Source organism: Lacisediminihabitans profunda (genome assembly GCF_008040105.1).
Taxonomy (GTDB): Bacteria; Actinomycetota; Actinomycetes; order Actinomycetales; family Microbacteriaceae; genus Lacisediminihabitans; species Lacisediminihabitans profunda.
Genome location: NZ_VRMG01000008.1, coordinates 283,655 through 496,829, shown reverse-complemented (window position 1 = coordinate 496,829; position 213,175 = coordinate 283,655). Strand labels below are relative to the sequence as shown.

At 68.1% G+C, this 213,175-nt stretch carries 206 protein-coding genes and 2 tRNA genes (1 of these 208 only partly in view); 121 read left to right on the top strand and 87 right to left on the bottom strand.

Annotation, left to right across the window (positions count from 1 at the left end; all coding sequences use genetic code 11):
* On the bottom strand, positions 1 to 685 hold a 685-nt coding region (locus tag FVP33_RS19545; protein WP_187270710.1), incomplete at its 3' end, for a DUF222 domain-containing protein.
* A gap of 363 nt (positions 686 to 1,048) precedes the next feature.
* Here FVP33_RS19545 and FVP33_RS13255 point away from each other — a divergent pair.
* From FVP33_RS13255 to FVP33_RS13245, 3 genes are read left to right on the top strand one after another with little or no spacing between them, the layout of a single operon-like run.
* Positions 1,049 to 1,621, top strand: coding sequence for a TetR/AcrR family transcriptional regulator (locus FVP33_RS13255; RefSeq protein WP_147784126.1), 573 nt, complete (start codon positions 1,049 to 1,051; stop codon positions 1,619 to 1,621).
* Positions 1,622 to 1,623: 2 nt separating this feature from the next.
* Complete coding sequence (locus FVP33_RS13250; RefSeq protein WP_147784125.1) at positions 1,624 to 4,533, top strand: MMPL family transporter; 2,910 nt, start codon at positions 1,624 to 1,626, stop codon at positions 4,531 to 4,533.
* Complete coding sequence (locus FVP33_RS13245; protein WP_147784124.1) at positions 4,530 to 6,371, top strand: YhgE/Pip family protein; 1,842 nt, start codon at positions 4,530 to 4,532, stop codon at positions 6,369 to 6,371. Before FVP33_RS13250 ends, FVP33_RS13245 begins: the two co-directional genes overlap by 4 nt.
* Positions 6,372 to 6,755: 384 nt before the next feature.
* Here the strand turns inward: FVP33_RS13245 and FVP33_RS13240 are convergent, their stop codons facing one another.
* Positions 6,756 to 7,649 (bottom strand): sugar phosphate isomerase/epimerase family protein, encoded by an 894-nt coding sequence (locus FVP33_RS13240; RefSeq protein WP_147784123.1) that lies wholly within the window; start codon positions 7,647 to 7,649, stop codon positions 6,756 to 6,758.
* A gap of 39 nt (positions 7,650 to 7,688) precedes the next feature.
* Positions 7,689 to 8,657 carry a magnesium transporter CorA family protein gene (locus tag FVP33_RS13235; RefSeq protein WP_147784122.1) on the bottom strand — a complete coding sequence of 323 codons (969 nt, stop codon included), beginning with the start codon at positions 8,655 to 8,657 and terminating at the stop codon, positions 7,689 to 7,691.
* Positions 8,658 to 8,748: 91 nt separating this feature from the next.
* Here FVP33_RS13235 and FVP33_RS13230 point away from each other — a divergent pair, with 91 nt between their 5' ends.
* From FVP33_RS13230 to FVP33_RS13195, 8 genes are all read left to right on the top strand, one after another.
* Positions 8,749 to 10,251 (top strand): alpha,alpha-trehalose-phosphate synthase (UDP-forming), encoded by a 1,503-nt coding sequence (locus FVP33_RS13230; RefSeq protein ID WP_147784121.1) that lies wholly within the window; start codon positions 8,749 to 8,751, stop codon positions 10,249 to 10,251.
* Positions 10,252 to 10,286: 35 nt separating this feature from the next.
* Positions 10,287 to 11,066, top strand: a complete 780-nt coding sequence (gene otsB / locus FVP33_RS13225) for a trehalose-phosphatase (RefSeq protein ID WP_246142327.1) — start codon at positions 10,287 to 10,289, stop codon at positions 11,064 to 11,066.
* A 183-nt stretch (positions 11,067 to 11,249) separates the two neighbouring features.
* The gene (gene ilvD / locus FVP33_RS13220; protein ID WP_147784119.1) at positions 11,250 to 12,947 is read left to right on the top strand and encodes a dihydroxy-acid dehydratase; all 1,698 of its coding nucleotides are present in this window, start codon (positions 11,250 to 11,252) and stop codon (positions 12,945 to 12,947) included.
* Positions 12,948 to 12,992: 45 nt separating this feature from the next.
* Positions 12,993 to 14,807, top strand: a complete 1,815-nt coding sequence (locus FVP33_RS13215; protein WP_147784118.1) for an acetolactate synthase large subunit — start codon at positions 12,993 to 12,995, stop codon at positions 14,805 to 14,807.
* A gap of 4 nt (positions 14,808 to 14,811) precedes the next feature.
* A complete protein-coding gene (gene ilvN / locus FVP33_RS13210; RefSeq protein ID WP_147784117.1) occupies positions 14,812 to 15,318 on the top strand; it encodes an acetolactate synthase small subunit in 507 nt (168 codons plus the stop codon).
* Between the two features lie 34 nt (positions 15,319 to 15,352).
* A complete protein-coding gene (ilvC, locus tag FVP33_RS13205; protein ID WP_147784116.1) occupies positions 15,353 to 16,378 on the top strand; it encodes a ketol-acid reductoisomerase in 1,026 nt (341 codons plus the stop codon).
* A 446-nt stretch (positions 16,379 to 16,824) separates the two neighbouring features.
* On the top strand, positions 16,825 to 17,454 hold the full coding sequence (locus tag FVP33_RS13200) for a DUF998 domain-containing protein (protein WP_187270709.1): 630 nt from the start codon (positions 16,825 to 16,827) through the stop codon (positions 17,452 to 17,454).
* Between the two features lie 143 nt (positions 17,455 to 17,597).
* Complete coding sequence (locus tag FVP33_RS13195) at positions 17,598 to 20,276, top strand: FG-GAP-like repeat-containing protein (protein ID WP_187270708.1); 2,679 nt, start codon at positions 17,598 to 17,600, stop codon at positions 20,274 to 20,276.
* A gap of 68 nt (positions 20,277 to 20,344) precedes the next feature.
* On the opposite strand, the gene FVP33_RS13190 is transcribed toward FVP33_RS13195, so the two are convergent.
* The 6 genes from FVP33_RS13190 to nirB form a co-directional block, all read right to left on the bottom strand.
* A complete protein-coding gene (locus FVP33_RS13190) occupies positions 20,345 to 20,602 on the bottom strand; it encodes a DUF6510 family protein (RefSeq protein WP_147784113.1) in 258 nt (85 codons plus the stop codon).
* The gene (locus FVP33_RS13185) at positions 20,602 to 21,357 is read right to left on the bottom strand and encodes a ferredoxin reductase (protein WP_246142326.1); all 756 of its coding nucleotides are present in this window, start codon (positions 21,355 to 21,357) and stop codon (positions 20,602 to 20,604) included. The genes FVP33_RS13190 and FVP33_RS13185 overlap by 1 nt, the downstream gene beginning before the upstream one ends.
* 7 nt (positions 21,358 to 21,364) lie before the next feature.
* Positions 21,365 to 21,958, bottom strand: a complete 594-nt coding sequence (locus tag FVP33_RS13180; RefSeq protein WP_147784112.1) for a sulfite oxidase-like oxidoreductase — start codon at positions 21,956 to 21,958, stop codon at positions 21,365 to 21,367.
* Between the two features lie 72 nt (positions 21,959 to 22,030).
* Positions 22,031 to 23,164 (bottom strand): uroporphyrinogen-III synthase, encoded by a 1,134-nt coding sequence (locus FVP33_RS13175; protein ID WP_425460951.1) that lies wholly within the window; start codon positions 23,162 to 23,164, stop codon positions 22,031 to 22,033.
* 50 nt (positions 23,165 to 23,214) lie between these two features.
* Complete coding sequence (gene cobA, locus FVP33_RS13170) at positions 23,215 to 24,288, bottom strand: uroporphyrinogen-III C-methyltransferase (RefSeq protein ID WP_147784110.1); 1,074 nt, start codon at positions 24,286 to 24,288, stop codon at positions 23,215 to 23,217.
* Between the two features lie 2 nt (positions 24,289 to 24,290).
* Positions 24,291 to 26,948 (bottom strand): nitrite reductase large subunit NirB, encoded by a 2,658-nt coding sequence (nirB, locus tag FVP33_RS13165; protein WP_147784109.1) that lies wholly within the window; start codon positions 26,946 to 26,948, stop codon positions 24,291 to 24,293.
* 181 nt (positions 26,949 to 27,129) lie between these two features.
* Here nirB and nirD point away from each other — a divergent pair, with 181 nt between their 5' ends.
* The 7 genes from nirD to FVP33_RS13130 all read left to right on the top strand — a co-directional run bounded on the left by nirD (position 27,130) and on the right by FVP33_RS13130 (position 34,840).
* Positions 27,130 to 27,471, top strand: a complete 342-nt coding sequence (gene nirD, locus FVP33_RS13160; RefSeq protein WP_147784108.1) for a nitrite reductase small subunit NirD — start codon at positions 27,130 to 27,132, stop codon at positions 27,469 to 27,471.
* Positions 27,468 to 28,214 carry a sirohydrochlorin chelatase gene (locus tag FVP33_RS13155; RefSeq protein ID WP_147784107.1) on the top strand — a complete coding sequence of 249 codons (747 nt, stop codon included), beginning with the start codon at positions 27,468 to 27,470 and terminating at the stop codon, positions 28,212 to 28,214. The genes nirD and FVP33_RS13155 overlap by 4 nt, the downstream gene beginning before the upstream one ends.
* 132 nt (positions 28,215 to 28,346) lie before the next feature.
* Entirely contained in the window at positions 28,347 to 29,759 is a 1,413-nt protein-coding gene (locus FVP33_RS13150) for an MFS transporter (RefSeq protein ID WP_147784106.1), read from the top strand.
* Positions 29,760 to 29,784: 25 nt separating this feature from the next.
* The gene (locus tag FVP33_RS13145) at positions 29,785 to 31,887 is read left to right on the top strand and encodes a molybdopterin oxidoreductase family protein (protein WP_147784105.1); all 2,103 of its coding nucleotides are present in this window, start codon (positions 29,785 to 29,787) and stop codon (positions 31,885 to 31,887) included.
* On the top strand, positions 31,880 to 33,475 hold the full coding sequence (locus tag FVP33_RS13140; RefSeq protein WP_147784104.1) for an FAD-dependent oxidoreductase: 1,596 nt from the start codon (positions 31,880 to 31,882) through the stop codon (positions 33,473 to 33,475). The genes FVP33_RS13145 and FVP33_RS13140 overlap by 8 nt, the downstream gene beginning before the upstream one ends.
* A gap of 44 nt (positions 33,476 to 33,519) precedes the next feature.
* Entirely contained in the window at positions 33,520 to 34,602 is a 1,083-nt protein-coding gene (gene moaA, locus FVP33_RS13135; RefSeq protein ID WP_147784103.1) for a GTP 3',8-cyclase MoaA, read from the top strand.
* On the top strand, positions 34,595 to 34,840 hold the full coding sequence (locus tag FVP33_RS13130) for a MoaD/ThiS family protein (RefSeq protein WP_246142324.1): 246 nt from the start codon (positions 34,595 to 34,597) through the stop codon (positions 34,838 to 34,840). The genes moaA and FVP33_RS13130 overlap by 8 nt, the downstream gene beginning before the upstream one ends.
* 550 nt (positions 34,841 to 35,390) lie before the next feature.
* On the opposite strand, the gene FVP33_RS13125 is transcribed toward FVP33_RS13130, so the two are convergent.
* The 4 genes from FVP33_RS13125 to FVP33_RS13110 are packed head-to-tail and all read right to left on the bottom strand — an operon-like array spanning position 35,391 to position 39,091.
* The gene (locus FVP33_RS13125; protein WP_147784101.1) at positions 35,391 to 35,804 is read right to left on the bottom strand and encodes a molybdenum cofactor biosynthesis protein MoaE; all 414 of its coding nucleotides are present in this window, start codon (positions 35,802 to 35,804) and stop codon (positions 35,391 to 35,393) included.
* Complete coding sequence (gene moaCB / locus FVP33_RS13120; protein ID WP_147784100.1) at positions 35,797 to 36,777, bottom strand: bifunctional molybdenum cofactor biosynthesis protein MoaC/MoaB; 981 nt, start codon at positions 36,775 to 36,777, stop codon at positions 35,797 to 35,799. Before moaCB ends, FVP33_RS13125 begins: the two co-directional genes overlap by 8 nt.
* Positions 36,774 to 37,979: a molybdopterin molybdotransferase MoeA gene (locus tag FVP33_RS13115; RefSeq protein WP_147784099.1), complete on the bottom strand. Its 1,206-nt coding sequence runs from the start codon at positions 37,977 to 37,979 to the stop codon at positions 36,774 to 36,776. Before FVP33_RS13115 ends, moaCB begins: the two co-directional genes overlap by 4 nt.
* 2 nt (positions 37,980 to 37,981) lie before the next feature.
* Positions 37,982 to 39,091, bottom strand: a complete 1,110-nt coding sequence (locus FVP33_RS13110; protein ID WP_147784098.1) for a ThiF family adenylyltransferase — start codon at positions 39,089 to 39,091, stop codon at positions 37,982 to 37,984.
* Positions 39,092 to 39,160: 69 nt separating this feature from the next.
* On the opposite strand from FVP33_RS13110, the gene FVP33_RS13105 reads away from it, so the two are divergent.
* Genes FVP33_RS13105 through FVP33_RS13080 form a run of 6 tightly spaced genes read left to right on the top strand, consistent with a single transcriptional unit; the run spans position 39,161 to position 44,921 of the window.
* On the top strand, positions 39,161 to 39,565 hold the full coding sequence (locus tag FVP33_RS13105) for a TOBE domain-containing protein (RefSeq protein ID WP_147784097.1): 405 nt from the start codon (positions 39,161 to 39,163) through the stop codon (positions 39,563 to 39,565).
* A 1-nt stretch (position 39,566) separates the two neighbouring features.
* Positions 39,567 to 40,361: a molybdate ABC transporter substrate-binding protein gene (gene modA / locus FVP33_RS13100; RefSeq protein WP_147784096.1), complete on the top strand. Its 795-nt coding sequence runs from the start codon at positions 39,567 to 39,569 to the stop codon at positions 40,359 to 40,361.
* Positions 40,348 to 41,175 carry an ABC transporter permease gene (locus tag FVP33_RS13095; RefSeq protein WP_187270707.1) on the top strand — a complete coding sequence of 276 codons (828 nt, stop codon included), beginning with the start codon at positions 40,348 to 40,350 and terminating at the stop codon, positions 41,173 to 41,175. The genes modA and FVP33_RS13095 overlap by 14 nt, the downstream gene beginning before the upstream one ends.
* Complete coding sequence (locus tag FVP33_RS13090; RefSeq protein WP_147784095.1) at positions 41,172 to 42,236, top strand: sulfate/molybdate ABC transporter ATP-binding protein; 1,065 nt, start codon at positions 41,172 to 41,174, stop codon at positions 42,234 to 42,236. Before FVP33_RS13095 ends, FVP33_RS13090 begins: the two co-directional genes overlap by 4 nt.
* Before the next feature lie 44 nt (positions 42,237 to 42,280).
* Positions 42,281 to 43,354, top strand: a complete 1,074-nt coding sequence (locus FVP33_RS13085) for an acetamidase/formamidase family protein (protein WP_147784094.1) — start codon at positions 42,281 to 42,283, stop codon at positions 43,352 to 43,354.
* Complete coding sequence (locus FVP33_RS13080; protein WP_147784093.1) at positions 43,347 to 44,921, top strand: AtzH-like domain-containing protein; 1,575 nt, start codon at positions 43,347 to 43,349, stop codon at positions 44,919 to 44,921. The genes FVP33_RS13085 and FVP33_RS13080 overlap by 8 nt, the downstream gene beginning before the upstream one ends.
* Positions 44,922 to 45,338: 417 nt before the next feature.
* On the opposite strand, the gene FVP33_RS13075 is transcribed toward FVP33_RS13080, so the two are convergent.
* On the bottom strand, positions 45,339 to 45,767 hold the full coding sequence (locus FVP33_RS13075) for a YybH family protein (RefSeq protein ID WP_147784092.1): 429 nt from the start codon (positions 45,765 to 45,767) through the stop codon (positions 45,339 to 45,341).
* Between the two features lie 55 nt (positions 45,768 to 45,822).
* A complete protein-coding gene (locus FVP33_RS13070) occupies positions 45,823 to 46,407 on the bottom strand; it encodes a TetR/AcrR family transcriptional regulator (protein WP_147784091.1) in 585 nt (194 codons plus the stop codon).
* Between the two features lie 123 nt (positions 46,408 to 46,530).
* Here FVP33_RS13070 and FVP33_RS13065 point away from each other — a divergent pair, with 123 nt between their 5' ends.
* The 4 genes from FVP33_RS13065 (at position 46,531) to FVP33_RS13050 (ending at position 51,032) form a co-directional block, all read left to right on the top strand.
* Positions 46,531 to 47,358: an oxidoreductase gene (locus tag FVP33_RS13065; protein WP_147784090.1), complete on the top strand. Its 828-nt coding sequence runs from the start codon at positions 46,531 to 46,533 to the stop codon at positions 47,356 to 47,358.
* A gap of 406 nt (positions 47,359 to 47,764) precedes the next feature.
* The gene (locus tag FVP33_RS13060; protein WP_425460950.1) at positions 47,765 to 48,982 is read left to right on the top strand and encodes a pyridoxal-phosphate-dependent aminotransferase family protein; all 1,218 of its coding nucleotides are present in this window, start codon (positions 47,765 to 47,767) and stop codon (positions 48,980 to 48,982) included.
* The gene (locus tag FVP33_RS13055) at positions 48,979 to 50,217 is read left to right on the top strand and encodes an allantoate amidohydrolase (RefSeq protein ID WP_147784089.1); all 1,239 of its coding nucleotides are present in this window, start codon (positions 48,979 to 48,981) and stop codon (positions 50,215 to 50,217) included. The genes FVP33_RS13060 and FVP33_RS13055 overlap by 4 nt, the downstream gene beginning before the upstream one ends.
* Positions 50,214 to 51,032 (top strand): MurR/RpiR family transcriptional regulator, encoded by an 819-nt coding sequence (locus FVP33_RS13050; RefSeq protein WP_147784088.1) that lies wholly within the window; start codon positions 50,214 to 50,216, stop codon positions 51,030 to 51,032. The genes FVP33_RS13055 and FVP33_RS13050 overlap by 4 nt, the downstream gene beginning before the upstream one ends.
* Before the next feature lie 6 nt (positions 51,033 to 51,038).
* Here the strand turns inward: FVP33_RS13050 and FVP33_RS13045 are convergent, their stop codons facing one another.
* Positions 51,039 to 51,611, bottom strand: coding sequence for a nucleotidyltransferase family protein (locus FVP33_RS13045; RefSeq protein ID WP_147784087.1), 573 nt, complete (start codon positions 51,609 to 51,611; stop codon positions 51,039 to 51,041).
* A gap of 19 nt (positions 51,612 to 51,630) precedes the next feature.
* Between FVP33_RS13045 and uraD the strand changes: the two genes are divergently transcribed.
* Positions 51,631 to 52,122, top strand: coding sequence for a 2-oxo-4-hydroxy-4-carboxy-5-ureidoimidazoline decarboxylase (gene uraD, locus FVP33_RS13040; RefSeq protein ID WP_147784086.1), 492 nt, complete (start codon positions 51,631 to 51,633; stop codon positions 52,120 to 52,122).
* On the top strand, positions 52,119 to 52,445 hold the full coding sequence (gene uraH / locus FVP33_RS13035; protein WP_147784085.1) for a hydroxyisourate hydrolase: 327 nt from the start codon (positions 52,119 to 52,121) through the stop codon (positions 52,443 to 52,445). Before uraD ends, uraH begins: the two co-directional genes overlap by 4 nt.
* 6 nt (positions 52,446 to 52,451) lie before the next feature.
* Here the strand turns inward: uraH and FVP33_RS13030 are convergent, their stop codons facing one another.
* The 4 genes from FVP33_RS13030 to allB form a co-directional block, all read right to left on the bottom strand.
* Positions 52,452 to 52,784 carry a cupin domain-containing protein gene (locus FVP33_RS13030; RefSeq protein ID WP_147784084.1) on the bottom strand — a complete coding sequence of 111 codons (333 nt, stop codon included), beginning with the start codon at positions 52,782 to 52,784 and terminating at the stop codon, positions 52,452 to 52,454.
* Between the two features lie 63 nt (positions 52,785 to 52,847).
* Positions 52,848 to 53,327, bottom strand: a complete 480-nt coding sequence (locus tag FVP33_RS13025) for a nucleoside deaminase (protein ID WP_147784083.1) — start codon at positions 53,325 to 53,327, stop codon at positions 52,848 to 52,850.
* On the bottom strand, positions 53,324 to 54,217 hold the full coding sequence (gene pucL / locus FVP33_RS13020; RefSeq protein WP_147784082.1) for a factor-independent urate hydroxylase: 894 nt from the start codon (positions 54,215 to 54,217) through the stop codon (positions 53,324 to 53,326). The genes FVP33_RS13025 and pucL overlap by 4 nt, the downstream gene beginning before the upstream one ends.
* Before the next feature lie 57 nt (positions 54,218 to 54,274).
* A complete protein-coding gene (gene allB / locus FVP33_RS13015; RefSeq protein WP_147784081.1) occupies positions 54,275 to 55,621 on the bottom strand; it encodes an allantoinase AllB in 1,347 nt (448 codons plus the stop codon).
* 150 nt (positions 55,622 to 55,771) lie between these two features.
* On the opposite strand from allB, the gene FVP33_RS13010 reads away from it, so the two are divergent.
* The 3 genes from FVP33_RS13010 (at position 55,772) to FVP33_RS13000 (ending at position 58,402) form a co-directional block, all read left to right on the top strand.
* Positions 55,772 to 56,614, top strand: coding sequence for an alpha/beta fold hydrolase (locus FVP33_RS13010; RefSeq protein WP_147784080.1), 843 nt, complete (start codon positions 55,772 to 55,774; stop codon positions 56,612 to 56,614).
* A 139-nt stretch (positions 56,615 to 56,753) separates the two neighbouring features.
* Positions 56,754 to 57,779, top strand: a complete 1,026-nt coding sequence (locus FVP33_RS13005; RefSeq protein WP_147784079.1) for a methylenetetrahydrofolate reductase C-terminal domain-containing protein — start codon at positions 56,754 to 56,756, stop codon at positions 57,777 to 57,779.
* Positions 57,776 to 58,402 carry a class I SAM-dependent methyltransferase gene (locus FVP33_RS13000; protein WP_147784078.1) on the top strand — a complete coding sequence of 209 codons (627 nt, stop codon included), beginning with the start codon at positions 57,776 to 57,778 and terminating at the stop codon, positions 58,400 to 58,402. Before FVP33_RS13005 ends, FVP33_RS13000 begins: the two co-directional genes overlap by 4 nt.
* Here the strand turns inward: FVP33_RS13000 and FVP33_RS12995 are convergent.
* From FVP33_RS12995 to FVP33_RS12960, 8 genes are all read right to left on the bottom strand, one after another.
* Positions 58,399 to 58,971: a pyridoxamine 5'-phosphate oxidase family protein gene (locus FVP33_RS12995; protein WP_147784077.1), complete on the bottom strand. Its 573-nt coding sequence runs from the start codon at positions 58,969 to 58,971 to the stop codon at positions 58,399 to 58,401. The genes FVP33_RS13000 and FVP33_RS12995 overlap by 4 nt on opposite strands.
* Positions 58,968 to 59,744 (bottom strand): creatininase family protein, encoded by a 777-nt coding sequence (locus FVP33_RS12990; RefSeq protein WP_147784076.1) that lies wholly within the window; start codon positions 59,742 to 59,744, stop codon positions 58,968 to 58,970. Before FVP33_RS12990 ends, FVP33_RS12995 begins: the two co-directional genes overlap by 4 nt.
* On the bottom strand, positions 59,741 to 61,057 hold the full coding sequence (locus FVP33_RS12985) for an FAD-binding oxidoreductase (RefSeq protein ID WP_147784075.1): 1,317 nt from the start codon (positions 61,055 to 61,057) through the stop codon (positions 59,741 to 59,743). Before FVP33_RS12985 ends, FVP33_RS12990 begins: the two co-directional genes overlap by 4 nt.
* Positions 61,058 to 61,080: 23 nt before the next feature.
* On the bottom strand, positions 61,081 to 61,842 hold the full coding sequence (locus tag FVP33_RS12980) for an SDR family NAD(P)-dependent oxidoreductase (RefSeq protein WP_147784074.1): 762 nt from the start codon (positions 61,840 to 61,842) through the stop codon (positions 61,081 to 61,083).
* 7 nt (positions 61,843 to 61,849) lie between these two features.
* Complete coding sequence (locus FVP33_RS12975; RefSeq protein ID WP_147784073.1) at positions 61,850 to 63,028, bottom strand: ABC transporter substrate-binding protein; 1,179 nt, start codon at positions 63,026 to 63,028, stop codon at positions 61,850 to 61,852.
* A gap of 68 nt (positions 63,029 to 63,096) precedes the next feature.
* Entirely contained in the window at positions 63,097 to 63,948 is an 852-nt protein-coding gene (locus FVP33_RS12970) for an ABC transporter permease (RefSeq protein WP_147784072.1), read from the bottom strand.
* Positions 63,948 to 64,727 (bottom strand): ABC transporter ATP-binding protein, encoded by a 780-nt coding sequence (locus tag FVP33_RS12965; RefSeq protein ID WP_147784071.1) that lies wholly within the window; start codon positions 64,725 to 64,727, stop codon positions 63,948 to 63,950. The genes FVP33_RS12970 and FVP33_RS12965 overlap by 1 nt, the downstream gene beginning before the upstream one ends.
* A complete protein-coding gene (locus FVP33_RS12960; protein WP_147784070.1) occupies positions 64,728 to 65,996 on the bottom strand; it encodes an amidohydrolase family protein in 1,269 nt (422 codons plus the stop codon).
* Positions 65,997 to 66,210: 214 nt separating this feature from the next.
* On the opposite strand from FVP33_RS12960, the gene FVP33_RS12955 reads away from it, so the two are divergent.
* Positions 66,211 to 66,831, top strand: a complete 621-nt coding sequence (locus FVP33_RS12955) for a helix-turn-helix domain-containing protein (RefSeq protein ID WP_342779870.1) — start codon at positions 66,211 to 66,213, stop codon at positions 66,829 to 66,831.
* The gene (locus tag FVP33_RS12950) at positions 66,828 to 67,778 is read left to right on the top strand and encodes a PDR/VanB family oxidoreductase (RefSeq protein ID WP_147784068.1); all 951 of its coding nucleotides are present in this window, start codon (positions 66,828 to 66,830) and stop codon (positions 67,776 to 67,778) included. The genes FVP33_RS12955 and FVP33_RS12950 overlap by 4 nt, the downstream gene beginning before the upstream one ends.
* A gap of 193 nt (positions 67,779 to 67,971) precedes the next feature.
* On the opposite strand, the gene FVP33_RS12945 is transcribed toward FVP33_RS12950, so the two are convergent.
* The 3 genes from FVP33_RS12945 to FVP33_RS12935 all read right to left on the bottom strand — a co-directional run bounded on the left by FVP33_RS12945 (position 67,972) and on the right by FVP33_RS12935 (position 73,009).
* Positions 67,972 to 69,261: an amidohydrolase family protein gene (locus FVP33_RS12945; protein ID WP_147784067.1), complete on the bottom strand. Its 1,290-nt coding sequence runs from the start codon at positions 69,259 to 69,261 to the stop codon at positions 67,972 to 67,974.
* Between the two features lie 233 nt (positions 69,262 to 69,494).
* On the bottom strand, positions 69,495 to 72,182 hold the full coding sequence (locus tag FVP33_RS12940) for a molybdopterin-dependent oxidoreductase (protein ID WP_147784066.1): 2,688 nt from the start codon (positions 72,180 to 72,182) through the stop codon (positions 69,495 to 69,497).
* Positions 72,179 to 73,009: an FAD binding domain-containing protein gene (locus FVP33_RS12935; RefSeq protein WP_246142322.1), complete on the bottom strand. Its 831-nt coding sequence runs from the start codon at positions 73,007 to 73,009 to the stop codon at positions 72,179 to 72,181. The genes FVP33_RS12940 and FVP33_RS12935 overlap by 4 nt, the downstream gene beginning before the upstream one ends.
* A 119-nt stretch (positions 73,010 to 73,128) precedes the next feature.
* On the opposite strand from FVP33_RS12935, the gene FVP33_RS12930 reads away from it, so the two are divergent.
* The 5 genes from FVP33_RS12930 to FVP33_RS12910 all read left to right on the top strand — a co-directional run bounded on the left by FVP33_RS12930 (position 73,129) and on the right by FVP33_RS12910 (position 77,451).
* Complete coding sequence (locus FVP33_RS12930) at positions 73,129 to 73,536, top strand: hypothetical protein (protein ID WP_147784065.1); 408 nt, start codon at positions 73,129 to 73,131, stop codon at positions 73,534 to 73,536.
* Complete coding sequence (locus FVP33_RS12925) at positions 73,533 to 73,949, top strand: hypothetical protein (RefSeq protein ID WP_147784064.1); 417 nt, start codon at positions 73,533 to 73,535, stop codon at positions 73,947 to 73,949. The genes FVP33_RS12930 and FVP33_RS12925 overlap by 4 nt, the downstream gene beginning before the upstream one ends.
* 195 nt (positions 73,950 to 74,144) lie before the next feature.
* Positions 74,145 to 75,734, top strand: coding sequence for a phosphoglycerate dehydrogenase (serA, locus tag FVP33_RS12920; protein WP_147784063.1), 1,590 nt, complete (start codon positions 74,145 to 74,147; stop codon positions 75,732 to 75,734).
* 90 nt (positions 75,735 to 75,824) lie between these two features.
* On the top strand, positions 75,825 to 76,190 hold the full coding sequence (locus FVP33_RS12915) for a YciI family protein (RefSeq protein WP_147784062.1): 366 nt from the start codon (positions 75,825 to 75,827) through the stop codon (positions 76,188 to 76,190).
* 25 nt (positions 76,191 to 76,215) lie between these two features.
* Positions 76,216 to 77,451, top strand: a complete 1,236-nt coding sequence (locus tag FVP33_RS12910) for an RNA polymerase sigma factor (protein ID WP_147784061.1) — start codon at positions 76,216 to 76,218, stop codon at positions 77,449 to 77,451.
* On the opposite strand, the gene FVP33_RS12905 is transcribed toward FVP33_RS12910, so the two are convergent.
* Both FVP33_RS12905 and FVP33_RS12900 read right to left on the bottom strand, forming a co-directional pair.
* Entirely contained in the window at positions 77,438 to 78,826 is a 1,389-nt protein-coding gene (locus tag FVP33_RS12905) for a sensor histidine kinase (protein WP_147784060.1), read from the bottom strand. The genes FVP33_RS12910 and FVP33_RS12905 overlap by 14 nt on opposite strands.
* Positions 78,823 to 79,497: a response regulator transcription factor gene (locus FVP33_RS12900; protein WP_147784059.1), complete on the bottom strand. Its 675-nt coding sequence runs from the start codon at positions 79,495 to 79,497 to the stop codon at positions 78,823 to 78,825. The genes FVP33_RS12905 and FVP33_RS12900 overlap by 4 nt, the downstream gene beginning before the upstream one ends.
* Before the next feature lie 130 nt (positions 79,498 to 79,627).
* On the opposite strand from FVP33_RS12900, the gene FVP33_RS12895 reads away from it, so the two are divergent.
* The 4 genes from FVP33_RS12895 to FVP33_RS12880 are packed head-to-tail and all read left to right on the top strand — an operon-like array spanning position 79,628 to position 82,826.
* Entirely contained in the window at positions 79,628 to 79,993 is a 366-nt protein-coding gene (locus FVP33_RS12895; protein ID WP_187270706.1) for a hypothetical protein, read from the top strand.
* Complete coding sequence (locus FVP33_RS19540) at positions 79,986 to 80,318, top strand: hypothetical protein (RefSeq protein WP_187270705.1); 333 nt, start codon at positions 79,986 to 79,988, stop codon at positions 80,316 to 80,318. Before FVP33_RS12895 ends, FVP33_RS19540 begins: the two co-directional genes overlap by 8 nt.
* 4 nt (positions 80,319 to 80,322) lie before the next feature.
* On the top strand, positions 80,323 to 81,288 hold the full coding sequence (locus FVP33_RS12885) for an FAD:protein FMN transferase (RefSeq protein WP_222706715.1): 966 nt from the start codon (positions 80,323 to 80,325) through the stop codon (positions 81,286 to 81,288).
* On the top strand, positions 81,285 to 82,826 hold the full coding sequence (locus tag FVP33_RS12880; RefSeq protein WP_147784056.1) for a 2Fe-2S iron-sulfur cluster-binding protein: 1,542 nt from the start codon (positions 81,285 to 81,287) through the stop codon (positions 82,824 to 82,826). The genes FVP33_RS12885 and FVP33_RS12880 overlap by 4 nt, the downstream gene beginning before the upstream one ends.
* 90 nt (positions 82,827 to 82,916) lie before the next feature.
* Here FVP33_RS12880 and FVP33_RS12875 read toward each other — a convergent pair whose 3' ends face one another.
* Entirely contained in the window at positions 82,917 to 83,165 is a 249-nt protein-coding gene (locus tag FVP33_RS12875) for a DUF6458 family protein (protein ID WP_147784055.1), read from the bottom strand.
* A 173-nt stretch (positions 83,166 to 83,338) separates the two neighbouring features.
* On the opposite strand from FVP33_RS12875, the gene FVP33_RS12870 reads away from it, so the two are divergent.
* The 6 genes from FVP33_RS12870 (at position 83,339) to FVP33_RS12845 (ending at position 90,151) form a co-directional block, all read left to right on the top strand.
* Positions 83,339 to 84,385 (top strand): 3-isopropylmalate dehydrogenase, encoded by a 1,047-nt coding sequence (locus FVP33_RS12870; RefSeq protein WP_147784054.1) that lies wholly within the window; start codon positions 83,339 to 83,341, stop codon positions 84,383 to 84,385.
* Positions 84,386 to 84,439: 54 nt separating this feature from the next.
* Entirely contained in the window at positions 84,440 to 85,549 is a 1,110-nt protein-coding gene (locus tag FVP33_RS12865; protein WP_147784053.1) for a branched-chain amino acid aminotransferase, read from the top strand.
* A 9-nt stretch (positions 85,550 to 85,558) separates the two neighbouring features.
* The gene (locus tag FVP33_RS12860) at positions 85,559 to 86,335 is read left to right on the top strand and encodes a fumarylacetoacetate hydrolase family protein (protein WP_147784052.1); all 777 of its coding nucleotides are present in this window, start codon (positions 85,559 to 85,561) and stop codon (positions 86,333 to 86,335) included.
* A gap of 189 nt (positions 86,336 to 86,524) precedes the next feature.
* The gene (locus tag FVP33_RS12855; RefSeq protein ID WP_147784051.1) at positions 86,525 to 87,541 is read left to right on the top strand and encodes a YeiH family protein; all 1,017 of its coding nucleotides are present in this window, start codon (positions 86,525 to 86,527) and stop codon (positions 87,539 to 87,541) included.
* A gap of 199 nt (positions 87,542 to 87,740) precedes the next feature.
* Complete coding sequence (gltX, locus tag FVP33_RS12850; RefSeq protein ID WP_147784050.1) at positions 87,741 to 89,225, top strand: glutamate--tRNA ligase; 1,485 nt, start codon at positions 87,741 to 87,743, stop codon at positions 89,223 to 89,225.
* Positions 89,222 to 90,151: an NAD(P)/FAD-dependent oxidoreductase gene (locus FVP33_RS12845; RefSeq protein WP_147784049.1), complete on the top strand. Its 930-nt coding sequence runs from the start codon at positions 89,222 to 89,224 to the stop codon at positions 90,149 to 90,151. Before gltX ends, FVP33_RS12845 begins: the two co-directional genes overlap by 4 nt.
* A gap of 7 nt (positions 90,152 to 90,158) precedes the next feature.
* Here FVP33_RS12845 and FVP33_RS12840 read toward each other — a convergent pair whose 3' ends face one another.
* Entirely contained in the window at positions 90,159 to 91,076 is a 918-nt protein-coding gene (locus FVP33_RS12840) for a cytochrome c oxidase assembly protein (RefSeq protein WP_246142321.1), read from the bottom strand.
* Between the two features lie 95 nt (positions 91,077 to 91,171).
* Here FVP33_RS12840 and FVP33_RS12835 point away from each other — a divergent pair.
* Positions 91,172 to 91,243, top strand: a tRNA-Gln gene (locus FVP33_RS12835).
* Positions 91,244 to 92,268: 1,025 nt separating this feature from the next.
* Here the strand turns inward: FVP33_RS12835 and FVP33_RS12830 are convergent.
* Complete coding sequence (locus FVP33_RS12830; RefSeq protein ID WP_147784048.1) at positions 92,269 to 93,369, bottom strand: PLP-dependent cysteine synthase family protein; 1,101 nt, start codon at positions 93,367 to 93,369, stop codon at positions 92,269 to 92,271.
* Between the two features lie 129 nt (positions 93,370 to 93,498).
* The gene (locus FVP33_RS12825) at positions 93,499 to 94,434 is read right to left on the bottom strand and encodes a LysR family transcriptional regulator (RefSeq protein WP_147784047.1); all 936 of its coding nucleotides are present in this window, start codon (positions 94,432 to 94,434) and stop codon (positions 93,499 to 93,501) included.
* A 158-nt stretch (positions 94,435 to 94,592) separates the two neighbouring features.
* Between FVP33_RS12825 and FVP33_RS12820 the strand changes: the two genes are divergently transcribed.
* From FVP33_RS12820 to FVP33_RS12800, 5 genes are read left to right on the top strand one after another with little or no spacing between them, the layout of a single operon-like run.
* On the top strand, positions 94,593 to 96,200 hold the full coding sequence (locus FVP33_RS12820) for an ABC transporter substrate-binding protein (protein ID WP_147784046.1): 1,608 nt from the start codon (positions 94,593 to 94,595) through the stop codon (positions 96,198 to 96,200).
* A gap of 12 nt (positions 96,201 to 96,212) precedes the next feature.
* On the top strand, positions 96,213 to 97,202 hold the full coding sequence (locus FVP33_RS12815; RefSeq protein ID WP_246142320.1) for an ABC transporter permease: 990 nt from the start codon (positions 96,213 to 96,215) through the stop codon (positions 97,200 to 97,202).
* Positions 97,199 to 98,053, top strand: coding sequence for an ABC transporter permease (locus FVP33_RS12810; RefSeq protein WP_147784045.1), 855 nt, complete (start codon positions 97,199 to 97,201; stop codon positions 98,051 to 98,053). Before FVP33_RS12815 ends, FVP33_RS12810 begins: the two co-directional genes overlap by 4 nt.
* Entirely contained in the window at positions 98,050 to 99,615 is a 1,566-nt protein-coding gene (locus FVP33_RS12805) for a dipeptide ABC transporter ATP-binding protein (protein WP_147784044.1), read from the top strand. The genes FVP33_RS12810 and FVP33_RS12805 overlap by 4 nt, the downstream gene beginning before the upstream one ends.
* A 13-nt stretch (positions 99,616 to 99,628) precedes the next feature.
* Positions 99,629 to 100,726 carry a peptidase C39 family protein gene (locus FVP33_RS12800; RefSeq protein ID WP_147784043.1) on the top strand — a complete coding sequence of 366 codons (1,098 nt, stop codon included), beginning with the start codon at positions 99,629 to 99,631 and terminating at the stop codon, positions 100,724 to 100,726.
* A 599-nt stretch (positions 100,727 to 101,325) separates the two neighbouring features.
* Here the strand turns inward: FVP33_RS12800 and FVP33_RS12795 are convergent.
* The 3 genes from FVP33_RS12795 to FVP33_RS12785 are packed head-to-tail and all read right to left on the bottom strand — an operon-like array spanning position 101,326 to position 105,030.
* Positions 101,326 to 102,753: an NAD-dependent succinate-semialdehyde dehydrogenase gene (locus FVP33_RS12795; RefSeq protein ID WP_147784042.1), complete on the bottom strand. Its 1,428-nt coding sequence runs from the start codon at positions 102,751 to 102,753 to the stop codon at positions 101,326 to 101,328.
* A gap of 23 nt (positions 102,754 to 102,776) precedes the next feature.
* Positions 102,777 to 104,000 (bottom strand): iron-containing alcohol dehydrogenase, encoded by a 1,224-nt coding sequence (locus FVP33_RS12790; protein WP_187270704.1) that lies wholly within the window; start codon positions 103,998 to 104,000, stop codon positions 102,777 to 102,779.
* Positions 103,993 to 105,030 carry an Ldh family oxidoreductase gene (locus tag FVP33_RS12785; RefSeq protein WP_147784040.1) on the bottom strand — a complete coding sequence of 346 codons (1,038 nt, stop codon included), beginning with the start codon at positions 105,028 to 105,030 and terminating at the stop codon, positions 103,993 to 103,995. The genes FVP33_RS12790 and FVP33_RS12785 overlap by 8 nt, the downstream gene beginning before the upstream one ends.
* Before the next feature lie 54 nt (positions 105,031 to 105,084).
* Between FVP33_RS12785 and FVP33_RS12780 the strand changes: the two genes are divergently transcribed.
* Positions 105,085 to 105,834 (top strand): IclR family transcriptional regulator, encoded by a 750-nt coding sequence (locus tag FVP33_RS12780; RefSeq protein WP_147784039.1) that lies wholly within the window; start codon positions 105,085 to 105,087, stop codon positions 105,832 to 105,834.
* A 92-nt stretch (positions 105,835 to 105,926) separates the two neighbouring features.
* Here FVP33_RS12780 and FVP33_RS12775 read toward each other — a convergent pair whose 3' ends face one another.
* Together FVP33_RS12775 and FVP33_RS12770 are read right to left on the bottom strand one after the other, a co-directional pair.
* Positions 105,927 to 106,928, bottom strand: a complete 1,002-nt coding sequence (locus tag FVP33_RS12775) for a cyclase family protein (RefSeq protein WP_147784038.1) — start codon at positions 106,926 to 106,928, stop codon at positions 105,927 to 105,929.
* Positions 106,915 to 107,706, bottom strand: a complete 792-nt coding sequence (locus FVP33_RS12770; protein WP_147784037.1) for an IclR family transcriptional regulator — start codon at positions 107,704 to 107,706, stop codon at positions 106,915 to 106,917. Before FVP33_RS12770 ends, FVP33_RS12775 begins: the two co-directional genes overlap by 14 nt.
* A gap of 152 nt (positions 107,707 to 107,858) precedes the next feature.
* Between FVP33_RS12770 and FVP33_RS12765 the strand changes: the two genes are divergently transcribed.
* The gene (locus tag FVP33_RS12765; protein ID WP_147784036.1) at positions 107,859 to 109,205 is read left to right on the top strand and encodes a four-carbon acid sugar kinase family protein; all 1,347 of its coding nucleotides are present in this window, start codon (positions 107,859 to 107,861) and stop codon (positions 109,203 to 109,205) included.
* Complete coding sequence (gene pdxA, locus FVP33_RS12760; protein WP_147784035.1) at positions 109,202 to 110,239, top strand: 4-hydroxythreonine-4-phosphate dehydrogenase PdxA; 1,038 nt, start codon at positions 109,202 to 109,204, stop codon at positions 110,237 to 110,239. Before FVP33_RS12765 ends, pdxA begins: the two co-directional genes overlap by 4 nt.
* 71 nt (positions 110,240 to 110,310) lie before the next feature.
* Here pdxA and FVP33_RS12755 read toward each other — a convergent pair whose 3' ends face one another.
* The 12 genes from FVP33_RS12755 to FVP33_RS12700 form a co-directional block, all read right to left on the bottom strand.
* A complete protein-coding gene (locus FVP33_RS12755) occupies positions 110,311 to 111,420 on the bottom strand; it encodes an extracellular solute-binding protein (protein ID WP_187270703.1) in 1,110 nt (369 codons plus the stop codon).
* A gap of 209 nt (positions 111,421 to 111,629) precedes the next feature.
* A complete protein-coding gene (locus FVP33_RS12750) occupies positions 111,630 to 113,021 on the bottom strand; it encodes an MFS transporter (RefSeq protein WP_187270702.1) in 1,392 nt (463 codons plus the stop codon).
* Positions 113,002 to 114,027, bottom strand: a complete 1,026-nt coding sequence (locus FVP33_RS12745) for a cyclase family protein (protein WP_147784032.1) — start codon at positions 114,025 to 114,027, stop codon at positions 113,002 to 113,004. Before FVP33_RS12745 ends, FVP33_RS12750 begins: the two co-directional genes overlap by 20 nt.
* 359 nt (positions 114,028 to 114,386) lie before the next feature.
* The gene (locus tag FVP33_RS12740) at positions 114,387 to 115,271 is read right to left on the bottom strand and encodes an ABC transporter permease (protein ID WP_147784031.1); all 885 of its coding nucleotides are present in this window, start codon (positions 115,269 to 115,271) and stop codon (positions 114,387 to 114,389) included.
* 3 nt (positions 115,272 to 115,274) lie between these two features.
* Positions 115,275 to 116,153 carry an ABC transporter permease gene (locus FVP33_RS12735; RefSeq protein ID WP_222706714.1) on the bottom strand — a complete coding sequence of 293 codons (879 nt, stop codon included), beginning with the start codon at positions 116,151 to 116,153 and terminating at the stop codon, positions 115,275 to 115,277.
* 46 nt (positions 116,154 to 116,199) lie between these two features.
* A complete protein-coding gene (locus FVP33_RS12730; protein ID WP_187270701.1) occupies positions 116,200 to 117,147 on the bottom strand; it encodes an IclR family transcriptional regulator in 948 nt (315 codons plus the stop codon).
* 11 nt (positions 117,148 to 117,158) lie between these two features.
* Positions 117,159 to 118,136, bottom strand: a complete 978-nt coding sequence (locus FVP33_RS12725; RefSeq protein WP_147784028.1) for an NADP-dependent oxidoreductase — start codon at positions 118,134 to 118,136, stop codon at positions 117,159 to 117,161.
* 8 nt (positions 118,137 to 118,144) lie between these two features.
* Positions 118,145 to 118,591 (bottom strand): nuclear transport factor 2 family protein, encoded by a 447-nt coding sequence (locus FVP33_RS12720; RefSeq protein ID WP_187270700.1) that lies wholly within the window; start codon positions 118,589 to 118,591, stop codon positions 118,145 to 118,147.
* A gap of 72 nt (positions 118,592 to 118,663) precedes the next feature.
* Complete coding sequence (locus tag FVP33_RS12715; protein WP_281289393.1) at positions 118,664 to 119,341, bottom strand: 3-oxoacid CoA-transferase subunit B; 678 nt, start codon at positions 119,339 to 119,341, stop codon at positions 118,664 to 118,666.
* The gene (locus FVP33_RS12710) at positions 119,338 to 120,129 is read right to left on the bottom strand and encodes a CoA transferase subunit A (protein WP_147784026.1); all 792 of its coding nucleotides are present in this window, start codon (positions 120,127 to 120,129) and stop codon (positions 119,338 to 119,340) included. The genes FVP33_RS12715 and FVP33_RS12710 overlap by 4 nt, the downstream gene beginning before the upstream one ends.
* Complete coding sequence (locus tag FVP33_RS12705) at positions 120,126 to 121,265, bottom strand: ABC transporter ATP-binding protein (RefSeq protein WP_147784025.1); 1,140 nt, start codon at positions 121,263 to 121,265, stop codon at positions 120,126 to 120,128. The genes FVP33_RS12710 and FVP33_RS12705 overlap by 4 nt, the downstream gene beginning before the upstream one ends.
* 94 nt (positions 121,266 to 121,359) lie before the next feature.
* Positions 121,360 to 122,463 carry an extracellular solute-binding protein gene (locus tag FVP33_RS12700; protein WP_187270699.1) on the bottom strand — a complete coding sequence of 368 codons (1,104 nt, stop codon included), beginning with the start codon at positions 122,461 to 122,463 and terminating at the stop codon, positions 121,360 to 121,362.
* A 397-nt stretch (positions 122,464 to 122,860) separates the two neighbouring features.
* Here FVP33_RS12700 and FVP33_RS12695 point away from each other — a divergent pair, with 397 nt between their 5' ends.
* The 10 genes from FVP33_RS12695 to denD are packed head-to-tail and all read left to right on the top strand — an operon-like array spanning position 122,861 to position 132,140.
* Positions 122,861 to 123,781: a DUF6282 family protein gene (locus tag FVP33_RS12695; RefSeq protein ID WP_147784023.1), complete on the top strand. Its 921-nt coding sequence runs from the start codon at positions 122,861 to 122,863 to the stop codon at positions 123,779 to 123,781.
* A complete protein-coding gene (gene kce / locus FVP33_RS12690) occupies positions 123,781 to 124,707 on the top strand; it encodes a 3,5-dioxohexanoate:acetyl-CoA acetone transferase (protein ID WP_147784022.1) in 927 nt (308 codons plus the stop codon). The genes FVP33_RS12695 and kce overlap by 1 nt, the downstream gene beginning before the upstream one ends.
* A gap of 23 nt (positions 124,708 to 124,730) precedes the next feature.
* Entirely contained in the window at positions 124,731 to 125,651 is a 921-nt protein-coding gene (locus FVP33_RS12685) for a cupin domain-containing protein (protein ID WP_222706713.1), read from the top strand.
* A complete protein-coding gene (locus tag FVP33_RS12680; RefSeq protein WP_147784021.1) occupies positions 125,648 to 126,433 on the top strand; it encodes an HpcH/HpaI aldolase family protein in 786 nt (261 codons plus the stop codon). The genes FVP33_RS12685 and FVP33_RS12680 overlap by 4 nt, the downstream gene beginning before the upstream one ends.
* A complete protein-coding gene (locus FVP33_RS12675) occupies positions 126,417 to 126,890 on the top strand; it encodes an acyl-CoA thioesterase (RefSeq protein WP_147784020.1) in 474 nt (157 codons plus the stop codon). Before FVP33_RS12680 ends, FVP33_RS12675 begins: the two co-directional genes overlap by 17 nt.
* Positions 126,891 to 126,918: 28 nt before the next feature.
* Entirely contained in the window at positions 126,919 to 127,887 is a 969-nt protein-coding gene (locus FVP33_RS12670; RefSeq protein ID WP_147784019.1) for a 3-hydroxyacyl-CoA dehydrogenase family protein, read from the top strand.
* Entirely contained in the window at positions 127,884 to 129,323 is a 1,440-nt protein-coding gene (locus FVP33_RS12665) for a four-carbon acid sugar kinase family protein (protein ID WP_147784018.1), read from the top strand. The genes FVP33_RS12670 and FVP33_RS12665 overlap by 4 nt, the downstream gene beginning before the upstream one ends.
* Positions 129,320 to 130,228, top strand: coding sequence for an NAD(P)-dependent oxidoreductase (locus FVP33_RS12660; protein ID WP_147784017.1), 909 nt, complete (start codon positions 129,320 to 129,322; stop codon positions 130,226 to 130,228). Before FVP33_RS12665 ends, FVP33_RS12660 begins: the two co-directional genes overlap by 4 nt.
* Positions 130,225 to 131,172 (top strand): DUF4862 family protein, encoded by a 948-nt coding sequence (locus FVP33_RS12655; RefSeq protein WP_147784016.1) that lies wholly within the window; start codon positions 130,225 to 130,227, stop codon positions 131,170 to 131,172. The genes FVP33_RS12660 and FVP33_RS12655 overlap by 4 nt, the downstream gene beginning before the upstream one ends.
* Positions 131,169 to 132,140 (top strand): D-erythronate dehydrogenase, encoded by a 972-nt coding sequence (gene denD, locus FVP33_RS12650; RefSeq protein WP_147784015.1) that lies wholly within the window; start codon positions 131,169 to 131,171, stop codon positions 132,138 to 132,140. Before FVP33_RS12655 ends, denD begins: the two co-directional genes overlap by 4 nt.
* On the opposite strand, the gene FVP33_RS12645 is transcribed toward denD, so the two are convergent.
* Entirely contained in the window at positions 132,137 to 132,979 is an 843-nt protein-coding gene (locus FVP33_RS12645; RefSeq protein WP_222706712.1) for a hydroxypyruvate isomerase family protein, read from the bottom strand. The two genes, denD and FVP33_RS12645, sit on opposite strands and share 4 nt — an antisense overlap.
* Before the next feature lie 9 nt (positions 132,980 to 132,988).
* Positions 132,989 to 133,765, bottom strand: a complete 777-nt coding sequence (locus FVP33_RS12640) for an SDR family NAD(P)-dependent oxidoreductase (protein WP_147784014.1) — start codon at positions 133,763 to 133,765, stop codon at positions 132,989 to 132,991.
* A 122-nt stretch (positions 133,766 to 133,887) separates the two neighbouring features.
* Here FVP33_RS12640 and FVP33_RS12635 point away from each other — a divergent pair, with 122 nt between their 5' ends.
* Both FVP33_RS12635 and FVP33_RS12630 read left to right on the top strand, forming a co-directional pair.
* Positions 133,888 to 134,664 (top strand): IclR family transcriptional regulator, encoded by a 777-nt coding sequence (locus tag FVP33_RS12635; RefSeq protein ID WP_147784013.1) that lies wholly within the window; start codon positions 133,888 to 133,890, stop codon positions 134,662 to 134,664.
* Between the two features lie 191 nt (positions 134,665 to 134,855).
* Entirely contained in the window at positions 134,856 to 135,956 is a 1,101-nt protein-coding gene (locus FVP33_RS12630) for an extracellular solute-binding protein (protein ID WP_187270698.1), read from the top strand.
* Positions 135,957 to 136,014: 58 nt separating this feature from the next.
* On the opposite strand, the gene FVP33_RS19535 is transcribed toward FVP33_RS12630, so the two are convergent.
* Complete coding sequence (locus FVP33_RS19535) at positions 136,015 to 136,152, bottom strand: hypothetical protein (protein WP_187270697.1); 138 nt, start codon at positions 136,150 to 136,152, stop codon at positions 136,015 to 136,017.
* A 244-nt stretch (positions 136,153 to 136,396) separates the two neighbouring features.
* Positions 136,397 to 137,626, bottom strand: coding sequence for an acetyl-CoA C-acyltransferase (locus FVP33_RS12625; RefSeq protein ID WP_147784011.1), 1,230 nt, complete (start codon positions 137,624 to 137,626; stop codon positions 136,397 to 136,399).
* 145 nt (positions 137,627 to 137,771) lie between these two features.
* Here FVP33_RS12625 and FVP33_RS12620 point away from each other — a divergent pair, with 145 nt between their 5' ends.
* Positions 137,772 to 138,560 carry an IclR family transcriptional regulator gene (locus tag FVP33_RS12620; protein WP_147784010.1) on the top strand — a complete coding sequence of 263 codons (789 nt, stop codon included), beginning with the start codon at positions 137,772 to 137,774 and terminating at the stop codon, positions 138,558 to 138,560.
* Positions 138,561 to 138,965: 405 nt separating this feature from the next.
* Here FVP33_RS12620 and FVP33_RS12615 read toward each other — a convergent pair whose 3' ends face one another.
* The 4 genes from FVP33_RS12615 to FVP33_RS12600 all read right to left on the bottom strand — a co-directional run bounded on the left by FVP33_RS12615 (position 138,966) and on the right by FVP33_RS12600 (position 143,788).
* Positions 138,966 to 139,691 (bottom strand): ABC transporter ATP-binding protein, encoded by a 726-nt coding sequence (locus tag FVP33_RS12615; protein WP_246142319.1) that lies wholly within the window; start codon positions 139,689 to 139,691, stop codon positions 138,966 to 138,968.
* The gene (locus FVP33_RS12610; RefSeq protein WP_147784009.1) at positions 139,688 to 141,544 is read right to left on the bottom strand and encodes a branched-chain amino acid ABC transporter ATP-binding protein/permease; all 1,857 of its coding nucleotides are present in this window, start codon (positions 141,542 to 141,544) and stop codon (positions 139,688 to 139,690) included. The genes FVP33_RS12615 and FVP33_RS12610 overlap by 4 nt, the downstream gene beginning before the upstream one ends.
* Positions 141,544 to 142,461 (bottom strand): branched-chain amino acid ABC transporter permease, encoded by a 918-nt coding sequence (locus FVP33_RS12605; protein ID WP_147784008.1) that lies wholly within the window; start codon positions 142,459 to 142,461, stop codon positions 141,544 to 141,546. The genes FVP33_RS12610 and FVP33_RS12605 overlap by 1 nt, the downstream gene beginning before the upstream one ends.
* Before the next feature lie 97 nt (positions 142,462 to 142,558).
* Positions 142,559 to 143,788, bottom strand: coding sequence for an ABC transporter substrate-binding protein (locus FVP33_RS12600; RefSeq protein WP_147784007.1), 1,230 nt, complete (start codon positions 143,786 to 143,788; stop codon positions 142,559 to 142,561).
* A 225-nt stretch (positions 143,789 to 144,013) separates the two neighbouring features.
* Here FVP33_RS12600 and FVP33_RS12595 point away from each other — a divergent pair, with 225 nt between their 5' ends.
* From FVP33_RS12595 to FVP33_RS12550, 10 genes are all read left to right on the top strand, one after another.
* Positions 144,014 to 144,823, top strand: a complete 810-nt coding sequence (locus FVP33_RS12595) for an N-acyl homoserine lactonase family protein (RefSeq protein ID WP_147784006.1) — start codon at positions 144,014 to 144,016, stop codon at positions 144,821 to 144,823.
* Positions 144,824 to 144,825: 2 nt separating this feature from the next.
* Positions 144,826 to 145,635 (top strand): N-acyl homoserine lactonase family protein, encoded by an 810-nt coding sequence (locus FVP33_RS12590; protein ID WP_147784005.1) that lies wholly within the window; start codon positions 144,826 to 144,828, stop codon positions 145,633 to 145,635.
* Entirely contained in the window at positions 145,632 to 146,486 is an 855-nt protein-coding gene (locus FVP33_RS12585; protein WP_147784004.1) for an SDR family NAD(P)-dependent oxidoreductase, read from the top strand. Before FVP33_RS12590 ends, FVP33_RS12585 begins: the two co-directional genes overlap by 4 nt.
* Positions 146,483 to 147,388, top strand: a complete 906-nt coding sequence (locus FVP33_RS12580; RefSeq protein ID WP_147784003.1) for an NAD(P)-dependent oxidoreductase — start codon at positions 146,483 to 146,485, stop codon at positions 147,386 to 147,388. Before FVP33_RS12585 ends, FVP33_RS12580 begins: the two co-directional genes overlap by 4 nt.
* Entirely contained in the window at positions 147,385 to 147,783 is a 399-nt protein-coding gene (locus FVP33_RS12575) for a cupin domain-containing protein (protein WP_147784002.1), read from the top strand. The genes FVP33_RS12580 and FVP33_RS12575 overlap by 4 nt, the downstream gene beginning before the upstream one ends.
* 2 nt (positions 147,784 to 147,785) lie before the next feature.
* Positions 147,786 to 148,184 (top strand): carboxymuconolactone decarboxylase family protein, encoded by a 399-nt coding sequence (locus FVP33_RS12570; RefSeq protein ID WP_147784001.1) that lies wholly within the window; start codon positions 147,786 to 147,788, stop codon positions 148,182 to 148,184.
* Entirely contained in the window at positions 148,177 to 149,061 is an 885-nt protein-coding gene (locus tag FVP33_RS12565; protein WP_147784000.1) for an NAD(P)-dependent oxidoreductase, read from the top strand. Before FVP33_RS12570 ends, FVP33_RS12565 begins: the two co-directional genes overlap by 8 nt.
* A gap of 119 nt (positions 149,062 to 149,180) precedes the next feature.
* Positions 149,181 to 149,891 (top strand): GntR family transcriptional regulator, encoded by a 711-nt coding sequence (locus tag FVP33_RS12560; RefSeq protein ID WP_147783999.1) that lies wholly within the window; start codon positions 149,181 to 149,183, stop codon positions 149,889 to 149,891.
* Positions 149,892 to 149,974: 83 nt separating this feature from the next.
* A complete protein-coding gene (locus FVP33_RS12555) occupies positions 149,975 to 150,745 on the top strand; it encodes a carboxymuconolactone decarboxylase family protein (protein ID WP_147783998.1) in 771 nt (256 codons plus the stop codon).
* Complete coding sequence (locus FVP33_RS12550; RefSeq protein WP_147783997.1) at positions 150,742 to 152,208, top strand: NAD-dependent succinate-semialdehyde dehydrogenase; 1,467 nt, start codon at positions 150,742 to 150,744, stop codon at positions 152,206 to 152,208. Before FVP33_RS12555 ends, FVP33_RS12550 begins: the two co-directional genes overlap by 4 nt.
* A gap of 39 nt (positions 152,209 to 152,247) precedes the next feature.
* Here FVP33_RS12550 and FVP33_RS12545 read toward each other — a convergent pair whose 3' ends face one another.
* Positions 152,248 to 153,021 (bottom strand): carboxymuconolactone decarboxylase family protein, encoded by a 774-nt coding sequence (locus FVP33_RS12545; protein ID WP_147783996.1) that lies wholly within the window; start codon positions 153,019 to 153,021, stop codon positions 152,248 to 152,250.
* 155 nt (positions 153,022 to 153,176) lie between these two features.
* Between FVP33_RS12545 and FVP33_RS12540 the strand changes: the two genes are divergently transcribed.
* The 8 genes from FVP33_RS12540 (at position 153,177) to FVP33_RS12505 (ending at position 160,423) form a co-directional block, all read left to right on the top strand.
* Complete coding sequence (locus FVP33_RS12540; protein WP_147783995.1) at positions 153,177 to 154,379, top strand: pyridoxal phosphate-dependent aminotransferase; 1,203 nt, start codon at positions 153,177 to 153,179, stop codon at positions 154,377 to 154,379.
* 458 nt (positions 154,380 to 154,837) lie between these two features.
* Positions 154,838 to 155,983 (top strand): FAD-dependent oxidoreductase, encoded by a 1,146-nt coding sequence (locus FVP33_RS12535; protein WP_147783994.1) that lies wholly within the window; start codon positions 154,838 to 154,840, stop codon positions 155,981 to 155,983.
* A gap of 19 nt (positions 155,984 to 156,002) precedes the next feature.
* Complete coding sequence (locus tag FVP33_RS12530) at positions 156,003 to 156,596, top strand: amino acid synthesis family protein (protein WP_147783993.1); 594 nt, start codon at positions 156,003 to 156,005, stop codon at positions 156,594 to 156,596.
* A gap of 27 nt (positions 156,597 to 156,623) precedes the next feature.
* Positions 156,624 to 157,385 carry a class II aldolase/adducin family protein gene (locus tag FVP33_RS12525; protein WP_222706711.1) on the top strand — a complete coding sequence of 254 codons (762 nt, stop codon included), beginning with the start codon at positions 156,624 to 156,626 and terminating at the stop codon, positions 157,383 to 157,385.
* Between the two features lie 56 nt (positions 157,386 to 157,441).
* Positions 157,442 to 158,377, top strand: coding sequence for a 3-hydroxyacyl-CoA dehydrogenase NAD-binding domain-containing protein (locus FVP33_RS12520; RefSeq protein WP_147783992.1), 936 nt, complete (start codon positions 157,442 to 157,444; stop codon positions 158,375 to 158,377).
* Positions 158,377 to 159,216, top strand: coding sequence for an alpha/beta fold hydrolase (locus tag FVP33_RS12515; protein WP_147783991.1), 840 nt, complete (start codon positions 158,377 to 158,379; stop codon positions 159,214 to 159,216). The genes FVP33_RS12520 and FVP33_RS12515 overlap by 1 nt, the downstream gene beginning before the upstream one ends.
* Positions 159,217 to 159,251: 35 nt before the next feature.
* Positions 159,252 to 159,707 (top strand): YbhB/YbcL family Raf kinase inhibitor-like protein, encoded by a 456-nt coding sequence (locus FVP33_RS12510; RefSeq protein WP_147783990.1) that lies wholly within the window; start codon positions 159,252 to 159,254, stop codon positions 159,705 to 159,707.
* Between the two features lie 2 nt (positions 159,708 to 159,709).
* Positions 159,710 to 160,423, top strand: coding sequence for an amidohydrolase family protein (locus tag FVP33_RS12505; RefSeq protein ID WP_147783989.1), 714 nt, complete (start codon positions 159,710 to 159,712; stop codon positions 160,421 to 160,423).
* A 48-nt stretch (positions 160,424 to 160,471) separates the two neighbouring features.
* On the opposite strand, the gene FVP33_RS12500 is transcribed toward FVP33_RS12505, so the two are convergent.
* From FVP33_RS12500 to FVP33_RS12485, 4 genes are all read right to left on the bottom strand, one after another.
* Entirely contained in the window at positions 160,472 to 162,019 is a 1,548-nt protein-coding gene (locus FVP33_RS12500) for a GMC family oxidoreductase (RefSeq protein ID WP_147783988.1), read from the bottom strand.
* Positions 162,020 to 162,022: 3 nt separating this feature from the next.
* Positions 162,023 to 162,751 carry a pyridoxal 4-dehydrogenase, SDR-type gene (gene pldH, locus FVP33_RS12495; RefSeq protein ID WP_147783987.1) on the bottom strand — a complete coding sequence of 243 codons (729 nt, stop codon included), beginning with the start codon at positions 162,749 to 162,751 and terminating at the stop codon, positions 162,023 to 162,025.
* Between the two features lie 45 nt (positions 162,752 to 162,796).
* Positions 162,797 to 163,555 carry a 4-pyridoxolactonase gene (pldA, locus tag FVP33_RS12490; RefSeq protein ID WP_147783986.1) on the bottom strand — a complete coding sequence of 253 codons (759 nt, stop codon included), beginning with the start codon at positions 163,553 to 163,555 and terminating at the stop codon, positions 162,797 to 162,799.
* A gap of 130 nt (positions 163,556 to 163,685) precedes the next feature.
* Positions 163,686 to 164,084 carry a hypothetical protein gene (locus tag FVP33_RS12485; protein ID WP_147783985.1) on the bottom strand — a complete coding sequence of 133 codons (399 nt, stop codon included), beginning with the start codon at positions 164,082 to 164,084 and terminating at the stop codon, positions 163,686 to 163,688.
* A gap of 265 nt (positions 164,085 to 164,349) precedes the next feature.
* On the opposite strand from FVP33_RS12485, the gene FVP33_RS12480 reads away from it, so the two are divergent.
* The 9 genes from FVP33_RS12480 (at position 164,350) to FVP33_RS12440 (ending at position 174,210) form a co-directional block, all read left to right on the top strand.
* Positions 164,350 to 165,441, top strand: a complete 1,092-nt coding sequence (locus FVP33_RS12480; RefSeq protein ID WP_147783984.1) for a putative B6 ABC transporter substrate-binding protein — start codon at positions 164,350 to 164,352, stop codon at positions 165,439 to 165,441.
* Positions 165,442 to 165,531: 90 nt separating this feature from the next.
* Complete coding sequence (locus FVP33_RS12475; RefSeq protein ID WP_147783983.1) at positions 165,532 to 167,151, top strand: putative B6 ABC transporter ATP-binding protein; 1,620 nt, start codon at positions 165,532 to 165,534, stop codon at positions 167,149 to 167,151.
* Positions 167,138 to 168,334, top strand: coding sequence for a putative B6 ABC transporter permease subunit 2 (locus tag FVP33_RS12470; protein WP_147783982.1), 1,197 nt, complete (start codon positions 167,138 to 167,140; stop codon positions 168,332 to 168,334). Before FVP33_RS12475 ends, FVP33_RS12470 begins: the two co-directional genes overlap by 14 nt.
* The gene (locus FVP33_RS12465) at positions 168,331 to 169,263 is read left to right on the top strand and encodes an ABC transporter permease (RefSeq protein ID WP_222706710.1); all 933 of its coding nucleotides are present in this window, start codon (positions 168,331 to 168,333) and stop codon (positions 169,261 to 169,263) included. Before FVP33_RS12470 ends, FVP33_RS12465 begins: the two co-directional genes overlap by 4 nt.
* A gap of 33 nt (positions 169,264 to 169,296) precedes the next feature.
* Positions 169,297 to 170,454, top strand: a complete 1,158-nt coding sequence (locus tag FVP33_RS12460) for a pyridoxal-phosphate-dependent aminotransferase family protein (RefSeq protein ID WP_147783981.1) — start codon at positions 169,297 to 169,299, stop codon at positions 170,452 to 170,454.
* A 60-nt stretch (positions 170,455 to 170,514) separates the two neighbouring features.
* Positions 170,515 to 171,270 (top strand): IclR family transcriptional regulator, encoded by a 756-nt coding sequence (locus tag FVP33_RS12455; RefSeq protein WP_147783980.1) that lies wholly within the window; start codon positions 170,515 to 170,517, stop codon positions 171,268 to 171,270.
* 438 nt (positions 171,271 to 171,708) lie between these two features.
* Positions 171,709 to 172,281, top strand: a complete 573-nt coding sequence (locus FVP33_RS12450) for an NADPH-dependent F420 reductase (RefSeq protein WP_147783979.1) — start codon at positions 171,709 to 171,711, stop codon at positions 172,279 to 172,281.
* A 114-nt stretch (positions 172,282 to 172,395) separates the two neighbouring features.
* Positions 172,396 to 173,046 (top strand): alpha/beta hydrolase, encoded by a 651-nt coding sequence (locus tag FVP33_RS12445; protein ID WP_147783978.1) that lies wholly within the window; start codon positions 172,396 to 172,398, stop codon positions 173,044 to 173,046.
* Positions 173,047 to 173,280: 234 nt separating this feature from the next.
* Positions 173,281 to 174,210 carry an NADP-dependent oxidoreductase gene (locus FVP33_RS12440; RefSeq protein ID WP_147784154.1) on the top strand — a complete coding sequence of 310 codons (930 nt, stop codon included), beginning with the start codon at positions 173,281 to 173,283 and terminating at the stop codon, positions 174,208 to 174,210.
* A gap of 183 nt (positions 174,211 to 174,393) precedes the next feature.
* On the opposite strand, the gene FVP33_RS12435 is transcribed toward FVP33_RS12440, so the two are convergent.
* The 5 genes from FVP33_RS12435 to FVP33_RS12415 form a co-directional block, all read right to left on the bottom strand.
* Positions 174,394 to 174,834, bottom strand: a complete 441-nt coding sequence (locus FVP33_RS12435; RefSeq protein ID WP_147783977.1) for an OsmC family peroxiredoxin — start codon at positions 174,832 to 174,834, stop codon at positions 174,394 to 174,396.
* 52 nt (positions 174,835 to 174,886) lie between these two features.
* Entirely contained in the window at positions 174,887 to 175,333 is a 447-nt protein-coding gene (locus tag FVP33_RS12430; protein ID WP_147783976.1) for a MarR family winged helix-turn-helix transcriptional regulator, read from the bottom strand.
* A gap of 108 nt (positions 175,334 to 175,441) precedes the next feature.
* The gene (locus FVP33_RS12425; RefSeq protein WP_187270696.1) at positions 175,442 to 175,948 is read right to left on the bottom strand and encodes a COG4315 family predicted lipoprotein; all 507 of its coding nucleotides are present in this window, start codon (positions 175,946 to 175,948) and stop codon (positions 175,442 to 175,444) included.
* A 113-nt stretch (positions 175,949 to 176,061) separates the two neighbouring features.
* Positions 176,062 to 176,862: an ABC transporter permease subunit gene (locus tag FVP33_RS12420; RefSeq protein ID WP_147783974.1), complete on the bottom strand. Its 801-nt coding sequence runs from the start codon at positions 176,860 to 176,862 to the stop codon at positions 176,062 to 176,064.
* Complete coding sequence (locus FVP33_RS12415; RefSeq protein WP_147783973.1) at positions 176,852 to 177,763, bottom strand: ABC transporter ATP-binding protein; 912 nt, start codon at positions 177,761 to 177,763, stop codon at positions 176,852 to 176,854. Before FVP33_RS12415 ends, FVP33_RS12420 begins: the two co-directional genes overlap by 11 nt.
* Before the next feature lie 178 nt (positions 177,764 to 177,941).
* On the opposite strand from FVP33_RS12415, the gene FVP33_RS12410 reads away from it, so the two are divergent.
* The 7 genes from FVP33_RS12410 to FVP33_RS12380 all read left to right on the top strand — a co-directional run bounded on the left by FVP33_RS12410 (position 177,942) and on the right by FVP33_RS12380 (position 184,965).
* Positions 177,942 to 179,036, top strand: a complete 1,095-nt coding sequence (locus FVP33_RS12410; RefSeq protein ID WP_425460949.1) for an ABC transporter ATP-binding protein — start codon at positions 177,942 to 177,944, stop codon at positions 179,034 to 179,036.
* Positions 179,037 to 179,076: 40 nt separating this feature from the next.
* Entirely contained in the window at positions 179,077 to 180,279 is a 1,203-nt protein-coding gene (locus FVP33_RS12405; RefSeq protein WP_147783971.1) for an ABC transporter substrate-binding protein, read from the top strand.
* Positions 180,258 to 181,163, top strand: coding sequence for an ABC transporter permease (locus tag FVP33_RS12400; protein ID WP_246142318.1), 906 nt, complete (start codon positions 180,258 to 180,260; stop codon positions 181,161 to 181,163). The genes FVP33_RS12405 and FVP33_RS12400 overlap by 22 nt, the downstream gene beginning before the upstream one ends.
* A complete protein-coding gene (locus tag FVP33_RS12395; RefSeq protein ID WP_147783970.1) occupies positions 181,163 to 181,975 on the top strand; it encodes an ABC transporter permease in 813 nt (270 codons plus the stop codon). Before FVP33_RS12400 ends, FVP33_RS12395 begins: the two co-directional genes overlap by 1 nt.
* Before the next feature lie 110 nt (positions 181,976 to 182,085).
* Positions 182,086 to 183,150, top strand: coding sequence for a LolA family protein (locus FVP33_RS12390; RefSeq protein ID WP_147783969.1), 1,065 nt, complete (start codon positions 182,086 to 182,088; stop codon positions 183,148 to 183,150).
* Positions 183,147 to 184,124, top strand: coding sequence for an ABC transporter ATP-binding protein (locus FVP33_RS12385; RefSeq protein ID WP_147783968.1), 978 nt, complete (start codon positions 183,147 to 183,149; stop codon positions 184,122 to 184,124). The genes FVP33_RS12390 and FVP33_RS12385 overlap by 4 nt, the downstream gene beginning before the upstream one ends.
* Positions 184,114 to 184,965 carry an ABC transporter permease gene (locus FVP33_RS12380; RefSeq protein ID WP_147783967.1) on the top strand — a complete coding sequence of 284 codons (852 nt, stop codon included), beginning with the start codon at positions 184,114 to 184,116 and terminating at the stop codon, positions 184,963 to 184,965. The genes FVP33_RS12385 and FVP33_RS12380 overlap by 11 nt, the downstream gene beginning before the upstream one ends.
* Positions 184,966 to 185,429: 464 nt before the next feature.
* Here FVP33_RS12380 and FVP33_RS12375 read toward each other — a convergent pair whose 3' ends face one another.
* From FVP33_RS12375 to FVP33_RS12365, 3 genes are read right to left on the bottom strand one after another with little or no spacing between them, the layout of a single operon-like run.
* Entirely contained in the window at positions 185,430 to 186,284 is an 855-nt protein-coding gene (locus tag FVP33_RS12375; protein ID WP_187270695.1) for an SDR family NAD(P)-dependent oxidoreductase, read from the bottom strand.
* 31 nt (positions 186,285 to 186,315) lie between these two features.
* Positions 186,316 to 187,953 carry a GMC family oxidoreductase gene (locus FVP33_RS12370; RefSeq protein ID WP_147783965.1) on the bottom strand — a complete coding sequence of 546 codons (1,638 nt, stop codon included), beginning with the start codon at positions 187,951 to 187,953 and terminating at the stop codon, positions 186,316 to 186,318.
* The gene (locus FVP33_RS12365; protein WP_147784152.1) at positions 187,950 to 189,707 is read right to left on the bottom strand and encodes an aldehyde dehydrogenase family protein; all 1,758 of its coding nucleotides are present in this window, start codon (positions 189,705 to 189,707) and stop codon (positions 187,950 to 187,952) included. Before FVP33_RS12365 ends, FVP33_RS12370 begins: the two co-directional genes overlap by 4 nt.
* A 174-nt stretch (positions 189,708 to 189,881) precedes the next feature.
* Between FVP33_RS12365 and FVP33_RS12360 the strand changes: the two genes are divergently transcribed.
* Positions 189,882 to 191,093, top strand: a complete 1,212-nt coding sequence (locus FVP33_RS12360; protein ID WP_147783964.1) for an RsbRD N-terminal domain-containing protein — start codon at positions 189,882 to 189,884, stop codon at positions 191,091 to 191,093.
* Here the strand turns inward: FVP33_RS12360 and FVP33_RS12355 are convergent.
* The 4 genes from FVP33_RS12355 to FVP33_RS12340 form a co-directional block, all read right to left on the bottom strand.
* Positions 191,090 to 191,710 carry a TetR/AcrR family transcriptional regulator gene (locus FVP33_RS12355; RefSeq protein WP_147783963.1) on the bottom strand — a complete coding sequence of 207 codons (621 nt, stop codon included), beginning with the start codon at positions 191,708 to 191,710 and terminating at the stop codon, positions 191,090 to 191,092. The genes FVP33_RS12360 and FVP33_RS12355 overlap by 4 nt on opposite strands.
* A gap of 5 nt (positions 191,711 to 191,715) precedes the next feature.
* Complete coding sequence (locus FVP33_RS12350) at positions 191,716 to 193,017, bottom strand: ABC transporter permease (protein WP_147783962.1); 1,302 nt, start codon at positions 193,015 to 193,017, stop codon at positions 191,716 to 191,718.
* On the bottom strand, positions 193,014 to 193,718 hold the full coding sequence (locus FVP33_RS12345) for an ABC transporter ATP-binding protein (RefSeq protein ID WP_147783961.1): 705 nt from the start codon (positions 193,716 to 193,718) through the stop codon (positions 193,014 to 193,016). Before FVP33_RS12345 ends, FVP33_RS12350 begins: the two co-directional genes overlap by 4 nt.
* Before the next feature lie 329 nt (positions 193,719 to 194,047).
* Positions 194,048 to 194,686 carry an MBL fold metallo-hydrolase gene (locus FVP33_RS12340; protein WP_147783960.1) on the bottom strand — a complete coding sequence of 213 codons (639 nt, stop codon included), beginning with the start codon at positions 194,684 to 194,686 and terminating at the stop codon, positions 194,048 to 194,050.
* A 72-nt stretch (positions 194,687 to 194,758) separates the two neighbouring features.
* Here FVP33_RS12340 and FVP33_RS12335 point away from each other — a divergent pair, with 72 nt between their 5' ends.
* Positions 194,759 to 195,043, top strand: a complete 285-nt coding sequence (locus FVP33_RS12335; protein WP_147783959.1) for a metal-sensitive transcriptional regulator — start codon at positions 194,759 to 194,761, stop codon at positions 195,041 to 195,043.
* Positions 195,043 to 197,142, top strand: coding sequence for a heavy metal translocating P-type ATPase (locus tag FVP33_RS12330; protein WP_147783958.1), 2,100 nt, complete (start codon positions 195,043 to 195,045; stop codon positions 197,140 to 197,142). Before FVP33_RS12335 ends, FVP33_RS12330 begins: the two co-directional genes overlap by 1 nt.
* 48 nt (positions 197,143 to 197,190) lie before the next feature.
* On the opposite strand, the gene mctP is transcribed toward FVP33_RS12330, so the two are convergent.
* Both mctP and FVP33_RS12320 read right to left on the bottom strand, forming a co-directional pair.
* A complete protein-coding gene (gene mctP, locus FVP33_RS12325) occupies positions 197,191 to 198,894 on the bottom strand; it encodes a monocarboxylate uptake permease MctP (RefSeq protein WP_246142317.1) in 1,704 nt (567 codons plus the stop codon).
* On the bottom strand, positions 198,891 to 199,193 hold the full coding sequence (locus tag FVP33_RS12320; RefSeq protein WP_147783957.1) for a DUF3311 domain-containing protein: 303 nt from the start codon (positions 199,191 to 199,193) through the stop codon (positions 198,891 to 198,893). The genes mctP and FVP33_RS12320 overlap by 4 nt, the downstream gene beginning before the upstream one ends.
* 179 nt (positions 199,194 to 199,372) lie before the next feature.
* Between FVP33_RS12320 and FVP33_RS12315 the strand changes: the two genes are divergently transcribed.
* From FVP33_RS12315 to FVP33_RS12305, 3 genes are all read left to right on the top strand, one after another.
* On the top strand, positions 199,373 to 200,281 hold the full coding sequence (locus FVP33_RS12315; protein WP_147783956.1) for a diacylglycerol kinase family protein: 909 nt from the start codon (positions 199,373 to 199,375) through the stop codon (positions 200,279 to 200,281).
* A gap of 97 nt (positions 200,282 to 200,378) precedes the next feature.
* Positions 200,379 to 200,451 (top strand) — tRNA-Glu (locus FVP33_RS12310).
* A gap of 501 nt (positions 200,452 to 200,952) precedes the next feature.
* On the top strand, positions 200,953 to 202,713 hold the full coding sequence (locus FVP33_RS12305) for a sialidase family protein (RefSeq protein ID WP_147783955.1): 1,761 nt from the start codon (positions 200,953 to 200,955) through the stop codon (positions 202,711 to 202,713).
* A gap of 199 nt (positions 202,714 to 202,912) precedes the next feature.
* Here FVP33_RS12305 and FVP33_RS12300 read toward each other — a convergent pair whose 3' ends face one another.
* Positions 202,913 to 203,476: a TetR/AcrR family transcriptional regulator gene (locus FVP33_RS12300; RefSeq protein WP_147783954.1), complete on the bottom strand. Its 564-nt coding sequence runs from the start codon at positions 203,474 to 203,476 to the stop codon at positions 202,913 to 202,915.
* A gap of 106 nt (positions 203,477 to 203,582) precedes the next feature.
* Here FVP33_RS12300 and FVP33_RS12295 point away from each other — a divergent pair, with 106 nt between their 5' ends.
* Positions 203,583 to 204,488 (top strand): SDR family oxidoreductase, encoded by a 906-nt coding sequence (locus FVP33_RS12295; RefSeq protein WP_147783953.1) that lies wholly within the window; start codon positions 203,583 to 203,585, stop codon positions 204,486 to 204,488.
* 325 nt (positions 204,489 to 204,813) lie between these two features.
* Positions 204,814 to 206,163 (top strand): D-alanyl-D-alanine carboxypeptidase family protein, encoded by a 1,350-nt coding sequence (locus FVP33_RS12290; protein ID WP_147783952.1) that lies wholly within the window; start codon positions 204,814 to 204,816, stop codon positions 206,161 to 206,163.
* Positions 206,164 to 206,171: 8 nt separating this feature from the next.
* Here the strand turns inward: FVP33_RS12290 and FVP33_RS12285 are convergent, their stop codons facing one another.
* The 3 genes from FVP33_RS12285 to FVP33_RS12275 are packed head-to-tail and all read right to left on the bottom strand — an operon-like array spanning position 206,172 to position 208,100.
* Entirely contained in the window at positions 206,172 to 206,804 is a 633-nt protein-coding gene (locus FVP33_RS12285; protein WP_147783951.1) for a DNA alkylation repair protein, read from the bottom strand.
* Positions 206,805 to 206,822: 18 nt separating this feature from the next.
* On the bottom strand, positions 206,823 to 207,647 hold the full coding sequence (gene nadE / locus FVP33_RS12280) for an ammonia-dependent NAD(+) synthetase (protein WP_147783950.1): 825 nt from the start codon (positions 207,645 to 207,647) through the stop codon (positions 206,823 to 206,825).
* A 12-nt stretch (positions 207,648 to 207,659) separates the two neighbouring features.
* Entirely contained in the window at positions 207,660 to 208,100 is a 441-nt protein-coding gene (locus FVP33_RS12275) for a YbhB/YbcL family Raf kinase inhibitor-like protein (protein WP_147783949.1), read from the bottom strand.
* A 94-nt stretch (positions 208,101 to 208,194) separates the two neighbouring features.
* On the opposite strand from FVP33_RS12275, the gene FVP33_RS12270 reads away from it, so the two are divergent.
* The 5 genes from FVP33_RS12270 (at position 208,195) to FVP33_RS12250 (ending at position 210,821) form a co-directional block, all read left to right on the top strand.
* Positions 208,195 to 208,677, top strand: coding sequence for a 2'-5' RNA ligase family protein (locus FVP33_RS12270; protein ID WP_147783948.1), 483 nt, complete (start codon positions 208,195 to 208,197; stop codon positions 208,675 to 208,677).
* 40 nt (positions 208,678 to 208,717) lie between these two features.
* Entirely contained in the window at positions 208,718 to 209,110 is a 393-nt protein-coding gene (locus tag FVP33_RS12265; RefSeq protein ID WP_147783947.1) for a VOC family protein, read from the top strand.
* A 61-nt stretch (positions 209,111 to 209,171) separates the two neighbouring features.
* On the top strand, positions 209,172 to 209,546 hold the full coding sequence (locus tag FVP33_RS12260; protein WP_147783946.1) for a hypothetical protein: 375 nt from the start codon (positions 209,172 to 209,174) through the stop codon (positions 209,544 to 209,546).
* Between the two features lie 63 nt (positions 209,547 to 209,609).
* Positions 209,610 to 209,939, top strand: a complete 330-nt coding sequence (locus FVP33_RS12255; RefSeq protein WP_147783945.1) for a DUF7882 family protein — start codon at positions 209,610 to 209,612, stop codon at positions 209,937 to 209,939.
* Positions 209,940 to 210,092: 153 nt separating this feature from the next.
* Positions 210,093 to 210,821, top strand: a complete 729-nt coding sequence (locus tag FVP33_RS12250) for a toast rack family protein (RefSeq protein ID WP_147783944.1) — start codon at positions 210,093 to 210,095, stop codon at positions 210,819 to 210,821.
* A gap of 58 nt (positions 210,822 to 210,879) precedes the next feature.
* On the opposite strand, the gene FVP33_RS12245 is transcribed toward FVP33_RS12250, so the two are convergent.
* Entirely contained in the window at positions 210,880 to 211,236 is a 357-nt protein-coding gene (locus tag FVP33_RS12245) for an iron chaperone (protein WP_147783943.1), read from the bottom strand.
* Positions 211,237 to 211,331: 95 nt separating this feature from the next.
* Between FVP33_RS12245 and FVP33_RS12240 the strand changes: the two genes are divergently transcribed.
* Positions 211,332 to 211,670 carry a YciI family protein gene (locus FVP33_RS12240; protein WP_147783942.1) on the top strand — a complete coding sequence of 113 codons (339 nt, stop codon included), beginning with the start codon at positions 211,332 to 211,334 and terminating at the stop codon, positions 211,668 to 211,670.
* 10 nt (positions 211,671 to 211,680) lie between these two features.
* Positions 211,681 to 213,012: an RNA polymerase sigma factor gene (locus FVP33_RS12235; RefSeq protein WP_246142316.1), complete on the top strand. Its 1,332-nt coding sequence runs from the start codon at positions 211,681 to 211,683 to the stop codon at positions 213,010 to 213,012.
* Positions 213,013 to 213,024: 12 nt separating this feature from the next.
* Here FVP33_RS12235 and FVP33_RS12230 read toward each other — a convergent pair whose 3' ends face one another.
* A protein-coding gene (locus FVP33_RS12230; RefSeq protein ID WP_147783940.1) for a hypothetical protein crosses the window boundary here: on the bottom strand, positions 213,025 to 213,175 show its 3' portion. Its footprint extends 119 nt past the window's final position; the window shows 151 of its 270 coding nt (coding positions 120-270); its start codon lies off the right edge, out of view; its stop codon occupies positions 213,025 to 213,027.

Here is a 213,175-nt window from a genome sequence, read left to right as displayed (position 1 = left end):
GCGGGTCGAGGTCGAGCCGGTACCGTTTCAACCCGTTCGCGAGAATGCTGCGCCGCAGCGACCGGGACGCGACCAGTTCCGCCTCCCGCGGTTCGATCCCGTCGACGTCGAGCACGTCCCGCCACCGGGCAGCGAGCCGCCGGACCAGATCGGCGGGATATTCCCCCGCGAAGCCCACCAGAGCCTGTTCGGCCGCGACCACATTCTCCTGGTCGGCGCGGGGCGAGACCTCGGTCAGGGCCGTCACGATCAGGCTCGCGGAATCCACCGGGATGATCGCGGCCCGCACCGCAGCCGCGAGGAGCGGGAACACTGGCGGCAACCGTTCGCCGAGGAGACCGACCCCGTCGGTGGCGTCGCCGACCCGGCAGAACCGGTGACTTTCGGCCAGGGTGATCCGCCCCACCTCCGCCAACAGGGCGGCGGCGCTCGTGGCACCGAACCGGGACGCGAGCCCCTCCGGCCCGAGACTCGATCTCGACCGGTGCACCACCTCCCCGGCCAGGCCCACCAGTCGGGCATCCGCCGCACGCCGCAACTCGAAACCCCGCCCCAACACGGCAAGCAACGACGCGTCATCCAGCAACGACGGGTCATCAAGCAACGACGCGTCCTCGGGCAGCGAGGCGTCGTCGGGCAACCCGTCGACAGTGTCCTCGAGCCGGTCCGCAGTACCGTTTTCCATGACCCAAGCCTGCCAGCCACCACCGACATTCCCGCCGACAATATCAACCCTGACCAGCACTTCCTGTGGACGACGCAGGCAAAAGACAGCCTGTGGAGGAGTGGAGACACACCAACCAGGAGGAGGACGCAGCCACGACGAGGCGCGCCACGAGGAGGCGCGCCACCGGAAAGGGGTAACGGGTACCAGGAGCCGGCCCCACGCGAACCGCGCCGCCGGAGCCGAAGCGCAAAGCAGAAGCCGCCGCCGGGCTGCGGACAAGGGGCTCAACCGGATCGCCTCACCGGCCGGGCAACCTGACAAGAAACTGGGAAACTGACCGATCGGACAGTGCCTGACCGATCGGTCAGATAGGTTCGCAGGATGTCCACCTCGTCCGAAGACCTGCGCGCCATCGCGCTCGGCGAATTCGCCACCGCCGGCTACTCGGCAACCTCGCTGCATCGAATCGCCGACATCGCCGGGCTGTCCAAATCGAGCGTGCTCTACCACTTCTCCTCGAAGGAGGCCCTGCTCGAGGCCGCCGTCGCCCCCGCGATCGACCGGATGGAGCAGATCCTCGAGGGGCTCGAGTCGAACAGCCTCGCCGCGGAGGGCCGCGCCGCCTTCCTCGTCGAATTCGTCGACTTCATCCTGCAGTACCGCCGCGAGGTGCACATCTTCATCAACCAGGGCCCATCGCTCGTCGCCGTGCCGGTGATCGATCGCGCCAACGACCTCGTGCGCCGCCTCGCCGCCTTCTTCGCGGCCAACACCGCGTCGCTCGAGGAGAAGATGCGCTTCGGTATCGCCCTCGGCGGCGCCGCCTACATGCTCTGCACCGAGGACTCCCTCGCCCTGCAGTCGGCACCCCTCGACGAGACCAGGGCCGCTCTCGTCGCCATCCTCACCGGGCTCCTGTCGCCGGTGGAAGCCCCGCAGAAAACCGAGGACTGATCGTGGCCACTCTCCTGTACCGGCTCGGCCGGTTCTCCTACCGCCGTGCCTGGATCGTGATCGGCGTCTGGATCGCGCTCTTCGTGGGCGTGCTCGGCGGCAGCGTGGCGCTCGGCGGCCACACCCAGGAGTCCTTCGCAATCCCCGGCACCGAGTCCCAGAACGCTCTCGACCGACTGGATGCGGTGTTCCCCTCGGTGGCGGGCGCGAGCGCGCAGGCGGTCGTCATGGCCCCCACCGGGCAGTCGGTCGACAGCCCGGCCTACACCGCGGCGATCGACAAGATGGATGCCGCGATCGAGAAGATCCCGGGCATCGATTCCGTGCTCAGCCCCTTCTCGAAATACGCGGGCAGCGCCGTCACCGCCGACAAGAACATGGCGCGTTCCCAGATCCAGTTCACCGGCGCGTCAAGCGACGTGAAGCCCGCCACCCTCACGGCGCTCAAGGCCACGGCGTCGATCGCCGAGGATGCCGGGCTCACCGTCGCCTTCGGCGGCCAGGTGTTCCAGGACAACACCTTCGGAATCACCCTCACCGAGGTCTTCGGCCTTCTCTTCGCCGCCGTCGTGCTGCTGATCACCTTCGGGTCGCTCATCGCGGCCGGCATGCCCCTGCTCTCCGCCATCCTTGGCGTGGGGATCGTCATCGGCGGCATCGGCGCGATCTCCGCGTTCACGACGGTATCGAGCTCGGCCCCGCTTCTCGCCCTCATGATCGGGCTCGCGGTGGGCATCGACTACTCGCTCTTCATCCTCTCGAGGCACCGCAATCAGCTCGCCAACGGCGAGGACCCGGAGGAGTCCGCCGCGATCGCGGTCGGCACCGCGGGAAGCGCCGTGGTGTTCGCCGGCGTCACCGTCATCATCGCCCTTCTGGGCCTGCTTGTCGTCGGCATCCCGTTCCTCAGCGTGATGGGGGTCGGCGCGGCCTTCGCCGTGCTCGTCGCCATCGGCGTGGCGACGACCCTCGTGCCCGCACTGCTGGGGCTGATCAAGGGGCGGCTCACCCCGAAGCCCGGATCGCGGGCCTACCGTCGCGCCACCATGCACGAGGAGGGCAGCAAGCCCACGATGGGGCTGCGCTGGGTGACGGGTGTGATGAAGCGTCCGGTTCTCGCGACTCTCGCGGTCGTGGCGATCCTCGGCACCCTCGCCATCCCGGCGCTGAGCCTCAACCTCAGCCTCCCCGACGGCGGCTCGGAGCCCAGGGGGTCCACCCAGCGGCAGGCCTACGAGCTCATCAAGGAGGGCTTCGGCCCCGGCTACAACGGACCGCTCATCGTCGCGGTCGACATCACCCAGACCACGGCGATCCAGGATGACCTGGCCGCCATCGGCAAGGAACTCGGCACTCTCAAGGACGTCAGCTACGTGAGCATGGGGATTCCGGATGCGGGACTGGACACCGCGATCATCCAGGTGATCCCGTCCAGCGCACCGGACGCGACCCAGACGAAGGCTCTCGTCCAGTCGATCCGGGATCTCGCCCCGTCGATCGAGAAGAAGTACTCGACCCCGATCTTCGTCACCGGGGCGACCGCGGTGGGCATCGACATCTCGAACCGGCTCTCCGCCGCCCTCATCCCGTTCGGACTCATCGTGGTCGGCCTCTCGATCGTGCTGCTCATGATGGTGTTCCGCTCGGTGCTCGTCCCGATCAAGGCGGCGCTCGGCTTTCTGCTCTCGGTCATCGCCTCGTTCGGCGTCGTCGTGGCGATCTTCCAGTGGGGGTGGCTCGGCGACCTCCTCAACGTGGAGAACCCGGGCCCCATCCTGAGCTTCATGCCGATCCTGCTCATGGCGGTGCTCTTCGGCCTCGCCATGGACTACGAGGTCTTCCTCGTCTCCGGAATGCGCGAGGAGTTCGTACGCACCGGCAACGCCCGCGAATCCGTCAGGCGGGGCTTCGCCAACGGGGCGCGCGTGGTGACGGCGGCGGCCCTCATCATGTTCTTCGTCTTCTTCGCATTCGTGCCGGAGGGCTCGGGCACGATCAAGCCGATCGCCCTCGGTCTCGCCGCCGGCATCGCCTTCGACGCCTTCCTCGTGCGCATGACCCTCGTGCCGGCCATCATGACGCTGCTCGGACGGGCGGCCTGGTGGATGCCCCGGTGGCTGCAGCGGCTCCTTCCGGACATGGACATCGAGGGTGAGCACCTGCGGGAGCACCGCGAGGCCGTCGTCTGGACCCTCGACCAGCGCGGCTCCTCGATCAGCGCCGAGGATCTCGTCGCCGGGTCCGCCGAGCGACGGGTCGGTCCGCTCGGCATCGCTGTCGCACCCGGGTCTCTCGTTCTCGCCAGCGGCGACGCGACCGACCGACGGCTGCTCGGCGCGACCATCGCCGGCCGCCTCGACCCTGTCGACGGCCGGCTGCAGGTGGCCGGGCATCCGCTGCCCTCCGAGGCGGGGAGTGTCTCGCGCCTCGTCGCGATGGCGGATGTCGGCGGGCTCGAACGCGCAGAGACCTCGGTGACCTTCGGCGAGCTTCTCGACGAACGTCTGCGACTGACCCAGCCCTGGTACCGCTTCGCGCGGCGGCGGCACCGCGTCGCCCGATGGATCGCCCGGATCAACACGGTGCTCGCCGAGGTTGACCCCGACGGGATGCCCGTGAGCGCCTCGTCGACGCTTCAGCAACTGCCCCAGCGGGAGCGGGCCGTCGCTCTCGCCAGTGTCGCGCTCGCCGAGGGCACGCCGGTGGTGATCCTCGATCAACTCGACAGCTTCTCGACACCGAGGGACGAGGCCGACTTCCTGCGCGCCCTCTGCCTGCTCGCCCCGGCCAGCACCACGCTCGTCCTCGGCACGCCCGCCGCGGTGCGGGCGCCCACCAGCATCGCCATCGACGGTCGACCCCTCGTCACCGTCGACCTCGCCTCGCTCGACGCCAGAGGAGTACTCCAGTGAGCCAGTCAGTCACGACCGTCGGTCGCAGGAGGTGGCTGCGCTCCGCGGCGGTCGCCGCCGTCGTGGTCGTTCCGCTCGCCTTCGCCGGACTCTTCGTCGGCGCCCTCTCCAACGCCGACAAGGCGGTCGACCGCATCCCGGCGGCCATCGTCAACAGCGACAAGCTCGTCTACACGACGGCCGCGGACGGCACGAAGTCGCCGGTCTTCGCCGGACGACAACTCGTGACGGAGCTCACGGGCGGCAGCAAGGGCTTCGACTGGACCATCACCAACGCGGCGGACGCCAGGAAGGCGCTCGCCGAGGGGAAGGTCGACGCCATCCTCACCGTGCCCAAGGACTTCTCCACCTCGATCCTCTCGCTCAGCTCGTCGAGCCCGAAACAGGCCGACCTCGCCATCCACACGGATGACGCGCACAGCTACCTCACCGGTGCGGTCGCCCAGGCGGTCGGCGACGGCATGGTCAACACCTTCGGCAAGACCATCACCGAGCAGTACATCTCGGGGATCTACAAGAGCGTCGGCACTCTGGGTGGCTCGCTGAGTACGGCGGCGACCGGGGCAGGCACCCTGTCGAGCGCGGCGACCAGCCTGAGTGGCGGGCTCTCTTCGCTGTCCGGTGGGGCGGCATCCGCCCAGTCCGGCGCGGTATCCCTGTCGAGCGGCATCGCGAAGTACACCGCGGGCGTCGACTCGCTCAGCGCCGGACTCGGCAGGCTGAACGCGGGAGCGGCGAGCCTCGGCCAGCTCGGCCAGGGCATCTCGAACTACACGGGCGGCGTCTCGCAGCTCTCGGCCGGACTCGTCGCTGCGAATGCGGATCTGCAGAACGGCGTGCCCGGTGCCGAGGCCGCGATCAACGCGATCAGCGGCCAGCTCGCGCAGGCGGCGGCCGGCGGATCGGCGCTCAGCCAGCAGGCCACCGGCGCCCTCGGCGGAATCCAGTCCGGCATCGGGCAGAGCGCGGGGGGAGCCGCGAAATTGGCGGCCGGGTCGTTCGGCCTCCGCTCGGGCGCAGGTTCGCTCGCGGGCGGAATCGGCAGCCTCTCCAGCGGAGCGGCGTCGGCCTCGTCCGGGGCGAGCCAGCTCGCCTCCGGCGTCGGCCAGCTCGCGACCGGCCTCAAGTCGGGCGCCGACCAGCTGCCGGCGAGCGATAGCCGACAGGCGGCCGCCTCGGCGAAGATCGCGTCCGATCCGGTGTCGCTCACGGTGACCAGGGACAACAAGATCGCCGACATCGGGCAGGTGATCGCCACCTTCTTCGTGCCGCTCGGCCTCTGGGTAGGCGCGCTCGCGGTGTTCCTGGTGCTGCGGCCGGTGACCAGGCGGGCGCTCACCTCCAGCGCGGCGAACGGGCGCCTGCTGCTCTCGACCCTCGCGCGGGCGAGCGCCATCACGATCGCGCAGGCGCTGCTGCTCGTGGGACTGCTGCACCTGAGTCTCGGGGTGGCCTGGTCCTCGCTGCCGGCAACCCTCGGCTTCGCCGTGCTGATGTCGCTCGCGTTCACGGCCTTCCACTACCTGCTCAGCCTGTGGCTCGGCCGCGCGGGGCTCGTCGTCTCGCTCCTCGCGCTCGCCATCCAGGTGACGTCGACCGGCGGGCTGTATCCGGTGGAGCTGCTCGCCACGCCGTTCCAGTGGGTGAGCCCGTTGCTGCCGCTCACCTACGGGGTGCAGGGGATGCAGGGGATCATCGCCGGGGGAGCCATCGGACCGATTGTCGCGGCTGCTCTGACCCTCGCGGCGTTCGGGGTGGGCAGCGTACTCGTGTCCCTCGTCGCCATCCGTCGGTCGCGGCGGGCGCTCGCCCTCGGGCTGGCGCCGGCGCCCGTGTGACCGGGCCTCAGGCCGCGTCGATGCTCGCCTGACCGGGCCTCAGGCCGCGTCGTAGGCCTGGCGGAGTTCGCGGCGGGAGTTGCCGTCTCGCGGCGGGAGTTGCGTTAGGGCGGGAGGGGCATCCGGTCCTCATCCTTGCGGCCTGGCGCGGGGGTCCCGTCTCGCGGCGGGAGTAATCGCGCCCGACGGCGGGGATACTCCTTCGCGGCGGGAGGCGCGTCCCCCGCCGCGAGGGAGTATCCCCGCCGCGAGGGGATACGCGAGGGAGTATCTCCCGCCGGCGAGGGGATACGCGACGGGTTATCTCCCGCCGCGAGAGGTCAGGTCCGGGAGTAGCGCGGTCCGGGAGCAACTCCCGCCGCGAGGGGCTACACGCGTGTGGGGTCAGCGGCCGTTGGGGCGGAGGGCCGTGATCGCGCGACGACCGGCCCGCCTGAGCAGCCCCGGGTAGCCGACGGTGGACCCCCGGCCCCGGTGGACGGTGCTCTCCGCGCCGAGCTTCGCCTTCGCGAAGTCCAGGGTCTCCCGCAGCATGTTGAGGCGTTCCTGTTCGGTGCGGGCCTTTCGGGTGTTCACCTCGGCGACGACCTGACCGGTCCAGTTCTGGGCCGCCAGGTGTTCGAGTACCTCCGCGACCGGCTCGGTGCCGTACCCGGGCAGGAGGTGCTCGTCGAAGATCTGGCCCTCGTCCTGCGAACCGGAGCCGTCGCACAGGTGCACGTGCCGAAGCCGCGACCCCATCTCGAGGGCGAGCTCGAGCGAGTCGCGCCCGGCGAGCGAGGCGTGCGAGAAGTCGAGGGTCATCGAATCGCAGTCCATGAGGGTGGGGTCGTAGCCGGGGGAATACGCCTTGAGGCTCCTGCCCCGCACGCTCCAGGGGAACATGTTCTCCACGGCGACCTCCACGCCGTAGGTGCCGGCCGTCTGGCGCACGATGCGCAGGAAGTCCTGCGCGTATGTCGCCTGCCAGCGGAACGGCGGATGCACCACCACCGAGGTCGCGCCGACCGCGCGGGCGAGCTCCGCCGACTTCTCCAGCTTCACCTGCGGGTCTCGTCCCCAGACGAAGTGGGTGAGCAACAACACCGGGGCGTGGATGGACATGATCGGCAGCTCGCACTTCGCCGACAGCGCGAGCAGGGCATCCGCATCCTGCGTTCCCTCGTCGTTGGTGACCATGATTTCGACGCCGTCGTAGCCCGCGAGCCTGGCGAGCCGGAAGGTGTGCTCTGTGGCCAGCGGGTAGGCGCACGACGTGCTCATGCCAACGCGAATCATCGTGCCGATTCTATTGTTCGCCGGCTGAACGCCGGATGTCTAAAGCCAGTCCCTGCGCTTAAAGCTGAGATACAGGGCGAGGGAGGTCACGGCGATGAGGCCGATCGACATCCAGACGCCCCACCCGGTGCCGAATCCCACGAACTGGAGATTCTGGCCGAAGAATCCGGTGATCGCGGTCGGCACGGCGATGATAGCGGCCCAACTCGTGACCTTCTTCATGATGAGGTTCATGCGGTTGCTCTGGATGCTGAGGTTCGTCTCCAGGATCGTCGTCACGAGATCCCGCAGCGACTCCGTCCACTCGGTGGCCCTCAGCACGTGGTCGTAGACGTCCTGGAAGTACGGCCCCATCGCCACGTCGACGGCGTCGAGGTCGCGCCGGAGGAGGGTGTTGACGACCTCCCGCATCGGCAGCACCACCCGGCGCAGCAGCACGAGGGACTTGCGGAACTCGAACGATCTCTTCTGCACCTCCTTGTCGCGCGGCCGCTCGTCGAAGAGTGCGTCCTCGAGCAACTCCACCGCTCCATCAAGCTGCTGCACGGTCTCGAAGTGGCCGTCGACGATCTCGTCGAGGAGGCCCCAGAGCAGGAAGCCGACGCCGTGCTTGGACAGGTCGCCGTCGTTGTCCCAGCGGGCGACCACGCGCGACATGTCGAAGTCCGGATCGTGCACGGTGACGAGAGCGTGCGGGGTGATGAACGCCTTGATCTCGTGGGTGGTGAGTTCGCCGGTGTCGTTGTCGAGGCTCACCGCGTACGCGGCAAGGAACAGGTGCGTGTCGTAGCGGTCGAGCTTGGGGCGCTGGTAGGAGTGCACGGCATCCTCGACCGCGAGGCGGTGGAGCCCCAGCTCCTCCTCGATGATGGCGAGATCCCGCTCGGTGGGGGAGACGAAGTCGGCCCAGACCACACAGCCCTTCGTGGTGATGTAGTCGGAGATGTCCTCGACAGGAAACCCGTCTTCTTTCATCGCCCCATCGCGGTAGAGCCGGGTAGTCACCATGCGAGCAATGCTAGTTTGCGCGCGGCTGATAAGTTTGTTGTGGCTTACCGAAGAGGTGCGCGGCATCACGACGACGAGAGTAAGCGGACACATGACCGAGACAGCGAGCGCGATCCCGACCGGCGAATACGACTTCGTGGTCGTCTCGAACCGCCTGCCCGTCGACCGCGTGATCGAGGCGGACGGCACCGCGAGCTGGGCGCGTTCGCCCGGCGGACTCGTGACGGCCCTCGAGCCGGTGATGCGCCAGCACGAGGGAGCCTGGATCGGCTGGGGCGGCCAGCCGGACCTCGAGTTCGAGCCGTTCGACAGCGACGGAATCCGCGTGGTGCCGGTGCCGCTGACCGCCCACGACCTCGAGAACTACTACGAGGGATTCTCCAACGACACGCTCTGGCCGCTCTACCACGACGTGATCAACCCGCCGACCTACCACCGCGACTGGTGGGAGAGCTACATCGACGTGAACCAGCGATTCGCGGACGCGACCGCCGCGGCATCCGCCATCGGGGCCGTCGTCTGGGTTCAGGACTACCAGTTGCAGCTCGTGCCGAAGATGCTGCGCGAGCTTCGTCCCGACCTCACCATCGGCTTCTTCAATCACATTCCGTTTCCGCCATATGGCATCTACTCGCAACTGCCCTGGCGGACGCAGATCGTGGAGGGACTGCTCGGCGCCGACGTCATCGGCTTCCAGCGGGTGGCCGACGCGAGCAACTTCCAGCGGGCCGTGCGCCGGCTCAAGGGATACGTGACCAAGGGCACGCAGATCGAGGTTCCCCTCGTCGACGATTCGCCTGGGGTGCGCGTCTTCGGCCCGATCAAGCGGCAGGGGTCGTTCCGCACGGTCGTGGCGAAGTCGTTCCCCATCTCGATCGACGCCGCGAGCTTCGAGGCGCTCGCCCGCACGCCGGAGGTGCAGGATCGCGCGCGCCAGATTCGCGCCGACCTCGGAAACCCCAAGACCGTGATGCTCGGCGTGGACAGGCTCGACTACACCAAGGGCATCGGCCACCGGCTCAAGGCATACGGCGAACTGCTCGCCGAGGGCCGGCTCAATGCCGAGGATGTGACGCTCGTGCAGGTGGCCAACCCGAGCCGCGAGCGCGTGCAGGCCTACATGGCGCTGCGCGACGAAATCGAGTTGACGGTCGGTCGCATCAACGGCGACTACGGCACGATCGCGCATGTGCCGATCAGCTACCACCACCACGGGTACCCGCGGGAGGAGATGGTGGCGCTCTACCTCGCCGCCGACGTGATGCTCGTGACCGCCCTTCGCGACGGCATGAACCTCGTCGCCAAGGAGTACGTGGCCTGCCGCTTCGACGAGGACGGTGTGCTCATCCTGAGCGAGTTCGCCGGCGCATCCGATGAGCTGAAGCGCGCCCTGCTCATCAACCCGCACGACATCGACGGACTCAAGGAGACGATCCTGCAGGCGATCGCGATGCCGAAACGCGACAGGTCGGCACGGATGCGTTCCCTGCGTCGTCGGGTGCTCGAAAACGACGTCTCGCGCTGGTCGACGGAGTTCCTGCGGGTGCTCGAGAGCCGGGCGCACCACGGATCAGAGGGACACGCACTCAACTAATGGTCGACGTCGACACACCACCGAACTTCTCCCGATTGCCAGAACCCTTCGTGGGGGCGCTGCGTGAACTCGCGCGCACCCGGCGCCTGCTCGTGGCCCTCGACTTCGACGGCACGCTCGCTCCGGAGGTGGACGACCCGGAGGCCGCCCGCGCGCTCCCCGAGGCCCGGGCGGCGGTGCTCCGGCTCAATGCGATGCCGAACACCCGGGTGGCGCTCGTGTCCGGGCGCGCCCTGGCCAGCCTCATCCAGGTCTCCGGCCTGCCGGACTCCGTGCTGCTCGTCGGGTCGCACGGAATCGAGCTGCGTCTGGACTCGCCGGACGACCAGATCGGCCTCAACACGGCCGAGGTCAAGCGGGTCGGCGTGCTCGGCGACGTGCTCGGCGAGGTGGCGGACTCGATCGATCAGGTCTGGCTCGAGCCGAAGCCGGCGGGCTTCGCGCTGCACACCCGTCTCGCGACGGAGCACGACAGCCGGATCGCGCACCTCGTCGCGCTCAGCGAGACCGCGGCGGAGCTCGACGACCTGACGGTGCGCGAGGGCAAGAACGTTCTCGAATTCTCGGTGCGCTCCACCACCAAGGGCGAGGCTCTCGAGCACCTGCGTGAGTACACGAAGGCGACCGCCGTCTTCTACGCGGGCGACGACGTCACGGACGAGGACGCCTTCGCGGCACTCGGCGCCGACGACGTGGGGCTCAAGAGCGGCGACGGACCCACCCTCGCCAACTTCCGGGTGCCTGGGCCCATCGACGTCGCGCGCGCGATCAACCTCCTCGCCGACCTTCGGGAAGGCGACGTGCACGAGCAGTAGGCGTCGCATCCGTCCGCTCCCGTCCCGCTCCCTCATCCCCACCGAAAACGCAGGAGATCCCGCGTCCCTGGGCGCCAGGGGACGCAAAATGGCTCCGCCGGTGACGAATCTCCTGCGTTTTCGGTGGGCGAGAGTGGGGGAGAGCGGCGGAAAGCACCGGCGGCGGAGTTCTAGACTCGTTGCATGCCCGAAACAGTTGACTGGAAGCCGCGTTCGCGCGTCGTAACCGACGGAATCGAAGCCATGACCTCGCGCGGGATGCTGCGCGCGGTGGGGATGGGCGACGACGACTGGGACAAGCCCCAGATCGGCATCGCGAGCTCGTGGAACGAGATCACGCCCTGCAACCTCTCCCTCGACCGCCTCGCGCAGGCCTCGAAGGAGGGAGTGCACTCCGGCGGCGGCTACCCGCTGCAGTTCGGCACCATCTCCGTCTCCGACGGCATCTCGATGGGCCACGAGGGCATGCACTTCTCGCTGGTGAGCCGCGAGGTTATCGCCGACTCGGTCGAGGTCGTCATGCAGGCCGAGCGCCTCGACGGCTCGGTGCTGCTCGCCGGCTGCGACAAGTCGCTGCCCGGCATGCTCATGGCTGCAGCGCGGCTCGACCTCGCCTCGGTCTTCCTCTACGCGGGCTCGATCGCCCCGGGCTGGGTGAAGCTCAGCGACGGCACCGAGAAGGACATCACCATCATCGACTCGTTCGAGGCCGTGGGTGCCGTGCGCGCCGGCCGCATGAGCGAGGAGGACGCCAAGCGCATCGAGTGCGCCTTCGCCCCCGGCGAGGGTGCCTGCGGCGGCATGTACACCGCGAACACCATGGCCAGCGTGGCCGAGGCGCTCGGGATGGCCCTGCCGGGATCAACGAGTCCGGCCGCGGCGGACCGCCGCCGCGACTACTTCGCGCACAAGAGCGGCGAGGCCGTCGTCAACCTGCTCCGACTCGGGATCACCACCCGCGACATCCTCACCAAGGACGCCTTCGAGAACGCGATCGCCGTGGCGATGGCCCTCGGCGGGTCCACCAACGTCGTGCTGCACCTGCTCGCGATCGCGCACGAGGCGGAGGTGGACCTCACCCTGGCCGACTTCAACCGCATCGGCGACACCGTGCCGCACGTGGGGGACCTCAAGCCGTTCGGCCGGTTCGTGATGAACGACGTGGACCGCCAGGGCGGCATCCCGGTGCTCATGAAGGCCCTGCTCGACGCCGGTCTCATCCACGGCGACGCCCTCACCGTGACGGGCCGCACCGTGGCCGAGAACCTCGCAGATCTCGACCCCGAGCCGCTCGACGGCACGGTGCTGCGCACGCTCGACAACCCCATCCACCCCACCGGCGGGCTCACCATCCTGCACGGCTCACTTGCGCCGGAGGGTGCCGTCGTGAAGACGGCCGGATTCGACGCGAAGGTGTTCGAGGGTCCGGCGCGCGTGTTCGAGCGCGAACGAGAGGCGATGGACGCCCTCACCGCCGGGGGCATCGCCGCCGGCGACATCGTGGTGATCCGCTACGAGGGTCCGAAGGGCGGTCCAGGCATGCGCGAGATGCTGGCGATCACCGCGGCCATCAAGGGCGCCGGGCTCGGCAAGGATGTACTACTCTTGACTGACGGACGATTCTCAGGCGGCACAACCGGACTGTGTATCGGCCACATAGCACCCGAAGCGGTGGACGCTGGTCCCATCGCCTTCGTGCGCGATGGTGATCTAATACGGGTCGATATCGCAGCTCGCTCGCTCGACCTACTCGTCGAACCGACAGAGCTCGCAGCTCGCCGCTCTGGCTGGGCTCCGCTTCCCCCGCGCTATACCCGTGGCGTTCTCGCAAAGTACTCGAAGCTCGTGCACTCCGCTGCGGAGGGCGCGGTCACCGGGTAGCTTCGTGCCCTCACTATTCGTGCCTGAAACCTCAAGGAAGTCCTGATGTCCACGGAATCGATCCCGGTGCCCACCGCGGCCAAGGCCCCCGGCCCGGCCGAGCGGCACGCCGCCCCGGAAGTGCTCAACGGTTCGGCGGCCATTCTCCGCTCGCTCGAGAACCTCGGCGTCACGGACGTCTTCGGCCTCCCGGGCGGCGCGATCATGCCGTTCTACGACGAACTGATGTCGTCCACGGCGATCCGCCACATCCTGGTGCGGCACGAGCAGGGCGCCGGCCACGCCGCGGAGGGCTACGCCTCGGCGACCGGAAGGATCGGCGTCGCCATCGCGACCTCCGGGCCCGGCGCCACCAACCTCGTGACCGCGATCGCCGACGCCTACATGGACTCGGTGCCGCTGCTGGCGATCACCGGCCAGGTGTTCTCCACCCTCATGGGAACCGACGCCTTCCAGGAGGTCGACATCGTGGGAATCACGATGCCCATCACCAAGCACTCCTTTCTCATCACCCGCCCGGAGGACGTGCCGGCGACGATCGCCGCGGCCATCCACATCGCCACGACCGGGCGCCCGGGGCCGGTGCTCGTGGACGTGACGAAGGATGCCCAGCAGGGCTTCGCGCCGTTCGTCTGGCCGCCCAAGGTCGACCTGCCGGGCTACCGGCCGGTGACGAAGGCGCACGGCAAGCAGATCCAGGCGGCCGCGCAGCTGCTCGCCGAGGCGAAGCGCCCCGTGTTCTACGTGGGCGGCGGAGTGGTGCGGGCGAAGGCGAGCGCCGAGCTGCTCAAGCTCGCCGAGCTCGTGGGTGCCCCCGTCGTCACGACCCTCATGGCCCGCGGCGCGTTCCCGGACTCCAACCCCCTCAACCTCGGCATGCCCGGGATGCACGGAACGGTTCCCGCGGTTCTCGCGATCCAGGAATCCGACCTGCTCATCTCCCTGGGGGCGCGCTTCGACGACCGGGTCACCGGCAAGCCGAGCGAGTTCGCGCCCAACGCCAAGGTCGTCCATGTCGATATCGACCCCGCCGAGATCTCCAAGATCCGGGTGGCCGATGTTCCCATCGTCGGCGATGCCAAGGACGTCATCGCCGACCTCACGGTCGCCTTCGCGCAGGCCACGAAGAACACCCCGTCCGACCTCACCGACTGGTGGGTTCGGCTGGACAAGCTGAGGGAGCAGTTTCCGCTCGGCTACGACGAGCCGGACGACGGGCTGCTCTCCCCGCAGTACGTGATCGAACGCATCGGCCAGATCACCGGCCCCGAGGCGATCTATGCCAGCGGCGTCGGCCAGCACCAGATGTGGGCCGCCCAGTTCATCAAGTACGAACGTCCCAACTCGTGGCTCAACTCCGGCGGGGCGGGCACGATGGGTTACGGCGTGCCTGCCGCCATGGGGGCGAAGGTCGCGGAACCGGAGCGCACGGTCTGGGCGATCGACGGCGACGGCTGCTTCCAGATGACCAACCAGGAGCTCGCCACCTGCACGATCAACAACATCCCGATCAAGGTCGCGATCATCAACAACTCCTCGCTCGGCATGGTCCGCCAGTGGCAGACCCTGTTTTACGAGGGGAGGCACTCGTTCACCGACCTCAACACGGGCCACGACACGGTGATGATCCCGGACTTCGTGAAGATGGCGGACGCGTATGGCGCCCTCGGCATCCGGGTCACCAGGAAAGAAGACGTGGACGCCGCGATCAAGCTCGCGAACGAGACCAACGACCGACCGGTGGTGATCGACTTCATCGTCAGTCGGGATTCGATGGTCTGGCCGATGGTGCCTCAGGGCGTCGGCAACTCGTCGGTGCAGTACGCGCGCGATCACGCGCCGGAGTGGGACGAGGAGTAGAGCCATGACCCATGTCCTGTCCCTTCTGGTGGAAGACAAGCCCGGTCTGCTGACGCGAGTCGCCGGCCTGTTCGCGCGCCGCGGATTCAACATCGAGAGCCTCGCGGTCGGCAAGAGCGAGATCCCGGGCCTCTCCCGCATCACGGTCGTCGTCGACGTGGAGGAGCTGCCGCTCGAGCAGGTGACGAAGCAGCTCAACAAGCTCATCAACGTGATCAAGATCGTGGAGCTCGATCCGCTGCAGACCGTGGAGCGCGAGCACATGCTGATCAAGGTGCGGGTGGACAACAGCACCAGGAGCCAGATTCTCGAGGCGGCCACGCTGTTCCGTGCCCGCATCGTGGATGTCGCCACCGACGCCCTCGTGATCGAGGTCACCGGCGACACGGCCAAGGTGCAGGCCCTGCTGCGGGTGCTCGAACCCTACGGGATCAAGGAGATCGCCCAGTCCGGACTGCTGGCGATCGGCCGGGGCAGCAAGAGCATCACCGAACGAGTCTTCAAAAACTAGCTTTCACACCACAACAATCAAGGAGAACCATAACGTGACCGAAATCTTCTACGACAAAGATGCCGACCTCTCGCTCATCCAGGGCAAGAAGGTCGCCGTCATCGGCTACGGATCGCAGGGCCACGCCCACGCGCTGAACCTGAGAGACTCCGGGGTCGAGGTCGTCGTCGGTCTCAAGCCGGACTCCAAGTCCATCGCCAAGGCGCAGGAGGCCGGTTTCACCGTTCTGCCGTCGGCGGAGGCCGCCGAGTGGGCGGACGTGATCGTGATCCTCGCCCCCGACCAGTACCAGCGCCACCTGTACGCGGCGGACATCCAGCCCCACCTCGCCGAGGGCAAGGCGATCCTCTTCGGGCACGGCTTCAACATCCGCTACGGCTACATCAAGGCGCCGGAGGGCGTCGACGTGATCATGGTCGCCCCGAAGGGACCCGGCCACACCGTGCGCCGCGAGTACGAGGCCGGCCGCGGAGTGCCGGTGATCGTCGCCGTGGAGCAGGATGCCTCAGGTCACGCCTGGGACCTCGCCTGGTCATACGCGAAGGCGATCGGCGGCCTGCGTGCCGGCGGCATCAAGACCACCTTCACCGAGGAGACCGAGACCGACCTGTTCGGTGAGCAGGCCGTTCTCTGCGGCGGCGTCTCGCAGCTCGTGCAGTACGGCTTCGAGACCCTCACCGAGGCGGGCTACCAGCCGCAGATCGCGTACTTCGAGGTGCTGCACGAGCTCAAGCTCATCGTGGACCTCATGTGGGAGGGTGGCATCGCCAAGCAGCGTTGGTCGGTCTCCGACACGGCAGAGTACGGCGACTACATCTCCGGCCCGCGCGTGATCGACCCGCATGTGAAGGAGAACATGAAGGCCGTTCTCTCCGACATCCAGGACGGCACCTTCGCCGCCCGCTTCATCGCGGACCAGGACGCCGGAGCCCCGGAGTTCCTGGCCCTGCGCGCGAAGGGCGCTGCGCACCCCATCGAGGCGACGGGCAAGGAGCTGCGCGCTCTCTTCGCCTGGAAGCAGATCGACGAGGACTACGTGGACGGCGAAGCCGCCCGCTAGCACCACTGGAGATGGCCCCGGCTCTCGAGTCGGGGCCATTTCGGCGTTTCCGGGCCGGCGTGCCGCAGCCGCTTCGGGCGATTGGGGCGCCTCGCGGCGGGGGACATCGCCCGTGCGCCGGCTCGCGGCGGGGATACTGCGTCGCGGCGGGGGTTAGGACTCCCTCCGCGAGCCGGTATCCCCGCCGCGAGGGCGCACGACTCCCTCCGCGAGCCGGGGCGGCGCTGCCGGAGCGCACCCGCGGCCGGAGCGAGGGCGCAGGACTCCGTCCGCGAGCCGGCTGCTCCCTCCGCGACCGCGACCGCGACCGAGGAGCGAGCCCGAGACCCGGCGCCGCGATGCACAACTCCGGCAATTTGCGCCGGGCGCCGTCGGGCTCCCCGGATTTTCGGGGAGGCCGGGACGGTGTGGGGAAATCAGCAGGAGTTATGCGCAAGGGTGGACGAATGAACTCACGGGATGCGCCGCGCACCCGCCGGGTGTTCGCCACGGCGGCGATGGCGCTGGTGGTGCTCTACGTGCTGGTCGACATCGTGCTGCAGCTGCTGCCACCGCACTACTCCGTCGTGACCGACGCCGAGAGCGACCTCGCCGTCGGCCCGTTCGGCTGGGCGATGCAGGTCAACTTCGTCGCGCGCGCCGTAATGAGCGGATGCGTCGTGGTCGTGGTCACCCTCGGCACACCGGATACCTGGCTTAGGCGAACTGGCTCGGCGCTCCTCGCCGTCGCTGGACTCTGCTCGGCCGCGCTCGCGCTGCTCCCGACCGACGTGAACGCGGCCGGCGAGTACGGGATGACCCCGCACACCGCGGTCGGTTTCGCACACGTCGTGTTTGCGACATCCGGTTTTCTCGCCGTGATCGCGGCGATGGCGGTGCTCACGCGAGGGGCTGGACGCCAGCGTGCCGTGCTCGCGCTCTTCCTGGTGGCGCTGGCCGGTCTCGTACTCCTGGCGCTGAGCCTGACGCTCGCGCCGCAGGCGGTCGGACTCGCCGAGCGGCTGTGCCTCGGGGGGATCCTCGGGTGGGCATTCGCGCTGTGCGGGACGCTTCGGAATCCAGCCGAGCCCATCTAATTGGACAGACCCCCGGACGGGCTAGCGGACGGTATCCTGGCCGGAATTATTGGGCATTGCTCACGGCATCACTTCGGTGATAGCTTCGCGCTTGAGCGGGATCACCTCAGTTACCCGACCCTCAGCGCGCGAGGATGCCCGTCATGCAGCGATTCCTGATTCGATTCCGCGGCGTCTTCGCTGCTCTCGCCATTTTATGCGTCATCGGTTCGTCGGTTGCTGGCCCGGGGGCCTGGAAAGCGGCCGCCATTATTGAGCCCGGGACCCACTCCCTTTCGGGTCATGTGTCATTGGGAAACACGGATCGGGCAGCGGGAGCTGGCGAAGTCACCGTCACGGCGACGGAGTATCCGGTCGGATCGTACACTCCCATATCGGTCACCACCGATGCCAATGGCGACTACGTCTTCCCCGCGCTGGTTCGGTGGTCATTCGTAGTCTCCTTCCATGACACCGTGTCCACCGAGTTCACCGACCTCTATTGGCGAAATACGCTACCCAATACCTCGTACGGGACCTTCGACTTGGTGGATCTCCAGACCTCCGATGCTGTCGGCATCAGCGTCACGCTGCCCAGCCCGGCCGCCCTAACTGGAACGGTCTCCCTGGGCACGACGGACACGAAAGCGGCAGCAGGGGAAGCCTCGGTGACGTATCAGCGATACACAATCTCGGACTCCAGTCCTGAGTCGTCGCCCATCCTGGTGACGGCCAACGGAGCGTTCTCTTTTCCGTCCATGCCGCCCGGCATGTATCGCCTCTTTGCCAAATACCTCGGCACCGGAGGGTTCCAGGACCAGGTCTTCGCGACCACCTTCGTCTTCATGGGCAGCACAAACCAGGCGCAGCCATCGATTGTGCTGAGGCCGACGTTTGTGATAGACGGACATGTCCACATAGGGAGCGTCACTTCTCCCGCCGGGGCGGGAGAAGTGACCGTCTCGCTCGATCAATACGCCCGCGACCGATCCACGTGGGACACGGTAAAGACGACGACGACCGATGCGGCCGGTGGGTATTCCTTCCAGGGGCTCAGCGACCAGATGTATCGCCTCGAGTTCACCGCGTCCAGCGGGCACGGGCTAATCCCATTTACCGACTATTTCGCCGGCCAGCTCTCGTGGACCACGGCGTCGTTGCTAGACCACGACGTCACGCTCGATCCCGCCCACTCGCTCAGCGGGCATGTTGCTCTTGGCGCTGCCGGCGTGCCAGCCGCCGCGGGATCCGTGGAGGTGTCCTATTGGCCTATTGGGCCAATGCCGTTCCCGCGTTCGGTAATGGTGGATGCTCAAGGCGATTTCACAACTCCGGAGACGCGCCTGGGGACTTACGCCCTGCACTTCAGCTATGTCGGGACCGGCAACTTCGTCAATCAGTACTGGCCTCAGGACCTCACCCAGACACCCACCTCGTTCGTCACCGTGGGCTCGCACGACCTCACCGGTCTGAACATCACGCTGCCAGCAGGCAACGGCATCGCCGGTAGGGTCACTCACAATGGCTCCGCCGTCGCCAATGCGATGGTGTATGCGGATCAGGTCAACGCCGCCCGGGCCGTGATTTCGGAGAGGTCGACCCTGACGGATGACACGGGCGCGTACAAGTTCCAGCAGCTTTCGGTCGGCGATTACGAGGTCACGTTCGTCGCCCCCGTGGCCACCTACGCAAACCAGGGATGGTTCGACGTGCCTGCCTACTACCATCCCGATCTCGTCAATCTCGGTCCCAGCACAGCAGTGACCGGCATAGACGCCGATCTGCACACGGCGGGCGTTGTCACCGGCACCGTCACGGGAGCCGGGCTTTCGGCCACGGACTTCTCGACGGGCCTTATCACGGTGACGCCCTGGGTCTTCGACTCTGATTCAAACGCCTGGGTCGACACCGGGGACGATTTTCCCGTGCTGTCGGATCGCACCTATCGAGTGGATGGGCTCGCGGCCGATACGTACAAGTTGAACTTCAACTATGCCGGTCCGTTGTCCCGAAGCATCCTGACGCCAGAAATCGTTGTGACGGAGGGAGCCGTGATCACGAGGAACGCCGTGCTCCCCAATCCTTACTCCCTCGCTCACGACTTCACCGGGGACGGGATCCCGGATGTTCTGGCGACGACTCCCCGGGGTGCGCTCTATGTCTATCCGGGAAACGGGAGCGGTTCCTGGAAGGCGCCGTCGTTGATCGGTTCCGGGTGGAATGGCATGACCTCCCTTGTGCCGGTCGGAGACTTCGATGGTGACGGGTTCCCCGATATTCTCGGTCGCACGAGCGGCGGAGCCCTTTACCTGTATTCCGGCGACGGAAACAAGGGGTGGCTGAGTGCTCGGTTGGTGGGTTCCGGTTGGAATGGCATGAGCGCGATCCTGTCGGCCGGAGACTTCAACGGCGACGGCAACCAGGACGTCCTCGGACGGACGGTGGCCGGCGCACTCTACCTCTATGCGGGAGATGGGCATGGCGGCTGGAGCTCGACATCGCTGGTCGGCAATGGCTGGCAGGGGATGACCGCAATCCTGTCACCCGGCGACTTCGATGGAGATGGCCATTCCGACGTCATCGCCAGGGCGGCCAACGGCAACCTGTATCTCTACCCCGGCGACGGTCATGGGGGCTGGGGCGCGACCAAGCTGATCGGTTCCGGCTGGAACGGCATGTCGGCGATCCTCTCGGTCGGCGACTTCGATGGAGACGGCACCGCCGACGTGCTCGGCCGGACTGTTGCCGGGGCGCTGTACCTCTATCGGGGAGACGGCCACGGCGGCTGGGGCGCGGTCTCGCAGATCGGTTCCGGCTGGGCGGGATTCGCAACGATCAGTTGACGCCCGACCGGAAGCCCGCGGATGCGGCATGCATCTCGGATGCGGCATGCTCTCGGATTGGCTGACGCTTAGCGCGGAACCTTGAGCCAGGACATCCCGCGCAGTTCGAGGCACACGCTGTCCGGTTCCTCCACAATCACCATGAGCACGTCGTCACACTGGCTGCAGCGCACGACGTAGCCGGTGGGGTCGGGGTAGACCCGCGCGCGAGCGAGTTCGGAGACGTCGCCGCAGCCCAGACAGCGCCCGGTGGCCAGGGTGAGATCGGCGGAGAAGAGTTCGGAGAGCGGACCGGCAAGGGCGTTGCCGTCGACGGGTTCGGGCATCAGGCGCCTCCGAATCGTTCGGTCTTCACTCGGTGCGGGTCGTGGCCGAGCGCGACGAGGGCGTTCGCGACCGTCTCCACGAAGCCGGTCGGCCCGCAGACGAAGACCGCCGGGGAGATCGAGGGCGGGAAGGCGGATGCCGCCAGGTCATCCGGCGTGATGCGCCCGGCCGCCCGCGGCAAGCCCGCCGGCGTGCCGCGGGTGTACAGCCAGGTGACGTCGAGCCCCGGGGTCGGCGTTTCGAGCTCCGAGCGGAAGAACGCGTCGCCGGGGCTGCGCAGCGAGTAGAGCAGGCGGAACGGCGCCGCGCTCGCCGAGTCGGCGTGCGAGCGGATCATGGCCATGAGCGGCACGATTCCCGAGCCCCCGCCGATGAGCTGCACAGGTTCGGTCTGAGCCGGTGTCCAGACGAACCAGCCGCCGAGCGGGCCGCGCAGCTCGACCTGGTCGCCCACCGCGAGGTCGTCGACGAGGTAGGGCGACACCTCACCGTCGGGAAAGCGGTCCACGGCGAGCTCGACCCGGTCCGTTTCGCCGGCCGAGGCGATCGAATAGGACCGCACGGCCTGGTAGCCGTCGGGCGCGGTGAGGCGCACGTCGGCGTGCTGCCCGGCGAGGTTGCCTCCCCAGCCCGGAACATCGAGCACGATGCTGCGCCCGGTGGGCGTCTGGGGGGCGGTCGAGACGACCACTCCGACGTGCCAGAGACCGACCCGGTGCGGCGGCGCATCCCGGGTCTCACGTTCTGTTATCACCAGCCGGTCACCAATAGCGCTGCTCGAGCCACGGGTCACCGTACAGGTGGTAGCCGTTCTGCTCCCAGAAGCCCGGCTCGTCGTCGCTCTGCATGACCAGGCCGCGGATCCACTTGGCGCTCTTCCAGAAGTAAAGGTGCGGGATGAGGAGTCGAGCCGGGCCGCCGTGTTCGGCCTCGAGGGGCTCGCCGTCGAATTCGAACGCGATCCACGCCTTGCCGTCGAGCAGGTCCTCGAGCGGCACGTTCGTCGTGTAACCGCCGTAGGAGTGCGCCATCACGTAGTCGTTGCTCGTCTCCACCTCGGCGAAGAGAGTGTCGAGCGAGACGCCGCGCCAGGAGGTGCCGAGCTTGGACCAGCGAGTGACGCAGTGGATGTGGGTGCCGACCTCTTCGATCGGGAGCGCCTGCAGTTGCTCCCAGTCCCACTTGTGCACGGCGCCGGACTCGGTGCGGATGCTGAATTCCCACTCCGCCGTGTCGACGTCGGGGGTCGGCCCGGCGGACAGCACCGGGAAGTCCTCGGTGAGGTACTGGCCAGGGGGGAGGGCCGGGTTGTGCTCCCGGCTGCGGCCGGAAAAACCGCGAGAGATGATGCCCATTCGATGCTCCTTCGGTTGTGCCCAGCCTACTGAACCTGCCCCCGGTGTCGGCAACTCGTGACGGCTCGAGTCTCACACGTCGATGCGGTAACCCCGCTTGATCACCGTCGCGACGAGACCGGATGCCGGGAGCGCCTGGCGCAGCCGGCTGATCGCCACGTCGACGGCGTGGTCGTCCTGCATCTCGGGCAGCGCCGCCGTGAGCGCGGCCCGCGACACCACGGCGCCGGGGGAGGCGAGCAGGATGCGCAGAATCGTCAGCGAGGTGGGCGCGAGGGTGGCCCGGCTTCCGGCGACGCTCACGATGCGCCCCCGCAACTCGATCGCCCCGTGGGCCGACTGGACGCGCACGATCCGCTGCTCCTCGAGGTATTCGCAGACCAGCCGGATCAGCGCGCCCATGCGATAGCGCTCGGGAGCGATCGGGGTGATGCCACCGGCGATGAGCGGTGCGGCCGTGACCGGTCCGACCGCGGCAGCGACGACCGTGCTGGACAGGGCATCCTGCAGCTGCTGGAGCCGGCCGATGCCGTCCGCGGCGCCGAACAGCGCCTCGACGGCCGGCGCGCTCGTGAAGGTGACGGCGTCGACGGAGCCGGTGCAGATCGCGTCCACCAGCTTGAGCACCCGGCTCGAATCGTCGGGCAGCAGCCAGCGGTACGGCGCGACGGTGAGAACCGTGACGCCGGCCGCGCGCAGGCGTTCGAGTTGGGGCTGGTCGGTGAAGCCGTGCAGTTGCACCGCGACGGTCTTGCCCTCCGCTCCCTCGCGCAGAACGAAGTCGACCAGGGACTGGGTGGTCTCCTTGTCGCTCATGCCGGCGTCGTCGAGGCCCGCGGCCCGCACGGCGCCTCGCGCCTTCGGCCCGCGCACGAGGATGCGGGAATCGGCGAGCGTCTCGATGAGGTCGTGGCCGAGGCCAGCGGCATCCGCTGCCTCGAACCAGCGGCGGATGCCGTAGGAGGTGGTGGCCAGCAGGATGTCGGGGCGCGCCTCGATGATGGCGTGCGTGTCGCGGGTGAGCTTGGAGTCGTCCGCGGTCGCCGAGATGCGGATGGCCGGGGCGTGAAGGACCTCGGCGCCGCGGCGCTCGAAGGCGGCGATGAGGTCTTCCGATCGCCGGTCCGAGGTCACGCCGATGCGGAACCCCTCGAGTTGGTCGGCACGGAACCCGGGGAGGGTGGTGTCGATGCCGGTATCGGTCAGGGTGTCTCCGTCGTGGGGCGCCGGCGGGCGCGGGGCAGAAGGGGGAGCGGCTACCGTGCCAGGCGCGCCGCGTGATCCAGCAGCTCGACAGCCGCGACATCGGCGTCGTGCGCCAATCGTACGACCTCGCCGATCACGATGACAGCGGGGGAGCGGATGCCGGCCTGCGCCGAACTGTCGACCACCGTGCCGATCGACGCGACGGTGGTGCGCTGGCTGTCCGTGAAGGCTCGCTCGATGATCGCCACCGGCATCGCGGCATCCATGCCGTGTCTGGCGAGCCCGGCCGACAGCTGCGGGAGGGTGCCGATGCCCATCAGCACGACGATCGTGCCGCCGAGACCCACGAGGTGGGCGAGCTGTTCGTCGGTGAACGGGGCGTGGCCCGAGACGACGGTGAACATGCGACTCAGCTCGCGGTGGGTCACCGGGATGCCCGCGATTGCCGGCGCGGCGATGGCGCTCGAGACTCCCGAGATGACGCTGACCGGCACGCCGGCCACCCGGCAGGCGAGCACCTCCTCCCCGCCTCGCCCGAACACGAAGGGATCTCCGCCCTTGAGTCGCACGACGGTCTGGCCGGCGAGGGCGCTGGCCACGATCATCCGCTCGATCTCGGCCTGGGGCACGGCGTGGTGGCCCGGGAGTTTTCCGACGTCGACGAACTCGGCACCGGGCGCCCAGTCGGCGAGCCGGTCGTGCGGCCCGAGGCGGTCGAAATAGACGATGTCCGCGTCACGCAGCGCGCGCAGGGCGGCGACGGTCATGAGGCCCTCGTCCCCCGGCCCGCCGCCGACGAGGGTGACGTGCCCGACCGGGCCCGTCGCCGCGGCGCGCTCGCGGGTGAGCCAGAGGCGCAACTCGGTTGCCAGCGCCGCGATCGTGGTGTCGATGGCCGGTGTCGCGCCGACGAGCACGACGAGGTCCATCGTGCTGAGGAGCCCGCGCCAGCCGTCGGCCGAGCGCGGCCATTCCACCGCCTTGGCGGCGGAGGGAGCCGGCGACTCCGTCACGAGGTGCACCGCCGCCCCGGCCGCCCGGTAGCGGGCGATCGATCGCCGGGCGGCGTGAGCGCCGCCGATGACGAGGACGCTGCGGTGAGTGAGGTCGAGAGTGAGGTCCACGGTCAGCGTCCTTCGGTCTGGGAAGTGGCGGTCTGGGCGATGGCGGTCTGGGCGATGGCGGCCTGCCCGGCCGCCGCCGCACCCGGCCGGAGGGGAATGCTGAGACCGAGCGGAACCGCGGTGTCCCGTTCGTCGGCGCGGGCGGGGCGAGGTTGGCCGCGCTCGGTCACCTGCACCACGGCGGGGTCCGGGGTGGTCGGGGCGTTGACGAAGGAGCGGAAACGGCGCAGTCGCTCCGGATCCCTGAGGGTCGCGGCCCATTCGTCCTCGTAGTTGCCGACGTGGGCGGCCATCGCCGCCTCGAGCTCGTCGGCGATGCCGAGGCTGTCGTCGCACACGACAGCGCGCACGTGGTCCAGCCCGCCCTCGAGCTCCTCCTGCCAGCGTGCGGTGCGCTGCAGCCGGTCGGCGGTGCGGATGTAGTACATGAGGTAACGGTCGATGTAGCGGATCAGCGTCTCGTCGTCCAGGTCCTGGGCGAGGAGCTGGGCGTGGGCGGGCTGGTAGCCGCCGTTTCCGCCGACGTAGAGATTCCAGCCCAGCTCGGAGGCGATGATGCCGATGTCCTTGCCGCGGGCCTCTGCGCACTCGCGCGCGCAGCCGGAGACGCCGAGCTTGAACTTGTGCGGCGAGCGGAGGCCGCGATAGCGCAGCTCGAGCTGGATGGCCATGGCAACGGCATCCTGCACGCCGTAGCGGCACCAGGTCGACCCGACGCAGGACTTCACCGTGCGCAGGCTCTTGCCGTAGGCCTGCCCGGATTCGAAACCGGCGTCGACGAGCACCTTCCAGATGTCGGGCAGCTGCTCCAGTCGCGCCCCGAACAGGTCGATGCGCTGGCCGCCGGTGATCTTCGTGTAGAGGTTGAAGTCGGCGGCGACCTCGGCGATCACCTTGAGTTTCTGCGGTGTGATCTCGCCGCCGGGGATGCGGGGGACCACCGAGTATGTGCCGTCCTTCTGCATGTTCGCGAGCGCGCGGTCGTTGGTGTCCTGGAGGGCCCCGCGCCCCGAGTCCAGGATGTACCCGGAGGTCTGGGTGGCGAGGATGGACGCGATCACCGGTTTGCAGATGTCGCAGCCGAGGCCGCGCCCGAAGCGCTCCATGATCGCGTCGAAGGAGGCGAGTTGGAGGATGCGCACCGACTCGAAGAGTTCGCTGCGGCTGAGCTCGATGTGCTCGCAGAGCGCCCGGGAGACCTCGACGCCCGCCTTGGTCAGCTCGGTCTCGAGGATCTTTTTGACGAGGGGCACGCACGAACCGCACTGCGTTCCGGCGCGGGTGCAGGCCTTGAGCGCGCCAAGTTCGGTGCAGGCCTCGTCGTGGTCGCCCCGCACCGCCGAGCGGACGGCGCCGACGGAGACGTTGTTGCACGAACAGAGCTGCACGTCGTCTGGCAGCTCGCCGCCGGCCGGGGGCTCGGCGCCCGCCGCGGAGAGGTAGGCGCCCGGTTCGGCGGGGAGCTCGCGGCCGAGCAACGGGCGCAGGGAGGTGTAGGGCGCGGCATCGCCGACGAAGATGCCGCCGAGCAGGGTCTTGGCATCGCCGGTCACCACGATCTTCTGGTAGAGGCCCCGCGCAGGATCGGCGTAGACCACCTCGAGCGAGTGCTCGGTGACGGCGAGGGCGTCGCCGAAGCTCGCGACCTCGACCCCGGAGAGCTTGAGCTTGGTGGCGTCGTCGATGCCCGGGAAGAGGGCCTCGCCGCCGTGGATGCGGTCGGCCGCCACCTCGGCCATGGCGTTGGCCGGCGCGACCAGACCGACGCACAATCCCCCGACGGCGGCCACCTCGCCGATGGCCCAGATGCCCGGATGCGAGCTTGAGCAGTCGTCGCCGATCGCGATGCCGCCGCGCGGCCCGATGTCGAGCCCGGCGTCCCTGGCGAGTTCGTCGCGCGGGGTGATGCCGATCGAGAACACGACGAGGTCCGCGTTGAGCTGGCGACCGTCGGCGAGCGCGACACCCAGCACCCGGCCGGAGGGGGAGCAGAGGATCTCGCTCGGCCGGGTGCCGAGGGCGAGGGCGATGCCCTGGGCCTCGATCAGGCGACCGAGCGCCTGGCCGGCGCCCTCGTCGAGCTGCGCCGACATCAGCCAGCGGCCCGAGTGGACGATGGTGGAGTTGCCGCCGAGGCGCTGCAGACCACCGGCGGCCTCGAGTCCCAGCAGCCCGCCGCCCACGACGACGACGTTCGCCGGTCGCCTCAGGGCGACCCGAAGCCTGGCGACCTCGGCGACGAGGAAGTCGACGTCTTCGATCGTGCGATAGACGTAGCCCTTTTCGGCGCCCGGAATGGGTGGCACGGAGGCGGACGATCCGGTCGCGAAGACGAGCTCGTCCCAGGACAGTCGCTCGCCGCCCTCGATGGTGACGGTCCTCGCGGCCGGGTCGATCGCGGTCGCACGCCGGGCTGGTCGGTAGCGGATGCCCGGGGCGTCCCACAGGGTGCGGTCGCCCAGCGTGAGGTCTTCCGAGTCGACGAGGCGGCGGGACAACGCGACGCGGTCGTACGGCAGGTGCGGTTCTTCGCCGAGGACGGTGACGACGAACCCGGGGTTCGCGGCGGAACGCGCCGCCATCGCCTCGGTGAACCGGTGCGCGGCGGGGCCGCCACCGATCACCACGACGTGGCGAGTGGTTGCGTCGGCCTCGGCCATGGCAGCACCTTTCGAGTGGGAGTGGCCCCAGCGTATGAGCCGGGCGTTTCCTCGCCGTTGCGCCCGCGTAACGATGTGTGACATCGACCTCACTCCGCGCGCCGAGTGGTGTGAGGTCTTTTTTACGCGATCGTCACGGCTTTCGCCTGCCCTCGAAATCCGGCCCTCGTACCGTCAACCCATGACGAACGATGACTGGGTGCCGCTCTGCTCGCTCGACGACCTCGAACCGCTCTGGGGCGAGGCCGCGCTCGTCGGCGGCCGCCAGGTGGCGCTGTTCCTGCTGCCGGACGGCAGCCTGCACGCCGTGAGCAACCGGTGCCCGGCCACCGGCTCCTACGTGATGTCGCGCGGCATCGTCGGGTCGAAGGGTGCCCGCAGCACGATCGCGTCGCCACTGCACAAGCAGGTCTACGACCTCGCGACCGGCGAGTGCCTGAGCTCGCCCGACTACCTCCTGCCCACCTATCCCGTGCGGGTGGAGGCCGGAATCGTGCAGGTCGCGCTGGCCGAGGCCGCGTGAGCGCACCCGTGCTCCTGGCCGCCTCGCACGGCACGAGCGACCCGGCCGGGCAGGCCGCGGTCGCGGCCCTCGTGCGCGCGGTGGCGGATGCCCGCCCCGACACCGCCGTGCGCGGCAGCTTCGTCGACGTGCAGCAGCCGAGTGTGCCGAGCACCCTCGATGCGCTCGCCGTCGGCGTGCCGGCCGTGGTGGTCCCCCTTCTCCTCTCGGCGGGTTACCACGTGCACGTCGACCTGGCGGATGCCGCCCGCGAGGCCCTGCCGAGACGGGTGACGGTCACCGGCGCGCTCGGTCCGGACGCCCGGATCACCCGAGTGCTCGCCGACCGCCTGTACGAGGCTGGACTGTCCGACGGCGACCGGATCGTGCTCGCCGCGGCGGGGTCGAGCAACGCGGATGCCGTGGCCGACTGCCACACGGTGGGGCGTGAGCTGTCGGTCCTGCTCGGCCGCCCGGTGACGGTGGCCTTCATTTCGGCCGCCCAGCCCCGGCTCTCCTGCGCGGTCGCGGGCGCCAGGATCTCCGCGCGCGGCGCGCGCGTCATCGTGGCGACGTACCTGCTCGCGCCGGGGTATTTCGCGGGTCTCGCGCGCACCGCCGGGGCCGACCTGGTGACGGCACCGCTTCTGGCCGCCGGGGAGGCACCCCCGGACGGTCTCGTCGAGACGGTCATCGATCTCTACGAACGGGCGGCGGGAGGGAGTCTCTCGGTGCTTTGTGACGAGCAGGTTACGGCGGCCTAACACCGGCCGGTCTCGCCGGTGACGACACGGTGACCGAACGGTAACCGCACCGGCGGTCTCCCCGAAACACGGCCTCGCTAGCGTCGAAATCACTCACCGTCCGAAGTGTCCCCTCTCCCCAAGGAGCGATCGATGACCACGACCACCGCTGCAACTCCGCCCACAGCGATCACCGGCCAGACCGGGGCATCCGCCCTCGTCCACCGGCCAGGGCGCTGGATCGACAACTGGAACCCCGAGAACACCGAACAGTGGAACGCGGTGGGCAAGGCGATCGCCGCCCGCAACCTCCGCTGGTCGATCTTCGCCGAGTTTCTCGGCTTCATCGTCTGGCAGCTCTGGAGCATCGTCGTCGTGCAGCTGCCCGCCGCCGGATTCACCTTCGACACCGGGCAGATCTTCTGGCTCATCTCCATCCCGAGCCTCGTCGGCGCCACGCTCCGCTTCCCGTACACCTTCATGGTGCCGAGGTTCGGCGGCCGCAACTGGACGATGATCTCGGCGGCCCTGCTGCTCATCCCCGCGATCGCCCTCGGCATCGCGGTGGGCAACCCGTCGACTCCGTTCCCCGTCATGCTGCTCATCGCCGCGCTCGGCGGCTTCGGCGGAGGCAACTTCGCCAGCTCGATGTCGAACATCACGTTCTTCTACCCCCAGCGGGAGAAGGGCTACGCGCTCGGCCTCAACGCGGCCGGCGGCAACCTGGGAGTCTCGGTCGCCCAGATCGTGGTTCCGCTCGCCATCACCCTCGGCGCGGTCGGCACGCTGAACCTGCCGCTCGCCGGTTGGATCTGGATCCCGTTCATCCTGCTCGCCATCTTTGGCGCATACAGGTACATGGACAACCTGTCGAACGCCAGGTCGGACTTCGCCGCCTCCCTCGCGGCCGTGCGGGAACCTCACCTCTGGATCCTCGCCCTGCTCTACATCGGAACGTTCGGCTCCTTCATCGGCTTCGCGAGCGTGTTCCCCAAGCTCATCGCCGACCAGTTTCCGGCATACTCCGCCCTGCACGTGGGCGCCGCCGCCATCTCTCTCGCCTTCCTCGGCGCGCTTGTCGGCTCGCTCTCGCGTCCCTTCGGCGGCAAGCTCGCCGACCGCTTCGGCGGGGCGATCGTCACGGTCGCCGCCTTCGGCGTGATGGCGCTCGGCGCGCTCGCCGTGGTGTGGGTGCTCCCGGTGGGCAACTTCTGGGCCTTCCTCGCGGCGTTCCTGGTGATCTTCGTCGCCACCGGCGTGGGCAACGGTTCCACCTACCGCATGATCCCGAGCGTCTTCGCTGCCCGCAGCGGGGTGCGGGACGCCCACCGCAACTCCGGCAGTGTCGACACCCAGCGCAAGACGGCGGCAGCCCTCGGCATCATCTCGGCCGTGGGAGCCTACGGCGGGTTCATCATCCCGCAGGTTCTCGGGCTGTCGAAGACCTCCACGGGGGACTACTCCGGCGCGATCTTCGGCTTCGTCGCGGCCTACCTCGTGCTCATGTCCATCACGGCGTTCTTCTACCTGCGTCGCGGCTCGTCGGTCGCCGGCCAGCGCGTCTGACCCCCGCCGAGAGAGAGCCACCACCATGAGCATCGCCCCGGCCGAGACCGCCACCGCGTCGCACTGCCCGTACTGCGCCCTGCAGTGCGCGATGACGCTCACGGACTCGGCCGGGGCCATCTCGGTGGGGGCTCGCGACTTTCCCACCAACCGGGGTGGACTCTGCAAGAAGGGCTGGACATCCGCCGAGCTGCTCTCCTCGCCCGACCGCATCGTCGAACCGATGCTGAGGCAGCCGGACGGCGGATTCGCCGCAGCGTCGTGGGAGGACGCCCTCGACCTCGTCGCCGACCGCCTCTCCGCCCTGCGCGCCGAGCACGGTGCAGACTCGGTCGGGGTGTTCGGCGGTGGCGGTCTCACCAACGAGAAGGCGTACCAGCTCGGCAAGTTCACCCGTGTCGCCCTGGGCTCGTCGAGGATCGACTACAACGGCCGGTTCTGCATGTCCTCCGCTGCGGCGGCCGGCAACCGCGCGTTCGGCCTCGACCGAGGCCTGCCCTTCCGGCTGGAGGACCTCGGCGCGGCGGAGACGATCCTCCTGCTCGGCAGCAACGTCGCCCAGACCATGCCGCCCTTCGTCGCCCACCTCGAGGGGGCGCGTGCCGCCGGCGGCCTCATCGTGGTGGACCCGCGGAGATCCGCGACCGCGAGGCTCACCGAGGACGGGGCCGGGATGCACGTCCAGCCCGCACCGGGCACCGACCTCGCGCTGCTGCTCGGGCTCACCCATCTCGTGATCGCGGAGAGGCTCGCCGACCGCGAGTACCTGGCCGCGCGCACCACCGGATTCGAGGCCCTGCGCCGCAGCGTGGGCGAGTGGTGGCCGGAGCGCACGCAGGAGCACACGGGGGTTCCGGTGTGGCAGCTGCGCGAGATCGCCCGCCGGCTCGCCGCCGGTCGCGGCACCTACATCCTCACCGGCCGGGGCGTCGAACAGCACGAGGACGGCACGGCCACGGCCACCGCCGCCATCAACCTGAGCCTCGCGCTCGGGCTCGTCGGCACCGCCCATTCCGGTTACGGCACCCTCACCGGCCAGGGCAACGGCCAGGGCGGCCGCGAGCACGGCCAGAAGTGCGACCAGCTGCCCGGCTACCGCAAGATCACCGACGGGGCGGCGCGCGAGCACGTCGCCGCGGTCTGGGGCGTCGACCCGCAGTCGCTGCCGGGGCCGGGGGTTCCCGCGGTCGAGCTGCTCTCGTCCATGGGGCGGGCGGGCGGCATCCGTTGCCTGCTCGTGCACGGGTCGAACGTGGTCGTCTCCGCCCCCAATGCCTCCCGGGTGCGGGAGGGACTCGCCGCGCTCGACTTCCTCGTGGTCTGCGACTTCTTCTTCTCCGAGACCGCGCAATTCGCGGATGTCGTGCTTCCGGTCACCCAGTGGGCCGAGGAGGAGGGCACCATGACCTCCCTCGAGGGCCGCGTCATCCGCCGTCGCCGCGCGATCGACCCGCCGCCCGGGGTCCGCAGCGAACTATGGATCTTGCGGGAACTGGCGAGGCGACTGGGTTCGCCGTCCACGTTCAGCGACGATCCGGCCGTCGTCTTCGACGAGCTGTGCCGCGCGTCGGAGGGGGGAACCGCCGACTACTCGGGTCTCAGCCATGAGCTTCTCGACTCCGGGGTTGCCGCCTACTGGCCGTATCCCACGGGGTCGGCCGGCACTCCACGACTATTCCTCGATCGCTTCGCGCACGCCGACGGGCTCGCCAGGATCGTCGCGGTTCGATCGCGCTCATCGGCGCCGCCGGAATCGGGCACCCTCACGCTCGTGACCGGACGGCTGCTCGAGCACTACCAGTCCGGCGCGCAGACCAGGCGGGTGCCGGAGCTCGCCGCCGCGCAGCCCGTCGCCAGGGTGCAGCTGCACCCGGCGACCGCCGACCGGCTCGCGATCACCGATGGCGCGGAGGTGGAACTGGCGAACGCCCGCGGCTCCGTGCGCTGCGTCGCCGAGCTGACGCCGGACATCCGACCGGACACCGTGTTCCTGCCCTTCCATTTCGCCGGCGACGAGTGCGCCAACCTGCTCACGAGCGACGCGACCGACCCCGTCTCGGGGATGCCGGAATTCAAGAGGACCATCGTCACGGTTCGCGCCGTGCAGAGGGAGTTGTCGAATGCCTGAGCGCGTGGTGCTGGTGGGGTACGGCCCGGTCGGCGCGCGCTTCGTGGAGGAGCTGCTGCCCGCCGTGCGCGCGGGCGCGATCGAACTCACCGTCGTCGGGGCGGAGAGTTCCGAGGCGTACAACCGGGTGCTCGTCGCCGAGTACGCGGTCGGCCACACCGACCGCGAGTCGCTGGAGATCACCGACCCGCAGGAGGCGCGCGACGCCGGGGTGCGAATCCTCACCGGGACGAGTGTCACGGCGATCAACCGCACGCGACAGACGGTGACCCTCGGCGCGGGCGACCAGCTGCCGTACGACCGGCTGGTGCTGGCCACCGGCGCCCGCGCGAACATCCCGACTCTCGACGGGGTCACCCGGCTTCGCCGCGACCGCACCAGGCCCGGCGTCGACCCGGAGACCCTCGATTCAGCCGACGCCCCGCTGCCCGGCGGGGTCACCGCCCTCCGGGACCTCGCGGACGCCGAGACCGTGCTGGCCGCCGTGCGGGGTGGGCAGCGGATCGTCGTGCTCGGGGCGGGGGTGCTCGGCATGGAGATCGCCCTGGCCGCGGCCCGGGCCGGGGCCGAGACCTGCGTCGTCTACCACGGCGAGACCCCGATGGCTCGGAGTCTCGACCGTGGAGCGGGCGCCACCCTCGCGCGGAGCGCCCGCCGGGCCGGCGTCGCCATGATCGATCACTCGAGGGCGGAGGGCATCCTGTTCCGCACGGCCGAAGACGGAACGCGGCGTTTCGACGCCCTCCTCTGCGCGGATGGAAAGCAGATCGGCGGCGACCTGCTGCTGCTCTCCTGCGGCGTCGGCGCCCGCACCGAACTCGCCGCCCTCGCCGGACTCGACGTGTCCGCCGGCATCCTCGTCGACGACACCCTGCAGAGCTGGGCCGATCCGCGGGTCTTCGCGATCGGCGACTGCGCCCACGTGGTCTCCCGACCCCAGGAGGGTGCGGCGGTCGGAACGCCGAGCGGGGCGCCGTCCGGGTTGATCGGTCCGGGCTGGCGGCAGGCCGACTGGCTCGCCGCAAGGCTCAGCGGCGAGGCGGCGGCGCCGCTCGCCGAACGGGCCGCCTCCGTCGTGATGCTCAAGGCCGAGGGGGTGGATGTCGCGGCCGCCGGCGACGTTCGACGCGAGCCGTGGGACACCTACACCGAGCTCGGCGGGCGGGCCCACGCCGACGGCTGCGCGACTCCGAGCGTGGCCCAGTGGGCGGACCCCGAGCACGGGCGCTACGTGAAGATGGTGACGCTGGCCGGAATCCTCACCGGGTTCGTCTGCGTGGGGATGCCGCGCACCGCCGCCGAGCTCACCCTGCTCTTCGAACGGGGAGGCGAGCTGCCGGCCGACCGCTCGGTGCTGCTGAGGTTCGACGGTCCTGACTACGTTCCGGCGAGCGGGGCGGACGCCTTCGCCCTCGACGCGACGGTCTGCTGGTGCAACGGGGTGAGCGTCGGGGCCATTGCGGGCGCGGCGGAGGAGGGCAACACGACGGTGGCCTGCATCGGCTCGGCCACCCGCGCCGGCACCGGCTGCGGCGGCTGCAAGGGCAGAATCGGGGAGGTGCTGGAGCGCTTCGCGCCGGTGGAATGAGCCGGCGAGATGTCAACGCCGCACTGAACGCCTAGGGTGAAAGCATGACGCGACTCGAACTCGGCATCCCGGGCATTCGGCGCGACCCCGCGCGCCTGCCGCCCACCCTCGGGCGCCCTGATGTTCCCGGCCTGATCGACACCTTCGGCCGCGTCGCCCGCGACCTGCGCATCTCCATCACCGAGAAGTGTTCGCTGCGCTGCACGTACTGCATGCCGGAGCAGGGCCTCCCGGCGATCGCCCGCGAAGACCTCCTCAGCGCCTCCGAGATCGCCCGCCTCGTCGGCATCGCGGTGCGCGACCTGGGCGTGCACGACATCCGCTTCACCGGCGGCGAACCGTTGATGCGCGCGGACCTGGTGGAGATCATCCGGTTGTCGTCCGCCGTCGCCGGCGACGCCTCCATCTCGATGACGACCAACGGCATCGGGCTCGATCATCGCGTGCGCGAGCTCGTCGCCGCCGGCCTCACCAGACTGAACATCTCCCTCGACACCGTGGACCGCGACCACTTCGCCAGGCTCACCCGGCGCGACCGCCTCCCCGCGGTGTTCGCGGGCATCCAGGCGGCCAAGGAGGCCGGCGTCACCCCGCTCAAGATCAACGCGGTGCTCATGCGGGACACCCTCGCCGGCGCAGCCGACCTGCTCGACTGGTCGCTCGCCAACGGGGTGCGCCTGCGCTTCATCGAGCAGATGCCGCTCGATGCCGACGAGGCCTGGGCCCGAGACAACATGGTGGATGCCGCGGAACTCCTGGACGTGCTCGGGGCGAGGTTCTCCCTCAGCCAGCCGCACCGGGAGGACCCATCGGCTCCCGCCGAGGAGTGGATCGTCGACGGGTATTCACTGAACGGCGGTCCGGCCACCGTGGGCATCATCGCCTCCGTCACCCGCTCGTTCTGCGAGGCCTGCGACCGCACCCGCGTCACCGCGGAGGGCACCGTTCGATCCTGCCTCTTCGGCGATGACGAGACGGACCTGCGCGGGCTGCTCCGCGACGGGTCGAGCGACGAGACGATCGCCGACTGGTGGCGTGCCGCCATGTGGGGCAAGCAGGCCGGGCATGGCATCAACGCGGCGGACTTCATCCGGCCCCTGCGCAGCATGGGGGCCATCGGTGGCTGACGACGTGCGCGTGCGCTACTTCGCGGCGGCCGCGGAGGCAGCGGGGCGCGAGGAGGAGACCCTCGGCGCCGTGCCGACGGTGGGGGAGTTGCGCGCGGTGTTGCTCGCGCGCTACGGCGATGCCATGGCGCGGGTGCTCGCGTCCGGATCGTTTCTCGTCGATGGCGTGGTGAGCCGCGACGACTCCCGCGCCCTGGGCAGTCGGGTGGACGTGCTGCCCCCCTTCGCCGGCGGCTGAACGGTCCGTCCGGCCCCTTTCCCTTCCCTTCCTCTCCGCCGCCACCCCTTCCGCTCGCCGCCCCCGCCGCCGCCCGCGCCTCCGCTGCCCCTTCCGAAATCCATGCAATCCTGGGCAACACGCCGCTCAATTTGGCAGACGGCAGCGTGTCGCGGAGAAATGCATGGATTTCGGAAGGGCGCGAGGTCTCTAAGCCGGGCGTTCGATATCCGCGTGCCGTGAAGGCGCCTGGCGCGAAGGCGCCTGGCGCGCGCGGCGTGGCTGTGCACAACTCCTGCAGTTTGCTCGAGCGAGCAACTCGATGCCCGGAACGGCGGATAGCGGAGCAAGCCCAGGTGTGAATTTGCCGGAGTTATGCACGCGTCGCGGCGGCCAGCCCCGTCACCGCAGCCCGCACCACCCCTTCCGAAATCCATGCAATCCGAGGCAACACGCCGCTCAACTTCGCACCCGGCAGCGTGTCGCGGAGAAATGCATGGATTTCGGAAGCGAAAGAGGGAAGAAGGGAAGGGAAGGGAAGGGGACGGGAGAAGGGGAGGGACGGGCGGGGCTAGAGGCCCACCCATTCCGTGGCGCCGTCGGCGAGGTGCTGGCGCTTCCAGATGGGCACCGTCGCCTTGATCAGCTCCACGAGCCGCTCGCAGGCCGCGAAGGCCTCGCCGCGGTGCGGGGCGGCGACCGCGGCGACGAGCGCGACGTCGCCGATGGCGAGGTGCCCCACCCGGTGGGCGGCCGCGACGGGAAGGCCCGTCTCCGCCGAGACGGTGCGGCAGCAGTCCTCGAGGAAGCGCGCGGCATCCGGATGCGCCTGGTATTCGAGCGAGGAGACCGAGAGCCCGTGGTCGTGGTCGCGCACGACGCCGCGGAAGGTCACCAGCGCTCCGTTCGCGTCGGAGAGAACGGAGTTCTCGATCGCGGCCGCGTCGAGCGGCTCGGCCGAGATGAGCGCGACTGTCTCAGCCATGCTGCCCACCGCCGGCGATCTGCGCCACCAGGTGGTCGAGCAGCCCGTCGAGCACGGAGAGTCCGTCGCGCACGCCCCCGGGTGAGCCGGGAAGATTGACGATGACCGTGCCGTTGGAGGTGCCGGCGAGCCCGCGGCTGAGGGCCGCCGTCGGCGTGATGGCGAGGCCGGCGGCACGGATGGCCTCGGCGACTCCCGGCAGCTCCCGGTCGAGAAGCGCGCTGGTGGCCTCCGGCGTCTGGTCGGTGGGGCTCGCCCCCGTGCCGCCGGTGGTGATGATCACGGCGGGGGCGGTGGCGAGCACCCGCGAGAGTTCGGCGGCGACGTCCGCGTCGGCGACCACGGTCACGGCGTCGACCGCGTAGCCGTGCGCCCCAAGCCAGGCGCCGATCACCGGCCCGGTCGTGTCTTCGCGGGTTCCGGCGGCGCCGCCGGTCGACGCCACGACCACCGCTGCCGTGCCCGGCCGGAGAGGAACGGCGCCGCGGAGGGCCACCGCGGATCCGTCGCGCGTCCAGTGTCCGCGTTTTCCGCCCGTCTTGTCTTCGAGCCGCACGTCGCTGAGCACGGCCGCCGGGTCGACGGCCTTCACCATGTCGTGCAGCGTGAGGCCCGCGATCGCCACGGCGGTGAGCGCCTCCATCTCGACCCCGGTCTGCCCGGTGGTCTTCGCCGTGGCCGTGATCAGGATGGCGTCGGAGGCGAACTCGAAGTCCACCGTCACCGAGGAGAGCGGCACCTGGTGGCACAGTGGGATGAGTTCGCTGGTCTTCTTCGCCCCGGAGATGCCGGCGATGCGCGCCGTCGCCAGCACGTCCGCCTTGGGCAGGTCGTCCGCCCGCACGAGCGCGACGACATCCGGGCGCACGATGAGTCGGCCCGTGGACGTCGCGGTGCGCGCGGTCACCGCCTTCGCCCCGACGTCCACCATGCGGGCGCGCCCGTCGGAGTCGAGGTGGCTGAGTGAGCTCACAGCGTCCAGGTTTCGACGGGGTCGCCGTCGCCCAGCTGCGTCGTATCGGCCGGAACGTCGATGAGCACGTCGGATGCGGCGAGCCCGGCAACGAGGTGCGAGCCAGGCCCGGCGACGACCTCGACGCGGTCGCCGTCGACCACCCGACCGCGCAGGAACTGCCGCTTGCCCTCCACCGAGCTCACGTCCCCGACGAGGGTGAGCGTGCGCTTCTGCGCGGGCGGCAAAAGGGAGGCCTCGCGCAGGAGGGGGGCGATGAAGACCTCGAACGAGATCTGGGTGCTCACCGGGTTGCCGGGGAAGCCGATCACCGGGATGCCGGCGATGTCCGCCGTGGCCTGTGGTCCCCCCGGCTGCATGGCGATCTCGCCGACGGTGCCGCGCAGGAAGCCGAGAAGTTCGCGCACCACCTCGTACTCGCCCTTGGAGATTCCGCCCGAGGTGATGATGATGTCGGAGGTGCTCGCGGCATCCTGCAGGGCGGCGAGCAGCGCGTCGACGTCGTCGCCGACGCGCGTCGCGATGGTCACCTCGGCTCCCACCACCCGGAGCGCGGCGGAGAGGGCGACGAGGTTGGAGTCGTAGATCTCGCCCAGCTCGACCTCGCGGCCCGGGCGAACCAGTTCGGCACCCGTGGTGACGACGGCGACGCGGGGACGGACGACCACGTCGACGCTGGAGAGTCCGGCCGCGGCGAGGGCGGCGAGGTGTCGTGGGGCGAGGCGGATGCCGGCCGGCAGCAGTTCGTCGCCCTCGCGGAGGTCGCTTCCGCGTTCGCGCACGTACTCGCCGGCGTCGCGGGAGTGGGCGACGGTGACCGAGTCGCCCTCGCCCTCGGTGTCTTCGAGGGGCACCACGGCATCCGCGCCCTCCGGCACGACCGCTCCGGTCATGATCCGCACGACGGTCCCCGGTTCGAGGGCGCCCGGCGTGGTGGCGCGGGCGGCGATCTCGCCGACCACCGGCAGGGTCACCGGCACCGTCGCAACATCCGAGGCCAGCACGGCGAAGCCGTCCATCTGGGCGTTGCGGAAGAGGGGGAGGTCGACGGGGGAGAGCACGACCCCGGCCGTGATCCGGTCGAGGGCATCCGCGAGAAGCACGGTCTCGGTGCCGCGCTTGGCGAGGGCAGGCTCGAGAAGGGCGCGCACAAGTTCCGCGTGTTCGTCGACCGTTGTTGCGAGCAGTTCTTGCGTGTTCATGATCAGTACCGTCTCATATCCGGGTCGATTAGTCGCGACCATGCATCGATTCCGCCGTCGAGGTGGCGCGCGGTGGTGAAGCCATTGTTCTTCAGGGTCTCGAGCGCTCGGGCGGATCGGGCACCGAGGTGACAGTAGATTACGACGGATTCGGCCGAGCGTAGGTCGCGGATCGCGCTCTCGAGGGATCCGAGGGGAATGAGGAGCGATCCGGGCAGGCTCGCGATGTCGGCCTCCCACTGCTCGCGCACGTCGAGCAGGGTGATGGCCGCCCCCGCCTCGAGCTCGCTCGCGAGTTCGGCGACCGTGATGGTGTCCGGTGTCGGCGCCGTGCCGCAAAACAGCTCGTAGTCGATGAGGGCGTCGATGGGTGTGCCGTTCGGATCCCGGCCGTAGGCCAGCTCCCGGAACCCGCCGGTGAGGGCGTCGAACGTGGTCACCCGGCCGATCAGGGGGGTGCCGATTCCGGTGATGATCTTGATCGCCTCGGTGGCCATGATCGACCCGACCACCGAGCACACGGTGGGCAGCACGCCGCCGGCCTCGCAGGAGAGAACGGATCCGGGCGGCGGAGGGCTGGGAAAGAGGTCGCGGTACTGCGGACCCTTCTCGGCCCAGGCGACCCCGGCCTGGCCGGCGTACTGGGAGACGGCACCCCAGACGAGGGGGATGCCGGTGATGGCCGCGGCGTCGTTGGCGAGATACCTCGTGGCGAAGTTGTCGCTGCCGTCGATCACGAGGTCGACATCGGCGAAGAGCGCGAGGGCGTTCGCGGCCGTGAGGCGCACCTCGTGCACGCCGACGGCGACGGAGGGATCGATGCCGGCGACCGCGTCGGCCGCGGAGCGCGCCTTGGGGCATCCGACATCCGCGAGGCCATGGATGTGCTGGCGGTGCAGGTTGCTGAGTTCGACGGTGTCGTCGTCGACGATCACGATCGTGCCGACTCCGGCCGCGGCGAGGGCGGGGATCACCGAGCTGCCGAGGCCCCCGGCACCGATCACCAGAACGCGGGCGGCGCGCAGGCGTTCCTGCGACGTTCGGCCGAACCCGGGGAGGGCGATCTGCCGGGCGTAGCGCGTCGCCGAGGTTTCCACGAGCGATTCCTGCATACCCCCGATTCTGTCAGGTGGTGGGAGATGCCGATGAAAATGCGCAAAAGCGGAGATAAGCTACCTACTGTGTCTCAAATACGGATAAAAGACGCCGCGCAGTTTCTCGCGGTGAGCGACGACACCGTGCGCCGATGGATCGACGCCGGCACCCTCGCCAGCGGCAAGGACGACTCCGGGCGCACCGTGGTCGACGGACTCTCCCTCGCCACCCTGGCGCGGGAGAACGCGGTGCTCGCCGCAGACACCTCCGGAATCGGGCGCTCCGCGCGCAACCGCTTCGTGGGCCTGGTGACCAAGGTGACCATGGACACCGTGATGGCGCAGGTCGAGATCCAGTGCGGACCGCACCGCGTCGTCTCCCTCCTCAGCAGCGAGGCGGTGCGCGAACTCGGGCTCGAGCCGGGAAGCGTCGCCATCGCGGTGGTCAAGGCGACCAGCGTGATCGTGGAGACCCCGACGGTGATGGCCTGACATGGGCCGTCGCCTCCACACAGTCGTCGCGGTGGCCGTGGCTGCCGCACTCGTCCTCGGAGGCTCGGCGTGCACCGCCCCCGCCGTCACCGGCACCAGCACCAACACGTCCCCGCCGCTCAGCGGATCCATCACCGTCTTCGCGGCGGCCTCGCTCACGGGCACCTTCACCGAACTCGCAAAGCGCTTCGAGGCGAAGCACCCGGGAACGACGGTGAACCTGAGCTTCGCCGGTTCCTCCGAGCTGGTCACCCAGCTCACCGCCGGTGCCCCGGCCGACGTCTTCGCCTCGGCCGACGCCAGGAACATGGCCAGGCTCACGGCGGCGGGCCTCGTCGACGGAGAACCCGTCGACTTCGCCACGAACACGCTGGAAATCGTGGTGCCCCCGGCGAACCCCGCCTCGATCGCGACCCTCGCCGATCTGGCCAGGCCCGGGGTCAAGACCGTGATCTGCCAGGCGAAGGTGCCGTGCGGATCGGCGACCGTCGCCGTCGAGAAGGCCGCGGGCGTGACGATCACACCGGTGAGTGAGGAGCTCTCGGTCACCGACGTTCTCGGGAAGGTCACGTCGGGCGAGGCGGATGCCGGCCTCGTCTACGTCACCGACGTCAAGGGCGCCGGGGCGAGGGTGAAGGGGATTCCTTTCTCCGAGTCCGGGACGGCCGTGAATACCTACCCGATCGCCGCGCTCACGGCCAGCGCGAGGCCGGCGGTGTCTGCGGCCTTCGTGCGGTTCGTGGTCGGCGCGATCGGGCGGTCGGTGCTCGCGGCGGCCGGCTTTGGCGCGCCCTAGCGGTACCGGGCGGCTCGGCCGCCCGGGGTTCGACACGATCCCACGCTGGGTGGTGGCGGTCGCGGCGGTCGGCGCGCTCTTCGTGCTCCTGCCCCTGGCCGCGATGGCCACCCGGGTGGACTGGGCGAACTTCCTCGCCCTGGTGACCTCCGAGTCATCCGTCGCGGCGCTGCTGCTGAGCCTGCGCACCTCGGTCGCGGCGACGGCGCTCTGCGTGGTGCTCGGCGTTCCGATGGCGCTCGTGCTCGCCCGCACGACCTTTTGGGGGCAGCGACTCGTGCGCACCCTGGTTCTGCTTCCCCTCGTGCTGCCGCCCGTGATCGGCGGCATCGCCCTTCTCGCCGCGTTCGGCAGGCAGGGGCTGCTCGGACACACCCTGGAGCTGCTCGGCATCCGGATCGCCTTCTCCACGACCGCCGTCGTGCTCGCCCAGACCTTCGTGGCCCTGCCCTTCCTCGTGCTGAGCCTCGAGGGGGCGCTGCGCGTCGCCGGCACCCGCTACGAGGCCGTGGCGGCCACCCTGGGGGCGCGGCCGACCACGGTGCTGCGCCGCATCACCCTGCCGCTCGTGTTGCCGGCCCTGCTCTCCGGCGCCGTGCTCTCCTTCGCTCGGGCCCTCGGCGAGTTCGGGGCGACCCTCACCTTCGCCGGGAGCCTGCAGGGAGTGACCCGAACCCTGCCGCTCGAGATCTACCTGCAGCGGGAGACCGATCCGAACGCCGCCGTCGCGCTCTCCCTCGTGCTGCTCGTCGTGTCGGTCGCGGTTGTGGCGCTGACCCTGCGCACCGTGCCCGGGCCGGCGGGTGCGCCGTGACCCTCGCCTTCAGCGCCAGCCTCGCGGCCCGCGGATTCGACGTGACGCTCGACGTGGCGCGGGGCGAGACGGTGGCGATCCTCGGTCCGAACGGCGCGGGCAAGTCGACGGCGCTCGAGATCATCGCCGGGCTGCTGCGTCCGGACTCCGGTCACGCCGAGTGGGACGGCACCGCGCTCTTCCGCCTGGACGGCGGGCCGCGAGGGGCGTGGCTGCCGCCGCACCGCCGCGGGGTCTCGCTCCTCGCCCAGGACGCTCTCCTCTTCCCCCACCTGTCGGCGCTCGACAACGTCGCGTTCGGCCCGAGGAGCGCCGGGGTAGGCACGGATGCCGCGAGGGCCACGGCCAGAACCTGGCTCGCCGAGGTGGAGGCCTCCGATCTCGCCGCGGTGCGCCCGGGCAGGCTCTCCGGCGGGCAGGCCCAGCGCGTGGCCATCGCCCGGGCGCTCGCCGCCGACCCGAACCTGCTGCTGCTCGACGAGCCGCTTGCCGCCCTGGACGCCGCCGTCGCGCCGACGATCCGGCGCATGCTGCGCCGGGTGCTGGAGGGTCGCACCGCGATCGTGGTGACCCACGAGGTGCTCGACGCCCTCACCCTCGCCGACCGCGTGGTGGTGATGAACCGCGGGGTGGTGGTCGAGACGGGCCAGACTCGCGAGGTGCTCGAACGCCCGCGTCATCCGTTCACCGCCGAGCTCGCCGGGCTGAACCTCGTTCTCGGCACCCGAACCGCCGGGGGGATGGCCGCCGACTGGGGCGAACTGGTCGCCCCGGCGGCCTCGATCGTCCGGGGCGCCGCGGTCGCTGCGGCCATCCGGCCCTCGGCGATCGAGGTGTCGCTCGAGCCCCTTCCCGGCCGGGACAACAGCGTTCCGGTGACCGTCATCGACCTCGAGCCCCGGGGCGACTCGATCCGGGTGCGCGCCGATTCTCTCTCCGCCGACGTGTCGCCCGGACGCGCGGCCGCCCTCGATCTCGCCCCGGGTGACCGGGTGTTTTTCGGCTTCGACGGCGAAGACGTGAGCCTCTATGGCTCGGAGAGGCCCTCGACCCTTCGGTAGTCTGTGCTGCACGCAGGTTCTAGGCCTCGAAGGGACGGTGGGCAATGCAGCACTCGCTGGCGCTTCATCCCGGTCAGGGGCCGATCCGATCGGCGACCTACCTGCCGGCCGATCCGTCGGCGGTGCTCTGGGGGCGCCTTCCGTGCGCGACCGACAGCCCGGTGCTGACCATCGATGCCGGAACCGAGGTGACGATCGACACCATCAGTCACGAGGGCGTGCTCGAAGACCAGGGGCGGGATCCGGTCGCATTCTTCGGGGGCTTCGGCGTGCGGCGCGAGGACGTGCTCCTGGACGCGATCGCGCTCGCCGCGTCCGATCGTCCGCGGGATCCGACAATCGACGGTCCGCACGTCGTGACCGGCCCCATCCACGTGCGCGGAGCCGTGCCGGGAGACCTGCTCGCGATCACCGTGCTCGAGACCCTGCCGCGGGTGCCATACGGCGTGGTGTCGAACCGGCACGGCCGGGGGGCCCTGCCCGGCGAGTACCCTCTCGACGCCGGCACCGTCAGCGTGTTCGCCGCGGTCGACGGCGAGCACGGCACCCTGCCGCGAGTGCTCGGCGGGGCGCACTCGGTGAGGTTTCCGCTCGCGCCCTTCCTCGGCATCATGGGCGTGGCGGTGGCCGGAGGCTCGCGGCCGCACTCGGTGCCGCCTGGCGCGCACGGCGGCAACATCGACATCAACCTGCTCACCGTCGGCAGCACCCTCTACCTGCCCGTGCAGGTGGCCGGGGCCCTCGCCTACGTCGGAGACCCGCACTTCGCGCAGGGTGACGGCGAGGTGGCGCTCACCGCCATGGAGGCGTCGCTGCGGGCCACCCTGCGGTTCGATGTGCTCTCCGAGGCGGACGCGCTCGAGCAGTTCGGCCGCCAGGTGGGCCCGCTCGCCGAGACGGCTGATTTGCTGATACCGACGGGTCTAAGCCCCGATCTGGACGAAGCGGTGCAGAATTGCGTGCGGGCCGCTATCGGCCTGCTGCAGGCGCGATACGGCATGGATGCTGCCCACGCCTACGCCTACCTGAGTGCAGCAACCGACTTCAACATTTCCCAAGTGGTCGATCTCGTCAAGGGTGCGCACGCGCGCATCAGAAAGGGAGATTTTCATGACTGACGTGCGAGTTTCCATCCCCAGCGACGCCGAGGAGCCCAGCGGTCTGCTCGACGCCTTCTGGGACTACGAGCGAGCCCTCACCGAAAACGACGTCGACGCTCTCGACGCGCTCTTCGCCCCCGGTCCTGACACCCTTCGCGGCGACGCCGGCGGCCTGCTCGTCGGGCACGACGCGATCGCCGCCTTCCGCCGCGGTCGGCCGGCGGCGCCGAAACGGGACATCCTCGAGGTGCGCGTGCTGCCGGTCGGCGACGACGCCGCCCTCGTCGTGGCCGTCACGGCCCCGGCCGACGGCGGTCGCGGCCAGCAGACCCAGTTGTGGACGCGCCTGAATGACGAGTGGCTCATCCAGGCGGCCCAGGTCAGCGTGCCCGCGCCGGCCATCGCGGCCAGCACCTGGCGGATCGTCGGCGACCCGCTCGTCGAGGGTGCGGCATCCGGTCCGCTCTCGGGCCACCGGGTGGCCGTCAAGGACCTCTTCGACGTCGTCGGCTTCCCCGTGGGCGCCGGCGTGCCCCACTACCTGGCCGAGAGCCCGCGTGTCGTCAGCAATGCCACCGCCGTGACCGCACTCCTGGCCGCCGGGGCGAGCGTGCAGGGCATCGCCCGCACCGATGAATTCGCCTACAGCCTCTCCGGACTCAACGCCCACTACGGCGCCCCGCAGAACCCTGCGGTGGTCGGAGCGATCCCCGGCGGATCGTCGAGCGGCCCGGCGACCGCGGTGTCGAACGGCCAGTCGTCGATCGGCCTCGGCACGGACACGGGCGGCTCGATCCGGGTTCCCGCCTCCTACCAGGGCCTCTGGGGCCTGCGCAGCACCCACGGCTCGGTGAGCCGGGACGGCCTGCTCGGGCTGTCGCCAACCTTCGACACGGTCGGCTGGCTCACCCGGGACGGCGCGACGCTGCGGGCCGCCGCCTCGGCCTCCCTCGCCGGGGCGCAGCGGGTCTCGGCCGAGTCGCGCTTCGCGGTGGCCCCGAGTCTGACCGCCGTCGCGGACGAGGGGGTGCGCACGGCCTTCGAGGCAGCGCTTGCCGCACTCGCCGCCGCCGACTTCACCGACGACATCCTGTCGATCGAGTTGCCGGACTCCGACGACCTGCTCGAGATCTTCCGCACGGTGCAGGCCGCTGAGGCCTGGCACACCCACGGCGCGTGGATCGAGGCGCACCCCGGCGCGCTCGGCGACGACGTCGCCGAGCGATTCGCCTTCGCGAAGTCGATCGACGCCGAGACCGAGGAGTTCGCCCGCCAGGCCCTCGGGCTCGCGCGGGAGCGCATCGACTCCGTGCTCGGCGACCGGATTCTGCTGCTGCCGTCCGCGTCATCCGCCGCCCCGCTCGTGGACGCGGATGCCGGGGAACTCGAGCAGGCCAGGTCGAGCACGCTCCGCCTCACCTGCATCGCGGGTCTCGCCGGGCGCCCGGCGCTCAGCGTTCCCGTGCTCACGGTCGGCTCGCCGACCTCGTCGGCCGCGCCGGTGGGACTCGGTCTGGTCGGCCCGCTGCACAGCGACCTGTCGCTGATCGACGTGGGGGTCGCGCTCGCGCTCAGCCTCGGCTAGCCCCGCCACTGTGCGGCACGCGCTTGCCCCTGGCACGCGTTGTGCAGGACGGCTCCGCCGTGCACGGGTGCCCGCTCCGCAGACACCAGTTATGCAGGACGCGTTGTGCAGGACGGCTCCGCCTTCCACGGGGCCCGACCCCGCAGACTCCAGTTGTGCAGGACGGGTTGTGCAGGACGGCAGGACGGGTTGTGCAAGACGCCTCGGGCGGATAGCGAGGACGATCGGTGCAGAACCGACGGGCGCGTCCTGCAGACCGGGACCCTTCGGGGTGCCACCCCTGCCGTGTCCTGCATGAACTGTCCTGCACAAGCTGTCCTGCATAACCAGAGTCTGTGGGGCAGGCACCCACGCCACCGGAGCCCGTCCTGCAGAACGCGGCCCGACCGACGCGGGCGGCACAACTAGGCGGCACAACTAGCGGGAGAAGATCGCCGAACCGCTCTCCAGGTCGATCGGCAGCGAGGTGTGCTCGTGCACGACCCTCCAGGCGCCGTCCTTCCTCTGCAGACCGATGCTCAGACGGTTGGTCATGGCACGCTGACGTTCGCCGGTCGCGGAGATCCCCGTGAAGGTCACTGCCGCGTGCCCGAAGGCCACGTCGTCCCCGATCGTCGACCGGAGATCGGCGAAGCCGACCTCGACCGTCTCGTCGCCGAGCGACTCGAACCAGCCGGTGGCCATCGCGCGCCATTCGTCGATTCCGGAGTACTGCCACTGCCCCCACGAATCGAAGATGTGCACGTCGTCGTCGTAGAGCGCGGCGAACGCGTCGACGTCTTTGGCGTTGACCGCGGCGGCGTAGGCGGCCAGGGTGCGGCCGACCGGGGTGTCCTCGATGCTCATGCCGACACCATACTCCGACGCCGACCGTCGCGAGGAAACGTCGCGTAGTCCGCGGTCAGTCGGCCGCCGAGCGGTGTCCGGACCGCGCCGCACCCGACGGCAGCGCGGCGATCGCGGCGGTCAGCGCCGCACGGTGCTCGCGCAGTCGAGTGACCGACCATGGGCCGTCGCTCGCGGCCGCGCGCAGCGCGGGGCTGGCCATGAACCAGGAGGTGACGAGGCCGAGGACGAGCGCGAGGGTATCGACGGCGCCGGCGTCCCCGAGCGCCGCGAGCGCGGCCACCTTCGCGGCGTAGGCGGCGGTCTCGACGGTAGTCGCCTCGGCGCGCTCGAGCTGGGCCCACACCGACAGGCGGCCGAGCAGCGGGTGGGCGACGATGAAGTCGAAGAGCCTGCCGCCGTAGCCGGGGAGGTCGTCGGCGGTGAACGGCACCTCGACCTCGAGCTGGGCGATGGTCTGCTCGATCACGATGTCGAACAGCGTCTCCTTGGGCCCGAAATGCACGTAGATCGAGCGCTTGTTGGCGCTGGCGCTCTCCGCGATGCGGTCCACCCGGGCGCCGGCCAGCCCGTACTCGGCGAACTCGGCGTGGGCGGCGGCGAGAATTCGGCGTTTGGTCTCGGTGGCGTCGGGCGGCATGCCCTCATCCTATAAGGTAACCAACCAGATATTGACGAACCGGCCGGGCTGTGTCAGGGTAGGTAATAATCCGGATAGTTACCTACCCGTCCGGTCCCCTCCCTCCCCACAAAAGGACACCACATGGCCAGGAAAGTCGCTCTCGTCACCGGAGCATCGTCGGGAATCGGCGAGGTCAGCGCCCGCCACCTGAACGAACTCGGCTACATCGTCTACGCGGCGGCGAGGCGCACCGAGCGGATGAGCGGGCTCGCCGCGCTGGGCATCCGCCCCGTGGCCGTGGATGTGACGGTCGACGCCTCGATGGTCGCGCTGGTGAACGAGATCGTCGCCGAGGCCGGCCGCATCGACGTGCTCGTCAACAACGCCGGCTACGGCTCGTACGGCGCGCTGGAGGACGTTCCGATGGCCGAGGCCCGTCGCCAGTTCGACGTGAACGTCTTCGGGTTGGCCAGGCTCACCCAGCTCGTGCTGCCGCACATGCGGGCGCAGAAGGACGGCTACATCGTGAACATCTCCTCGATGGGCGGAAAGATCTGGGAGCCGCTCGGGAGCTGGTACCACGCCACCAAGTTCGCGGTCGAGGGACTCAGCGACAGCCTCCGGGTGGAGGTGGCCCCGTTCGGCATCAAGGTGGTGATCATCGAGCCGGGAATCATCCGCAGCGAGTGGGCCGCGATCTCCGCCGACGGCCTCGAGGCGATCTCGGCCGGGACCGTCTACAACGAACAGGCGAGGGGGATTGTCCGCACGTTCCGCACGGCCAACGACGGTCGGCTCGCATCGGATCCGATCGTCGTGGCGAAGGCCATCGGCCGGGCGGTGCAGAGCAGGAGACCGCGCACCCGGTACGCGGTCGGTGGCGGCGCGGCACCCATCATCCTGCTCCGGCGGGTGCTCGGCGACCGGGGGTTCGACCGCTTCATCGCGCGCACCCTCGCGAGCGACTGAGCGCGCTTTTCGAAACCCGGCCCGCACCTCGGCGGCTCCCGTGAGGTGCCTACTTTTGTCGCTTCGGCCACACTCTCTGCGACAAAAACGGGCACCTCATGGCGGCCGGTTCCCCGGAACGGGGAACGCGGACGCCGGAACGCCGGAACGCGCGGACCCCAGAGGGAGTGGGGCGCCGGGAGCAGGGCGCTCAAGCTCAAGGGTCATGGAGCCGAGGGGTAGGGCGGCACGGCCGAATGGCGCGACAGATCAACATACTGGCCGCACTTCTCGCGGGCGTGCGGATCGTCGCCGGGGGAGTACCGCGGACCGCACTGCTGAGCGCGCTTTTCGAAATCCGGCTGAAACATCCGTTCCGTAGAATCAGGATCTGAAACAGCTGACTCACGTTGCGGAAGGGCCCACAGTGTCGCACCAGATCAACCCCCCGCAGCGCCTGCTCATGGGGCCGGGCCCGATCAACGCCGACCCGCGCGTGCTGCGCGCCATGTCCGCGCAACTCGTCGGGCAGTACGACCCGGCGATGACCGCGTATATGAACGAGACGATGGAGCTCTACCGGGGAGTCTTCCGCACCGCGAACGCCGCCACCCTCGTCGTCGACGGCACCTCCCGCGCCGGCATCGAGGCCGCCCTCGTCTCCCTCATCGAGCCGGGCGACCGGGTGCTCGTTCCCGTCTTCGGGCGATTCGGGCACCTGCTGCGCGAGATCGCCGAGAGGTGCGGGGCGGAGGTGCACGTGGTCGAACGGGAGTGGGGCACCGTGTTCACCCCGGCCGAGATCGAGCGGGCGATCGTCGAGACGAGGCCGAAGCTCGTCGCGATCGTGCACGGAGACACGTCGACGACTCTCGCCCAGCCGCTCGACGAGCTCGGGGCCCTCTGCGACAAGCACGGCGCGCTCCTGTACACGGATGCCACAGCATCCCTCGGCGGCAACCTCTTCGAGGTGGACGCCTGGGGCATCGACGTCGCCACGGCCGGGCTGCAGAAGTGCCTCGCCGGGCCGTCGGGCAGCGCCCCGATAACCCTCTCGGAGCGCGCGGTCGGGGTGGTGAACGCGCGCAAGAGCATCGAGGCGGGCATCCGCTCGGTCGGCGACGCCGTGAGCGCGAGCCCGATCCGCTCCAACTACTTCGACCTCGCGATGATCCTCGACTACTGGGGGCCCAAGCGGCTCAATCACCACACCGAGGCGACGACGATGCTCTACGGCGCCCGCGAGTGCGCCCGGCTGCTCGTGGAGGAGGGGATGCCCGAGGCGGTGGAGCGCCATCGGCTGCACGGCTCCGCGATGGTCGCCGGGCTGGTGGGCCTCGGGCTCGAGCTCTTCGGCGACCAGGGCGTGCGGATGAACAACGTGGTCGGGGTGGAGATCCCAGCCGGCATCGACGGTGACGCCGCCCGGGCCGCCCTGCTCGCCGACTACGGCATCGAGATCGGCACCTCGTTCGGGCCGCTGCACGGGCGGGTCTGGCGCATCGGAACCATGGGCTACAACGCGCGCCGGGACACGGTGCTCACCACCCTCGCGGCGCTCGAGCAGGTGCTGCGCCGCGGCGGCGTGCCCGTGACGGCCGGCGGCGGCGTCGGAGCGGCAATCGACTTCTACGGCGAGCGATGACGCTCACCACCGCCCAGCTCGCGACGGCCCAGGTCATCCTCGACCGCTGCGACGCGCTCGCGACGCACAGCTCCAGTCAGACCGGCATCGAACGCGTCTACCTCTCCCCGGAGCATCGGGCCGTCAACGAACTCGCGGCCGAGTGGATGCGCGAGGCCGGTCTCGCCCCCTGGCAGGATGCGGCGGGAAACCTCTGCGGCCGGCTCGAGGGCTCGAGCCCCGGACTCCCCGCGCTGCTGCTCGGCTCCCACCTCGACACCGTGCCGGGCGCCGGGCGCTACGACGGCATCCTCGGTGTGCTCGCGGCGATCGCCGTCGTCTCGCGTGTGCCGGCCGGCGAGTTGCCGTTCGCCCTGGAGATCGTGGCGTTCGGCGACGAGGAGGGCACGCGCTTCGGCGCCACCCTGCTCGGCTCCCGCGCCCTCGCCGGAACCTGGCGCCCGGAATGGACTGGGCTCGTGGACAAGGATGGCATCAGCCTCGGCGACGCGGCGACCGCGTTCGGCCTCGATCCGGACCGCCTCGGGGACGCGGCCCGCGACCCGGCCTCCCTGGTCGGCTACCTCGAGGCGCACATCGAGCAGGGGCCGCTGCTCGAGGACGCCGGGCGAGCCCTCGGCGTCGTCACCTCGATCGCGGCCGCGCGCCGGCTGCTCGTGACCCTCACCGGCGAGGCCCGGCACTGCGCAACCCCGTGGATCCTCCGCCACGACGCTCTGCTCGGGGCGAGCGAGGCGATCCTCGCCATCGAGCGCATCGCCCGCGAGAATGGCAGCCCGGCCACCGTCGGGCACATCTCCGTGCAGCCGGATGCGGTGAACGTGATTCCGGGCACCGCCGAGTTCAGCCTCGACCTGCGCGACGAGTCGGCCGAGGGCCGGGACCTCACCTGGCTCGCCATCCTGGCCGAGATCGAGCGCATCGCCGCCGACCGCGGCCTGGGCGTCGCCGTCGCCGAGGCCCACACGGCCCCGGCCGTTCAGTGCGCCGCCGAGTTGCGCGAGGCGATCCGCGCCGGAATCCGTTGGACGGGTGACGCCGACCCCCTCGAGCTGCACAGCATCGCCGGTCACGACGCGATGGCTATCGCCGCCGTCACGGAGGTCGGCATGCTCTTCGTGCGCTGCCGGGGAGGCATCAGCCACCACGCCGACGAGTCGGTGCTGCTCGAGGATGTCGCGTTGGCCGTGGACGCGCTGCAGGCGGCCGTTCTCGCTCGGGCGGCCCGGGCGTGACGCCGGGACTCCTCGCCCGAATCGAGCGGGGCTACGACGAGCTGTCCCCGCAGGAGCGGCGCGCCGCCGACTTCCTGCGCGACCATCTCGCCGACCTCGCCTTCTACAACGCCACCGAGGTCGCGCGCCTCAGCGGGGTGTCGAAGGCCACCATCAGCCGGCTCTACCGCCGACTCGGGTTCGGCAGTGCCGAGGAGCTGCGGGACCACGTGCGCGGCCTGCGGGCGGCTGGCACACCGATCGCGCCGGACGCCCCGCTGAGCTTCACCGCTCACCTCGACCGGGAGCTGGCCAACCTGCGCTCGGCGCTCGCCTCGCCGCAGCTCGAGCCGGCGGCGGCCCTCATCGCGGCGGCCACGCGAGTGCTCGTGATCGGCCTCCGCAACAGCTACCCGGTGGCGCTGCACCTGCGTCAGCAGCTCGCTCAGGCGCGCGATAGGGTGGAGCTCGCGCCGCTGCCCGGCCAGTCCCTGGGCGAGGAACTCGTCTCCCTGGCGCCGGACGACGTTGTGGTCCTCGTGGGGTTCCGCCGCCGGCCCGAGGCGTTCGCCCGGCTCGTCGCGGCGGTGTTGTCAGGGCCGGCCCGCTCGGTGCTGCTCACGGACTCCACCGGCCGCCGATTCGCCTCCGAGGTCGATCACCTCCTCGAATGCCCGGTCGACAGCGTTTCGGCCTTCGACAGCTACGCGGCGGCGGCGAGCCTGGTGAGTGTGTTGTCGGCGGCGGTGCTCGCTGCTCGGCCGCGCGAGGGACGCGACCGGATCGCCGGGATCGGCGCGGCCTACGATCGGCTCGGCGAGCTCGAAGGGGCGTGAGGGAGGTCAGGCCCGGTCGATGTCGCGGCCGTCGAAGAGGTCGCCGCACTCCACCTCGGTCACGTCGTGCGCCACGAGGTAGGAGCGCGCGCCCCGGTCGCCCCTGAGCTCGGCGCCCACCGCGGCCCAGTGCGCTCGCCCGATGAGCACCGGATGGCCCGGCCTGCCGTCGAAGACGGCCTGGCGCAGCGTCGAGGGCCCCGCCCCGTCAGCGAGCACCCGGAGGGCGACGACGAGCGGCAGGTCCGGCAGGTCCACGAGGGTGATGAGCGCGGCCACGGCGCCCGTCTCCGCGGCGGCGGCAAGTCCCACGCGCAGCGATTCGGCCATGCCGTCCGCCCAGCGATCGGCCACGGCCACCTCGACCCAGGAGGGCGCGAGGGGCGCCGCCTCGGCCGCGCGGGCGCCGAGGACCGCGATCACGGGATCGCAGCCGGCCGCACGCAGCAGGGTGGCCGCCCGGGCGAGCCACGGCTCGCCGTCTGCGGTGCGCAGCAACGCCTTGGGGCTGCCGATGCGCGTGCCGGCGCCCGCGGCGAGGATGACACCGGCGACTTCGGGCACTGCGGTCTCGGCCATGGGTAATGTTAGGCAGACCATGATGGAAATCCCCCTGAATGAACTCCGCGAGAGTCTCGCTGCCTGCCTCTCCGTTCAGCGCTGGATCGACGATGTCGTGCGCGAGGCCCCCTTCGACGACGTCGCCCAGCTGCTCGCCGTGGCCTACGACGCGGCCACGCCGCTGAGCCCGGTCGAGATCGACGAGGCCATCGCGCATCATCCGCGCATCGGCGAGAAGCCAGAGGGCGAGGGCGCCGCCCAGGCCTTCAGCCGCAGTGAACAGGCCGCCCTGGGCGACGACGAGAACGAGCTCGCCGCGGCGATCGCCGCCGGCAACCGGGCATACGAGGATCGGTTCGGGCGGGTCTTCATCATTCGCGCGGCCGGACGCACGCGCGCCGAGATTCTCGAAGAACTCGAGCGGCGCCTCGAACTGCCCAACAGCACGGAGCTCGAGATCGTGGGGGAGCAGCTTCGGGAGATCGCCCTCATCCGGCTGGAGAAGATCTATGGGCGTGAGCTCCCGTGAGCCACGTCACCACTCACGTTCTCGACGCGGCGCTCGGCCGACCGGCGTCGGGGGTGGCCGTATCCCTCGAGAGCGAGGGCGGCAGCCCGCTCGGCTGCGCGGTGACCGGCGCCGACGGACGGGCTGGGGAGCTCGGACCGGATGCCCTCCCGGTCGGCCGGTACCGTCTCGTCTTCGACACGGCGGCCTACTTCGCCGCCACGACCACGCCCACGTTCTACCCGCGCGTGACGATCGACTTCGACCTCGCGGATGCGTCGGCTCACTATCACGTTCCGCTGCTGCTCAGCCCGTTCGGTTACTCGACCTACCGCGGCAGCTGACCTCGGTCACCGTCTCTTCACCACCGTGAGGAGCATGACGGAGTCTTCGACGGCATCCACCGCGTGTCGCCCGTCCGGCATGATCATCAGGTCGCCGACCGACCCGTTCCAGGAGACCTCCCCGGAGCGCAGCAGCACTCGGCCGATGAGCACCTGCAGGGTCGCCTCTCCCGGGTTCTCATGCTCGGCGAGGCTCTCGCCCGCCCGCAGGGCGACGAGCGTCTGACGGAGCTGATGCTCGTGCCCGCCGAACACGGTGCTCGAGCTTCGCCCGCTCGAGGCGTCGACGGCCTGCGCCAGTTCGTGCCTCGCGAGGGCAATGAGTGAAGATTTCTGCATCTGGTCGCTCCCTTCTCCGGGTGACGCCGGAACGTCATGTTCCCAGTGTGCTCCTCCCGCGGCTCAGTAGTCGGTGCGGCCGTCCTGGGCGAGCCACGCGTCGAAAGGCTCAGGAGCGTTGTCGGGGCGCACGGCGACGACCGGCATCGGCCAGTCTGACCGGTCCCGGCTGAACAGCTCGTAGAACTCGAGGTCGTCGAATCCACCGCGCGCCGCGTCGTGGCGGTCGGCGGCAAACACGACCCGGTCGATGCGAGCCCAGAGCGCGGCCGCGAGGCAGAGCGGGCACGGTTCGCAGGAGGTGTAGAGCGTGGCGCCGGCGAGCGAGAAGTCACCGACGGCGAGGCACGCGGCGCGGATGGCCACCACCTCCGCGTGGGCGGTCGGATCGAGGGTGGCGGTCACCCGATTCTGGCCCTCGGCCAGCACAGCGCCGTCCTTCACGATCACGGCACCGAACGGACCGCCGCCGTTCGCCACGTTCTCGGTGGCGAGCTCGATCGTGCGGGCCAGCCACGCGGCGTCGGTCGGCGCCGCGGTCATGCGAGACCCGCGGATGCTCGCCAGGCCTCGTGCGCATCCGGTGCATCGTCGCGCAACACCGTCGCCTCGATGAGCCCGTACGGCCGGTCGGCGGCGAAGAAGACCTCGCCGGGGTTCTCGAGTCCGAAGGGGGAGAGGTCGACCACGAAGTGGTGCTTGTTGGGCGCGGTCAGCCGCACCTCGGCGATCGAGGGGAACGCCTCGAGCACGGCCTTGCCCATGTGCCAGAGCGTCTGCTGGAGCGCGAGCGACTGCAGCACGGCGAACTCCCTGATCATGATCGCCTTGACTCCCGCGTACACCTCGTCCCACGCCACCTCGGTGCTGGTGAACCGCCACTTGGCCACGAGGGAGGTCGCCATCACGCGGTCGTGGGTCTCCGGCAGGGTCGTGTACTCGTTGGTGAGGAAGCCGGCGAACTCGGAGCCGGTGGATTTCAGCAGCACCAGGTCCTTGAACCCGCCGATCACATACTCCCCGGTCGCATCGACGGTGACCGCCGCCGTGCGCACCTCCTGCCCGCTGCGGGTCCAGGTGTGGTCGTGCTCGACGCCGTCCACGATCGCGCGCTGCCAGGCGTACTCCTCGATCTCGATGCGGGCGCCCTCCACCGGCCCGATGTCGGTCACGAAGTGCCGGGCCAGGTCCAGGCCGAAGTGCTCCAGCGAAGAGACTCCCTTCGACCGGGCGAAGGCGTACGCGGTGTTCTTCTGCGTGTCGGTCGGCAGCACGTCGGACTGGTCGCCGACGAGGCAGGCCGGGTCGAACGGGCCGCGCAGCGCCGTCGTCACATTGAGGTCGCGGATCTCGTGCCGAGGCTTGTCGCGGTGGATGCGAACGAGCCGCGATTCGGCCTTTCCGTACTGGTGGTCGCCCAGGATTATTGCCATGCCCGATTGTGCCAAATCAATGTGACGGCGATGTTTCCCCGGCGTGCCGGCCGGGGTTCATCGGCCGGCCGCGATCAGGCGTCCGTGGGGCGTGGCGTCCGGAGCCGTGGACACCGGGTTGCCGGCGAGCCAGGTGCGCCGGACGACGCCGTGCAGGATCGCGCCGTCGTACGCGCTCACCGGGTTCCGGTGTTGAAGGGCCTCGGTGTGCACCGTGAAGGCCTCGTCCGGCGCGAAGGCGACGAGGTCGGCGGCCGCCCCCACGGCGATCCGGCCCTTGCCGGGCAGGCCGACGAGATCCGCCGGGCCGGTCGACATCCAGCCGAGCACGCGCTCGAGCGGGATGCCGCGCGCGTGCGCCTCGGTCCAGACCGCCGCGAGCCCGACCTGGAGGCCGGCGATGCCGCCCCAGGCGAGACCGAAGTCGCCGCCGTGGGCGAACTTGAGCGCCGCGGTGCTGGGGCTGTGGTCGGTGACGACGATGTCGATGTCGCCGTCGAGCAGGGCCTGCCAGAGCGCGTCGCGGTTGGCGTCGGACCGGATGGGCGGGCAGCACTTGAACTGCGTGGCGGCATCCGGGATCCGCTCGGCAGCGAACGTCAGGTAGTGCGGGCAGGTCTCCACCGTGATCGGCAGGCCGTCGGCCCGGGCGGCGCGCAGGGCGGGAAGGGCCAGCGCGGAGGAGAGGTGCAGGATGTGCGCGCGGGCGCCGGTGCGCCGCACCCCGGCGATCACCCGCTCGATCGCCGTGGTCTCCGCCTCGTCCGGCCGGGAGTCGACGAACCGGCCGTAGCCGACCCCTCCCGAGTTCGCGTGCGCGTCGAGCACGGCCGGGTCCTCGGCGTGCACGATCAGCAGGCCGCCGAACTCCGCGATCTCCTCGAGGGCTGTCTCGAGCTGGGCGGCGTCGAGGTGCTCGAACTCGTCGACGCCCGAGGGGGCGAGGAAGGCCTTGAAGCCGAACACGCCGGCGTGGTGCAGGCGCTCGAGGGTTCCGAGGTTCTGCGGCACGGCGCCGCCCCAGAAGCCGACGTCCACCATCGCCTGCGACGCGGCCGAGGCCCGCTTGGTCGCGAGCGCCTCGACCGTGACGGTGGCCGGGATGCTGTTGAGCGGCATGTCGATGATCGTCGTGACGCCGCCGGCGGCCGCGGCCCTGGTCGCCGAGGCGAAGCCCTCCCATTCGGTGCGCCCCGGTTCGTTGACGTGCACGTGCGAGTCGACGAGTCCGGGGATGAGCACCTCGTCGTCGGCGAGGGCGATGACGTCCATGCCCTCGAGCGGAGACGCGCTGATCGCGGTGATCCGGCCTCCCGAGACGCCGATGTCCGCGGGGCGGAACCGCCCGTCGACGAGCACGGAGGCGGCCCTCAGGACGAGGTCGAATCGGCGTGCCGGGGGCATCGTTTCATTATCCCGGACTCGGGCGCCCCGTCGGTTCAACCCACGTTCACGAACCGTTCCCTCGTTAGCCTTGCGTCGAGAACCAGCGTTCTCTAGGATGGGAGAACCAGCCGAGAACGAGCGTTCTCGGGACTCTACGAAGGGACCAGCATGTCGTACATCACCGTCGGCCAGGAGAACTCCACAGACATCGAGCTGTACTACGAGGACCACGGGTCTGGACAGCCGGTCGTGCTCATCCACGGCTATCCGCTCGACGGACACTCCTGGGAGCGCCAGACGAAGGCTCTCCTCGCCGCCGGCTACCGAGTGATCGCCTATGACCGACGCGGCTTCGGGCAGTCCAGCCAGCCGACCGTGGGCTACGACTACGACACCTTCGCCGCCGACCTCGACGCCGTGCTGACGACCCTCGACCTCACGGATGTCGTGCTCGTCGGATTCTCGATGGGCACCGGCGAACTGGCCCGCTACGTGGCCAACCACGGCGCCGACCGGGTGGCGAAGCTCGCCTTCCTCGCCTCCCTCGAGCCGTTCCTGCTGCAGACCGACGACAACCCGACCGGCGTTCCCCGCGAGGTCTTCGACGGCATCGCCGAGGCGGCATCCGCCGACCGCTTCGCCTGGTTCACCGGCTTCTACCAGAACTTCTACAACCTCGACGAGAACCTCGGCAGCCGCATCAGCGAGGAGGCCGTGCGCAACAGCTGGAACGTCGCCGCGTCGAGCGCCGCCATCGTCGCCGCCGGGGTCGTGCCGAGTTGGATCGAGGACTTCCGCGGCGACGTGGCGAAGGTGCGCGCCTCGGGCACGCCCAGCCTCATCCTGCACGGCACGAAGGACCGGATCCTGCCGATCGACGCGTCGGGCCGCGAGTTCCACCGCGTCTTCCCCGAGGCCGAGTACGTGGAGGTCGACGGGGCCCCGCACGGCCTGCTCTGGACCCACACCGACGAGGTGAACGCCGCGCTGCTGGCCTTCCTCGCCAGGTAGCTCGTCGCCGCATCCCTCGCGGTGGCCCCGGCGGCGGGGGGAAGGCTGCTCGCGGAGGGGGTTAGGACGCCCTCCGCAAGCCCATTTCCCCGCCGCGAGGCGCGCTTCTCCCTGCTCGAGGGCGGCCTAGGCTGGGGCAATGACCCTGCTGGAGTGCCCGAAGCTCATGGAGTACGGGCCGTGCGGCGGGGTCAGGTTCGACGGCAGCTGCGAGGTATCACCGCACCCGTGCGTGTTCCTCGAGACGCCGACCGCGCGCTGGCACGGGGGCGGGGCTCCCGGCCCGTCGGTGGCGCGGCAGTCCGAGGGTGCCGTGCGGATGCGCGGGCTGCTCTCTACCCGCCAGATCGTGGTCGCCGACTTTCCGGCACGGGCGCTGGATGCTCGCTCGATCACCGAGTGCGCGGCGGCGCTGACCGGTCGGGTGGATGCCGTGCTCGCCGGGGACGCCGGGACCGCGCGCGTGCAGTACTCGCCCTCGTATCGCGCCCACCTCATCCGGAGCTCCGGACTCGACGTCTGGACCGGCCTCAACTGCCGGGACCGCAACCGAGTGGCGATGGAGGGCGAACTCGCCGGCCTCGCCCACGTCGGCGTGTCCGGGGTGCACTGCGTCACCGGCGACCACACCCTCACCGGGTCGCGGCCCGACGCCCGGCCGGTGTTCGACCTCGACTCCACGGAGGCGGCCGCGCTCGCCCGCGCGAACGGGCACCTCGTCTCGGTCGCGGAGTCGCCGGCCGCCCCGCCGGTGGATCGCCGCCCCTCCCGGCTTCTCGAGAAGCAGCGCGCCGGAGCGGAGGTCTGCTTCGTCAACCACTGCGGAGGCGCGGCGGCCGTCGCGGCGTTCGTCGGAGCCTCGAGGGACCTCGGCGTGACGATGCGGTTCATCCCCTGCGTGCCGATCGTCGTCGACCGGGCCAGCGCGGAACTGCTGCGGAGCTTCACGACGCTCGTGCTCCCCGACGGCTACCTGGACCGCATCCTCGCCGCGCGCGACCCGTTCGCGGAGGGTGTGGCCTCCGCCGCCGACCTCGCGCGGTCCTTCCTCGCGATCGACGGGGTCGCGGGGGTGAACCTGTCCGGCGGGGCAGACCCGGGTGGCGAGGCCTGGTTCGCCGAGGCACTCGCGCGGATTTCGGATGAGTTGGAGTTGGTGCAATGAGCAACGCGATGTGGGACGAGCGGTACACGGAGGCGGCGGCCGCCGGATCGACGGTGTGGTCGAGGGGGCCGAACGCCTGGATCGAGTCGACGGTGGGCGCGCTCCCACCTGGCCGGGCGGTGGATCTCGCGGCGGGCGAGGGCAGGAACGCCCTGTGGCTCGCCTCCCTCGGCTGGCCGGTGACGGCGGTGGACTTCTCGGCGGCCGGGCTCGCGATCGGCAAGGCGCGCGCGGCGGAGCTCCGCGCCGGCACTGACGGCGTGGACACCGACATCGACTGGGTCGTCGCGGACGCGACGACCTGGGTCGCGCCGGAGCCGGTCGACCTCGTCGTGATCGCCTACCTTCAGCTCCCCGCCGAGCAACTCGCCCGGGCGGTCGCCAACGCCGCGGCGTCGCTCCGGCCGGGCGGCACCCTGGCCATGATCGGCCACGATCGCGACAATCTCAGCCGAGGCATCGGAGGTCCGCAGAACCCGCTGATCCTGCACGATGTCGCCGAGTTGCGCGCCGCGGCGGCGAGCACCGACCTCGAGGTCATCGAATGCCGCCAGGTCGAGCGGCCGGTGGATGGCGGGGTCGCCATCGACGCCATCCTGCTCGCCCGTCGACCCACCGACTAGCCGGGAAGGTGCGCGACCGTCCATCCGCCCGAGGTGGCCCGGTACTCGAGGCGGCGGCTCGCCGCCTCCTGGTCGCTCGTCCAGAACGTCATCCGGCTCGGACGAACGAGGAATCCGATCCAGTTCTCCGGCTGATCGAAGCCGGAGGGGTGGGACGCCGCGAAGGCCGCCCAGCGGGCTCGGCGCTCCTCATCCGGTGCCTGCGCGTACTCGAAGGTGTTGAGCCAGGCGAGCTGCTGCAGGTAGGGCGAACGCGACCGGTAGGCCGCCGCGATCTCCGCCGCCGGCGCCACCTCGGCCCGGCCCTGCACCACGAGCTGGCGGCTGAAACCGGGCCAGAGGAAGGCGAGCGCCACGGCGGGATTGGCGACGATGCTCGCCGCCTTGCGGGACAGCGCGTCGGTGTGGAAGTAGAAGCCCTGCCCGTCGAACTCGGTCAGCAGCACCGTGCGGGCGTCCGGTTCCCCGGACGCCGACACCGTCGCGACCGTCATCTGCGGCCGCTCTGGATCGTCGTTCGCCGGCAGCCACTCGGCCGCGAGGGCCCACGGCTCGCTCGGCTCGCTCATGGCTGGTGCCTGAACCCGGCGATCTCGGCGAGGGCCGCGACGCCGTTGGCCACCGCCCGGTCGAAGATTCGCTTGCCCGCCTCCGCGTTCGCGCCGCTCGCATCGCCGATCACGCCCACCGGGCCGAAGTCGTTGCTGAGCCAGCCGAAGCTCACCGGGCCGCCGTTGAACTTGATGTGTTCGAGGTCGGCCAGGTGGTCCGGTACCCATCGATCGGCCTGGGTCATGTCCACCAGGTCGGGCCGCAGGTGCAGGATCATCGACGTCTCGCCGTGACCGCCGTGGATGCCGAAGCCGCGTTCGTCCGGACCGTCGAAGCCATCGCCGGCGGTGATCCCGGTGCCCATGAGAAAGGTGCGCAGTCCGAAGCGGCGGCGCAGCTCACGCAGCGCCACCTGCAGCAGCGCGATGTTGCCGCCGTGCCCGTTGTAGAACACGAGAGTCTTCGCCGGGGTTGCGGCGACCGAGCGGCCGATGTCCACGACCGTCTGCATGAGCGTGTCCCAGGTGAGCCACACGGTGCCGGGCGCCCAGTGGTGCTCGTCCGACTTCGTGTAGGCGAGCGAGGGGAGCAGCCAGACATCCTGCCCGGCGGATGCCGCGGTCTCGACCACCACGCGGCCGATCATGTCGGCCATGAGGAAGTCGGTGGAGAGCGGCAGGTGCGGGCCGTGGTGCTCGATCGCCCCGGTGGGCAACACGAGGATCGAGTCGGCCGTGAGGGCGGCGGCGGCGGCCGGCCCGGAGAGGTTGACCAGGTCGCGAGAGTTCATCGCTGGTCTCCCGTCACGACGGCCGGTTCGCGCCGCAGCTTGCCCGGATTGAGCAGGCCATGCGGGTCGGTCGTCTCGGCCAGGCGCGCGGTTCGTTCGGGCTGGTAGTCCACGAACCACTGGTGCGGGTTGTGGTAGCCGACCCCGAGATCGGCCAGCCGGTCGAAGCCCGCGTAGACCTCCTCCGCGCTGGAGTAGACGCCCGCGAGCATCCCGATCGGGCGGCCCTTCTGGGCCTCGATGTGCAGCATCCCTCCCGGGTACACGGCCTGCACCTCGTCGATGCGGTCGACGAGCGCGTCGCCCGACACCTCGACGTGGAAGTAGGTGTCCGGATACGCCTTCTGCAGCCACTCGATCGGGTGGTTGTACGACATCATGCTGATCTTCATCGAGGCCTGGGCGCCCTCCCGCACGTCCTCGACGCGACCGCCGGCCGCCTCGACGAGCCTGGTCGCCTCCGCGACGGATGCGACATCGAGAATCGCCCGCAGGCTCGCCCGGTCGGCGGGGATCGCCGCATCCGTCGGCAGCGCGTTGGCGAGGGTGGCCTGGTCGGCCGACACGAGCCGGGGCGTCGGCTCGAGGTCGGCGAAGGGGCGGATCACCGCGAGCGCCTGCTCGAAGGTGTCGAAGCTCGCGAAGAAGCCACGCCAGTCCTGCAGCGGTTCGAGGGCGACCGTCGCGCGCAGGATGATGCCGGCCGTGCCGTAGTTATGGATGTACGGTTCGGCATCCGCGCCCGCCACCCGCACGATTGTCGCGTCTGGAACCGCGTGCACGACGTCGAGCGCGAGGGCGAACCCGGTGTGCAGCATGCCGTGTTTGATCGACCCGGTGCCGCCGGAGCCGCCGGAGAGGAAGCCGCCGATCGACGAGTTCGCGGTGGACGGGTACATCAGCACCTGCTGGCCCGCCCGGTTCGCGGCCTGTTCGAGCGCCGCGAGCGAGGCCCCGGCATCCGCCGTGATGAAGCCGTCCCCGACCTCCACGATCGTGCGCGCCTTGGACAGGTCGAGCACGAGTCCGCCGCTCATCGGAATGGCCTGGCCGTAGTTGCCGGTCCCCTTGCCGCGCGGGGTGATCGGCACTCCGTGACGAACCGCGGCGGCCACCACGAGGGCGGCCTGCTCGGCGGTGGTCGGCCACGCCACGAGGTCGGCGAGGCCGAGGGGCAGCTGCTCGGTGATCACGGGGGAGAGCCGGGACCCGTCCACCGACGCGCGCTCGCGCGCGACGAGTTCCGCGCTGACCCCCTTGTCGCCGAGGATGCCGCGGAGTTCGGTTTCGAGTGCCGTGAGGGTGTCGTTCATGGGGATTTCCTTTGGATCGGGCATCAGTGCATGACCATGCCGCCGGTGACGTTGATCGCCTGGCCGGTGAGGTAGTTGGCGTCCTGGGACGCGAGGAACAGGGCGACGCCCGCCACATCGGACGGCTCGCCGAGACGGCCGAGCGGGGAGTACGACGACCAGGTCTTCACGTCGTCGTCGGTGCGGGTGGCGGCGCCCATGTCGGTGAGAACGTAGCCGGGGCAGAGCGAGTTCGCTACGATGCCGTGCTCGCCCCACTCCAGCGCGGCGACGCGGGTGAGGGCGACGACGGCCGCCTTCGAGGCGGCGTAGTGGCCCTCGCCGGCCCCGCCCTTTTTCGCCGCCATGCTCGCGAGGTTGATGATCTTGCCGCCATCGCCGGCCGCGATCATCCACCGCGCGGCCACCTGCATGGTGCTGAGCATGGCCCGGGTGTTGATGGAGAACATCTCGTTCCAGTCGGCGACGGTCACCTCGAGCAACGGCAGGAGGCGCAGGATGCCGGCGCTGTTGACGAGGATGTCGATGCCGCCGAGTCCGGCGATCGCCGCCTCGGTGGCGGCCATCGTGTCCACCGGGTCGACGAGGTCGACGGAGTGGAAGCTGCCGCCGAGCGCGACGGCGAGGCGCGATCCCTCGTCGACGAGCCGGTCGAGGATCGCCACGCTCGCGCCCTCCGACGCGAATCGGCCGGCGATCGCGCCGCCGATGCCTCGTGCCCCACCGGTGACGACGACGCGCTTGCCCGCGAGCCGCCCGGTCGCCGTCACCAGTGGATCATTCATGAGGGGGTCAGAATCCGATCGTCTTGTCGATGAATTCGTTGGTGAACAGGTCGGTCGCCTTGAGGCCGGCCTTCGGGGCAGACCCGGTCTTCGTGAACAGCGGGGTGTCGATGTCGATGACCTTCTGCACCCGTGCCACGTCGAAGTCTCCGACGTAGGCGTTGTCGCCGTTCGAGGCGATCTTGAGCTTCGTCATCTGGCCGACGCCGAAGTCCGCGACCTTCTCGGAGTAGACCCAGCCGTTGTTGTAGGCCGTGACGAGGTCGGCGATGAGCTTGTTGGTGGCCGCCGGCTTCGAGATGTAGTCCACGTCGGCCTGCTGCAGCACCGGCACGAGCTTCTTGAGGCACGGGCCGAGCTTCTCGAGGTCACCGCTGCGCACCGAGACGGCCTCCGGGTAGATCGGGTAGCCGGTGTCGTTGATCAGCTGGAAGTCCACCGGCTTGCCCCACGCGCTCACCTCGTTCTGGTAGATGTACGGCTCGGCGGTGGCGAAGCCCTGCTGGCCGTCCTTGCCCTTGGCCGTGACGAACTTGGCCGGGGTGCCGTCGTAGGCGCCATCGGTCTGCGCCTCCGGGAGGATCCCCGAGCCCTGCAGGTAGCCCATGTACGCGGCACCCTGGAAGTAGCGCACGACCCCGCCGTCCGCCTTGAGCGCCTCTCCGAGGTCCTTAATGGTCTTGACCTTGGGATAGGTCGACGGGTCCCACATGATCATCTGCGGGGAGATGTTGTTCTCGGCGAAGACCGCGGTGGTCGGCAGGGTCGCCGACAGTTGCACGGCCTCGTCCGTGGAGACGTAGGCGAGGGTGATGTCCTTGTCCTTGTAGAGCTCCGAGCTCACGGTGGAGTAGCCGATGGCCGGGCCGCCCGAGCGTACCTCGACCTTGACCCCGGTGGACTTGCCGCCGGAGTAGAGGTCGCCGCTCACCGACTTCTTGTCGGCATTGATCACGGGATTCGGTCCGAGAAGCTGGTAGAGGTGGCCGTGGTCGGCCTCCGGGTTCCAGTCGGTCTGGATGATGACGGTCGCCGGGCAGACGGCGGACAGGTCGACGGCGCCTGCTGCGGCGGTCGGTGCCGAACTACTGCTGCTGGACGGGCTGCTCGCGCAACCGGCCAGGGCGATTCCCGCAGCGAACACCATGCCGACGGCGATGGTGGAGCGGACTGCTGTTCTGTGCATTGCTACTCCTCTTGGTGGTGGGGTGCGAAGGGTGGTGCGGGTGGAAATTGCGGGGGAAACCGGGCAGATCAGCCGAAGTCGTACCATTTGCCGACGACCAGCCGGCCGAGCAGTCCGAAGACGAGGAAGACGACCACGCCGAGCGCCGACGCGGTGAGGATGGCGGCGTAGGTGCCCGCGCCGTTCAGCCTCGAGGTGGAGACCTGGATGAGCACACCGAGGCCGGGGGTGCCGCGCTGGAAGAACTGGTCGCCCACGATCGCGCCGATCACCGAGAGGCCGGCCGCCGTGCGCAGCCCGACGAAGATCGACGGCAGCGCGGCCGGAAACTGCAGCTTGGTGAGCGTGGTCCAGCGACCGGCGCCCTGGAGGGTGAAGAGCTCGCGCTGCGCCCGATCCACCGACTGCAGCCCGAACAGGGTGTTCGAGACCATGGGGAAGATCGAGATCATCACCGTGACGATCACTCGGGAGAGGAATTCGTAGCCGAAGAGGGCGCCGATGAGCGGCACGAGGGCGAGGATCGGGATGCACTGCAGGATCACCGCGTAGGGATAGAGCGAACGTTCGATCCACTTCGCCTGGGACATCAGGATCGCCCAGGCCACTCCGATGATGATCGCCACGACCAGACCGGTGAGCGCCACCTGGGTCGAGTTGCCGAGGTCCTGCACCAGCTGCGGCGAGAACAGCGGATCGGCGAACGCGGCCTTGAGCACGAGGTGCGGGTACGGAACCAGGAAGGCGAGGCCCTGCACCCTGTCGTAGTAGGCGGCAACGAGGTACCAGAAGCCCACGAGCAACGCCAGCACGGCGATCGGCGGCCACCACTGGGCGCTTCGCCTGGCGTAGACCCGACGGATGCGGGCGTCCCGGGCCACGCGACCGGTCGCGAGGGCGAGTTGGTCGACGGACGCCATCAGCGGTGCCCCTCTCGGAGAGCGTGCGAGACTTCGCCGACGAGGGCTCCGAACTCCGGGGTGAAGCGGATGTCCGGATCCCGCGGCATGGGAAAAGGCACGTCGAAGGTGCCCACGATCGACCCGGGCCGGCCCGACATCACCACGACCTTGGTCGACAGGTAGACGGCCTCGGAGACGGAGTGGGTGATGAAGAGACCGGCGAACTGCTTCTCCACGAAGAGCCGGAGCAGCTCGTCATTGAGGCGCTCGCGGGTGATCTCGTCGAGGGCGCCGAACGGCTCGTCGAAGAGGAACAGCTCCGGTTCGAGGGTGAGAGAGCGGGCGAGCGAGGTGCGCATCTTCATGCCCCCGGACAGCTGCTTGGGCAGGTTCTTCTCGAAGCCGCCGAGCCCGACCAGATCGATGGCCTCCTGCGCCTTCGCCCGGCGCTCCTTCGCCTTCATGCCGTTCAGCTCGGCCAGCAGCTCCACGTTGTCGGCGACGGATCGCCAGGGCAGCAGCGTCGCGTCCTGGAAGACGTAGCCGATGCGATCGGTGTCCACGACGACGCTGCCCTCCGAGGACACCTCGAGACCCGACGCGATGCGCAGGAGCGTCGACTTGCCGCAGCCCGATGGGCCGACAACGGTGACGAATTCGCCCCGCTTCACGGTGAGATCGACCCCGCGGAGGGCGACGGTGCCGTTGGGGAAGGTCATCTCCACGTTGGTGAAGTCGAGCAGGGTTCCGGCGGACCGGGACGCGGCGGTGGGCCGCACGGGAGCTGTCGCGGACATCTACAGCATCACCTCTCTTCTGGTTAGCGGAGCGGGGGAGGGCGCGGCCACCTCGTAGGTCACCCGGCTCTGGGCGACGAGGCTGCCGGCGTGGATCACGAAACGGTCGGCCGAGGCGTTGGCCACGACATCCGAGAGGGAGGCGCCGCGCACGGCGAGCAGCTCCGCCCGGGCCCCTACCTCGACGCCGGCGAGGGGGAGAGACATCACCGAGCGCGCCCCGGAGCTCACCGCGGCGTACGCCTCGTCGAGCGTGAGGTGGCCGGCGGTCACGAGCAGCGACGCCGTCTCGAGAGCGTCGCTGCGCCCCACCGGGTTGAACGGGTCGCGCACGTTGTCCGCGCCGGCCCCCACCCGCACTCCGGCATCCAGCAGCGCGCGCAGGGCGGTGAGGCCGCGCGGCGTGGACACCTCGTGCTGCCAGCCCTGCAGGTAGAGATTCGTGATCGGCAGGGAGATGATTCCGATGTCGCTCGCGAGCACCTCGGTGATCACCGCCTGCAGCACATCGGGTTCGAGAGTGCCGAGGCGCACGCAGTGCCCGGCCGAGGCGGGCCGGGTGGCCGGCCAGTCCCGCACGATCCTGGCGAATTCGATGATCGTGGGCTCGCCGGACAGGCCCTCGTCCGTGTGGATGTCGACGCCGACGCCTCGGCGTTCGGCGATCGCGAGCAGACGGCCGAGGTCGTCGTGCGGCTCCGGGGCGAGATGAGGGGCCCCGCCCACCAGCTCCACGCCGAGGTCGAGCGCCTGCTCGATGGTGGAGTCCATCGTGTTCCAGCCGGCGAGGGCGACGAGCTCGATGTCCATGAGGCCGGCGAGCTCGTCCCGCACCCGGCAGAGGGCGTGCACGCCGCGCAGCGGGTCGTCCCCGGTGAGCATGTCCACGTGGCTGCGCACCGCGGTCGTGCCCTGCCGCAGCATGAGCAGCGCGGCCTCCCTGGCCCGATCGGCGATGCTCTCCACCGTCATCACGGAGGAGTAGTCCTTCCACGAGGCGATCGCCAGGCCCAGGTCGCCCATGGGCGGGTTGATCAGGTCCCAGGACAGCGCCTTGTCGAGGTGGGCGTGCGGTTCGGCCGGCGCGGTGAGGAGCAGAAAGCCGTCGAGATCGAGGGAGGCACCCGGCAGATGGGCGGTGGCCGGTCGACCGGTGCCGGCCGGGAAGACGCTGCACACGGTGTCGCCGTCGAGCTCGACGTCGACCAGCGAGCCGTCGGGGAGCGCGGCGTTTGTCAGCAGGGTCAGTCGACGGGGAAGCGTGGGCATGGGCGGCCTCCCTAAATCCAAGGGGGTGTGCAGCCACCGCAGCGCTGAGCCGGTTACACGCGAATGTTGATAACCTCAACATTGTCGAGGCTAGGCACCGCGCGTTTCCGGCGTGTAACGGCCCCGTTTCGACGTGTAAATTGCCGGGAGAAGGCCGCCGCCGATCCCGCCGGTGCGGCGATAGTGGACTCCGGGCCCGCCGGAGGCCGGCCCAATCGCAGACCAGGAGGACAACGTCAGCACGCTCGACCCCCCGCTCGAGACCGCGATCGACCAGCAGGCCGCGGCAATCGGCGGTCGCATCCGCGCCCTCCGTCGGGCCCGCGGCCTCACGCTCGTTCAGCTGGCGGCGTTGGCCCAGCTGTCGCATCCGTTCCTCAGCCAGCTCGAACGCGGCCGCGCCCGCCCGAGCATGGTGTCGCTGGAGAAGATCGCGCGAGCCCTGGGGTCGAGCCAGCTCGAGCTCATGGCGGCGGCCGAGGACGAGGCGGAGTCGACCGAGTCCCCGACCGTGCTCGTGCGCGCCGACGAGGGCACCCGCGGACCGTACGGCGGCGGCACCGGGCGGCTGCTCGTGCACGGCAGGCGCAAGTTCCACCCCATGGAGTTCACGGGCGACAATCTCGACGCCGGCGAGTACTTCGTTCACGCCGAGGACGAGTTCGTGCACGTGGTGGCAGGCACCGTGGTGATCGACCTCGCGGAGCATGGCACGTCCACCCTGCGCGAGGGCGACTCGCTCTACTACGTGGGCGGGACGCCGCACCGCTGGAGCGCCATCGACGCCGACGGCTATCGGCTCTTCGTGGTGAAAGAGAAGCCGGTACGACTGTGACGGATCACCACGAGACCGAACTCGACACGGTCGTGGTCGGGCGCAGCCGTGCGTCGGACGACGTCGACATCTTCGAGCTGCGCGCCCCGGACGGGGCGGCGCTGCCCGCCTGGACCCCCGGCGCGCACATCGACGTGATCCTGCCCGGCATCGGCGAACGGCAGTACTCGCTGGTGCCGGCCCCCGCCGGATCGTGGCGCATCGGCGTGCTTCGCGAGCCGACCGGTCGGGGAGGCTCGGCCTGGTTGCACTCCGCGCTGGATGTCGGCGCTGCCCTGCGCGTGCGCGGCCCCCGCAACCACTTCGCCTTCGCGCCGCCGGCCGGCACCCGCTCCCTGTTCCTGGCCGGCGGAGTGGGGATAACGCCGATCGCGGCGATGGTCGACGCGGCCGCGGCGGCGGGAGTCGACTTCACCCTGCACTACTCCGGGCGGTCCCGCAGCTCGATGGCGCTCGTGGACGAGCTCAGCGCGGCCCACCAGGGCCGCGTGGTCGTGCACGCCTCCGACGAGGGGGACCGACTCGATCTCGACTCCCTCTTCGCCGACCTCGATCCGGACTACGTGGTCTACTGCTGCGGTCCGGCCCACTACATCGACGCGGTCGAGACCGCCGCGGCGGGCAGGCCGCTGCACGTCGAGCGCTTCGAGGCGAAGACCCTCGGCCCGCCCGTGCTCGACGAGGCGTTCGAGGTGGAACTCGCTGGCACGGGAGTGACGGTGACGGTGCCGCCGGAGCGAAGCATCCTCGATCTCGCGGAGGAGGCGGGCGCCTTCGTGCTGTCGAGCTGCCGCGAGGGAACCTGCGGCACCTGCGAGACGGTGGTGCTGGAGGGCGAGGTCGACCACCGGGACTCGATTCTCACGCCGGACGAGCAGGCGGAGAACACGGTGATGTACATCTGCGTCTCCCGCGCGGCCGGACCGCGGCTCGTGCTCGACCTGTAGTCCGTCTAGCGGTGATTGAATTCGTGGAGCCACGCGCGTTGTGCAGGACGGCTCGGGCACCCACACCTCTGGGGCCCGTCCTGCTGAACAGGGCCCGACCGACATGCGGCGGAGGGCGTCCGGGGCGACGACCACGACCGCAAAGTGAAGCGAGTCGTCATGCCCAATCGACCAACCTGCCTGGGCAGTACGGCTAGCGGTCGATCCGCTCCCGGAGGGTGGCGACGAGCTCCCGCTCGTCCTCGTGCACGAGCTCGTAGTCGCGCACGACGACCCGCCCCGCCACGACCACGTGCCGGGGACGGCGGCCGGGGTTCGCCCAGAGCAGGCCCGCCACCGGGTCGGCCACCCCGGCATCCGCGGCTCCCGACACGTCCCAGACGCAGAGATCGGCGGCCGCGCCCGCGCGCAGATGCCCGAGCTCCGGCCGGCCGAGTCCGGCGGCGGAGCCGGCCGTCGCCATGGCGAGCACCGAGCGGGCGTCGATCGGCGGACCGACGAGCGGGGCCACCTGCATGGCGAGCCGGGCATCCGCGAGCAGGTGGCCGGCGTCGTTGCTGCCGCCCCCGCTGGTGCCGAGGCCCACGGTGATGCCGGCGGCGCGCAACGCGGCCACCGGGGCGATCCCCCAGCCCATCGGCAGGTCGCAGCCCGGGGCGTGGGTGGCGGTGATGCCGGCGGAGGCGAGGCGCGCGATCTCCGTGCCGGTCAGGTCGCAGAGGTGGGCGAGCGTCACGTCCGGGGCGAGCCAGCCCCACTCCTCGAGCAGGTCGATCGGGCGGCGGCCGTACCTCTCCAGCGCGATCGCCACATCCACCTGTTCGTTGGCCTGGGTGCGACGGCGCAGCCCGTGCCGCGCGGCGAACTCGCCGAAAAGCTCGAAGGTCTCGCGGCAGTCGCTGTGCACCCCGGCCGGCCCCACCGCGAGCTGGAGCATCCCGTCGGCGCTCACCCCACCGGCAGCGCCGGGCAGCAGCGCCGCGACGATGGCCTCGGCGGAGGCCGCGGCCTCCTGTGGGTCGTCGCGGGCGGAGCCGCGCACGAAGGCGAGCCGGGCGCCGAGGCCGCGCACCGCCCCCGCCGTCGCCCGCGCGATGGCGACCGTGTCCGCTCCGGCCGGCCAGGTGAGGTGGTGGTCGGCGACGGTCGTCACGCCGTTGAGCAGGCCCTCCGCGACGCCGACCGACGCGGCAGCGTGGGCGAGCTCGGCATCCACTCCCACCCGGGAGTAGGCGGCGGCCATCGTCGGCAGCCAGTCGGCCATCGGCACCCCGCGGGTGCCCGGCAGGGTGCGGAAGGCGGTCTGCAGCAGGTGGTGGTGGGCGTTGACGAGCCCGGGGGTGAGCACGCAGCCCGAGACGTCGATGGTCTCGCCGCCCGTGCGCGCCGCCGCCACGACGACCCCGTCGTCGACGACGAGATCGCCCTCGCGCTCGGTGGTCTCGTCGATGACGATGCGGAGGGCGCCGGAGAGAGTGAGCATGGTCAGTTCCTAGCACGCCGATGTGTCGGGCTGATGTCGTGCCAGCGTCGCCGCGCCCGCCCGCCAGAGGGCATCCGGTACCCGTGCCGGTACCCGTGCCGGTACCCGTGCCGGTGCCGGTGCCGGTACCCGTGCCGGTGCCCGTTTGTCGTGTCTGTGCCGGCTCGAGCGGGCCCAATGTCGACAAAAGGGCACGATGGCGGGGCGGGCCGGGCACGACGGCGGGGCGGGGGTTACTCGCCGAGCCGCCACACCCGGTCGCGCGACATCGGAAGCTCGAACGGGCGGATGCCGAGGGCGTCGCGCACGGCGTTCGCGAGGGCGGGGGCGACCGGGTTGTACGGGGCCTCACTCATCGACTTGGCGCCGTGCGGCCCGAACGGGTCGTGCGTGGACGCGAAGTAGACCTCGGTGTGCGGGATGTCCGCGAACTGGGGCACGTGATAGTTGCGGAACGCCGCGGTCGTGACGGTTCCCTCGTTGTCGAGCCGCAGCTCCTCGTAGAGGGAGGTGCCGATCGCCTGGGCCGTCCCGCCCTCGATCTGCCCGCGCAACTGCTCGGGATTGAGCACGGTTCCCGCGTCGGCGGCCTGGATCGACTGCAGGATTCGCACCTCGCCGGTCGCCCGGTCGACCGCCACCCGGAAGGCGTGCACGTTGAAGGCGACCGATCGCGGCGTTCCGTCGTGGCTCCCGTCGGCGATGAGCGGGCCGGCCGCGAGCAGCTTCTCTGCCGGAACGAGAATGTCCCCGGCACGCACGCCGCCGCCCTCGACGACGCCGCCCAGATAGCCGAGCGACGCTGCCCGGGCGAGCATGCGCTCCCTCAGCTTGCCGCTGGCCGCGAGCAGCGCCTTGCCGGCCACGACGACACCGGCCGAGCCGAAGGCGCCGGTATCGTACCGGGCGACATCCGTGTCCGACTGCAGGATCACCACGCGGTCCACCGTCGTGTTGAGGGCGGTCGCCACGAACTGGGCGTGCACCGTCGTGGTGCCGTTGCCGAACTCGGCGGTGCCCACGTTCACCTCGAAGCGCCCATCGTCGAGCAGGCTCACGCTCGTGTCTGCGAAGTGGCCGCGGGGCGGGACGGTCGCGATCATCGCGATGCCCATCCCCGTGCCGACGGCCCAGGTGTCACCGGTTGGCGCGCCCACCCCGTTGCCCCTCGCCAGTGCGGCCTCGGCGAGGTCCAGGCACTGGTCGAGGCCGTAGCTGCCGATCAGCAGGTCCGTGCGTTCGTCGGCGTCCGCGACGATCATCGGGTCGCCCGGCACGATCACGTTGCGCCGTCGAAGCTCGAACGGGTCGATCCCGAGCGTGCGCGCCAGCTCGTCCATCGCCGACTCCACCGCGAAGATCACCTGCCCGAGACCGTAGCCGCGGAAGGCGCCGGACGGCAGGTTGTTCGTGTACACCGACTGGGCATCCACCCGCTTGTTGGGGCAGCGGTAGACACTCGTCGACTCGTGGATGCTGTGGTACATCACCCCGATGCCGTGGTTGCCGTACGCGCCGGTGTCCGCGAGCTCGTCGACGGCCATCGCGGTGAGCACGCCGTCGCGGCTGGCCCCGAGGGTGACGGTGACGCGCATCGGATGCCGCGGCGGGGCCGTGCGGAACTCGTCCTCCCGGGTGAACTCGTATTGCACCGCGCGGCCGGTGCGCAGCACGGCCAGGGTGACGAGGTCCTCGGTGAGCAGCTCCTGCTTGCCGCCGAAGCCGCCGCCGACCCGGGCGGTGAAGACCCGCACGCGGTCGGTGTCGAGGCCGAAGATGTGGCACAGCTCGTCGCGCACGAGGAACGGAACCTGGCTGGAGGTGCGAAGCACGAGCCGTCCGTCGGCATCGAGCCAGCCGCGGGTGGCGTGCGTCTCGAGCGCGGCGTGGTTCACCCGCTGGGTGCGCCACGTGCCGGTGACCACGGCGTCGGCCGTGGCGAGCGCCGCCTCGACGTCGCCGGTCTCGCGGTGGAACTCGGCGACGGTGTTGCGCGCGGGGTCGGCGATGCGGGACTCCGGCCCCTTCGTCGCGTGCAGCAGCGGCGCGCCGGGGGAGCGGGCCTCCTCCGGGTCCCAGACGGCGGGCAGCAGGTCGTACCCGACGTGGATGGCGGCGAGGGCGCGCTCGGCGATCGCCACGCTATCGGCGACCACCGCGGCGACGCGCTGGCCGTGGAACCGCAGCACCGGGTCGAGCACGAGGGTGTCATCCGGGTCGTCGGTGCGCTGCTCGTGCCGACCGGTGGAAAAGAGGGTGGCCGGCGAGTCGCGGTAGGTGAGCACGGCGTGCACCCCGTCCATCGCCTCGGCCGCGCTCGTGTCGAGGTAGACGATCCTGGCGTGCGCGTGCGGGCTGCCGAGCACGGCGAGGTGCAGCAGCCCGGTGGTCCTGAGGTCGAGCGTGTAGCCCTCGGTGCCGGTGACCACCCGCAGGGCCGCCGGCGGGGCGACGGAACGTCCGGTGAGATCGCCCGTCGGGGCGGCCTCGGTGTTGGCGACTCCGCGGATCGCGTCTTCGATGGACCGGTAGCCGGTGCAGCGGCAGAGATTGCCCTTGAGCAGGCGGGGCAGGTCGTGCCGGTCGTCCTCGGTGAAGGTCGACGCCGTCACGATCAGGCCGGCGGTGCAGAAGCCGCACTGGAATCCGCCGGCCGCGACGAAGCTCTCCTGAAGCGGATGCGGGTGCTCCGGCGTGCCGAGTCCGGCGACCGTGGTCACGGCCGCCCCCTCCAGCCGGTGCGCGGGGTAGATGCACGAGTGGATGGGCGCGCCGTCGAGCAGCACTGAGCACGCGCCGCAGTCGCCGGAGTCGCAGCCCTTCTTCACCTCGAAGTGGTCGAGCTCCCGCAGCAGGCTGCGCAGAACCTGGCCGGGGTGCGGTTCGGCGTCGACCGGTTCTCCGTTCACCTCGAACCTCATGTCGCCTCCAGTTCCCCCCGCAGCTGCTCGGCGAAGAGCAGGCTCATCGCCCGCCGCCAGTCCGGCGTGCCGTGGGCATCCGAATACCAGTCGTCGATCCCGTCCACCGCGTCGGCGAGGGCGCGCTCCCCGGGAATTTCGTCGAAGCGCAGCTGGTGCGGCCTGGTCGTGCCGCCGGTCACCGTGATCACCGTCTCGCCGGAGGAGTCGACCCTGCCGATCACGACGGTGCCGGCGCGGCCGAGGGGCGAGAGGGCGATGCGGCGGAATCCGGTGCGGGCGGCGAGGCTCGACTCCGGAATCTCGAGAGACCGCAGCACCTCCCCATGGGTCAACCCCGTGCTGCGCACCCCGGTGACGAGCTCGGCGACGGGCGTGCGGCGCTCGCCGCCGTCGGCCGTCCAGATGACGGCGACGGCGTCGAGGGAGGCGGCGAGGGATGTCATCGGCCCGGCCGGCAGGGCCAGGGCGACGTTGCCGCCGACGGTCGCCACGTTCCAGATCTTGAACGACGCGAGCAGCGAGCCGGCGCACTGCCAGAAGAGCGCGTCGGCGGCCTGGCCTGGCCGCGGGTCGCGAGACTCCCGGGGCGTGAGGGCGGCGAGCTCGGCGATCGTGCAGGTCGCGGCGATCTCCAGGCCGGCCTCCGTGCGCCGGATCGGATCCCAGCCGAGCGCGGTGAGGTCGACGAGCCCGGTGAGCCCGGGCTGCGGCTCCGAGAACAGCCAGGTGCCGCCGCCGAGGGGTCGCTCGCCGGGGGCGAAGACCAGTCCGTCACGGGCGTTCGGCACCCGGATCTCGCGCACGTCGATGAGGTCCATTGTCATCAGAGTCAACATCATCAATGTGACGGGCTTGTAACGCTTTCGGCCGCTGTCGGCATCCTCCCAGCCGGGCGGATCGGGCCGTGCCACGACGAGCTCCGCCGGGCGGCTAGGGTTTTGGCGTGACTGTTCATCCGGATGACGAGGGCCTGACCTGGGGCGGCGAGACCGATCCCACCCACGTCGACGCCCTCGTCGAGGAGCCGGAGCCCGGGGACCACCCCGAGGGGCCGGTCGGCATCAGCTCGCCGTTGCTCGTGACCTACGGGGTGTTCGGCGGGGTGTTCCTGCTCTTCGTCGTCGGCTGGATCATCGGCGTGCAACGCGACACGCTCTCGATCGCGAACCCGTTCTTCGACTTCATGTATCGGCTCGGTGAGGTGCTCGCGATCGCCTCCCCGGCCGCCTGGTTCGTCGGCGTGCTCTTCCTGGCCCGCGATCAAGCGGCCTGGGCCAGAATCCTCTGGCTGCTGCTCGGGGTGGTCCTCCTCGCGCCGTGGCCCTTCATCCTCGTAGTGGGGCGCTCATGACCGATGCAGCGAGCACGCCGGAGTCCACGACCGGCCCGCCGACGTCCGGCCTGCCGACGTCCGGGGCGCCGGCTACCGACACGAGTCGGCCCGCGGCGCGGCTCGGCTGGGTCGGCATCGGCGTGGCGATCGTCATCGGCCTGTTCTATGCCTACGACCTGTTCGAGGCGATCTCCAACGTCGTCGGAGTCGTGACCCAGATCAACGCGACGAACGGCGTGCGCAAGGCGGTGGATCTCGCCCCCGTCCCCACCCCCTGGACGCTGCTGGTGATCGACCTGGCCATCGCTCCGGTCGTCTATGTCACCGCGTTCCTCCTCGCACGGCGCCGCTCCCTCGTGCTGGCCGTGCTCCTGCTCGTGGGGCTCACCGCGGTCGCCGCGATGTCCGCGAGCCTCGTCGCGCTCGCCTGAGCGAGGCGCCGGTCAGGCGACGGCAATCAGAATCGGGCCGCTCCGGCGGGGGTCACCCCACCAATGTCCCAGCCGTCCGGGGGTCGCCCGTGCAATGCGGCGTCACGCGTTCGGAGTCATTGCCGTCGCTGGGATAAAGTTCAAGTGCCGACGGCATGTTCGTCACGGCATCCCCCAATCCGAAGGACCCGATTCGTGGCAAAGCCGATCGTGTTGATCGCCGAAGAACTCTCCCCAGCTACCGTCGAGGCCCTCGGGCCCGACTTCGACGTGCGGTCTCTCGACGGCACCGATCGACCGGTGCTGCTGTCGGCCCTCGCCGAGGCCAGCGCCATCCTCATCCGTTCGGCGACCCAGCTCGACGCCGAGGCGATCGCGGCGGCGAAGAACCTCAAGGTGATCGCCAGGGCCGGTGTCGGGCTCGACAACGTCGACATCAAGTCGGCCACCGAGGCCGGAGTCATGGTCGTCAACGCCCCGACCTCCAACATCATCTCGGCCGCCGAGCTCACCGTCGGCCACATCCTGAGCCTCGCCCGCCACATCCCGGCGGCGCACGGCGCGCTCGCCGACGGGCAGTGGAAGCGGTCCAAGTATTCGGGGGTGGAGCTCTACGAGAAGACCATCGGCATCATCGGCCTCGGCCGCATCGGCGCCCTCATCACCCAGCGGATGCAGGCCTTCGGCACCAAGGTCGTCGCGTACGACCCGTACGTCACCGCCGCCCGCGCCCAGCAGCTCGGCGTGACCCTGCTCACCCTCGACGAGCTGCTCGCCCAGTCCGACTTCATCACGATCCACATGCCGAAGACGCCGGAGACCACCGGCATGATCGGCGACGAACAGCTCGCGCTCATGAAGCCCACCGCGTTCATCGTCAACGTCGCGCGCGGCGGCCTCATCGACGAGGACGCGTTGCACCGGGCGCTCACGAACAACACCATCGCCGGCGCCGGCCTCGACGTCTTCGTGCACGAGCCCCCGACCGGATCGCCGCTGCTCTCCCTGCCGAACATCGTCGTCACGCCCCACCTCGGCGCGTCGACCGACGAGGCGCAGGAGAAGGCCGGCGTCTCGGTGGCGCGGTCCGTTCGTCTCGCGCTTTCCGGCGAGCTGGTTCCGGATGCCGTCAACGTCGCCGGCGGAGTGATCGATCCCACGGTGCGCCCCGGCATCCCGCTGATGGAGAAGCTCGGGCAGCTGTTCGCCGGCATCGCCTCGAGCCCCATCACGAGCATCGACGTGGAGATCCGCGGCGAGATCGTCGAATTCGACGTGAGCGTGCTCAAGCTCGCCGCGCTGAAGGGCATCTTCACGAACATCGTGAGCGAATCCGTGAGCTATGTGAACGCGCCGCTGCTCGCCGAGCAGCGCGGCATCGCCGTGCGCCTCGTCACCGATGCGGTGAGCGACGAGTACCGCAACCTGCTCACCATCCGCGGCGCCCTGAGCGACGGCGAGCAGATCTCCGTCTCCGGCACCCTCACCGGACCGAAGCAGACGCAGAAGATCGTCGAGATCAACGGCTACGACGTGGAGGTGCCCGTCGCCGAGCACCTCATCGTGATGGTCTACACCGACCGCCCGGGAATCGTCGCGGTCTACGGCAAGGAGTTCGGCGAGGCCGGCATCAACATCGCCGGCATGCAGATCAGCCGGCGCGAGGCCGGCGGCCAGGCACTCAGCGTGCTGACCGTCGATTCGCCGGCCCCGGATGCCCTGCTCGAGTCCGTGCGCGTGGCCATCGACGCCGACCTGCTGCGCGAGATCGACATCACCGAGTAGATTTCTCCCGCGCTGTCGATTCCGTCCGTGCTCGTTCGTCGTTCTTCTGATTGACCGGGACCGCGAGGTTCCCCGACACAGGGAGTGCACATGTCCGAGAAGTACCTCATCCTCATCATCGAGCCGAGCTGGGACCCGGCCTTGATCCCGGAGGGCGCGTTGGAGGAGGCATCCAAGGCCCACGGGGCGTTCGCGGCGGCGGTCGCGGCGGCCGGGGCGAAGATCCTGGGCGGAGAGGCGCTGCAGTCGGCGTCCGCCTCGGTGCGCATCACTCCAGCGAGGGACGGCAAGCCCGCGGTCTTCACGAACGGTCCGCTCGCCGAGACCACCGAGGTGCTGAGCGGCTACTACCTGATCGAGGCCGACTCGCTCGAGCAGGCGAAGCAGTTGGCCGCGCTCTGCCCCACCGGCGACCGGCTCGAGCTCCACCCCATCTGGGACCTGCCCGGAATGTAGCGGTGATCGCCTAAGAGAATGGCTCATGAGTCTCGAGGCGGCGTTCGCCGAGGAGTGGCCGCGTGTGGTGGGGGCCACCCTGCGCGCCTACGGCAGCGTCGACCTCGCCGAGGAGAGCGCGCAGGAGGCCTTCGTGCGGGTGGCGGAGCGCCTCGCCGCCGGCGAACGCATCGACAACATCGGGGCGTGGGCCACGACCGCTGCACGGCGGATAGCGGTCGACACGCTGCGCCACGACCGGGTGCTCCGGTCGAAGCTGCCGCTGCTGCTCGAACCGCAGGGCACGGATGACCCGGCAGAAACCGAGGCGGTCCCCGTCGACGACCGGCTGGGCCTGATCTTCGTCGCGTGCGATCCGCTGCTCTCGCCCGAGCAGCAGATCGCCCTCGCCCTGCGCATCGTGTGCGGTGTGCCCACCGTCGACATCGCCGCCTTCTTCGGCAGCCAGGAGGCCACCGTCGCCGCGCGCCTCACCCGGGCGAAGCAGGCGATCGCCCGTTCGGGGGAGCGCTTCGCCTGGCCGGACGCCCGCGACCGCGCCGCCCGACTCGACCAGGCCCTCACCACCACCTACGGCGTCTATACCCTCGGGCACACGGCGGCGGCGGGGGACGCGCTCACGGACGAGCGGCTCGCCCACCTCGCCCTCATGCTCGCCCGCTCGATCGCCGCAGAGTACCCGGACGACACCGAGGTGCTCGGTCTGCTCGCGCTGATCGAGCTCGGCGAGGCGAGGGGCGTGGCGAGGACCACGGCGGACGGCATGCCTCTCACCCTCGCCGAGGTGGACCGGTCGGCCTGGGGCCGGCGGCGCATCCGGCACGGGCTCGACCTCGCCGCGCGTGCCCTCCCCGGTGGTGGGCGCTTCGCCCTGCAGGCCGGAATCGCCGGCCTGCACAGCGCGGCGCCGAGCTGGGAGGAGACCGACTGGGGCGCCATCGCCACCCTGTACCACGGACTCACCCGCGTCTGGCCCGCGCCGATCGCGCGTCTCGGCGGCATCATCGCCAGGAGTCACCTCGGCGAGCGGGAACTCGACCGCGCGGCCGACGAGCTCCGCGCGCTGCGCGGCACCGGGTCGTCCGACATCGACCGCAGGGTGAGCGCCGCCCTCGCGGACGTGGAGGAACGCCGCGGCGCGGTGCCCGAGGCCCTCGCGGCCCTCGCCGATGCCTCGGCCGGCGAACGCAATCTGGCCGTTCTCCGCTATTACGAGCGAGCGGGGGAGCGGCTCCGTCGGCGAGCGGTCAGCGATCGTTGACGAACCGCGCCGAGGCGTCGAGGCCGCCCTCCGGTCGGTTGGTGAGCCGCACCGTCGCCCCGCTCGCCGACGCCAGCTGGGCGACGATGGCGAGCCCCAGGCCGTGGCCGGCGCCGTCTGCGCTGCCGCGCCAGAAGCGTTCGAACGCCCGCTCGGTCTCCTCCGGCGGCATCCCCGGCCCCTCGTCGAGCACGTGAACGGTGGTCCAGCGGCGATCGTCGAGCACGCGCACCATGATCGACCCGCCGGGCGAGCTCACCGTGAGGGCGTTGTCGATGAAGTTGTCGATGATCTGTTCGGCCGCCGTGGGCACGGCGAGCACAGGCCGGGAGGAGTGCGCCTCGACCTCGAGGGCGACTCCGGATTCCCGAGCGAGCGGACGCCAGTGCTCCACCCGCTCCCGGGCGATCTCGTCGAGGTCGACCGGCTCCACCGGCGCCGAACTCGACTCGGTGCGGCTCAGCAGCAGCAGGCCCTCGATGATCCCGCCCAGGCGATCTGCCTCGGTCTCCGCGCTGAGCAACCGGCCGGCGGCCCCCTGCGGGTCCGTCTCGATCAGGGCGCGGGCGGATTCGAGTCGCAGCCTGAGCGCGGTGAGCGGGGTGCGCAACTGGTGGGAGGCGTTGGAGGCGAAGGTGCGCTGCTGCTCGAGCAGGGCATCCAGCCTCTCGGCCATGATGTTGAACGACCGGGAGAGCGAACGCAGTTCCGGGGCCCCCATCGTCTCGTCCGCACGCACGTGCAGCCGGCCCTCCGCGAGGTGCTCGGTGGTCTCCTTGAGACGCTTGAGGGTTCGGGTGATCGTCGTCGAGAGCACGAGCCCCACGATGCCGGCCAGCAGCACGGTGGTGAGCGCCACGAGCCAGAGCGTGAACAGCCGGCGGTTGAGCGAATCGGTCACGAATTGGGCCGGGTAGGTGAGGCGCACCGCTCCGTGGATCTTCGCGCCGCCGAACACCGGAACGGACACGTAGAGCAGCTGCTCCTGAAGCGTGTCCGAGTACCTCTCGCCGGTCGCGATCTGACCGGTGATGGCCTTCGCGATCTCCGGGCGCGACAGGTAGGAGCTGCCGACCGCCGAGCGGTCGTCGTCGCTCGTGACGAGCGCGATACCCGCCGAGTCGGTGATCACGACCCGCGCTCCGCCCGCCGCCCGGTACTGGCGGGCGAGATCGGTGATCACGGCGTGGTCGGTCGAGGTGTTGGCCTCGAGCGACTCCTCGCTTCGCCCGGCGAGAACGAACGCGTCGCGTTCGAGGGAGGTGACGATCCGGTCGCGCTCGACCACCCGCAGCTGGTTGCTCAGGGGAATGTCCTGCACGAGCACCACGAGCAGCGCCACGATCATGAGAACGGCCGTGAACCGCCACTTCATCCGGGCACGTCGAAACGGAAGCCCACTCCGCGCACCGACTCGATCCACCGTGAGTCGCCGAGCTTCTTGCGAATCGAGGCGATGTGGGTGTCGAGGGTCTTCGTGGTGCCGTACCAGTTGGTGTCCCACACGCTGTGCAGGATCTCCGACCGGCGGAAGACGGCTCCCGGGTCGCCGGAGAGGAAGGCGAGCAGTTCGAATTCCTTGGGGGTGAGATACACCTCGATGTCGCTCACCGTCACGCGTTGCGCCCGCGGGTCGATGGTCAGGTGCCCGAACCGTTTCGCCGGCACGGGCGCCGCGGCGTCGCTCGAGCCCGTGCGGCGCACCACGGCCCGCATCCTGGCCACCAGTTCCCGCATCCCGAACGGCTTGACGACGAAGTCGTCGGCCCCCATCTCGAGGGCGACGACACGGTCGATCTCGTCGGCTCGGGCGCTGACGACGATGATCGGGGTCTGCGAGTCACGTCGGATGGCGCGGCACACGTCGGTGCCGTCGATGTCCGGCAGGCCGAGGTCGAGAAGCACGATGTCCGGCCGAAACGACGGCATGGCGTCCAGGCAGCCCTGACCGGTGACCACGAGCAGCGATTCGAAGTTGGAGTGTGTCAGAGAGTCGATGATCCCGTCGGCCACCGCGGCATCGTCCTCGACCACCAGCACCCGCATGGCTCCATTCTGCGGCCCAATGCTGGTCGAGCGATGGATGCGGTGCTCAGCCGGACAATCTTTGACAGATCTTGGATGACCGTCGGCCGAATGTGGGGAGCGGGATTCCTAGGTTTGAAGCATGAAAACAATGAAGACTCCGGCAATCACGATTCTCACCGTCATCGCGGTACTCGGCACGGCGGGGGCGGCAATGGCCGTCAACTCGGGCACGCTGTCGTTGACGTCGTCCCAGACGCCGGGCGACGCCACGAGCGTGCTCATCCCCACGGCGACTCCGACACCGACACCCAGCAAGGCCGGAGACGACTCGACCCAGGCGCCGGAGGCCACCGAGACCCCGGAGCCGGCGAAGACGCCGGAGGCGGTCGAGCCGAGCCACGCGGCGACAGAGACCCACGAGAGCGACGAGCACACCTCGACCCCGTCACCCGAGCCGACGCACGAGCGCGAAGGAGACGACTCGCACTCCGGTTCCGACCAGCACGATGACTAGGACGAACCACCCGGCTCGCCGGGCGCGTGCACTCACGGGGGCGGCGTCGGTCGTCGCCCTCGTGGGCATCGTGGCCGGGCTCCAGATGGCCGCGAACGCCCAGGGCGCTGAGCGGTCCGACGCCCCTCGGGGCGGGTCGACCCCGACCGTTTCGCCCAGCGCGTCACCCCTCGGCAGCGCGCCGACGCCCGCCGTTCCCGCTCCGGAGGCTCCGGCCCCGGCAGCCCCCGCGGCTCCCGCCCCGGCGCCCAAACCGGTGGCACCTCCGGTTGCCGCGCCCGCCCCGGCACCCGTGCACGGGTCAACGGGTGGCTCGGGAGGCTGACCGAGTGGCAGCACGATCCATCTCGGGCGACGCCGTCCGAGCCGTGTTCGAACTCACCGGCAGCCAGCCGATGTCGGCGTCGCGCCGCGAGGCGCATATGGGCGGCCACAGCACCATCACGCTCGTCGGCGGGTCGCCCCGGCTTCTCGATGCCTGCTTCGAGTTGGCCCACCGCTGCGAGCGGCTCTGGAGCCGCTTCATCCTCTCGAGCGACATCACCCGGCTGAACTGGGCGGAGGGGGCGACCATCGCCGTCGACCCGCTCACCGTTCGGCTGGCAACGGCGATGCTCTCCGGTTTCGCCCGCACTGCCGGTGATTTCGACCCCACGCTCCTTCCCGACCTGCTGGCCGCCGGCTACACGAGGTCCGTCGTCGATCCGTCGAGGGAGACGACCCTGCCGCTCTCGGCGAGGGCTCCGGGCGAAATCGCCGGCATGGTCATCGAGGGGGACGCCATCACCCTGCCTCGGGGAACCACCCTCGACCCCGGCGGCATCGGCAAGGGACTCGCCGCCGACGTCGTCTGCGAGTTCGCCCTCGCGGAGGGAGCCTGGGGCGTGATGGCGGAAATGGGCGGCGACGTGGTCGTGGCCGGGGACTCCCCGGAGGCCCAGGGCTGGCGGATCGGGGTCGAAGACCCGTTCCGCGACGAGCAGTTCGCGACGATCGTTCGGCTGGGAACGGGAGCCATCGCCACGTCGAGCCAGCTCAAACGCCGGTGGCAGGCCGGCCAGACCGAGGTGCACCACCTCATCGATTCCCGCAGCCGACGAAGCGCCGTCACCGACGTGCAGACCGTCTCGGTGATCGCTGCCCAGGGCTGGTACGCCGAGATCCTCACCAAACCGGCGTTCGTGCGCCCCCCGCAGGACTTTCTCGCCTGGCTGCCCTCCGTCGGAGCGGCCGGGAGCATCATCGACGCCTCCGGCACCATGCTCGAATCGGCAAACTGGCGGGACTACGCGTGACCTCTCCCCACCTCTGGTGGTACATCACCCGGGCCAGCGCGATCATCGCGTGGGCGCTCATGACCCTGTCCGTCGTCTGGGGGACCCTGCTGTCCACGCGGGTGCTGCGCAAGGTCGACAACCCGTCCTGGCTGCAGGACCTCCACCGCTACCTCGGCGGGACGGCGATCGTCATGGTCGTCGCCCACATGGTCAGCCTCATGCTCGACGGCTGGCTGCACTTCTCGGCGGCCGCCGTGCTCGTGCCGTTCGCCACGGACTATCGTGCACTTCCGGTGGCCATCGGCATCCTCGCCTTCTACCTGCTCCTCGCCGTGCAGGGCTCCTCGTTGCTCATGCGCCTGCTGCCGCGCCGGTTCTGGAAGGGGGTGCACTACGCGAGCTACCTCGTGGTTGTTCTCGTCTCCTTTCACGCCGGCCTGACCGGCACCGACGTCGGGGCACTCTGGTACCGCGTCGTGGCGATCTCCATCATCGGCCTCTCGGTGATCGCGGTGCTCGTGCGCGTCATTGCCGGAAACCGCGCCGCCGGAAACCGCGTCGCCGGCAACCGAGCCCCGGGCCGGAGCGACGCGGTGCGGCGCGAACGGCCCGGGTCGGCGCCGGTCCGTCGGGGGGTCACCATGCGGGTGTCGGCGACATTCCGGGTCTCGGACGAGGTGCTCGGGATTCGGCTGGTGCCGAGCGCCGCCACGGTTCTGCCCGTCTGGCGGCCGGGCGCCCACGTCACCGTCGCCCTGCCGAACGGGTTGGAACGGCAGTATTCGCTCTGTGGGGACCCGGCCGACCGGTCGCACTTCGACATCGCCGTCCTGCGAACCCTGGACTCCCAGGGTGGGAGCAGCTGGATCCACGCCAACGTGCGGCCCGGAGTGCAGCTCGAGGTGACCGGGCCGCTCAATCACTTCGAACTCGAGCCGGCCCTCTCCTATCTGTTCGTGGCGGGCGGGATCGGCATCACTCCGATCAAATCGATGATCGAATCCCTGCCGGACCGCCGGGACTGGCACCTTCTCTACTTCGGGCGAAGCCGCCGGTCGATGGCCTTCGCCGACGAGCTGGCGGCCGAGTATCCCGGCCGGGTCTGGGTGCACGCGAGCGACGAGAACGCGACGGCTCTCGACATCGAACACCTGCTCTCGACCGTCGACGCCGACGTCTACTGCTGCGGCCCGGAGTCGCTGATGGCGAGAGTCGCCTCGGTCGTGCCCCGCGAAAGGATGCACCTCGAGCGTTTCACGCCCGTCGAACGCGCGGCGATCGGCGCTCCTCAGTCCGTGCGGGTCACCTGCCGCAAGAGCAGGAAGGACTTCGCAGTGCCGTCCGGCCAGAGCATCCTCGATGCCCTCGAGCAGAACGGCCTGCCGGTGATGGGCTCGTGCCGGAAGGGCGTGTGCGGCACCTGCGAGGTACGCGTGGTGGGAGGTCTCCCCGAGCACCTGGACTCGGTGGTCGACGACGAGGAGAAGGACCGTCTCGGCGTGATGTACCCCTGCGTCTCGCGCGCGACCACGCCGGAACTCGTGCTCGACATCTGACGCTCGGCGTCACCCGGAAAGGGTGACGCGCCCCACACTGAACCCGAATCAGAAGCGGGGCGCGCCGGTCTTAAGGTTACGCGACGTTACTCAGAGAACGTCGCCTTTTGTCTCGTGCTGTACTACCTGGTCGCCGCCGTTGGGATCCACCGTGCGGGTAGTCGAGATCGTCTGGCGCTTACGAAGCACCAGCACGAGCGAGATGATGAACACGAGCACTCCCGCGCCCATCAGGATGTACCCCACGAGGTGAATGTCGATCCAGGTGACCTGGATATTGAGTGCGAAAGCCAGAACCGCGCCGACGACGAAAAGAAAAATCCCTGAACCAATCCCCATGATGGAGCCCTTCCGTTCGGTTACGCGTAACTCCGGGCGAGGGTTCGCTTCGGAGCGCAGATATCCATCACCCGGATCCTACTCCGATGTCCCCAGTTCGGGGGCCAGAATCGCCGAGATCTCCCTGCCAGTACGCTGGGATGAGCCTAGCCGTTGGAGACACAGGAGCCCGGATGACGCGCACCATCAACCTCGCAGTGATTGCCGGAGACGGCATCGGTCCCGAAGTGGTCGCGGAGGCGGTCAAAGTGCTCACGGCGGTGCTCCCGAGCGACGTCACCGTCGACGCCACCGAGTACCCCTTCGGCGCGACCCACTTCCTTCGGACGGGCGAGATCCTGCCGGACGAGGGCCTCGCCGCTCTCGCCAAGCACGACGTGATTCTGCTCGGAGCCGTCGGCGGTGACCCCCGGGATCCGCGGTTGGCCGGGGGGCTCATCGAGCGCGGGCTGCTGCTCAGGCTGCGGTTCGCCCTCGACCACTACGTGAACCTGCGCCCATCCCGACTGTTCCCCTCCGTCGTGTCGCCACTCGCGAACCCGGGTGCCGTCGACTTCATCGTGGTGCGGGAGGGCACGGAGGGTCCGTACGTCGGCAACGGGGGAGCGATCCGCGTCGGCACCCCGCACGAGGTCGCCAACGAGGTCTCCGTCAACACGGCGTTCGGCGTGGAGAGGCTCGTCCGCTACGCGTTCGGCGCCGCCGCCGGACGGGAGCGCAAGAAGCTCACCCTGGTGCACAAGACCAACGTGCTCACCCACGCGGGCGGCCTGTGGCAGCGCACGGTCGACCGGGTCGCGGCGGAGTTTCCCTCGGTCGCTGTCGACTACCTGCACGTGGACGCCGCCACTATCTTCCTGGTCACCGATCCGAGTAGGTTTGACGTGATCGTCACGGACAACCTCTTTGGCGACATCCTCACCGATTTGGCCGCCGCGATCAGCGGCGGCATCGGGCTCGGCGCGTCGGGAAACATCAACCCCGACGGAGCATTCCCGAGCATGTTCGAGCCCGTCCACGGGTCGGCTCCGGACATCGCCGGCAAGCAACTCGCCGACCCCACCGCGGCGATCCTGTCCGTGGCGCTCATGCTCGACCACCTCGGGCTGGCGGATGCCTCGGCAAGGGTCACGGCGGCGGTGACCGCCGATCTCGCCTCCCGTGGCGCGAACGGCCGCTCCACATCCCAGATCGGCGACGCCATCGCGGCCCTGATTTAGCCCGCCCGCGAATACAGGCGCAGAATATCCCCTAGGACAATCGAAGGACCACCGATGATCACCAATCTCCTCGCACCAGCCGCATTCACCTTCAGTGTGATCAAGAACCCCGCGGCCAGGAGCGCGGCGGAGCGGGAAGCGATTCTCGCCAACCCCGGGTTCGGCAAGTACTTCACCGACCACATGGTCGACATCTGCTGGTCGGTCAAGGGCGGCTGGCACCGACCGAGGGTGCAGCCGTACGGTCCGATCGCGCTCGACCCGGCCGCGGCTGTGCTGCACTACGCGCAGGAGATCTTCGAGGGCCTCAAGGCCTACCGGCACGCGGACGGCTCCATCTGGAGCTTCCGCCCCGAGGCGAACGCGCGCCGGATGCAGCGTTCGGCCAAGCGACTCGCGCTGCCCGAGCTGCCCACCGAGTACTTCATCGAATCGCTGCGCCAGCTGATCGCCGTCGACGGCGACTGGGTGCCGTCCGCCCCGGAGACGAGCCTGTACCTTCGGCCGTTCATGTTCGCCAAGGAGGCGTTCCTCGGAGTGCGACCGGCCGAGAAGGTGAACTACTACGTGATCGCGAGCCCGGCGGGTGCCTACTTCACCGGGGGTGTCGCGCCGGTGTCGATCTGGCTCTCCACGAACTACGCGCGTGCGGGCAAGGGCGGCACGGGGGCGGCCAAGACGGGCGGCAACTACGCGTCGTCGCTCGTGGCCCAGGCCGAGGCCTACGAGCACGGCTGCGCCCAGGTGCTCTTCCTCGATGCCGTGGAGGGAAAGTACCTCGAGGAGCTCGGCGGCATGAACATCGTGCTCGTGAAGAAAGACGGCACCCTGGTCACCCCCGAGTCCGACAGCATCCTCGAGGGGATCACCCGGGACTCCATCCTGCAGCTCGCCGAGGACCGCGGCCACACGATCGAGCGCCGCAAGGTCACCCTCGACGAGTGGCGCGACGGCGTGGCATCCGGTGACGTCACCGAGGTGTTCGCGTGCGGCACGGCCGCGGTCGTCACCCCGATCGCCCTGCTCAAGGGCGAGGGATTCGAGATCGGGTCAGCGGATGCCCCGGCGGGCGAGCTGACGATGTCGCTTCGCCAGGAGCTCACCGACATCCAGTACGGGCGCGTGCCCGACCGTCACCACTGGCTCACTCGTTTGGACGTCTAGGCTGCCGTAGTGAAGATCGCACGATTCAGCGTCGCCGGCGGAGACCCCCGGTACGGAATTCTCGACGGTGACGAGTACGTGGTGCTCACGGGCGATCCCATGTTCCGCGGCTTCGACACCACGGGCGAGAGGGTACCGGTCGACCGGGCGAAGCTGCTCGCGCCGGTGATCCCGCGCTCCAAGGTGGTCTGCATCGGTCTCAACTACGCCGCCCACCGCGACGAGTTGCGGGATGACGCAAAGGGCCCGGAGGCGCCCCTCCTCTTCCTCAAGCCGAACACCGCGGTCATCGGCCCGGGGGACACCATCCAGATTCCGCCGGTCGAGGGCCGCATCGTGCACGAGGGCGAGCTCGCGATCGTGATCGGCAGCATCGCCAAGCGGGTGAAGGCGGCGGACTACGCCGACGTGATCTTCGGCTACACGATCGCGAACGATGTCTCGGCGCGTGACCAGATGTTCGCGGACGGGCAGTGGGCCCGGGCGAAGGGCTACGACACGTTCTGCCCTCTCGGGCCCGTGATCGAGACGGAGCTCGACTGGAGCAACCTGGAGATCCAGACCTACGTGGATGGCGAACCGCGCCGTCACGGCAACACGAGGGACATGATCCACAAGATCCCGGAGCTCATCGAGTACGTGTCGGACGTCTGGACGCTCCTGCCGGGCGACGTGATCCTCACCGGCACGCCGGCCGGCCTCGGCGGTTTCGTCGACGGCCAGACCGTGGACATCACGATCGAGGGCATCGGCACCCTGAGCAATCCCGCCAAGAACCGCGTCTAGGCACCGCCGCTCGCGCCCTCCCCCTCCCCCTCCCTCTCCCGAAAACGCAGGGGATTCGACGTGTCCCCGCGCAACACGCCGCACAACCGACGCCATTTCGCGAAAACTCCTGCGTTTTCGGGAGGGCGTGGGCCGGGATGCCGCCCGAAGCGAGGCGGCCGTTCGCCGGTCGGGGCTAGGCTCGAGCGTGTGAGTCGCAGCGAATCCACCCCGCGACGGCGCCCGGGATGGTCGGCCGGACTCGCGCTCGCGGCCGTCGGCGCCGCGGCCGGCTACGGCATCCATGCGTTGGTCCCGGCGATCCCCTGGCTCACGTCCTCCCTGGTGCTCGGCGTGATCGTCGGGTCCCTCCCCGTCTTCCGGCCGGCGCTCGGCGGAGTTCTCCGGCCGGGACTGGCGATCGCCTCCAGGCGGCTCCTGCGCCTCGGCATCGTCGTGCTCGGACTTGGCCTCAGCCTCGGTGACATCGCCGCGCTCGGCTGGGTCGCCATCCTCTCGATCGTGGCGCTCGTCGTCGTGAGCTTCCTGCTGACGTTGCTCATCGCCCGGCTGTTCCGGCTCGAGGGCGACCAGCCCGTGCTGCTCGCCGCCGGGTTCTCCATCTGCGGGGTGTCCGCGGTCGGGGCGATGGCGGCCGCGCGCGGCTCCGACGACAAGGACACCGCGACGCCGGTCACTCTCGTGACGCTCTATGGCACGCTCGCCATCGTCGTCCTTCCCTTCCTCGCGTCCCTGCTCCACCTCGACGATCAGCAGTTCGGCCACTGGGTGGGTGCGAGCGTGCACGATGTCGGGCAGGTCGTCGCGACCGCACAGACCGCAGGGGCCGCCGCGCTCGCCGTGGCGGTCGTCGTCAAGCTCACGAGGGTGCTCATGCTCGCGCCGATGGTGGCCGTGACCTCGCTGGTCACCCGGCGGCGCGCGGCCGGGGCGGATCGCTCGATTCCGCTGCCGGCGGTGGTGCCCCTGTTCATCGTGGGGTTCCTCGCCGCCGTGCTCATCCGGTCGTTCGTGCCCCTGCCGGCGGAGGTGCTCGTCGCGGCGGGCGTCCTGCAGTCTGCGCTGCTCGCCTGCGCACTCTTCGCGATCGGGGCATCGTTGCGGCTCGAGGAGCTCGCGCGGTCCGGCGCGCGGGCGCTGGCGGCCGGCCTCGTGTCCTGGGGCGTCATCCTGTGCCTCTCGCTGGGGCTCGTCTACCTCTCCTGAGCGAGGCGCAGTGTTGAGCGACCCCGCCGCAGTGACTGTGCCCGTTCGTCGCGAGTGGTTCCGCTCGACCCGGCACAAAAGCGACAAACGGGCACACTCGCGGTCTGGGAAGGGCGGACCGAACGGTAACTCTCCCGGGAAGGCACGAGCGCCGCACGCCCCGACCCCCGCCGACTGCCGCCGGTAGGATTGACGGGCCATGCCAACTATGTTCACTACAGCCACCGGTCCCGACGTTCGCGTCCGATTCTGCCCATCGCCCACCGGCACTCCGCACGTCGGTCTCATCCGCACCGCCCTGTTCAACTGGGCGTATGCGCGCCACACCGGCGGCTCGCTCGTGTTCCGCATCGAAGACACGGATGTCGCCCGCGACAGCGAGGAGAGCTACCTGCAGCTGCTCGACGCGCTCGGCTGGCTCGGCATCGACTGGGACGAGGGGATCGGCGTCGGCGGCCCGCACGAGCCGTACCGCCAGTCGCAGCGCGCCGGAATCTACACCGAGGTGATCGAGACCCTTCGCGCGAGCGGACACCTCTACGAGAGCTTCGCCACGGCCGAGGAGATCGAGGCCCGCAACATCGCGAACGGCCGAGACCCCAAGCAGGGCTACGACAACTTCGAGCGCGACCTCACCGACGAGGACCGGATCGCGTTGCGCGCGGCCGGCCGCGAGCCGGCCCTGCGCCTGCGCGTCCCGGACACCGACCTCTCCTTCGACGACCTCGTCCGCGGCGAGATCACCTTCCCGGCCGGCTCCTTCGTGGACTTCGTGGTCGTGCGCCCGAACGGCGCTCCGCTCTACACGTTCGTCAACCCAGTCGACGACGCGCTCATGGGCATCACCCACGTGCTGCGCGGCGAGGACCTCCTCTCCTCCACCCCTCGCCAGATCGCGCTCTATCACGCCCTCATCGACATCGGACTGGCCAGCGCCATTCCGCGCTTCGGCCACCTGCCGTACGTGACGGGCGACGGCAACAAGAAGCTTTCAAAGCGTGACCCCGAGTCGAACCTGTTCCACCACCGCGACCGTGGCTTCATTCCGGAGGGCCTGCTCAACTACCTGAGCCTGCTCGGCTGGTCGCTCAGCCACGACCGCGATGTGTTCACGATGGAGGAGATGGTGGCCGCGTTCGATGTGGTCGACGTCAACCCCAACCCGGCCCGCTTCGACCTGAAGAAGGCCGAGTCGATCAATGGAGACCAGATCCGGCTGCTGCCGGTGGAGGACTTCACCCGGCGGCTCATCCCGTACCTCGGCGACTACCTCGCCGATCCGCCGACCGGCGAGCAGGAGGCGATCCTTCGCGAGGCCGCCCCGCTCGTGCAGGAGCGCATGCAACTGCTCGGCGAGGCACCGGCGCTGCTCGGATTCCTGTTCACCCCGGATGACGCCCTCGAGTACGACGCGGACGCCCTGCCCGGCGCCGGCGCCGACCTCATCCTCGACGCCGCCGTGGGCGCGCTCGAGCAGCTCAACGACTGGTCGCACGAGGAGATCGAGCGCGTGCTGCGCGCCGAGCTCATCGACGGCGCCGGACTCAAACCCCGTGTCGCCTTCGGGGCGTTGCGCACGGCGATCAGCGGCCGCCGCATCAGCCCGCCGCTCTTCGAGTCGATGGAGATCATCGGCAAGGAGTCCACGATCGCCCGGATCGAGAGGCTCGCGGCACGACTGTGACCCACGACTACGACGTCGTGGTGGTCGGGGCGGGGCCGGCCGGGCTGAGCGCAGCCCTCAACCTCGCCCGGGCCCGGCGTCGCGTGCTCGTGCTCGACGCCAACCGGCCGCGCAATGCCGCCACGCTCGTCTCCCACGGTTTCCTCACCCGGGACGGGGTCGCGCCGCACGAGTTGCGCCGGCTCGCACGAGAGGAACTCGCCCAGTATCCGGAGGCCGAGCTGCAGCTCGCGACCGTGCTGAGAGTGACGAACGTCGACTCCGACGAGGGGTTCGCGGTCGAGGCGAAGGGCGTCAACGCGTCGCCGAGCCGCTCGGTCACCGCGTCCCGCGTTCTCATCGCCACGGGGCTGAGGGAGACGCTGCCGGCGCTGCCGAGCATCCGGGCGTTCTACGGACTCGGCCTCTTCAGCTGCATCGAGTGCGACGGCTACGAGTATGGTGACAGACCGCTCGCCCTCATCGGCGAGACGAGCGACCTGGCGTCGCGCGCGCTGCTCATCGCCCAGTGGAGTCACAACCTGATCGTCTTCACGAACGGCGTCGGCCGGGTCAGCCCGACCCAGGAGGCGGTGCTCGCCGACCGCGGCGTCCGGGTGGAGCGCCGGGAGATCGCGGACGTGGTGGGGGACCGCGGCGTCGTCTCCGCCGTGCTGCTGGCGGACGGTGGGTCGATCCCGGTCGACGGCGGTTTCGTGCGCCCGCGCTGGGATGCCGCCCTCGGCTACGTCGAGGGCCTCGGCCTCGGGACGGACGGCTGGGGCCTCCTCGAGACGGATGCCGACGGCCGCACGAGCGTGGCCGGCGTGTACGCCGCAGGCGACTCCACCGCACCGGGACCGCAACAGCTCATCGTCGCCGCGGGTGCCGGGGCTCGCGTCGCCGCCACCATCAACCGCGACCTGATCGGCATCCCGCGCCACTGACCGCGCCTCACTGGGGCCGGTTGCGCAGGTGCTCGCGCGTGAGCGCCGCCATCTCCTCGTCGCTCAGCTCGTCGAGCGCCTTCGCCTCGTGGCGGTCCACCCGCGACCAGCGGATGAACAACAGGATGAGCACTGGCACGTCCGCGATCTCGGCGATGAACCAGAGCAGGTCCCCGGACAGGTGCTGGTCGTGCAGCGCGTTGGGGAACCAGCCGGGCACGGCGCCGAGCACCGGGCCGACCCGGTCGAGCACCGAGTCATTGAGCCGCAGCAGGATACCGGGGATGGCATCCATCACCAGCTCCACGAACACGAGCAGAAATTCCACGGTGATGAAGAAGCTCGTGCGCTGGGTGGTGTGCTCCACGATGGGAAGCACCATGAGCAGCCCCACGAGGGGCACTGCCAGGGTCAGGATGCCGCCCGCCGTCGGTGACTCGCGCAGGCTCCCCGCGAGCGGCGTGAGGAAGACGCAGAAGGCGGCGAAGGCGAAGACCGGTGCGAAGACGGCATTGCCGGCGAGGCGCACCGGCCAGGAGGCGAGCACGGCATCCATCACTCGCAGCGGGGCCCCGCTCAGCACGAGCCGGGACAGGGTCACCGGCCTGCCGAGGCTCACCAGGCCCGGTACGGCGAAGAGCAGCAGCGCCACGCGAGTGCTGAAGGCCCAGCGCAGTTCCCCGCTGTACACGCCGAGGAAACCGAACTGCACCACGGCAAACGATCCGAGGCCGAGCACGAGGAAGGCGAGCGTGCGGGCGACGGGCCAGCGGATGCCGCGGCGCGCGAGCCGCCACGCCCCGGTGGCGTAGAGTCCGCCGGCCGCGACGATAGCGACGATGGCCACCGGATCGACGTGCCAGGTCGTGAGGAAGGTGATCAGGGGAGGCGTGGCTGGGCTCGATTCGTTCGGGACGGTGTTCAAATTCTGCCACTGTGGCGGCCACACACCGCCCCATTTTGCCGACCATCCGAACGTAGGTTAGAGTGACTAGTCGGCCCGGCTTCGGCTTGGCCCGGTGGGGTATGGTGTAATTGGCAACACGGAAGATTCTGATTCTTTTGTTCTTGGTTCGAGTCCAGGTACCCCAGCAGTATTCGTGAAAGCCCCGGTTGTCCGGGGCTTTTTTCGTTGTTCGGCCGGTACCCATTCGTATTTCAACCTCCGAGCGCTACATCGATTGGCTAGTCAACACCCTGGGTGTCACCGCCTGTCATCGAGACATGCGCCGTCAGCTGGATAAGGTGCGGCAAGTGCGCCATTTTGGAGGGCCGTCGCGAAGATCGCCTCGACGCCGTTGCGCTTGATGGTCGCCGTGCGTTCGATCGGCGGCCTTCGAGGCCGTCGGCGCGGGGAGTCGGGCACATGTTCGGGCTCGCATCGTGGCCCACGGGGATGCCGTTGGATTGAGAGCGGCAGGCCCTTTCTGTCCTACGGCGGTTCGTTCCCTCAGGATTTCGAGGACCACTCTCTCGGCGAGGCCTGATTCCAGGATGAAGCGGATACTTCGGACGAGTTCGACACCCTTCTCGCCGGGTCACGCAGACGTCGTACGGGCAAACGATTCGCCTAGGCCGGGCACTCCCCGACTGAACCAACTCCGCTCGAATCCGCCTCGTCCGGAAGTTCGACGCATTCATACATGCCGCATTCGGCACTCTAGGGATCATGGCCGCGTGGGCTGAAGCCTCGTACGGCGTCTTGTCCCCGAATCCAGGGAGCCGCCCAGGTTGAATTGCCCGTCATTCCCTTCGGGTGACACCGGTCGGGTACCAAACCGTAGGGCATGTCGATGAGTCACTAAATCGCCGGTAGTCCCGACTGATGCCCCACGCCCGGGTCGAACAGGCACTAGGCCAGGCCTGGGGAGATGCACTTGCTACACAAATGACCGCGCTTGCAGCCTCGCGTAGACAGTTGTTTCGAATCCGAGGTAGGCGGCCATCGATGCCGGGTCGCAGGGGGAGTACCTGGCGTGACCCCAACTATAGTTCGCAGGTGGAAAGCGGAGCGGCGTTGTTCGTCTCCACTGCAGTTACGGGGCAGATACTTCGCTCGCTCGGGAAGCAGCACATCATTTGCGCCCTCGTTGCCCGGGGCGGGCGTGAACGTAGCTCTAGCGGCCGGCCCCTGCGGAGTTTGCCGTCTCGGACTCCCACCGGCCAGTGCGAAGGGCCTCGGCGAGCATTGCGGTATGCGGCGCGAGGTCGAACTCCTCCGCGGCCACCCATTCGTCGGAATAGTAGGTGTCGAGGTAGCGGTCACCGCTGTCGCAGATAACCGTGACCACGCTCCCAGTTTCTCCCGCCGCGAGCATCCGTGCTATCAGGAGCAGGGCACCGTAGAGGTTCGTGCCGGTGGACGGGCCCGCGCGGAGCCCGGTCGTTTCGGCGAGCAGGCGCATCGCGGCGATGGATCCCGCATCCGGAACCTGCACTACCTCATCGATCGCGCCGGGAATGAAAGACGGCTCGACGCGCGGGCGCCCGATTCCCTCGATGCGTGATCCAACGGCGGTGATGTCACGCCGGTGTTCCGCCCAGGCGCGATAGAAGGCCGAGCCCTCCGGATCGACGACCGCGACCTTGGTTCGTGCCCCTCGATAGCGGCAGTGCCTGCCAATGGCCGCGCTCGTGCCGCCCGTACCGGCGCCGACGACGATCCAGGTTGGCTCGGGGTAGCGATCGAGTCGCAGCTGGGCAAAGATCGAATGCGCGATATTTGTGCTTCCCCGCCAATCAGTTGCACTCGACGCGTTGCTGAACTGGTCGAGGTAAAACCACCCTGGCGGGGCCGCGAGCCGCTCTGCCTCGGCATATACGGTGTGCGGGTCGGCGACGAGTTCGCAGCGCCCACCGTACTGTTCAATCAGGGCGAGCTTGGACCTGCTGGTGCTGGCAGGAACGACGGCCACGAAGTCGAGCCCAAGCAATCGAGCAAAATAGGCTTCGGAGACCGCGGTCGAGCCGCTGGATGCTTCGACGAGAGTCGTGGTGGGGGTCAGGTCTCCGTTGACCAGTGCGTGTAACAGCAGCGAGTGGGCCAGCCGGTGTTTGAGCGACCCGGTCGGCTGCACTGACTCGTTTTTGAGGTAGAGGTCGATCTCCCAATCCGCAGGAAGCGGGAACAGGTGGAGCGGCGTTTCAGGGGTGCTGTTCGCCTCGGCCTCGAGCTTGCGAATCGACTCAAGCACCCAGGTGTGTGTTTCCGAGCGCATCGTTGGTCTCTCTCTGGCTGCGGAGTGCCCGCTTCCGTATCAACGATGGCCCAGAGTATCCATTGGGAGAAGACCTAAAGACTTTGATCAAGCATTCATCACGCTTATGTCCCTAAGTTGACGGGCACTTCACGCCACCGTGACGAGCCGCAGGCACTGGGCCGCGGTGCGCAGAGCCTCGACGGTCTGCCTGATGCCGGGCACCTTCATCAGCGAGGCGGATGTCACCACCGAAGTCCTTCGCATGGGCGCGGGCGACAGCCGCCTCAGTACGAGGGACTCGTCCGGGTGCACGGCGGCCAGCATGAGGTCCGGAACCATCGCGACACCGAGACCGGCCACCACCAGACCCTGGAGCGCGACATAGTCATCCGTTTCGAAGGCGACATCCGGTTCGAAGCCCGCGGCGGCGCAAGCGGTGGTGAGGTTGCCGCGGCAGGAAGGGCAGCCCGCGATCCACCGTTCGGCGCTGAGGTCGCGCATGGCGACCTGGCGGCGGCGGCTTGCCGGGTGTTCGCGGGGGAGGGCGATATAGACGTTTTCGTGCAGCAACTCAGTGCTCATCTCGTCTGCGGCCGCTGAGGTGGGCAGCGGTTCCGTCTCAAACCCGGTCGAATACTCATACACGACAGCGAGGTCGCATTCGCCATTGCGCAGCAGCTCGAGCGCCTGGTCTGGCAGCGCCTCGAGCAGTGTGAACGCGATGCCCGGATGGCGTTGGGTCACGGCGGCAAATGCGTGCGGAATTACCGTGGCCGCTGCGCTCGGAAACGAGGCGACGCGGACCATTCCGGCACGGAGCCCCGCCACGGCCTCGACCTCGGCTCGAGCGAGCGCGAGCGTTGAAAGCACGGATGCACCATGCCGCAGCAGCACCTCGCCTGCGCCGGTGAGGCGCACGCCAGTGTGGGCGCGGGTTAGCAGTGGCGTGTTGAGATCGGCCTCGAGGCGCTGGATTTGCTGGGTCACCGCGGGTTGCGAGTAACCGAGTGACCTCGCCGCTGCCGAGAGGCTTCCCTCCTCGGCGAGGGCCTGCAGCAGCCGGAGGTGTTTGATTTCGATCATGCGTCATCGTAGGTGCAAGTCCATAAGGTTACGCAATACTTCACCAAACATTCTGGTCATTGCCCGAATGTCTACACTTTGGGAGTGTTAGCCAACGGGCGAGATACTTTCGCGGCCCGTTGTCCCCGCACTCTCGCCCACCTGGAGGATCAGCGCCCATGAACAGCACATCAGCCACCCGACGTTGGGCCTCCGCCATCGCCCTCGCGAGCGGGGCGGCACTCGTTCTCAGCGCCTGTTCCGCGGCCGGCCCCACCGCAACGTCAGCACAGTTGACCGACACCGGCGCGGCGATCGCCAACGTCACCGTCGCCCTTCCCGGTTCCCTCAGTAACCTGTATCCGGGCACCGAGGCGGGGATCCTCAACTACTACATCGCGTCGATATCACAGGAGGGCCTTGTGAGCGTCGATGCGAACGGCAAGATCCAGCCAGGCCTTGCGAAGAGCTGGAAACAGCCGGATCCCTTGACCTACGTGTACACGCTGCGGAGCGACGCTAAGTTCCAGGACGGCAATCCCGTCACCGCGGCCGATGTTGTCTTCAGTATCGAGCAGGCCGAGGACGCGACCGTGTCGCCCGGCGTGTCCTTCTCCTTGGCCGGCGTCGCCTCGGCGACCGCCACGGGTGAGCACGAGGTCACCGTTAAGCTCACGGCTCCGGATGCCGCCTTCATCACCACGCTGAGCACTGCTGGCGCCCTCTTCGTCACAGAGAAGAGCTTCTGGGAGGCGAACAAGGGCAAGGTCGGTACCAGCGCGGCGCTCATCATGGGCACAGGACCGTACAAGGTCACGTCGTTCTCGCCTGATTCCTCGGTGACGTTAGAGCGCGTCAACACGTGGTGGGGCACTCTGCCGAAGACGAAGACAATCACGGTCAAGTTCATCCCCGACGAGAACACACGTTTTCTCGCCGCCAAGAAGGGCGAAATCGATGTGGCATTCAACGTGCCACTCGCTGAGACGCGGCAGTGGGAAGCCCTGAAGAACATGCGGGTGGAATATGCCAACGACCTCTCCTACGTCGGTCTCAACTTCGACACGCGCATCGCGCCGTTCGACGATCCGAAGGTACGTGAGGCGATCGCCTACAGCGTCGACAAGGCCGCAACCGTCAAGAGCCTCCTTCGTGGCCATGGGGAAGTCGCAACCGCAATGATGACGCCGGAATCGCTCAGCAAGGCCTACTCGACCACAGAAGCTCATGCCAAACTCGCGGCCATTCCGCAGTACACGTTTGACCTGAAGAAGGCGAAGGCCGCCATAGCAGCGTCGACACATCCCTCCGGGTTCACGGCTGAATTCGTCTACCCGGCAACCGGTCCGCAGCTCGGAACCGCAGCACAGGCGCTCGCTGCCAATCTCGCCAAGATCGGCATCACGCTCAACGTCAAGGAGGTACCGATCGAGCAGTGGCTCGCGACTATCGGCGACGGCAAGCATGGTGTCGGTTACATGTGGTACTTCTCGACCACGGGAGACCCCGCGGAGGTGCCGACATATCTGCTCGGTGCGGGCAATATCTCCGGGTACTCGAACGCGAAGGTGACCTCGCTTCTGACCCAGGCAAGCGCAACCCAGGATCCTGCGGCCCGGGTCGCGCTGCTGATCAAGGCGGAGACACAGCAGGCGAAGGATGTCATCAACGTTCCGCTGTGGTGGGGCCAGTCTGCGACGGCATTCAGCTCGACGCTCGGAATCAAGAAAGTCAGCGCGTTCGCCTTCCTCAGCTCCTGGCCGACGACGCTCTACCGCGGCAAGTAGGGGCATCACACCGTGACCGTGACCATCCCCGCGCGCCCCCCGTGGATCGCACCCCTTGTGCGGATGATCCTGCTGCGCGTCGCGGGAATGGTCGCGATCCTCCTCATCATCTCCATGCTGGTCTTCGGGCTGTTGTACCTGGCCCCGGGCGACCTGGTGAAGAATCTCATCGGCAACCGGCCGGCGTCGCCGGAAGTAATCGCGGCCATCCGTGCTCAATACCATCTTGACGATCCGCTCTCCCTGCAATACTGGCGTTGGCTGACACGCGCGCTCATCGGCGACTTTGGGCAGTCGATCCGTATGCAGGCGCCGGTCATCGACGTGATCGCGTCGCGAACGGGTGTAACGCTCGCGCTCTGCGCGCTGGCATTCGCACTCGCCGTTGTCGTGGCAGTGCCTCTCGGTGTTCTCAGCGCCGTGCGCCCGGATGGCTGGCTCGACCGGTCCGTCACTGCCGTCTCGCTCGTCGGACTCAGCGCACCGTCGTTCGCGATAGGGCTTCTGCTGCTCTATGCCTTTGCCTATTACCTTCCGATCTTCCCGGTCTACGGCGGCGGGGTCGGGCCGATCGACACCCTGTACCACCTCGTGCTGCCCTCGATCGCGCTCGCGCTCGGACTCGGCGCCATCCTCATGAGACTCACCCGCACGACCGTGCTGCGCGAACTTGATGCCGACTACATCCTGTTCGCCCGCGCCCGCGGTATGCGCGAGTCGCGGGTCAATCGTCTCGCGCTGCGCAACGCGGCCATCCCGATCACCACGAGCGCCGGGCTCGTGCTCACCTACCTCATTGGAGGAACGATCCTCGTCGAGACGATCTTCGCCCTGCCGGGCCTCGGCACGCTTCTCGATTCGTCCGTTCTCTACAAAGACATCGGTGTCGTCCAGGCACTCACCCTGATGGTGGCCCTGCTCATTGCCGTCATCACCCTGGTCGTCGACCTCAGCTACCTGCTCCTCGACCCGCGCGTGCGGGCGAAGGAGCTGGGCCGGTGACAAATCTCTCCCTGCTCGGTGGCCGCGCCGCCGCCGCCGGTCGACGCATCCCGGGCAGCCTGGTCGTTTCGTTCGTGCTGATCGCGCTCTGCCTCGTCGCGATCGCCCTCACGCCCTTCGTGAGCGCTGGCGCCACGGCGCAGAACATCCTCGACGGGCTGCTTCCCCCGGGAAGCCCCGGCCACATCCTCGGCACGGACGAGCTTGGTCGCGACATCCTGCTGCTCACGATCGCGGGCACCGGCTCCGCCCTCGTCGGTCCCGCCTGCATCGCCCTCGGTTCGATGCTGATCGGCATCCTGTTCGGCTCCCTCGGCGCCTACCACCGCGGGCCACTCGACTTCGTGATCGGGCGCGCCACCGACCTGCTCCTTGCCCTGCCGGTGATGCTCCTGGCAATTGTCGTCGCGGGGATCTTCGGCAGCGGATACTGGATCACCGTGCTGCTCCTGGTCTTCCTGTTCAGCCCGTCGGATGTGCGCATCGTGCGGGCTGGCGTGCTCGAGCAGGCTCCGCGACCATATGTCGAAGCCGCGCAGATGCTGTCGCTCTCGCGCTGGCGCATCATGTTCCGGCACATCCTCCCCAATGTGTTGCCGCTCATCATCACGAACCTCCTGCTCAACATCGCGATCGCACTCGTCACGCTGTCGTCACTCTCGTTCCTCGGCCTCGGCGTCGCGCCGGGTGCAGCCGACTGGGGCCGCCAGATCTCCGATGGCCGCTCGATCATGCTCGACAATCCGGCCGCAGTCATCGTGCCAGCGATCCTGATCATCGCCGTCGCCTGCTCCATCAACCTGATCGGCGACTGGCTGGGAAAAGTCATCAGCCAGAGGAGCGACCGGTGAGCGACGGGATCCGGGTCGAACGTCTGTCGGTGTCCAGCGCCGCCGGCATCATTGTGCGCGACTCGAGCTTCGAGATCGAGCGCGGCAAGTCACTTGCCATCATCGGCGAATCCGGATCGGGAAAGTCGATGACAGCGAAGGCGATCACCGGGCTGTTGCCCGGTGGCGTGCACGCCACTGGCGTGGTCAGCTACGCGGGTGAGCGCATCGAGTTGCCCGCGGAGACTGCCGCATGGCGCAGCATCCGCGGAATCCGAGCAGTGCTTCTGCTGCAGGACCCGTTCACGAGCCTCAGCCCCGTGCACCGCTGCGGGACGCAGATCAGGGCGAGTGTCCTCGCGCGCGACGAGTTGCGCGGCACCGACAAGGTCGGCCGGCGCGAACGGCTGCAGCAAGCCGACGCCGAAGTGATCGACCGCCTGACCGAGGTGAGCCTGCCTGCGCGGGTCGCGCGGATGTACCCGCATGAACTATCGGGCGGGATGCGGCAACGCGTCGCGATCGCGGCCGCCCTAGCGACCGAGCCCGACCTCCTCATCGCGGATGAACCGACCACCGCGCTCGATGCCTCGAACCAGGGCGAGGTGCTCGATTTGCTTCGCAGCCTCCAGCTTCGCCACGGGATGTCGATGCTTCTGATCTCCCACGACCTCGGCTTGGTGCGCGGTCGTGCCGACGAAGTACTGGTGATGCGAGATGGCGAGATCCTCGAGCGCGGAACCACGGCATCCGTGCTCTCGCACCCGGCGCACGATTACACGCGCGCGCTGCTCGACGCCAGCCCGAGCCTCGACCGACTGCGACCGGCAGAGGCGGCGCACGACGACACCACGGCACTCCTGCAGGTCTCCGGACTCGGAATATCGTTCGGAGCGCACGCCGCACTCATCGACGTCGACGTCACGGTCGGTCGGGGTGAGATCGTCGCCATCGTTGGGGAGAGCGGATCGGGCAAGAGCACGCTCGCCCGCTGCATCGCGGGACTCGAGCGTCCGGATGTGGGCAAGCTCAGCTTCTCTGGGCAACTTCTCCCCCCAGGTCGCAGGTATCGCAGGCCGTCGCAGATCCAGATCGTGTTCCAGGACCCGTACTCGACCCTCAACCCGATGATGACCGTCGGCCAGACGCTCGCGGAGGCACTGCGCGCTGCGGGCCGCGGGCGGGGCGACGTGGGCCCACTGCTGGATACAGTCGGTCTTGACCGGGACTTCGCTACGCGGCGGCCCGCGCGGCTGTCTGGCGGCCAGCGTCAGCGCGTGGCGATCGCGCGTGCCCTGGCGCCCCAGCCAGAATTGCTCATCTGCGATGAGGCCGTGTCTGCGCTCGACGTCTCGGTGCAGGCGCAGATCCTCGCGCTGTTGGGCGAGCTTCGGGAGAGGCTCGGCATATCGATCCTCTTCATCTCTCACGACCTGGCCGTCGTCGGCGAAGTCAGCGATCGGCTCTACGTCATGAATCACGGACGAATCGTCGAGCATGGAAACAGCGGCGCCGTGCTTGCCGAACCGACCCATCCCTACACTCAACGACTGGTCGCGGCTGCCCGCCGTGACCAATCTTAACCGGGAGAAAGACATGCCAGCTGTCGTTATCGAGACGCTTGAAGTCCGGGATGCCCTGCCAGCCGACGTTGTCGCCCTGCTTTCCGCAGACCAGCGCAAAGCCTGGGAACTCCCGCGCGGTTACCACCGCCCGCGACTCTGGCTCGCCCGGGATGCTGGCGGCCTGCGCGCGGCGGCCCTCACCTCCGGACGGCCGCACACCGCCTACCGCAAGGTGGTGGACATCGCCTCGGATGGCAGCGGGAAAGGAGTGTCCGAGATACTGGGTGCGATCATCCGCGACGCGCACGATTCGTCGTTCGCCGGGGTGAAGGTAGAGATCCACCCGTGGTCGCGGTGGATCGCGACCTCCGCGGTGCTTGCGGACCTCGGCTTCACTCCGCTGGCGGACCCACTGTCTTCCTCCGCCGGAACGCGCGGCGGTGTCGGCGGCTGGGTGCGCTGGGACACCCCGTGGATGCACCCCCAGCTGGCGTACTACGGGCAGACCACCGACTTCACCTGTGGTGCCATCGCGGCCCTGGCCGCACTGGAGCGTGCGGGTATCGCCACGTTGAGCTCGGCACCCGACGATGAGCGCCGCGCTGTCGAGTTGTCGCTGTGGCGTCAGGCCACAAACTTTCCGGCGTGCGAGCCGTTGGGTCTCGTGGTCGCGACGACCGAACGACTGCGCGCGGGCGGCCGCGCTGTGCTGCCCGAGGTCCATTTGAGCACGGACGAACCGATCCTCGTGGATCTCGTGGCGCCAGAGCTGGCAGGGCTTCGCGCGCAGTTGCAGCGGGAATCACTCGACCGCGCCCGGCAGTTGGGCATCCCGGTGCATCGCGACTGGATGACTGTCGACGACCTGCGCACGCAGCTTGCTGCGGGCAACGGACTGCTCCTGCTCATCGATGACGCCTACATGAATGACGATCCGACGCCGCACTGGGTTTTCGCGCACGCCTTCAACGGGCGACACGTGCTCGTGCAGGACCCGTGGATCGATTCGGAGACTGGCGAGACCTGGGTTGATGCGCACGAACTGCCACTCTCGCTGGAGGATGTCGACACCATGACACGGTACGGCACCCGCGAATACCGGGGCGTCATCGTCGTCCCGGGCAGCTGAACCTACGCGCCAAGTTGCCCGCCGTGCCCGGCCGGTCCCGATCCAACGAACGGGTTCGCGTCGTTTGATCGTCCGGTAGCGTGCGACGCCGCCTGAATAGATTGCGGTCCTGGGTGCGGCCGAGTTCAATCCGCAGTGGCTTTCGACCAAGCGAACTCTTAGCCTCGATCCACCGAACCGTGTGGGGCGGGTGCCGGCTCTTCACGTGATCCGATTTTCTTGCCGCGGGCAGCTCTGATCGGGCCTCGCTGTCCGCGTGCTCCGCTGGATGTTTTGGTCGCGCCGGTTCGGCTGGGCGGTTAGGTGCTGACGCGGGCCGCCGGGCCGCAGGCCTGGCTGAACAGACAGGCCGGCCAGTACATCCAAAGGAGCCGTCATGCGCGACCGTGCAGAGCTTGCCCGATACGCGGTCCAGGACAAGCTCCAACTGGGTCTGGACGTCGTCGAAGTGCTGGCAAGCGATGGTGGCGCGCCGCAGCATGTCAACATCCTGCTCGAGCCACATCCTGGGGCGTTGGCAGAGAACAACTCTTTGCCAATCAGTATTTACTCGATTGCCTATCGGGCGTCCGCTGCGCGTAGACCGGGTGAGCTTCGACCTAGATGTCGATGCCGATGTACTTGGCCTCGAGGAACTCGAGGATGCCCTCGAAGCTGCCCTCGCGGCCCAGTCCGCTCTGCTTCATGCCGCCGAACGGGGCGGCCGGGTCGCTGAGCACCGCACGGTTCACGCCGACCATGCCGGCATCCAGCCGCAGCGCAGTGGACATCGCCGCGCCATGCTCGCCGTAGACGTAGGCGATGAGTCCGTAGATTGAGTCGTTGGCCATCCGGACGGCCTCATCGATATCGTCGTACTTCACGACGGCGGCGACCGGCCCGAAGATCTCGGTCGTGTTGATGGTGTCGCCGTGCTTCACGCCGGAGAGCACCGTCGCCTCGTAGAACGCGCCCACGTCGAGCGGCTTGCCGCCGAACTCGACCGTGGAGCCCTCGCTGACGGCCGTCGACACCAGTGCGGCAACCTTGTCGCGCTCGCCGATGGAGACCAGCGCGCCGAGGGTGTTCTCGCGGTCCAAGCCGGAGCCGACGCGGAACTCGCCCATGGCGCGAGTGAGCGCGGAGACGAACTCGTCGTGCACGGAGCCGTGCACGTAGAACCGGTTTGCGGCGGTGCACGCGGAACCGCCGTTGCGCATCTTCGCGACGATGGCTCCCTCGACCGCCTTCTCGACATCCGCACCCGGCAGCACGAGGAACGGCGCATTGCCGCCGAGCTCCATCGAACTGCTGATGACGTGGTCGGCTGCCTCATGCAGCAGAGTGCGACCGACCTCGGTCGAGCCGGTGAACGAGAGTTTGCGCATCGCTGGATGCTTCAGCATCGCCTCGACGGCCGGCCCGGTCGGTTGCGGCGTGACCAGGTTCACCACACCCTTCGGTACGCCGGCGCGCTGCAGCGCGTCGACGATGTACGCCGCGGTGAGCGGCGTCTCGCGCGCGGGCTTCAGCACCACCGTGCAGCCGGCGGCGAGCGCCGGGGCGATCTTGCGGGTTGCCATCGCGGCCGGAAAGTTCCACGGAGTGATCAGCAGCGAGACACCGATCGGCTGGTGGGTCACGACGATGTGCTTGTCACCGGCGGGGGAGAGCCGGAAGTCACCCGGAACGCGCACCGCCTCCTCCGCGAACCAGCGGAAGAAGTCCGTCGCATAGGTCGCTTCGCCGATCGCGTCGCTCCACGCTTTGCCGTTCTCGCGCACGATCACCTCGGCGAGCTGTTCGCGCTCGGCGGTGAGGATGTCGAACGCTCTGCGCAGGATCTCCGAGCGGGAGCGGGGCGAACTCGCCGACCAGGCGGGCAGGGCCGCGGCGGCGGCATCCACCGCGCGTTCGCAGTCGTCGAGGGTGGCGACCGCGAACTGGGCGATCGGCTCGCCAATGGCGGGGTCGATCACGGCAAAGCGATCGTCGGTCGAACCGGCGACCCACTGGCCATCGATGAAAAGGTCGGAAATAAGCGGCATCGGATGATTCCTTTCGGGTGGAGCTAGCGCGACAGCCGCGACCGGTCGCCGGTCAGAGCTGCCTCGAGGATGGTCATGAAGAGGTCGTGCGTGGGTTCGAGGGTCGAGTTGTTTGCGAGTCGCTTCACCGTCAGGGAGAGCTCCGCGATTCTCGGCAGCTGACCGGCGGTTATGCCGATCTCGGCCAGAGTATTCGGGATGCCGATGTCCTTCGACAGAGAGCGGACATCGTCGATGGCCTGCATCGCGAGCGCCTCGTCCGAGCCGCCGCGGTGACCGCAGGCCACGGCGATCGCGGCGAGCTCCGGCATCGTCTCCGCGAACGCCGCCTCCATTACATAGGGCAGCAGCAGGCCGGTGCCGAGACCGTGCGGGGTCTTCGACAGGGCGCCGATCGGGTACTGCAGGGCATGGCTCAAATGCGTGCCCGCACCTCCGAACGCCATGCCCGCCAGCAGGCTGCCGTACGACATGGCTTCGCGCGCTGGGAGGTCGAGCGGCGACGACACCGCCGTGCGCAGACTGCCCAATATGGTCGATGCCGCCTCGAGGGCGAGCAGGGAGCTGAGCCGGTTGCGGCCGACGAACACCGGCAGGGTGTCGCCCCACGCCGCCGACCACGGGGCAGCCGTGAAGGACTCGATCGCGTGCACGAGTGCGTCGATGCCGGCGTAGGCGGTGACCGTGCCCGGGGCGCCGAGCGACAGCCGCGGATCGACGATCGCCGCCCGCGGAACCAGATAGGGGCTCGAGACCCCCACCTTCAGCTCTCGCTCGGAGTCGGAGACGACCGCAACCGGAGTGGCCTCGGAACCGGTGCCTGCGGTGGTGGGCACGGCGACGAGGGGAGCGACATCGGCCCCGACTTTGTTCTCGCCGTAGTAGAGCGACAGCGGCGAGGGCTGGCGCGCCAGCAGGGCCACCAACTTGGCCAGGTCGATGGCGCTGCCGCCGCCGTAGCCGACCACGACATCCGGGGCGAAGGCGCGCGCCATCTCACCGGCTGCCTCGACCGCGGGAACGGGAAGCTCCGCGACTACCTCGCTGCAGATGGCCACCTCGACGCCAGCCGCGGAGAGAGACTCCATCGCCTCGCCGAACAGCGCGGTACCGCGGATGAACGGGTCGACGACCACGAAAGCCCGCCTCCCGAGGGCGGAGACCGTGCCGGCCAGCCCGTCGAGGCTGTTCAGGCCGAACGCGATCTGGGCCGGCAGGCGAAGCAGCCCGTTGGCGGTGTCAGTCATGGTGAACTCCTTCGGTGAGTGAGGTGAGCTGGTCCCAGAGGGCGGGATCGAGGGTGATTCCGTGGGTGAGACGATGGGCGCGCTCGACGCGCGAGCGGTCGCCGGGCACCCGGACATCCCCCGAGTCGCGCACCTCCTCGAGGTAGCGGCTGAGCACCGGCAGCATGGCAGAGACGCCGATGCGCTCGACATCGATGCAGATGAACACGTCGCCCTTCGTCACAGCACGCTCGGCGTCGAGGGTGCCGTGCACGTCGCGGCCGAGCGCGGTCGCGCTGAGCACCCCGACCATCGCCTCCAGGGTCAGGCCGAGCGCGAAGCCTTTTGCACCACCGAACGGGGAGATCGCCCCGGAGGTCGCCGCGGTCGCATCCGTGGTGGACTCGCCATGCTCGTCGACTGCCCAGCCGGCCGGAATCGGGATGCCGCGGGCCGAATGCTCGATCACCTTGCCCATCGAGACGGCGCTCGTCGACATGTCGAGCACGATCGGGTCGGTCGCGGAGGGCACGGCGATCGCGATCGGGTTCGTTCCGACGAGCGCCCGCGAGCCGCCCCAGGGGTGCACGAGCGCTTCGCTCGTCGTGAGGGCGATCGCAATCCACCCGCCCAGCGCCAGCTCCTCGACGTAGGGCGAGAGCATTCCGATGTGATTGGCGGCAGAGACCGTGGCGAGGGTGATGCCGGTGCTGGCCGCCCGGGCGGCGACGAGCTCGACGGTGCGCCACGCCACGGCAGGACCGAACCCGTTGCGGCCATCCACGCGCAGCACCGAATCGGTGACCCAGCTGAATTCCGGCTCGACGCCCGGCACGATGAAGCCGGCGCGCAGCCGCTCGACGATGATCGGGAGCCGGCGAACGCCGTGCGAGGGATGACCGCGCAACTCCGCCTCTATGAGGTGGGTCGCCTGCGTCTGGGCGCCGGCGGCATCCGCCCCGTTCGCGCGCAGAACGGCACGCACGGTGTCGGTGAGCGTGTGCGCATCGACGGTGACGAACTCGTCTTCGATTAAGCTGGGTAGTGACATCGCCGATCTCCCTGTTGACGTTGTCGATGCTCGCAGGCGAGGAGGCGGACCACCATGACGCGTCCCACTGTGCGGGACAGCAGTTCGCTGGCCAAGGGTCTGTCACTGCTCGACATGTTCCGTGACGGCGACGACGCTCTCACCATGCGCGAGCTCGCCCGGCGATCGGGGCTTCCGACCTCCACGACGCATCGGCTCGTCATTGACCTCACCGACAGCGGGCTGCTCACGCGCGGCGGGGCCGGCTACCAGCTTGGGGTGAAACTCTTCGAGCTGGGCTCGCTCGTGCCTCGCGAGCGCAAGCTGCGGGACATCGCTCTCCCGTTCGCGCACAACCTCAACGAGGTCACCCAGCTGACAGCCAACGTCGCCGTGCGTGACGGCACGGAGATCGTCTATATCGAGAAGGTGACGACCCGATCGCTCACCGTTCCGCACTCGCGTGCCGGCGGGCGGCTTCCCCTCTACTGCACCGGTCTCGGCAAGGCCATCCTCGCCTTCAGCGATTCCGTCGTCATCGAGGCGGTGCTCTCGGCCGAGCTCCTTCCCCTCGCCCCGCGCACGATAGTCAGCCCCGTGGCGCTGCGGCGGCAGCTGGAGAAGATCCGCGAAGAGAAAGTCGCCTACGACCTCGAGGAATCGCAACCCGCGCTGTTCTGCGTGGCATCCCCGATCTTCGATCGAGCGCACCACGTCGTCGCTGCGATCAGCGTGACCGGGGCAACGGATGCGCGCGAGGCGCGACACCTCGCCCCGACGGTGCGCGCGACGGCGATGGCGCTATCACGCGAGCTCTCGGTCTGACCTCCCGCTCGCCGGATCCGCGTCAACCCACTGCTCCTTCCGAATGACCGGCTGATGTGTGCCGGGGTGGGGGCGGGGTGCGGCTGGGCGGGCTACTTGATTGCGATCGCGTTGGGCGGGGAACCCGCGCCACCCACGAGGTTGAGCGGCTTCACCGTGAGCAGGAACTCGTATACGCCGTCAGTCGCGCAGTCTGTAGAGAGCTCGTCGAGCTTCCAGTATTCACCGACCGCCATGCCGAGCTGCGCGATGAGTGGGCGGTGCAGCATCCCGTTGTGGTTGAAGCCGCGGTGTGGCGGCGGTTGGTCCGGCAGCACGAAGTCGGAGTCGACCACCGGATCCGACTCCACTCCGGGGTTGTCGGCGGCGACCATCGCAATCCGGTTGTTCCACAGCCAGCACAGCATCTCGCGTTTCTGGGCCAGCCCGGGGGATGCGTTGCGGCGGTTGAACTCGGCCCGCGCATCCTCGTCGAGCGAGAGGTAGTGTTCCGCCCACCCGGTGCGGAGGATGAGGATGTCACCCGGCTTCACCGAAACACCCTCCCAGGCGGCGATTGCTTCGAGATCAGCCACGGAGAGGGATACCGAGGCCTCGACATCGAGCGGGCGCCCGAGCTCAGCGGCCCAGCGGGCGGCGTCGAGCAGGATACCGCGGCCGACGATGCCCGACTCGCCCCAGTTGTGGATGCCGAGCAGCTCTGGGTGGGCATCGTTCTGTTCCGGACTCAAGCCGAGATAGAAGCCAGTCTCGGGGTGACCGATGTGGCGCAGCGCGTCGATTTGGGAGGTGGACTGCAGATAGAAGGAGTCGAGGTAGTCGTCCCGATGCAGCGGATTGTTCTGGAAGACATGGTGCTGCGCTGCACCGCGCAGTCCGGAGGGGAACGGGTCGAAGCGGTTAATCCTGTAGTCGAGACCGATGGGCACCCCACGCTTCACGAGCGCGGCCGCGGCCGCGACCTCCCGTGGGGTGATGAAGTTCACGGTGCCCCGGCCGCTCGTCGCGCCGAAGGCGGCCCAGCTGGTGCCGGGCGGGGTGGCATCATCCAGTTCGTCGAAGGTGGGCCAGGTGGTGCCATCAGCGGGTTGCATACCGTCCTTTGGTCATCCGTCGTTCGGTGCCGCCGACCTCGTCGCTGAGGGCGGCGGCGGTGGCCATGAGTTCGTTCATGGCGAGGGATCCCGGGCTGAAGTCCGACATCCGGTCCGTGCCCAGCAGCGCCACGGTGGCGCAGATGCCGTATTCGTCGAAGACCGGCGCTGCGGCACCCACCAGTCCGTCGATCTCGTCGACGATGCAGATGCCGGTGCGCCGGATCTCTTCGAACGTCTGCTCCAGAGCAGCGCGCTCGCCGGCAGCGAGTTGGCCGATGATGCGCTCGACCGCGAACCTGTCGGGATGCCAGGCCAGGAACACTTTCATCTGTGCGGCGCTGAGATCGAGCTGAACTCCGACTCGCACCGTCACGAGTACTTTCCGATCGCTGTTCTCCTCGACCCGGGTGACGACCGGACCCTGCGCTCCCCAGAGGCTGAGCAGTGCGGTAGTGTGCGCTCGATCGCTCAGACGTGCGAGATGCGGCGGCGCGAGCTCGACGATGCGTCGCCGTCCCAGGGCGAGGATGCCGAGTTGCAGCATGAGGCCGCCGAGCACGAAGGAACCGCGGCGCCCACCGCGCTCAAGGAATCCGGCGGTGACCAGCGAGGTGCAGTAGCGGTATGCCGTGGTGCGGTTGAGCCCCAGCAGATCGGCGACTTCACCCGCCGTGAGTTCGGTCACCGCCGGGGAGAACAGGGAGAAGATCTGCCCGACCCGTGCGACCGCCTGGATGTCGCCGGATGCCGCCTCGTCCACACTCTCGCCGGTCATGTCCCGCACGCTTTCTGTTCGCTCTATGAACTCATCGTTCGCGCTAGAAGAGCCTTCTTCCCAAAAAATACCAGAAAGGATGCGATAAAGTTCAAATGAAGTAGCCCACACTTCACATTTCGAACATACTGGGTCGCGATCAGGGAGGATCGATGGTCAGCCACCACCCTCCTCGGCTTATCGCAGACGACGTGCTCGTCATCGCAGACGACCTCGCCGGAGCGGCCGAAGCCGCCGCCGCGCTCGCGGTCGGCGTGCCGTCGCGCCTCCAGTTCGTGCCGCGCGTCGGCACGCCGCCGATCGCGGCGCCGCAGGAAGCCGCGCGCCCGGACCTCGTGCCCCCGGCATCCGCACGCCCCGAGACCGAGCCTCCTGAGCCCGGTGTCCATGGCGCAGTGCCCCCGGGCACCGTGCTCGTCGTCGACACCGATTCGCGTTACCTGCCCGGCAGCGCCGCTCGATCCGTTGTGCGTGCCGCACTGGCCACGCGACCGCACGCGCGCCTGATCATGAAAAAGGTCGACTCGCTGCTGCGCGGACGCATCGCCGATGAACTGGCCGAATTGCGCGCCACTGGCCTGCCGATCGTGGCGGCCTTCGCGCTCCCGGCGATGCGTCGCACCGTCGTCGGTGGTGTCGTGCACCTCGACGGCATCCCGCTGCACCGCACGGATGCCTGGGGCGCCGAGCACTCCGAGCCGCCAGAGAGCATTCCGGTCGCGCTCCACGGCATCCCCACGGTGGTGCTGCCGCTCCCCACCGTGCGCGGCCCCGCCCTCGGCGCGCAGCTGCGTGCCGTGCTCGACGATGGCGCCGTCCCGCTGTGCGACGCCGAGACTCAGGACGACCTGCGCCGCATCGCCGACGCGGCGATCGCCCTCAGCGCACCGTCCCGTGCGATCGGCCTCGTGGGCACCGGTGACTTGGCCCGCGCGGTCGGACAGCGCATCACCGGCGCGCAGGTGCGGCCACACCGCCGTGACGGCCAGCGCTCGCCGGTGCTCGTGGTCGCGGGCACCCTCGCTTCCGGCATCACCGACCAGATCGCTGCGCTGCACGACGCCGGCGCTGTTGCTCTGGCAGTGCGGGCACCCGACCTTGCTGGAGCGGACACGCTGGCCGCCCTCGGAGGCCGCGTTGCGGCCGCGCTGGCCGCCGCTGAGCTCGTCGTCGTGCACCTCGACCGCGCATCCGACTGGCACCGCGATGCGGTGGCGGCGCTCGCCGCGGCGCTGGTCGCCGGGACCGATCTGAGCCGCGTCGACCTGGTGCTCACCGGCGGGGAGACCGCGCGACGCGTGCTTGACGCACTCGGCGTGGTGAGCCTCGACCCCCACGGCGAACTCGCCCACGGCGTCGTGCTCAGCCATCGGGCGGCCGATGCGCGCGTCGTCACCCGACCGGGCAGCTTCGGCGACGCACACAGCCTCGTCGACATCGTGGCCTACCTGCGGCCCGATCTTATCGAGCGACCCCCGAACGAAAGGATCACGGCATGACCGAGAACGAGAGACTGCCGGTAATAGCGGTGACCATGGGCGACGGCGCGGGGGTGGGACCCGAGATCTGCGTCGCCGCCGTGGTCGACCCCGGCATCCTCGCGATCTGCCGCCCGGTGATCATCGGCGATGCCGCTCGGCTTCGACTCGCCGCGGACATCTTGGGACTGGATGTCGCGATCGAGGAGCTCGACGACATCCGGCAGCTCGACGACGCCGGGCAGCTCGACTCGCCCGGGCGATCGGTGCCGGCGTCGCGTCGCATCCAGGTCATCGATCTCGGTCTGCTCCCGGCCGACCTGCCGTGGGGGCGACTGTCCGCTGTCGCGGGGGATGCCGCATTCCACTATGTGCGCGTCGCCTGCGAGGCCGCGATGGCTGGGGTCGTGCAGGGCATCTGCACTGCACCTCTCAACAAGGAGGCGCTGCACGCCGGCGGACACGACTACCCGGGGCACACCGAGCTGCTCGCTGCCCTCATGGGGGTGGCTGAGGTCTCGATGATGCTCTCGACGCCCCGACTGCGCGTCATCCATGTGACCACTCACATCGGTCTCATCGACGCCATCGCGAGGATCGAACCCGGGCTCGTGGAGCGCACGATCCGTCGGGGCGACGAAGCGCTGCGGCGTGCGGGCATCGCCCGCCCGCACATTGGAGTCTGTGCGATCAACCCGCACGCGGGGGAGAACGGTCTCTTCGGATATGGCGAGGAGGAGGAGAAGATCGCCCCGGGCATCCGGGCGGTCGTCGCGGATGGCATCGATGCGGTCGGTCCGTTGCCAGCGGATACGGCCTTCTTCCTGGCCGGACGCGGCGACTACGACCTCATCGTCGCCATGTACCACGACCAGGGCCACGGCCCGATCAAGGTGCTCGGCATCGAGTCCGGGGTGAACATCACGGTCGGGCTGCCAGTCATCCGCACGTCCGTCGACCACGGCACCGCCTTCGACATCGCAGGCACGGGCACGGTGGACACCCGCAGCATGGTCGAGGCCCTCCGCCAGGCAGTCGCCCTGGCCCAGGTCTAGGCTCGCCCCCGCTGCGCACGCAAGAGCGCCCCGGGCGATGCCCGGGGCGCTCCGTCAGCGGATGCGGCGGCTCAGCCGTTCAGCCATTGGTTGATGAGCAGGGTGTCGGCGTTGTTGTACTTGGCGATGGATTCCACGTTTTGTGCCACCGTCTTGCCGGTGTTCGACTTGCCGAACACGTTGACCAGCGCGGCATTCGCGCTGAGGTTCGGCTTGCTCTTGAGGTTGATCGGCGAGACGCCGTCCTTCTCTGCGATCGCTGCAGACGGCCCTGGTTGCACGGATGCCTGGATGAAGTCTTCGGCGGATGCGAGCTTGGTGTCGCCCTTTGGCACGGCGAAAGCGTTGAGAGCCGTCACCGTGGTGTCCCAGATCGGCTTGATCTGCACGCCGGCGTTGAGTTCGACGAGCACGCGGGAGGCCACCATGATGAACATCGAGACCTGATCGTTCGCGACATCCTGCTGCAGCACACCCACGTTGGGGGCGAAGATCGTGTCGCTCTTGATGGTGTCCCACTTCTTGAGCGCCCGCGGCACGTCGAGCGGGTACAGCTTGTCGGCTTTCACGCCGTCGGCGAGAAGCGGGTATTCGATCATGCCGTCCTGCAGGTCGGACACGACCCCGCGCTTTCCCGGGAATTTCTTCGTGTTGAAGAAGTCGGCGATGGTCTTGGGCGCCTTCGACGGATCGGGGAAGTCCTTCACGTTGTACGCCACCATCGGTGAGTTAGTGAAGTTGCCGACGTAGCATTCGCCGATGGTGCCCGCGGGGAAGTCCTTCGGGTCGAGTTTCGGCACCGAGAGCTTCTCGAAGAGCGTTCCGCAGTTCTGGGTTGCGGCGTATGGGGCGACGTTGACGACATCCCATTGGATGTTTCCCGCCTGCACCTGGGCCTGCACGCCAGCGACACTCGCCGGCGACGTGTTCTGGAACGTCACGTTCGGGTGCGCCGCGGTGTACGGCGTCTGCCAGGCGTCGATCTGGCCCTGTTGGCCGGCGCCGCCGTAGCCGACGAAGGTGAGCGACACGGGGCCGGTCGGCAGGGCCACCTTCGTGGAGGTCGCGTGGGGTGAGCTGCTCGGCGATGCGCCGCTCGAACTGCAGGCGGTGAGCAGCGCACCCACGGCGACGATGCTCGTCGCGATGAGAACTCCTCTAAGTCTTGACGTCTTTGTCACTCTCGATCCTTCCTCGCCGGCTGTGCCGGCTTGCGCGGCTGCGCGAATACGCAGCCGATGCTGGTCATTATGTGAACGCGTGGTGCGGGACAGGCCATGATTTGCGAGAGGATCCGACACTGGATCGCCGAGCGCATCGCGACTTTGTTCATTATGCGGCATTAGGGATCGTTATGCGAACATTTTTTGCCGAAAGTTTTCTGTGGGAATCACCAACTGCCGCGATGCTCCGGAACGCGCAGGATGAGCGGCATCGACAGCACGAGAATCGCGGCGAAAGCGAGGAATATGTCGCCGAGGGCCGCTCCGGGGGACGAGCCGCGCGCGGCGATAGCGGTGGCCACGGAGACGGCCGCGATGCCTCCCGCCTGGCGGAACATGCCGCGCAGGCCGCTGACCGCCGCGACATCGAGCGGGCGCAGGTGAAGCGAGGCATTGTTGGATGCGGGGAGTGAGAGGCCCATGCCCAGCCCGGTGACGCAGGCGCCGATGGCCAGCCAGCCGTATACCGGCACATGTGGGGGAACGAGGGCGATCAGACCGAGGCCGAGCGCGATCGCCCCGAAGCCGATGAACATCGGGATGCGGTAGCCGGTGCGCCGGAGCATGAAGGTGGCGATGGCGGCGATGAGGATCATGCCTGTCGCTCGAGCGGTGAGGAGGGTACCCGCGCCGAGCACGGGGATGCCGAAGCGCTCCTGTGCGTAGAGGGGCAGCAGCGCCGACAGCCCGAGCATTGCGGCGCCGAACAGGAAGTTGAGGGCGTTCATCGAGCCGAAACCACCCCCGAGCAACAGTTCGGCCGGGATGAACGCCGAGGGCGCGCGTCGGCTGTGTCGCACGAAGAACGCCAGCGCCAGCACGGCTACGAGCTCGGGCACGAGAAAGAACGGGCTGAGCAGGTTCGAACCCGCGGCGCCGAGGTAGGTGATTCCGAGCATGCCGCCGATGATCGCCGCACCCAAGGCGATGATGCCGATGAGGTCGAAGCGCTGCCGTTCGCCAGGTACGTTCTTGGGAAAGAAGATCACTCCGAGGACGATGAGTACGACTCCGATCGGCACATTCACGAGAAAGATCCATCGCCATGACGTGAAGGTGACGATGATGCCGCCAAGCGCCGGCCCGATCACACCGCCTATCGGGAAGATGCTGGAGAACATCCCGATGGCTCGATCCCTCCCCGCGCCGTAATGGTCGGAGACGAGGCCCGTCGCTGCCGGGATGAACGCTCCACCGCCGATCGCCTGCACGGCGCGCATGGCGACGATCATGTAGATGTTCACCGAGAGGCCGCACAGCAGTGAGGCGACCGTGAAGATCACCGCGGCAAGGAGAAAAATCCGTCGTCTGCCGTACATATCGCTGATCTTTCCCGCGATGGGCATGATCAGAACCTGTCCGAGCGCGTAGACCGTGATGACCCACCCACCCCATTGCACTCCGGTGTGAAGCTCTCGCTGGATGGGGGACAGCGCGGTGGCGACGATCATCTGATCGACGGAGGCCATGAGCAGAGCGATCGAGACGATGAAGAAGATGAGGTGGCGGCGCGGATGTCGAGCCTCGACCTCCGTTTCGTTACTTGATGGCCATAGCATTGGCCGGTGACCCGACTCCCCCCACCAGGTTGAGTGGTTTCGCGGTGAAGAAGAACTCGTAGACGCCGTCGGTGGCGCAGTCACGAGCGAGTTCATCGAGCGCGAACATCTCGCCCATAGCCAGCCCGAGCAGGGGCAGCAATGGCCGGTGAAGCCCGCCATTGTGGTCGACGCCCTTTTCGGGCTTGGCCTGTCCTCGTTGAGTCACGTCATTGTCTGGCGTGTACGGGAATGCTTCGATTCCCAGATTGTCCGCGGCGACCAGGGAGAAGTGGTGGTCCCAGATCCAGGCGACGATCGCCCGGGTCGAGGCCAGCCCCGGCACCTTCATGCCGGATTTGAAGACGCGCCGCGCATCCTCGTTCATGTGTGAGCGGCAGTATTCGGCCCATCCGGTGCGGAACAGCAGGATGTCGCCCGTCTCGAAGTGCACTCCTTGCGCTTCGGCCGTGGCGTCGAGGTCTTCCGGTGTGATCTCGGTCACCGTCGACTGGTCGATCGGTCGCCCGACCGACGCGAGATACTTCTCGACGTCGAGCAGCACGCCTCGGCCGACTATTCCGGTCTCTGCCCAGCGCTGGATGCCGAGCGTGGGGCCATCGGTCTGGATCGATTCGCGGGTGCGACCGCCGTACCACCCTTCGCCGGGGTAGCCGATGTGGCGCAGCGCGTCGATCTGAGTTGTGCCTTGAAGGTAGAACGAGTCCAGCCAGTCGTCGAAATGCCACGGGTTGTTGGAGAACAGGTGATGCTGGTTCGGGGGGCGGGTGCCGGAGGGGAACGGATCGAACTCGCTCAGGGTGTAGTCCAGATTGATTGTGCGCCCCGAGCGGATCAACCCCGCGGCTCGTTTCCTAGTCTCAGGGGTGAGGAAATTGATGGTGCCGAGTTCGTCCTCTCGCCCGAAGTAATCCCAGGCGGACCCGGGCGGGTTGGCCGTCGCCAGGTCTTCGTACGACGGCAGTTGTTTGCCGTTCCAGAGTTCTTCGGGTTGTTCCAGTACCACAAGCGCCTCCTCGTCGAGGGCGGCGGCTTCCGGTCACTGTTCATTCAGTAATCTGATGATTCGAATGGTGAACAGATTGTGACCCGAGCCGCACGTCATGTCATGAACCAAATGGTTCTGATTGCGAGCATACACGAGCGCAAATTGCTGGCAATAAGGGCAATTAGGATGCCATGCATGCCGGTCGGACGCCCTGATCCTCAGCGCAGGCGTTCATATTACAAACGCACTCATCAAATTACGAACGCAAACGTCGAAATGCGAGCCTTCCAATTGGCCTCCGTCCATCGGCAGGTGGCCGGCAATCGGAGGGCGCGAGCGAGCGCAGGTGGGCGTGTGAGCGCGCCGCGAGCAGCCCGTCAGGGGGCCGTGGCGGCCGCAGGGGACTTGAGCGCCGGCTTCTTCTTCCGGCGGAACACCTGCGGTGCCAAGAACGCCAAGGTCACGACGACGACGATGAGGCTCGACGCCGCGGAGATGGTCGGGTCGATCTCCGACGTGACGCTGTTGTACATCTGCACGGGGAGGGTCTGGAACGTCGGCGAGTGGATGAAAACCGCGATGACCACCTCATCGAACGAGGTGATGAACGCGAAGATCGCCCCCGTGAGGATGCCTCTGCTGATGAGCGGGGCGGTCACGCGAAGGAACGTCCTCGACGGCGGTGCCCCCAGAGACGTCGACGCGCGCAACAGCACCGGATCCAGGCTGCCGAGAGCCGCCGTCACATTGACCAGTACGAACGGCAGGGAGATTGCCGTGTGTGCGAGCACGAACCCGATGAGCGTGCCCGTCAGGTGCCACTGCAGGAACGTGATGTAGACCGCCGTGGCCACCACGATCGCTGGGGTGACCAGCGGGATCATGAGCAGAGTCCTGATCGCGTTAGCCGCCCGACCGTGCAACCGGTTCAACCCGAGCGCGGCAGCCGTACCGCACAACGTGGCCACCACCGCGGTGAGCGCAGCGACGAGCACCGAATTGCCGAGGGACTGGAGCCACGCCGGATTGGTGAAGAAGTTCGAGTACAGGTGCCAGGTGAAGCCGACAGGGGGGAACTGGAAAGTCGTCGACTCGCTGAAACTCATCGGAATGACGATCAGGGTGGGCAGCACAAGGAACAAGGCGACGATGATGCCAATGATCGTCAACCACGCGGGAACCGCATCCACCGGCCGCTGCGCCCGACGTGGACCGCGCACGGCGGGAACGGCCCGCGTTTCGATGTTCTCGAGACTGGTCATGGGTTACTTCCTTCCTTCCACCGAGACGGCGCCGATCGCGTTGATCGAGCCGCCGACTCGGTTCGCCCACGCAACCAGCGCGAGAGTGACGATGAGGATGAACGTGCCGAGAGCACCGGCTCCGGCGAAGTCGAGCAGCTGGTTGGTCTCCTGCCCGAGGAGTTGAGCCACCAGGGACTGCTGCGGTGAACCGACGAGGGCAGGAGTCACGTAGAAACCGCATGCGAGCGTGAATACCAAGATCAGCCCGGATGCGACACCGGTGCGGGACAGCGGCCAATAGATTCTCCAGAACGCGACAAGCGGAGACGACCCGAGACCACGGGCGGCCAGCAGCAGGCGGCGATCGATACCGCCCAGCGACGCATAGAGGGGGAGCACCATGAACGGCAGCAGCACCTGGCTCATCGCGAGGATCACGCCGCCGGCCGTGCCGTAGAGCACCACGTTCGGGTTACCGAAGAACGCGAAGAATTGCTGTACCGGGGCATGGTTGCCGAGCAGGATGATCCACGCGAAGTTGCGGGCGAGCGCCGACGTCCAGAACGGGATGAGCACGATCGTAAGCATGAGCCCGCGAGCCCGAGGTCCCACCCGCGTCATGAGATAGGCATACGGATACCCGAACACCAGGGCGACCACGGTGACGATGATCGCCGCGATCAGGGTGCGCAACAGAATCGTCAGCGTCGACGGGACAGTGAAGATCCTCACGTAGTTGTCGAAGGTGACCCCCGTCGTGCCGAAGGGTGTTTGAAAGCTGCGCACCACGTTCTCGACGAGGGGCACCCCCAGCACGATCGCGAGGAGAGCGATCGCCGGAATGAGCAACAGCCAGTTGCCTCCGCCGCGCGGTCCCTGACGGAGACGTGGTCTGGTCATTGTCATGCGTCTGTCCTCCTAGTTGCCAGCCAGAAAAGGGTCGGCGTCATCCGCCGACCAACTTGCTGAGTTGAGCGGCCGCCGTCTGTAAATCGCGCGCGAGCGGCACCGAATTGTCTGACGTGGGAAGCATCTTCGCGGTACCGATGAGTGCGATGGCCGCCTGCACGTTCCTGCTGCCGAACACGGGCGCAGCGACGGCGGCGAGTCCGAGGTGGCCGAGATCGGCCCAGCCCAGTCGGTCCCGCCGCACCTTGCCCAGCTCGACCTCCTCCATCCGCGCCTCGACCTCGGTCATGCCCGAAAGGTGCTGACTGATCACAGACTGCTCTGACTGAAATGCCACGAGCACCCGCGACTGCGCCGACTTGGGCGCAAGCACTGTGCCGACACGCACCGTGACGAGGATCGTGCCGACAGCGGCCTCCTCCACCAGGGCGACGACGGGGCCGGAGCGACCGAGCAGACTCATCACGACCGTCATCTGCGTCTTGTCCGACAGCTCACGCATGATTGGCGGCGCCAGACTCAGCACTTTGCGCCGGCCCGAGATGAAAGCCGAGAGCTGATCGAGAATCGGGCCAGGGGCGTTCGTCTTATCGAGAAAACCGGAACTCTGCAGCGAAAGCAGGTACCGATGCGCCGTCGTGCGATTGAGGCCGAGTCGTTCCGCCACCGTGGCGACCGACAGATTCAGGGTGTCCTGGTCGAATAGCGAGAGAATCTGCCCGGCCCGCTCGATCGACTGGATCGCGCCCTTGTCGGTCTCAGAAACGGGCTCCGGTACGTCATCCACTGTGATGCTCATTTCGCTGACTCTCTTCGCTGAGGGCGCGCGGTCGAATATGTTCACTGTACACACACCAGTTTCAATATGCGAACACTCAACACGGCGGCAAGTGGCCGCTTCCTCCCAGCAACGGCGGGATGATTTAACGATCCTACTGCGAAAGGTGAACGAGTTGTTCGTAATGTGATCACTTTCTAACGTCATTTCGACTTCCATCACGCTTGCTTCGGAAGCAGCACTATCTTGCCCCGAACATGGCGGGACTCGCTCAGCCGGTGGGCAGCAGCGACGTCTTCCAGCGAGAACCGGTGGCTGATCTCGAGCGCGAGGCGCCCCTCCGCGGCCAGTGCCGCGGCATAGGGCACCGCTTCGTGCCGTAGGCGGATGTCGTTATCACTGAGGTAGCCCGGCTTGCTGGCGCTGAAAGCGGAGATCCCGAACTCCTCCCGCCACTCCTTCACGACGATCTCGCCGATCCGCCGCCGGTCGTGCACCAGGCTCAGGGAGGCCTCCAGGGCATCGAGGGTTCCCGCCCCGTCCAGCACCACATCCACGCCGTCGGGTGCCAGGGAACGCACGCGGTCGAGCAGGCCGTCGCCGTACAGCAGCGGTTCGGCGCCGAGCTCGCGCAAGCGGGCCTGATTGGCGCCGCCCGCTGTCGCGATGACCCGCGCCCCCCATTCCCGGCCCAGCTGGATGGCGGCCTGCCCGACCGCCCCCGCTCCCGCGTGAACGAGGAGCGTCTCCCCGGCGGTCAGGCCAAGAGTTCGCAGCACCTGGTAAGCCGTGCCGACCGGTACCCCGATCGCCGCGCCCTGCTCGAAGGAGAGCCCGACGGGCAGGGCGGCGAGGTGGTCGGGCGTCGTGAGCACGTGGCTGGCGTAGGCACCCGGCAGGTCGAATCCGATGACGTCGTCGCCGAGAGCCGGGGACTCGACGCCGGCGCCGACGGCGAGCACAGTGCCTGCGGCATCCAGCCCCAGGATGACGGGGCCCTCGAGGTCGTGCCCCTCACTGCGCCAGCCGTTGCGCACCTTCCAGTCGACCGGGTTGAGCCCGATCGCCCGCACGCCGAGCAGCACCTCGCCCGGGCCGGGGTCGTCGACGACGTGGTCGACGACCTCCAGCACCTCGGGGCCGCCGTACCGGCTGATGCGTACGGCTCGCCCCTGTCGCATCGACGTGACACTCATCGCAATCGCTACTTGCTCGGTGGTTCCACGAACGTCGCACCCTCGCGAACGAACAGGTTGCGCAGCAGCCGGTTCTCGATGAGCCAGGTGCCGTCCTCGCTCTTGACGAAGTGGTCGAACGTATCGGTGACCGAGAGCGGATCGGCGTTCGGCAGCACGGGGACCCCGTTGCCGGCGAACAGATGGAGCGTGTTGACGACATCCGCCGAGTTCTCGTCCTGGCGCACGACGTGCACGTTGGTGATGATGTGGCGGGAGAGTCGGTTGCTCTTCGCGCGGGTCAGGTAGCCCTCGTGGATCGCCTCGCGCCCGTGAATCTCCCGGCCGTCGAACGACAGCACGGCGTCGGGCGTGAAGAAGTACTGCACATTGGTGGAATCACCGAGGTCGATGTCGTACCAGATGGCCACGATGATGTCGGTGAAGATGGCTTTGTTCTCTTGCGAGGCGAGCACGGGGTGGTGTCCTTTCATGGTGGATGGCACGTCGCTCAGGTCGAGCGGATGCCGAGCAGGGTTCCGGTCACGTCAGACCGCGATTTCGTGCGCGTCGTCGGCGATGGTGAGGGGCGCAGCCGTGAGGGCCTGCACGGCCTGCGGTGTGAAGCCCGGCGCGTATTCGCGCAGTACGAGTCCGTCGCGGGTCACGTCGATGACGGCCACGTCGCTGATGATGCGATCGACGACTCGCTTGCCGGTGAGCGGCAGGGTGCATTCGGTCATAATCTTCGGGCTGCCGTCCCGCGCGACGTGCTCCATGAGCACGATCACCCGTTTGGCTCCGTGCACGAGGTCCATGGCGCCGCCCATGCCTTTGACCATCTTGCCGGGGATGATCCAGTTGGCCAGGTCGCCGCCCGCCGACACCTGCATGGCGCCGAGCACGGCCGCGTCAACCTTTCCCCCGCGGATCATGCCGAAGCTCGCGGCCGAGTCGAAGAACGAGGCTCCGGGGAGCACGGTCACCGTCTCCTTTCCGGCGTTGATGAGGTCGGGGTCTACGTGTTCTTCGTCCGGGTACGGCCCGACGCCGAGCAGTCCGTTCTCGGAGTGGAGCACCAGCGTGACGTCCTCGGGCACATGGTTGGGAATGAGGGTGGGCAGGCCGATCCCGAGGTTCACGTAGGTCTCCGTGCGCAGTTCCTCGGCGGCCCGTGCCGCCATCTGTGCCCGGCTGAGCACCGTGGGGGGCATGTCGTCGGTCATCGTGTCGCACCCTTCGTCGTACGCTTCTCGATGGGCTTGTCGCGCACCTCGTCGGCGGAAAGTTGCACGACGCGGTGCACGAAGATGCCCGGCAGGTGCACGGAATCGGCGGGCAGTTCGCCGGGCTCGACGAGCGTTTCGACTTCGGCGATGGTGATCTTTCCCGCCATCGCCGCGACGGGGTTGAAGTTGCGGGCGCTCTCGTGGAAGACCAGATTGCCGTGCCGGTCTCCGACGGAGGCACGCACGAGCGCGTAGTCCGTGACGATGGACTCCTCGAGCACGTACTCGGCCTCCACTCCGCCGAGGCTGAAGGTCGCTTGCGGTTTTCTTGGCGAGGTCACGGCGACGGTGCCGTCGGCGGAGTAGCGCCACGGAATTCCGCCGTCGGCCACCCAGGTGCCCGCGCCGGCTCGCGTATAGAAGGCCGGTATGCCTGACCCGCCTGCACGGAGCTTCTCGGCGAGCGTGCCCTGCGGCGTGAGTTCCACTTCGAGCTCACCCGACAGGAACTGCCGCTCGAATTCTTTGTTCTCGCCGACATAGGACGCGGTGATGCGAGCGAGTCGATGGGCGCGAAGGAGGAGGCCGAGTCCCACCTCGTCGAGGCCGGCGTTGTTGGAGACCACGTCGAGCCGGTTGGCGCCCTGGTCGAGCAACGCCCGGATCAGCGCGGAGGGGATTCCGCAGACGCCGAAGCCACCGACGGCGAGGGAGGCTCCCGAGGGGATGTCCGCAACGGCCAGAGCGGCGCTCGCCAGCGTCTTGTCGAGAGTGTTCCCGATCATGCAGCGACGATCCGCTGGGAGACCGGGCGCCACCAGGCGACGACGGAGTCACCCGGCTCGAAGTCGACCGCGACCGCGTCGAGTCGCGCTTTGCCGGTTACGTTGCCCTCGAAGTCGAGTAGCAGGGTGCGATACGACCCCATGTATTCGATGTCGCGCACCCGGGCGCTCGCGAAGTTCGCGCCGACGGGCACGTCCTTTTCGGCGTGGGCGATCTCCAGAGACTCCGGCCGCACCATGAGTGCGGTGGATCCGTCCAGACTTGTCGCGCGTTCGGCGACGGTCGAGCCGTCGACGGCCCACGAGCGACCGCGCCAGGTGACCCCGCCGGTGACTGGCCCCGCGCCCAGCGAGAAGACATTCGAATCGCCGAAGAACTGGGCGGCGAACAGCGTTTCGGGCTTCTGATACAGCGCTTCCGGGGTGCCGACCTGTTCGATGTGGCCTGCGTTGAACAGCGCGATGCGGTCGGAGAGGTTCATGGCCTCTTCTTGGTCGTGCGTCACGAAGACGAAGGTCGCGCCGACCTCGCGGTGAATGCGGCGGATCTCAGCCTGCAGTGCCGCGCGCAGGTTGCGGTCGAGCGCACCGAGTGGCTCGTCCAGCAGCAGGGCGCGGGGCTCGAAGACGATGGCCCGGGCGAGGGCGACGCGCTGCTGCTGACCACCGGAGAGCTGCGAAGGGTAGTTGTCGTCACGGCCGGTGAGCTGCACGAGCTGAAGCACCCGCGTGACCCGCTCCTGAATCTCCGCCTTCGGCAGTTTGCGCTCCTGCAACGGATACGCGACGTTCTGCGCGACCGTCATGTGCGGAAAGAGGGCGTAGCTCTGAAACAGCATGCCGAGGTTGCGCTTGTGCGGGGGAAGCCGGGAGACTTCCTGCTCGTTCAGCGTGATCGTGCCCGAGGTGAGCGTCTCGAAACCGGCGATGAGGTTCAGGGTGGTGGTCTTGCCCGAGCCGCTCGGTCCGAGGAGGGTCATGAACTCGCCGGGCTGGATGGTCAGGTTGATTCCGTCGACTGCGGGGATCTCGCCGCCGTAGTCCTTGCGGATGTTGTCGAGTCCGATCCGCGTGCCCTGCAGCACTGTGCCGGGGACTGCGATCCGCGGGGTGGTCGTTGCGCTCGTCGTGGTCATTACGCTCCTCATTGTGCGTGCTGGGTTTTTCTAGGGATTCGCGTCGTGCCGCCGAATCGCTTCGGCGGCACGACGCGATGGTCTCACCCTTGGGTCAGCCGTTCAACCATGCGGTCACTTGCGCCTGCACCTGGTTGTAATGTTCTCCCCAGTACGCGGCATTCGCCTGCACGTTCGTTCCGGTGTTGGCCTTGCCGAAGGCGTTCACCAGGTTGCCACGCTCCGTGTAGGTAGGAACAGCCTTGTTGTTGGAGGGCGCGACGCCGGCGAGCGATGCCATCTTCGCCGACTGTTCCGGTTGCAGCAGGAAGCTGATGAACTGCTCCGCCGCCTCCTTGTTCGGTGCGCCCTTCGGAATAGCCAGACCGTCGATACTCGTCAGCGTTTGGCTCCACACGGCCTTGGCGTTGACTCCGGCGTCGAGCACGGCCTGGCTGCGTGCCTGCACGAGGATCTGCATGTCGACCTGCTTCGAGGTGATGGCCTGCAGCAGGGCGCCGGGGTTTGCCGCGAAGACCGTGTCGGACTTCACCTTGTCCCATTCGCTAAGGGCGCGGGTCACGTCGAGCGGGTAGAGCTTGTTCGCCTTGACGCCGTCGGCCAGGAGGGCGATCTCGAGGAAGCCGTCCTGCACGGTCGGTACGACCCCGCGCTTGCCGGGGAACTTCTTCGTGTTGAAGAAGTCGGCGAGTGTCTTGGGCGCAGTCGCCGGGTCTGGCCATTTGTCGGCGTTATAGCTGAAGACGAGGGAGTACTTGAAGTCGGTGACGTAGCACTCGCCGATCGTTCCCGGGGAGAACTGGCTCTTGTCCAGGTTCGGAATGGTCAGTTTCTCGTACAGCGTGCCGCAGTTCTGCGTGGCGAGGTAGGGCGCGGTCGTGACGATGTTCCACTGCACGGAGCCGGTCGTCACCTGGGCCTTCACCTGTGCGGGGTCGGGCGGCGAGCTGTTCACGAAGGTGACGTTCGGGTGCAGTGCGGTGTACGGCTTCTGCCAGGCGTCGATCTGAGCCTGTTGGCCCGTTCCGCCGTAAGAGACGTAGGTGAGGGTCACCGGATCGGTGGAGACTGCTCCGGAGCCACTGCTCGACGAGGCTGTGGGCTTGGCGGCCGGGGTGCCGGAACATGAGGCCAGGAGGCCCACCACGGCGGCCGCGGCCGTGAGCGCGAGCCATCGCTTGCTGCTGTTGAGAGACATCGTTGTCGCTTTCTGTCGGCTTGACGACCGACGCTTGGGTCCGGGGCCGGGATAAGGCGGACTCGGGCTGTGCAAGGGCTCGAGCCACGTGGCCGTGGGGTGCAGCCGCTGACTCGATGACATCAGTAAAGCTCCTTCGTGTTCATTCTGCAATCATCAACTTCACAATCCGGATAAATCCGCTCTCCTCGGGTGGCCGTTCTTCCGGTCATCCGCCCCTTTCAGTTGGGGTGGAGTTGCCGGTTTTGCGGCCGAAACGACACGAAATATCGAGGAATGGCCGGTATTCGTCGGCGGCGGGACCGGCTCTCCCCTCCGCTTTCGAGTCCGAGTGGACAGCGCGGCAATGCATCCATATTATGAATCTGCACGTCACAATCCGAACAAGGAGGTTCACATGTTTGTCGCGAACGATGCGCTGACAGCAAGCCCCGCCGTACTCAAGGTGCTCGACGGGGTCGTCGACTTGCATTGCCATTCCGGCCCGAGCCCCTTCCCCCGGCGCCTCAACCACGTCGACGCCTCCTGGGACGGCGCGCGCATCAACATGCGGGCGATCCTCGTGAAGTCGCACCACCACAACACGGTGATGGACCTGCTCGCCATGGAGAGTCAGTTGGCGGAGTCGCCGACGCCGGTCTATGGCGGAGTGGCGCTCAACACGGAAGAGGGCGGAATCAACCCGTCAGCCGTGGCGCTGAGCCTCGGCATGGGCGGGCGCGCCGTCTGGGCGCCGACCGTGTCGTCGGCACAGCACCTCAAGGCACACAACCACGATGACGGATTCCCCGCCGCCGCGCTCGACCTGCTCGAGCACGAGGTCTCCATCTTCGATGGCACCGGCGCCGTCTCGGCGGACACGGTGAAAGTGACGCAGCAGGTCGCCGAGGCCGGCGCACTCCTCGCCAGCGGCCACCTCGACGGACCATCCATGCTCGCGCTGTTCCAGACAGCCAGAGATAACGGGGTGACGCGCATGATGCTGCAGCACCCGGATTTCATCGTGCAGGACACCGACGAGGAGATCCAGGCAGCGATCGACCTCGGAGCCTTCGTCGAACACGAGATCGCGATGTACCACCCGCAGGTGGAAGCACCCCGCTGGCCGATTGAACGACTCATCGGGTACATCGAGAAGTTCGGCCCAGAGCACACCGTCATCAACTCGGACCTCGGGCAGAAGGCCAATCCGCTGCCGGTCGACGGCTACATCCTCATCGTCGGGCAGCTGCTCGACCACGGCGTACCAGAGAAGGACATCCGCACCATGATCTGCCACAACACCGCATACCTGCTCGGACTGGAGGAGAAGCCCTGATGCTGAAAGCACAGCAGGTCATCATCAGCACCGCCGTCACCGGCTCCGTCAACGTGCCGTCGCAGAGCGACCACATCCCGCTCTCGCCAGCGCAGGTTGTCGCCGCCGCCGTCGGCGCAGCCAAGGCGGGCTCCGCGATCATCCACCTCCATGCCCGGCACCCCGACGGCCGACCCGCATTCGAGGCCGAGGTCTTCGAGCAGATCATCCCGGCGATCCTCGACCAGGTCGACGTGGTCATCAACATCACCACGGGCGGTGCCTCGTCGATGACCATGGACGAACGACTGGCCTGGGCGAAGCGCTTCAGCCCGGAACTCGCCTCGCTCAACATGGGCTCGATGAACTTCGTCTACTCCGGCATCGCCGACAAGGTGACCACCTGGAAGCACGACTGGGAGAAGCAGTACGTGCTCAACACGTACAAGAACCCGTTCATCAACTCGTTCGACAAGATCGAGTACATCCTCACGAATCTCGGGGCGAGCGGAACGCGTTTCGAGTACGAGATCTACGACATCGGGCATCTCTACACGCTTGCGCATTTCGTCGACAAGGGGCTGGCCAAGCCGCCGTTCATGATCCAGGGCGTCTTCGGCATCCTCGGCGGCATCGGTGCCGACCACGAAAACCTGACCCACATGGTCGCCATCGCTGACAAGTTGTTCGGCGACGACTACCAGTTCTCGGCCTTCGCGTCGGGGCGCAACCAGTTCCAGTTCGGAACGCACAGCGCGTGGCTCGGCGGCCACGTGCGCGTGGGGCTCGAGGACAGCCTCTGGATCGGCAAGGGGGAGCTCGCCACGAGTAATGCCCAACAGGTCGAGAAGATCCGCGCCGTCGTGGAAGACCTGGGACGCACGATCGCCACCCCCGCCGACGCCCGAAAGCTGCTCGCTCTCAAGGGCGAGACGACCACTCTGTAGAACAACGAAGGAATCGCACCGTTATGACAATGTATGCAAAAGACGACATCCGATCGCAGCTCGCCACCCCCGCCGCCGCACCGACCGCGGCTCCGGTGGACCCTTCCACCCCGGTGAAGCCGGCGCAGTGGCTCGAGTTCCACAAGCTTCCGGTCACCGAGACCGGCGAGCTTGGCAGCAAGACCTGGATCACCCGCACGGCGACCATGATCGTCAGCTGGACCGATGCCAAGAAGGGGGACACCTTCCCGCGCACCGGCCAGGTCGACGAATACACCGTGCTCATGTACTCGGAGAGCGCACCGATCCGGGTGACCGCGGGGGGAGAGACCGTCGAGGTCGACGAAGAGGCCTTCGTCGTGATCCCGCCGGGGGACAGCGTGATCGAGGCGCTCGGTGACGGTCCGATCATCCGCATCCTCTCCGTGCTCTCGGAGGATCTCGTCGAGAAGTCGCTCAACAAGGATGCCTACGAGATTCCCGACGCCCGTCACGCGCCGCTCGTGCCGTGGCCCGACCCGGTCGGCGGATTCCGCCTGCGGGTCTACAAACTGGCCGACACCCCGATCGCCCCCGGGCGGTTCGGTCGCATCTTCCGTACCACCACGATGATGATCAACTTTCTCGCCGAAGAGCCGGCGCCGCGCGACAAATTCAAACTGTCCCCGCACTACCACGACGACTTCGAGCAGGTCTCGATGGCGGTCAAGGGCGACTTCGTGCACCACATCCGCTACCCGTGGGGACCGGACTCAACGCAGTGGCAGGAAGACCAGCACGACCAGGTGGAGACGCCGTCGATCACGATCATCCCGCCGCCCACCATCCACACCACGCAGGGGGTCGGTCCGCACCAGCAGCTGCTCGACATCTTCTCGCCGCCGCGCGAAGACTTCTCCGCGCAGGGCTGGGTGCTCAACGCCGACGACTACCCCGCGAAATGAGCGAACCCCGCAGAAGTCTGCTTCGAGCGGCGCTGGCGCGCACCGAGGGTCCCGCTCTCGGCACCTTCGTGAAGCTGCCCTCCCAAGAGACCGTGGAGCTCATCGCCATCGCCGGTTTCGACTTCATCGTCATCGACCTCGAGCACTCACCGATGGACCTCGAGACCGCTTCGCGGCACATCGGCGTCGCCCGGGCGCTCGGCGTCTCCAGTGTGGTCAGGGTGCCGGGGCTCGCGGGCGGCTGGGTGCAGCGTATCCTCGACGCCGGAGCGGAGGGCATCATGCTTCCGCACGTCGACACGGTCGAACAGGCCGAGGCGGGGGTGCGCGCCGTTCGCTTCGAACCGTGGGGGCTCCGTGGGGTCGGCTCCACGAGTCGCGCAGGCGACTGGGGGCTTATGCCGCAAACGGAATACCTGCGTTTCGGCCAAGAAGAGGTCGTCTTCATGCCGCAGATCGAGAGCGGCGAAGGCGCCGCGAATGCTGCGGCGATTGCGGCGGTCCGGGGCGTCGACGCGCTCTTCATCGGCACGAACGACATGTCGAACAGTGTGGGTAAGCCCCAGGGTGGCCCCGAGATGAACGAGCTGACGCAGGGCGTCATCCGGGCGGCGAAGGCAGCGGGCCTCCCCGTGGGCAACCCCGCCGGGGTGACGCGAGAGGCGGTGCAGAGCGCGGTGGACCAGGGCTACACGTTCCTCGTGCAGAGCAATGACACCACTCTTTTCGCCACGGCGGCAGCCGCTGCGGTGAAAGCAGGGCGAAGTGTCGGCTTCGCCTGACAACTCCGTCGGTGTCCGCCTGCAACTGCGCTGGGCGGACACTGACGGCTATGGTCATGTCAACAACGTGACGTGGGTGCGTTATCTCGAGGAGGCTCGCATCCGCCTCTTCGGGTTGCCCGAGCGACCGGATACGTACACGCCGGGGGAGCAGCCCATTCTTGCTCGCCTCGATCCGGGTTGCTTCACGATCACCGCGGGTCAGCGCATCGAATACGTGAACGAACTGCCCTATCACCGGCAGGAGATCCTCGCCACGGTGTGGATCTCTCGCATCGGGTCGAGCAGCATCGACCTGAGCTTCCGGCTCACTGATGAGATCGACGACACCGTCTACCTGCTCGCCGAGGCGACCCAGGCCGTGCGCGAGGTGGAGACGAGAACCGCGCATCGATTCTCCGGTCGCGAGCGAACTGTGCTCGAGGAGTACCTCGCAGCACCCAACGACTATCGGTGAGACCCGCCGAGAAGGAAGTCAACTGACAATGGTGTCGACAGTGCAGACCGTGGCCGTGATCGGGTCGGGCTACATGGGCGGTGGTATCGCGCAGGTGCTGGCGCTCGCCGGCTGCCAGGTCGTGCTCGGCGACCTGGACGCCGAGACGGCGGCTCGATCGTACGATCGACTCACCGAGCAGGCTGCGGCCTTCGAGGCCGCCGGACTGTTTCCCGCCGACGCGACGGACACCATCCGGGCCGGGCTGCGCCCCGCAGCCTCTCTCGAGGATGCCGTGGCCGACGTCGACTACGTCACGGAGGCGGTGCCAGAGGTCCGCGCGATCAAGGCAGACGTGCTCCGCCGCATCTCCGCGGCAGCACGAGCCGACACCATCATCGGGTCGAACACTTCGGCCATCCCGATCAGCGAGCTCGCGCGGTCGGTCACCCTGCCCGCGCGCTTTCTCGGCGTGCACTGGATGAACCCGGCCCCGTTCATCCCGGGCGTCGAGCTCATCGCACCGGAGCACACCGACCCGGAGGTCGTGGACCGCATCGAGCACCTCCTCCGGCGGGCAGGAAAGGTTCCCGCCCGGGTGTCGGACTCACCCGGCTTCGTTGCCAACCGCCTGCAATTCGCCCTGTTCAAGGAGGCGGCGCTCATGGTGGAGGAGGGTCTGGCGACCGCTGAGCAGGTCGACCTGGTCGTCTCGAACGCCTTTGGCTTTCGTCTGGCCCTGTTCGGTCCGTTCGCGATCGCCGACATGGCGGGCCTCGACGTCTACAACTCCTCCTATGAGTCGCTGCAGGCGGAATACGGCGACCGGCTGGCCGCTCCCCGGTCCCTCGCCGAACTCGTCGAATCCGGCCACCTCGGTATCAAATCTGGCGGGGGATATCTCGCCATCGACCCCGCGCAGCAGCAGGAGCTGCTCGCTCACCGGGATTCCGCCTATGCTCGGCTCTCGCGTCTGCGCGCCGAGCTCGGTACCGCGCCGGGCCTGTCGGTCTCATGAGCGAGGTAGTCGCCCGGGGGCGAGACTGGGCCGCCGCGCTGCCAAGCATCCGTGCGGTCGGCGCCGCCGAGATGCGGGCAGCTCTGCCGACGGCACGCCGGGTCGTGGTGCTCGACGACGATCCGACCGGAACCCAGACCGTGCGCGGCGTTCCGGTGCTGACCCGGTGGGAGGCCGACGACATCGCCTGGGCTTTCGCTCAGGGCGGCCCGGGGTTCTTCGTGTTGACCAACACTCGCAGTCTCTCCGAAGCGGACGCCGCAGCGCGCAATCGCGAGGTCGCCAGCCGCTGCCTCGACATCGCCGCTGATCTGGGCGTCGACCTGGTCTTCGCCAGTCGCGGCGATTCCACGCTCCGAGGCCATTTCCCGCTGGAGACCGACGTGCTCGCCGCGGTCTCCGCCGAGCATGGCCAGCCCATCGATGCCGTGCTGCTCGCGCCCGCCTATCTGGATGCCGGCCGGGTCACCGTGGACGGCATCCACTGGGTGCGCGGTGACGATGGACTGCGGCCGGTGGCGCACGGCGAGTTCGCGCGCGACGCGACGTTCGGCTATCGGTCCTCCCGCCTCGCCGATTGGGTTGAGGAGAAGAGCGGTGGCCGGATTCCGGCCGCATCGGTCGTCTCGGTGGGGATCGACGCCATCCGTTCGGAGTCGGCAGAGCTCCGCGCGGGAGCGCTCGTCGAAGCGCTCCGGGCTGCTCACAACTGCCAGGTAGTCGTGATCGACGCGATCGTCGACGACGACCTCAGGGCCGCAACGCTCGCCGTGCTCGCTGCAGAGAGTGCGGGCCGCAGAGTTCTGTACCGCGTCGGGCCCTCCTTCGTGCGTGCCCGCCTCGGTCAAGGAACTCAGCCGCCGCTCTCCGACGAGGAGCTCTCCGCCATCGTGGGGACATCGCCTGTTCACGGTCTCGTCGTCGTCGGCTCCCATGTTGGTGTCACCACGCGGCAGGTGGAAAGGCTCGCCGCCGACCGCGACCTCGCCCGGGTGGAACTCGACGTCGCTCGCATTGTCGAGGGAGACGCCGAGGCGCACATCGCCGAGGTGGTCGCACACGCGCTGGTGCACCTCGACCACCGACTGGTCGTGATCACCACCTCGCGCACCCTTCGCACCGGGGCGGATGCCGAAGCCAGCCTCGACATCTCCCGGCGGGTGAGCGCCGCTCTCTCGACCACGGTGCGCCGGATCGTCGCCGACCGTCGCCCGCGCTTCGTGGTGGCAAAGGGTGGCATCACCTCATCGGATATCGCCACCGTCGCGCTGGACATCCACCGCGCGTGGGTTCGCGGCTCCCTGCTGCCCGGAATCGTCTCGCTGTGGCAGGCGACATCCGGCACGGCGGAGGGGCTCGCTTACATCGTCTTCGCCGGAAACGTCGGGGGCGACTCGTCGCTGGCCGAGGTCGTTAACAGACTGGAGAGAGCATGAATGGCACCAGCACGGTCGGGATCGTCGGACTCGGCGCGATGGGATTGCCTATGGCACTGCGTCTGGCAGCCACCCCCGGAGTCACGGTGCGCGGCTACGACACGGCGCCGGCGCGGCGTCGGCTAGCCGCTGACGGCGGGGTGGTCGCGGTGGAGTCAGCGGCCGGCGCCGGCGACGGCGCGCAGCTGCTCATCCTTTCGGTACGCGACGGCGTGCAAGCGGAGAATGCGCTATTCGGTGAGGCGGGGGCGGCATCCGCACTCCCGGCGGGTGCCGTCGTGCTCCTCACCAGCACGATCGGCGCGGATGCAGCGCGCGCCCTCGGCGATCGGCTCGCCGCAGCCGGACTCGGCCTAGTGGACGCGCCGATCAGCGGTGGCCCCGTGCGGGCCGGCAACGGCGAGCTGCTCATCGTGGTCGGCGGCGCGGAGCACGATGTCGTGGCGGCCCGCAGCGTGCTGGAGCGCCTCGCCTCCACCCTGACGATCGTCGGCCCGCGGGTGGGCGACGGACAGCTCGTGAAGGTCATCAACCAGCTGCTCGCGGGGGTGCACATAGCGGCCGCCGCCGAGGCCGTCGCACTCGCGGTCGGCGTCGGCCTCGACCCGGCCCTGGTCGTGCAGACGCTGTCTGCCGGGGCGGCCAGCTCTTTCATGCTGAGCGATCGCGGCCCCCGAATGGTGCAGGCGCTCGACGGCGACCCCGAGGTTCGCTCCCGCGTCGATATTTTCGTCAAAGATATGGCACTCGTCGCCCGGCTCGCCGCGGACGCGCACATTCCGGCACCCGTCGCGGCGGCTGCCGGTCAGCTCTACGTGATCGCCGAGCGCGCCGGCCTCGGCACCAGCGACGATTCGACGATCGTCAGAATGCTCGCCGAGGGCGGGCAGAGGGAGCAACCGTGATCGACGGCATCACCCTCGGCGCCTATGCGCTCGAGCCGGCCGCAGACGTGCTCACCGTGCACGAGAACAAGTGGTACGCCGCGCTGGCCGCCATCGACGGGGCGCACGGCCTGGAGATCCCCTATCGCGGCGGGCTCCATCGCGACGGCGTGGTGCGCCTTGGGTCTCTGCTGCCGACGGACTGGCACGTGGTCATCACCATGCTGCCGCCGACGATGGCCGGAATTCGCGCCGATGCGGCCTACGGGCTCGCCTCAACCGATGACGGCGGTCGCGCGGCGGCGCTGGCAGACGTGAGGGCAGCGCTCGAGCAGGCGCGCCGACTCGACGAGGTGACGGATCGACGCACCGTGCGGGCCATCCACCTCGCCTCGGCACCGCGCGGCGGCGGCGATCCCGGTCGCTTGGCGTTGTCGCTCACCGAACTCGCCGCCGACGCGCACGGCATCGCGCTGCTCCTTGAACACTGCGATGCCTGGACAGCGGCGCGCCCCGTCGAGAAGGGCTTCCTGCCGCTCGAGGCCGAGATCGCGGCGGTGCTCGCCGCGCGCCCCCGAACGGATGCGACCATCGGCCAGGTGATCAACTGGGGTCGGTCGGCGATCGACGGCAGGTCGCCGGACTCGCCGGTCGCCCAGCTCGCCGCTCTGGAATCGGCGGGCACGCTGGCCGGGTTCATGGTCTCGGGCGCATCGGCGACCGGCGGCCCACTCGGCGCAGCTTGGGCGGATGCGCACAACCCGGTCGCCACCGTCGACCCGTCATCATTGCTCACGGTGTCGGCGATCGCGGCGGCGCTCACCGCATCCGTCGCCTCCCGACTGGAAGTGCTCGGGGTCAAGGTGCAGGATCCCCGTCGCGCGACCGAGTTCGATGCGCATCTGCAGCCATTGCGCGCTACCGTCGCACCGGTACTTGAGCGGATCACGGAGGTCAGCCGATGAAGGTCGCGATCACCGGGGGAGCCGGCTTCCTCGGAGCGGCACTCGCCAGACGGCTGCTCGCCGCGGCGCACCTCACGGTGGCTGGTGAGCAGTACGGGCCGCTCGACGAACTGATCATTGCCGACCTCGTCAGGCCCCCTGCGGATGTGGCCGCCGACCCAAGGGTGCGGGTGGCGACCGGCGATCTCATCTCGACGCTGCCAGCACTCGCGGACGCCGAACTGATCTTCCACCTCGCGGGCGTGGTGAGTTCGGCTGCCGAGGCGGACTTCGACCTCGGAATGTCCACCAACGTCGACGCGACCCGAGCGCTCCTCGAGCTGTGTCGTTCGCGCCCGGTCTGCCCAGTGCTCGTGTTCTCCAGTTCCCTCGCCGTCTTCGGCAGCGACCCGGCCATCGGGCCGATCGGCGCCGTCGACGACGACACTCTGCCGCGCCCGCAGAGCAGTTACGGCATCCAGAAATTCATCGGCGAGCAGCTCGTCGCCGACTACACCCGCAAGGGATTTGTTCGCGGCCGCAGCGTGCGGCTCATGACCGTCGCGGTGCGGCCCGGCGCGCCGAACGCGGCCGCCTCGAGCTTCCTCTCCGGCATCATCCGCGAGCCGCTCGCGGGCATCCGAGCCGCATGCCCGGTGCCACCAGACACGCCGGTCGCCCTGTCTTCGCCGCGTCGAACGCTCGACGGCATCCAGCTCGCCGCGGCGGCGACGGACGAAGCATGGGGCAGCCGCACCGCGATGAACCTTCCTGCCCTCACGACATCGCCGCGCGAGATGGTCGCCGCCCTCGCTCGCGTGGCGGGTGACCACGTCGCGGCGCTGGTGGACTGGACTGATGTGCCGTCCATCGCGGCCATCGTCACGAGCTGGCCGGCAACCTTCGCGACCCCGCGGGCGCTCGCCCTCGGTCTCAAGGCGGAACGGTCCTTCGACGACATTGTGCTCGCCTACCGCGACGGCGCCTAGGCGATTCCGCGCAGGTGCGGCATCCCGGCGACCCAGCCGAGGGTGTCGAGCGTGGGCACGGTCGGCACGTACTCGCAGGCGATCGCGCCGCGATAGCCGACGCCCCACAGCCCTTCGAGCACGACCGGAAAGTCGATGTGGCCGGTGCCGGGCTCGCCGCGACCGGGGGAGTCGGCGAACTGCACGTGCCCGATGAGGTCCGCGGCGGCGTCGATCGCGGTGACAAGATCCTCGCCGTTGTTCGCGAGATGGAAGGTGTCGAAGAGGAGGGCGATGTGGTCCCCTCCTGTCAGCTCTCGCACGCGACGCACGATCGGGAGGATGTCGGCGACGGTCTGGAGCGGGTAGGCGCCGTTGAGCCCGACGCTCAGCGGTTCGAGCAGCACTGTTCCGCCGTTCGTGCCGAGCATCGATGTGGCATACGCAAGATTATCGAGGGCCGTGCTGTCCTGATCCTCCGGCGTCTCGGTGGGGAGGCGCTGCCCATAGAGAGCGTTGAAGACCCGACACCCCGTCGTCTCCGCGACGCGCGCCGACACGCCCAGGCTGGCCCGGAACGCGGGGGTGTGCACCGGCTGCGAGAGCACTCCGCGCTCGCCGCCCGGCATGTTGCCGGCCCACAGGTTCATGCCGGCGAGCGGGATGCCGGAGCCCATGACCGCTGATAACAGCGCCGTCACCTCGCGCTCGCTCGGGGTGGGGCCGTCGAACGGCCACCACAATTCGGTCGCGGCGAAGCCAGCCTCGGCTGCGGCGGTGAATCGATCGAGCAACGGCCGTTCGGCAAACAGCAGGGAGACGTTGGCGACGAGTTCGAGCACCTCGGGATCGGCTGTCACGTCTCGAGGCTACGCGCTGTACCCGCCGTCCACCGGCAGCACGACGCCGCTGATGTGGCTCGCCCGGTCGCTCAGCAGCCAGGCTGCAGCGTCGCCGACCTCCCTGCCCGTTCCGACCTTGCGTAGCGGCGTCGCAGCGATGCGCGCTTCCACACCGCCAGGGATCGCCAGGCGAGTCTCGTCGAGCATGGGCGTCTCGGTCGGCCCCGGGGCGATGACGTTCACGCGGATGCCGAGCGGCCCGTTGTCGTGTGCCGCCGTTCTGGTGAGGCCGATCACCGCGTGCTTCGTCGCCTGGTACGCACCGAGTCCCGAGCTGCCTCGGATTCCGCCGATGCTGCTGACGTTGACGATCGACCCGGAGCCCTGGGGGCGCATCACCCGCAGCTCTTCCCGTAGGCAGAGCCAGACGCCTTTCACATTCACGGCCATGATGCGGTCGAAGTCGGCTTCGCTGACCTCGTCGAGTCGGCCGGACTGCGTGAGGCCCGCATTGTTGAAGGCTCCGTCGAGTCGCCCGAACCGTTCGACGACGGCGTCCACGATGCGGGCAACGTCGGCGGCGGCGCTGACGTCGCCGAGCACGTACCCCACGTCATGCCCTGCGGCGGTGAGTTCGTCCGCGATGGCGGCGAGCGGCCCTTCGGTCCGTGCGGCAAGCATGACGGATGCTCCGTCTCGGGCGAACACGCGTGCGGCATCGGCACCGATGCCTGCGCTCGCGCCGACGACGAGCACTACTTTGCCTGCGAGCGGAGCGCCGGGCGTCGTTGCCTCATTGGCCATAGTTCTGTCCTCAGCTTCTCGATCTGTTCGGATTGTGTATCTGATGTTCATTATATGCCCCGACCGGCCCGTTGGCCGAGTCCCGGCGACGCGTCGGGCACCGGGGCGTTACTGTTCATAGCATGAATAGCGATTCGATCCAGCAGGGTGTGGAAGATGCCGCCGTCTCCCTGTCGGACAACGAGCACGGCACAATCCAGTCGATCGAGCGGGCCGCCAACATCCTCTCCCTGCTCAACCAGGAGACGCGAGTGCTTCGCCCGGCGTTCGTCGCAGAGCGTCTGGGGCTCAACCGCACGACCGCATACCGCTACCTGCAGTCGCTGCAGGCGACCGGATTCCTCAACGCGAGCTTCGGACCCGGTCCATTGTTCGACCAGGTCTCCGCACTGGTCTCGGAGCGCCAGGAGATCCTGACCCTCGCCCCGACCATCATGCGCCAGGTGGCCGACAGCACTGGCCTGACGACGGTGCTGAGTTTTCTCGGCCGGTCGGGTGCGATCGTCACTCTGGTCGAGGAGGCGAACGAGGGCACGATCGTGCTGACCGTGCATGTCGGCACCGTTCTCGAACTCAAGGCAGCGCAATCCCGCGCTCTGCTCGCCTACCAGGTCAATCCGGATGTCGCCGCTCGGCTGCACGCGAATCTCTCGCCCTCAGAGGCGCGGGCCGAGCAGGAGGAATTGGCCAAGGTGCGCCGCAACGGCATCGCCTGGGCCGATCTCGGCCGCATCGGACTGGCATCGGTGGCCGCACCGGTGTTCGGCGGCCGCGATGTGCAGGCCGCCATGGGCATTCTCGGAACGACGGCGGTGCTCGCGCCCGGTCAGGGCTCGGAGGAGCGCGTGGAGACATTGCGCGCCGCTGCCGAGCACCTCAGCAGCATGATCGGCGCCTGACGCCTCTCCGCATCTGTTCGTATTGTGAACAGGCCCTGCGGTAATTCGAACACAAATTGATAACAAATGACGACTGCACCCTTGTAAACCGGGGCCGAGTCTGGCTAATGTTCACATAATGTATTGCACAGACGCATTACGAACACCTGCCCGACGGTGAAGTCGGGTATTCAGACGGAAGGATGACATCGGTGTCACGATCCAGAATTGCTCTTGCAGGCGTCAGTATCACCGCGGCAGCATTACTCCTCGCAGGGTGCTCCGCCGGCGGAGGAACGGCGAGCCCATCCGCCAGCTCCAGCGGATCGGCAGAGGACACCGCGCCCGTGAGCCTCACCTTCGTCGGGTACGGCGGCGTGGGCCAAGACGCGATGATCAAGTACTACCAGCAGCCGTACATGGCGCAGCACCCCAACGTGACTTTCGTCAACACCTCGCCGCCCGACGTCGCGCAGGTGCAGGCGCAGGTGCAGGCCGGATCGATCCAGCAGGACATCGTTGCGACGTCGCCCGCCGCAGCACAGCAAGGCTGCGGCACCATCTTCGAGCCGCTCGATCTTTCCAGCGTCGACCAGAAGAACCTCGTACCGCAGACCGTGGGCAAGTGCTACATCGGCAACTTCATCAACGCCAGCCCGTTCGCCTACCGCACGGATGCCTTCCCCGACCCGAGCAAGGCCCCCAAGACGCTCGCCGACTTCTTCAACACCAAGAAGTTCCCCGGCAAACGGGGCATGCTCACCAACCTTCAGAACGGCATCCTCGAATACCCGCTGCTGGCCGACGGGGTGAAGCCCGACAAGCTCTACCCGCTCGATATCGACCGATCGCTCAAGAAGCTCGACAGCATCCGGAACGACACCATCTTCGCGCCCAACGTCGGCGTGCTGCAACAGGATGTCGCATCCGGCCAGGTGGACATGTTCATGCTCGCCGACTCCCGCGACGTACCGCTGCTCGACAGCGGCACGAAGATCACCATCGTGTGGGACAAGACCGTCGCATCCATCAACGCGTTCGCGGTGCCGAAGGGCGACCCGAAGGCGAAGGCGGCCGAAGCGTTCCTTGCCAGCGCCGTCGCGAACCCGGCCGCCGTCACGGGAATCTCGGAGACGCTCGGTGTCGCGCCGGTCAACCTCGCGACAAAGCCCGTGCTGTCGGCCAACGCGAAGAAACTGCAGGTCTACAACAAGACCGTGAACCCGGGGACGACGGTGCTGCAGGACGTCGCCTGGTACACGAAGAACTTCACTCTGGCTACGCAGAAGCTCAACGCCTGGCTCGCCGGCTAGGTAAAGAACTGCTCGTGCCGATGGCTCGAGCGATACCAGGAAGAAGGCTCCGCCTCGGTCAGGTCGGCCGGGGCGGAGCCTTCTTCACGAGGTCGTCCCGGCGTTCGCGGAGCAGAGCGAGCCGGTCGATCGTCTCTTCCGGGGCGATGATGTGGACCGGCCGCATCGGCACTGCCGTTTCGGTCAGCTCTGACATCACCCGGTCGCGGCGGTTGGTGGGGTCCGGGCGGCCCGTAGCGCGGGGGATAGCCCCGCTGCCCTCGGCCAGCCGTTGGCAATGGCGACGGTCACCGTGGCCGCGACGCCGAGGGCGGCGCCGTGAGCTGCGCATGCGCCTGGGTCGCGAGGGTTGGGAGCGCGCCGCGCGCGCCTACGATTCGGCCGACCGTGCGACCACTGGCCCGTGACCGGAACAGCTGGGACGCCTAGGGCTCCTCCGACTAGAGCGCTTCGATTATGATTGCCGACCCCTGTCCGCCGCCGCCGCAGATGCCGGCCGCGCCGATCGAGCCTTTCCCGAGCCGTTGGACTCGACGGGCGAGATGTCCGACGATGCGGGTTCCGGATGCCCCGATCGGGTGCCCGAGGGCGATCGCGCCGCCATGGGAGTTAACGATCGACTCGTCGACGCCGAGTTGCCGTACCGAGTGAATGGCGACCGCAGCGAAGGCCTCGTTGATCTCGACCGCGGCAAGATCGGCGGTCTCGAATGAGGACTTCGCGAGGGCGGCGGCGATCGCGTTCGACGGTTGGGCGTGCAGGTATACGTCGGGGCCGGCGACGAAAGCGGTGGACACGATGCGCGCGAGAGCCGTGATGCCGCGTTTGACAGCGAGGGACTCGCGCATCAGCACGACGGCGGCCGCGCCATCGGTCAACTGGGAGGCGGTGCCGGCGGTGATGGTGCCGTCACTGCCGAACGCCGGTCGCAGCTTCGCCAGGGTCTCGACCGTAGTCTCGACCCGGAGGCCGTCGTCGACGGAGAGTGTGACGGGCTTGCGGCCTTGGACCGTGAACGGCACGATTTCGCCGGCGAGGAATTCCTGCGATTCGGCGAGGGTCCGATGGGATCGTGCGGCCCAGGCGTCCTGGTCTTCGCGATTGATTCCGAGCGGTGCGTTCTGCGATTCGGTCGAAGCGCCCATCGACCGGTGTTCGAACGCGTCGGAGAGGCCGTCGACCTCGAGCGTGTCGAGCAATTCGATTGCGCCGTATTTCGTGCCGGACCGTGCGCCGGTGGTGGCGTGCGGCGCGAGGGACATCGACTCCTGGCCGACAGCGACGACGATGTCCGCTTCTCCGCTTTCGATGAGGCGAACACCGGCCGAGATTGCTTCCATGCCCGAGAGGCACACAGCATTGACGGTGATGGCCGGAACGGTGAACGGGATGCCTCCTCCCACCGATGTCTGACGTGCCGGGTTCTGTCCTGCCCCGGCTTGGATCACCTGGCCGACCACAACGCGGTCGACCTCATCGCCGGTCACGCCAGCACGGTCGAGGGCCGCGGCCGTCGCGTGAGCGCCGAGCACCGTGGCGGGGACGGTGCTGAAGACGCCGGCGTATCTCGCAAAAGGGGTTCGCGCAAAAGACGCAATGACGACGCTCGTAGTATCGTCGCGCGCGGTGCTGGCCACCGCCTCGGCAGCGGGCTCAGAAAGGGTTGTCATTCGCTCTCCTTCGTGTCGACGTCCACAGAATGGGCGCTCTCTAGTACAGCGCAGCATTGACCTCATGCGAAATGTAGACCGCGATGTGATGTGGTCGCCGTAGAATGTCCACATGATGGAGCCTCCTTACTTCAGTGCGGCCTAGATGGCCGTCCAGGGAGCCCAGGTGGTTTCGCGAGTAGCTCTCGTGCTTCGCCTGGTCAGTGAGTCCGCACCGCGAGGTATCACGACGGCCGCGCTGGCCCGCCAGGCGGTCCTGACGAGACCCACTGTCCACCGTTTGCTCGTCTCACTTGCCGCCGAGGGATTTGTGGACAGGGACGAACTTCTTGGTACCTGGGTTCTCGGCCCGGAGTTGTACCTAATGGGGTCTGTCGCGGCCGCGCGCTACGACATCACGACGGTCGCCGCGCCCAGGGTCCAGGCCCTCGCGCGAGAGACCGGCGAGAGCGCATTCCTGTCGGCGCGCCGCGGCGACGAGACTGTCTGCCTGCTTCGAGAAGACGGGAGCTTTCCACTTCGCTCCTTCGTGCTCTTTGAGGGTGTGCGTTTTCCTCTCGGAGTGGCCTCAGCCGGGATAGCGATCCTCGCCTACCTGCCCGAGAACGAGATCACCGAATACCTCGACCGGCGTCACCTGGAGGTCGAGCGCGGTGCGGCGCATTCATCCACCGTCGTTCGTGAACGCCTAGCGCTCACTCGGCGCACCGGCTGGGCGTTGAACCCCGGACTAGTCCTGGAGGGCAGCTGGGGAATGGGCGCGGCGATCTTCGACGGTCGCGGCCTGCCGGCCTGGGCGCTGAGCATCACCGGCGTCGAATTCCGATTCGCAACCGAGCGGCGCGCTGAGCTCGGCAGGTTGCTACTAGAGCATGCTCATGCAATAACCCAGGCTCTTCGTGGGGAGAAAACCCAGCGAAACAGACTCATCTGAACGCTCCGCCGGTGGCGGAAAGACGCCGTGTCCGGGGTAACAGGAACGCTTGGATCCCAGTGATGGCACCTCCGACGAAGAGAGTGTTCATATCGAATGTGCCGTCGAAGGTCAGACGGCTTCGGCAGCCGTGACATAGTGCGCCACTTCGTAGTCGAGTTGAATGCCGTTCCCACCGAGAACTTCCGAAATCAGCCGACAGTCTCACGCATCCTCGCCGGCCGCGTGCACTGGAGCCTCGCCGGACATCCTCATTCACGGTGCCACAATCCAGGACGAGCCGAAGTGTGCGTCGATCCACGCCGGTCCCGGTCGGAGAACCGATTCAGCGACATTCCGTCGCGCAAGCTCTGCGCGGAAGCCCGGCAGAGTAGATTGTCCCGTTTCTGGAACTGCGGTGCATGGCTAGCCCAAATAAGCGTCGATCAGGGCGCGCCCGTCGGCGTTCACGTTCTCTGAATTGCCTTCCTCGACAATCCTGCCGCCGCTGAGCACATAGATGCGGTCGCAGACCTGGAGTGCAAGGTCGACGCGTTGTTCGACGAGAAGGATGGAGCGACCGCGTTCACGTAGCGTGATGAGGGCCTGCGCCATATCTTCGATTGCGAGGGGAGCGAGACCGAGTGACGGCTCGTCGAGAAGCATGAGGTCGGGGTCGCTCATCATCATCCTGCCGATCGCGACCATCTGTTGTTCGCCGCCGCTGAGTGCCGTGGCCGGTCGCGAACGGTAGCGTTCGACGACGGGAAAGAGCTCGAACACCGACTCGAGCAGCCGCTCGGTGCGCTCGTGGTCGCGACGGAGGTGAAGGCCGCCCAGACGCAGGTTGTCTTCGACTGACTGGTCGAGGAAGAGTCGGCGACCCTCGGGCACGAGAGCGACGTGGCCGCGCGCGATGAGGTGTACCGGCATTCTCGAGACGTCGGTTCCGAGCACCGAGATCTGCCCGCGGCGCTGCTTGATCATGCCCATGATGGCGCGGAGGACAGTGGTCTTCCCCGCGCCGTTGGGGCCAAGCAGCGCGACCGCCTCGCCGCGTTCCACGCGGAGGCTGATGTCGTGGATGACGTCGTAGCGTCCGTAGCCGGCGCTCAGGCCGGCGATATCTAGTGCTTGCACGGTGTCGCTCACTGTCCTAGGTACACCTCTCGTACTCGTTCATTCGCCCGCACGTCGGCGGCCGTTCCGGTCGTGACCAGTTCGCCTGCGGCGAGAACCGTGACCTCATCGCACATCTCGAAGATGAACCGTGTCTGATGCTCCACGACGATAACCGTGACTCCTGCTCGTTTAAGGCCGCGCAGGATTTCCGACACCTGCTCGACCTCGCCCGACGAGAGGCCGGCGAGCGGCTCATCCAGGATGAGGATCGACGGCTCAGCGATGCAGGCCGCGGCAAGTTGTGTGAGCTGCTCGACTCCGTGCGGCACGTCGGCCACACGAGTGGTCGCCCACCCCGAGGAGAGCCCGACCGAGGTGAGTGCCGCGATCGACTTCTGCGCGATCGCGCGCGAATCCCGGCGGGCTCCCATCAGCAGGGGCCAGATGGGCGATCGAGCCGCAATCCCGGGGAAGCGACTGTAGAGTCCGATTCCCACGTTCTCCTGGGCGGTCAGTTCGCGGACGAGCACAGCAGATTGGAAGGTGCGCATGACGCCGCGCCTAGCTCGTGCGGGTGCGCGCAGCCTCTCGATCCGCACACCGTCAGCGGTGATAGTTCCCGAGTTCGGTGACATCCGCCCTGACATGAGGTTGACGAGCGTGCTCTTGCCCGACCCGTTGGGGCCAATCAGGCCGTGGATGTTTCCGCGCTTGACCACCATGTCAACGTTGTTGAGGGCGAGCACGCCTCGGTTGTAGCCGAAGACGATGTTCTTTGCGGCCAAAGCCACCTCGTCGACGGCAGGCAAGGCGCGTGTTGTGCTGACGGCTTCCTGGGGAGCGAGGTGGGCGTAGGCGATGGGGGTTGATGCGTCATCCTCGACGGCTTCGACAACCACCGCAGTCGGACGAAATCGCGCGCGGATCCGTCGTGCCAGACTGCCGACGAGGCCCATGAAACCTTGCGGGAAGAACACGATCACGACCACGAAGATGAGTCCGAATATCACTTCTTGGAGGAAGGGATCGATGGACACGACTACCGGGAATGCGCTGACGAACGCTGCGCCGATGATTGGACCGAGGCGCGTGTTTATCCCACCGAGAATGACCATCACGAGGATGTTCACCGACACTGTCCAGCTGAATTGGCCAGGTGAGATGAAGCCGAGGAACGAGAACGCCCAGCCGGCGAGGCCCGCCAGCGACGCGGAGAGCCCGAAGATACCCACCTTCATCACGGAGGTGCGGACCCCCGCGGCGGCAGCAAACGGTTCGGCGTCGCGAATGGCGAGCAGCACCGGGTAGAGCGGGGAGCTGCGGATGCTCCAGATGATGACGATGGTGACGAGCAGGGAGAGACCGACGCACCAGGCCACCGAGGAACCGAGGAACGCGAGTCCCGGCGGGAAATCCGGGAACACGGGCCCCGCGATGCCTTGAAGTCCACCGGTGAAGCTGAAGTCGCTGAGCAGCACGACGACGACCAGCGTGAAGATGAAGGTCGTGATCGCGAAGTAGAGGCCGCTGACGCGGAGCGACAGGAAGCCGAGGACGAGCCCGACGATCCCGACCCCGGCGATCGAGAGCGGCAACAACAGGAAGAGGTTCCAACCGAACTTGGAGTTGAGCAGCGTGGTCGAATAGGCGCCAAGCGCGAAGAGCCCGGCGTGGCCGAGAGAGTAGAGGCCCGTCACGCCGGCGACGAGGTCGAGGCTGAGGGCGAGGATAGCGAAGATCGCGGCCACGAGCACCAGGGACTGAGTGCCGTAAGAGCCATTGGCGACGCCGAAGGTCGACGCGAGGTAGGCGACGAGGAGGACGACCATTCCGATGGTCACTCGGCGCGAACGGGGACTTTGTCGTGCGAGGAATGTGCTCATCAGTTCGCTCCCTTCAGCGTCGCAGTGCGGCGTCCTATGCCGGAGGCCAGTCTCTTGAGGGCATCGCCCGACGCGAAGAGACCATGGGGCGCGAGCAGGAGAACGACCACTACGACGACGAACGGGAACCAGTCGGATGCCTGCGACCCAATGAACGTGTTGGCGCCCACTGAGAGCACGCCGAGCACGAGGCCGCCGCCCATTGCGGCGGCTGGCCGCTCGATCCCTCCGATCATGAGAGCGACGAACCCGGTGATGCCGTAGGTGTCACCGAGATACGGGTTGGCGTAGGTGATAGGGCCGATCAGCACACCAGCGGCACCGGCGAGCAGGCCGCCGATCGCGAAGGCGGCGACTGCATAGGCCGTGACCCTTGCGCCGATGGCCGACGCCATCTCGGGATCGGAGGAGATGGCCATTCCGACCTTGCCGAAGAGGGTGCGACGACGGAAGATCTCGAATCCGACCACGGCGACCACGGCGACGATTATGGCGAGCAGTTCCTGGAGGGTAATGGAGGCGCCGCCTATCACGAGGTTGTCACGGTTGAGGAGTTTGGGGAATCCCTGCGACGTCGGGCCGTAGATGATCGCCGCCGCGGACTGGAGCACAATTGCGACCCCGAGGGTGCTGACGAGCCAGGCAAAGCTGAACCGGTCAAAGCGCAGGACGGGACGCACGGCCACGAAATAGATGACCACACCCGCCGCGGTCGAGGCCGTGAGCCCCACCGAGATCGACAGCCAGTCGGGCAAACCGGCCTTGCTGAGACCGGCAGTCAGCATGATCGCCACCATGAGAAGTTGGCCGGTGGCGAAGTTGATCACCCGTGTGACGTAGAAAACGACGGCGAACGCCATAGCAACGAGCCCGTAAACGGCACCGATCGACAAGCCGCTCAGGAGTACCTGGAGCATTTCTTTCCTTCTTCTTGGAGCGCGATGCCGCACAACGCGGCGGGACACCGCGCTCGGCCAGAGCAGCCTCTGGCCGAGCGCGGCTCTCGGGCAACTTCTAGCCGAGCGGTTCCCACGATTTTGACGTGGTGCTGAACTTCACTAGCGTCAGCTGGTCCTTGTTGATCGTGGTGTGCTGCTGTTCGGTGAACGTCAGCTTCCCGGTCAAACCGTCATAGTCGGTGATGCTGTTGAGCTGGTTCTGCAGGCTCTGCGCGTTGGTCGACTTGCCCTTTTCGATCGCCTGCTTAAGCATGTAGATCGCGTCGTAGCTCAACTCCGCGAACGGCGTCGAGTCCTTGTTGAACTTGGCCTTGTATTTCGTCTGGAAAGTCTTGAGCGCGTCGGTGGGGTGCACCTCGGTGCTGAGGAGCGCCGAGATCATGCCGTCCGCCTGGTCCTTGGCAAGGTCGGAGAATGTCGAGTCCGCCGATGTCTCGTCGTTGCCGAGGAAGGTGAAATTCGCACCGAGGCTTTTGGCCTCCTGCACGAACGAGGCCTGGTCCTGAGGCGTAAGCCATACATCGACGCAGTCGGCACCGGAGGCCGTGATCTTGTCGATCTCCGACTTCAGCCCGACCGTTGCTCCCGTCGACCAGTTCTCGGTGATCGCATCTTCAAGCGCCAGTTTCTTGCCCTTGGCATCGAAGACCAGCTTGATACCGGCCAGTCCACCGAGCCCGTAGCTGCTCGGATCATGCAGCACCGCGAGGCCCTTGCAGTTCTTCAGCGCATAGTCCGCCACGGCGCCACCCCACGCGAAGGTATTGAGGCTCGTGCTGAACGCGTACGGGAACGGCGGCTTGTCGGGGCCGTCGGGATACACGGTCAGGCCTCCATCGTCCACGGCGCCGATGACGGGGATCTTCTTTTGGCTCGAGAGCGACGCCGTGGTCGGCCCCGTGTCCGGCGACCCGACGATGGCGATGGCGCCCTCGCTGACCAGCTTGTTGAAGAGCTGCGAGGAGGTGGTCGCGGATGCGCCGTCGTCGTGTGCCTCGAACTTTAGCTTCTTGCCGATCACGCCACCCTTGGCGTTGATCTCGTCGATGGCCATCTGGGTGCCGTTGACGACGGCCTGACCGGTCGAGCCGTAGGCGCCTGTCGTACCGGCGATGCCGCCGATGAGTATCGTGCCGGCGGAGGTGGAGCCGGAGCCGCCGGACGCACAGGCGGTCAGCGCAAGCGCGGACACCGCCACGATGCTCGCTGCCAAAAATATTCGCTTCATTGCAAATTCACCATTTTCTGCTGTTGACCGTTTGCCCGTCGCCAGACTCTTCGGCATTGAAGTTATTACGGTATGATTGTCGGACAATCACGTTTATTGTATGGGGGTCGACGACTCCAATGTCAAGCCAATGTGAAGGACAATGTTGGCGGACGCGTGAAACTGCCCGAATTCTCACGGGGGACTTGCGCACTATTGTAGGACAATCATATAGTCAGTCAATCGCATCGGATTTTCGAGCCGAAGTGACGCCTGCTCGAGTATGGAAACGAAGGAGTTGCCATGGCCAACCAGAACGACAGCAAGACCCTCACCTCGGTCCTCTCGGTGAAATATGGGGAGCGGGTGGTGCGAAAGAGCGACGTCTTTCACGACTACGCCCAGTACGGCCAGCCCGATGGCGACCTCGACATGGACTACAACTTCTGGGTCATCCGCAGCGGTGGGAAGATCATCCTTCTCGATACGGGCTACGACATTGCCAAGTTCGACTGGCTGGGCGAGATCAGCGTCACTCCGACACCGAAGTGCCTCGAGATTTTGGGCATCGACCCGCTCGACGTTGATGCCGTCATCACGAGTCACTTCCACTACGACCACATCGGTTACCTCGGGCTGTTCGCCAACGCCGCAGTCATCTCGGGGCAGCGCGAGTGGGACTATTGGATCGGCAAGCTCGACGCCGGTCAACTTGATGGGGAGTTCTCGACGCCGGATGACCTCGCACCGGTCGTCGCGGCGCAGAAGGACGGCCGGTTGCGACTGATTTCCCAGGAGACCGAGGTGTTCCCGGGCATAACCGTCTACCCTGTCGGCGGCCATTGCCCCGGCGAGCTGCTCACCCGCGTTGAGACCGCGGGAGGTGGCCTGATCATGACCGTCGATGCAGCTCACTTCTACGAGCAGGTCGAGCACGAGTGGCCGTTCTTCGCCTACACCGACCTCGATGAGATGAAGCACGGACTCAGCTTCATCAACGAGCTCGCGAAGAGGACAGGCGCAACCGTCATCCCCGGCCACGATGCCCGTGTTCGCGACCGTTTTCCCGCTGCGGAAGGGGCGGCAGGAGCCATCGCGACGGTGCTCGCCTGATCATGGAGACCAGCGAGAAGTACGTCGTCAGCATCATCAGGCACGGCACGCGGTCGACCGTGAAGAGTGATGTGTTCCTCAACTACCCGCTCTATGGCGAAGCCGACGCCGAGATTGAGATGGACTACTTCGCCTGGGTGGTCCGCAACGACATGCGCACTGTCATCGTCGACACGGGCTTCTCGCGCGCCGGCGGCGAGTCGCGCAAGCGAACCTTCCTGCTCGACCTGCCGGAGACCTATTCCGCACTCGGCATCGACCCCGCTTCGTCGCCCCAGGTGATCATCAGCCACGCCCACTACGACCACACCGGCAACCTCGATCACTTTCCGAACTCGGAAATCTTCCTCGCCCGGGACGAGTACGACTTCTGGACTGGCAAGTTCGCCGCGCGCACGCAGTTCCACCATTCCATAGAGGAAGAGGACCTTGAGGGCATCCGTCGCGCGCACGACGAGGGTCGCCTCACGCTCATCTCCGGAGGTCACACCGTTGCGCCGGGAATCGAGATAGTCCAGGTAGGCGGCCACACCCCGGGGCAATGCGTGGTGAAGGTGTCGACGAGCGAGGGGGTGGTGTTGCTCGCGAGCGACGCCATCCACTTCTATGAGGAGTACGAGGCCGACCGGCCGTTCACCTATGTCGCGAACCTGATCGACATGTATGCGGCCTTCGACACGATTCACGAGATGGAGCGGTCGGGCGAGGTGCAGCATGTGGTCTCCGGCCACGATGCGGACACTCTCGGTCGATTCGCCCCAGTGATCGGCGAGTTCGCGGGTCTCATTGCGACCATCGGGAAACTCTCGTGATCTCCGACCGGTTCGCGGGCAAGATCGCGATCGTGACCGGCGCCGGCGGCGGCCTCGGTCGCGCATCCGCCGAGCGCCTCGCCTCCGAGGGGGCCCAGGTGGTCGTCGTCGACATTGATGGCGAGAAGGCTTCGGCCGTTGCCGCATCGCTGCCGACGGCGTCGATCGCGGTGAAGGCCGACATCTCCGAAGAAGACCAGGTCGACGCCTACATGGCCGCGGCCGTCGCACGGTTCGGGCGGGTGGATCTCTACCACCTCAATGCGGGAATCTTCGGCACCTTCGACGCCCTGCCCGACATCAGCGTCGCCGACTTCGACCGGGTGATGAACGTTAACGTGCGCGGACAGTTCCTCGGCTTGCGGGCGGCCTTCCGCCAGTTCAGGACCCAGGGCGGCTCGGGCACGATCGTGGTGACGGCGTCCATCGCGAGCCTCACCGGTAGTGCTGACCTCTTGCCATACCAGACCTCGAAGCACGCCGTAGTAGGGCTCGTGCACGGAGCGGCTGTCTACGGCGGACCACTCGGCATCCGGGTCAACGGCGTCGCGCCCGGCATCGTGCCGACGGAGCTGTTCGCGTCTGCGGCCACCGCTACCGGTGGCAAGAACGACATGGAGAAACGGGCGTCGACAACACCCCTGCGCCGCGCGGGCACAGCGGACGAGATCGCTGGTGTCGCCGCCTTCCTTCTCAGCGACGACTCGGCGTATGTCACGGGTCAGATCGTCTCCGCCGACGGTGGCGCGACGATCGTCAACACGGTGCGCCCGGCGGGCGGGGCCGGCGCGTGGGATCCAACCGGGATCGACGAGGCACTGTACGGAAAGAACTGGAACACGGAGAAATGACCGACACACGAATCGGATTCATCGGACTCGGCAACATGGGCGGCCGCATGACCGCCTGCATCCTCCGCGCCGGCAAGGAGGTGCTCGGCTTCGACGCGAAGACCGAGAACATCGCCACCGTCGGGGCGACCCCCGCAGCGTCGGCTGCGGCCGTTATGGAAGGGTCGGATGTCGTCCTCCTGTCGCTTCCCGACAGCAGGGTCGTCGAGGCGGTCGTCCTCGGCGACGACGGACTGCTCGCACACACGAAGCCGGGCCAGGTTGTCGTAGACCTCAGCACCTCGGCCCCGGAGTCGACCCGTCGCATCAGCGCGCTGTTCGCCGAGAAGGGCGTGCAGTTCATCGACGCGGGAATCTCCGGCGGTGCCGCGGCGGCAGACAAGGGCACATTGACCCTTATGGTCGGCGGCAGCGAGGCTGCCCTGAATTCGGTGCGCGACGTGCTCGGTTACTTCACCACCAACGTCTTTTACGTCGGGGCGACGGGCGCGGGTCACACGACGAAGCTGCTCAACAACTTCCTTAACGCGGTCGCCCTCTCGGCGACCGCCGAGGTCATGGTCGCGGCGAAGAAGGCGGGGCTCGACCTTGCCACTGTGCTCGAGGTCTTCAACAAGAGCTCTGGCGTCAACTTCGCCACGATCAACCGCTTCCCGAAGATCATCACCGGTGACTACCTCAAGGGTGGCCTCACCAACACGCTCATGATGAAGGACGTCACGCTCTACGCCGACCTGCTCGCGCAGCTCGGTGTCGCGAGTCTGAACTCGGCGGGGCCGATGGCGAGTTTCGGTCTGGCCCGCGCGCTCGGCTACGCCGATGAGATCAGCAACACCGTCGTCGACGCGATCGGCGACATCTCGGGCGGGATCCGCCTCTACGACGGAGAGGTCGAAGCATGATCATCATCACTTCGGAAAAGCAGGCGGGGACCGCAGGCAAGAAGGGTTCCCAGTTCACGGGGACCGCGTATCCGTACCTCACCATGGCGGCGACCGACGGCGTCACCATCAACACGGTCAATTTCACACCGGGGGCTCGCACCTTCTGGCACCACCACGAGCAGGGGCAGATCCTGCAGGTGCTCGCCGGACGGGGACTCATCCAGAGCGAAGGTGAGCCGGTGAGGGTGATCCGTGCGGGCGACACCGTCTGGGTGCCACCGGGGGAGACACACTGGCACGGGGCTGCACCGGATTCCTTCATGACGCACACGGCGATCTCGCTCGGCGTCACACAGTGGGCCGACGCCGTGTCGGACTCGGACTACACAACAACACCGAGCAACGAGGACTAGCAATGACAAATGACAAGACCCACAGCGAGAGCTACGAAGACGGGCTCCGTGTCCGTCGGGAAGTGCTTGGCGCGGCGCACGTCGACAAATCACTCGGTGCGGTAAGCGAGTTCTCGCGGCCCATACAGGAACTCGTGACCGAATACTGCTGGGGTGTCGTGTGGAGCAGCGACGGCCTTCCGCGCAAGACCCGCAGCCTCCTCAACCTGGCAATGCTGACCGCACTCAACCGTTCCCACGAGCTCGGTGTCCATGTGCGCGGTGCCCTCACGAACGGCGCAACGGAGGCAGAGATCCAGGAAGTGCTCCTGCAGACCGCGATCTATGTCGGCGTGCCCGCGGCACTCGAGTCGTTCCGGGTCGCCGACAAGATCCTCAAGGAGACTGCGAAGAATGACTGAGAGCGGAGCCATTACCACGATCGGCTTCATCGGGCTCGGCCACATGGGCGGCCCGATGACCCGACGCCTCGTCGACGCGGGATTCGCGGTGCAGGCATACGACGTGGTCGAGCAGGCGCGCGCGGCGGCGGTGGCCGCCGGGGCGACGGAGGCGGAGGTTCTCGGGGCCGCCGCTCGAGGAGCGGACGCCGTCATTCTCATGCTCCCCAACTCGCAGATCGTCGCGAGCGTTGTGGGCGACCCCGGGCTCATCGCGGCGCTTGCGCCCGGCACGCTCATCATCGACATGAGCTCGTCGGAGCCAATGAAAACGCGCGAACTCGCCGATTCTCTCGCGCGGGTCGGAGTGCCGATGATCGATGCTCCCGTCTCGGGAGGGGTGAAGGGCGCCGAGACCGGCAAGCTCACGATTATGGTCGGCGGGTCTGACGAGGACGTGGCTCGCGCCTGGCCGGTGTTCGAGGCGCTCGGCAAGCCCGTGCGCGCTGGCTCGATCGGCTCCGGCCACGCGGTGAAGGCCCTCAATAACCTCCTCTCGGCCACTCACCTCCTGGTCACCAGTGAGGCGATTGTCGCCGGTCGGAAATTCGGCCTCGACCCCGAGGTCATGCTGTCAATCTTCAACGGATCGAGTGGGCGAAGCGGCTCCACCGAGAACAAATGGCCGAACTTCATTCTGCCAGAGACCTATAACTCGGGGTTCGGACTCCGGCTGATGCTCAAGGACATGAAGATCGCCGTGCAACTGGCCGAGCAGGCAGGCGCTCCGGGCGAACTGGGCGCTGATGCCGTCGCGGTATGGGAGCGTGCCGCAGCGGACCTGCCCGCGACGGCGGACCACACCGAAATCGCACGGTGGTTGGCGGAGAAGACCTGAGCGACTCACGCGGAGAACGTGACGTGGAGGGACAAGAATGACTGGAAATTGACAAAAAAGCACAAATAAATGGAGAGATCGTATGACGACGTACATTCCGGCTACGTATAGTATCTGACATGGCCACCACCAATTCCCTCGCTGAGTCCTGGACCGCGGAACCGATGGGCCGCGTCGCGGCTCCCCTGCGCGAGCAGGTCATCGCTGCGCTACGACAGGCGATCATGGAGTTCCAGCTCAAACCGGGCCAACGTCTGGTCGAGCGCGAACTGATCGAACAGCTCGGAGTCTCGAGGACGACGATCCGCGAGGCAATTCGGGAACTGGCATCTGAGGGTCTCGTCACCGTCGTTCCGCAGCGCGGAGCAATGGTGAGTGCACCGTCGCTCGAAGAGGCGATTGACCTTTATGAGGTGCGCGCTGCGCTCGAGTCGCTCGTCGTGGAGCATTTCGTGGGCCGAGCGACCGACGACGAGGTGGAGAAGTTGATCGCCACCATTGACAATCTCGAGGCCGTCACAAATCGCACTGACGACATCCGGGAGACCCTCGCTGCGAAGGACCGGTTCTACGCCGTGCTGATCGCGGGTGCGAAGAGCGCGGCTCTCCAGCAGCTGCTCGAGGGTATCCAGGCGCGGGTGCAGGTGCTGAGGGCGACATCGCTGTCAGAAGCCGGCCGCTCCCACGAGGTTGTGACGGAGCTTCGTGCCGTGGTGGAGGCAATCAAGGATCGCAATGGTGGACTGGCATCTCAGCTCACCGCAGCGCACGTGCGGAAGGCCTCGATCACAGCCCTCCACACTCTCCGTGAGGCCGAAGCGACCAGGTAGTTGCGGTACTGCGGTGTCCCGCAGTCGTCTAGCGGTCTTTCCCCCTGCGTGTTCCTGCACCATGAGAACTAAGGAGAAAGACGATGGCACTCAGTGCCCACCAGAAAGAAATCAAGGACGAGTTCATCCGGGTACGCGGAGTGTGGGGTGACGCGTGGGAGAGCATCCTTGTGCTCGACCCCGACTATCTCCTCGCCTACCTCAATTTTTCGGCCGTGCCGTGGCGTCAGAACCACCTCGACGACAAGGTCAAGGAATTCATCTATATTGCGGTCGATTCGGCCGCAACGCACCTCTACTCCCCGGGTATCCGCCAGCACATCAAGGCGGCTCTTGCTGCCGGCGCCACCAGGGAAGAGATCATGGAGGTGCTCGAGTGCACCTCGACTCTGGGCATCCACGCGATGAATGTCGGAGTGCCCGTTCTGCTCGAGGTGCTCATCGAACGCGGTGACCGCGTCGGTCCGGCCGAGCTCGACGAGTACCAGGAGAAGGTGAAGGCCGACTTCACAGCGAACCGCGGCTACTGGAACCCGACCTGGGACGAGATGCTCGAGGTCGACCCGCGACTTTTCGAGGCCTACACCGAGTTCTCGTCGGTGCCGTGGAAGCACGGTCACCTCAGCCCGATGGTGAAGGAGCTCATCTACATCGCCTTCGACACCTCGGCGACCCACCTCTACAAGGTAGGACTCAAGCTGCACATCGAGAACGCCCTCGGCTACGGCGCAACACCGCAACAGATCCTCGAGGTCATGGAGATCGCGAGCGTCATCGGAATCCACTCGGTCACCATGGCCGCGCCGATCCTGCTCCAAGAGCTCGCGGCCACGACTCCCGGCGCGCACGCGTGAGCGCCGAGACCGAAGCGGCCGTGCTCGCGAGCGTGCCGAAGGGGCTGCTTCGCGGCGGCCGGTGGGTCGACTCGTCGACGGGCAACACCCTCGGCGTCGAAGACCCCAGCACCGGCGAGGTGCTCGTGCAGGTCGCCGACGCGAGCGTCGAGGACGCCCTCGCCGCCATGGACGCGGCCGTCGCAGCCCAGCCGTCCTGGGCCGCGACAGCGCCACGGGTGCGCGGCGAGATCCTCCGCCGCACCTACGAGATCATGACGGAGCGCAACGAGGATCTCGCGCTGCTCATGACACTCGAGATGGGCAAACCGATCGCCGAGTCCCGGTCGGAGGTGGCCTACGCGGCCGATTTCTTCCGCTGGTTCGCCGAGGAGGCAGTGCGGCTCGACGGCTCGTGGTCCACGGCGCCCGACGGCAAGTCACGGATCGTCACGTTGAAGCAACCGGTCGGCCCGTGCCTGCTGGTCACGCCGTGGAATTTCCCGCTCGCCATGGGTGCCCGCAAGATCGGCCCGGCCGTCGCGGCGGGCTGCACGGTCATCGTCAAGCCCGCCAAGCAGACCCCGCTGTCCATGCACGCGATTGCGGCAATCCTGACCGAGGCGGGCCTGCCCGACGGTGTGCTGGGCACGGTGACGACATCGAAGGCATCGGCGGTCGTGAGCGCACTGATCGACGACCCGAGGCTGCGCAAGCTGTCCTTCACCGGCTCGACGGAGGTGGGGCAGTCGCTCGCTGGACAAGCGGCAAAGGGACCCATTCGCCTCTCACTCGAACTCGGAGGCAATGCGCCCTTCGTGGTCTTCGAAGATGCCGACGTCGACCACGCGGTCGACCAGGCGATGCTCGCCAAGCTCCGCAACAACGGGGAGGCATGTACCGCCGCGAACCGTTTCTACGTGCACGAGAGCATCCTCGACGAATTCTCCTCGAAGTTCGCCGCCCGCTTCGAGACGCTCGTGGTGGGGCGTGGCACGCAGGCCGACGTGACGCTCGGGCCGCTCATCGACCAAGCCGCGGTGGACAAGGTCGAGGGTCTCGTCGCCGCGGCGGTGGCCGAGGGCGCCATCGTCCTCTATGAAACACCGCTGCCGAATGCGACAGGGTATTTCTCGCCGGCGAGGGTGATCACCGGGGTGAGCGCCACCTCCCGTCTCGTCGCCGAGGAGATATTCGGGCCGGTTGCTCCGATCGTCGCCTTCTCCAGCGAGGAGGAGGTGCTCGGCTGGGCGAACGATTCCGAGTACGGACTGGCCGCGTACCTTTTCACGCGCGATCTCGATCGCGCCGTGCGCATGTCCGAGCGGCTCGAGGCAGGCATGATCGGAGTGAACCGCGGTGTGCTCTCGAACCCGGCAGCGCCGTTCGGCGGCATCAAGTCGAGCGGCTACGGCCGTGAGGGCGGGCACGTCGGGATCGACGAGTACGTGGAGACGAAGTACCTCTCGCTCAACGTGGGGTGAGCCCGCGGGCCGGCGGGGGAGACCCCGCCGGCCCGTCGGTCACAGCTGAATGTCTCGCTCGGCGAGCTCCTTGGCGAGAATCGGTACAGCCGTCGTCACGGCGTGGATGCCGAGCACGCTCGAGATCTCCATGACCTCGAGGATCTGCTCGACGGTCGCGCCATGGTTGAGCGCGTTGCGGATGTGCAACTTGGTGCCGGGCACGTAGAGATGAGTTGCGGCGATGTCATACGAGATGTAAATGAGCTCCTTCTCGGCCGGGGAGAGGGTGCCGGTCTTCCACGGAACCGAGGAGAACTCGGTGTAGGCACCGAACATCTCCGGATCGAGCTCGAGCATCTCGTTCCAGAAATCGTGCCAATACCCGCGCACCTCGGTGAACTCGGCCTTCAGGCGCTCCTGGTATTCCTTGAGCGGCGACGGCCCGGTGCGCCCGAGTTCCTCAAGCACCTCGACGAGCAGCGGGACCCCGATGTTCATGGTGTGGATGCCGAGGGTCGAGGCGAGCTCGAGTACCTCGATGATCTCGTGTGGGGTAGCACCCAGGTCGAGCGCCGCCGTGATGTGGGCATGGATCCCGGGCACGTAGAGGTGCGTTGCGGCGGCGCTCACTGAGAGGTAGCAGAGCTCTTTGAACTTGGGCGAAAGGTAGTTCTTCTTCCAGGGGACCATGTACAGGTGGAGATAGGCGGCAACGAATTCTGGATCAATCTTGAGCACGGTCTGCCATGGGTCCCCCCAGGATCCCCGGGCGGCTATGAACTCGGCCTTGATCTCCTCTTGACGGGCAGAAAGTGACTCGGTGACGGTCATCTGATCTCCTTCGTGAACAACTACGGGTTTGCCGAAAATTTCATACGATCGTCATACAATAAACCATAGTTCGAGTGCCGCACCACTTGGCACCGTCACCGCACGGTGGCCGTCCCGTGTCGGCCGAATTCCACCCCGACGAATAGGCTTGCGCCGTGAATCACGATTCTTCTCGACTTTCCCGGCGCATCTCTTCGATCTCCGAGTCGGCGACTCTGAAGGTCGACTCGAAGGCTAAGTCGCTCAAGGCGTCGGGGCGTCCGGTGATCAGTTTCGCGGCGGGTGAGCCGGATTTCCCGACCCCGGACTATGTGGTCGAGGCGGCGGTGGTCGCGGCCCGGGATCCCAGGAATCACCGCTACACCCCCGCGGCGGGGCTCCCGGAGCTTCGCGAAGCCATTGCCAGAAAGACCCGCCGAGACAGCGGGCTGGAAATTTCGCCCTCCCAGGTGATTGTGACGAACGGCGGGAAGCAGGCCGTCTACGAGGCGTTCGCCACCCTGCTCGATCCCGGCGACGAAGTGCTGGTCCCCGCACCGTTCTGGACGACCTATCCGGAGGCCATCAGTCTGGCTGGAGGGGTTGTCGTCGAGGTCTTCGCGGGAGCGGACCAGGGCTACCTCGTGACGGTCGACCAGCTCGAAGCCGCCCGGACGCCGAAGACGAAGGTGCTGTTGTTCGTGTCGCCGTCGAACCCCACGGGCGCCGTCTTCTCGCGTGAGCAGACCGCCGCGATCGGGCGGTGGGCGTTCGACAACGGCCTGTGGGTGATCTCGGACGAGATCTACCAGAATCTCAGCTATGACGGCGTGGAGGCGGTTTCCATCGTCGAGGCGGTCCCTGAGTTGGCCGACCGCACGATCCTCGTGAATGGGGTGGCAAAGACCTACGCGATGACGGGGTGGCGAGTCGGATGGCTCATCGGTCCTCTCGACGTCGTCAAGGCGGCCGCGAACCTCCAGTCTCACCTCTCATCGAACGTCTCGAACATCTCGCAACGCGCGGCCATTGCGGCGCTGGATGGACCCCAGGAGACCGTGGAGCGGATGCGGCAGGCGTTCGATCGACGCCGGCGTCTGATGGTCGACGGACTCAATGCGATCGAGGGGATCGTCTGCCCGGAGCCCGCCGGGGCCTTCTACGTCTATCCGGACGTCACCGGATTACTGAACCGGGAATGGGGCGGGGTGACACCCGGCACATCGCTGGAGCTCGCGGACCTGATCCTGGAACAGGCAGAGGTGGCTGCCGTGCCCGGCGAAGCGTTCGGCCCCAGCGGCTATCTTCGCTTCAGCTACGCGTTGGGTGAGGCGGAACTTCTCGAAGGGCTCTCGCGGCTCCAGCGACTGTTTCGATAGAGCCACCGCGGGGCTCTGACCGGGACTCTCGACTCGACGTCGCAAGACTCGAATTCCCCATCGGTCAGCGGTCAGGCACCACCTGGTCGAGGATGATGGCCCTGAAACAGGGCCTCTATCGGTTTGTCCAAAATGCTTCGCGCGGGACATGCCGCTCCGGGAGCACCAGCGTGCCGTCTGCGAGTGATTCGCCCCCGCGGCGCGCCCCGTGCTCGGTCTGGTGCGAAGGCGCAGGACGCATCGGGCACTGGGACCCGACCGCCACGGCGGAGTGATCGCGGGCCGCGAAAACGACTCGGTCGATCGCCGGGGAGACCGCCCGGAAAGAGTCCCCTGTGTTAACTCATTGTTTCGACCCGGGCGTCCCTCTTGACGAACAGGGGGTCTCATCAGATAGCGTTTCTTTCGTCTTACGATAAAGCGATTGCACATAGTGATAAGAAGCCCGAGGATCCCATATGAGTTCCACTCCCCACCGTCGGCACGCAGAGGTCTCAGGAGCCGGCTTCGCCGGACTCACCGCATCGATCGCGCTCGCGCGTCAGGGATGGACGGTTCGCGTTCACGAACGCGCCGAAGTGCTGCGTGAGCAGGGCGCCGGAATCGTGCTTTGGCAGAACAGCCTTCGGGTGCTCGACGCCTTCGGCCTGATCGACGAAATCAACGAGGGATCGATGACCCCTCCCTTTTACGAGACGCGCATGCAGAACAGCATCGTCTCTGACGAAGCCATGCCTGACATCTGGTGGCGCACGATGACTCGCCCGTTCCTGCACTCGGTGCTCGCCAACGCCGCGCGGCGTGAGGGTGTGGAGATCCTCACCGGATCGACTGTCGCCGGCGCAACCGAGCAGGGCACGCTGTGGCTCGAAGACGGAACCGAATTCGAGGCGGATCTCATCATCGGGGCCGACGGCGTCGGCTCGCCGGTGCGCGATTCCCTGGGCATCGAGTTCGACCGCCAGACCAGCCGCGATGGAATCTCGCGCTTTCTCGTTCCGCGCAAGAAGGCCGAGTTGCAGGCGATCGAGCCCGATACCGACTGGGACAACATGATCGACTTCTGGAACCTCGAGCCCAGGGTGCTGCGCGTGCTATACACGCCGGCTAACGAGAACGAGCTCTACATCGCGCTCATGGCGCCCTCCGACGACCCGGATGGGTCGGCGGTGCCGATCGACCTCGAACTCTGGAAGTCGATCCATCCCCAGCTCGCACCCGTGCTCGACGAGGCCGCGAAGGTCGAGGGCAAGTACTACGGTTACCAGACCACACGCCTCGAGCAGTGGACGAAGGGGCGGGTCGCTCTGGTGGGGGATTCCGCGCACGCGATGTGCCCGGCGCTCGCGCAGGGCGGGGGATGCGCGATCATGAATGCGTACACGGTCGCCCAGGCCGCGTCTGAGTCTGACATCGCCGGCATCCCGGCTGCGTTGGTCGAGTGGGAGCGCGTCGAGCGGCCGATAACCGACCGCTGCCAGGATCGTTCGCAGGAGTACGCCAACACCCGCGGGATGGCTTACGGCAACCAGTTCACCGGCGACGTGAATGAGACCACACTGTACGACCCGACCAACAGTCACCGCCACGACGCAGTGGTCTGAGAAGAGAGACGAGAAGAGAATGTTCCCCGAGATCGATTCCTATTACCAGGTGCGCGAGTGGTTCGGCTTCGTGCAGGAGATCAGCCATGAGGGCGGCCCCGTGCAGCAGCAGCCCCTGTTCAAGGCGGTGGCCGGCGTGGTCATCGCCAACCCCTTCGCCGGACGTTGGGTCGAAGACCTGTCGCCCCTGACCGAGCCGAGCGCGAGCCTCGGCACCGCCCTCGGAGCCCGTGTGCTCGCGCTCTTGGGCGGTCGGCCGGTCGAGGGCTATGGCAAGGGCGGCATCGCCGGAGTCAACGGCGATCAGGACCACGTCGTCGCGTGCATCACGACCGTCTTCGGCGACGCATTTCGTGCGGCTGTCGGCGGCGGAGAGGCGTGGATCTCGTCGGCGACCAAGACCGCGTCGACCGGCTCGTCGCTCGACGTGCCGCTGGCATACAAAGACGAGTTGTATGTCCGCTCCCACTACGACGCCGTGACGCTGACCGTTCCGGACGCGCCGAGACCGAACGAGCTGCTCATCTGCGTTGCCGCGTCGACACGCGGCCGCATCCACCAGCGCGTGGGTGGGCTCACTCGCGACGAGGCGATCGCCCAGCTCTCGAAGTAATTCACCCCTCTTCACGAAAGGCAAACCGTGGGATACACCTCCGGCACGTTTCACCAGGACGAATCCATCGCCAACTCTCTCGAAGACGCCGCGCGCGCGCACCGCATCCTCGAGCTGGAGGGCCATGGCGACATGTCGATGGGCCACATCTCTTTTCGCGATCCGTTCGGCCGCGGGCTGTGGTTGAAACGCGGCAACCTCGCGCTCTCCGAGGTCGTCGGCGACGACTTCATCCTCATCGATTTCGACGGCAACGTGCTCGCGGGCACCGGGCTCCGTCATCTGGAGTGGCCATTGCACGCCGAGATCATGCGGGCCCGCCCCGATGTGAACTTCGTCGGCCACTCGCACTCGCACTACGCGACGGTGCTCGGTGCGACCGATGAGGACCTCGGTCCGTTCAACAACCACGGCGTGTGGTTTGCGGAGCATGGCGTGCCGCGCTTCAGCGAGACCAGCCAGATCGTCACCTCCGTCGAACTCGGGGTCGCGGTCGCTAAGCAGCTGGGCGATGCGGAGGCGATCCTGCTCAAGAATCACGGAGTCGCCTTCGTGGGGGATGACGTGGCAGAGATGATGCTCGCCGGGATCTTTCTGGAGTGGGCGTGCAAGTTCCAGCTGGACCTGCTCTCGTCCGGAGCGAAATTCGACCGCCCGGACCACGAGGAGAGCGTTGAGAAGCGTCGGCGCATCTACCCGCCGAAGGCCCAGCGCAATTACTGGATGTACTTCAACCGCAAGCTCGATCGCGTCGAGGCCCTGCAGGGCATCGGTATCGCCCAGGTCTGACCGATCCCCCTAACCGCAACGCCACCACCAGTTCCCAGATGAAAGCGAGACCGCTCATGAGTTCACTCCCCGCCATTGCGACCGTCGTCGGCTCCGGCACGATGGGCCCCGGCATCGCCGCGACCCTCGTGCGTGCCGGCGCCGAGGTGCGCGTCTACGACATCAGCGCCGAGGCTCTCGCCAAGGCCGAGAATACGTTCGCCTTCGCCTCTGGCGTGCTCGAGCAGCTCGGCAGCGACACGGTGGAGGGCGGATCGGTGAGCTTCACCACCGACATCGCCGCGGCACTCAGCGGGTCGCTCTTCGTGATCGAGGCCGTGCCGGAGAAGATCGAGCTGAAGAAGACGGTGCTCGGGCAGATCGAATCGCTGGTGGGCAAGGATGTGATCATCGCGACCAACACCTCAGGAATCCCGATCACGGCGATGGCCGAATCGATGACCGTGCCCGGCCGTTTCGTGGGCATGCACTGGTCCAACCCGCCGCACCTCATCCCGATGATCGAGGTGATTCCCGGAAAGGCGACCGACGCTGCGGTCACTGACCAGCTGGTCGAGATCGTCAAGGCCTTCGGCTACCACCCGGTGATCGAGAAGGAGATCGCGGGCTTCGTCGAGAACCGAGTGTTGTATGCAATCCTGCGTGAGTGCGTGGCTCTGCTCGAAGAGGGCATCGTCACGCCCGAGGGTCTCGACACTGCGGTCAAGTGGGGCATCGGTTACAAGCTCTCGGTGATCGGCCCAACGCGACTGCTCGACATGGCAGGCATGGACATCTATGCGGCGGTCTCGAGCTACCTCAATAAGGAACTGAACTCCGACACCGAGACCCCGCAGGTCGTGACCGACATGATCGCCGCGGGCAAGCTCGGCTTCAAGACCGGCGGTGGCATGTACGAATACGGCGAGGGCGACGTCGCGGCGAAGCTCAAAGACATCACGGCCGGGCTCGTCGCCGCGCGCAAGACCCTGTCGAGCATCACCCCGGTCTGATGCTCACCTCCTCGGTCGAGAGCCTCGCCGCCGGCCTGCAGCGCACCCACGGGGCGGATGTCGATATCGCCTTTCGGGTGCGCGGCACCGGCCCCGCGGTCGTGTTGCTGCACGGCACCTCCGCGAGCCATGCCGTGTGGGAACCGATCTCGTCGGCGCTCGAATCGTCAGCCACCGTGATCGCCCTCGATCAGCGCGGGCACGGCCGAAGCGATAAACCGGCCACGGGATACACCGGGGCCGATTTCGCAGGCGACGTCCTGACGGTTCTCGACGCGCTCGACATCGACACCGCCATCGTGGGTGGCCATTCACTCGGTGCTCGCAACGCCTGGCTGGCGGGGGCGCTGCATCCGGAGCGCACCGCGGGTGTGCTCGCGGTCGAATACACCCCCTGGGTCGAGGGCGACGTTCTCGACACTCTGCACGCGCGCGTCGCCGCGGGCAATCGCGCCTTCGCCTCGGTGGATGACGTCGAGGCCTATCTGCAGGAGCGTTATCCGCTGCTGCCGACAGACGCAGTCGCGCGGCGGGCATTGTGGGGCTATCGCCAGCACGACGACGGGCTCTGGCGTCCGCTCGCCGATCCGTCGGCCATGGACCAGCTGATCGAGGGCTTTCGCACCCCGTGGTCCGTGGAGTTCGCCGCGGTCAGTGTGCCCATGATCCAGGTGCGCGGCGCCAACAGCGGCATCGTCAGCGATGCGGCGTGGCAGGCGGCCCTCGCGGCACGACCGCAGGACCGGTTCGTCGTCGACCCGACGGCCGATCACTACGTTCCCGAAGAGAACCCCATGCTGGTCGCTGCTGAACTGCGGCGCCTGCTCTCGCTCTCCTGATTTTCCCTCCGTTGCCCCCTACAGAAAGGCCCACCGTGGCGCTCTTCGTCGACAAACTCACGATCTCGAGTCCTGACATTCAGCCTCTTGCCCCCATCCCCGCCCAGTTCTCGGCGGATGGCGGCAACACGACTCCCCGCCTGGAGTTCTCGGGAGCGCCCGAGGGCACGGTCGAACTCGCCATCATCTGCCACGACCCGGACGCCCCGTTGCCCGACGGCTTCACTCATTGGACGGTCTACGGAATACCCGCCGATGCGACGTCTCTCGACCTCGCCGCCGCTGGGGTCAAGGTCGGGCCGAACGGTGCGGGCCAGGCCTCCTGGTATGGCCCGCAGCCGCCCTTCGGTCACGGGGTGCATCACTACTACTTCTGGGTCTACGCCCTCAACCGGGCAGTCACGGGCGTGCCGACGCGTGAGGAGTTCCTCGCGGACTACAGCGACGCGATCATCGAGCAGGCGCGTTTCGTCGGCACCTTTCAGCGCTGATCGTGGAGATCACCGACGCCCACATGCACGTGGGGGAGTTCCCGCTTTTCGATGTGCGTTTGGACAAGAACGGCCTTGCCGGTTACCTCGCCGACAACGGCATCGCGACGGGCATGATCTTCAACCCCGACAATGCTTTGGTGCGCGAGACGGTGCATGAGGTCGACAACGCCTTCGGGCTCTACTGGGCGAATCCCAAGAACCCGGATTGCGTGTCCGAGTTGCGGGATTACCTGGCCGATCCCAAGTTCCGGGGCGTGAAGATGCACCCGCTGCTCGACGGCTATCACCCGGACGAGCCATTCGTCTGGCCGGTGATCGAGGTGTTGATCGAGCACGGACTGCCCGCGCTGATCCATTGCGGGCACCCGATCTTCACCCTGCCCTGGAGCATCGAGGAACTGGTCACCCGATATGAGGAGGCCAGGATCATTCTCGGTCACATGGGTCACGGCAACATCGTCTACATCGACGGGGCGATCGCGGTCGCCTCGCGGCATCCGAATGTCTGGCTCGAGACCTCGGGTATGCCGATGAGCTCGAAGATCCTTGAGGCAGTGCGCCGCATCGGCAACGACCGGGTGATGTACGGGTCGGACGGCCCATTCCACCAGCCCAAGGTGGAGCAACTCAAGGTGCAGCTCGCCGGACTCGATCCAGCCGACCTGGTCGAGGTCATGGGCGGCACGGCGCAGCGGCTGTTCTTCGGGGACTGAATCACCCGGCCATGTGCCTCAGCCGCCACGATGGATGCTCACGCCGAGTCAGCTGGCAACGAACCAATCCGCAAACGACTCCGCGATCGCCAGCACCGACGCGTGAACCGGCCCGGCGGTGATCGAGGGGATGACCGACGCATCCACCACATAGCAGTTGCTGATTCCGCGCAACCGCAGGTCGGGGGTGACAGGGGTGTCGGCGGTGGCCCCCATGCTCAGGGTGCCGACCGGGTGGTGGTGCGTGATGGCGGCCCGCTGGATGAACGCGTCCACGTCACGCCGCGATGACACGGATGCGCCGGGCAGCAGTTCCTCGCGACGCCACCCTGCCATGCCTTCCGATGCCCCGACGAGCCGGGCGTGCTCGAGTGCCGCGCGGAACATCACGCGGTCGTGCTCCGTGTCGAGGTAGTTCGGGTCGATGATGGGGGCGTCGTCTGCGGAGGCGCCGCTGATGCGCAGGGACCCGCGGCTGGTCGGGTTGGTCACGCCGAACAAGAGCGTGTACGCACCGCCGGGGGCGACCTCCGCCAGCCGCGGCTGATGCACCTCGGATGCGCTGGGGCCGACGACGCAGCCGACCACGACATCCGGAGCTCCGCTCGTGGTGCCGAGCCCCGAGAGCGACAGATACGTCATCGACTCCGAGAGCTGCAGACGAGACGGGGCGACCGGGTGCGACGAGGAATAGACGTTGCCTGCTCCGAGCAGGTGGTCCTGCAGGTTGCGCCCGACCCCGGTCGACTCGATGAGCGTCTTGACTCCGGCAGGGGCGAGCACTGCCGGGTCCCCGATGCCCGAACGCATGAGCAGCAGGGGGTCGGCGAGGGATCCCGCCGACAGGATCACGACATCCGCCTCGATGAGTTCCAACGAACCACCGACCTCATACTCGACCCCGGCGATGCGGTCGCCATCGAGGATCAGCCGATCCACCGTGGCACCCTCGATGAGCGTCAGGTTGGGACGGTGGAGCACCGGGTCGAGGTAGACGTCGGAGACCGTGACGCGCTCGCCGTTGCGGATCGTGAGCGAGTTCGGCGTCGCGCCGAGCATCTCGCCGCCGTTATGGTCCGGGATGAGGGGCACACCGAGTGAAGCCCAGGCGTCGAGGTAGCTCTGCACAAGCGGGCTGCTCAGGTCGGGACCGGGCAGCAGCACCGGCAGCGGTCCGTCTGCTCCGTGAACGGCGCTGGGCCCTCCGGAAAACGACTCAGAGCGTATGAAAAAGGGAAGCAGCGACTCCCACGACCATCTGCTGTCTCCCGTCAAGTCGACCCAGCGGTCGAAGTCGGCGCGACAGCCGCGCATGTGTGCCATGGCGTGCATGAGGCTCGACCCGCCGAGGCCCTTGCCGCGCGGCCATTCGAGCGACCGCCCGGCAAGGCCCGGCTGTGGTGCGGTCTCGAAGGCCCAGTCCCAGGGCTTGCCGTAGTTGAACGGCCAGCGCCCAGGCGCACGCATGTCGGGATCGGTGACCCGACCGCCGGCTTCGAGCACGACCACGCTACGCGACGTGTCGGCAGTCAACCGGTTGGCGAGCACGCTCCCGGCGGATCCTGCTCCGATGATTAATACGTCGCAGCCAGCCATGGGTCAATTGCGCGTGTGGCCGCCGTCGACCACGAGAGTCTGGCCGGTGATCCAGCCGGCCTTCTCGGAGGCGAGGAACGCGACGGCGGGAGCGATGTCTGCTGGCAGGCCCTTGCGGTCGAAGGCCTGGGCGGGCAGCACGTAGGCGAAGCCTTCGTTGTGGGCGCTTCCGAGCACCCCCTCTGTCTCGGTCAGGCCCGGGGCGACGGCGTTGATCGTGATGCCGTCCTTGCCGACCTCGCCGGCGAGCGAACGGACGAAGCCGATCGACGCGCCCTTCGTGGCGACATAGTGCGCGAAGTTCGGGGTGCCCGCCACGAAGGTGTTCGAGGCGATGTTGACGATGCGCCCGTAGCCGGCCGCCGCCATGACGGGCGTGGTCGCCTTGGTCATGAGGAACATGCCGTCGAGGTTCACCGCCATGACTCGGCGCCACTCGGTGAAGTCGAGCTGATCCCACGGCACGAAGGGAACCAGCGCCGCGTTGTTCACGAGGATGTCGATTCGGCCGAGCTCGTCGACGACCGCCTTGGTGAATGCTGCCACCTGCTCGGGGTCGCTCACGTCGAGCTTCTTCGCGACTCCGCCGATCTCCGTGGCGACCGCGGTCGCGCCGTCGAGGTTGATGTCGGCGACCACGACTCGGTGGCCGTCTGCGGCGAGTTCCCTGGCGATGGCGGCACCGATGCCCTGTGCCGCTCCGGTGACGACGGCGACGCGCTGCTCAGTCATGTTCTACTGCTTTCTCGTGTTTTCGGGGTTGATTGGGTGGTGGGGTCAGCTGCCGCCGTAGAACTGCGGCGCGACCTTCCACTGCTCGTATGACTCGAGCTCGTGCGAAGGGTAGACGTCCGCGTCGCGGGTGCGGGCGAGGTAGTTGAGGCGTCGAATCGCCTCGACCGACTTCGTGGGGTCGAGGTGAAATCCCGCGATCCACTCCTTCTCCAGCGTCGTGCGCGTGTAGGCGGCATCACCGCAGAAGAGCATGCTGCGTTCGTTCTGCAACTCGACGAGCAGCGAGTAGTGGCCTATCGTGTGCCCGGGCGTCTCGAACAGCCACACGCCCGGCACGATCTCGTAGTCACCCGAGATCGGTCTGTAGGTGACCCCGGGGTAGTCAAACGAGACATCGGAGTAGCCGAGGCGCTCGAAGGGCTCGGGCACCTTGGCGTGACGCAGCTCCTCCTTGTGCACGAGCGTGGTTGCGTTGGTCAGGTACTTGTTGCCACCCACGTGGTCGAAGTGAAAGTGCGAGTTGATCACGATGTCGACGTCTTCGGGCTTGTAGCCGCAGAGGGCGAGTTGCGCGGGGATGGTCTGCTCGGGTGTCTGCAGCGGCAGTTCGAAGGGCAGCACGGCGTTGACGTGGTCGAGGTCGTACCCGGTGTCATAGAGGATCAGGGCGTCTGGATGCTCGATCAGTACGGAGTAGACCGGGAACCGTACCGGTGTTCCTGCATCGATGTGCCAGTGCACATCAGACGCGTCGATGACGAGGGTGCCGCCGTCGAGCAGGTACACCTTTGAATCGGTCATGGGTTCCTCCGAAAGGCCAGATTTTTTACAGTGCGTTAATTGTTCATCACAGTATGAGAAGCAGTGCGTGCTGGTCAAGGGTTGTGATGGTGTGTCCCAGCAGGTTTTTACACGACTGAAACGTGACCGCTCACGGAACGGGTGTCGGGGCCGGCGTAGCCAGGCGGTTGCCGTCTTCGAAGTGTGCCTCGTCGGAGTAGATCTCCCAGACGTAGCAGTGGTCGAGCATGGGGGTCTTGTCGAAGTCGCCGATGCAGGTGGCATCTTGATATCGCGCCTTGCCCTTGAGGTCGTAGAACACACGGCACAGCACCTTCCAGGTTCCTGGCGGGGCCACCGATGGGTCGTTGAACAGGTGTTCCGAAGGGGTCCAGCAGGCGGTCGAGCTCACAGTGCCGCCCTCGAGCTTCAGCGCGAGCGGCGCCGCCTCCCCGAGTTGGCTGAAGGCCGCGGCATCCTGTGGCACCGCAACCACGTTGGTCGGCACGGGCGATGGGCCGCTCGTCGACGTCGAAGGGGGAGACGACACACCGGCCGTCTGGGCGGCACTGCAGCCTGTGAGAACAAGCGCGGCAGCAAGGCAGGTCACGACTAGGGGCACTGCTCGGGTCACCGGATTCATCCATTCATTAAGCGGTGTGGTCATTAAGGTTACGTTTCGACTCTGTAAAAACACGTTCTCACCCGTTGACCATCGGGTCGTTCTTCTCATAGTGTCAGCTACCACCCGCACAATGTGAGAAACGTTGGCACCCCGCCAGACCAGATCACCTATCGAGAGGAACGCATTTCTCATGCACAGCCCCACCTCTTTCGCCCGCCGGTCGCTTGCGGCCACAAGGGCAGTACCCCTGATTGCCGTGGTCGCGGTCGCGGCCCTGCTCACCGGATGCGCTGGCCGAGGCACTGCCCCGGCCAACACCTCTGCGAAGAGCGACTTCACCACTGTCACGATCGTCACTCCCGCCACTGAGTCCGACCACGGTTGGAACCAGATGGGTCTCGCCGGAGCAAAGGCCGCAGCCAAGGCGACCTCGCTCACGCTCACGAGCGACACCAACGTCGGCTACGACAACACCCAGACGATCCTCACCCAGGCCGCGCAGAAGTCGGGCGTGGGCTTCGTGATCGCCCACGCCAGCGGATTCGGCCAGGCGGCGGCGTCTGCCAACGCCAAGACCGGCGTGCCATTCCTCATCACCGACGTGCCGACGGCCCAGGTCAAAGACAAGATCGGCGTCATCACTTTCAGCGCCCAGCAGGGTGGCTACCTGGCAGGCATCGCCGCCGCCATGACGACGAAGACCAACAAACTGGGCATCGCGATCTCGGCCGACGACGTGAACTGGTTCACGATGTCGGGCGGCTTCATCGCCGGCGCCAAGAGCGTCAACCCGTCGATCCACGTTGATGTCGCATACATCGGCGCAGCCGCCTACGACGATTCGGCGGGCGGTAAGAAGGTCGTGCAGCAGCTCATCGCGGCGGGCGACGACGTCATCTTCGGCATGGGAGACGGGGCGACCGTCGGCTATGTCGCAGCAGTCGATGAAGCCAACCAGGCTGGCAACAAGGTCAAGTACATTGCCGACATCGGTGACGTCTCCGACCTCGTGACCAACCCCAACGAGGTCCTCACCTCGGTGCTCTGGGTCTTCGACGGCGCATACAGCCAGGCGATCAATGACATCAAGGCAGGCAAGTTCGCCACGGCTCCCTACAACCTCGACCTGAAGAACGGGGGAATCAAGCTGCAGAAGACCGCAGACATGACCTCTGACATCACGGCAGCCACGACGAAGGCACAGAAGGGCATCGAGGATGGCAGCATCACCGTTCCCGACACGTCGACCAAGGCAGACCTGACCGCCTTGCTCAACGGATAGCACGTAGTAAACGGGGGGCCGGGCGGCCCAATCTCGAGCCGCCCGACCTCCCCTCTGCTCCATCAACACCTCGAAGGGCCCCCAACCGCGATGTCAGCATCCCCCACGCTCGCCCCAGCGGCCGGAGTCATCTCTCTCAGCGGCATCACCAAGGCATTTCCGGGCGTGATCGCCAACGACGACATCTCGCTCGACATCCTCAACGGCCAGGTGCACTGCCTCCTCGGCGAGAACGGGGCGGGCAAGTCGACGCTCATCAGCATCCTGGCGGGCATGCAGTTTCCCGACTCCGGGTCGATCGCGATCGACGGCGTGCCCGTCACGATCGGCTCGCCCAAGGCGGCGATGAAGTTCGGCATCGGCGTTGTGCACCAGCACTCCACGCTCGTGCCGTCTCTCACGGTGCTCGAGAATCTGATGCTCGGCGAGGGCGGCCTGATGCTCAAAGAGAAGCGGGCGGCCTCGCGGCTCGAAGAACTCTCGGGCCTGCTCGGCGCCTCGATCGACCCGAACATCCTCGCCAGCGACCTTGCCCTCGGGCAGCAACAGCAGGTCGAGATCGCCAAGGCGATGTGGACGGGCTCGCGGCTCCTGATTCTCGACGAACCCACCTCGATGCTCACGCCGTCGGCCATCGAGAGCCTGGGCGAGAGCATGAGCCGCCTCAAGGCAGAGGGCCTCGGCATCGTCTTCATCACGCACAAACTGCGCGAGGCCTACACGATGGGCGATTGCGTGACGGTGCTCCGCGGAGGGCGCAAGGTGGGCGAGCTCACTCCCGAGCGCATGAAGAGCCTCACCGAAGCCGAGGCGCAGGCAGAGATTCTTCGCGCGATGTTCGGCGATGACCTCGCGGCGGCCGGCAGCATCGAGTCTGCGGCCGAACTCGCGGGCGCCACCGAGGCCGCCCCCGAGGCCTCGCGGGTCGACGTCACGGGCAGACCGGTGCGTCTGCAGGTAGCCGGCGTCACCAGTGTCGGCAAGTCGATGGATGTCTCGGTCACCGACATCTCCTTCTCCATTCACGAGGGCGAGATCTTCGGTATCGCGGGAATCGACGGCCACGGCCAGGCGGGTCTCGCCGAGGTGCTCTCCGGCCAGCGCGCGATCGCCAGCGGCACCATCTCACTCGAGGGAGCAGACATCACGCGGCTCGGGGTGCGTTCCCGCCAGGAGAAGGGCGTGCGCTATGTCACGGACGACCGCCTGCACGAGGGAACCGTCGGCAACCTCAGCGTGGCCATCAACCTCCTGCTCAAGCGCATCGGCATGGCGCCGTTCTGGCGCTTCGGCCAGATCAACAAGACGGCGGTGAACGACGAGGCGAAGCGGCTCATCACGCAGTACACGATTCGAACTCCGTCGCCGAGTACGCGGGTGGGCACACTGTCTGGGGGCAACATCCAGAAGGTGCTGCTGGCTCGCGAACTGGGGCACGGAGCACGCGTCGTGGTGGTGAACAAGCCAACCTACGGGCTCGACCTCAAGTCGGTGCGGCTCGTGCACGACCTGCTGCGGGCATTCGCCGCAGACGGCGGATGCGTCGTGCTGATCTCCACCGAACTCGATGAACTGATCGAGCTCTCCGACCGCATCGGTGTGATCTCGAGGGGCAGCATCGTCGGCACGGTCCAGAACGACGGAGGGCCGGACGTCGCGGAGCGCGTCGGCCATTACATGATCGGAGGCAGGGCGCATGACAACGACTGACACCTCGACCGAGAGCCCCGACGGCATTACGACGGAGATCACCCCGCTCGAGGACGAGGCAGAACTGGTCACCAGTCGCTCGTCGTCGGGGCGGCGCGCCATCGATATCGTCGTGCGCTCAATCGTGCCGATCGTGCTCGCGCTCATCGTGGCGGCGCTCATCCTTCTCGCCCTGGGCAAGAACCCGCTCCAGTTCTACGGCGCGATCATCGAGAACGGGCTCGTCGGCCAGAACTGGGAGAACAGTCTCGTCATGATGACGCCGCTTCTGCTGGTGGCGATCGGCCTCATCGTGGTGTTCCGCGGCCAGCTGTGGAACCTCGGCTACGACGGGCAGTTTCTGCTCGGCGGTGTCGTCGTCGCCGGCCTCGCTCCGCAGCTCATCGCGGCCACGTCGCCCGGCATCGCCTACCTGGTGCTCACGCTCGCCGCGATCGCGGTCGCGGCGGCATGGACCATCATCCCGGCCTGGCTCAAGGCCTTCTTCGGAACGAACGAGATCATCACCACGATTGTCATGTCGACGATCGGCGTGGGCCTCACCAACATCCTGATCGAGTACGTCTTCCAGAACCCCGCTGTGCGCACCCCGCAGAGCCGGGCAATCGATCCCGGCGACATGCTGCCCTACATCCCGGGCACGCAGGTGCCGATCGGCCTCATCGTTGCGCTGCTCGTCGCCGTGATCTTCCAGTTCGTGCTCAGTCGCACGTCGTTCGGCCTTCGGCTCGATGTGTTCGGGTCGAGCGCGAAGGCGGCGCGCCATGTTGGCATCAATTCGCGCACGATGACAATCGTGCTCTTTCTCATCAGCGGCGGGTTGATCGGCTTGGCCGCATCGATGGACATCTTCGGTCAGTGGGGCTACATGCGCACCAACTGGAATCCGTCGTACGGCAATGCGATCATGCCCTTCGTGTTCCTCGCCAGGCTCAGCCCGGTGGGGGCGATCCCGTTCATCGCCTTCTACTCGGTCTTCGCGACCGGTGGCACGATCGCCGCCCAGGAGTCGGGAGTCTCCGTCGACTTCCTGCAGATCGTCGTCGCGCTGATCCTCGTGTTCATGACCGTCACCGAGTACGTCGGCACCAAGCGCGATCTCGGGCAGAGCTACCTCCCAGACGAGCTGAAGGATGCGATGAGAAAGCCCCTCAACGCCCTCACCGGAAGGATGCGCAAGTGACCGATCTGCTGACCCCGACTTTCATCGCGGCCTTCATCATCGCCTGCCTGGCGGGCACGGTGCCGCTCATGCTCGCGTCAATCGGCGAGACCGTCGGCGAGCAGTCCGGGGTGCTCAACCTCGGCATCGAGGGCATGATGCTCATGGGCGCCTATTTCGGCTACGTCGTCGCCCTCACCACGCACTCAACGTGGCTCGGGATGCTGGGCGGACTTCTTGCGGGCGCGATCACCTCGCTCGTGCTGCTGGTTCTCAACGTCTGGCTCGGGTTGAACCAGATTGTGCTCGGCATCGCGATCACCGCTGCCGGCGGCGGAATCACCACGGTGCTCTATGACCAGATCTATTCGAAGACGTCGCCCCGCATCCCGACCGACAACTGGAAGGTCCCGGGGCTCTCCGACATCCCGGTGGTGGGCCACTCGCTCTTCAGCCAGCCCGCGATGTTCTGGGTGTCGCTGCTGCTCGCGGTGATCATCGCGTGGTTCCTCGTGCGTACCAACTGGGGGCTGAGCATCCGTGCCGCCGGCCAGAAGCCGTCGTCGCTCGACGCGGCGGGAGGCAGCGTCATGCGCACGCGTTCCCAGGCGGTGTTGCTCGGCGGCATGCTCTCCGGCCTCGGCGGTGCCTATCTCTCGGTGCTCGCGACGAACGCGTTCACGCCGTTCATGACGAACGGGCTGGGCTATATCGCAATCGTCGTGACCATGCTGTCCCGCGGCAAGATCCTGCGGGTCGTCATCGTCTCGCTGCTCTACGGCCTCACGATCGCGGTCGGCACCGTGCTGCAGTTGACGAGCCTCGACGTGCCGACCGACCTCATCACCATGCTGCCGTACATAGTCGTCATGATCGTGCTGCTGATCTTCGGCCGCGACGTGAACAACTCTCCCGTGCTCGGCGCGCCATATACGCGCGGCGCTCGCTGACCGTCACCTCGTTCCCTCACAGAAAGGACCACCATGGTTCAGTTGGATTTCACCCTCTCCGCGGGCCCGACCGTCGCGACTCCGCGCACGCTCGCGGCCCTCGGTATGCCGATCACCTATCACTACGACCCGGACTTTCTCGAGGCGTTTCGGCGCACCGAGCGCAAGGTGGCCGAGCTGTTCCGCACGACCAACGACATTGTGCTCATGCAGGGCGAGGCCATCGTGGGTCTCGAGGGTGCTGCACGTTCGCTCGTGAGCCCAGGCATGCACGTGCTCAACCTCGTGCAGGGTGTGTTCGGGAAGGGAATGGGCTACTGGCTCACCGACTTCGGCGCCGTGCTGCACGAGATCGAGGTGGCCTACAACGAGGCCGTCGATCCAGCGGCTGTGGAGGAGTACCTCGACGCTCATCCTGAGATCGAGCTCGTCACGCTCGTGGCATCCGAGACCCCATCGGGCACCGTGACCGATGTCTCGCGCATCGGCCCGATCTGCCGCGCACGTGGTGTGCTCACCCTCGTCGACACCGTCTCTGGCGTGGGGGGAATGGAGTTTCTCACCGACGAATGGGGCTTGGACGTCTGCGTCGCGGGCGCCCAGAAGTGCCTCGGTGGCCCTCCCGGCGTCGCGCTGGTGACCGTGAGCGCGGGAGCCTGGCAGTCGATGCTCGCCAACGAACGCGCGCCGCGATCCTCCTACCTGTCTCTTATCGACTGGAAGACGAAATGGCTCGAGGGAGGTGTTTTTCCGTACACGCCGTCGGTCTCCGACATGCACGGCCTTGAGGCCTGCCTCGATCAGGTCCTGGAGGAGGGCGTGGACGCCTCCATCGCCCGCCACTTCGCGTCGGCGGACGTGGCGCGCGCGGGAGTGCGTGGAATGGGCCTCGAACTCTGGCCGGCAAGCGACGATATCGCCGCGTCGTGCGTGACGAGCGTGCGACTGCCCGATGCCGTCGACCACATTGAGGTTCGCACGCATGTTCGCGAACACTACGGCGTGATGCTTTCCAGCGGCCAAGGTGCCGGAAACCTCATTAGGATTGCTCACATGGGTCCTACCGCCAGCGGACTTCATCCCGTGGTCGGCATTGCCGCGCTCGGGCGGAGCCTGGTCGATCTCGGGCAGCCCGTGAACGTCGGCGACGGCGTCGAGGCGGCTCTCGCTGTGCTCAGCAATCAACAGTGAAGGGCAACGACGTGTTCCTTCGGGCTATGACGATGACCAAGACTCAGGGAGGTGCCGACGATGGCATCACAGCGAACTAAGGGAGTGGACAGTGCGCGCCGCGTGCTTGAGATCCTCCTCCAATTCAGCCAGAGCAAGCCAGAGTTGACCGTAGACGAGATCATCGAGGTGCACGGCATTTCATTGCCTAGCGCCTACCGCTATCTCTCCCTTCTGCGTGAGATGTACCTCATCGAAGAGCGTGGCAAGGGCTCCTACGTGCTCTCGCCGGAGATCCTGCAACTGGCCCAGGCCGCCGAACGTACGCTCGACTATCGCGTCGAGGCGCAGCCCGTGCTCGACCGTCTCTCGGCGTCGACGAACGAGACGGCGCTCTATCTTCGTCAGCTCAACGATGCTGCGGTATGTCTCGCGATCTCGGAGTCTGACCACGCCATCAACATCTCCTTTCAGCCGGGCCACGTCATGCCGCTCCACGCCGGAGCGGCTGCGAAGGTGCTGCTCGCCGGATTCTCCAAGACCCGCCGTGCGCAGTACCTCGACCGACTCGAGCCGGCGTTGGAGCCCGCTGCTCGCGAACGACTCGACGACGAGCTCACGGCGCTGCGCGGCTCACGTTTCGCCGTAAGTGAGGGTGAAGTCGACGAGGGCGTGTGGGCCTGTGCCGCGCCGGTCTACGCGCGTGGGCAGCTCATCGGGGCCGTCTCTGTCGTGGCGCCGGCATACCGCGTCGGCGAAGACGCGCGAGCGAGCATCGGTGCCTCCGTGCGCGCCACTGCGCAAGAACTCGAGGCCGTGCTCGCCGACGTCCACTGAACCTAAAAGGGAGCCCGCGGGAGCCTCGGGCTGGATCCGGTTCCCTGGGGTGAGAGCCGTCCTGACGCAGTCCAGATACCCCGGCTTCTAGTCGGCAAGGCCCCCGGGTTCCCGGGGGTTTTCTCGTTGAGGAGGCCGGACGAGATCAGCCGAGCATGACGTTCGGCATCCTCTGACCCGGGGCACGCGAGGCGAGGCAGGCGCCCCTCGAAGTGCGAGATCACGACAGGCGCGGGAGGCGGCCTGAGGGCTCGCGGAGAATTCGCTCGTGCGGCGGAGGGCGGGCCGGGTGCACTCGGCCCGTGCGCTCGAGGGTCTGCCATCGAGTCTCGGTCGTGACGAAGACTGTCACAATACTTGTAGATGCAACCAATTTGGGTTACATTAGTTGAACCGACAACTAAAGACCCGCGGGTCTCACAACAAGGGAGCAGTTACATGACGAACGTCACCATCTTCGGTACCGGCAACATGGGTACAGCCATTGCGAGCGTTCTGGCCGCCGGCGGTGCCTCGGTCGAGCACATCGGGTCAGAGGGCCAGGGCACCATCACGGGCGACATCGTCGTGCTTGCCGTCCCGTATCCGGCTCTCAACGTCATCGCCACTACCTACGCCGAGCAACTCGCCGGCAAGATCGTCGTCGACATCACCAACCCCGTCGACTTCTCGACCTTCGACTCCCTTGTCGTGCCGGTCGGCAGCTCCGCTGCCGCCGAACTCGCGAAGGTGCTGCCTTCATCGAAGGTGCTCAAGGCGTTCAACACGAACTTCGCCGCCACCCTCAGCTCGAAGAAGGTCGGCTCCGTCGACACGACCGTGCTCATCGCCGGCGACGACGAGACTGCCAAGCAGACACTCGCCGGGCTCGTGACGGCCGGAGGCGTCCGCGCCGTAGACGCGGGTTCACTCAAGCGCGCCCACGAGCTCGAGGCGCTCGGCTTCCTGCAGCTCGCCCTCGCCGCCGGCGAGAAGATCAGCTGGACGGGCGGCTTCGGGCTCATCAGCTGACCCGAGTCTCTTGACGCGGCGAGGGCGGGCCCCCTGTGGTGCCCGCCCGCCGTCGTGCCCGGTTTCCGCCTATTCCGTGTTGCCCGATATCTTCACCGAGGAGCCGATAGTCCGATGAACACCCTGCTGCGCGATGTGCGTTCTCCCGGATGGGCGGTCGACACCATCGCCGAACCAGCTGTCGTTGTCCTTCTGCACGGTTTCGGCTCCAACGAACATGACCTCACCGGCCTCGTTCCCGCGCTTGGGCTGGGCTTGCCGTGGGCATCCCTTCGCGCGCCCGTCGAACTCGGCAACGGCGGCGCCGCCTGGTTCTCGATCACGACGCCCGGAACCCCCGAGCCCCAGATGGTGGCCGAGGCGACCGAGGTGATCTGGGCATGGGTCGACGCGAACCTGGATGCCGCCACCAGGGTGGTGCCGATCGGGTTCTCGCAGGGTGGCCTGATGGCCAGCCAGCTTCTGCGAACGAGACCCGGGCGAGTACTGGCACCGGTCGTGCTCGGCGGATTCGTCCAGGGGGCAGCTCAGCCCGGAGATGCCACCCTCGCCGTGAGTCTCCCGCCCGTGTTCTGGGGGCGCGGTGCCGAGGATCGGGTCATCGGAGAACCCGCGATCGCCCGAACCAGTGCCTTCCTGCCGCACCACTCCACCCTCGTCGAGCGAGTGTACGCGGGTCTGCGGCATGGCATCGATGCGGCCGAGATCGACGACGTGAGAGCGTTTCTCTCGACCCATGTCGGAATCGGTGCGATCAGAGGCTGATGGGCTTCACCGTACCGTTCGAGAGGGGGGGGCGAGCTCCGCGCGGCAGCGCCTGGGCGATGCCACCTCACCATCGGCGCGAACCAGGTGAAGGGTCGTTCCCGAGGAGTTCACAAAGACCGCTCTGACGCGGTACCGTATTTGATCGGGCGTCACGGAACCGGTGACCGCTGATCGTGGACACTCCGTCACCGTCGACAGCCGGCGGCGTGATGAGGAGCTCAAGTGAACACGATGATGGCGTTGCGAGCGCACAGCCGCGGGGGTCCCGAGACACTGGTCTACGAGACGGCCCCGGTGCCCGTCGCCGCGGCGGGGGAGGTGCTCGTTGAGGTTCACGCGGCCGCCATCACCTTCACCGAGCTTGACTGGGATGAGACGTGGCGCTCGGAGGACGGCCGCGACCGGACGCCGATCATCCCCTCGCACGAGGTGTCTGGGGTGGTCGTCGGCCTCGGCGACGGGGTGGACCGCTTCGCGATCGGTGATGAGGTGTACGGCCGCATCGGCTTCAACCGAAACGGCGCCGCGGCCGAGTATGCCGCCGTGCCGGTGGCCGATCTCGCGCTCCGTCCGCTCTCGGTGAGTCACGTCGAGAGCGCCACGATTCCCCTTGCGGCGCTGACCGCCTGGCAGGCCCTCGCCGACCATGCCGAGCTGCGGCCCGGCGAACACGTCGTGGTTCTGGGAGGGGCCGGCGGCGTTGGGGCGTTCGCCGTGCAGCTCGCGAGACACTTCGGGGCCACGGTGAGTGCGACGGCGCGGGGCACCGACCTCGACTTCGTGCTCGGCCTCGGGGCCGACGTCGTGCTCGACTACCTGAACGCGAACGAGAACAATCTGCTCGATCCGGCCGACGTGCTGATCGACGCCGTCGGGGGACCGGCTCGAGAACGGGCCATCCGGTTGGTGCGCCCGGGCGGCCGCTTCGTCACCTTCAGCCAGCCCGTGGATGACGCCCTCACGGGGGGTCGTGACCTGCGGACCTACTTCTTCATCGTCGAAGCCAACGAGCCCGAACTGGCCACGATCGCATCGCTCGTCGATTCGGGCGAGCTTCGGCCGACGGTGGCGAGGGTCTATCCCCTCTCGGAGGGGCGCGCGGCGTACGCGGAGGGCGCCCGGCTGCACGGGCCGGGAAAGACAGTTCTTCGGGTGCGTTAGCGCCGGAGGGCGCCCGGCTGAATCGACCGTGACGACGAACTCCTCGTCGGCCAGCAGACGGATGCGGCGCCGTCAGGATCGCGTCCGCGACCAGTTCCGTTCCCGCGGCCGCACCGTGTACTGAATCGGCGTCGTCCGGTGGCGGCCCGGGCCCCCGAGGAACGAGCGCCCGGGCCGGTCGAGCTAGCTTTCCAGCTGCGCATCCAGGGTGATCTCGACTCCGGTGAGCGCCTTGCTCACGGGGCAGGTGGCCTTGGCCTCGGCCGCGGCGGCGAGGAAGGTCGCGCTATCGATGCCGGTCACCTCTCCGCGAACGGTCAGGTGGATGCCGGAGAGGTGGAAGCCACCGGCCGGGTCCGCTCCCAGACTCACGTCGGCCTTCACGTCGAGGGCCTCCACGGTGCCGCCGGCCGCGCCGAGAACGGCGGAGAACTGCATGGCATAGCACGCCGAGTGGGCGGCGGCGAGAAGCTCTTCGGGGCTGGTGAAGCCGTTGGCGGACTCGGCGGCGCGCTTCGGGAACGACACGTCATAGGTGCCGAGCTTCGAGCTGGAGAGTTCGACCTGACCCCCACCGGTCTCGAAGCTGCCGTTCCAGGCGGTGCGTGCGGTGCGAGTGGGCATGGTGTGCTTCTTTCTGTCGGGCCGGCAGTGCGGCCGTGGTGGGAAGGGTGAGTCAGTGGGAGGCGCGCACGTGATCGGCGACAGCGGTCACCTGTGTCACGAGGGCCTTCAGTTCGTCGAGCCGCAGTCCCGTCGCAGCACAGACCTGCTCGGGGATTCGAGCCGCCAGGTGGCGGAGTGCATTGCCCGCGTCGGTCAGCGAGACCTCAACGCTCCGCTCGTCATGCGGGAGGCGATTCCGGGCAATCAGTCCGGCCTTCTCGAGCCGTCGAAGCAAGGGGGAGAGGGTGCCGGAGTCGAGGTGCAGCCGATCCCCGAGCCCGGATACCGACATCGGGCCGCTCTCCCAGAGCACAAGGAGCGCGAGGTATTGCGGGTAGGTGACACCGAGGGGGTCGAGCAACTCCCGATAGCGCGCGGTGAGGGCGTGGGAGGCGTTGTAGAGCGCGAAACAGACCTGCCCGTCGAGGGCGAGGATGCTGTCCTGGGTCGCGGTCATGAGTACGACACTAACACGTTGTACACAACTAAAATGTGCACAATGTAACTACGCCGGCGCCATTTTCGCGGCTCTGCCCGGCTTCGCGCCGGGCTGCGAACGGGCCGATCAATACCCCGACTTGGCAGACTTGATCTCGTCACCGCTCGGAGACACGACGTACCAAATGCCGCCCACGCCCTGTCCGTTGATGTCGCCGGGGGCCTTGTCCTGAGCGAAGGTGTAGATCGGTCGCCCGTTCACGGTGACCTGCTTGCCCCCCTCGACGCCGGTGATGGTCCCGATCTTTCCGGTGATGCCGCTGACCTGCGGCGTGGCCGACTTCGAGGTGATCGCGGGCCACAGCGAGGCGCACTGTCCGGTGCAGGCGCTCGACCCGGAGTTGGGAGTGTCCTTGTCGAAGACGTAGGCCGTCAGGCCCGTGCCGTCCACGATGACCTTGCCGAGGGTGGTCGTGCCGACGGCGATATCGGCGCTTGCCGTGGCCGGCGCCGGTGACGAGGACGACTGTGCGGATCCGTAGGCGCCGGATGACGTTCCGGACGATGCGCACCCGGCCAGGGCCAGCGCCACCAGCGCCGCGCCGAGGAGGCTGGAAGTGGTTGTTGTCTTCACGATGAGTCCCTTCTGGAATGGGGTGCGTCACGCAAGAACGCAATCGCATCGGCGGAAGTTGGCCGCTACCGATACGACGAGACTCACGCCCTCCCGGTTCAGCGGTCGACGCGTCAGGCGGCGATATCCCGGCGACGAAAGCCGACCACCGCGAGCGCGACGAGCACGGCGGTGGTCGTGACCGAGACGAGAACACTCGGCAGATCAACCCCCTCGCGCAGAGGATCACCGCCGATGTACTGGTAGAACGGCGACAGTTTCTGCAGAGGTTCGAGCCAGTCGACGAGTGGGGCAAGGGCGTTCACGGCGTAGGCGACCACAGCGAGAGCGGCCGGGATTCCCCGGCTGAGCCCCGCCCACCCCGTCCAGCCCGATAGCGCGAGGGCCAGGCTCCCGAACACCACTCCGAGCATGGCCAGATGCAGCATGGCGGCGGCAACATTGCCCACGGGCAGGTCCATGCCGGTGATTTGACCTTCGGCCACGAGCGCGGTGCCGGTGACCGCCGCGAGAAGGAAGGTGCCGACCGCCATGGCGGCGAACTTGTCGAGCACGACACGGCTTCGGCGAATCGGATTGGCGAGCAAAAGGTCCATCGTGTGGTGTTCTTCTTCGCCGCCGATGGCGGCAACGGCGGCGCCGATCGCGTAGAGCAACACCACCGCCGGTCCGAGGAACGACATCAACTCCACTTGGAGGTAGCCGACGGGAGTCGACATGTCCGCCCCCGACGACGCGAAGAGCGAGCGGATGGCCTCCGGCATCTGGTCCAGGAAATCACCCACCGACGGCTGGTCTCGCACGCTCGGCCAGATCGCGACGTACATCCCCACGATGAGCACGAGGGACACCGACCACCAGGCGAGGCTGCGGCGCTGGTCGCGAAGAGTCTTGGCGAAGACGCTACGAAGCATCGGTCGCCTCCCGCGCGTAGTAGCTCATGAAGGACTCGTCGAGGTCGGCCTCCGCGCACTCGAAGTCCTCCACCGAGTGTTCGGCCACCCGCTTCAGTAGCCCGTCGAGCGCCCACTGGGGGGCGCTGCACTGCAGGGTGCGGTCCGTCACCACGAGACCCTGAAGGCCTGGCAACGCGGAAAACCGGTCGACTGGCACCGGGTCGACGAAGCTCGCGCGCACCCGGTGCAGCGACTTCGCGCGCAGTTCATCGAGTCTCTCCACGGCGATCAGTTGCCCGAGTCGGATCACTCCGATCCTGTCAGCCACACGCTGGACCTCCCCGAGCACGTGCGAGGAGAAGAGCACGGATCCACCTCGTTCGGTGTGGCTCCGCAGCATGGCGTGGAACGCCTGCTGCACGAGCGGATCGAGGCCGCTCGTCGGCTCGTCGAGGATGAGCAGACGGGGCTCCGACATGAGTGCGAGAACGATGCTGAGCTTCTGCCGATTGCCCCGGGAGAGTGCGCCGGCGGGGCGGTCGAGGTCAAGATCGAGGTCCGCCGCGAGGACGGCACCCCTGGCGTCGTCCTCGCGGTGCCGCAGATGGGCGAAATAGTCGATGTGCTGCCGGCCCGTGAGACGGCGGTAGAGCGCGGACTCTCCCGGAACGTACCCGACCAGGCGGTGCACCGCGACCGATTCCCGCCAGCTGTCGAGCCCGAACACGCGCGCCGTGCCGGAACTCGGTCGAAGCATCCCCAGCAGGATCCGGATGGTTGTGGTCTTTCCCGCGCCGTTCGGACCCAGGTAGCCGAACACCTCGCCCGGCTCGATGGTCAGACTCACGCCCTCGAGAGCCACGCTCGTACCGAACCGCTTTCGCAGGCCGGACAGGCGCACCGGCAAGTCCTCGTCCATGGCCTGAGGGTAGTCAGCCGGCGGGAGACGGGCAGGGGCTTTGGACCCGACTCTCGCCACCACTGGCGTCCCGTGCCGCCACCGCGGGCGCGTGGCCCTCGATCGATTGACTTGTTCTCGTCTCGTGTGATTCCATGACTCAAAGCGTTTCCCGTGGGGCAAGCACTAAGAGGCAGTGGTGAGTGATTCGCGGATAGCCAAGGCGACCGTCGACGAGTTCGAGCACGCGGATCGGGCGACGAATTCCGCCGCTGTTCCGCAGGTGTCGCTGCGTGCGCTTCGCAAGACCTTCGGCGCGGTCACGGCGGTCGACGGCATCGACCTCGACATCGCGGATGGCGAGTTCTTCGCCATGCTCGGCCCATCCGGCTCGGGCAAGACGACGGTCTTGCGGATGATCGCCGGCTTCGAGCAGCCGACCTCCGGGTCCGTCTTCCTGGGCGGCGTCGATGCTACGACGCTCCCGCCGTTCCGTCGAGACGTGAACACGGTCTTCCAGGACTACGCGCTCTTTCCGCACATGACCGTCGCCCAGAACGTGGAGTACGGGCTGCTCGTGCACCGGGTGCCCAGGGCGGAGCGGGCCCGCCGCGTGGGGGAGGCCCTCGACATGGTGCGGCTCGGCGAGCACGGAAGGCGCAAGCCGACGCAACTGTCCGGTGGCCAGCGCCAGCGGGTCGCCCTCGCCAGGGCCCTGGTCAACCGGCCCCGGGTGCTGCTGCTCGATGAGCCGCTCGGCGCGCTCGACCTCAAGCTCCGCGAGCAGATGCAGCTCGAACTCAAGGCGATCCAGCGCGAGGTGGGAATCACATTCCTCTTCGTTACCCACGACCAGGATGAGGCCCTCACCCTCTGCGACCGCCTCGCCGTGTTCAACAACGGCCGCATCGAACAGGTCGGTCGGGCCGAAGAGGTCTACGAGAACCCGGCCACCCAGTTCGTCGCCGGGTTCGTCGGCTCGTCGAACGTGATCAGCGGGGCGGCGGCCCGCGCGATCGTCGGCCGAGACGGCGCCTTCGCCGTGCGCCCGGAGAAGATCGCCGTCGCCCCGAGCGGCTCGGCCACGGCCCCCGGCTCGCTCACCGTCGCGGGAGTCGTTCAGGACGTCGTCTACGCGGGGTCCACCACCCGCATCGTCGTCGCCGGCCCGGAGGGGCTCATCCTCACCGCGACGGTCCTCAACGCGCACAGCCCGGACGGCGGGGTCGTACGTCGCGGCGACCCGATCGGACTGACCTGGCACGAGAGCGCCATGCGGAGCATCACCGTCTGAATCCCCGACCCACCACAGCACGACCCGAGAGAGGTGCCCCATGAAGAGAAGATTTCTGGCGCTGAGTGCAGGCGCCGTAGCGCTGACGACCGCCATGCTGTTCACCGGTTGTTCGACGTCTACGCCGAGCACGAGTTCGCAGGGTGCGCCGCCGCCCAAGGTCGCCATGCTGCAAAAACTTGGCGCCGGCGAGGGACAGCTCAATCTCGTCGCCTGGGCGGGGTATGCCGAAGACGGGTCGAACGACCCGACTGTGGACTGGGTGCACCCGTTCGAGCAGCAGAGCGGCTGCAAGGTCAACACGACCATCGGCGACACCTCGGATGCCATGGTTCAGCTCATGCGCACCGGACAGTACGACGGAGTGTCCGCCTCCGGCGACGCCACGCTCCGGCTCGTCTACGCGGGCGATGTCGCCCCGGTGAACACGAAGCTCGTGCCCAACTACGCGACGATCTCACCGTTCCTGAAGGACAAGTCGTGGAACTCGGTGAACAAGCAGATGTACGGCATCCCGCACGGCTGGGGGGCCAATCTCCTGATGTACAACCCGAGCGTCGTGACCCCGGCCCCCGACTCCTGGTCGGTCGTCTTCGACAAGTCCAGCGCCTACAAGGGCAAGGTCACCGCCTACGACTCCCCGATCTACATCGCGGATGCCGCGCTGTACCTGATGACGAAGGACCCGTCCCTCGGCATCAAGGACCCGTACTCCCTCACCCAGAAGCAGCTCGACGCCGCCGTTAAAGTGCTGACGGAGCAGGCCGGCAACGTCGGCGAGTACTGGGCCGACTACACCAAGGAGGTGCAGGCCTTCGAGTCCGGCACCTCGGTGGTCGGCACGACGTGGCAGGTGATCGCCAACCTGGTCAACTCCGACGCGAAGGTCAAGGTGGACACGGTCGTGCCCAAGGAGGGCGCCACCGGCTGGTCGGACACGTGGATGGTGTCGGCCAAGGCCAAGCACCCCAACTGCATGTATAAGTGGATGGACTACATCACGAGCGCGAAGGCCAATGCCCAGGTCGCCGAGTGGTTCGGCGAGGCGCCCGCGCAGACCCTCGCCTGCAAGCAGACCTCGGACCCCGCGTTCTGCACCACCTTCCACGCGCTCGACTCGGCCTACGCGTCGAAGATCCACTACTGGACCACCCCGCAGAAGCAGTGCGTGGACGGCAGCGGCAAGAGCGACTGCACGACCTACGCCCAGTGGGTTGACGCGTGGCAGAAGATCAAGGGCTAGCGGTGGCGCGGCCGGTCGCCCCTCGCGACCGGCGCGGCGCCCTCACGGCGTTCTTCGCCACCAGGCCGAAGACCAGACTGGTGCTCCTGTTGGGCGCGCCGATGCTCTGGCTGGTCGTCATGTACCTCGGCTCGATCGCGGTCATGCTGCTCTCGGCGTTCTGGAGCGTGGACGGGTTCACCGGCAAGGTCGTGCAGTCGTACTCGCTCGCGAACTTCGCCGAGCTCTTCACCAATCCGCTCTACGGCACGGTCGCCCTGCGCACACTGCTCATCGCGGTCGGCGTCACCGTGATCGACGCCGTGATCGCGCTGCCCCTCGCGCTCTACATGGCGAAGGTCGCCTCGCCTCGGGTGCGCATCATCCTCGTGGTTGCCGTCACGACGCCGCTCTGGGCGAGCTATCTCGTGAAGGCCTACGCGTGGCGGGTTCTGCTCGCCCCCAATGGACCCATCGACTGGGTGAGCGGCGGAAACTCGCCGGGGTACGGCCTCCCCGCGACCGTGATCACCCTCGCCTACCTCTGGCTGCCGTACATGATCATCCCGGTGTTCGCCGGGTTCGACCGGGTGTCAGACTCGCTGTTCGAGGCGAGCTTCGATCTCGGCGCCGGGGCCTGGCGCACCCTCCGATCGGTGGCGCTGCCGCTCGTCTTCCCCGCGATCGCGGCAGGTTCGATCTTCACCTTCTCGCTCACGCTCGGTGACTACATCGCGGTCGGGATCGTCGGCGGCAAGACCCAGATGATCGCCAACGTGATCTACGGCCAGCTCGTCACGGCCAACGACCAGCCCCTGGCGGCGGCGCTCTCCCTCATCCCGCTCGCCGCCATCGTGCTCTACCTGCTGGCCATGAGGCGCACCGGCGCGCTGGAGAACGTCTGATGAGACTCCCCGCCGGCCTTCGCCGCAGCCTCGTCGTCTTCATGGTGATCGGGCTGGCGATCCTCTACCTGCCGCTCCTGCTCATCGTGCTGAACTCGTTCAACTCGTCTCGCACGTTCGGGTTTCCGCCCTCCGGCCTCACCCTCGAGTGGTGGCAGAAGGCTGCGGGCAGCTCCGGAGCGCTCGCCGCCCTCGGCACATCGGTGTTCGCCGGCCTGTTCGCCACGGGAATCGCCCTCATCCTTGGCACGATGGCGGCGTTCGCGGTGCAGCGCTACCGCTTCTTCGGGCGTTCGACGATCAGCTTCCTCGTGGTGCTGCCGATCACCCTTCCCGGCATCGTTACCGGCATCGCCCTCAATGCCACCTTCACCTCGGTGCTCGGCCCGTTCGGGGTCGGCCTCGGCATCGCCACGGTGATCATCGGGCACGCCACCTTCTGTATCGTGATCGTGTTCAACAACGTGCAGGCGCGGCTCCGCCGGATGGGGACCGCCCTCGAGGAGGCCTCGGCCGACCTCGGCGCCACCGGCTGGCAGACCTTCTGGCGGGTGACCATCCCCGGGGTTCGCGGGGCGCTCATCGCCGGGGCTCTGCTCGCCTTCGCCCTGAGCTTCGACGAAATCGTGGTCACGACTTTCACGGCCGGGCCCCAGGTGCAGACCCTTCCGCTGTGGATCTTCGGCAACCTGTTCCGACCCAACCAGGCGCCCGTCGTGAACGTGGTCGCGGCGGTGCTCACCATCGTGGCGATCGTCCCGGTCTGGCTTGCGCAGCGCCTGTCGGGCGACTCGGTGAGCAGCCGGATCTAGTGGCTGGGATGCCGTGGATAGCGGGCCCTTCTGCCCAGCAAATTGTGAGCAACCGGGTGTAATTTCGGCACTACGCGTGGCCGTCGTGCCGCGCCGAAAGGGTGTCTGTCATGAATCGGGCCTGGAAGAGATGGGTTCCCGCCGGCGTCGTCGTCGCCGTGATCGCCTCCGCGGCGATCGCCGTTCCTCTCACCGCGAGCGCCGCCGTCGATCTCCCGACGAAGACGCCGCAACAGGTGCTCGCGCTCGTCGCCCGGAGCCACGTCGGCTCGCTCTCCGGCACGATCGAGCAGACCTCCAATCTCGGACTGCCGCAGCTGCCGACGACCGGAACCGGATCGGACTCGGCCGCGTCATCCGCCCTCGGCCTCCTGTCGAGTTCATACACCGCGCGGGTCTATCTCGATGGGCCGACCAAGGCTCGGGCGCAGGTGATGGACAAGCTCGCGGAGCGTGACGTGATCCGCAACGGCAGCGACGTCTGGCTGTACAGCTCCCGCGACAACACCGCGATCCACTCCACGCTTCCGGCGCGGACCAACAAGCGACCGGGAGCCACGACCGGTGAGGTGAAGACGCCCGGCGAACTGGCCACGAAGCTGCTCGCCGCGGTGGACTCGACGACCACGGTCAGCGTGGGCAACGACACCCGTGTCGCCGGCCGCACGGCATACGATCTCGTGCTCACGCCGCGCGCGACCGGAACCCTCGTCGGCTCCGTGTCCATCGCAGTCGACTCCGAGACCGGACTCCCGCTGAGCGTCCAGCTCGCCGCGCGCGGGCAGAAGGACCCGGCGTTCAGCGTCGCGTTCTCGTCCCTCACCCTAGCGGCGCCATCCGCCGACGTGTTCTCCTTCACGCCGCCCGTCGGCGCGAAGGTGAAGGAACAGGCGATGCCGAGCCACCAGGGCGCGATGAAGCCGCTCAGGCCGGAGACGGATGCGGTCAAGCCCAGCATGATCGGCAGCGGCTGGGATGCGGTGCTCTCGATGCCGGCCGGCGCCGAGACCGCGAAGCTCACCAGTTCGCCCCTGTTCGGCAAGCTCACCACCACGGTGGCCGGCGGGCACCTCTTCCACACCGCCCTGGTCAACGTGCTCGTCACGAACGACGGGCGCGTGTTCGCCGGCTCCGTTCCGGTCGAGCGTCTCCAGGCCGTGGCCTCGGCCCCGTGACGGGCGATGCCGCCTCCGGCGAACCGGCGATCGAAACGCACGGGCTGACCAAGCGTTTCGGAAGCTATGCGGCGGTGAACGGCATCGACTTGACAGTGCCTCGCGGCGCGGTGTTCGGCTTCCTCGGCCCCAACGGGTCCGGCAAGACCACGACCATCCGGATGCTGCTGGGCCTCGCCGTGCCCACGAGCGGCACCGTGCGCCTGCTCGGCCACGATATGTCTGGTGACCTGCGCGACGTGCTGCCGCGGGTCGGCGCACTGGTGGAGGGACCGGGCTTCTATCCGTACCTCTCGGGCGCGGCCAACCTGAACCGGCTGGACACCGCCGACCGCTACGCGCCCTCTGCCACCCGGCGCGCCAGGGTCGACAGCGCACTCGAACGGGTGGGGCTCGGCCACGCCGCGCGCAAGAAGGTTCACGCGTACTCCCTCGGCATGAAGCAGCGGCTGGGAATCGCGAACGCCCTGCTCACCCCGCGCGAGCTCCTCGTGCTCGACGAACCGACGAACGGGCTCGACCCGCAGGGCACACGCGAGGTTCGCAGCCTCGTGCGTTCTCTCGCCGCCGAGGGCACCACCGTCTTCGTCTCGAGCCATCTGCTCGCCGAGATCGAGCAGATCTGCACCCACGCGGCGGTGATGAGCGTGGGCAACCTGGTGGCCCAGGGCACGCTCGACGAGCTTCGACGCGTGGGCCAGCCGCAGGTGCGCGTGCTCACACCGGACCCGGATGCTGCAGCGCGAGTGTTCGAGCGCCTCGGGCTGTCGCCGGCCAGCGTGGACGATTCCGACGGGACGGCCGCCGCGGCGACGGTCACCGCGCCGCTGAACGACGAGCTGACCGATCCCGATTCGATCGTCGCGGCCCTCGTGTCGGACGGCGTGCGGGTCCGCGGATTCTCGATCGAGCGGGCGAGCCTCGAAGACCGCTTCGTGGCACTCACCGGTGAGGGGTTCGACATTGCCCAGTAGCCAACTCCTGCGCAGCCGGCCCGCGGTCGGCTGGGCGCTGCTCGCCTCCGAACTCTCTGTGCTGTTTCGTCGGCGTCGCACCTGGGCGATGCTGCTGGCCCTCGCGGCGGTGCCGATCCTCATCGCGCTCGCCGTGCGCCTCTCCTCGGCCACACCGCCGCCCGGCCGCGGGCCGGCCTTCCTCGACCAGATCACCCAGAACGGACTGTTCGTGGGGGCCGTCGGGCTCATCGTCTGCGTGCCGCTCTTCCTGCCACTCACCGTCGGCGTCGTCGCCGGCGACACGATCGCGGGCGAGGCGAGCGCCGGTACCCTGCGCTACCTGCTCGTGGCGCCCGCCGGACGCGTCCGGCTTCTGCTCGTGAAGTTCGCCGCGGCGGTGGTGTTCTGCGTCGCCGCCACGCTCGCCGTCGCCGTGGCCGGCGCGGCCATCGGAATCGCCCTCTTCCCGGTCGGCCCGGTGACCCTGCTGTCCGGCGACACCATCAGTGTCGGCGAATCCCTGCTCCGCTCACTGCTGGTCGCGGCCTACATCTCGGTCTCGCTGATCGGGCTCTCCGCGATCGGGCTCTTCATCTCCACCCTCACCGACGTGCCGGTCGGGGCGATGGCCTCCACCATCGTGCTCGCCGTCGTGTCGCAGGTACTCGACTCGCTGCCGCAACTGGACTGGCTGCATCCGTGGCTCTTCAGCCACTACTGGCTGGGCTTCGGCGACCTTCTGCGCCAGCCGATCTCGTGGGACTCCTTCGGCAACAACGCCATCCTGCAGGCCGCCTACGTGCTCGTCTTCGCGGCCCTCGCCTACGGCCGGTTCAGCAGCAAGGACATCCTGTCCTGAGCGGCGCCGCCTCGCGGGGGATCGGGGCCGGCGCGGCGGTCCGCCTTGCCCGGGATGGCGTTGTGCAGGACGGTGCCGGCGTCCACGGGTGCCCGCCCCGCAGACTCCAGTTGTGCAGGACGGGTTGTGCAGGACGGCTCGACGGGTTGTGCAGGACGCCTCGGGCGGATGGCGAGGACGAAAGGTGCAGAATCGACGGAAACGTCCTGCAGACCAGGACCGTTCGGGTTGCCACACCCCTGCCGTGTCCTGCACAAGCTGTCCTGCATAACCAGAGTCTGCGGGGTGGGCTCCCACGCCTCCGGGGCCCGTCCTGCAGAACTCGGCCCGACCGACGCGAGCGGCACAGCTGGGCGGCACAACCAGAGGGCCGAGAAGGTCCAGCCTCCGGCGAACATCGTCGCGGCGACCGGCATGCGGCGGAGGGCAGCCGAGGCGGCCGCGACGGGGTCGGGGTCCACGACCTAGACGGGGGCCCACGCCTCGAGCAGCGCCCAGAACGATCGCGCCGTGTCGTCATCCCGGGCGTCTTCGCTCGGCTGCGTCGGAGTGCCGCCATCGAAGTATGCCCCGCCGGGAATGGTGGGATCGCGTTCCGCCCAGTCTGCCTCGAGCCGCGCGGCCGCCTGCGGTGAGGTCGCGAACGGCATTATCGGCATCACCCGGCGCAGCAGCACCCTCATGAATCCTCGAGTGTTGGCGGAGGCAGTGATCGGCACGAAGCCGGGGCAGAGGTCGTCGGCGTGCACTCCCTCGGCTCCGTGCCGGCGTTCCCACTCGCGCACCACCCAGAGCTGGGCCAGCTTGGCGTTCTTGTAGGCGCGTTCCGGGTGGTAGCCCTCGACCAGGAACGGGTCGTCGAAGCTGAAGCGAACGGGAACACCGCGGCTGTTCGGCAGGTGCAGGCTCGACCCGAGGAAGACGAGCCGGGACGGTCGGGCGAGCGCGGGCAGCAGGAGCGTGCTCAACAGCCACGGCGCCACCGCGTGGATCTGCAGGGTCTGTTCGATGCCGTCCTCGGTGATCGTGCGAACCGGTGGGGGAGAGAGGGTGCCGGCGTTGTGCACGATCGCGTCGAGCCTCTCCCCGTCGGCGATGAGCTCCGCGGAGAGCCCGCGCACACTCGCGAAGGATGCGAGGTCGAGTGGACGCACCTGCGCGCGACCCGAGGCGATCTCAGCCGAGAGCTCCGAGCGCAACGCTGCGGCGCGGTCCGGGTTGCGGGCGGTGAGGATGACCCGATCACCGCGCCTCAGCAACTCGGCCGCGGCGAGCCGCCCGATGCCCCGATTGGCACCCGTGACGAGGATCGTCTTCACCGGCGCTCCCTTCCCGCCATCGCCGCGGCCGCTAGGCGCGTGCCGTGGCGCCCGCGGTGCTGGCGGCCCAGGCCTCCGCGAGCAGATCGGCAGCTCGCTCGCCGATCACGATCGACGGGGCGTTGGTATGGCCGCGGATGATCATCGGCATGACGGACGCGTCCGCCACTCGGAGGCCGTCGACGCCGCGCACCCGCAACTGCTCGTCCACGACCGAGCCGGCATCCGAGCCCATCCTCGCGGTGCCGACGGGGTGGTACAGGGTGTGGGCGTGGCGTTCGATCGCGATCGCGTCCCTCGCCGCCGGGGTCATGGCATCCGCGCCCTCCGGCATCAGGAAGTGCGGGCCGCTCACCGCACGCAGCGCCGGCTGCTGAAGCAGGCGCTCGCAGATGGCGAGCCCGGCCATCAGCGTCTCGCGGTCCCGGCCCGCGGCATCCGCGAGGTAGCGCGGATCGATGAGTGGCTTGGCGAGCGGATCGCTCGAGGCCAGGTCGATGACCCCGGTGCTCTCCGGTTGCTGCAGGATGGCCCCGATGGTGAGGGCATGGGCCGGCGTGGGAACCAGGCCCTCGCCGACGTAGGCGACCGGAGCGAAGATGATCTCGATGTCCGGCAGGGCGAGCCGCGGGTCGGTGCGCACGAAGCCGTAGGCCTCGGCGACGTTCGACGTGAGCATCCCGCGGCGGCGCACCAGGTAGTCCAGCACCTGCAGTGGCTTCTTCGCGGTGAAGAGCGTGTCGCCCGCCGTCTCGGCGATGAGGCCGGAGAGCACGTGGTCGCGCAGGTTCGACCCCACCTCGGCGGAGTCGACGAGCACCTCGATGCCGAGCTCCCTCAGCCGTTCCGCCCGGCCGATGCCGGAGAGCATGAGCAACTGCGGGGTGTTGACCGCGCCCCCGCAGAGCACCACCTCGCGGCGCGCGAACACCCGCGTGCGACCGCCGTCAGTGACGTGTTCGACCCCCACCGCCCTCGTGCCGTCGAAGAGCACGCGTGTCGCCTGCGCGTTCGTGCGCACGGTGAGATTGCGGCGACTCCGCGCCGGCGCAAGATAGCCGTCCACCGTGCTAAAGCGCGATCCGCGCGCCTGGCTCACCATCGTCTGGCTGAAGCCGTCCGGGGTCGCGGTGTTCGGCGGCACCACAGCGTAGCCGGCCTCGCGGGCGGCGGCGAGGAAGGTCGCCGTGTGCGAACGCGGGCTGCGCTGCGCCTCGATGCTCATCGTGCCCGCGGAGCCCTGATCGGGGTCGACGTTGCCCTGCACCCGCTCGATCCGCCGAAAGTAGGGCAGCAGGGCGTCGTAGGACCAGGACGAGCCGGCGACCTTCGCCCAGCCGTCATAGTCGGCGGCGAAGCCACGCACCCACATCATGGCGTTCAGGGAGGATGATCCTCCGAGCACCTTGCCTCGGGGCCAGTAGACGGTGCGGCCGCCCAATTGCTCCTGCGGCACGGTGTCGTAGTCCCAGTCCGCGGCGGATCGGAACAGTGCGGAGAACGCGGCTGGGATGTGGATCTCGGTCTTCTTGTCCGGGCCTCCCGCCTCAAGCAGCAGTACCGAGACCGCGGGGTCGGTGCTCAGCCGGCCGGCGAGGGCCGCCCCCGCGGCTCCGGCTCCCACGATCACGTAGTCGAAGGTCTCGCCACGCTGCGCTGCCCCGTTCATGCGCGGAACGCCGCCGCGAACACCCCGGGCATCTTCGCCCACGACGGATGCGCCGCGAACTCGAAGAGTCTCTTGCCCGTCGCCTTCGCGCTGCGGGCCGAGACGAACCACGGCGGCTTGGGGAAGAGTGCGAATTCGCCGTGCAGCACCGAGCGGGGGAACGGTCGGAACGGGCCGCGGATGATGGTGCGCTCCGTGTCCGCGAGCAGGAAGGCGTTGTGCACGACCTCGATGCCGCTCTGCACGTTGTCGAGGGTGTGGCCGGGGAACGCGCCCCACGGTGCAGCGGCCGTGAGGAACCCGACGCCCGTCCACGCGTTGATGGCGATCGTTCCGTACTCGAGGCGGGCGAGGGCCTCGTCGAACCCGCGGCCGAGCGACGAGATGGTGCTCGGCATGCCGATGATGTTCGCGCCAAGGGTACCCACGAAGTCCCGGTTGACCGTCTCCACGGCGGCGTCGAGGAACGACTGCCCGCTTCCCGGCAGCTCGATCACCCCGAGCACCGGCGAGAAGTACTCCGTGGTCTGCAGGGCGGAGGCGTCGGCATCCGAGTGCACGTCCACCAGGAGGCGAGGGCTCTCCGCCGGGCCCAGTCGTTCGGCATCCGGATAGTCGGCGCTGGCCCGCGCCACGCGAGAGTCGCTTCCCGGGTACCAGGGCGTGCGCGGCGGGGCGGTGGCGAGGGCGATGCGCAGCTGCTCGAGGAACGCGGACCGCTGGGCCCAGCCGGAGCTGAGCACCACGATCTGACCGGCGATGCAGTTGTAGCCTCCGTTGTGCAGCCTCTGCGTCGCGATGTGCTCGGCCTGGAATCGCAGGTCGCGGGCGGTCCATTTGCCCGGCAGCACGATGATGGGGGCGACCCCGCCGAGCTCGCTCGTGATCGGTTTGGCAAGCAGGGGAACGCCGCTGGACTTGCGCGTCCGACCCTCCTCGCCCGCACCCCAGACGATCAGGTCATGGGTCGCTGCGCTTCCCGTGATGTGCACGTGCGAGATCCCCGGGTGGTGGGCGAGGTAGCCGCCGACCTCCCCGCCGCCGGTGACGATGCGGAGCACCCCCGCCCGGATGAGCGGCGCGAACGCCGCCGTGTAGACCGGGAGCATCGCGTCCATCACCGGATTGAGCTTGAGCAGCGCGACCCGGTTGTGGGCGATCAATTCGTACAGCACGTCGAGCGGCGGGATCGAGGTGATGTTGCCGGCGCCGAGCACGAGGCCGACGCCGCCGGTGCTGGTGGGGTCGAGGGCGCCGAGTCCGGCCGAGGCACGCACCGTCTCGGCACTGATGCCGGGCTTCATCCACACCTCGCCCGTGAACCCGTGCAGCAGCAGGGCCTCGTACGGGGAGGAGGGCAGCACCGGCACCGTCACGCGCCCGCCTGGGGCGCTGCCGAGGGTGCGTTCGGCGATCGGGCTCTCGCCCCGAGCGATCGCCGCGAGGCTGTGTCTGAGGGTGGTGAGGGAGGTGAGGATCACGTACGGGCCGGAGATCCATTCCTCGCCCATGAGGGAGGAGGCCGGGTCGAGCCCCTTGACCTGGCCGGCCACGCGCACCCAGTGCTCGGCCTCCTTCGTGACGGCCTTCGAGACCTCGTCGAGCCAGGCGATGCGTTCGGCGAGGCCGGTCTTCGCCCAGCGGAATTCGCCGACGGCGAGTTCCGCGATCGCGGTGTCCAGTTCGCCGTGGATGCGGTCGTCGCTCTCGGCGCCGCTCGGCGTGGCTTCTGCCCGTGGGGTCACTTCTGGCATGGTCATCAATCTCCCTCGATCGCTGCCGATTGTTCCCGGGCACAGCGTCGACGCGCGATGGTCAGGAACGATATCTCAAGTATCACCGAGAACGGGGGAGAGCAGAATAGGCGAGGGCCGCCGATTGTCGATCCGCGGTTGTGCCCGCGCACAGGATCGGGCTAGTCTCGCGCCATGTCGATCGATCAACGGGGATCCCGGCCGGCGCCGGCACCCCTCGGCCCGCAGGCCTCGGCCAACTTCTTCGTGGAACTGCGCGACTCGGTGGAGGCGCTCACCGACGGGGTCGTCGACCAGATCATCGCCGGCGAGGAGGCGTACACCGAGAGTCCCCTCTCGCGCGAACTCCTGCACTCCATCGTCGGCGAGAACATCGCCGCGCTGCTCGACGCGCTCACCGGTCGCAGCGACTCCCTCGACGCCGCGCGCCGGGCCGGTCGGGTCAAGGCCGAGCACGGAATCCCCATGGCGAGCCTGCTGCACGCCTATCGGCTGGCCGGCCTTCAGCTCTGGGACGAGATGATCCTGCGGTCTGGCACGCCGGAGCGGGCGGAGGCGCTGCTGCGCGTGTCGAGCGAGGTGTGGGGGATCATCGACCGGTTCTCCAGCGCGGCCGCGGACTCCTATCGGCTCTTCATCGACGAGCGCGACAGGCGGGACCAGCAGGCCAGGAGCGTGATGGTGTTGAGTCTCCTCGACGGCAGCGCGGCCCCGGGCGAGGTCGGCGGGCTTCTCCGAGCCCTCGACCTGCCGGAGCACGCCCGCTACCTGGTCGTCGCCGCCGAGCGCAAGACCTCGGGGGAGGACCCCGTGCCGACGGTGCCTGGGCTGCTGCGCGACGTGGGCATCGCCTCCGCCTGGACCACGTGGAAGGGCGAGTTGGTCGGACTGCTGGCGGCCCAGGATGGCGAGTCTCTCGAGCCGACCGTCGAGCGGGTCTGCTCGGTCGCCACGTCGCGGCTGGGCATGAGTCGGCCCTTCGGCCAGCTGTCTGCCGCTCCGGATGCGGTGGCCCAGGCGAGGAGCTCCATCGAGTGCATCGCGCGTGGGGGAGTCGGCGTGCACCGCTACGGCTCGGCGCCCGTCGACCTGCTGCTCGTGGCGCAGCCAGGGATCGCCGCCGAGGTGCAGGGCGAGGTGCTCGGGCCGATTCTCTCGGCGCAACTGCAGGACGGCCCGGTGCTGCTCGACACTCTCGAGGCCTGGTTTGCCGCCGACGGCTCGACGAACGACGCCGGCCGGGCACTGCACTGCCATCGCAACACGGTGCTCTACCGGCTGGGCCGCATCGCTGACCTCACCGGGCGGTCGGTGGCGCGTCCGGCCGAGGCGGCCGAACTCTACGTGGCGCTGCGGGCGGTTCGCCTGGGCGGAACGGTGCGTTAGGAACCGTTCGTGATGCGCCGCACGAGGGCGAGGGCATTCTCGAGCACCTCACGCGGGTTGCCGGTGGTCGTGCCGCTGAAGTACTGCTCCAGGCAATAGCGCATGACACTCCCCGCGAGCACCACGATCATCCTCGCCTCCTCGGTGAGGCCGCTCGAGTCGGCGCGTCCGCTCGCCCGGAGGCGGGCCAGGACGATCGCCACGAGCCCAGTCTGCAACTCCGTCATCCGCGCGACCTCGCGGTTCATCAACTCGGGAGTGCGCTGGATGAGAACCCGCCGGCTGCGGAACAGGTCCCGATCCGGCTCGCCGTCGGCGATCGCCGCCGCCAGGAGCGAGACGAGGTCGCCGAGCACGTCGTGGCCCGCCGCGTGCACGAACGCTTCCACCGCGGCATCCGTCGGCATCGGGGGAGGCGGGCCCAGGATGACGCCCTCCTTCGAACCGAAGTAGTTGAAGAAGGTGCGCTGCGAGACCATGCTCGCCTCGCAGATCGCGTCGACCGTCACGCCGTCGTAGCCGTGCTCGAGAGCGAGCGACAGGGCGGCCCGTTCGATGGTCGACTGAGTGGCCGCGCGCTTGCGTGCGCGCAGCCCCGCGTCGGTGGGGTGAGTCATCTCGCCTATTCGTACCTCAGTGCATCGATGGGATTCTGGCGCGCCGCTCGCCGCGCCGGAAGCGTGCCGGCGAGGAAGGCGATGAGCATCACGACGCCGATGATGACCGCGATGGAACTCGGTGCGAATTGCATGATCCGCAGGCCGGGCAGCCCAGAGAGCAGGGTCGTGGCGAGCACGCTGCTGATGATCGAGCCGACGCCGATTGCGACGATCGCGCCGATCGCGCTGCCCAGGAAACCGATGAACACCGCCTCGGTGCTGAAGAGGGCGTAGACCTTACCGCCGCTCATGCCCATCGCCTTCATCAGGCCGATCTCTCTCGTGCGCTCCTGCACGCTCATGAGCAGGGTGTTGATGATTCCGAAACCGGCCGCGATGAGGGCGATCACGGCGAAGGCGTTGAGCACGCCGATGATGCCGTTGATCACGGCCTCGAACGAGCCGATCTGGTCGGCCACGGTCGCCGCGGCGTAGCCGTTGTCGGTGAGCGCCTTCTTGATGGCGGTGATCTGCTGCGGCGAGGAGGCCGGATCGAAGTGCGCGACCGCCGAGGCGTAGCCGGGCTTCGCGTCGACCGGCTTGCCGGTGGACTGGGCGCTGCTCAGGGCCTCGGTGAGGTGTTTGTTGATGCCGACTCCGCTGCCGAAGAGGGTCTCGTTCTGCACGCCGACGATCACCGCCGTCACCTCGTGCTTCGCGCCGGCGTAGTCGGTGAGCCCTATCGTCACCGACTTGCCCACGGCCTCCTTCGCCGTGCCGAGTCCGAGGTTCTTGAGATAGGTGGTGGGCACCAGCAACTGGTTCTCGGCGCTGCTCGAACTCAGCTGGGCCCCCGCCGCGAGGTCGGCCTTGGTGAGCGCGCCGTTCGTGGAGATGCTCAGCTCGTACTTGCCGTTCGAGCCGTACTCGATGTAGTCGGGCGAGATGCGGATCGACGCGTCGACGCTCGTGATGCCCTTCGAGGCCCCGATCACGTCGATGTCCTTCTGGGTGAGTGCCGCGATGGTGGAGCCGGGGCGCGCGCCGGAGTCGACCCCGGCTGTGGTGGTGGCCTTGTTCGGGTCGTACTTGGCCGGGCCGCTGCCGGCGCTCGCCGTCGTCGTGGCCTTGGTCACCGTGAGCACATCGCTCGCGCCGATCGCGGAGACCTGCGTGGTGATGTAGTTGGACACGCCGGTGCCGATGGCACTGGTGATGGTGAGGGTGAAGGCGCCGATGAAGATGGCGATCACCGTGAGGGTGGTGCGCAGCTTGCTGCGGAAGCTGTTGCCGATCGCGGTGCCGATCACATCGATGAACCTCATGAGGTGACCCCCTCCACGTTCGTCGTGGTCTCTTCCACGCCGTCGCGGATGAAGAAGCGGCGGTCGCAGCGGGCGGCGAGTTCGATGTCGTGGGTCACGATGATGAGCGTGATGCCCTTCTCCTTGTTGAGGGCGAAGAGGATGTCTTCGACCACCGCGCCGGTTGCCGTGTCGAGATTGCCGGTGGGCTCGTCGGCGAAGATCACCTTGGGGTTGTTGACGAGGGCGCGGGCGATCACGACGCGCTGCTTCTGGCCGCCGGACAGGTTGATGGCCTTGCTCTTGGCCTTGTCGGCGAGTTCGAGCTGCTCGAGGGCCGCCATGCCGCGCGCGTTGCGCTCCTTCGGCCCGACCCCGGCGATCTTGAGCGGCAGCACCACGTTGTCCAGCACCGTCGCGTTGGGCGTGAGGAAGAACTGCTGGAAGACGAACCCGAAGTCCTGGTTTCGCAGCCGGTTGATCTCCCTGGCCGACAGGGTCTTGGCATCCGACCCCTCGACGAGGATCTGGCCGCCGTCCGGGTCGTCGAGGAGGGCGAGGAGGTGCATGAGGGTGGACTTGCCCGATCCGCTCTTGCCGACGATCGCGATCGATTCCCCTTCGAGAATCCTGAGGCTCACCCCCTTGAGGGCATCAAAGCGGGACGATCCGTGGCCGTACGACTTTCGGATCTCGTTGGCCACCAACACGGCGGAGTTCATCGGGCGCTGTCCTTCGATTCCTGCCCGCGCGAATCGGCGGATCCGATTCAACTATGCAGTGACAGTAAAATTACAGTAACTGCATAAAAGTGGGGATTGGCTGGGAAATCCAGGGAGTTTGAATGGCGCCAGAATCCCGCTCCCGCGCGCCCGGACCGCTGCGCCCGCTCGGCCGCGACCGCTCGGCCGCGACCGCTCGGCCGCGCCGAGTCGGGCCAAATGGCCGCCTTCCGGCGCGCGGAGCGGCCACTTGGCCCGACTCGGCGACCTGTGGGCTGCCAAGGGTCGAGCGGCGCCGAGGGAAGGAGTCACTGGCGACTCGATCGGGGCTAGAGGTCGAGGGACTCGCCGGGTTCGAGCGCGACGAACTGCCCGCCGCCCTGCTCGGTCGCCCACTGCAGCCGGGCGTTCGCCAGCGACTTGCCGGCCACCGAGAGCACCATCTCGTGGGTGGCGAAGGCTCGGCGCGGCTTCACCGCGAGAACGAAGTCGATGGCCTCGCCGATCTTGAGCCAGGGCGCCCCGGCGGGAGCGGCGAGGGTATCGACCTCGACGCCCTCCGGCACGGTGAAGGAGTCGCCCGGGTAGTACAGCGCACCGTTGATGAGCACCCCCACGTTGTCGACGACGGGCACCGAGCTGTGGATCACCGCGTGCTTCTCGCCGAAGAAACGCAGGCTGAACGGCTCGACCTCGCGGGTGTCCCCGCCATTGACGACCGTGATCTCGAAGTCGGTCGCGGCGGCCGCGACGCCGGCCGGGCCGAAGATCTGCGCGTCGGGGTTGCGCTCGATGATTCGGGCGAGCTGCTCGGCGGTCCAGTGGTCGGCGTGCTCGTGGGTGATGACGATGGCCACCACGTCGTTCAGCCCGACGAGGGCGGTCGTGAAGGAGCCGGGATCCACGACGAGGAGCTTGCCAGATGCTTCGACGATGAGGCACGCATGTTCATGTTTGGTCACTCGCATTGCTCCACCCTACGCCGCCGGATGCGAAAAAAGTCCCTGCTGGGAATACCCCTAGGGGGTATCATGGCTCCCATGATCGAAGACCTGAAGAAGCGCGCGCTGCACCGAAGCCGCATCCTGGCGGGCCAGATGCGCGGCCTCGAGAAGATGATCGACAACGAGGAGTACTGCATGGACATCATCACGCAGTCCCTGGCCATCCAGAAGTCCCTCGGCAGCCTCAACAAACTGCTCGTCGAGAATCACCTGCGCACGCACGTCACCGACATGTTCGAGGCGGGCGGGGAACAGAAGGACCTCGCGGTGGCCGAACTGCTGAAGGTCTTCGAACTCAGCAACAACCGAGGGGAGAAGTGATGAGCAACCACGAGCACGGGCACCATCAGCCGACGGTGGCGGCCGAGCCGCACGCCGCGCACGATCACGGCGAACACGACCACGACCACGACCACGACCACGACCACGCCGGTCACGAGGGACATTCGGGCCACGAGGGCCACGACCCCGCGATCTTCAAGCGGAAGTTCTGGCTGAGCCTGCTGCTCACCCTGCCGACGATGGTCTTCTCGACCGGACTGCAGGACATCCTCGGTCTCGGCGGCCCCCGCTTCCCCGGCAGCCAGTACATCCCCGCGGTGTTCGGGGTGGTCCTCTTCTTCTACGGCGGCCTCGTCTTCATCCGGGGCGCCGTGACCGAACTGCGCTCACGCCAGCCCGGCATGATGACCCTCATCTCGCTCGCCATCGTGGTGGCCCTCGGCTACAGCCTCGCGGTGACGCTCGGGCTCACGGGAATGGACTTCTGGTGGGAGCTCTCCACGCTGATCACCATCATGCTGCTCGGCCACTGGATCGAGATGTCCGCGGTGATGGGGGCCCAGGACGCCCTCGGCGAGCTCGCCAAGCTGCTCCCGGATGAGGCGGACCTGGTGCACGGCGACCACGTCATGACCGTGCCCGTCAGCCAGCTCGTCGTCGGCGACGTCGTGCTCGTGCGACCCGGCGCCGCGGTGCCGGTCGACGGCGAGATCGTGGACGGCCAGTCCGAGGTGAACGAGGCGCTGCTCACCGGCGAGTCGGCGCCGGTGAAGAAGAGTCTCGGCGCTGCGGTGATCGCCGGCAGCATCAACGGCACTGGGGCCCTGCGGGTGCGGGTGACCAGGGTGGGCGGAGACACCGCCATCGCCGGAATCATGAAGCTCGTCGCGGACGCGCAGGCCTCGAAGTCAGGCGCCCAGGTGCTCGCCGATCGGGCCGCCGCGCTCCTGTTCTATGTGGCCGTGGGGGCCGCCATCATCACCCTGATCGTCTGGGTGCTGCTCAAGCCGGGCGACCCGAGCTTCGTGCTGGAACGGGTGGTGAGCGTGCTCGTGATCGCCTGCCCGCACGCGCTCGGGCTGGCGATCCCGCTCGTGTCCCTCATCGCGACCACCAAGGGCGCCCGCGCCGGCATCCTCGTCAAGAACAAGCTCGCGCTCGAGACTGCCCGCAAGATCGACGTCGTGCTCTTCGACAAGACCGGCACTCTCACCGAGGGACGCCAGGGAGTCGTGGATGTCGTGGCCATGGACGGGGCGGATGTCGAGGAAATCACGCGGCTGGCCGCGGCGACCGAGGCCAGCTCCGAGCATCCGATCGCCGCCGCCATCGTGCGCTACGCCCGTGAGGCCGGCCTGACCGTGCCGCCGGCCTCCGGCTTCCGGTCGCTCTCGGGCCGGGGCGCCGAGGCCACCGTCGAGGGCCGCACGGTCACCGTCGCGAGCGCGCGAGTGCTCACCGAACGGGGCATCCTGCTCTCGCCGGAACTCGTGAATTCCGGACGCGATCACAGCGCGGGTGGCCAGACCGTGGTCTACGTGCTTGCCGACGGGAGCGTGCTCGGGCTCGTGGCGCTCGCCGACGTGATCCGCCCGGAATCCGTGCAGGCCGTGGCCCGCCTCAGCGCGCGAGGCGTGCGGGTGGCGATGCTCACCGGGGACTCACGCGAGGTGGGCAACTGGGTGGCGAAGGAGCTCGGTATCTCCGAGGTCTTCGCCGAGATCCTGCCCGGCGACAAGGCCGGTGTGGTGAAGCAGTTGCAGAGGGACGGCAGCACCGTGGCGATGGTGGGCGACGGCGTGAACGACGCCCCGGCCCTCACCCAGGCGGATGTCGGCATCGCGATCGGCGCCGGCACCGACGTCGCGATCGAGTCGGCGGGCATCGTGCTCGCCACGAGCGACCCGCGGGCCGTCGACGACATCCTCACCCTCAGCCGGGCGACCTACCGCAAGGAGCTGCAGAACCTGTTCTGGGCCACCGGGTACAACTCGATCGGCATCCCGCTCGCCGCGGGCGCGCTGGTGGGGGTTGGTTTCCTCATGCCGCCGGCCGCCGCGGCGGCGCTCATGTCGGTGTCCACTATCGTCGTCGCCCTGAACGCGCAGCTGCTGCGCCGCCTTCGGCTCGGGGCGTGAGGCCAGGACCGGACGGCCGAGGCCGTCCGGTCCACCCGCGTGCAGGCGTTAGAGGATCGGGGCCTCGGGCGCCGGCTCGAGCAACTTCTCCTCGGCGGTGACCTTCGCGACCTTCGGGTCGTGCTCGTCCGCCCCGTAGTCGTTTGCCGTCGTGATGTCCGTGCCGTCCTTGACCTTCGCCGCGCGGAACACGAGCGTGAACAGCACGGAGACCACGGCGTTGATCGCGAACGCCGTGATCGCGATGTAGATCGGGATGTTGGTGAACGGGATCGTCGCGATCGACCCGCCGAAGTGGGCGTGGGTCGCCGGGTTGATCACGTTGTACGCCGCGATCGTGCCGTAGCCGATGCCGACCGCCCAGCCGAGCAGCAGCGCGCGGCGGTGGAACCATCGCGTGTACAGCCCGGCGACGATCGACGGGAAGGTCTGCAGGATCCAGATCCCTCCGAGCAGTTGCATGTTGATCGCGGCCGACTGGTCCATCGCGAGTACGAAGACGAGTGCCCCCAGCTTGACGACGAGGGAGGTGATCTTCGAGACCCTGGCCTCCTGCGCCGGCGTCGCATCCGGCCGGATGAGATCCCGGTAGATGTTGCGGGTGAAGAGGTTCGACGCCGCGATCGACATGATGGCGGCGGGAACGAGCGCCCCGACGGCGATCGCCGCGAGGGCGATCCCCGCGAACCAGCCCGGGAAGTTGTCCAGGAACAGTTGAGGCACCACGAGCTGTGGGTTGATGACCCCGTTGGCGCCGACCGGCACGGTGCCCGCCTTGATGGCGACGTAGCCGAGCAGGGCGAGAAGCCCGAGCACCACCGAGTAGAGGGGCAGCACGACGGCGTTGCGCCGGATGGTGTTGCGGCTCTTGGTGGCCAGCACGCCGGTGATGGAGTGCGGATACATGAACAACGCCATCGCGGAGCCGAGGGCGAGCGTCCAGTACGCGCTGTAGCTCGCGGCGCCCGGGATCACCGAGCCGACCGGGTTGCCCGTGGCGGGGTTGGTGACCGCCATCTTCTTCTCGGCCACGTCGAAGATCTGGCCCCAGCCGCCGAGGTGGGAGGGAAGCCAGATGATGGCGACGATGATGACGATGTAGATCAGCAGGTCCTTCACCACGGCGATCATCGCGGGAGCCCGCAGGCCGGCCGTGTAGGTGTAGGCGGCGAGCACGACGAAGGCGATGATGAGCGGAAGGTCGGCGAGGAACGGATTGCTCGCGTTGCCCAGACCGAGAACCTCGAGTACCGCCTTGATTCCCACCAGCTGCAGGGCGATGTACGGCATGGTGGCGACGATGCCGGTGACGGCGACCGCGGTGGTGAGCGCCTTGCTGCCGTAGCGGCCGCCCACGAAGTCCGCTGGCGTGACGAAGCCGTGGCGGTGCGAGACTGACCACAGTCGGGCCATGAGCAGGAACACGATCGGGTAGAGCACGATCGTGTACGGCACGGCGAAGAATCCGGTCACGGCTCCCGTGCTCCAGATCGCCGCGGGCACCGCAATGAAGGTATACGCGGTATAGAGGTCGCCGCCGAGCAGGAACCAGGTGACCCAATTGCCGAAGCCGCGGCCGCCGAGGCCCCACTCGTCGAGGGACTTCAGCCCGCGCTCGGCCGGCTTGACGCGCCAACGCGCGGCCAGGAATCCCATCAGGGCCACGAGCACGAAGATCACGATGAGCACCGCGAGAGCGGCGCCGTTGACGGGACGCGCCGGCACGGCGGCCGCGAGGACGGCCGCGTTCACGAGGTGACCCCGGTGGCGTCATCCGCGCTGCGCGTCGGCGGCAGGTCGCGCACGGCGGCGCGTCGGCGGGTGTCCTCGCGGGTCACGATGAGGTAGACCGCCCAGAGGATCAGGGCTTCGATGAAGACCGACAGGATCTGGTACCAGTAGAAGAACGGCATGCCGTAGAGCCGGGGATCGGTGCGGGCGTAGAGGGGCACGAGCAGCGGGGCGACGATCGCGACGGCGAGCAGAACGCCGGCGACGACGTACGGCAGCCGCCGCGCGGGCCCGCGGGTAGGAGCATCAGATGTTGACATCATTGTCCTTAGTGAGGGCCCGCCTGCGCCGGAATCTCCGACGGATCTAAATCCCCACCGCGAACTGGATCAGCCACGTCGATGTGAAAGGGTCTCCCGCGGCGAGGCTATCCCACGCCGCGCCCGACACCTAGTGTGGGGCGGCGACGACGGGCCGTCGAACCCGCCATACTGGGCGGATGACGACGACGCCTCGAGGGATTGTGGTCGCCATCAACCCCTCGGCTGCCTTCGGGCGCGGCAGTGCGGTCGGTGCACAGGTGGTGTCGGCCCTGCGCACGGCAGGTCTGGAGGTGACGGCCCTCTCGGAGCCGAGCTTCGACGCCCTCGTCGCCGCGACGCGCCACGCCCTCGACCTCGGCACGTCCGCCCTGGTGATGGTGGGCGGGGACGGCATGGTCAACCTCGGTGCCAATCTGCTCGCCGGGTCGAGCATCCCGCTCGGCATCGTGCCGTCGGGCACCGGCAACGACACCGCACGCGGACTCGGCATTCCTCTCGACGACACGGATGCCGCCATCGCTGTGCTGCTCGACGCGCTCACCAGGCCGCCGCGGGTGATCGACGCCGCGAGGGTGGGCGCCCCGGGCGGCCCGCAACGCTGGTTCGTGGGCGTGCTCGCCGCCGGATTCGACGCGGTGGTCAATGAGCGCGCCAACCTCATGCGCTGGCCGCGAGGTCGAAGCCGCTACACCCTCGCGCTGCTGCGCGAGTTGGCGGTTCTCAGGCCGCGGCGCTACCGCCTCGTGCTCGACGGGGTCGAGTCGCAGACGGATGCGATGCTCGTCTCGGTAGGCAACAACACCTCGCTCGGCGGCGGCATGCTCGTCACCCCGAATGCCCTTCTCGACGACGGACTCCTCGACGTGCTCGTCGTTCAGCCGCTGTCGCGACTCGCCTTCCTGCGCATCTTCCCGCGGGTGTTCAAGGGCACCCACCTCACGGATCCGCGGGTGGCCGTGCACCGGGCGCGCACGGTATCCATCGATTCCGAGGGCCTCGTCGCCTATGCGGACGGGGAGCGCATCGGCCCGCTCCCGCTCGAGGTCGAGGTCGTGCCCGGGGCCCTGCGAGTGCTCGCACCCTGACCGTCTCCGGCCCTTTCCGGGCCGCGACTCGCGCGCGAATCCCGTCGAATTGTGTGCCCCGCCACCGTGTGGCATACTCGATGAGTTGTCCACTTGCGGCCCCATCGTATAGCGGCCTAGTACGCTGCCCTCTCACGGCGGTAACACCGGTTCGAATCCGGTTGGGGTCACAGATGCCCGGATGCCAGTCACGCACTGGCGTCCGGGCCTTTTTCGTTAAGGACTTCGGAGCCGCCGAAAATGGGCAGTGGAAGGCCGGTACTCGCAGTGTGGCGCAGCTCGTGGGCGCGATCCCGTCGAGTCTGACTTCGCTGGCGAGGTCGAACCAGCGTTTTCGGATGGTGTTGCGTCGCTGGGTCTTGAGGCGCATCCCGAAGACGGCCGACTGCCACCCCGGGCCTCGATTCGCCGGTAGCCCATGTCGATGAGCTTCACCTGGAGACGGGTGCCGGAAGGGCGGGATCCCGCATTCTCAGAGTCGACTGCTTGCCCGAGCGGGGTCCGCCAGACGCGATCGGCAGGACGAGCCGGTCACTCGCCGCCCGTGATCGGGGCTTTGACCCTTGTCAGGGGGTGGACCGGGCGGTACCTTAGCGTGCATCACGTTCGGGTCACAATCCGTGGTCCCGATAAGTTCATCAGCAGTCACAACGTTTCAGGGGAGATCCTTCGTGAAGAAGTTAGTGGCATTTACCGCAAGCGCGGCTCTGTTGTCGGCGGCATTCTTACTCGGCCCGCCCGCACAGGCTTCGACTCCGAAATACGACATCTCGACCCTCGCTGGGAAGGTCGCCTCGCTCAACGGCACAGCTGGTCTCCAGATCCGCTTCTCCGCCTATGTCGAGCAGGAGGCCAACACCGAGGTTTCGACCGCACCGGGCGATCCGATCACCCCGAACCTGGTCCTCAGCAGTCCGTTGGACGGCACCTCGATCGCAGCTCCGGCCGTCACGGTCAACCAGGACACCGCCGCCGCGCCCCAAAACGAGACCGCGATCGCCGTGGACCCCAATAATCCCAATCGGGTTGTGGGTGGCGCCAACGACTACGTGGCGCGAACATGGCCCTGTTCTGTCTCGGGAACCCCGTGTAGCGCCTTGGGCGACGGGTACTCCGGTAGCTATTTCTCCAACGACGGCGGAGCCACCTGGTGCTGCAGCGCTTCAGACCCCACGCACGTGGGGACGCTCATCCCCGGTGTCACCCATCTGGCGGGCGGCCCGTATGACGCGGCCGGCGACCCGGCGTTGGCCTTCGACAGCCGGGGCGTCGTGTACTACGCGGGGCTCGGATTCAACAGGGCGAGCGCGCCGAACACGGTAACGGTGAATAGGGGCACGTTTGACTCCGGGGGCAACCTCGGCTGGGGCGCGCCGACGTTGATCAACGCGACGACCTCCCCGGCGGTCTTCAACGACAAGGAGTGGATCGCCGCCGACGCCAATGTGGCCAGCCCATTCCGTGACCGCGTGTACGTTTCCTGGACGCGCTTCGTCTTCAACCCGACCACCGGCGCCTACGTGCAGTCACCGATCTTCTTCGCATCTTCCAGCGACGGTGGCCGAACTTTCACGGCTCCGAAGTCCATTTCGGGCAACGTGCTGTACGACCAGGGTTCGCGTCCGGTTGTGGGTCCTGACGGCTCCCTCTACGTCTTCTTCGAGGGCGCGACGAGGTTGGCGACTGCGGATTCCACCTACGTGGTCAAGTCCACGGATGGCGGCGCGAACTGGGGCAAGCCATCGGCGATCTCGACGCTGGTCGACAGCGAGGTCCTACGGGACACCGCGTTCCGTAACAACAGCTTCCCTGCTGCTGCGGCGGCCGCCAACGGTGATCTCTACGCGACATGGACGACGATGATGGGCGGAGCGTCCACCGCCGTCTACAGCAAGTCCACCAACGCTGGCACGACGTGGTCGGCGCCCGCTCGCGTCTTTTCGGCCGCCACGCGCACCGCGGAGGGGTACCCGGCCGGCACGCTGACCGCGCCGTCTCCGGGCGGGCCCGTCGAGGACATCTTCCCGGCCGTGGATGTGAGCCCCAACGGGCATGTCTACGTCGGTTCTTACCGCGGCAACACGGTGTCGCCGTGGCAGCTCTGCAAGGCCGGCCCACCGCCGCCAGTCGGTCGCATCACCTGTGATGTGCTCGGCGACTACATCCACAACACGAGGCTCGACTACGTTGTGACCGACCTGACGACCAGCCAGACGCGGACAGTGAGCACCCACCCGATCAACACTCGATACGGGTTCGGGGGCGCGTTCTTCGGTGATTACACCGATCTATCGGTCGGGTCCGACGGAACGTTCCACGCGCTGTGGACCGACAGCAACAACAAGCAGGACGTCGAGTGGTTCTACGGCGCCCAATTCGTGCCGACGCCTATCAACCAGCAGGACGTCGTCACCGCAAAGGGCAACTTCTAGTCAGCTGAGTTCAGGCTGGCTGCCGCCAACGTGGTCCGGCTGCGCAGAGCGCGCCGGGCCACGTTTGCTGCCGCCTCGGTACGACACCACCGTGTCGCGGTGGCCGGGCGATCATCCGTCAGTGACTGTCCGCTGAAGGTCCGCAGCGAGCACTTCGTGACGGCTGAGTGGGCGAGCTCTGCCTCGACGGTGTCGTGCGTCAGGCGCCCGCGGTCAGCGCCTTGAGCTGGTCGAGGGCGTCGCGGATGCACTGCGCGAAGTCACCGGTCGAGTCGTCGGCGATCCAGGTCTCAAACCCGATCTTGAAGACGGTGACGCCGGCCTCGGCGGCGAGGCTGGCGGTCAGGTTCGGGACTCCCCGTCGACGCAGGGCCTCGGCGACCGCGTCGGCGAGGGTGGAGAATTTGAGGAGTTCGCGCTCCTGAAGGCTCGGGTTCGCGGCGATCACTGCCGCGCGTTGCCTGGAGTACTCCCGGTTCGGCAGCAGCGAGGCGCCCATCTCCATCGCGGCAAGCACCGCGTCGATCGGCTTCACGCCGGCCGGCGCCGCACCGATCGCGCTCACGACGGCATCCTGCAGGTCGCTCGATCCGGCGAACAGCACCTCCCGCTTGTCCGCGAAGTGGCGGAAGAACGTGCGCTCGGTCACGCCGGCACGCTCGGCGATTTCCGCGGCGGTCGTCTGCTCGAAACCGTGCTCGGCGTAGAGCTCCATGGCGCTGAGCCTCAGGCGCCCACTCGCATCCGGTTCCCATCGTCCCATCTGGCCAGTCTAGTGATGTCTGTGACTGACATCAGGTGCTACGCTGATGACAGCAACTGACATCAGCGTAGATTCGGCTCACGGGCCGACGGAAAAGGAGATCCTCATGCGTGTATTCGTCACCGGTGCGTCCGGTTGGATCGGCTCGGCCGTGGTGTCCGAGCTTCTCGAAGCGGGCCACGAAGTGGTCGGGCTCGCCCGAACCGATCTCGCCGTCGCCGCGCTGACCGCCGCGGGTGCCACGGCGCGTCGCGGCAGCCTCGACGATCTCGATAGCCTGCGTGCGGGCGCCGAGGGATCCGACGCCGTGATCCACCTCGCGTACAAGCACGACTTCTCGGACATGGCCGGAGCCGCTCGATCCGAGCGCGCGGCCATCGAGACGTTCGGGGATGCCCTCGCCGGCTCGGATCGACCGTTCCTGTTCGCCTCGGGAGTTGCCGGCCTTGCGCCCGGGAGGGTGGCGACCGAGCGGGACGTCGTTCCGTGGGCCGGGCCGGATGCGCCGCGCGGGGGAGCCGAGTCGCTCGCGTTCGAGTACGCCGAGCGCGGCGTGCGGTCGGTGAGCCTGAGATTCGCGCCCACCGTGCACGGGGACGGCGACCACGGGTTCATCTCCACCATCGTGGGCGTCGCGCGCGCCAAGGGGGCCTCCGGCTACGTGGGCGACGGCTCCAGCCGCTGGCCGGCAGTGCACAGGCTGGATGCCGCCCGCATGATCCGGCTGGCCCTCGAGACCGCGCCGGCCGGCTCCATCGTGCACGGGGTGGGGGAGGAGGGGATCGCGGCCCGGACGATCGCCGAGATCATCGGCCGTCACCTCGACGTGCCGGTCGTGTCGGTGGCGCCCGAGGATGCCGCCGCGCACTTCGGCTGGATCGGGGCGTTCTTCGCCCTCGACATCCCGGCCTCCAGCCTGCTCACCCAGGAGATGCTGGGCTGGACGCCGACCCATCCCGGTCTCGCCGAGGACCTCGAGGCCGGGTATTACTTCCGCTCCGCTGTCCGATAGCGACCCGGAGCCGGGGCGCGAGCCGTGGTTGACGCGACGGCACGACTGCGACGGGAACCGTCCCCGTAACTCGTCTTTCAGTAACTGCTCGCTGGGCGGCCCCAGCGAGCAGTTAGCGACGGATGAGTGGATTGGCGCGGCGGATCGGCGTGCCTGGCCCCGTCCTCCTGGCCCGGCTTGGAGCATCCCCGTCGCAGCTCAACCGTCAGTAAGTGCTGGCTGAACGGCCCCAGCGAGCAGTTAGTGACGGTTGAGTCGGGGCGAATGGGGGTTAGCATGAGCCAGTGCAGCAATTAACGAGAGACCCTCAGTTGGTTGGCGAACGGTGAGCGATTCGCTCGACGACCTCGCGGAGATGCTCGACCGCGCCCACGCGGACGCCGGCACACGTGCCGACCCACTCGATCCGGCGCGCATCGCGGCGAAGCGCCGCCGTCGCATCCGACGACGGATCACCGCGGGTGTCGTCACACTCGTGATCGCCGCCGGGATCGGCACCTACCTTCCCCTGACCCTCCTCGCGCCCCTGGGCGCGGACGCCCTGACGGTTCACCAGCCCCAGTTCGCGATCCCGGCCGCGGTGAAGCTCTCGCTGCCCGGCGTGGGCGCGAGTGCCATCAGTGTCGCCGGGGCCGAGGACTTCGCCGGCACGACCGGAACCGACGGCATCCTCGCCTCGAGCGGCGGCAATGGCGCGCTGCCGATCGCCAGCATCAGCAAACTGGTCACCGCCCTGGTGGTACTGGATGCCAAACCCCTCAAGCCGGACGAGGCCGGCCCCACGCTCGCCTTCGGCAAGGCCGAGGCCGACCTCTACGACAAGTACTACGTGCTGGGCGCGACGGTGTCCTCGATGCGCACCGGGACCTCGATGTCTGAGCACGATGCGATCGAGGTGATGCTTGTCGCGTCGGCCTGCAACTACGCGGAGGCCCTGTCTACCTGGGCGTTCGGCTCGCAGGCGCGGTTTCTCAGCGCCACCCGGGCCTGGCTGAAGGCCCACGGGCTCACCGGCACCACCCTCGTGGAGCCCACCGGAATCGACTCGAGAAACGTCAGCACCCCCACCGACCTGATCGCCATCGGAAAGCTCGCGATGGCGAACCCTGTGCTCGCGGCAATCGTGGGCTCGCCGAGCGTGAGCCTGTCCATCGGCACGCTCGCGAACAACAACAAGCTGCTTGGCACCGACGGCGTCAACGGCATCAAGACCGGCACCCTCGCCAAGGCCGGCGCCTGCCTGCTCTTCTCCGCGGTGGTGGATGTCGGCACCGCCGCCCCCCTCACCGTGATCGGTGTGGTGCTGGGCGGCGCCGATCACGGGTCGGTGGATTCCGCGGTGCGCGAGCTCCTCGCGAGCATCAAGTCCGGCTTCCACCGGGTGCCCCTCGTCACCAAGGGCCAGGTGCTCGGCAGCTATTCGACGCCGTGGAAGGATGACGCCAGGATCGTGGCGGGGGATGACGCGACCGTGCTCACCTGGTCGAACAACCCGATCACCTCCACCATGGTGACCAGTCCGCTGACGACCGGCGTGAACGGCGCGACGGTGGGAAGCGTGACCTTCGTGGCCGGGAAGGTCACCGTCACGGTTCCCCTGCTGCTCGAGGGCGCGATCGCGGGCCCGGACGGCTGGTGGAGGCTCACCCACCCCGCGGAGCTGCTCGCGCGGTAGGCGATCCCTCACGCGCCGGGGGTCAGGCGCAACTCCGGCCGGCTCGTTGCGAGATCGTCGAGTACGCGGGCGACGGCCTCGCCGGCGGGTCCAGCCAGCGCTTCGGATGTCGTCGCGCGGCGGACGAAGCCGTCCCAGTCCCCGGCGCCGGCACGGAGAGCCCGAAGCGGCGACAGCAGGGCCGCCCGGTGCAGCCACTCGTCACCGTCCCGGGCCCAGCGATCCAGGGCGACGTCCGCGCGAGCGCGGCTTCGCGGGGCGAGTCCTTCGATGAGCGGGCCGATCACGTCGAGCGCGAGGGGATCGACGAGTGCGCGCAGCCGAGCCCCGCGCACGAATCCCTCCAACCGGGTCAGGTCGGAGTTGTCGAGCAGCCGCAGATTGGACTGCAGAAGCACGACTGCCGCGAGGCGGCGTTCGAACACGGGCACCGCCCACAGCTCGGAGCTCAACGCGGTGATGTCGTCGTGGGTCAGGCCGGGGTACCGCCGACCGGCATCTCGGATCGTTCCGCGCACGGCTCCGACCGACGCGCCGTAGAACCGCAGGTCGCTCCCCAGACGGGCTCTCTCGGCGCCCGCCCGCTGCCAGGATCCCTCGCGCCGCAGGGTGGCATCCACGAATTCGCCCGGGTCACTCATCGTTCCGAGACGGCAGCGTCAGCCGCGCCACCAGTCGTCGAAGGGCGACGCCGGCACGCGCCGCTTGTGCTCGGTGGCGAGGTAGCGGGCCTCGATCGCGTCGGCGACGGCGGACGGCACCTCGCGTCCCTCGAGGTAGTCGTCGATGTCGGAATAGCTGAGGCCGAGGTTGGCCTCGTCGGTCTGGCCGGGGGTGTCATCGAGCAGGTCGGCGGTGGGGGCCTTGAGGTAGAGCCGCTCTGGGGCGTCCAGGTGCTGGAGCAGGCCGCGCCCCTGTCGCTTGGTGAGGCCGGTGAGCGGCACGATGTCGACGCCGCCGTCCCCGTACTTGGTGAAGAAGCCCGTCACCGCCTCGGCCGCGTGGTCGGTCCCCACGACGAGCAGCCGACGCTCGCCGGCGACGGCGTATTGCGCGACCATGCGCATCCTGGCCTTGACGTTGCCCTTGGTGAAGTCGCTCATCGCCGACCCCATCGCGTTGGCGAACTCGGCCTGCACACCGTCCACGCCGCTCTGGATGTTGAAGGTCAGCGTCTCCCGGGGCCGGATGAAGGAGAGCGCGAGCTGGGCATCCTCCTCGTCGTGCTGCACGACGTACGGCATGCGCACCGCGACGAAGTCGGCGTCGACGCCCTCGCCCCGGAGCCTCTCGACGGCGAGCTGGCAGAGCCGGCCGGCCAGCGAGGAATCCTGCCCGCCGCTGACGGCGAGGAGGAAGCCCGCCGCGCCGGTGGAGACGAGGTAGTCGCGCAGGAACGCGACCCGCGCGTCGATCTCCCGCGCCGGATCGATTTCGGGTCGCACGGACAGGTGGGCGATGATCTCTGACTGACGTTCCCGCATGCAACGACGATATCAACGCTTCTTCGTGAAGGTGCCCACCAGGCTGGCCGTCGCGAGCACATGGCCGGCGATGGCCCGGCTGAACTGGTCGAGGGTACAGCCCACCGAGAGACCGGTCGTCTCGATGTCGAGTGCATAGAGAGTGAAGTCATATTCGTGCGTGCCCGAGGGGGGAAAGGGGCCCGCGTAGTCCGTGAGTTCCCGAGCACCGCCGGGCAGTCCGCGGGCGGCCGCTCCCTCCTCGAACGACGTGACGGCTGGGTTGAGGTCCGAGACCAGCCAGTGCAGGTACCTCCGCGCCACCGGATCGTTGTCGACCAGGCTCAGGGCGAGAGATCGGGTCTCGGCGGGCGCACCGTCCCAGGCCAGCTGCGGTGAGACATTGCGGATCTTCTTGCCGTGCCTCTGCGGGATCTCCTCCCCGTGCCCGAAGGATGTCGACTGAAGCCTCATGATGTGCTCCCCTCATTGGTATTAGGGACACGATAGTGAGCGCGACCAGCATCCGCACGCGAGGCTGTGTGGTCGGGTCTCCTAGACTCGGCGCATGCCGCGCCTGGTCGTCGTCCTTCCGCTCGTGCCGCTGCTGGTGGGGGAGAGCTTCGCCCTGCAAGACTGGCCCCTGCACATCACCGTTCTCCCTCCCTTTCTCACCGATGCCTCGCCCGAGCAGATCGCTGATGCCTTCGCTGCCGCGACATCCGGACTGCCCGCCATCACCGCCATTGCCGGTCGGGACGAACTCTTCGGACGGCGGCAGAACGTGCTGGTGACCGTGGTGGAGCACAACGAGGCGCTCGCCCGCCTGCATCGAACCCTCGTAGCGGCCGTGCTGCCGTTCGCCGCGGCCCCGGACGAGCCGGCGTTCACCGGTCCCGGGTTTCGGCCCCACGTCACCGTCAAACCGCACGGGCGGGTGCGCGAGGGTGAGGTGCTCTCGCTCAGCCAGGTTGCTCTCGTCGACATGGCCCCCCGGGCCGCCCCTCAGGGGCGGCTGGTGCTCGCCACTCGTCCGCTGGGGGACCTTTGACTCTGCGGTGCACGGGGCGAGCGGGCGTACGCTTCCTCGCATGACGAGCAGAGTGGTGCACTTCGATATCCCGATTGACGATCCCGCTCGAGCGGGCGCGTTCTACCGAACGGTTTTCGGCTGGAACGTGGAGAAGTGGGGGCCCATCGACTACTGGACCATGCCTACCGGCGAGCCCCCGGGTCCGGGAGCCGAGGGAGCACTCACACCGAGGGCCGAGGCCCCCGAGGGTGTCGTGATCTACGTCGGCGTCGACGACATCGACGACGCCTTGCGCAAGGTCGCCGACGCCGGTGGCACGGTCCTGACCGAGAAGATGCCGATCCCCACTGTCGGCTGGTCGGCGCGATTCCGGGACTCGGAGGGCAACCTGGTCGGTTTGTTCCAGGAGGACCCGTCGGTGGCGATGCCCGAGGGGATGCCGGGCGCCTGATCGACGCCCGTCGGCGCTCCGAGCGCCCCGCACAGCCGCTCGGAGCGGCTACAGTCTGAACATGAAACGGATCAACTATGCCGGCGGGTCGATCGTCACGGGCAACGCCGTGGCCGCCGCTCTCCTCGACCACGCGACGCAAATAGCAAGCAACGCGAACAGCTCGACGGTGGATATCCCGGTTCTCGAAGACGATGGCAGCACGAGCATCCACACTCTCCTCGTCGGACCGACGACCCAGTTCGACGTGTCAGATGCGGAGGGGATCTCCGCGGACGAGGAGCAATCCTTCCCGGTGCCGGACCTGCCTGTGCTGGGGATGGCGGCCGTGACCCTCTCGCCGGCGGCCGAATCTCGAGCGACGAGCGACGCCCAGCTCTTCGACCAGGCGGTCGACGAACTCGAGGAAGGCCTCGCCGAGGGCCGTTTCTCGTGACGGCTATAGTTCAGATACCACAGGCGGCTTCGCGCCCCTCTCACTCACACTGATAGGTTCCCGATGGGTAAGTTCATCTACGGCACGCCCTCGATATCGGTCGAATTCGACGACCGGGTCCTGGCGCACCTGAAGGCGGTCATCATCGCCAAGCTCCGTCGCAACGAGGCCTTCACCTTCTCCTGGGACTACGACGCCGAGCTGGGCAAGGGCAACAGCTCCGTCTGGCTGCACCCGGCCATCCCGATGCAGTTCGAGTTCTACGGCAGCCGCGCCCCGCAGCTCAACCGGGCCTGGCTCGAGGCGCTCGTGCAGCTCTCGAACACTCCGGGTGGACTTCGGGTGATACCGGAGCCCAAGGAACCGGCCGCCGGGACCCCCTCCGTCGACTAGGGACCCTGTCGTCGACCGGCCCTGGCCGGCCGGCGACGTCTCTCAGCGCCTTGGTGGCGCCCGCAGGTCTCGCGGACGACCTCTGGATGGGACGTTTGGCCCACTGCCGCCGCGGAGCCTGGTGAACCATGGAATCACCAAGGAGGTCTCCCGATGAAACTCAAGGTCATGCATCCCGGCCGAATCCTGATGGTGACAACGCTCGTTGCGCTCGTGGCAGGATGCGGGATCGTCGCCCCCATCGTGCCGGGCGAGGACCGCACAGATACCAAGACGACGGATGCCGGCGGGGCGACCTCGGCAAGCGTGGACGTCAACCTCGGAGCCGGCCGACTCACCCTCGCGGGCGGCTCGAGCGGGCTCGCCACGACGAAGTTCACCTATAACGTGAAGAGCTGGAAGCCCACGGTCGACTACACCGTGAGCAATGCCCGCGGCAGCCTGGTGATCGCGCAGCCGAATGCCCCGGTCGCGGTGGGCAAGAGCGTGCGTAACGACTGGGATGTGCGGCTCAGCAACAGCATCCCCATCGACCTCAAGATCAACACTGGCGCCGGCAAGAGCACCCTCACGCTCGGCGGAATGACGCTCGTCTCGGCCACCATCTCCGGCGGAGCCGGCGAGCTCCAGGCCGACCTGTCTGGCGACTGGAAGAAGTCCGCGGAGATCGATGTGAACGGCGGAGTGGGAAAGATCAGCGTGCAACTGCCGTCCTCCGTCGGCGCCCGTGTGAAGGTGTCGACCGGGCTCGGCAGTGTCACGGTGAACGGCCTGACCAAGAGCGGCGACACCTGGGTCAACGACCAGTACGGAAAGTCACCGATCACCCTCGACGTGGTGATCAAGGCCGGTGTCGGCGAAGTGAACTTGGATGTGAAATAAGGCTTGGATGTGAAATAAGGCCTGGATGTGAAATAGGGCGAGGTGAAGTACCGTCACGCTACCCCGTCGGTCGGCCGGCGATCTCCGCGAGTCTCGCCCGAATGAGGTCGCCGAGCACGTCTTCGGGCAGGGGGTGGTCCGGAGTGAACCGAACGGTTCCCTTGGACAGCGAGAAGCCGCCGAGCCGTGCGCGCACGCTGTCGATGGCGGCAGGCGAAAACGGGAAGACCGAAAGGTGCGTGGCGCTCGCCGACACTCCGATCAGGGGTTTTCCGGCGACTCTGAGCGCGGGCACCCCGTAGCTGACGCCGTCTTCGGCGTCCGGGGCGATGGCGCGAGCCACTTCGATGACATGCCGCAGGCTGGCCCGCTCCGACTCCGGGAGGCCGGCCAGAGTATCGTCAACGGAACCCATGAAGGGATTGTGGCAGGGTCGCCCTCCCGGCACCATGTCCTTTTGGGCCGTCGCCGTTCGTCGTACCCACGTATCGACCAAACAAAGGAGATCTCATGGAGTACCTGTTATTCATCTGCAGCGACCCGGCCGCGCCGACCTACGTGCCGGAGGAGGACAACATCCAGGAGTGGGTGGCGGAGATGGAGGGTCGCGGCGTCACTCGTGCGGGAGACCGGCTGCGCCCGGTCGCCGACGCCACAACGGTCACGGTGCGGGACGGCGAGTTGATCGTGTCGGACGGGCCGTTCGCCGAAACCAAGGAGTGGATCGCCGGCTTCGACCTCATCGACTGCAGCGACCTGGATGAGGCGATCGAGATCGCTTCGAAGCACCCGATGGCCAGGTTCGGCAAGATCGAGATCCGGCCGATCTGGCCGTTCGACACCGAGTAACAGGAGCGCGGTGACATCGCCCACGGACGCACGAGGCGCCGTCGCTTCCTCCGTCGCGTCGGCCTCGGCGGAAGAGACGGCGCGAATCGTTTCCACCCTGATACGCGTGACGGGTGACTGGGCGCTCGCCGAGGACTGCGTGCAGGATGCCTTCGCACGCGCCCTGGTGGACTGGCCCGTCCACGGCATCCCCAGTAAGCCGGGGGCCTGGCTGACGACCGTGGCGAAGAACGGCGCAATCGATCGCCTGCGGCGGTCCGCCACCGAGCGGGCGGCGCTGCGCCAGCTCGCGATCGTCGCCGAGCTGGAGCAGCTCGGCCGCGACGGCCAGGAGCGCTCCGAGCTCGGGGACGGCCCGCTCGGGGACGACCGGCTGCGGCTCATCTTCACCTGCTGCCACCCCGCTCTGCCGATGGAGGCGCGCGTTGCGCTCACCCTGCGCACCGTCGCCGGCCTCACCACGGAAGAGATCGCGCGCGCCTTCCTCGTCTCGGAGTCGACGATGGCCAAGCGACTGGTCCGCGCCCGGGCGAAGATCAGGGATGCCGGCATCCCGTATCGAGTGCCGCCGCCGCGGCTGCTCCCGGGGCGAACCGCCGGGGTTCTCGCCGTGCTCTATCTGCTCTTCAACGAGGGCTATTCGGCCACGGGCGATCAGCTCGTGCGCGAACCGCTCGCCCGGGAGGCCATCCGTCTGACCCGCCTTCTGGTCGGCTTGCTCGGCGAGTCGCCGCACACCTCGGAGGCCCTCGGCCTGCTGGCGCTCATGCTGTTCCAGCACGCGCGCACGGCTGCCCGTGTCGACTCCGCCGGCGATGTCGTGACGCTCGAAGAACAGGACCGTTCCCTCTGGGATGCAGGCGCCATCGCCGAGGGCGTCGCACTGCTGCGAACCGCGGATCGGCGCTGCCTCGAGCGCCACGAGCGCCCCGGCCGCTACCACCTGCAGGCGGCGATCGCCGGCTGCCACCTGATGGCGCGGGAAGCCGGCAGCACCGACTTCGCCAGGGTGGCCGTTCTCTACGAGGCGCTGGCCCTCATCGCACCATCGCCCGTGGTGGAACTGAACCGCGCCGTCGCCGTGGCGATGTCGCAGGGTGCCGAGGCGGGGCTCGCCCTCGTGGACGCGCTCGACCGCGCCGGTTCGCTCGACGGCTACTACCTTCTGCCGGCGACCAGAGCCGACTTGCTGAGGCGCCTGGGCCGCACCACCGAGGCGGCGCGCGACTACCGCCGGGCGCGCGATCTCGCCCCGTCGGAGGCGGAGCGCCGCTACCTCAGCCGACGGCTGGCCGAGGGACGCGGATCGGCGGCGGAGCGCTCTTTCCCAGACGGTCAGTGATCCTCGCGACGGTCAATGCGGGAAAAGCAGTTCGCCACCGACCCACACCACCATGAAGAGGATCACGAGGGAGCCAATGGCTATCAAGACCCACGACAGATCGCGCCGAATGACGGCGACCACACCGAGAACGGCGCCGACGATGCCCAACGCGAAGATGGCG

Coding starts and splice junctions, on each gene's coding strand:
- FVP33_RS12255 (WP_147783945.1), top strand. CDS start 209,610: ATGGGTAAGTTCATCTACGGCACGCCCTCGATATCGGTCGAATTCGAC.
- FVP33_RS12900 (WP_147784059.1), bottom strand. CDS start 79,497: ATGCGGGTGCTGGTGGTCGAGGACGATGCCGCGGTGGCCGACGGGATC.
- FVP33_RS13010 (WP_147784080.1), top strand. CDS start 55,772: ATGTCGTACATCACCGTCGGCCAGGAGAACTCCACAGACATCGAGCTG.
- FVP33_RS12345 (WP_147783961.1), bottom strand. CDS start 193,718: ATGAACTCCGCCGTGTTGGTGGCCAACGAGATCCGAAAGTCGTACGGC.
- FVP33_RS12940 (WP_147784066.1), bottom strand. CDS start 72,182: ATGAGGTTCGAGGTGAACGGAGAACCGGTCGACGCCGAACCGCACCCC.
- FVP33_RS12795 (WP_147784042.1), bottom strand. CDS start 102,753: ATGCCGCTTATTTCCGACCTTTTCATCGATGGCCAGTGGGTCGCCGGT.
- FVP33_RS12665 (WP_147784018.1), top strand. CDS start 127,884: ATGAGCGAGGTAGTCGCCCGGGGGCGAGACTGGGCCGCCGCGCTGCCA.
- FVP33_RS12925 (WP_147784064.1), top strand. CDS start 73,533: ATGACCGATGCAGCGAGCACGCCGGAGTCCACGACCGGCCCGCCGACG.
- FVP33_RS13030 (WP_147784084.1), bottom strand. CDS start 52,784: ATGCAGAAATCTTCACTCATTGCCCTCGCGAGGCACGAACTGGCGCAG.
- FVP33_RS12875 (WP_147784055.1), bottom strand. CDS start 83,165: ATGGGGATTGGTTCAGGGATTTTTCTTTTCGTCGTCGGCGCGGTTCTG.
- FVP33_RS13070 (WP_147784091.1), bottom strand. CDS start 46,407: ATGCCGCCCGACGCCACCGAGACCAAACGCCGAATTCTCGCCGCCGCC.
- FVP33_RS12910 (WP_147784061.1), top strand. CDS start 76,216: ATGAGTCTCGAGGCGGCGTTCGCCGAGGAGTGGCCGCGTGTGGTGGGG.
- pucL (WP_147784082.1), bottom strand. CDS start 54,217: ATGGCAATAATCCTGGGCGACCACCAGTACGGAAAGGCCGAATCGCGG.
- FVP33_RS12445 (WP_147783978.1), top strand. CDS start 172,396: ATGAACACCCTGCTGCGCGATGTGCGTTCTCCCGGATGGGCGGTCGAC.
- FVP33_RS12270 (WP_147783948.1), top strand. CDS start 208,195: ATGCCGCGCCTGGTCGTCGTCCTTCCGCTCGTGCCGCTGCTGGTGGGG.
- FVP33_RS13230 (WP_147784121.1), top strand. CDS start 8,749: ATGACCGAGACAGCGAGCGCGATCCCGACCGGCGAATACGACTTCGTG.
- FVP33_RS12335 (WP_147783959.1), top strand. CDS start 194,759: ATGATCGAAGACCTGAAGAAGCGCGCGCTGCACCGAAGCCGCATCCTG.
- FVP33_RS12470 (WP_147783982.1), top strand. CDS start 167,138: ATGACAACGACTGACACCTCGACCGAGAGCCCCGACGGCATTACGACG.
- FVP33_RS12820 (WP_147784046.1), top strand. CDS start 94,593: ATGAACAGCACATCAGCCACCCGACGTTGGGCCTCCGCCATCGCCCTC.
- FVP33_RS12590 (WP_147784005.1), top strand. CDS start 144,826: ATGGAGACCAGCGAGAAGTACGTCGTCAGCATCATCAGGCACGGCACG.
- FVP33_RS12730 (WP_187270701.1), bottom strand. CDS start 117,147: ATGACGTTAGAAAGTGATCACATTACGAACAACTCGTTCACCTTTCGC.
- FVP33_RS12715 (WP_281289393.1), bottom strand. CDS start 119,341: ATGACCGACGACATGCCCCCCACGGTGCTCAGCCGGGCACAGATGGCG.
- FVP33_RS13125 (WP_147784101.1), bottom strand. CDS start 35,804: ATGGCTGAGACAGTCGCGCTCATCTCGGCCGAGCCGCTCGACGCGGCC.
- FVP33_RS12685 (WP_222706713.1), top strand. CDS start 124,731: ATGACAATGTATGCAAAAGACGACATCCGATCGCAGCTCGCCACCCCC.
- FVP33_RS13115 (WP_147784099.1), bottom strand. CDS start 37,979: ATGAACACGCAAGAACTGCTCGCAACAACGGTCGACGAACACGCGGAA.
- FVP33_RS13235 (WP_147784122.1), bottom strand. CDS start 8,657: ATGGTGACTACCCGGCTCTACCGCGATGGGGCGATGAAAGAAGACGGG.
- FVP33_RS12430 (WP_147783976.1), bottom strand. CDS start 175,333: ATGACCGCGACCCAGGACAGCATCCTCGCCCTCGACGGGCAGGTCTGT.
- FVP33_RS13025 (WP_147784083.1), bottom strand. CDS start 53,327: ATGACCGCGGCGCCGACCGACGCCGCGTGGCTGGCCCGCACGATCGAG.
- FVP33_RS12415 (WP_147783973.1), bottom strand. CDS start 177,763: ATGGACGAGGACTTGCCGGTGCGCCTGTCCGGCCTGCGAAAGCGGTTC.
- FVP33_RS12800 (WP_147784043.1), top strand. CDS start 99,629: ATGCCAGCTGTCGTTATCGAGACGCTTGAAGTCCGGGATGCCCTGCCA.
- nirD (WP_147784108.1), top strand. CDS start 27,130: ATGACGAACGATGACTGGGTGCCGCTCTGCTCGCTCGACGACCTCGAA.
- FVP33_RS12315 (WP_147783956.1), top strand. CDS start 199,373: ATGACGACGACGCCTCGAGGGATTGTGGTCGCCATCAACCCCTCGGCT.
- FVP33_RS12300 (WP_147783954.1), bottom strand. CDS start 203,476: ATGGGACGATGGGAACCGGATGCGAGTGGGCGCCTGAGGCTCAGCGCC.
- FVP33_RS13085 (WP_147784094.1), top strand. CDS start 42,281: ATGCAGCACTCGCTGGCGCTTCATCCCGGTCAGGGGCCGATCCGATCG.
- FVP33_RS13080 (WP_147784093.1), top strand. CDS start 43,347: ATGACTGACGTGCGAGTTTCCATCCCCAGCGACGCCGAGGAGCCCAGC.
- FVP33_RS12970 (WP_147784072.1), bottom strand. CDS start 63,948: ATGGCGTCCGTCGACCAACTCGCCCTCGCGACCGGTCGCGTGGCCCGG.
- ilvN (WP_147784117.1), top strand. CDS start 14,812: ATGACCCATGTCCTGTCCCTTCTGGTGGAAGACAAGCCCGGTCTGCTG.
- FVP33_RS12405 (WP_147783971.1), top strand. CDS start 179,077: ATGAAGAGAAGATTTCTGGCGCTGAGTGCAGGCGCCGTAGCGCTGACG.
- FVP33_RS12515 (WP_147783991.1), top strand. CDS start 158,377: ATGCTCACCTCCTCGGTCGAGAGCCTCGCCGCCGGCCTGCAGCGCACC.
- FVP33_RS13045 (WP_147784087.1), bottom strand. CDS start 51,611: ATGGCCGAGACCGCAGTGCCCGAAGTCGCCGGTGTCATCCTCGCCGCG.
- FVP33_RS12560 (WP_147783999.1), top strand. CDS start 149,181: ATGGCCACCACCAATTCCCTCGCTGAGTCCTGGACCGCGGAACCGATG.
- FVP33_RS12905 (WP_147784060.1), bottom strand. CDS start 78,826: ATGAAGTGGCGGTTCACGGCCGTTCTCATGATCGTGGCGCTGCTCGTG.
- FVP33_RS12520 (WP_147783992.1), top strand. CDS start 157,442: ATGAGTTCACTCCCCGCCATTGCGACCGTCGTCGGCTCCGGCACGATG.
- FVP33_RS12570 (WP_147784001.1), top strand. CDS start 147,786: ATGACAAATGACAAGACCCACAGCGAGAGCTACGAAGACGGGCTCCGT.
- nadE (WP_147783950.1), bottom strand. CDS start 207,647: ATGCGGGAACGTCAGTCAGAGATCATCGCCCACCTGTCCGTGCGACCC.
- FVP33_RS12625 (WP_147784011.1), bottom strand. CDS start 137,626: ATGACAACCCTTTCTGAGCCCGCTGCCGAGGCGGTGGCCAGCACCGCG.
- FVP33_RS12365 (WP_147784152.1), bottom strand. CDS start 189,707: ATGCCAGAAGTGACCCCACGGGCAGAAGCCACGCCGAGCGGCGCCGAG.
- FVP33_RS13065 (WP_147784090.1), top strand. CDS start 46,531: ATGGCCAGGAAAGTCGCTCTCGTCACCGGAGCATCGTCGGGAATCGGC.
- FVP33_RS12775 (WP_147784038.1), bottom strand. CDS start 106,928: ATGCAACCCGCTGATGGCACCACCTGGCCCACCTTCGACGAACTGGAT.
- FVP33_RS13215 (WP_147784118.1), top strand. CDS start 12,993: ATGTCCACGGAATCGATCCCGGTGCCCACCGCGGCCAAGGCCCCCGGC.
- FVP33_RS12580 (WP_147784003.1), top strand. CDS start 146,483: ATGACCGACACACGAATCGGATTCATCGGACTCGGCAACATGGGCGGC.
- FVP33_RS12475 (WP_147783983.1), top strand. CDS start 165,532: ATGTCAGCATCCCCCACGCTCGCCCCAGCGGCCGGAGTCATCTCTCTC.
- gltX (WP_147784050.1), top strand. CDS start 87,741: ATGCCAACTATGTTCACTACAGCCACCGGTCCCGACGTTCGCGTCCGA.
- FVP33_RS12830 (WP_147784048.1), bottom strand. CDS start 93,369: ATGCGCTCGGAAACACACACCTGGGTGCTTGAGTCGATTCGCAAGCTC.
- FVP33_RS12825 (WP_147784047.1), bottom strand. CDS start 94,434: ATGATCGAAATCAAACACCTCCGGCTGCTGCAGGCCCTCGCCGAGGAG.
- FVP33_RS12660 (WP_147784017.1), top strand. CDS start 129,320: ATGAATGGCACCAGCACGGTCGGGATCGTCGGACTCGGCGCGATGGGA.
- FVP33_RS13150 (WP_147784106.1), top strand. CDS start 28,347: ATGACCACGACCACCGCTGCAACTCCGCCCACAGCGATCACCGGCCAG.
- ilvD (WP_147784119.1), top strand. CDS start 11,250: ATGCCCGAAACAGTTGACTGGAAGCCGCGTTCGCGCGTCGTAACCGAC.
- pldA (WP_147783986.1), bottom strand. CDS start 163,555: ATGACCGATTCAAAGGTGTACCTGCTCGACGGCGGCACCCTCGTCATC.
- FVP33_RS13055 (WP_147784089.1), top strand. CDS start 48,979: ATGACGCTCACCACCGCCCAGCTCGCGACGGCCCAGGTCATCCTCGAC.
- FVP33_RS12620 (WP_147784010.1), top strand. CDS start 137,772: ATGGCCGTCCAGGGAGCCCAGGTGGTTTCGCGAGTAGCTCTCGTGCTT.
- FVP33_RS12440 (WP_147784154.1), top strand. CDS start 173,281: ATGATGGCGTTGCGAGCGCACAGCCGCGGGGGTCCCGAGACACTGGTC.
- FVP33_RS13255 (WP_147784126.1), top strand. CDS start 1,049: ATGTCCACCTCGTCCGAAGACCTGCGCGCCATCGCGCTCGGCGAATTC.
- FVP33_RS12695 (WP_147784023.1), top strand. CDS start 122,861: ATGTTTGTCGCGAACGATGCGCTGACAGCAAGCCCCGCCGTACTCAAG.
- FVP33_RS12250 (WP_147783944.1), top strand. CDS start 210,093: ATGAAACTCAAGGTCATGCATCCCGGCCGAATCCTGATGGTGACAACG.
- nirB (WP_147784109.1), bottom strand. CDS start 26,948: ATGGCCGAGGCCGACGCAACCACTCGCCACGTCGTGGTGATCGGTGGC.
- FVP33_RS12995 (WP_147784077.1), bottom strand. CDS start 58,971: ATGAGCGAGCCGAGCGAGCCGTGGGCCCTCGCGGCCGAGTGGCTGCCG.
- FVP33_RS12895 (WP_187270706.1), top strand. CDS start 79,628: ATGAAGACTCCGGCAATCACGATTCTCACCGTCATCGCGGTACTCGGC.
- FVP33_RS19540 (WP_187270705.1), top strand. CDS start 79,986: ATGACTAGGACGAACCACCCGGCTCGCCGGGCGCGTGCACTCACGGGG.
- FVP33_RS12740 (WP_147784031.1), bottom strand. CDS start 115,271: ATGACCAGTCTCGAGAACATCGAAACGCGGGCCGTTCCCGCCGTGCGC.
- FVP33_RS12610 (WP_147784009.1), bottom strand. CDS start 141,544: ATGAGCACATTCCTCGCACGACAAAGTCCCCGTTCGCGCCGAGTGACC.
- FVP33_RS12975 (WP_147784073.1), bottom strand. CDS start 63,028: ATGCACAGAACAGCAGTCCGCTCCACCATCGCCGTCGGCATGGTGTTC.
- FVP33_RS19535 (WP_187270697.1), bottom strand. CDS start 136,152: ATGTCAGAGCTGACCGAAACGGCAGTGCCGATGCGGCCGGTCCACATC.
- FVP33_RS12765 (WP_147784036.1), top strand. CDS start 107,859: ATGGTCAGCCACCACCCTCCTCGGCTTATCGCAGACGACGTGCTCGTC.
- modA (WP_147784096.1), top strand. CDS start 39,567: ATGGGCCGTCGCCTCCACACAGTCGTCGCGGTGGCCGTGGCTGCCGCA.
- FVP33_RS12295 (WP_147783953.1), top strand. CDS start 203,583: ATGCGTGTATTCGTCACCGGTGCGTCCGGTTGGATCGGCTCGGCCGTG.
- FVP33_RS12780 (WP_147784039.1), top strand. CDS start 105,085: ATGACGCGTCCCACTGTGCGGGACAGCAGTTCGCTGGCCAAGGGTCTG.
- FVP33_RS12960 (WP_147784070.1), bottom strand. CDS start 65,996: ATGCCCACGCTTCCCCGTCGACTGACCCTGCTGACAAACGCCGCGCTC.
- FVP33_RS12680 (WP_147784021.1), top strand. CDS start 125,648: ATGAGCGAACCCCGCAGAAGTCTGCTTCGAGCGGCGCTGGCGCGCACC.
- FVP33_RS12945 (WP_147784067.1), bottom strand. CDS start 69,261: ATGCTCACTCTCTCCGGCGCCCTCCGCATCGTCATCGACGAGACCACC.
- FVP33_RS13110 (WP_147784098.1), bottom strand. CDS start 39,091: ATGCAGGAATCGCTCGTGGAAACCTCGGCGACGCGCTACGCCCGGCAG.
- FVP33_RS12320 (WP_147783957.1), bottom strand. CDS start 199,193: ATGTCAACATCTGATGCTCCTACCCGCGGGCCCGCGCGGCGGCTGCCG.
- FVP33_RS12555 (WP_147783998.1), top strand. CDS start 149,975: ATGGCACTCAGTGCCCACCAGAAAGAAATCAAGGACGAGTTCATCCGG.
- FVP33_RS12985 (WP_147784075.1), bottom strand. CDS start 61,057: ATGAACGACACCCTCACGGCACTCGAAACCGAACTCCGCGGCATCCTC.
- FVP33_RS12990 (WP_147784076.1), bottom strand. CDS start 59,744: ATGAACTCTCGCGACCTGGTCAACCTCTCCGGGCCGGCCGCCGCCGCC.
- FVP33_RS12450 (WP_147783979.1), top strand. CDS start 171,709: ATGACGAACGTCACCATCTTCGGTACCGGCAACATGGGTACAGCCATT.
- FVP33_RS13075 (WP_147784092.1), bottom strand. CDS start 45,767: ATGAGCATCGAGGACACCCCGGTCGGCCGCACCCTGGCCGCCTACGCC.
- FVP33_RS12435 (WP_147783977.1), bottom strand. CDS start 174,834: ATGCCCACTCGCACCGCACGCACCGCCTGGAACGGCAGCTTCGAGACC.
- FVP33_RS13190 (WP_147784113.1), bottom strand. CDS start 20,602: ATGCCCGAACCCGTCGACGGCAACGCCCTTGCCGGTCCGCTCTCCGAA.
- FVP33_RS12770 (WP_147784037.1), bottom strand. CDS start 107,706: ATGACCGGCGAGAGTGTGGACGAGGCGGCATCCGGCGACATCCAGGCG.
- FVP33_RS12965 (WP_147784071.1), bottom strand. CDS start 64,727: ATGTCCGCGACAGCTCCCGTGCGGCCCACCGCCGCGTCCCGGTCCGCC.
- FVP33_RS12980 (WP_147784074.1), bottom strand. CDS start 61,842: ATGAATGATCCACTGGTGACGGCGACCGGGCGGCTCGCGGGCAAGCGC.
- pdxA (WP_147784035.1), top strand. CDS start 109,202: ATGACCGAGAACGAGAGACTGCCGGTAATAGCGGTGACCATGGGCGAC.
- FVP33_RS13000 (WP_147784078.1), top strand. CDS start 57,776: ATGAGCAACGCGATGTGGGACGAGCGGTACACGGAGGCGGCGGCCGCC.
- FVP33_RS12500 (WP_147783988.1), bottom strand. CDS start 162,019: ATGGCTGGCTGCGACGTATTAATCATCGGAGCAGGATCCGCCGGGAGC.
- FVP33_RS12790 (WP_187270704.1), bottom strand. CDS start 104,000: ATGACTGACACCGCCAACGGGCTGCTTCGCCTGCCGGCCCAGATCGCG.
- FVP33_RS12420 (WP_147783974.1), bottom strand. CDS start 176,862: ATGCTTCGTAGCGTCTTCGCCAAGACTCTTCGCGACCAGCGCCGCAGC.
- FVP33_RS12245 (WP_147783943.1), bottom strand. CDS start 211,236: ATGGGTTCCGTTGACGATACTCTGGCCGGCCTCCCGGAGTCGGAGCGG.
- allB (WP_147784081.1), bottom strand. CDS start 55,621: ATGCCCCCGGCACGCCGATTCGACCTCGTCCTGAGGGCCGCCTCCGTG.
- FVP33_RS12735 (WP_222706714.1), bottom strand. CDS start 116,153: ATGACCAGACCACGTCTCCGTCAGGGACCGCGCGGCGGAGGCAACTGG.
- FVP33_RS12535 (WP_147783994.1), top strand. CDS start 154,838: ATGAGTTCCACTCCCCACCGTCGGCACGCAGAGGTCTCAGGAGCCGGC.
- FVP33_RS12865 (WP_147784053.1), top strand. CDS start 84,440: ATGATCACCAATCTCCTCGCACCAGCCGCATTCACCTTCAGTGTGATC.
- FVP33_RS12600 (WP_147784007.1), bottom strand. CDS start 143,788: ATGCCGAAGAGTCTGGCGACGGGCAAACGGTCAACAGCAGAAAATGGT.
- FVP33_RS12390 (WP_147783969.1), top strand. CDS start 182,086: ATGAATCGGGCCTGGAAGAGATGGGTTCCCGCCGGCGTCGTCGTCGCC.
- FVP33_RS13145 (WP_147784105.1), top strand. CDS start 29,785: ATGAGCATCGCCCCGGCCGAGACCGCCACCGCGTCGCACTGCCCGTAC.
- FVP33_RS12750 (WP_187270702.1), bottom strand. CDS start 113,021: ATGCTATGGCCATCAAGTAACGAAACGGAGGTCGAGGCTCGACATCCG.
- uraD (WP_147784086.1), top strand. CDS start 51,631: ATGATGGAAATCCCCCTGAATGAACTCCGCGAGAGTCTCGCTGCCTGC.
- FVP33_RS12460 (WP_147783981.1), top strand. CDS start 169,297: ATGGTTCAGTTGGATTTCACCCTCTCCGCGGGCCCGACCGTCGCGACT.
- FVP33_RS13180 (WP_147784112.1), bottom strand. CDS start 21,958: ATGGGCATCATCTCTCGCGGTTTTTCCGGCCGCAGCCGGGAGCACAAC.
- FVP33_RS12350 (WP_147783962.1), bottom strand. CDS start 193,017: ATGAGGTTCATCGATGTGATCGGCACCGCGATCGGCAACAGCTTCCGC.
- FVP33_RS12705 (WP_147784025.1), bottom strand. CDS start 121,265: ATGACCACGACGAGCGCAACGACCACCCCGCGGATCGCAGTCCCCGGC.
- FVP33_RS13140 (WP_147784104.1), top strand. CDS start 31,880: ATGCCTGAGCGCGTGGTGCTGGTGGGGTACGGCCCGGTCGGCGCGCGC.
- FVP33_RS12635 (WP_147784013.1), top strand. CDS start 133,888: ATGAATAGCGATTCGATCCAGCAGGGTGTGGAAGATGCCGCCGTCTCC.
- FVP33_RS13195 (WP_187270708.1), top strand. CDS start 17,598: ATGCAGCGATTCCTGATTCGATTCCGCGGCGTCTTCGCTGCTCTCGCC.
- FVP33_RS12360 (WP_147783964.1), top strand. CDS start 189,882: ATGTCGATCGATCAACGGGGATCCCGGCCGGCGCCGGCACCCCTCGGC.
- FVP33_RS12265 (WP_147783947.1), top strand. CDS start 208,718: ATGACGAGCAGAGTGGTGCACTTCGATATCCCGATTGACGATCCCGCT.
- FVP33_RS12530 (WP_147783993.1), top strand. CDS start 156,003: ATGTTCCCCGAGATCGATTCCTATTACCAGGTGCGCGAGTGGTTCGGC.
- FVP33_RS12455 (WP_147783980.1), top strand. CDS start 170,515: ATGGCATCACAGCGAACTAAGGGAGTGGACAGTGCGCGCCGCGTGCTT.
- FVP33_RS12355 (WP_147783963.1), bottom strand. CDS start 191,710: ATGACTCACCCCACCGACGCGGGGCTGCGCGCACGCAAGCGCGCGGCC.
- FVP33_RS12670 (WP_147784019.1), top strand. CDS start 126,919: ATGGTGTCGACAGTGCAGACCGTGGCCGTGATCGGGTCGGGCTACATG.
- FVP33_RS12710 (WP_147784026.1), bottom strand. CDS start 120,129: ATGATCGGGAACACTCTCGACAAGACGCTGGCGAGCGCCGCTCTGGCC.
- FVP33_RS12545 (WP_147783996.1), bottom strand. CDS start 153,021: ATGACCGTCACCGAGTCACTTTCTGCCCGTCAAGAGGAGATCAAGGCC.
- FVP33_RS12725 (WP_147784028.1), bottom strand. CDS start 118,136: ATGAGTGTCACGTCGATGCGACAGGGGCGAGCCGTACGCATCAGCCGG.
- FVP33_RS12285 (WP_147783951.1), bottom strand. CDS start 206,804: ATGAGTGACCCGGGCGAATTCGTGGATGCCACCCTGCGGCGCGAGGGA.
- FVP33_RS12395 (WP_147783970.1), top strand. CDS start 181,163: ATGAGACTCCCCGCCGGCCTTCGCCGCAGCCTCGTCGTCTTCATGGTG.
- FVP33_RS12785 (WP_147784040.1), bottom strand. CDS start 105,030: ATGTCACTACCCAGCTTAATCGAAGACGAGTTCGTCACCGTCGATGCG.
- FVP33_RS12605 (WP_147784008.1), bottom strand. CDS start 142,461: ATGCTCCAGGTACTCCTGAGCGGCTTGTCGATCGGTGCCGTTTACGGG.
- FVP33_RS12870 (WP_147784054.1), top strand. CDS start 83,339: ATGACGCGCACCATCAACCTCGCAGTGATTGCCGGAGACGGCATCGGT.
- FVP33_RS12915 (WP_147784062.1), top strand. CDS start 75,825: ATGTCCGAGAAGTACCTCATCCTCATCATCGAGCCGAGCTGGGACCCG.
- FVP33_RS13005 (WP_147784079.1), top strand. CDS start 56,754: ATGACCCTGCTGGAGTGCCCGAAGCTCATGGAGTACGGGCCGTGCGGC.
- FVP33_RS12935 (WP_246142322.1), bottom strand. CDS start 73,009: ATGACAATGGACCTCATCGACGTGCGCGAGATCCGGGTGCCGAACGCC.
- moaA (WP_147784103.1), top strand. CDS start 33,520: ATGACGCGACTCGAACTCGGCATCCCGGGCATTCGGCGCGACCCCGCG.
- FVP33_RS12595 (WP_147784006.1), top strand. CDS start 144,014: ATGGCCAACCAGAACGACAGCAAGACCCTCACCTCGGTCCTCTCGGTG.
- denD (WP_147784015.1), top strand. CDS start 131,169: ATGAAGGTCGCGATCACCGGGGGAGCCGGCTTCCTCGGAGCGGCACTC.
- FVP33_RS12480 (WP_147783984.1), top strand. CDS start 164,350: ATGCACAGCCCCACCTCTTTCGCCCGCCGGTCGCTTGCGGCCACAAGG.
- FVP33_RS12640 (WP_147784014.1), bottom strand. CDS start 133,765: ATGGCCAATGAGGCAACGACGCCCGGCGCTCCGCTCGCAGGCAAAGTA.
- FVP33_RS12275 (WP_147783949.1), bottom strand. CDS start 208,100: ATGAGGCTTCAGTCGACATCCTTCGGGCACGGGGAGGAGATCCCGCAG.
- kce (WP_147784022.1), top strand. CDS start 123,781: ATGCTGAAAGCACAGCAGGTCATCATCAGCACCGCCGTCACCGGCTCC.
- FVP33_RS12260 (WP_147783946.1), top strand. CDS start 209,172: ATGAAACGGATCAACTATGCCGGCGGGTCGATCGTCACGGGCAACGCC.
- FVP33_RS12340 (WP_147783960.1), bottom strand. CDS start 194,686: ATGCGAGTGACCAAACATGAACATGCGTGCCTCATCGTCGAAGCATCT.
- FVP33_RS12700 (WP_187270699.1), bottom strand. CDS start 122,463: ATGTCTCTCAACAGCAGCAAGCGATGGCTCGCGCTCACGGCCGCGGCC.
- FVP33_RS12370 (WP_147783965.1), bottom strand. CDS start 187,953: ATGAACGGGGCAGCGCAGCGTGGCGAGACCTTCGACTACGTGATCGTG.
- FVP33_RS12565 (WP_147784000.1), top strand. CDS start 148,177: ATGACTGAGAGCGGAGCCATTACCACGATCGGCTTCATCGGGCTCGGC.
- FVP33_RS12575 (WP_147784002.1), top strand. CDS start 147,385: ATGATCATCATCACTTCGGAAAAGCAGGCGGGGACCGCAGGCAAGAAG.
- FVP33_RS13200 (WP_187270709.1), top strand. CDS start 16,825: ATGAACTCACGGGATGCGCCGCGCACCCGCCGGGTGTTCGCCACGGCG.
- FVP33_RS13240 (WP_147784123.1), bottom strand. CDS start 7,649: ATGATTCGCGTTGGCATGAGCACGTCGTGCGCCTACCCGCTGGCCACA.
- FVP33_RS12330 (WP_147783958.1), top strand. CDS start 195,043: ATGAGCAACCACGAGCACGGGCACCATCAGCCGACGGTGGCGGCCGAG.
- FVP33_RS12240 (WP_147783942.1), top strand. CDS start 211,332: ATGGAGTACCTGTTATTCATCTGCAGCGACCCGGCCGCGCCGACCTAC.
- pldH (WP_147783987.1), bottom strand. CDS start 162,751: ATGACTGAGCAGCGCGTCGCCGTCGTCACCGGAGCGGCACAGGGCATC.